At 58.0% G+C, this 178,335-nt stretch carries 119 protein-coding genes and 9 pseudogenes (1 of these 128 cut by a window edge); 83 read left to right on the forward strand and 45 right to left on the reverse strand.

Annotated features, from left to right (window positions below; all coding sequences use genetic code 11):
• The 4 genes from GGD65_RS30620 to GGD65_RS30635 form a co-directional block, all read left to right on the forward strand.
• A protein-coding gene (locus GGD65_RS30620; RefSeq protein WP_183237672.1) for a TauD/TfdA family dioxygenase crosses the window boundary here: on the forward strand, positions 1 to 288 show its 3' end. The gene continues 621 nt to the left of window position 1, outside the view; 288 of the gene's 909 nt are visible here — the last part of the coding sequence; the start codon falls outside the window, past its left edge; it ends in the stop codon at positions 286 to 288.
• Between the two features lie 2,007 nt (positions 289 to 2,295).
• Positions 2,296 to 3,042, forward strand: a complete 747-nt coding sequence (locus GGD65_RS30625) for a class II aldolase/adducin family protein (protein ID WP_183237673.1) — start codon at positions 2,296 to 2,298, stop codon at positions 3,040 to 3,042.
• A gap of 202 nt (positions 3,043 to 3,244) precedes the next feature.
• Positions 3,245 to 3,601, forward strand: coding sequence for a hypothetical protein (locus tag GGD65_RS41200; RefSeq protein WP_409362766.1), 357 nt, complete (start codon positions 3,245 to 3,247; stop codon positions 3,599 to 3,601).
• Positions 3,602 to 4,341: 740 nt separating this feature from the next.
• Positions 4,342 to 5,784: an MmgE/PrpD family protein gene (locus tag GGD65_RS30635; protein WP_183237675.1), complete on the forward strand. Its 1,443-nt coding sequence runs from the start codon at positions 4,342 to 4,344 to the stop codon at positions 5,782 to 5,784.
• Positions 5,785 to 6,187: 403 nt separating this feature from the next.
• On the opposite strand, the pseudogene GGD65_RS40405 reads toward GGD65_RS30635, so the two are convergent.
• Both GGD65_RS40405 and GGD65_RS40410 read right to left on the reverse strand, forming a co-directional pair.
• Positions 6,188 to 6,837: pseudogene (locus GGD65_RS40405) on the reverse strand (DDE-type integrase/transposase/recombinase); the annotation flags it as partial.
• A gap of 268 nt (positions 6,838 to 7,105) precedes the next feature.
• Positions 7,106 to 7,252, reverse strand: a pseudogene (locus GGD65_RS40410) (transposase DNA-binding-containing protein); the annotation flags it as partial.
• Positions 7,253 to 7,418: 166 nt separating this feature from the next.
• Between GGD65_RS40410 and GGD65_RS41205 the strand changes: the two are divergent.
• A pseudogene (locus GGD65_RS41205) lies at positions 7,419 to 7,615 on the forward strand (IS3 family transposase); the annotation flags it as partial.
• Between the two features lie 272 nt (positions 7,616 to 7,887).
• On the opposite strand, the gene GGD65_RS30645 reads toward GGD65_RS41205, so the two are convergent.
• Positions 7,888 to 8,865 carry a glyoxylate/hydroxypyruvate reductase A gene (locus GGD65_RS30645; RefSeq protein WP_183237676.1) on the reverse strand — a complete coding sequence of 326 codons (978 nt, stop codon included), beginning with the start codon at positions 8,863 to 8,865 and terminating at the stop codon, positions 7,888 to 7,890.
• A 380-nt stretch (positions 8,866 to 9,245) separates the two neighbouring features.
• Here GGD65_RS30645 and GGD65_RS30650 point away from each other — a divergent pair, with 380 nt between their 5' ends.
• Positions 9,246 to 10,538, forward strand: a complete 1,293-nt coding sequence (locus GGD65_RS30650) for an FAD-binding oxidoreductase (RefSeq protein WP_183237677.1) — start codon at positions 9,246 to 9,248, stop codon at positions 10,536 to 10,538.
• A 590-nt stretch (positions 10,539 to 11,128) separates the two neighbouring features.
• Here GGD65_RS30650 and GGD65_RS30655 read toward each other — a convergent pair.
• Together GGD65_RS30655 and GGD65_RS30660 are read right to left on the reverse strand one after the other, a co-directional pair.
• Positions 11,129 to 11,818, reverse strand: coding sequence for a hypothetical protein (locus tag GGD65_RS30655; RefSeq protein WP_183237678.1), 690 nt, complete (start codon positions 11,816 to 11,818; stop codon positions 11,129 to 11,131).
• Between the two features lie 906 nt (positions 11,819 to 12,724).
• The gene (locus GGD65_RS30660) at positions 12,725 to 13,498 is read right to left on the reverse strand and encodes a GntR family transcriptional regulator (protein WP_246783453.1); all 774 of its coding nucleotides are present in this window, start codon (positions 13,496 to 13,498) and stop codon (positions 12,725 to 12,727) included.
• A gap of 4,350 nt (positions 13,499 to 17,848) precedes the next feature.
• Here GGD65_RS30660 and GGD65_RS30665 point away from each other — a divergent pair.
• Both GGD65_RS30665 and proB read left to right on the forward strand, forming a co-directional pair.
• Positions 17,849 to 18,598 carry an enoyl-CoA hydratase/isomerase family protein gene (locus GGD65_RS30665; protein ID WP_183237679.1) on the forward strand — a complete coding sequence of 250 codons (750 nt, stop codon included), beginning with the start codon at positions 17,849 to 17,851 and terminating at the stop codon, positions 18,596 to 18,598.
• A gap of 154 nt (positions 18,599 to 18,752) precedes the next feature.
• Positions 18,753 to 19,895 carry a glutamate 5-kinase gene (proB, locus tag GGD65_RS30670; RefSeq protein ID WP_183237680.1) on the forward strand — a complete coding sequence of 381 codons (1,143 nt, stop codon included), beginning with the start codon at positions 18,753 to 18,755 and terminating at the stop codon, positions 19,893 to 19,895.
• Positions 19,896 to 20,453: 558 nt separating this feature from the next.
• On the opposite strand, the gene GGD65_RS30675 is transcribed toward proB, so the two are convergent.
• The 5 genes and pseudogenes from GGD65_RS30675 to GGD65_RS41210 all read right to left on the reverse strand — a co-directional run.
• Positions 20,454 to 22,658: a 3-hydroxyacyl-CoA dehydrogenase NAD-binding domain-containing protein gene (locus GGD65_RS30675; protein ID WP_183237681.1), complete on the reverse strand. Its 2,205-nt coding sequence runs from the start codon at positions 22,656 to 22,658 to the stop codon at positions 20,454 to 20,456.
• Positions 22,659 to 22,800: 142 nt separating this feature from the next.
• Positions 22,801 to 24,009, reverse strand: coding sequence for an acetyl-CoA C-acetyltransferase (locus GGD65_RS30680; protein ID WP_183237763.1), 1,209 nt, complete (start codon positions 24,007 to 24,009; stop codon positions 22,801 to 22,803).
• Between the two features lie 1,188 nt (positions 24,010 to 25,197).
• The gene (gene ccrA / locus GGD65_RS30685) at positions 25,198 to 26,481 is read right to left on the reverse strand and encodes a crotonyl-CoA carboxylase/reductase (protein ID WP_183237682.1); all 1,284 of its coding nucleotides are present in this window, start codon (positions 26,479 to 26,481) and stop codon (positions 25,198 to 25,200) included.
• 242 nt (positions 26,482 to 26,723) lie between these two features.
• On the reverse strand, positions 26,724 to 27,365 hold the full coding sequence (locus tag GGD65_RS30690; RefSeq protein WP_183237683.1) for a hypothetical protein: 642 nt from the start codon (positions 27,363 to 27,365) through the stop codon (positions 26,724 to 26,726).
• A 402-nt stretch (positions 27,366 to 27,767) separates the two neighbouring features.
• Positions 27,768 to 28,393: pseudogene (locus tag GGD65_RS41210) on the reverse strand (hypothetical protein); the annotation flags it as partial.
• Positions 28,394 to 28,758: 365 nt separating this feature from the next.
• Here GGD65_RS41210 and GGD65_RS41215 point away from each other — a divergent pair.
• Entirely contained in the window at positions 28,759 to 29,163 is a 405-nt protein-coding gene (locus GGD65_RS41215) for a helix-turn-helix transcriptional regulator (RefSeq protein WP_183237684.1), read from the forward strand.
• A gap of 63 nt (positions 29,164 to 29,226) precedes the next feature.
• On the opposite strand, the gene GGD65_RS30705 is transcribed toward GGD65_RS41215, so the two are convergent.
• Together GGD65_RS30705 and GGD65_RS30710 are read right to left on the reverse strand one after the other, a co-directional pair.
• Entirely contained in the window at positions 29,227 to 29,979 is a 753-nt protein-coding gene (locus GGD65_RS30705; RefSeq protein ID WP_183237685.1) for an enoyl-CoA hydratase/isomerase family protein, read from the reverse strand.
• Between the two features lie 688 nt (positions 29,980 to 30,667).
• Entirely contained in the window at positions 30,668 to 31,441 is a 774-nt protein-coding gene (locus GGD65_RS30710) for an SDR family NAD(P)-dependent oxidoreductase (RefSeq protein ID WP_183237686.1), read from the reverse strand.
• 2,599 nt (positions 31,442 to 34,040) lie between these two features.
• On the opposite strand from GGD65_RS30710, the gene GGD65_RS30715 reads away from it, so the two are divergent.
• From GGD65_RS30715 to GGD65_RS30780, 16 genes and pseudogenes are all read left to right on the forward strand, one after another.
• Positions 34,041 to 35,336 (forward strand): aminotransferase class I/II-fold pyridoxal phosphate-dependent enzyme, encoded by a 1,296-nt coding sequence (locus GGD65_RS30715; RefSeq protein ID WP_409362767.1) that lies wholly within the window; start codon positions 34,041 to 34,043, stop codon positions 35,334 to 35,336.
• A 374-nt stretch (positions 35,337 to 35,710) separates the two neighbouring features.
• Complete coding sequence (locus GGD65_RS40810; protein ID WP_283813720.1) at positions 35,711 to 36,223, forward strand: CoA transferase; 513 nt, start codon at positions 35,711 to 35,713, stop codon at positions 36,221 to 36,223.
• Positions 36,216 to 36,671 (forward strand): CoA transferase, encoded by a 456-nt coding sequence (locus tag GGD65_RS40815; RefSeq protein WP_283813721.1) that lies wholly within the window; start codon positions 36,216 to 36,218, stop codon positions 36,669 to 36,671. The genes GGD65_RS40810 and GGD65_RS40815 overlap by 8 nt, the downstream gene beginning before the upstream one ends.
• On the forward strand, positions 36,577 to 37,062 hold the full coding sequence (locus GGD65_RS40820; protein WP_283813722.1) for a CoA transferase: 486 nt from the start codon (positions 36,577 to 36,579) through the stop codon (positions 37,060 to 37,062). The genes GGD65_RS40815 and GGD65_RS40820 overlap by 95 nt, the downstream gene beginning before the upstream one ends.
• Positions 37,063 to 37,201: 139 nt before the next feature.
• The gene (gene ehuB / locus GGD65_RS30725) at positions 37,202 to 38,062 is read left to right on the forward strand and encodes an ectoine/hydroxyectoine ABC transporter substrate-binding protein EhuB (RefSeq protein ID WP_183237688.1); all 861 of its coding nucleotides are present in this window, start codon (positions 37,202 to 37,204) and stop codon (positions 38,060 to 38,062) included.
• A gap of 12 nt (positions 38,063 to 38,074) precedes the next feature.
• Complete coding sequence (locus GGD65_RS30730) at positions 38,075 to 38,791, forward strand: amino acid ABC transporter permease (RefSeq protein ID WP_183237689.1); 717 nt, start codon at positions 38,075 to 38,077, stop codon at positions 38,789 to 38,791.
• Positions 38,791 to 39,447: an amino acid ABC transporter permease gene (locus GGD65_RS30735; RefSeq protein ID WP_183237690.1), complete on the forward strand. Its 657-nt coding sequence runs from the start codon at positions 38,791 to 38,793 to the stop codon at positions 39,445 to 39,447. Before GGD65_RS30730 ends, GGD65_RS30735 begins: the two co-directional genes overlap by 1 nt.
• A 52-nt stretch (positions 39,448 to 39,499) precedes the next feature.
• Entirely contained in the window at positions 39,500 to 40,297 is a 798-nt protein-coding gene (locus GGD65_RS30740; RefSeq protein ID WP_183237764.1) for an amino acid ABC transporter ATP-binding protein, read from the forward strand.
• A gap of 574 nt (positions 40,298 to 40,871) precedes the next feature.
• A pseudogene (locus GGD65_RS40825) lies at positions 40,872 to 42,015 on the forward strand (IS3 family transposase).
• A 490-nt stretch (positions 42,016 to 42,505) separates the two neighbouring features.
• A complete protein-coding gene (locus GGD65_RS30750) occupies positions 42,506 to 44,260 on the forward strand; it encodes a hypothetical protein (RefSeq protein ID WP_183237691.1) in 1,755 nt (584 codons plus the stop codon).
• Between the two features lie 1,791 nt (positions 44,261 to 46,051).
• On the forward strand, positions 46,052 to 47,398 hold the full coding sequence (locus GGD65_RS30755) for an FAD-binding oxidoreductase (RefSeq protein WP_183237692.1): 1,347 nt from the start codon (positions 46,052 to 46,054) through the stop codon (positions 47,396 to 47,398).
• A gap of 95 nt (positions 47,399 to 47,493) precedes the next feature.
• On the forward strand, positions 47,494 to 47,931 hold the full coding sequence (locus tag GGD65_RS30760; RefSeq protein WP_183237693.1) for an EamA family transporter: 438 nt from the start codon (positions 47,494 to 47,496) through the stop codon (positions 47,929 to 47,931).
• On the forward strand, positions 47,928 to 48,950 hold the full coding sequence (locus GGD65_RS30765; RefSeq protein WP_183237694.1) for an NAD(P)-dependent oxidoreductase: 1,023 nt from the start codon (positions 47,928 to 47,930) through the stop codon (positions 48,948 to 48,950). The genes GGD65_RS30760 and GGD65_RS30765 overlap by 4 nt, the downstream gene beginning before the upstream one ends.
• A pseudogene (locus GGD65_RS40830) lies at positions 48,947 to 50,401 on the forward strand (aspartate aminotransferase family protein). Before GGD65_RS30765 ends, GGD65_RS40830 begins: the two are co-directional and overlap by 4 nt.
• Positions 50,402 to 51,421: 1,020 nt before the next feature.
• Complete coding sequence (locus tag GGD65_RS30775; protein WP_183237695.1) at positions 51,422 to 52,864, forward strand: UbiA family prenyltransferase; 1,443 nt, start codon at positions 51,422 to 51,424, stop codon at positions 52,862 to 52,864.
• Between the two features lie 16 nt (positions 52,865 to 52,880).
• The gene (locus tag GGD65_RS30780) at positions 52,881 to 53,633 is read left to right on the forward strand and encodes an SDR family oxidoreductase (RefSeq protein ID WP_183237696.1); all 753 of its coding nucleotides are present in this window, start codon (positions 52,881 to 52,883) and stop codon (positions 53,631 to 53,633) included.
• Between the two features lie 89 nt (positions 53,634 to 53,722).
• Here the strand turns inward: GGD65_RS30780 and GGD65_RS30785 are convergent, their stop codons facing one another.
• Together GGD65_RS30785 and GGD65_RS30790 are read right to left on the reverse strand one after the other, a co-directional pair.
• Positions 53,723 to 56,326, reverse strand: a complete 2,604-nt coding sequence (locus tag GGD65_RS30785) for an AAA family ATPase (protein ID WP_183237697.1) — start codon at positions 56,324 to 56,326, stop codon at positions 53,723 to 53,725.
• Positions 56,323 to 56,532, reverse strand: a complete 210-nt coding sequence (locus GGD65_RS30790; RefSeq protein WP_183237698.1) for a hypothetical protein — start codon at positions 56,530 to 56,532, stop codon at positions 56,323 to 56,325. The genes GGD65_RS30785 and GGD65_RS30790 overlap by 4 nt, the downstream gene beginning before the upstream one ends.
• 2,794 nt (positions 56,533 to 59,326) lie before the next feature.
• Between GGD65_RS30790 and GGD65_RS30795 the strand changes: the two genes are divergently transcribed.
• The 3 genes from GGD65_RS30795 to GGD65_RS30805 all read left to right on the forward strand — a co-directional run bounded on the left by GGD65_RS30795 (position 59,327) and on the right by GGD65_RS30805 (position 60,559).
• On the forward strand, positions 59,327 to 59,605 hold the full coding sequence (locus GGD65_RS30795) for a DNA -binding domain-containing protein (RefSeq protein ID WP_183237699.1): 279 nt from the start codon (positions 59,327 to 59,329) through the stop codon (positions 59,603 to 59,605).
• A gap of 158 nt (positions 59,606 to 59,763) precedes the next feature.
• Positions 59,764 to 60,012 carry a transcriptional regulator domain-containing protein gene (locus GGD65_RS30800; protein ID WP_183237700.1) on the forward strand — a complete coding sequence of 83 codons (249 nt, stop codon included), beginning with the start codon at positions 59,764 to 59,766 and terminating at the stop codon, positions 60,010 to 60,012.
• A 187-nt stretch (positions 60,013 to 60,199) separates the two neighbouring features.
• Positions 60,200 to 60,559 carry a DUF2285 domain-containing protein gene (locus GGD65_RS30805; protein WP_246783455.1) on the forward strand — a complete coding sequence of 120 codons (360 nt, stop codon included), beginning with the start codon at positions 60,200 to 60,202 and terminating at the stop codon, positions 60,557 to 60,559.
• A gap of 671 nt (positions 60,560 to 61,230) precedes the next feature.
• Here the strand turns inward: GGD65_RS30805 and GGD65_RS30810 are convergent.
• On the reverse strand, positions 61,231 to 61,455 hold the full coding sequence (locus tag GGD65_RS30810) for a helix-turn-helix domain-containing protein (RefSeq protein WP_122405255.1): 225 nt from the start codon (positions 61,453 to 61,455) through the stop codon (positions 61,231 to 61,233).
• 759 nt (positions 61,456 to 62,214) lie between these two features.
• Complete coding sequence (locus GGD65_RS30815; RefSeq protein ID WP_183237701.1) at positions 62,215 to 63,123, reverse strand: LysR family transcriptional regulator; 909 nt, start codon at positions 63,121 to 63,123, stop codon at positions 62,215 to 62,217.
• Positions 63,124 to 63,146: 23 nt separating this feature from the next.
• On the opposite strand from GGD65_RS30815, the gene GGD65_RS30820 reads away from it, so the two are divergent.
• From GGD65_RS30820 to GGD65_RS40450, 3 genes and pseudogenes are all read left to right on the forward strand, one after another.
• Positions 63,147 to 63,518, forward strand: coding sequence for a hypothetical protein (locus GGD65_RS30820; protein ID WP_183237702.1), 372 nt, complete (start codon positions 63,147 to 63,149; stop codon positions 63,516 to 63,518).
• Positions 63,519 to 63,849: 331 nt separating this feature from the next.
• Positions 63,850 to 64,029: pseudogene (locus GGD65_RS41220) on the forward strand (type IV secretory system conjugative DNA transfer family protein); the annotation flags it as partial.
• A gap of 195 nt (positions 64,030 to 64,224) precedes the next feature.
• Positions 64,225 to 64,476 (forward strand): hypothetical protein, encoded by a 252-nt coding sequence (locus GGD65_RS40450; protein ID WP_246783456.1) that lies wholly within the window; start codon positions 64,225 to 64,227, stop codon positions 64,474 to 64,476.
• Positions 64,477 to 64,483: 7 nt separating this feature from the next.
• Here GGD65_RS40450 and GGD65_RS30830 read toward each other — a convergent pair whose 3' ends face one another.
• Together GGD65_RS30830 and GGD65_RS30835 are read right to left on the reverse strand one after the other, a co-directional pair.
• Positions 64,484 to 65,230: a hypothetical protein gene (locus tag GGD65_RS30830; protein ID WP_183237703.1), complete on the reverse strand. Its 747-nt coding sequence runs from the start codon at positions 65,228 to 65,230 to the stop codon at positions 64,484 to 64,486.
• 222 nt (positions 65,231 to 65,452) lie between these two features.
• Positions 65,453 to 65,806 carry a hypothetical protein gene (locus tag GGD65_RS30835; protein ID WP_183237704.1) on the reverse strand — a complete coding sequence of 118 codons (354 nt, stop codon included), beginning with the start codon at positions 65,804 to 65,806 and terminating at the stop codon, positions 65,453 to 65,455.
• A gap of 638 nt (positions 65,807 to 66,444) precedes the next feature.
• Here GGD65_RS30835 and GGD65_RS30840 point away from each other — a divergent pair.
• The 8 genes from GGD65_RS30840 (at position 66,445) to GGD65_RS30875 (ending at position 79,000) form a co-directional block, all read left to right on the forward strand.
• Positions 66,445 to 68,019, forward strand: a complete 1,575-nt coding sequence (locus GGD65_RS30840) for an ABC transporter substrate-binding protein (RefSeq protein WP_183237705.1) — start codon at positions 66,445 to 66,447, stop codon at positions 68,017 to 68,019.
• A gap of 603 nt (positions 68,020 to 68,622) precedes the next feature.
• Positions 68,623 to 69,609 carry an ABC transporter ATP-binding protein gene (locus tag GGD65_RS30845; protein WP_183237706.1) on the forward strand — a complete coding sequence of 329 codons (987 nt, stop codon included), beginning with the start codon at positions 68,623 to 68,625 and terminating at the stop codon, positions 69,607 to 69,609.
• Positions 69,606 to 70,601 carry an ABC transporter ATP-binding protein gene (locus GGD65_RS30850; protein WP_183237707.1) on the forward strand — a complete coding sequence of 332 codons (996 nt, stop codon included), beginning with the start codon at positions 69,606 to 69,608 and terminating at the stop codon, positions 70,599 to 70,601. Before GGD65_RS30845 ends, GGD65_RS30850 begins: the two co-directional genes overlap by 4 nt.
• Positions 70,601 to 71,536 (forward strand): ABC transporter permease, encoded by a 936-nt coding sequence (locus GGD65_RS30855; protein WP_183237708.1) that lies wholly within the window; start codon positions 70,601 to 70,603, stop codon positions 71,534 to 71,536. Before GGD65_RS30850 ends, GGD65_RS30855 begins: the two co-directional genes overlap by 1 nt.
• A gap of 27 nt (positions 71,537 to 71,563) precedes the next feature.
• Positions 71,564 to 72,409: an ABC transporter permease gene (locus GGD65_RS30860; RefSeq protein ID WP_246783469.1), complete on the forward strand. Its 846-nt coding sequence runs from the start codon at positions 71,564 to 71,566 to the stop codon at positions 72,407 to 72,409.
• A 655-nt stretch (positions 72,410 to 73,064) separates the two neighbouring features.
• Complete coding sequence (locus tag GGD65_RS30865; RefSeq protein WP_183237710.1) at positions 73,065 to 74,636, forward strand: porin; 1,572 nt, start codon at positions 73,065 to 73,067, stop codon at positions 74,634 to 74,636.
• A gap of 909 nt (positions 74,637 to 75,545) precedes the next feature.
• Entirely contained in the window at positions 75,546 to 76,967 is a 1,422-nt protein-coding gene (locus GGD65_RS30870) for an MATE family efflux transporter (RefSeq protein WP_183237711.1), read from the forward strand.
• Positions 76,968 to 77,515: 548 nt separating this feature from the next.
• Positions 77,516 to 79,000, forward strand: coding sequence for an alkaline phosphatase family protein (locus GGD65_RS30875; RefSeq protein WP_183237712.1), 1,485 nt, complete (start codon positions 77,516 to 77,518; stop codon positions 78,998 to 79,000).
• 374 nt (positions 79,001 to 79,374) lie between these two features.
• Here the strand turns inward: GGD65_RS30875 and GGD65_RS30880 are convergent, their stop codons facing one another.
• From GGD65_RS30880 to aepX, 4 genes are all read right to left on the reverse strand, one after another.
• A complete protein-coding gene (locus GGD65_RS30880) occupies positions 79,375 to 80,493 on the reverse strand; it encodes a histidinol-phosphate transaminase (RefSeq protein ID WP_183237713.1) in 1,119 nt (372 codons plus the stop codon).
• Between the two features lie 145 nt (positions 80,494 to 80,638).
• The gene (locus tag GGD65_RS30885) at positions 80,639 to 81,247 is read right to left on the reverse strand and encodes a CDP-alcohol phosphatidyltransferase family protein (RefSeq protein WP_183237714.1); all 609 of its coding nucleotides are present in this window, start codon (positions 81,245 to 81,247) and stop codon (positions 80,639 to 80,641) included.
• A 7-nt stretch (positions 81,248 to 81,254) separates the two neighbouring features.
• Complete coding sequence (locus GGD65_RS30890) at positions 81,255 to 82,073, reverse strand: phosphocholine cytidylyltransferase family protein (protein ID WP_183237715.1); 819 nt, start codon at positions 82,071 to 82,073, stop codon at positions 81,255 to 81,257.
• 241 nt (positions 82,074 to 82,314) lie between these two features.
• Positions 82,315 to 83,181 (reverse strand): phosphoenolpyruvate mutase, encoded by an 867-nt coding sequence (gene aepX / locus GGD65_RS30895; protein ID WP_246783470.1) that lies wholly within the window; start codon positions 83,179 to 83,181, stop codon positions 82,315 to 82,317.
• 767 nt (positions 83,182 to 83,948) lie between these two features.
• On the opposite strand from aepX, the gene GGD65_RS30900 reads away from it, so the two are divergent.
• The 5 genes from GGD65_RS30900 (at position 83,949) to GGD65_RS30915 (ending at position 89,920) form a co-directional block, all read left to right on the forward strand.
• On the forward strand, positions 83,949 to 84,614 hold the full coding sequence (locus GGD65_RS30900) for a type VI secretion system ImpA family N-terminal domain-containing protein (RefSeq protein ID WP_183237717.1): 666 nt from the start codon (positions 83,949 to 83,951) through the stop codon (positions 84,612 to 84,614).
• A 463-nt stretch (positions 84,615 to 85,077) separates the two neighbouring features.
• Entirely contained in the window at positions 85,078 to 85,269 is a 192-nt protein-coding gene (locus GGD65_RS41225; RefSeq protein ID WP_409362768.1) for a transcriptional regulator domain-containing protein, read from the forward strand.
• Between the two features lie 58 nt (positions 85,270 to 85,327).
• Positions 85,328 to 85,861 (forward strand): DUF2285 domain-containing protein, encoded by a 534-nt coding sequence (locus GGD65_RS30905; protein ID WP_312017748.1) that lies wholly within the window; start codon positions 85,328 to 85,330, stop codon positions 85,859 to 85,861.
• Positions 85,862 to 86,495: 634 nt separating this feature from the next.
• On the forward strand, positions 86,496 to 88,583 hold the full coding sequence (locus GGD65_RS30910; RefSeq protein WP_183237718.1) for a prolyl oligopeptidase family protein: 2,088 nt from the start codon (positions 86,496 to 86,498) through the stop codon (positions 88,581 to 88,583).
• 1,127 nt (positions 88,584 to 89,710) lie between these two features.
• Complete coding sequence (locus GGD65_RS30915; RefSeq protein ID WP_179733629.1) at positions 89,711 to 89,920, forward strand: response regulator transcription factor; 210 nt, start codon at positions 89,711 to 89,713, stop codon at positions 89,918 to 89,920.
• A 1,235-nt stretch (positions 89,921 to 91,155) separates the two neighbouring features.
• Here the strand turns inward: GGD65_RS30915 and GGD65_RS30920 are convergent.
• Positions 91,156 to 91,299, reverse strand: a complete 144-nt coding sequence (locus tag GGD65_RS30920) for a hypothetical protein (protein ID WP_183237719.1) — start codon at positions 91,297 to 91,299, stop codon at positions 91,156 to 91,158.
• Between the two features lie 186 nt (positions 91,300 to 91,485).
• On the opposite strand from GGD65_RS30920, the gene GGD65_RS30925 reads away from it, so the two are divergent.
• The 4 genes from GGD65_RS30925 to GGD65_RS30940 all read left to right on the forward strand — a co-directional run bounded on the left by GGD65_RS30925 (position 91,486) and on the right by GGD65_RS30940 (position 98,220).
• A complete protein-coding gene (locus GGD65_RS30925) occupies positions 91,486 to 93,354 on the forward strand; it encodes a trehalose-6-phosphate synthase (protein WP_183237720.1) in 1,869 nt (622 codons plus the stop codon).
• A 1,833-nt stretch (positions 93,355 to 95,187) separates the two neighbouring features.
• Positions 95,188 to 95,394: a cold-shock protein gene (locus GGD65_RS30930; RefSeq protein ID WP_179733634.1), complete on the forward strand. Its 207-nt coding sequence runs from the start codon at positions 95,188 to 95,190 to the stop codon at positions 95,392 to 95,394.
• A 1,187-nt stretch (positions 95,395 to 96,581) separates the two neighbouring features.
• A complete protein-coding gene (locus tag GGD65_RS30935) occupies positions 96,582 to 96,956 on the forward strand; it encodes a helix-turn-helix domain-containing protein (protein ID WP_183237721.1) in 375 nt (124 codons plus the stop codon).
• Positions 96,862 to 98,220 carry a type II toxin-antitoxin system HipA family toxin gene (locus GGD65_RS30940; protein ID WP_210317377.1) on the forward strand — a complete coding sequence of 453 codons (1,359 nt, stop codon included), beginning with the start codon at positions 96,862 to 96,864 and terminating at the stop codon, positions 98,218 to 98,220. Before GGD65_RS30935 ends, GGD65_RS30940 begins: the two co-directional genes overlap by 95 nt.
• 167 nt (positions 98,221 to 98,387) lie before the next feature.
• Here the strand turns inward: GGD65_RS30940 and GGD65_RS41230 are convergent, their stop codons facing one another.
• Positions 98,388 to 98,702, reverse strand: a complete 315-nt coding sequence (locus GGD65_RS41230; RefSeq protein WP_183237722.1) for an MATE family efflux transporter — start codon at positions 98,700 to 98,702, stop codon at positions 98,388 to 98,390.
• Positions 98,703 to 99,104: 402 nt separating this feature from the next.
• Between GGD65_RS41230 and GGD65_RS30950 the strand changes: the two genes are divergently transcribed.
• The 5 genes from GGD65_RS30950 to GGD65_RS30970 all read left to right on the forward strand — a co-directional run bounded on the left by GGD65_RS30950 (position 99,105) and on the right by GGD65_RS30970 (position 103,928).
• Complete coding sequence (locus GGD65_RS30950; RefSeq protein WP_183237723.1) at positions 99,105 to 99,257, forward strand: hypothetical protein; 153 nt, start codon at positions 99,105 to 99,107, stop codon at positions 99,255 to 99,257.
• A 364-nt stretch (positions 99,258 to 99,621) separates the two neighbouring features.
• Positions 99,622 to 99,921: a hypothetical protein gene (locus tag GGD65_RS30955; RefSeq protein WP_179733640.1), complete on the forward strand. Its 300-nt coding sequence runs from the start codon at positions 99,622 to 99,624 to the stop codon at positions 99,919 to 99,921.
• A gap of 1,012 nt (positions 99,922 to 100,933) precedes the next feature.
• A complete protein-coding gene (locus GGD65_RS30960; protein WP_183237724.1) occupies positions 100,934 to 101,155 on the forward strand; it encodes a hypothetical protein in 222 nt (73 codons plus the stop codon).
• Between the two features lie 215 nt (positions 101,156 to 101,370).
• Positions 101,371 to 102,669 (forward strand): glycoside hydrolase family 28 protein, encoded by a 1,299-nt coding sequence (locus tag GGD65_RS30965; RefSeq protein WP_183237725.1) that lies wholly within the window; start codon positions 101,371 to 101,373, stop codon positions 102,667 to 102,669.
• 257 nt (positions 102,670 to 102,926) lie between these two features.
• Positions 102,927 to 103,928 carry a pectinesterase family protein gene (locus GGD65_RS30970; protein WP_183237726.1) on the forward strand — a complete coding sequence of 334 codons (1,002 nt, stop codon included), beginning with the start codon at positions 102,927 to 102,929 and terminating at the stop codon, positions 103,926 to 103,928.
• A gap of 836 nt (positions 103,929 to 104,764) precedes the next feature.
• Here GGD65_RS30970 and GGD65_RS30975 read toward each other — a convergent pair.
• On the reverse strand, positions 104,765 to 105,388 hold the full coding sequence (locus GGD65_RS30975) for a J domain-containing protein (protein WP_183237727.1): 624 nt from the start codon (positions 105,386 to 105,388) through the stop codon (positions 104,765 to 104,767).
• Positions 105,389 to 105,902: 514 nt separating this feature from the next.
• Here GGD65_RS30975 and GGD65_RS30980 point away from each other — a divergent pair.
• From GGD65_RS30980 to GGD65_RS30995, 4 genes are all read left to right on the forward strand, one after another.
• Complete coding sequence (locus tag GGD65_RS30980; RefSeq protein ID WP_183237728.1) at positions 105,903 to 106,187, forward strand: hypothetical protein; 285 nt, start codon at positions 105,903 to 105,905, stop codon at positions 106,185 to 106,187.
• Positions 106,188 to 106,279: 92 nt separating this feature from the next.
• The gene (locus tag GGD65_RS30985; RefSeq protein WP_183237729.1) at positions 106,280 to 106,465 is read left to right on the forward strand and encodes a hypothetical protein; all 186 of its coding nucleotides are present in this window, start codon (positions 106,280 to 106,282) and stop codon (positions 106,463 to 106,465) included.
• Positions 106,466 to 107,264: 799 nt separating this feature from the next.
• Positions 107,265 to 107,459: a HAMP domain-containing protein gene (locus GGD65_RS41020; RefSeq protein WP_312017752.1), complete on the forward strand. Its 195-nt coding sequence runs from the start codon at positions 107,265 to 107,267 to the stop codon at positions 107,457 to 107,459.
• A gap of 377 nt (positions 107,460 to 107,836) precedes the next feature.
• Positions 107,837 to 108,415, forward strand: coding sequence for a nucleotidyl transferase AbiEii/AbiGii toxin family protein (locus GGD65_RS30995; RefSeq protein ID WP_183237769.1), 579 nt, complete (start codon positions 107,837 to 107,839; stop codon positions 108,413 to 108,415).
• Between the two features lie 238 nt (positions 108,416 to 108,653).
• On the opposite strand, the gene GGD65_RS31000 is transcribed toward GGD65_RS30995, so the two are convergent.
• The gene (locus GGD65_RS31000) at positions 108,654 to 110,480 is read right to left on the reverse strand and encodes an NEL-type E3 ubiquitin ligase domain-containing protein (protein ID WP_183237730.1); all 1,827 of its coding nucleotides are present in this window, start codon (positions 110,478 to 110,480) and stop codon (positions 108,654 to 108,656) included.
• 701 nt (positions 110,481 to 111,181) lie between these two features.
• Between GGD65_RS31000 and GGD65_RS31005 the strand changes: the two genes are divergently transcribed.
• The 3 genes and pseudogenes from GGD65_RS31005 to nolL (GGD65_RS41025) all read left to right on the forward strand — a co-directional run bounded on the left by GGD65_RS31005 (position 111,182) and on the right by nolL (GGD65_RS41025) (position 117,538).
• Positions 111,182 to 112,903 (forward strand): NEL-type E3 ubiquitin ligase domain-containing protein, encoded by a 1,722-nt coding sequence (locus GGD65_RS31005; RefSeq protein ID WP_210317381.1) that lies wholly within the window; start codon positions 111,182 to 111,184, stop codon positions 112,901 to 112,903.
• Between the two features lie 677 nt (positions 112,904 to 113,580).
• A complete protein-coding gene (locus tag GGD65_RS31010; protein ID WP_183237731.1) occupies positions 113,581 to 115,833 on the forward strand; it encodes a hypothetical protein in 2,253 nt (750 codons plus the stop codon).
• Positions 115,834 to 116,501: 668 nt separating this feature from the next.
• Positions 116,502 to 117,538 (forward strand): annotated as a pseudogene (nolL, locus tag GGD65_RS41025) (nodulation factor fucose acetyltransferase NolL).
• Positions 117,539 to 118,587: 1,049 nt separating this feature from the next.
• Here nolL (GGD65_RS41025) and GGD65_RS31020 read toward each other — a convergent pair.
• Positions 118,588 to 120,927: a hypothetical protein gene (locus GGD65_RS31020; protein WP_183237732.1), complete on the reverse strand. Its 2,340-nt coding sequence runs from the start codon at positions 120,925 to 120,927 to the stop codon at positions 118,588 to 118,590.
• 320 nt (positions 120,928 to 121,247) lie between these two features.
• A complete protein-coding gene (locus GGD65_RS31025; RefSeq protein ID WP_246783458.1) occupies positions 121,248 to 122,651 on the reverse strand; it encodes a carbohydrate porin in 1,404 nt (467 codons plus the stop codon).
• A 1,231-nt stretch (positions 122,652 to 123,882) separates the two neighbouring features.
• Here GGD65_RS31025 and GGD65_RS31030 point away from each other — a divergent pair.
• The gene (locus tag GGD65_RS31030) at positions 123,883 to 124,449 is read left to right on the forward strand and encodes a hypothetical protein (RefSeq protein ID WP_246783459.1); all 567 of its coding nucleotides are present in this window, start codon (positions 123,883 to 123,885) and stop codon (positions 124,447 to 124,449) included.
• A 425-nt stretch (positions 124,450 to 124,874) separates the two neighbouring features.
• Here the strand turns inward: GGD65_RS31030 and hemN are convergent, their stop codons facing one another.
• Entirely contained in the window at positions 124,875 to 126,212 is a 1,338-nt protein-coding gene (gene hemN, locus GGD65_RS31035; protein WP_183237734.1) for an oxygen-independent coproporphyrinogen III oxidase, read from the reverse strand.
• 1,925 nt (positions 126,213 to 128,137) lie between these two features.
• Positions 128,138 to 128,854, reverse strand: coding sequence for a sulfite exporter TauE/SafE family protein (locus tag GGD65_RS31040; RefSeq protein WP_183237735.1), 717 nt, complete (start codon positions 128,852 to 128,854; stop codon positions 128,138 to 128,140).
• A gap of 641 nt (positions 128,855 to 129,495) precedes the next feature.
• On the opposite strand from GGD65_RS31040, the gene GGD65_RS31045 reads away from it, so the two are divergent.
• A complete protein-coding gene (locus tag GGD65_RS31045) occupies positions 129,496 to 129,735 on the forward strand; it encodes a hypothetical protein (RefSeq protein WP_183237736.1) in 240 nt (79 codons plus the stop codon).
• A 468-nt stretch (positions 129,736 to 130,203) separates the two neighbouring features.
• The gene (locus tag GGD65_RS31050; RefSeq protein ID WP_183237771.1) at positions 130,204 to 130,929 is read left to right on the forward strand and encodes a LuxR family transcriptional regulator; all 726 of its coding nucleotides are present in this window, start codon (positions 130,204 to 130,206) and stop codon (positions 130,927 to 130,929) included.
• A gap of 353 nt (positions 130,930 to 131,282) precedes the next feature.
• Here the strand turns inward: GGD65_RS31050 and GGD65_RS31055 are convergent, their stop codons facing one another.
• The 8 genes from GGD65_RS31055 to nodD1 all read right to left on the reverse strand — a co-directional run bounded on the left by GGD65_RS31055 (position 131,283) and on the right by nodD1 (position 143,052).
• Positions 131,283 to 132,008 carry an outer membrane protein gene (locus GGD65_RS31055; RefSeq protein WP_183237737.1) on the reverse strand — a complete coding sequence of 242 codons (726 nt, stop codon included), beginning with the start codon at positions 132,006 to 132,008 and terminating at the stop codon, positions 131,283 to 131,285.
• An 829-nt stretch (positions 132,009 to 132,837) separates the two neighbouring features.
• Complete coding sequence (locus tag GGD65_RS31060) at positions 132,838 to 133,110, reverse strand: hypothetical protein (protein WP_183237738.1); 273 nt, start codon at positions 133,108 to 133,110, stop codon at positions 132,838 to 132,840.
• Between the two features lie 669 nt (positions 133,111 to 133,779).
• Positions 133,780 to 134,157, reverse strand: a complete 378-nt coding sequence (locus GGD65_RS31065) for a NolY (protein WP_183237739.1) — start codon at positions 134,155 to 134,157, stop codon at positions 133,780 to 133,782.
• Positions 134,158 to 135,908: 1,751 nt separating this feature from the next.
• Positions 135,909 to 136,976, reverse strand: a complete 1,068-nt coding sequence (locus GGD65_RS31070) for an LLM class flavin-dependent oxidoreductase (RefSeq protein ID WP_183237740.1) — start codon at positions 136,974 to 136,976, stop codon at positions 135,909 to 135,911.
• Between the two features lie 473 nt (positions 136,977 to 137,449).
• Positions 137,450 to 138,562 (reverse strand): branched-chain amino acid ABC transporter substrate-binding protein, encoded by a 1,113-nt coding sequence (locus GGD65_RS31075; RefSeq protein WP_183237741.1) that lies wholly within the window; start codon positions 138,560 to 138,562, stop codon positions 137,450 to 137,452.
• 307 nt (positions 138,563 to 138,869) lie between these two features.
• Positions 138,870 to 139,583: a MerR family transcriptional regulator gene (locus tag GGD65_RS31080; RefSeq protein WP_179733876.1), complete on the reverse strand. Its 714-nt coding sequence runs from the start codon at positions 139,581 to 139,583 to the stop codon at positions 138,870 to 138,872.
• 930 nt (positions 139,584 to 140,513) lie between these two features.
• Positions 140,514 to 141,473 carry a transcriptional regulator NodD2 gene (gene nodD2 / locus GGD65_RS31085; protein WP_183237742.1) on the reverse strand — a complete coding sequence of 320 codons (960 nt, stop codon included), beginning with the start codon at positions 141,471 to 141,473 and terminating at the stop codon, positions 140,514 to 140,516.
• 634 nt (positions 141,474 to 142,107) lie between these two features.
• Positions 142,108 to 143,052, reverse strand: a complete 945-nt coding sequence (nodD1, locus tag GGD65_RS31090; RefSeq protein ID WP_179733676.1) for a transcriptional regulator NodD1 — start codon at positions 143,050 to 143,052, stop codon at positions 142,108 to 142,110.
• A gap of 775 nt (positions 143,053 to 143,827) precedes the next feature.
• Here nodD1 and GGD65_RS31095 point away from each other — a divergent pair.
• The 16 genes from GGD65_RS31095 (at position 143,828) to GGD65_RS31170 (ending at position 163,407) form a co-directional block, all read left to right on the forward strand.
• Positions 143,828 to 144,457: a NodA family N-acyltransferase gene (locus GGD65_RS31095; protein ID WP_183237743.1), complete on the forward strand. Its 630-nt coding sequence runs from the start codon at positions 143,828 to 143,830 to the stop codon at positions 144,455 to 144,457.
• Positions 144,454 to 145,113, forward strand: a complete 660-nt coding sequence (gene nodB, locus GGD65_RS31100; protein WP_183237744.1) for a chitooligosaccharide deacetylase NodB — start codon at positions 144,454 to 144,456, stop codon at positions 145,111 to 145,113. The genes GGD65_RS31095 and nodB overlap by 4 nt, the downstream gene beginning before the upstream one ends.
• A 17-nt stretch (positions 145,114 to 145,130) precedes the next feature.
• Positions 145,131 to 146,510, forward strand: a complete 1,380-nt coding sequence (gene nodC, locus GGD65_RS31105; RefSeq protein ID WP_183237745.1) for a chitooligosaccharide synthase NodC — start codon at positions 145,131 to 145,133, stop codon at positions 146,508 to 146,510.
• Positions 146,511 to 146,521: 11 nt separating this feature from the next.
• On the forward strand, positions 146,522 to 147,151 hold the full coding sequence (gene nodS, locus GGD65_RS31110; protein WP_183237746.1) for a nodulation methyltransferase NodS: 630 nt from the start codon (positions 146,522 to 146,524) through the stop codon (positions 147,149 to 147,151).
• 13 nt (positions 147,152 to 147,164) lie between these two features.
• Positions 147,165 to 148,874 (forward strand): nodulation protein NodU, encoded by a 1,710-nt coding sequence (gene nodU / locus GGD65_RS31115; protein WP_179733686.1) that lies wholly within the window; start codon positions 147,165 to 147,167, stop codon positions 148,872 to 148,874.
• Position 148,875: 1 nt separating this feature from the next.
• Positions 148,876 to 149,796, forward strand: a complete 921-nt coding sequence (gene nodI / locus GGD65_RS31120) for a nodulation factor ABC transporter ATP-binding protein NodI (protein WP_183237747.1) — start codon at positions 148,876 to 148,878, stop codon at positions 149,794 to 149,796.
• 3 nt (positions 149,797 to 149,799) lie between these two features.
• Positions 149,800 to 150,588 (forward strand): ABC transporter permease, encoded by a 789-nt coding sequence (locus GGD65_RS31125; RefSeq protein ID WP_183237748.1) that lies wholly within the window; start codon positions 149,800 to 149,802, stop codon positions 150,586 to 150,588.
• 324 nt (positions 150,589 to 150,912) lie between these two features.
• Positions 150,913 to 152,922, forward strand: a complete 2,010-nt coding sequence (locus GGD65_RS31130; protein WP_183237749.1) for a carbamoyltransferase — start codon at positions 150,913 to 150,915, stop codon at positions 152,920 to 152,922.
• 185 nt (positions 152,923 to 153,107) lie between these two features.
• The gene (locus GGD65_RS31135; RefSeq protein WP_283813724.1) at positions 153,108 to 154,202 is read left to right on the forward strand and encodes a nodulation protein NodZ; all 1,095 of its coding nucleotides are present in this window, start codon (positions 153,108 to 153,110) and stop codon (positions 154,200 to 154,202) included.
• On the forward strand, positions 154,199 to 154,414 hold the full coding sequence (locus GGD65_RS31140) for a hypothetical protein (RefSeq protein WP_179733692.1): 216 nt from the start codon (positions 154,199 to 154,201) through the stop codon (positions 154,412 to 154,414). The genes GGD65_RS31135 and GGD65_RS31140 overlap by 4 nt, the downstream gene beginning before the upstream one ends.
• 624 nt (positions 154,415 to 155,038) lie before the next feature.
• Positions 155,039 to 155,875 carry an SDR family NAD(P)-dependent oxidoreductase gene (locus tag GGD65_RS31145; protein ID WP_183237750.1) on the forward strand — a complete coding sequence of 279 codons (837 nt, stop codon included), beginning with the start codon at positions 155,039 to 155,041 and terminating at the stop codon, positions 155,873 to 155,875.
• A gap of 182 nt (positions 155,876 to 156,057) precedes the next feature.
• Positions 156,058 to 157,881, forward strand: a complete 1,824-nt coding sequence (gene nifA / locus GGD65_RS31150) for a nif-specific transcriptional activator NifA (RefSeq protein ID WP_183237751.1) — start codon at positions 156,058 to 156,060, stop codon at positions 157,879 to 157,881.
• 565 nt (positions 157,882 to 158,446) lie between these two features.
• Positions 158,447 to 159,289, forward strand: a complete 843-nt coding sequence (locus GGD65_RS31155) for an electron transfer flavoprotein subunit beta/FixA family protein (RefSeq protein WP_179733698.1) — start codon at positions 158,447 to 158,449, stop codon at positions 159,287 to 159,289.
• Between the two features lie 1,220 nt (positions 159,290 to 160,509).
• Positions 160,510 to 161,625, forward strand: coding sequence for a GFA family protein (locus tag GGD65_RS31160; RefSeq protein ID WP_246783460.1), 1,116 nt, complete (start codon positions 160,510 to 160,512; stop codon positions 161,623 to 161,625).
• Entirely contained in the window at positions 161,610 to 162,266 is a 657-nt protein-coding gene (locus GGD65_RS31165) for a 2OG-Fe(II) oxygenase (RefSeq protein WP_183237753.1), read from the forward strand. Before GGD65_RS31160 ends, GGD65_RS31165 begins: the two co-directional genes overlap by 16 nt.
• Before the next feature lie 406 nt (positions 162,267 to 162,672).
• Complete coding sequence (locus tag GGD65_RS31170) at positions 162,673 to 163,407, forward strand: hypothetical protein (protein ID WP_183237754.1); 735 nt, start codon at positions 162,673 to 162,675, stop codon at positions 163,405 to 163,407.
• A gap of 228 nt (positions 163,408 to 163,635) precedes the next feature.
• On the opposite strand, the gene nolL (GGD65_RS31175) is transcribed toward GGD65_RS31170, so the two are convergent.
• A complete protein-coding gene (gene nolL, locus GGD65_RS31175) occupies positions 163,636 to 164,742 on the reverse strand; it encodes a nodulation factor fucose acetyltransferase NolL (RefSeq protein WP_183237755.1) in 1,107 nt (368 codons plus the stop codon).
• Between the two features lie 110 nt (positions 164,743 to 164,852).
• On the opposite strand from nolL (GGD65_RS31175), the gene GGD65_RS31180 reads away from it, so the two are divergent.
• Positions 164,853 to 165,329, forward strand: coding sequence for a hypothetical protein (locus tag GGD65_RS31180; RefSeq protein ID WP_183237756.1), 477 nt, complete (start codon positions 164,853 to 164,855; stop codon positions 165,327 to 165,329).
• Positions 165,330 to 165,778: 449 nt separating this feature from the next.
• Here the strand turns inward: GGD65_RS31180 and GGD65_RS31185 are convergent, their stop codons facing one another.
• From GGD65_RS31185 to trpD, 6 genes and pseudogenes are all read right to left on the reverse strand, one after another.
• On the reverse strand, positions 165,779 to 167,095 hold the full coding sequence (locus GGD65_RS31185) for a peptide ligase PGM1-related protein (RefSeq protein WP_183237757.1): 1,317 nt from the start codon (positions 167,093 to 167,095) through the stop codon (positions 165,779 to 165,781).
• Positions 167,096 to 167,607: 512 nt separating this feature from the next.
• The gene (locus tag GGD65_RS31190) at positions 167,608 to 167,871 is read right to left on the reverse strand and encodes a hypothetical protein (RefSeq protein WP_179733712.1); all 264 of its coding nucleotides are present in this window, start codon (positions 167,869 to 167,871) and stop codon (positions 167,608 to 167,610) included.
• 975 nt (positions 167,872 to 168,846) lie between these two features.
• A pseudogene (locus tag GGD65_RS31195) lies at positions 168,847 to 169,577 on the reverse strand (M20/M25/M40 family metallo-hydrolase); the annotation flags it as partial.
• Positions 169,578 to 170,079: 502 nt separating this feature from the next.
• The gene (locus GGD65_RS31200) at positions 170,080 to 170,604 is read right to left on the reverse strand and encodes a flavin reductase family protein (RefSeq protein WP_246783461.1); all 525 of its coding nucleotides are present in this window, start codon (positions 170,602 to 170,604) and stop codon (positions 170,080 to 170,082) included.
• Between the two features lie 431 nt (positions 170,605 to 171,035).
• Positions 171,036 to 171,218, reverse strand: a complete 183-nt coding sequence (locus tag GGD65_RS31205) for a hypothetical protein (protein ID WP_183237758.1) — start codon at positions 171,216 to 171,218, stop codon at positions 171,036 to 171,038.
• Positions 171,219 to 171,465: 247 nt separating this feature from the next.
• Positions 171,466 to 172,479: an anthranilate phosphoribosyltransferase gene (gene trpD, locus GGD65_RS31210; RefSeq protein WP_183237759.1), complete on the reverse strand. Its 1,014-nt coding sequence runs from the start codon at positions 172,477 to 172,479 to the stop codon at positions 171,466 to 171,468.
• Between the two features lie 1,794 nt (positions 172,480 to 174,273).
• On the opposite strand from trpD, the gene GGD65_RS31215 reads away from it, so the two are divergent.
• From GGD65_RS31215 to GGD65_RS40460, 3 genes are all read left to right on the forward strand, one after another.
• Entirely contained in the window at positions 174,274 to 174,507 is a 234-nt protein-coding gene (locus GGD65_RS31215) for a hypothetical protein (RefSeq protein WP_246783462.1), read from the forward strand.
• A gap of 3,386 nt (positions 174,508 to 177,893) precedes the next feature.
• A complete protein-coding gene (locus tag GGD65_RS40835) occupies positions 177,894 to 178,043 on the forward strand; it encodes a YopT-type cysteine protease domain-containing protein (protein WP_409362769.1) in 150 nt (49 codons plus the stop codon).
• Positions 178,024 to 178,317 (forward strand): YopT-type cysteine protease domain-containing protein, encoded by a 294-nt coding sequence (locus GGD65_RS40460; protein ID WP_283813727.1) that lies wholly within the window; start codon positions 178,024 to 178,026, stop codon positions 178,315 to 178,317. Before GGD65_RS40835 ends, GGD65_RS40460 begins: the two co-directional genes overlap by 20 nt.
• Positions 178,318 to 178,335 lie beyond the last annotated feature (18 nt).

A 178,335-nucleotide genomic window follows, 5' to 3' on the forward strand; every position in this document is an offset into this window, starting at 1 on the left:
GCCCTTGTGCTGGGCGGTTATGTGAAGCATTTTGCTGACATTCAGAAATATGACGGCGAGAGGCTGTTCGGTCTATTCCACTCTCATATGATCGCGCCGGAAAACACAGTGCGCTGGAATTGGAAACAGGGCGATGTCGCTATCTGGGACAACCGCGCCACGATGCACTATGCGGTTAAGGATTACCGCGATCAGCGTCGCGTCGTGCGTCGCACGGCCATCGATGGCGAGGTGCCCATCGGCGTAGATGGCCGGTGCAGTGTAATGCGCAAGATCATAAAGCAATAACCCGCGAATATGGTCTGAGACTAGCGCGTTCGCAGCTCGCGCTATACGGCGGCCGCTGGTGCGACCGCCACGCCACCGGATTGACGTCTCGGTCAGGAAACCGATGAAACGACGCGTTGCAGCCACTTGATGTCCATCGTCGCTATGCCGGACGAGCGTAGCAGCCGCGCGCGGGCGCAGCCAGGAAGGCTGAGGAACCTCGACATCCGACGACCAGTGCTTCAGGCACTAAGTCGTACGGTCAATCGAGAGTCGTAGCTCCCAAACTGGCTTGCATTCACAAAGTCGTATCCTTTGCACACAAGCGGCTGAGATGCCGAGTGTATTCCAGCCGAATCGACTCGCGCGAAAAGCCAATGTCGTCAAAAGCGTTCCCACGCCGACGGCCATTACTATCGCGCCGTATAGTGTTCGTGACAATAGATGAGTTACACGTTCTGTACGGATGTCTACATGAAGCACCGTTGGAAGTCTCAGGGATGATGAAGAAAAGGCCCCTCACGTCTGGCTCGTTCGCGATCCCAAGGCGGTTGTCAATTCTGTGGGCTGACATGCAGAGGGAAGCAGATTGCATTGAAACCATCCCATCTGAAACAGACACTGCAGACTGCAGGTGTCCTCCGCCAAGCATCGCTTCGATCGATGACCCTCCTCGGGGGCGCGAACGCGCTAAACGGTGCAGCGTAGGGTGCTATAGTTGAAGCAACGAGCAGAGTTTGTCGCGGACTCAGGGACCGTTATCGTCTCCGCGGAGTCTCCGGTGGCGAAGCCGGTGCCCTGGCTCCAGCGTTAGATTGCGGAAAATCGGCCGGTCACTGGAGATTTCGAAAAAGCGGTGGATTGAATGGGGTGCGGAACTGGCGCGCCTCGAAGAGGACCTTCGCATTGCCTCACTACAACAGCGGCTCGCTGTAATCGACGCAGAACGCGCAGAGTTTCCTAGACTAGGACTCAGGCGGAGCCATCCGACCGCCTCTGTGCCGACACGACAGCAAATGATGAGATCGGCTCTTGAATAAACATTGTTACCGCCGAGCCAGGGGGAGTGTTGCACCTGAACTGGGCGTTGGAATGGGGGACCGCTCAAAATTGTGAAGAGTGGCCGGACAGCATCGGTAGAAGACCTCGCTTCAATTGAACAGCTGGTTCGTGATATCGCTCGTTGCCGCCGAAGAGAGCATTGCGTCCGTTATCATCGGTGTGGCACACGCAGGTCGAAGACGCCCGGTGGAATCGCAAACGTGTTTGCGTTTCAGTAACGACCCCACATCCCTGTCTACTGAGATGGCGAACCTAGCCAAACGTGAGGAGCTAACCCTGCACGAGGCAGCAATCCGTTTGGTTGCGCGTTATATGATCAACGTTGGTATCGTTCCGATCAAAGTGGGCTTCGACAACGAACACAAGTTTATCACCAACTCATGCGCTACGCGGGGCTGCTCGCGCCGTCACGCATCCGTGCCAACGATGTGTCTTAGAACCACAGTTCTGGTACCGGCTCGCACAGACGCATCGGCTTGCGCTCGGGCGGCGGTATGCGGCAGGGGCACCATGGGATCAATCATCGGAACGCCGTTAAGGCCGAAGGTCTCCGTGGTGGGCAGCCGCGCTTCACCGAGGCGGCAACCGGTTCGGCTATCGCGGGGGAGCAGCCCATCCCGGTTGACCAGATTGAGCAGCACACACACTTCTGCAATTTTGGTTCGCTCCTGCAGGCGTAGATCGCTCAAACAACGTATGTTTGGCTTCCCATGACTCAACGAGCCTACTTCATCGCACTCATCAGCGGATTAACCTACCATCGTTTGTAGCTTGTGGTTTCGCGCTGCCAAGTACATGCTCCGAAGATCGACCTGAAGCGACACTACTGACCGAACCTGCAGAGAGAAAGAAAGATGGCGTTGTCGTTTGACATATAAAAATGGGGAAACGCTCGCCGCGCGTTCTCAGACGCCGCGTGGCCCAAGGCCGGCGCCTCGGATTAAAGGTTGTAGGAGGAGAGACGATATGCGTAACGACGCCTCGCAGGAATGGGACATCCGCTGCGATCTGGCTGCGGCCTACCGCCTAATCGCCCATTTTGGCATGGATGACCTGATTTGCACGCATCTTTCTGCGCGCCTGCCTGGGAAGGGATGTCGTTTCCTCCTCAATCCATACGGCATGATGTTCGACGAAATCACGGCCTCTAGCCTCGTCGTGGTGGACCCCGAAGGGTACGCCATGGAAGAACACGAGAACTCTACGATAAATAATGCAGGCTTCACGATCCATTCCGCCGTGCACATGAACCGGGACGACGCCCGATGCGTGATCCACACGCATACCGTGGCTGGCATGGCAATTGCCGCGCAAGAGCAAGGGCTGCTGCCGTTGAACCAGATGTCAATTGAGTTCTACGGCGACATTTCCTATCACGACTATGAAGGGATCGCGCTGGATCCCGGCGAGCGCGAGCGGTTAGCGCGTGATCTTGGCGATAAGCAAGTGATGATCCTGAAGCACCACGGCTTACTTACGGTCGGGCGAACCGTTGCCGAAGCGTTCCATAACATGTATTATATCGAGCAGTCCTGCCGGATTCAGGTCGCCGCTACTCAAGGTGGGCAAAAGATCAGTCAACCGGCCGACAATGTCCTCGCTCACACGGTGGCCCAGTTCAAGTGTGGTCGCAACAGCAAGAGCAGGGGCCAGCGCCCGTGGGCGGCGCTCAAACGCCGTCTCGATCGTATAAGCCCGGACTACGCTACTTGAGGTCCGCGAAGCGATCCGTTCAAGCCGCACGGCAAGGAGTGATACTTATAGTTGGCGGCCAGTTCGAACCAATGAACTGAGTGCACCTACACATCGGTGCACCGGATTCCCTGCGAACATGTCGGGTATCCCGATGTATTTCGTCGTAGGCCATTGTATTGGACGGACTACTTCTGCGTGACAAACGCTAGTTGCAGATAAGGTGACCAGGATGCCGATTATCACCCACAGTGGAGAGGGCTGCGCTGGGCCGGAACAGCACCGGCTATTCGCGGTCGCCGGCGTTGCTGCCCATCGCTGTCTAATTGGTCATTGTTGCGCCAACCCCGATCCCGCATACCATCGACGATTCTTGAACGCTCGCCTTGACATCGGGTTCGATCAAATCGGGATGTGGTACGTCCAGCGAGATGGCCTTCGCGCAGAAAACGGAGCGAACCTCGCGCGTGAAGGCTTTCGTACGCATATCTTGATGACCATGGACCGCCTTTGGGCTATTCGGCAAGCCGTCGAGGAGCCAGCTGCCCCCGAAGAAATCGCCCCGAGATCGACGTCCTGAAGTCATAGGGCCTCTGGCAAGCGCACGCCCATATGTTCACCGACCTCATCCCAATGCTGCGCGCGCTCGCGGTGTTCGCCAAACGGAGATCGTCTTGATCTTGGAGGACAATCCTCGATGGTTCTTTGCCGGAGTGAGCTTTTGCCGAAGCAAGCCGCCGACTAGAACGCGTGTCAGGCTCTATCGAGGAAGAGTACGGCCGATTTATCTTCTATATTCTAGGCTGCAAGATGGGACTCGCACCAAGTGAAGTTGTCGATGCGTTTGTCCGCAGCAAAATTGTTTTGTGAGGATAAACGCACATCGGTCTCGGGACAAAACCTCGACCTCGACCTTGACTGCTGCAAGTTCATGGAGATGACCGAGCCGCGAATCGTCCTGATCCAAAACGCGTATCCCGGAAGCCTAACGCCGGGCTGGAATATGAGCGAGTGCAATCAAAGGGGCTTCGACGGGTTTGTGACGAGAGAATGCTGAGAGGAGGCCAGACAGCGGGATTGCGATGGAGGCGCGTCGCGATCGTGGGGCGTGCAATCCCCGCCCATGTCCTTGCTTTCACAAATCCTACTGAGAGGACAAAGCTTGGGCTGAGATCCCATGCTTTGACTACTTTCTGTTGCTAGGCGATCCGCGCGGTCACCTGACATTCGAGTGCTGCCATAGCAGGCCCGGCTTTTTACGATTCATAGCACGGCGCGACTGAGCCGACCTTGCCGTAATAGACAAAGGAAAAATTAAAGATGCAGACGGTGGAAATTACAGTGCTGCTAGCAAAGTTTATATCTGAGCTCACTTTGGAGCACGTGCCAGACTCTGTGAAGCATGAGGCGCGGCGTTTTCTTCTCGATACGTTAGGTTGCACGATCGCGGGGGCACGCAGTGAATTGGGTCCAGTGATCCTCGCTGCGTCGAAAGTGCTCGGTCAGGGTAGAGAAGCAACAATTGGCGGCGGGGGGAAGCGGTTCACTTCGCTTGCTGCAAGTTATGGAAACGGTAGACTCGCGAATTGCCTTGATCTGGACGAGACTTATCCCGGTGGGCCCATCGCGGGTCTGCATTTTGGAGCTAGCGTGTTCGGAGAGGCTCTGGCGTCTTGTGAACAGATGGGATTGACTTCGAAGGAGCTTATCCTCGCGACAATCTGCGGCTATGAGGTAGCAGGCCGCATATCCGATATCGGAACTCAAATCGAGATCGAAGCGGGTAGGATTATCTCGATGCCTGAAGTGTGGGGAGTCTCGCTGGCACCGACGGTTGGAGCATCAGCTGCAGCGGGACGGCTGCTGGGCCAAAGCGCCACTGCGCTCGAGCAAACGTTCGGCGTAGCCGCCTCAAATGCGGCGACACCGATCGGTCCGATTTGGTCTAGACAAATCACGCTGCCAAACACGAAATACTACGATAGCGGTTGGGCGGCCATGGCAGGCGGTTTTGCAGCTAAGTCAGTGGAGTGTGGATCGACCGGGTTAACGTCAATTTTTGACGGAGCACCCAGCATATTTGAGATGGTCGGAGCACGCCGCATTGATCCAGACGGGCTCGTTGGAGAGCTTGGGGCAAGGTGGGCCCTCGAAAACATCGGGTATAAGCCATGGCCTAGTTGCCGTTGGCATCATCATTCGCTGTGCGCACTGCACCAGTTGCGCGAGGCTGAGGGATTTAGCGTCAGTGAAATTGAGGAGGTCGTTGTAGGCGTCAACATTGCTGCCCTGTCAGACAGGTTTCTAAATGAGGAGCCTCCAAACTTCGTAGCTAGGCAATTTAGCTTTGCGCACGCGATCGCAATGTTTCTACTTGGCGTGCCGCCAGGGCCGGAGTGGGCCTCGGAGCGATGGGCGTCAGATTGGTCCGTGAGAGAAATTAGATCGAAAGTTAAGGTCGTAGATAATCCCGGAGCTGCAACATATGCTCAGCACTTCGTGCGGGGCCAGTTTCGCCAAGTTCCCACATTTGCCGAAGTTAGGTTTCGGGGGAAGACTGTCCAAGCTGAAGTAGACTTTGCGTGGGGTGATCCGTGGTCCGACAAAACTCGTTTCAGTGACGATGACATCGTCGAGAAGTTTCGGACTGTTGCGAATCTACCAGATGCTGTCGCTGACGCAGTGATTGAGACTGTGATGGTAGCAGAGTTGGGCGCCAGCCTATCTCCTGTTTGCGCCGCACTGTCTCACGGCGTGGTATGAGTCTTTGGCGCGGGGACTGCTGAAGCATTGTCCACGGCTAGCTGGGGGCGGTCGGTCATCCCTGTGTAGGGTAGCAATCGTGATGAGGACTCTTTTGAGAGGCCTAGCGTGTGGCGTCAAGGCGCAAGGTATAAGGCAGCGAATTCCCATGCGTACATTCGCAAGCGGTGTTCCGCAATGACCTTCTGGCTGAGTCCGCGGTCCGGCTTTCACCATTGGGCTTAGAATGGACACTGAAACATATTGCTATCATGGTGATCTGCCACTGAATTGTCATCCGGCGTCGATTAGAGTCTCGGGGTTTCTACGCCAAGTGGCGCGGTTGGAGCAACGGAGGATCGGCGGAGCTGGTCGGGTTGTGCAGCCGATCGTTCGTTGCGGTGTGTTGGGCGGCCTAGGTGATCTCGACAACGCCGTTCTGCATCGGCTTTCGCGGCGCGATAAAATGCCAATCGATGACCATGTCCTTGCTCCAGGCGAGCATGGCGTTGCAGGTGAACTCTGTGCCATGGTTGGGAGACGATCATTGCCGTGTCGTTCGACGATGACGGTCCGTTCGCGAGCGACGCGCCGTCCTGACATCGACCTCTCCGGAATGCGCCCAAACATTCTTTAGTGACGTCGTCGACGACGTTGAGAATGCGGAAGCGCCGGCCGTTGACGAACTGGTCGTGGACCAAGTCCAGCGACCACCGCGCGTTGGCCTCGCCTTGATCAGGATTGGGACACGGGTCCCCATAGCTTTGCGGCGAGCCCGCCGCTTGCGGGCGGTGAGCCCTTCCTCGCGGACAAAGCCGGTGGATCCGCTTGATTCCCGGCGGCTCTCCCTTCCGCCTCAGCAAGACGAACGGCCGGCGGTAGCCGAACCGCAGCCGCTCGTTGGCGAGATCGCGCAACCGGCCGCGCAGCTCCGCGTCCGCAGGGCGGCTGGACCATAGCGGATCACCTTCCGATCCGCGCCGACGATCGAGCAGGCCTGCCGTTCCGACAAGCTCATGGCACCTGTACATGCGCGACTGCGGTGCGCTTGGCGGAGGGCCCTACCATTTTTCGAATGCATCGGGATGCCGCAGACCGTGTGCCATCTGAGGCGGCGCGCCTGATCCTGTCCACTGCTCTCGGTGATGCCGATCGTTCTAACCTCTCGCGTCGATAGCTGAACTCGGTTGTGTCGCGCAGCACAAAAAATGAGACCTTCAGCGGCAGCGGCACGATCACACGTCGATTGGAAATGGCCGGCCAGAATGTCCGCTTCGCTGGCCCGGTTATTAGAGAAGAAGCGGTAAGGCTCTTTGGTATTCGCCCAATCCTGGCAGATGAGCGGAATGCTTTGTCCCATGGCGCTTCTAATGTCCGTAAGCAGTTTGAGGAATCTATCGCCAAGCCGCGCGTCCCTGAGCTTCCATCCACTACCTCTCTCAAGAATCCAAGATTCACCCTCCAAGCATCGCGAACAGCCTCTTGCCATCCCTTAATCTCAGCGCCATAGAGCCCCCCTCGCGAATCGGTACTCAGCAAGCAATGACACGTGATTCTTTCGATTCAAGAGTTCGCGATCAGCGGATCCGTCCGAGCGATCAAAGTTATGGGCAATTGAAAGCCTCACGGGATGGTTATAGCTAGTCTGCAGATTTGTGGCAGTGTTGAAGGAGCATGAGGCTGCAGCGACAGCAGCTGACCTGGCTCGCAAACGCGGAGGCTTCGAGGCCGACGATCTGCAATCGAGAACACGAACTTGAAGAAGCTAGTGGCCGAGCAGATGCTCGATGTGCCGGTACCGCGCGAGCTTCTGTCAGAAATGATGGGGCCCCTCGCCAAGCGCGCTGCTGTACCGGACCGCGAGCTTGAGCTGAGAATCCCTCTGTCGTCATCATCGCCCAGATTAACCAGGTCGTTTGTTCGCAATGGCGATGGCGCCGCCGCGGGACTGCGGACCTCTGGCATCGCTCCACCCATGCAGATCTGCTGCGACGGCAAATACACGCCGTTGGTTGCGCTCCGACTCCTATAGCTGAGTTGGCTCAGGTGTTGGTGCAGACGATAGATGGAGGCCGCAGATGAGCTTTCCGCGGGATCCTACTTGCCGACTAACATAAGTCAGGGTTAATAGCCGAGCTTACGATCGATTGCATACGGCGGCCGGCGCCCGGCGCAGATGGCCTCGGCTGTGGCAACTAGTGTGTTCGCGACTGCCATCATGTTGACATCGCTCGCGTCATGCGGGGTAATTGTGATCTTAGGGTGCGCCCAGAACGGATGAGACGGCGGCAATGGCTCGGTTGCGAATACATCGAGCGCTGCGCCCGTCAGTTGGCCGTGGTCGAGAGCCTCAAGCAGATCCGCTTCCACTAAGTGTTCACCGCGACCGACCTGGACTAAGAAACCGCCGCGCCGCAGATTAGCGAACGCTTGCGCGTCGAGAATGCCACTCGTCTCACGCGTTAGCGGCAGGACATTGACCAAAACCTCGCTTTCTTTGAGCATCGCAACAAGTCCCGCAAACCCATGATAGCTGCGCGCCGAACCAGAGCTCGGTTTGGGTGTTCGACTCCAGCACAACACGGGAAATCCAAGATATGCAAGGTCCGCAGCGACTTTGCGTCCGATCTCCCCGTAGCCCAGGATGCCAATCGGCACTCTGTCGGTCCCGCGTTGCTTACGGGGGCGCCAGACACGGTCGCGCTGCTGGGCGTGATAGGCAGCAAAGCAACGCTGGTGGCCAATCACGTGCCAGACAACAAAGCCTGACATCATCAGCGCCTGTCCAGGGTCGACGACACGGACTACATGGATATGAGGCCTCAGGCTTGGACAGCTAAGGATATTGTCGACGCCGGCTCCGATTGAGCACACCGCCTGCAAATTGGGGTAACGCGAGAAAGCATCAGCCCACGGATGCCACGCGAGCGCGAGGCGAACGTCGTCGGCACGATCATCATCGTGATCGACCAGTTCGACCCTATGGGCGATGCGCGAAACTTCCTCACCGAGGCAGAGCCGCAAATTCAGCCGGCTCGAGACTAGCGCGCAGCGGAAGCGCGCCTCCCCGTTCCCGTTCGCTGTGTTCTCGATTCCAGCCATTAAGATCTTCCTCTACCTTGGGGCAATGCCGGACACCTCGCAATGCAAATTGTTTGCCGCTCCTGGTCGCAGGTTTCATCGACCTCATCTTAAAGAGAAAAATATGCAAAGAGCGGAGCGATACTTCAGAAACCCTGTCAACTATTCGACACGTGTCGCAAAGACGACAGGGCGGGATTAAGGGGGGCCCCCGCGCATACGCAGTGGCATGCGACTTGCCATGCGCTTGTAAGCTATCAGTCGTCGACACTACGTCGGTGCGCGCTCGTCAATCGGACGCGTCTAAGAGAATAGCCCCTGCACTTAAGGCTGTTGCTGCGTGAGCGGGTTATGCAATACTGCCTAATATTCCTATGCATCCAATGCTTGTGAGGCTGGACTTGGAAAAGATCGATGCACTCGTTGTCGGCGCCGGTGTAGTTGGCGTCACCGCAGCGCTAGCCCTACAGCAACGCGGCCTGAAAGTCTTTATACTGGACCAGCAAGCCCCGGGACGCGGGTGCAGTTTTGGCAACGCCGGGTTGATCGTCCCGACAGGATTTCCACTCAGCGCCCAGTATCGCGTTTTCGACCTTCCTGCTCAATTTTTGAAGGCGAGTTCGCCCGCCACCCTCGATTGGGTATCACTGCCAACACTTTTGCCGTGGGCCATCCAATACGCGAAGTCCAGTCGAGGGGATAGGGTCAAGCACATCACAAGCTTGCTTCATCAGTTTGGCCACGGCGCAATTCGCTCTTACGAGCTTCTACTGCGGTCTGATCTCCCGCCGATCACTAGACGTGGCTACCTCGTTGTCCACCTTTCGACTTCGGAAGCGGAGGCGGCAATCCGTTTCAACGCGATTCGCTCCTCGCTCGGCGCTGCTGTCAGAATGCTGTCTAATGAAAATCTCGCCGAAATGGAGCCTGCTATTGGAGGGTTGAGAGCCCGTGCCACTTTTATCGAACAAGCGGCTCACGTGACAAATCCATCAGCGTTCGTTGTCAGGCTCGCGGAGGTGTTCTTGAAACGGGGCGGTGTGTTCCGTTGCGAACGCGTCGAGAGTCTGGAATTGAAAGGAAATAGAGCGGTAGTGGTGAGGGGGGCTCGCGAAAAAAATTACTCCACCGGGGCGGTGGTTCTCGCAACCGGCGCGCACGTCAATCGGCTCTTGGCGGGAAACAGTCATAAGATCCCCCTCATTGCCGAGCGAGGTTACCACCTTGAGTTGGAGGTTGAGCCCGGATTTCTCAGCCGGCCACTTTCGCTGCCTAGCTTGGGTGTTGTTCTCACGCCTAGCGAACGAGGGGCGCGGATCGCCGGCTTGAGTCACTTTGGCTCGCCAGGTTTGAAACCACAACCTCACTTACTTTTAGCGGCGCTGGATCGCTTGCGGAAAATGCTCCCGACGCTCAAACCCCGACCCGGTTCCCAGGTTTGGAGTGGGGAACGTCCCGCTACGCCCGACTCCGTGCCGATTGTCGAGCAGGTGCCCAACCATCATCGCCTATTCGTGGCCACGGGTCATGGACATGGAGGACTCACTTTGGGCGCGGTCACGGCACAAATCGTTGCTGACCTTGTGACAGGCAAGGGATCCCCTTATGCGAGCCATCTCAGTTCACAGCGCTTCAGTATTGGAAGGAAAAGCCTACGCGGATGTGCGTTTGAGTCAACTACCAGAGAAAAGTGATGGCGATTATCGCAATTACGCGACTGACAGCATAGCGTCCGCTCAGATCGCATAACTCGGAGGTTACACCACTTTAGAGTTACACCGCGGTGAAAGGCGCAAGTTCTATTGGCCACATTATTGGCCATTTGCGTATCCGATGCCGTAAACGCGTCAGTTTCTGAGCGCCCGCAATGTCCGCTTCCGAACCCTGACGTTCAGTAATTCGGTTCGAAGTTTGGGGAAACCAGCAACTAAGAATCGCTATGCTGAGACCACGGCCATTACACGGCAGGGGATGTTGTGCAAGCAGCACAGGACCAGATCCGACGATTTCCCGTGTCCGTTGTCAATCAATATACGACAAGAAGAGAGGCGATCAGGGCTTCGGCGTTCGTTCGGTCCAACTAAATCAGACTCATCGGGTGCTCGCCGACCGCGCAGCGCCGATTTCCGCGCGCAGCTCCTTACCAAGTCACGGCAGGGGTTTAGATCAATCAGGTCGGCGAGTTAGGTCAAGTGAGAGACGGATGCTTCTTCCCCGGAGCTCGTTTGCAAGCTCATTTCTGCTGCCATAAGAGGTACGCTAGCGCGCTCATTGAAAGCTGTACCTATAGGAAAGCCAGCTTGTTGATCCCATGCAGAACAAAGCTGACGAGGCTTAAGACATCAAACACCGGTTTACCAGTGCTTCGTTCAATTGCCGCGGCAAATGGCGGCAAATTGTGACACTCGCAGACGAACGCCTTGATATCGGGGTATCGCTCGAGCAACTGCACGGAGGCGCCGGCGACGCAAGCTTCTACTCTTTCCAAATCTAGCCCAGCACTACCATTCAGATATGGTTCAGCGAACGCATTGTGGTGCTGCAGTCCAAGAACTGCTATTGGCATATCATCGGAAACGCCTGCTAACTGCAGATAGCTCTTGGTGAGCGCTTCATCGTTTGCAGTAATGACGCCCACCCGGCCCTGCACCAAGCGGTATACAAGCGGGATCTGCAGCAGGGATGACGCGATGAACGGTACCCGCAGCTGGTTCGCAATCGCATCCTGCAGGGGGATGAGGAATCCGCACGTTGTCGTGACGACATGAGCGCCCTGTTCCTGCAATTTCAGCGCACCCGTTAGAAACGGAGCCAGCAAGGCTCGATTTGGGAGGGGATGCACTACATCGCCAATAGTCACGCCGCGAGCGACGTGTAGGATAGTGCGACAGGGGTAGGACTTTTTACTCCCGGCGTCCCCTGCCGGACGACGGAAGGACTTTGCTTCCATAACAATGACCCCGATGGTGATCATAGGCACTTCTTTGCCGTTTGAAGGGCTCGAGTACTTGCGCATTGGGCTAGGCGAACTCCTTTCAGAAACTATTGCTTCGTGACTATCGACAAGTAGTTGACCTGCTTCTCATATCAATTGCTAAGGTTTGGTAGTTGACGGGGCATGCAACGTTCTATTTTGTTGCGACCTGCGAGCCAGGAATTACGACGTCTGGTGCGGCAGAAGCGCTCGATCGGGGCGAGGAGGTCGGCGGCTGGCGGTTGAAAAGTGCTGGGTTGGCATTGTGATGACTGATGAAGTCCATAATGTCAGCGTGCGCACCATGCACGATCTGACAGATTCAACGCCAGATTTTTAAACGGTAAGTCACGCAAGCGAGAAGTGCACGACTGAGTTAGGACGGAGGTGCTTTTGAAACTATCGCGATGGACCTAAGAGTCTTTCACGACTTGAGTGTCATCTGTTCTAAAAGCAAGAACTCCATTGCTGATCGCGCTTGTTGCCCACAATGAACCCATGCCGACATCGATCGCGGAAAACAGCGACGTCGTACTATGCGCACAAGGCCGTATCACAAGGTTCCGCTAGGCCGACCAGCGGAAGGTTGTTCGCGGTCGAGCGCGTGGATCTAGCGTTTCTCATCGACACTCGTTCGCAAAGAATCCTATTTGAGCAACCGGAGCGGCAAGCGGATGGAAGTGTTCGGGGTGAAGGTGCAACAGAAACCTAAGTCGGGCGAGAACCTTGTGGAGATTGTGACCACTATGCAAAGGAGAATATCGACGGCATCACTTATTCGCCCCTAAGGATAGCGGCCCGAGTTGTCCGTCGGACGTCATGTGATCGGACGGGCTCGTTGACTGAGCGACGCCTGAGCTCGCGTTTGATCACACCGTAGACTCCCGCGCCGAGATCAACCCACTTCTAAGCTATCATCTTTCGCCGTCGCCTGATGCAGCTAACCAGACGCTGGTGTCGGTCGTGAGTATCTTTTTCAATCGCGGCCTGTACGCGCACCTCATCACGATCCTCGAGACCGGCAATCGCTTCCATATGGTTGCTAATCCCGATGCGGGAATCTGCATAATTCGGACTAACGCCGCTGAGGGAGGGCGCAATGCGTAGCCATAGTGACTCGATCATCGAGAGTAGCTGAGGCATTTGCGCGCTTTTGTAAATCAAGAAGTGAAAGTCTTTGTTTGCCCGCACCGCGGCGGGATAATTGGCGGTATCTAGTGCCGCGCTGATCTGCAGTTGCAGGCCCCTAAGCTCCTCCACTGTCTCGCTCGCAATACGTTCCGTGGCGACGCGCGCAGCGAATCTCTCGAGAACCAGTTGTATCGACGTCAGTTCGTCGAGCGCAGCCAACGTCAGCGTTGGCACAATCACTGTCTTTGGCCCGGAATTGACAAGCGCTCCCTCGCAAATTAGTCGCATGATCGCGTCGCGGGCTGGTGAGGTGCTGATGCTCAGAGCCTGAGCCACTGCACGGACCGTGAGCTTCTGGCTGGCCGAGAATTGGCCTCCAACGATCGCCTCCTTCAGAGAAGTATAGGCGAGCTCGCCGAGGCTGGTTTGACGATCGATAGGATACAAGGGCAACGTACCGGTTGACGAGGGCGGCCCTGAAGGTCGAACCAACATACTCCCTACCTTGGGCGGCACATTGCTAGGATTCAAAGCATTGATTCTCGACATGGCGCATCACTCCTGCAGCATTCGATTAAGAGCACCAAACCCGACCCCGATGACAGGTATGACGCAACAACGCGGTCTTATGACGGCGTGGTCTGTTGAAAGTTGGAGCAATCTCCTGGCTAGGCGAGTAATCTTAGTGTTTGCCGTCCCCGTGCTGTTTCCGAGCACAAATTGCGTCAGCGCAATACGGCAAGGCTTATCAGAAAATGCCGGAAATGAACCGCGCCACTTGGATCTCTTCCTCGTTGTAGCAATCCGCATGCCTCTGCGGAAATGAGGTGCCCTCAATTGCCAAGATAAGAAGTGGTGCGTGGCGGCCATCTCCGCCTATGTAGGATTTCCGACAACACGGAGTTCAATCGGACATTCATGGCGCGACGAATTTATGCGAATTCGTGTAGTGCCGACCTTGAACATTTGCTTAGGATCAAGAGCCCAAGAACGCGCTCTCCATCAATGGTCAGCGGCGTCATACGGCTTCCCGTTCTCGTTTTTCTCACCCTGTCTCGACCGCAAGGCGGTCTTTAGAAGGCGGAGAACTTCGAGGCGAGAAGCTCGTCATTCCCGGCCGTAACGTTGTCCAGATGGACGATTTGGCCGGGTATCGGCGCAACGGTCGCGTGCACCTGCTCGCCATCAGCGGTTCTGTGTCGGTTTCACCCGAGTCATCGGAGAACCATGCAAGGTCGGGTTCGTCCGGACGGCGCGGACCCCGTGGAGGACAATTCCAGCCGCAGATTGTCGATTAATCTGGTAGCTGACGAGCGGTTTGGGGGCAGCCTCCGGATTGGAGGCGCGTGACAAAGGTCGTCTTTGAGGCCCGAGAGATCCAGCCGGCCGCAATGTGAGTAAAGTCTCAGCAGGCCTCGAAAGTAGCAGCGTGGATGCCGACTGATCCCAATGGAAGACTGCGCGGACATGAGCGCAATCGACACATTCACCTGTCCAGTTTAGACGGGATCACTCCCCTGCAATCGATGCGTCGGGCGACCTCGCTGCGCGAGGAGCTGCTTGCCAAGAGCTACCGGCCCAACCGGCGCAGCGAGTACGATTCCGAAACTGGGGGGCCGCTCGGTATTCGACCCTTCGGCTCGGTTGGTTCAAACCGTGCCAAGTTGTGCTAGAGTCAATCTTCGATTTTCGAGGATAAAAGGTTATGATTATCGCCCAGCGCGGCTGCGCGGTCAAATGCCGTAAGGAAACGCACCGGCTGGTCTGTTGGGTTATACCGCGCGTCGTTGACACCCACCTGTCGAAACTTCAACAGGATATCTAGACCGCCTCAAATTCGTGGCCGACAATTGATCGGAACGCGGCGCTGAACCGCCATTTTGTGCTGGTGACCGACGCGCTGCGGCTGATCAGGTTGCGGCTATAAGCTCTCTCGAGGTACGGGATGGCAATGGGAGTCGCACGCATGAGTCATAAGGCAGCAAACGGACACGCCTCAGCGTGATGTCGACGTGATCGAGCGGCGGCTCGACACCACCAGCTGCTCGAGGTCGGGCGCTTAGTGGGCGCTCGCACCAAGCGGTAATCGTCAGCCGGAGAGAGCCAGTCCATAGCGATAGTGGCCAGTGCTATGCCAGTCCTCGGCGCCATGCTGTCCTGTAACGCTGGGACGGGTGCAAGAATCGCGCGCGACTTCACCGCCACAGCCACAAATCGGGCCTGGCTTGCCGATATCACCTACATCTGGCGGAAGGTTGGTTGTACTTAGCTGCCATCATGGACCCCTTCGGCCGAAAGGTCGTCGGCTGGACGATACGGGGTCACATGCGCGAACTCGTCTCCTCCGCTGACGAGGGCGATCGGCCAGCAGCGGCCGGGTGCTGAATTGATCCAGCATTCCGATCGCGGCGTGCAGGGTTTCAATCCGCCTAGTATGCCTCGCACGAATATCCCAACGCCCTCGCAGCCGCCGATCCGGCCGGATCGATGAGTCGCAAGGCGAGTTGCTTCAACCATGCCCCGATTGAGAGCACATTCCACACCCTCAAGCCCGAACTCGTTCATCATCACTACGAGACCAGCTGAGGCCGCGTGATCTTCATCGAGGGCTTAATCGAGCCCGGCTCCATTCCGCCATCGGGCATATCTCCCCGGCTGAGATGGAGTAAGCCGCCTAACCTCGTTCACTTTTCGGGGGAAAATCAGGATTGCATTGGCGTCTGAGCGGACGCGGCGAAGCGTTCCATGCGTACGTCATCGCTTGTGCTGATGACTTCGTCATTCTCTGCCGCGGTCACGCGGAGGAAGCGCTGATGCGTGGACCTGAGCAGTGATGACGTTGCTCGGGCTGTCGCTCAACGAGACGAAAACCTCGTGGGAGATGCCGGCAGGAAAGCGCCGGTTTCCTTCGCTACACACTAGAACTAAGCGAGTTTTCTAAGGGCAGCGGTTGGTACCTAGGCGCAAGCTCCATGCAAGAGGGGTGCAGCGAATCAAGACTAAACAGAGACTTGCTGACGTCCGGAAATAAGGGCGCTTGCCTGGACAGGATAGCCGACAGGACCGCCTCTCGCGCGATTGTCACTCGGCGTAGCTCTCGTACGGCGCCCTTGCATCGGCGTACCAAGTGATTGGCGATCACGATCGGGTGCGCAACTACCTGTGTAAACGACCTTGGATGCCAAACGCGGCACAAAACAGTTTCCTTGCGAGACTGTCTACGAGGAACTCGGTGCAGTGCGCCTCCGTTGCGGGCGCGGAATGTCTCCGCTGCTGGTCTGATGCCGATCTGGAAGGCGATCAGTTCCTTCTTGCTTTCCGGTACCGCGCCGATCCGTGAGCAGCTGCGATCGCCATGGTCTTCTATGCAGGCGTGCAGGAAGAAGCCATCTGACCACATATTTGGATATCGGCGCGCCAACAATTCGCGCTTTGGTCGCGCTCGTACTCGCTTGCCATTCGGCCATCAGCCGGGAAATCATCGCGGGGTGACAGATTCAGCGCTCGTCGCCTCCAGCAAGGCCGTCAGTGCCTCCAGGAAATCGCCGTTCGGGATGCCGTGGAGATACAGCGCCGGCGACAGCGGATCCAGACTTCTGGGCCGCCGTAACCATAGTGCGAGGTTCCGAGCTGAATCCGATCCGTTCACTATCGCCGGCCGCCCCACGTCGTGAATCTTTCCGTGCGGCGAGCTTGATCGGGCCGGTGCCGGCCTGGATCGTTCGCGCAGGCTATAGCCATGCCGCACAACACGGGGGTCCGTGAGCGCGCTTCAAATCCGATCGCGGCAAGAAATGTGTCGACTTCGCCTCGGCGCGTGAGCCAAAAAATTGTCGCGCACCAGCACGCAAAATATTGATCAGTTGGATCATCCATCAGAACCGCTGCGATGGCGCCACCGCCAGGACGATCTTCGAAACTCAGCATCGCTAGGGCGGGTCTAGCCCGAGGCTGGTGAATGCACGCTCAGAGGCTATGTGAAGTGGTTTGTTGATATCCAGAGACATGACAGGGCTAAGAGGCAGCGTCGTGCGTGGAATCCTGGAACGAAAAGCAGCCCCCATTTGTGGAGGTGCGTCCTCTGTCATCCGGACGGTGATCCCGTCATGCGTAACGAGAGAAGCACCGAACTCCGCTAAAGCTGAGTGCGGGTGTTAGCCGAGTGGCTTGTCGGATTTACGACATCAAGTCTTCAAAGAGACAGGCCGGCGAAGATAGAAGAAGATGATGCCCAAACGTTTCGTACTGAGTGTCGAACATCTGGCTTAAAAGGATAACGGGGCTTGCCATTGCTTCGGTACGGACGGGGTGCGACGAACGAGTCAAACGAGCATATGCGGTTGCTGCTGGCGATCTCATCCTGCCGCACCCCAGGGGAGTTGTCGTCCCGGGCTGCAGCATGCGAGACTGCCATTGTGCTCGCCACCTGTCGGTAGCGCCGGCTAGGCAGCATGGATCTCAGAGCACGTGCGTGCTTAGTCGATTTGTTTTCGTTACGCTTGGCCCAGGACAAGCGCCTCGCAGCGGAGTCGGTTGAGAAAATTCGAGCTCCGATTCGTTGCGCCTGGTCTGCTATTTTTTTCGGATCTTAAGGCCTTTGGTCGTGCTCACGACCACCGACGATTCCGAGGCGCGCAGATTTGCTTTTTGCCGTCGAGCATGGAAAGCGTGCGTTGAACTCAGCTCGGCCATCAATTTTTCATCCAACTATCTTTCGGTTCTCCCATCGCTGGCACAATCGTTGCTTGCTGATTGATGGTTGCTGTCAGGTGCACGGACGGCTAGCCCTGACCACGAAATCTGGTCCGCCAGGCCGAGCAGGAGTTGATGTCGGTTAAACACTTCTTTTGCGCATACGCAGTTTCGCATTTGGCAGCCCCAACAGGCGGGAGATTTGCAATGACGGTACTAAATTTATACACGAGGGGGCCGGTCCTTGTGGCACAGTTCAATCGGCAAAAGCCTGTGAATCCGCTCAACCGAGGACTTGTGAACGCCATTGTCGAGACCTGTCAATTTGCCCAGGACGAACCGGCCGTTAAGGCAATTGTCCTTACCGGCGGAGTGCACCGCTCATTCTGCGTCGGTGACGACTTCAAAGAAGCAAACGCTAGAACACAGACCGACGTTGAGAACGTAGTAGCTCGAATAATACAGCTGTATGTCGCAATTCTGAGCGTAACCAAGCCCATCGTCGCTGGTATCGACGGCTATGCCATTGGCGCAGGACTCCAAATCGCGCTCTGCTGCGATTGGCGTGTGGCAACGAAAACGACCAAGGTGCTCGGCTGGGAGCTCAAGCACGGGATAGGTTACCCACTCGGCGCCTATATGCTCGAGAGGTCGCTGGGTCGCGCGGCGATGTTCGACACTATCTTCGGATGCGAAGTTGTGCCGGTTGATTGGGCCACCAAACACAAGCTGTTCAGCGAGATTGCCGAGGCGAAGGATGTCGTCGAAAATGCTATTTCGCGAGCAGCAGTGCTTGGCGCATACCCGGAGGTCACCTTTCGGCGAACTAAGGAGGCCGTAAATAGCTCATTTATCGCGGGGCTGAACGAACTAGCCCCCCTTGCGAAGAAGATTCACGTGGACGGTTTCTGTAGCAAGTCCGCAGGGGCTCATTTTGCACAAGTTCTGCGCCGGTGATGTCCTGCGTCGGACACATCGAATATCTTAGCAAGAAACGGCATGGTCTGGATCTTGTTAGTGGACTCTATGCACCGGATCTATTATGTCGAACGAGGACCTTATGCGATCCACTCCGGTCCCGGACTTCGCGGTACCGAGACGAGGTAAAGGAATGGGGGCGCAGACGTTCCCGCCGACTTCACGAACGATGGCTGGGGCGCGGCGCATTATCGTGAAGGTCGGCTCAGCCCTCATCGTCGATCCCACCACCGGCGTAACTCGAGAGCCATGGCTCGAATTGTTGGCGGAAGACGTCGCGCGGCTTCGTAGTCGCGGTCAGGATGTGGCTGTGGTTTCGTCCGGCGCCGTCGCCATTGGAAGACATCGTCTTGATCTACACCAGACAATGCTGCCGACGAGGGACCGGCAGGCTGCCGCTGCGGTCGGACAAATGCACCTCACCAGAATGTACCGCGAAGCATTCGCGCGATATCGGCTGACGACAGCGCAGGTTCTACTCACCCTCAACGACACGACAGAAAGGCAGCGTCTGCTCAACGTCCGCGCATGCCTGATCAAGCTTTTGACATTTCAAGCGATTCCCGTACTGAACGAAAACGACGCTATTGCGACGCGCGCGGGGAGTTTTGGCGACAATGATCGTCTTGCCGCCCGCGCTGCACGGTTAATTGGCAGCGACACGTTGGTACTTCTATCCAACGTGGCTGGGCTTTACTCGGCAGATCCGAATGTATCATCAAGTGGAACTTTGATAAGGGAGGTGCATGATGTGACGCCGGAAATCGAACGCATGGCTGGAGGTGCGCGGTTCGGCTACAGCTCCGGCGGGATGACAGCTAAGCTCGTCGCCGCGCGGATGGCGCTTGCTTCAGGATGCACCGTGATAATTGCGGACGGCCGCGGTGCGCATCCTCTCGCGGCGATTGACGCCGGTAAGCCATGTACTTGGTTTCTTCCTTCCATCGGAGCGCTCATCGCTCGGAAGACGTGGATCGCGAGCGCTTTAAGACCGGAAGGTGTCGTCGTGGTTGCTGATGCAACAGCGATTCAGCTGAGGCTAGGCCAGGGTCTTCACATCGACGGAGTGACATCGTTTGATGGCGACTTTGGTCGAGGTGATGCTATTATCGTACGTGACGTCCATGGCAACGAAGTTGCTCGAGGTCTTTCGATTTATTCCAACAGAGAATTGCGCTGGATGACCCGCCGATCGCGACGGGAAGCTGTAGCCTCGCTGACATGTTGTAAGCTTGGCCAGGTCATTGATGGAGACGATTTGGCACTTGCGAACTAATGTCAGACTAGAAAGTGAAGCTGTTTGCGATTCAACTAAACGCAACTCGACTCCAGCGTATCGCCAACCCTGCTCAGTGCTAGCCCGGAAGCGCCAGCCCGTCTCTCTTACGTCCGAGCGGCGAGCCTCAACGACTTGGGCGAGCTTAAAAAAACGGGACACGGCAATGAAGGAAACCCAAGCCGCGATACGGCAGCTATCGCTGTAAGCTGTTTTTCCATTTTCAGGCCGATCATTGTGCTAGCCGCGGCGAACAGAGCGGAGCGCCGCGCGGCTATATTGGTGAGGCTGCGGGCCATAATTATGTTATGTGTGCCGCTTGCTCAGCGGCACTCATGTCAAATTGCCAATCTGTTGATTCTAAGACGAGCCCACGGGGCAGGGCAGGTGGCGAAGCTGAGCCGGGTGAGGGGGAGGCAACAGAAGTTGGCCGAGGAACCTCGCCGAGGCAAATCAGGCCCAATCAACCGGCCCCGTCTCCTGCGGCGAGGAACAAGGAAGAGGTACGGAATGTCTACCAACCTCGTGTCCCCGTGAATGCAGCCACGCTGCAACCGGCTATTTCTTCGGCCGGAAGCGGCCGTAGAAAATCTCGCCGTTTTCCGCCATCTCCTCCAGTAGTTTCGGAGGGGCGAAACGAGGACCAAATTTTGCTTCGAGTTTGTGGCACAGCTCGAGGAACCTCATGGTGTCCATAAAATCGATGTACGAGAGCAGGCCGCCCGTGAACGGCGCGAAGCCAAAGCCGAAAATAGAGCCGAGATCGGCCTCGCGCGGATCGGTGATGACGCGCTCCTCTACGGCGCGTGCCGCCTCCACCGCCTGCACCACCAGAAAGCGCTGCTTCAGCTCTCCGACGTCGAGCGTATCGGGGTCGAGCTGGGTGGGCTGCAGGTCGGCAAGGCCCGGCCAGAGCCGCTTCCGGCCCTTGCCTTTGTCCGGATAATCGTAAAAGCCCTTGCTATTCTTGCGGCCGAAGCGCTGCCGCTTTTCGACGAGTTCGACCATCAATTTCTTCTCCTCTTGGTCGATCGCATTCGAACCGAGATCGGCTTCAGTCGCCTTCATGATACTCAAGCGGAGATCGAGCGCGGTTTCGTCAGACAACGAGAGCGGCCCGACCGGCATGCCCGCCATCTTAGCGCAATTTTCAATCATTGCTGGGGGGACGCCCTCCAAAAACATTTGGCTACCTTCGGAGATATAGCGGGCCACGCAGCGGTTCGCGAAGAAGCCACGGGAATCGTTGACTACGATCGGTGTCTTGCCGATCTGTCTGACATAGTCGAGCGCGGTCGCAAGCGCGGCATCACCGGTGTTCTTGCCAACGATCACCTCGACCAGCATCATCTTCTCCACCGGCGAGAAGAAATGGATGCCGATGAACCTTGTTTGATCCTTGAACTCTTCGGACAGCGAAGTTATCGGCAGCGTCGACGTGTTGGATGCGAAGATCGCCGTCTCTTTCAAGAAGGGTTGCGCCTTTGCGTTGACATCGGACTTGACTTTGCGGTCCTCAAACACGGATTCGATGATTAGGTCGCAATCTTTGATGGCTGCATAGTCAACGGTGGCGATCATGCGTGCGAGCGTCTCGTGGCGATCGCTTTCCTTGGCGCTGCCTTTCTTGATCAGGTTATCGAACATAGCATTGGCGTGGGCCTTCGCCTTGTCCGCGCTCTCCTGGTGACGAGTGATCAGAACCACCTCAATTCCGGCGCGAGCTGAGACGTACCCGACACTCGCGCCTACAAAGCCGGCACCAATCACGGCGAGCTTTTTCACCTTTGTCGGCGGCACGTTCTGCGGACGGCGGGTGCCTTTGTTCAATTCTTGCTTTGAAACGATCAAGCTGCGGATCATGGCCTGCGCTTCCTTCGAGCGCAGGATATGCGCGAAATAGCGCGACTCAACACGTAACGCCGCATCCATGGGCAGCTGGAGGCCTTCGTAGACGCAGCTCATCACGGCGCGCGCGGCCGGGTAATTATCGTAAGTCTCGCGCCGATACATGGCATTGCCCACCGGGAACATCATCATGCCGGCCTTGGAGAACACGGGACCACTTGGCAGTTTGAATCGCTTCTCGTCCCAGGGCGCCACGGCCCTGCCGCCACGCTTGATCCAGGTTCTCGCCGCCTTGATCAGATCGGCCGGCGGCACAATAGCATCAATCAACCTCAGCGCGTGGGCGCGCGTCAGATCAATGGGCTCGCCCTTGAGCAGGATCTGCATCGCGTCTTGCAGCGCAACCATGCGCGGCACGCGCTGGGTGCCGCCGGCACCGGGAAGAAGGCCTACTTTGATTTGCGGTAAACCAAGCATAATTTTCGGATTGTCCGCGGCGACGCGGTAGTGGCAGCAGAGCGTGAGTTCAAAACCGCTGCCGAGCGCGGGACCGTTGATCGCAGCAGCCCATGGCTTGCCCGAGGTTTCGATGGTTCGAAGAATGAGCGACAAGCGGCAGCTCTGATCGAACAGGAGTTGGTGTGCCGCAGTTTCGCCGCTCTTCGCAAACGACTGCGCATAGGCGTGGCGTATTTCCTCGATCATCTCAAGATCTACATCGACCGAGACCGATTCTTTGCCTGAGGTGATGACCACACCTTTGATCTTGTCATCGGCTGAGGTCTGCTTCGTGATCTCCTCGAGCTCGTTGATCGTTGTCTCGTCCAGCAAGTTCGTCGAACGGTCTGGAATGTCCCAGGTAATCAGCGCAATACCGTCAGCGTCCGTTTCGATTGTGAAATTCTTCAAGGTCATGTTGTTCCCTCGACCGCCATTGCATTTGCAGGTGCGACGATTTGAATCGATGATCTAGTACTTTGGGGCTATGGGTCCGCCGCGCTGGCGTAATGCGCGAAGCGGAAGGGTGAATTGTTCTCGGCGATCCAATCGTCGGCAGTTACACCCGTTCGATGACCGTGGCAGTTCCCATGCCACCTCCTATGCATAGTGTCACCAAGGCGAGTTCCTTGTCGGTGCGCTCAAGCTCGTCGAGCACAGTGCCGAGGATGATCGCGCCAGTGGCGCCTAACGGGTGGCCGAGCGCGATCGCGCCCCCATTAACATTGATCTTGTCATTGTCGATTTCCAACGCTTGGATATAGCGCAGCACAACCGATGCAAACGCTTCGTTGAGCTCGAACAGGTCGATATCCGATTTCTTGATGCCGGAGCGCGCGAGCAGTTTCTTAGTAACGTCGACCGGCCCGGTCAGCATCATCGCGGGCTCGGAGCCGATATTGGCGAAGGCGCGGACTTTTGCACGTGCCTTCAGGCCGTATTTCGTGCCGGCGTCCTTGCTGCCAAGCAGTACGGCGGCGGCGCCGTCGACGATACCTGATGAGTTCCCGGCGTGATGCACATAGTTAATGCGCTCGACTTCAGGGTGCGACTGGATCGCGACCGCATCAAAGCCGCCCAGCTGGGCAATCTCCGCAAAAGACGGTTTGAGCTGCGCCAGCGAGTGCATGGTCGTGTTCGGGCGCATGTGCTCGTCCTTGGCGAGGATGGTCAGCCCGTTGATGTCCTTCACCGGCACGACCGACCTGTTGAAGAGGCCCTTGTCCCAAGCCTTGGCCGCGCGCTGCTGGCTCCGCACGGAGTAGGCGTCGACGTCTTCACGGGAGAAGCCGTATTTGGTGGCGATCAAATCGGCCGAAACGCCCTGAGGCATAAAATACGCGGGCACCGCAATTGAAGGATCCATCGCTAAGGCGCCGCCCGATGCTCCAATGCCTACCCGGCTCATCGATTCGGCACCGCCGCCGATCACAAGTTCATGCTGACCGCTCATGATCTGGGCGGCGGCAAAGTTCACCGCGTCCAGGCCAGAGGCGCAAAACCGGCTGATCTGCACGCCGGGCACGGCCTGACCCAATCCCGCTTTCAGAGCAGCGATGCGGGCGATGTCGCCACCGGCTTCGCCGATTGGATCGACCACGCCGAGGACGATATCATTGATTGAATTTTCCGGAAGATTGTTGCGCTCCCTCAGTACCTCGAGCGGAATGGTGGCGAGCCGCAGTGCCGTGACCTCGTGCAGCGCGCCGTCCGGCTTGCCGCGGCCGCGCGGCGTGCGAACGTGATCGTAGATATATGCTTCAGGCATGAAGCGCTCCTGAATGGTGATCATGATATAAAAGCGGCCTTAGCAGCAGCTTGAGATGAGTGGCGAGGCCGGATCGGCTATCGTAGAAGCTGGCGCACGCACGAGGCACTCGCTGGCTTGGATGTGTGGGGTCAGAAAGCATAGAACGAACATCTTGTGCCCTGACCAGCTCTAGGCCGGATACTCGACCGCTGACGACATCGTTCGCTAGGACTGGAATGTGTTTCACCGCCTAGGTATCGAGGTTGAGCTACGCAAGAATGGGATCGTCCTTTATCACGCATGCTCTTTCTTTCCTCCTCCCAGAGCGTGGACCCAAATCAAGGAACGGAGCGCATCGCTCGTTTTGCGGGTTTGAATGCACTCGGCCCTCAGCCAGGGTCGCCTCCTCTCAATAGCAACTGTCATGCCAGAGTCGTTCAGGCCGAGTTAGACTTCTGATTATGCTCAAGAAGGGACGCTGATCACTAGGACGTCGGTGTTTCAAACCCGACAGCCTATTGTATCGCTGTCATAAGCCGAACAAAGGTATGCATCCGGCTACGGCCCCTAGTTCACCGTCGTGGAACATTCAGCTATCCCTTCGTACGATGCGTTATCGCTCGCGAGCCGGGCGGAGACCGCTTCGCAAAGTCGGTTATAACCTCGCGGAATGCAATCCGATGAGACCAACGAAGGGAGGGACTCCTCTGCTTCGCTGATTCGTACCTAAGATATTTGGTATTTTTCGTGGTTCGTTGTGACCATCTGGTTCGGAGCAAAGACAGCAACAAAGATAGGTAGAACCTCTATTCGATCAGCTGCCGGGTTATAGAAAGATGCGCAGTATCCAGCCGCCCAAAATTTCTGTCTCTGAGTTCGATGCGATGGAGCCCTTTGACGGCGACCCCGTCCATTTCGTCAGCGCTCGGGTGATCAGCCAACAGGGGCGACACAGGTCCTGATCAGGAAATGAGTTCCATCTCCTGCGCTACGCAGAAAAGGTCGTAGATGTCACTCTCACGATCACCAATATGGATCACCGTGCCGGACGATTCAGGAGTTGGTAGACTGCTCCAGACTTTCCAAACACCAGACGCTTTCCTACTTTCTGGATCCGGAGTCGCGGCAGGGCTCGTGATAAAGGCTTGCAAGGACCAAGTTGGGGCGGCCGAGCTCACGCCGAAAGAGGCTCCACATGCGTGTACTCTATCGTTTGCTAGCAGAGTGCGTCGTACTTGCTTGTACGAGAACCGCCATGTTTCCAGGTTGATGCTGATTTCTCCACATTTTCGTGTGTGCGCGCGGAAGTTCGCTCCAAGTGAAGGCTTCGGACAGACAGGGATCTATGCGCCGCTCAACAACGAGTCGATTCGCTTCCCACACTTGATATGGACTCGCGAAGTGGCTACCCTGGATTCGTTTCTGTCGCATCCAGACAAAGCGCGCATCCATCGTGAAGTGGTAACCTGAGGTCCCTCCACAAAAGACAACCATTCCGCCTCGTTTCACCACGTAGCAGCTGACTGGAAACGTCATCTCTCCCGGGTGCTCGAAGGCAATGTCGACGTCATTACCCTTTCCGGTAATCTCCCAAATAGCTCTTCCAAACCGGCGCACCTCCTTCATGTAATCGCTGTATTCGATGTCGTTGATATCGGGAAGTCGGCCCCAGCATTCGAACTCCTTCCGGTTTATTACGCCTTTGGCGCCCAAGGACATCACATAGTCCTGCTTAAACTCATCAGATACGATGCCGATCGCGTTCGCCCCGGCAACTCTTACGAGTTGGACTGCCATCGAGCCAAGCCCGCCAGCTGCTCCCCACACTAAAACATTTTGACCTGGTCGGAGCCCGTGTGGTGGATGCCCAAACAACATCCTGTATGCGGGTGCCAGCGTGCCCGTATAGCAGGCACTCTCCTCCCAGCTTAGATGCGTTGGTCGAGCTAAGAGCTGCCGCGCTTGAACGCGAGCGAATTGCGCAAAGGATCCGTCTGGAGTTTCATAACCCCAAATTCTCTGCGAAGGTGAGAGCGTGGGATCGCCGCCATTGCACTCAATATCGTCGCCGTCGTCCTGATGGGAATGAAGAACCACCTCGTCACCAATCTTCCATTTCGTCACGCGATCTCCGATAGCCCAAACAACTCCTGCAGCCTCTCCTCCGCAGATATGGTAGGGGTGCCCATGCACGTCGAAGGGCGAGACTGGCGTCCCAAGAGACGCAAAAATAGAGTTGTAGCCTATCCCGGTCGCCATAATCATGACCAGGGCGTCCTCCGATCCTGTGGAGGGGGTATCAACCACCTCCACCTGCATTGCAGACTCCGGATCCCCATGCCGCTCTCGCCGTATGACCCAAGCGTACATGTGCTTCGGTACATGACCCAATGGCGGAATTTCGCCAATCTCGTAAAGATCCTTCGCGATAGATGTGGCCTGGTCCGTCACTGACGGAGGTTGGCCGCCATATTTATTGATCTCGATCATGTGTACCTCGACGCAAATAAGATGAGCAGGCGCGTCTACGTGAGTTGTTGATACTTTTCAGTCACTAGCCGCGACCATATTCCAGTCTATCGCGAGATAATCGTGCGCGCTGTAAGCGCAGTAATGAAGAGGGCCGCGAAGCGTTCGTTTGGAACATGTTTTCATAATTGTGCGGCACTGCTCAATCAGTCTCGACGTTTAGCCAGTCGAGATAGCCTTCAGAATACTGTGCCGGCAACGCACTATTTCAAATTTCGAGCAACATCCGCGACCGTCGCTCCCAAAAGAACGGTCGATGTCTCAAGATTCAGCCTTGAAATCTGATCTTCAGCGTAACGAAGCAGGTCGAGAACGTTCAGCAGTTGCCGCCGCCGTTTAGATGCGTCTCCATATTCATTGTCGTCGGCCGCGAACGCTCCTTTGCTTCGCATGCTTTGTCGAAAATGGAACTCGCCAGGTGTCGCTTTAGCAGTCCCTTTGAGGAAAATCGACGAGATGTTATCGACCATAGCGTCGCCCAGCGAGCTAACGAAGATTGGAATATTTGTCGTTAGAGGATTCTCGAGAAGGCTCTGGCAGGTTTTCATTGCGTGTCCAATCGGAGGGGAGGCAACGAGGATGATATCCGGCTGATGTTCGACGGCCAGCGATAGACTCTGGTCTAATTCGCCCGCAACAACATGAATGCCACATTGATTGAGGGCCTGGCACAAATCGCTGAAGTAGAGACTATCGGCTCCCACTACCGCCGTTGGAGTGCGACGTTTTATCGAGAAGGAACAGTCAGCGGAACTTTTGGCGGTTTCAAGCAGGCTGCTTTTTGCAGGCGTGATCTGTCTATTGGCGGTATCACGCGTCGCCCGGGTCCCGATGTGACTTTGCAAAATGCGCTCCTCTCGCGATCTCTGATTTGTCGAACCATGGTCTTGAGGCTACTACGACCGCAAATTGCGTCGCATCAGTCCGGAATCCGATGATAGCTCGAAATACTACGCCGAAAAACAAGGAAGGGCGCCTACCAATTGAAGGAGGCTGATGATGACTCTCGCTTCTCATATTGGCAATCTTCAAGAAGCGGCTCCTGTAGCTGCTCCTATTTTATGACGTGACAATGCCATTATCCTTTTCACGAACGCGATCGCACGTATCACGCGGCCAAGTCTTTGTCCTCCCAGCCGGCGGCCGCAAGAAGGTTTTGCGAAGCACTGGTATCCCGGTTCAGGGACTATCGGTGAAGTCGAGAGTGCAGATGATCGTCGCGTCGCTTTTTGAACTTCCGCTGAATGTCATCCAGCGTCGATTAGAGTCTCGGGGTTTTGCACGCCAAGTGGCGCGGGTGGAGCAGCGGAGGATCGGCGGAGCTGGTCGGGTTGCGCAGCCGATCGTTCGTTGCGGTGAGGTGGGCGGCCTAGGCCGCCGGGCTCAGGTATTTCAGCGACGAGTGAGGCCGCCGGATATTGTAGTCGGCGACTCGGGACACGATCATTCCTGGCTTGCCGTCATCTCCGGAATGGCGCCCAGGGCATTCCTTAGTGACGACATCGACGACGTTGAGAATGCGGAAGCGCCGGCCGTTGACGAACTGGGTGTGGACGAAGTCCAGCGACCACCGCGCGTTGGGCCTCGCCTCGATCAGGATCGGGGCACGGGTCTCCGCAGCTTTGCGGGGAGCCCGCCGCTTGCGGACGGTGAGCCCTTCCTCGCGACACAGCCGGTAGATCCGGTTGATCCCGGGCGGCTCTCCCTTCCGCCTCAGCAGGACGAAACAGCCGGGTAGCCGAAACGCCGCCTCGTTAGCGAGATCGCAACGGGCCACGCAGCTCCGCGTCCGCAGGGCGGCTGGACAATAATGGATCATCTTCTGATACGCGCCGGCGATCGGGCAGGCCTGCCGTTCCGACAAGCTCATGACACCTGTACATGTTCGTCTGCAGCGCGCTTGACGCCGCATAGCAACTCGCAAGATGAGCTAGGCCGAGCAAAGTCATTGACGATCCGAATTATCTTGGAACTCACATGACCTTTCGATGACCCGGCCCTGATCGGCTCCGCGAATGAGCCGAGGGGCTCGACTTGCCCTTTTTTGTTGGTGAGGTTGTCCATGATGATGATGTCGCCGGGACCGATAAGGTGCGGAAGCGAGTGATGCGCCTCGAGCAAGCCGAAGACGCTATCGTGTCCGCGCGATCCCTCCCCATCGCAGCGGGGACTCAGTTGAACAAATACTTGAAAATGTTACAGTAGTGTTTGGAAAGAAAAAGGAGGCTGCGTTCAATTGTGACGTGCAACGATCTCGATGCCAGAATTGGCGAACGCATTCGAAGCCAGCGAAAGAAGATCGGGCTTAGTCAGAAGGAGCTCGCCAGTCAACTAGACATAGTTTTTCAGCAGCTGCAGAAGCATGAGAATGGGACAAGTAGAGTGCCGGCCAGTCGCCTTTATGAAATTGCCCGGGTACTGAATACACCCATCTCACATTTTTTCGATGTCGATGAACATAAATCAGTAGCGCGCACGTCGCGCCTCTCGGACGTTTCTGCGATAATGGACGTGCAAAAGGGTAAGATGGCAAAGCAAGTACTTGAGCTTATCACGGCGTTCACGAAGATTAAGGACGAGAATGCTCGGGCGGATATCGTCTCCTTGGTCGTGAGGTTTTCGAAGCCTAACACTAGGTCGTAGGGCTTCGAAAAGCTTTCGGCCGAAGTGCAGCAACATGCTTTGCGACCATGTTGGAGGCTTCGGCTACTGCTTAAGTACATGTCTGAAGTGTTGTTGAACAGCGCTGGTCGCGGCGCTCGCAACATGAGCTTTCTTCGCCTGGGGCGCGATGGCGTGCAAGCCAGCGATGAAACCCCGATTTACCGACTCCTTCGTTCGTCGAAAAGTGACTTCTGGAAATCCACCAAGCATCTGCGCGCGTGCGATAGCGTTCTCTACAAGACTGTTCGAATCAACCACCTCGTTAAGCAATTTGTGGTCCGCCGCCCACGCAATCGGAACAATTTCGCACCCATAAATGAGATCAGTCATCGCCGCTCGGCCGAAAAAACTCTCGAGCATATAGCCGCCGATTGTACAGGCGATCCCGTGCTTCAATTCCCACATAAGCAGCTTGGTTTCCGGCGAGCCCACGCGCCAATCGCAGGAAAGCGCGATCTGAAAGCCGATCCCTATTGCGTATCCGCCGACTGCGGCAACCGTCGGCTTGGTGACATTGAGTATCGTAGAATAGAAATCAATCAATCTATCGATCAAGGTCTCGATCGCTGCACGTCCAGAAATCTGGGCCATCTCGTTAAAATCACCACCGACGCAAAAGGATCGGTCATTACCTCCTGTCAGTACTAAAGCTCTTATCGCAGGATTATCCTCAGTCTCTCGGCATATGTAGCGAATGGCGTTCTCAAGCTCGAGGCTCAACGGGTTTTGCGCGTTCGCGTGATTGAATCGCGCGATCAGAACTGCGTCTCGAACTTCCGTTTCTAAAATGGGCATGGTTTCTCCAATCAGTCTCGCACATCTGTTAATTCATCGCTCGCCGACCACCCCTGACACTTCGCTTGAAGCATGAATATGCATCTATATAAAGAAACTGTCAATCACAAGTACACCTATAATGGGAATAAGGTGGCCGCTTCCCCGCTTTGGCGTGACGATAGACCGGCTGAAAAAAACTCAAAGGCACGTGGCCGGACAGCGTGTTGCATTTAGTGCTCCGCTCCTGGTCTCGCATTGGTGTCACGTCGGTGTCTGGTTGTGCCTTCTAGAGTGGCGCCTAGGACCTCGCCAAGCCAGGCCCTCAAGATCATAGAGCCGGAGCTCAGCGGACGTGAGAGCCTTGAGCGGCCTGTCGGCCTTACCTCTCTTGCCCTTCGCAGGAGGATTTCGAACGTCTTTGTGAAGGCCGCAAGTTGGTCAGCATCTCGATTCCAAAATGGTCGTAATCTCGTATGTTCCAAGGGTTCGACAAGAGACAGCTCAAGCAAAGTATCGCCATCACGGCGGGCAGTCGATCGACGCTCGGCAAGCCTCCTGGCGGGCCACCCTGACTGGCGTCGGGCGACCCGCGCCGGAAGCAGGCAACGATGGCGAGTTGGACTCCGGCTGTCATGTAGTTTAGAAATTAGATGAGAGGGCTAGCGCGAATTATCACCGCATAACTATGCCGCGGAGACAATCGCGATTAGCCACAGGCAAGATAATCCATTCGTCCACCGTCTACTGCCAGCATCTGAGCTGTAACCCAGCCCGTCTCTGGAGCTGCTAGGAACGCGACGGCGTTCGCAACGTCCTCAGGTTCTCCGATGCGCCCCGCTATCGTCCGCTCCCGAACATGCCTCTCGATAGAGTGCCATTCTGCGCCGTGAAGTCTTCCTTGCGTCATGTCCGTCCGGACGAAGCCGGGAGCGACGGCGTTCACGGTGATTCCGTCGGGTCCTAGTTCCATTGCGAAGCGCCGCGTCAGGATCGCCGCCTCTGCCTTCGTCGCGGCATAAAATGCGTTTCCGGGCAGCGTGGCTCCGATTGCCGCGATTGAGGTCAGGTTAATAATCCGACCATAGCCGCGTGTTCCCATGCTTGCCTTCACAGCGCGCGTTGTGTGAATGATGCCGTCCACATTGATCCGACGCATGTGGTCGAACTGCTTCTGATCAAACGTTTCAAGCGTCGCCTGGTACAGTAGTCCAGCGTTATTAACGAGGATAGTGACTGGACCAAGATGTGCTTCTGTCTGCTCAACCATCGCCCTGACTGATGCAAAATCCCCTACGTCTGCCCTCGCCGTCATGGCGTGACCACCAGCAGCCTTAATTCCGCTCGCAACTTGCTCTGCCGCGCCCGCTCGTTCTGCAAAGTTGACGCATACGGCAGCACCGCGCTGCGCTAGGGAAAATGCGATTGCCCTTCCGATGCCCCGCGACGCGCCCGTGACCAGCGCCACTTGGTTCGTCCACATCACGATCCCTCCTCGTTTTGCCTCGCGTGGCACGGCTATCGCAAGCGACTCCTGTCGGAGAAATGAACTCAGCTTTAATTCTGCAGCTAGAGTTCTCCTTTTCAGAGGCCGCTGCCATTATTCTGATGGACCGTACCGCCAAGGCACGGGACTACTCGAGGCGAGTCGAATCGAAAACCACTGTATCGCCGCGTAGCTGCCGCCACAGATAAGGTAGTGCTCGTGTGCCAAACGAACGCGTCCACTGTCAACAGTCAGTTTTCGTAGCCGGGTTGTGCATTGAGATGGTGAGGTGCCGGTCCGCCAATTCCGGCGATAAGATCTGAAGCGATGCTTCAACACGCGTTGCACGACCCAACGGCAATGCATCCCATAGAGCTCGCTTCATGCAGCGTCGCTGAGGTTGTCATAGGCAATTACAGCTCCTCGTCGCCGTGCGACTGGCAGCCAGTTTGGCGAGCTTGCTTACGAGAAATCGATCATTAGGGGCCTGTTTGCACCACTTCGCAAGCATGCCTTACGATCCCTGGAACAGGCACTCGAAGCTGTACCTCGAGGTTTTAGCTCGTTGGACCTTTGCCTGATTCGGCTGCGGGTTTTGGATAAGCGTTGGCCATTTTGGCGCGGGGTCTTTTCTGTTCTGAACATCCATCGCGCGCGCTCGGCATTGCGCCATTTTCTAGGCTACGGTCTCGGCAACGCGGCGCGTGAAATTTGTCGATGGGCCGAGCGAGACATTTGCAGGCAAGCATGCGGTCCGAGCGCGACCATATTGACCTCGCTCACGTGCCTGGGGACGTGGTGGAACTCTACTCGACGCAGCCCCCCGCGTGCTTCGTCGCCCCCAAAGCCTGTAGATGGTGTCGGCGGAATGGGTTGAGAGATTGTTGAGCACGAGGCGGATGCACTCGGCTCGGCGATAACAGATGTAGTCGAGGTCGCGCATGCAGGCTCCAAAATCTTCCGAAGCCGTCGCCGGTCACCTTCACCCTGTGCCATAGCATGCGCTTCGGGGAAGACGAATGGGTTGCGGAGCCATTGCGCCGATACTCGCGATCGGAGCGCTCGATCTGACCCGGCGTGCCGCGGATCTGCTGGCCCGCTTCGCCGAAGAGCTGGATCAGGCCCTCGTCGCAGCAGATTATCGGCCGCTCGGATCGGGCGAGTCAGCATAGAGATCGAGCAGGTCCTCCATGAGGGCAGGCCGCGGCTCCTTCCTGAGAGCCGCCTCTCAGGTTGCTCAGGGCAAAGTGTCGTTTTGATGCGATATGCGGTGGACCCGCCGATGCCGACGCTGCGGGTGAGGTCGGCATCACTCGCTCCTGAGTCGGCGGCAGTAATATCTGTGCCCACGCGAGCTTGCGTGCGACGTGCAGCTCACGTTTGGGGTGCATTCGGTTTGCCGTGTGTGCGACTACGTTCATCCGAGCCTACTCGTGTCGAGGCAAGGGCGAACAGCGGAGGGGGATGGAATGCTGAACAACCTCTACACCGAGTTTGCAATCCATCGTGGGCGCGGACCTCTAGAGGGCATGGCTCAAGCACTAACGGCCAATCGGCGTATGAAGGACAGACTACGCCGCCGTAGGCGTGGGTGATCGGACCTGCGCGCTGCGAGAGCAAACCTTGTCCTGAGCAGACGACGGGCCCCTAACTGCCCCGTTCGCCGCTGCACAGGACCGCAAGTCGCAAGCTCAATGTTCGCCACTTTGGACCGGTAAGAGCACGCGTAGCATAGCATTTGTCGCAGCAGTTAGAACGAAACAGAGAGCCGATCCATGTTCGTGGGCAGCGACTGCAGGCGAACTCCAGGTCAGCGACATCTGCCAGTTTGACGTGAACCCCCAAACCTTCCTGTTAGAGGCATCATCCACCAACGTCGCTTCATCCACGGTCGTGTCCGCGCCAACGGCGCGACGTTCCGCTCCTTGAAGAGGTGCACCAGTTCTTCGTTCGTGCCACATATCATTAGGCCGGGGCTTTGGGCGGCCAATGCTGCTTCAGCCACCGGAAGTTCGCGAGCGCGATCTCGTCCGATCGGACGGAAATACCATCCTCACGGGATATCTGATGGGTTTGAGGGTGTCCTCTGTCGCGCTGCGTTGGGATCCGGTTGGACCATTGTCCGCCTGGAGACCGCGGACAAGGACCAGGATGCCATGGGCCAGGATGCCGCTTAGCCTTGTAGCTGATCGAAAGGAAAGCCGCCGCCAAACGCTGTCGTGACTAAAGCATGTGCCCATGTCGTCGACCGATGCCGAAAAGGAAGTTTCCCTGCCACGGGCCCCACTTGATGTGCTGATGCGTACGCCGCACCGCCCTCTCTGCGCTATCGTAGGCCAGGTTCCATAGCGGGCGTCCAGTGGAGAATTGGTCGGGAACTCCGGGCTCAATCCGCCCAATGTGCTCAATCCGGCCCATGTGGAAGACTAAACACCGGGCACTATTTAATTTGGTAGCTGCCCAAAGGAGAACCAATAGTTTAGTCGTCGACGGGAAGCGGATCAAGCGGCCACAGATGTACAGGCTCAATGTTGTCGAGCCGCGCTTTCGTGCCAGCTCATCTAAGCGGTAGGGTGTGTATTGTTGCCAGATAAAAATGGAGAATGAAATGCAACAGCGGGGCGCTCTCTCCGATGGTAGCTGTCCAACTGGACACTATCGGAACACCGCTTACGTCGTCCACAAGAGCAGGTCGTATTTTGATGAAGCTTACGCTGCTGGTCTCATGGGCATCCAAGGACGTTCCACGACGGGGCGGACGTTTGCCCAGGGCCCCGGCCCGCTCGAGAATCGATCACGGATCATCGATTTCGTGCGATGCTCCTACCTAGGCCTGGACAATCACCCCGTGATCATCACGGGCGCAATCGACGCAATCAAGGCACACCTGTCATTGCACTGGTCATGTGCACGAACGCGACTCAATTTCGATCTCCTGGCAGAGCTCGAAGAAACCCTGTCGGAGATGTTCTGTGCACGCGTGCTCGCATTTTCCACTGTCATGCTCGCCAACCTAGGCGCGATGCCTCTCCTCGCTTCCGGCCAATTGACGGGCGGAAGAAAGCCGGTCGTGGTGTTTGACCGCATTGCGCACGTATCGCTCGCCTATCACAAGCCGGTGGTCGCTGATGAAACGCGGGTGGAAACGATTGAACACAACGACATCGAGGCCCTCGAACGCTTGTGCCGCGAACATCCGGTGGTGGCCTATGTATGCGACGGTGTTTATTCCATGGGGGGGAGTGCGCCCGTGGAGGAACTGCGTCAGCTCCAAGAAAGGTACGGGCTCTTTCTATATATCGACGACGCTCACGGGATATCTCTGTTCGGACGCCAGGGCGAAGGATTTGCTCGCTCTCACTTTCCGCAGGTGCTCAGCGACCGCACGATCATAGCAGCCTCGCTCGCAAAAGGATTCGGCGCGTCAGGCGGCATATTGATGCTCGGAACGGCCGATCACGAGTCTCTCTTTCGGCGCTACTCCATTCCCTATGCATTTTCGGTGGCCCCCAATCTTGCGGCCGTTGGCGCGGCCCTCGGCTCCTGCAAGATTCACCGGTCGGCAGAACTCGACGAGCGGCGAAGGCGGCTGGCGCAACGGATCGAGATCTTTGATCGTCGTGTCGCAACCGCCGAGCAACGTAGTTCACTTCCGATCCGAATGATCTACATCGGATCGGAGGTCAGGGCGATTGCGATTGCAAGACAGCTCCTCGATCTCGGGTTCTATACTTCCGTCACGTTCTTTCCGACGGTCGCACAGGGTAGGGCAGGGATTCGGGTGTGCATCACCGCCGATCATGAGCCCGGCGACGTAGAGCGGCTGTGCGACTGCATCTTGGAAGAACTCAACGACACGACTGCGAACGGAGTGGGCCCTACTCTGACGTGAGTGCGAGGATTCGATGGATAAACTTGATGGACCTGCCGGTCGACAACGCTACAATTAGCAATCGGAGGCGTGAACGCTCGTAAACCGCGAGACTCCTGGTCCACTTCGACGACATACCGGCATCCTTGGCCATTGTCGTCAGCGGGACGCGCCGCGAGAACGAACATCTGACAGAGCGCAGCCATGCCCGCCTGAAATGTTGATTGTCAGTGTCTCACAGGGCGACGCGGACCGCGTTTGCTTCCAGTATGCCCGGCGAGCCGCGAAACGCAATTGATCGATCAAGGAGTGCCGTGCTCGTGGTGGCTCCGTAGGTCCGAACGCACAGCCGAGGAAAGTCAGACAATCATTCTGATAGGAAAGTGGAGTCCCTGATGGGAGTGTTATCGCATCTACGAGTCGTCGAAATCGGTAGCTCGGCCGCAACCAGCTATTGCCCGCGACTGTTTGCGGATTTCGGCGCCGATGTCCAGAAGGTCGAGCCGCCGTTAGGCGATCCACTTCGCCGCAGCGCGCCAACTACGCCCAACGAGCAGAGTGCCTGGTTTGCCTTCCTCAATTTCAACAAATCAAGCCTGATAATTGATGCTACCGCGCCCGGCGCGATCGAACGTCTGATCGCGCTGATCGATGATTGCGAAGTTGTGCTCGATGGGCGCGATGTCGATTCAGCGGATTGCCCGTCCAGTGATATCGCCGCGGTGCGCGCGCGGCGCTCTGACTTGATCTACCTCGGAGCAAGCTGGTTCGGTCGCGAGGGGCCCAACGCGGCATTCGCGGGAACCGAGTCGACCGTCCGCGCTCTCGCAGGCCTGATCAAGCTCGTCGGACCCGCCGCTGCACGCACCCGATTTTCAGTCAGCGTTTGGTGCGAACAGCATGTATAGGGATTGCCGCGCCTACGGCTCGACTCTCGAGCAGGGATCGGGATTTCCCACTGTGATCGGAAAACCCGATGGGCCGCCTGTGATGAGCCTCACTGCGCTTGGGGATCCCGTTGGCGGGTTGAACGGTTGCGCTGCAGTTCTGGTCGCATTAATTCACGCCCGCAATACCGGGCAAGCACAATTTATTGATCTGGCGCAGATCGAATGCATGATGCCGCTCGCGGTGCCGTGGATCACACTCCAGTCGTTCGGTGTGACGCCGGCAAGATACGGAAATCGACACCCTCAGTTCGTGCCGCACGGCTGCTTTCGGTGTGCGGGTGAGGACAATCGGATCGTTATTGCCGCGACCGATGCGGACACGTGGCAGAGGCTTGGCCCTGCTTATTGGCAGGCCGGACTGGAAGGACGTATCCCTGAAATCTGCGGAAGCTCGCCGTGTCATTGAGGACGTCATCGAGACGGACATCGGCGCTTGGACGCTCGCCCGAGATGCGGAGGACGCCATGTCCGAGTTGCAGGTAGTGAACGTTGCTGCCGGCGTGGCCCGGCGGCCAATTGACATGCTCGGGGATTCGCATCTCAGGTCGCGCGCATTTCTGCAAGAGGTCAATCGCGCTTTCATAGGCTTGCATCTACAGCCCTCGATTCCAATAAGGGAACAAGCTGAGCCCTATGCGATCCGCACGGCGGTCCCTACGCTCGGACAGCACAACGAGGAAATACTGTCCGGGCTTCTCGGCCTCTCTGACGCCGAGATCGCGCGACTGGTCAAGGATGGAATGATCGGTACTGCGATGCTTTGCGAAGACGAGATCGCAAAAGCAAACAACAAATAGGGTAAGGGGATCATAGACACCGCCATTTAATGACGTGACAGAGTCTTCTTAGTACTCAATCGCTCGGAAAACAGGATTGCACTGTTGGCGGGTATCCACTCAGGGATTCATAGAATCGTGACAAGTTCAAGGGGCACACATGCATTTCGTTGATCTGAAAGTCGCACTGCTTGGAATGCTACTCGCGGTGGTCGGTTGCTCGTTTCTGTCGTTCGCAAAAGCAGAGGATCCTGTTCTGGCCTCGATGCGCAAAGCCGGTGAGGTCAAGGTAGCGCTGGCTTCGAATCCCCCTTACCAGTTTGTGTCGCCGACCGGAGAGGCGAAGGGTGCTGGGATTGATCTGCAGAGCATGGTGCTCAAACGCATGGACCTACCACCGCTTACTCCATCGTTCACGCAATGGGATGCCATGATCCCCGGGCTGCAAGCCCATCAGTTCGATTTTGTTGGCGCTGGCCTAAGCATCACGGAATCCCGCTGCAAAGCAGTTCTGTTTTCGACTCCCTTTTACGCAGCTCAGACCGGGCTGTATCTCCCGCCTGGAAATCCGAAGCACCTAAGGAGTGTTGCGGAGGTCGCGTATCGGCCCGAGATCAAGCTGTCCGCGATTGCAACGTCAGCCCAGTTGACCTACGCGCAGAAGCAGGGGGTTAAACCGGAGCAAATCATGATCGTCCCTGATATTCAGGCCGGCGCAGCGTCGGTCATCGCGAGCCGGGCCGACGCGTTTATAGTTGGCGAATTCAGTATCCCCAATCCACGGCAGAAAGGTCTCGAGCTGGTCGTCGATCACCAATCGCCAGTGGATGGATCGGGCGCGGCCTTCCGCAAGGAAGACGTCCATTTCCGCGATGCCTTTAACAAGGAGCTCAGCGCGCTAATCAGAAGCGGCACCATCCAGAAGCTTTACGAAAAGTACGGGATCGGGGACGGTGATAGAGAAGCCGAGCTACTCGCCAAGTTCACTAAGGCGAGTGATATCGTGCCGGACTGTGAATGAGGAGCAAGTGCAGTGAAGGCGGTGTTGGAGTACTGGCCTGTCCTCGCGCAGGGCTTTTGGGTCACCGTGTGCGTAGGGATATGCATCATTTTTGGCGCGGCACTCGGCGCAATCGTTTTGGGCGCGCTAGGGCGCTCCGAGATGCGAGCGGTCCGCGTGGTATCAAGGCTCTTCATCGAATTCATTCGCGCGCCCTCGGCTGTGGTTCTCCTGTTCTGGGTGTTCTACGCGCTGCCGCTGCTGTCGGGAATGCCTCATTTGAGCCCCCTCACGGCGGCGATCACCGTGCTGGCGCTCGATGGAGCTGCGTACGGTGCCGAAATCGTCAGTGCTAGCATTGACGCCGTGCATCGCGGGCAAACGGACGCGTGCCATGCGCTCGGGCTGAGCAAACTTCAGGGCTTCAGCAAGGTAGTTCTGCCACAGGCACTCTCGCAGATCGTGCCCGCTTTCGGAAGCCAGGCGAGAGGCATGGTCAAGTGGACGACGATTGTGAGTTTCATCGGCGTCCAGGACGTGCTCTATGTTGGGAATTACATTCGCAGCCAAACCTACGAGACTGTCGCTGTTTATTGCCTGCTCGCGGTTCTTTACTGGATTCTAACCGTTCTTTGCGGCGCCGCTTTTCGTGCACTCGAGCAGGTCCTCCCGCTGAACCGTGTGTCGCGAGTCGCGCGCGTGACGGTGCAGATCGGGCCCAAGTCGAAAGGGCTCGCGAGGAGGGCGTGATGACGTGGGATTGGAACTTTGTCCTCATGATCCTGCCGCATCTCATGACGGGCGTTTGGTACACTATCGTGATAACGCTCGTGGGCTCCGCCATTGCGTTTACAGGCGGGCTATCTATTGCGATCTTGGAGAGCGTGAGTACCAGGTTCGGGCGGTCTTTCGTGCGGTTCTGGCTCGAACTCGTCCGGGGCGTGCCGACTCTTGTTCTGCTGTATTTTGCCTTCTATATCCTACCCGAACTGGGAATTGTCCTTCCGGCGCTACCCATCGGCATCGGCGTATTAGGAATTGTCTACGCTGCGTATTGCTCGGAGGTTTACCGAGGCGGCCTGCTAACGATCCCGTCCGAACTGCGCGACGCATGCGTGGCTCTCAATCTGACCCCGTATGTTACATGGCGGAGCGTCCTTGTTCCATTAATGATCAAAAGGTCTATCCCCGCGCTTATCAACTACGGACTCGGTATGTTCCGCGAGACGGCAGTGCTCTTTGCGATTGGAGTGCCGGTACTGATGAGCGAGGCTAGGATGGTTGGCTACGAGTACTTCCGTTACCTTGAGCCCATTACTTTAGCGGGGCTGATCTATATGGTCCTGAATTTGCCGTTCCTCCATCTCCTTTCCCGCTTCAAGGAAAAGCATGTCGAGAGGCATTGAACTTACCCACCCAGGACCCTTCCTGCGCTCCGGTTCCATAGCCTCAAACGCAATGGAGGCAAATGCATGCGCGCCCAAATCGCAACAGGCCGTTTGGGCGATCGAATTCGAAAAGGTATCGAAATCCTTCGGCGCTCACTGCGTGCTGGTTGATCTCGACTTGCAGGTGCGACCTGGTGAAAAGGTCTCGCTGATCGGCCCGAGTGGTTCCGGAAAGACGACTGTGCTGCGTCTAGCGATGGGTCTCGAGAAGCAGAGCCGCGGCTATATCCGGGTTTTCGGCGAAAGCATCCAGTTCGATGCGACCGGCAAGCCGCTCTCGCGCGCGCAAGAGGCACGAACACGCCGCCGGTGCGGCATGGTGTTCCAGCAATTCAATCTGTTTCCGCATCTGACGGTACTGCAGAACCTGGTTCTTGCGCCAACAACCGTATTGAGGCAGTCCAGGGAGCAAGCTGAGAAGAGCGCGCTCGAACATCTTCGGATGGTGGGGCTGGAAAGCAAAGTGCGTGCGTATCCCGCCCAGCTTTCTGGAGGTCAGCAGCAGCGCATCGCGATCGCGCGAGCGCTGATCTTGAAGCCTGAGATACTCCTGCTTGACGAAATCACCTCAGCTCTCGACCCTGAGCTCGCCGGAGAAGTTCTCGACGTGGTACGAGGTATCGCAGATGAGATGAAGGTGACGCTCTTGATCGTCACACACGAGATGCGTTTCGCACGCGACATCTCGGACTGCATCGCGGTGTTCGACGCCGGCCGCATTATCGAGCAGGGTCCGCCCGACAAGATCTTCACCAATCCCAAGTCCGAGCGCACACGCGCATTGCTCCACTCCCTTCTGAGTCACTAGGCTGACCAAATTCACGCTAATCCTTTCTAACCTCATCCGAGCTCGTGCAAAAGGCAGGGCCGGCGTGTGTTCTGGTCATTCCGAGGGCCGCGGACACCTCAGAACGGCTCGTCGAAGACATGGGGGACCCTGCCGACGCTGCGTCAAAGCCCGAGGCCGGATTAACCCATGCGCGGGTCTTCCCTTGAACACACGAGCTGCGTCTTTCAGTCTCCTGGATTGACGCGATCGCTATGCCCTTCAGCGTTCATCTGAACGCCGCCGGGCTCAGCTGCTGCTGCTGTAAGCCACGAGTACTGGTCACCAATCGCTTCCATGACACGTCGATCCGCCTGGCTTGACAGCCATTTCTCATCAGCCCGGGGAATGTGGCTTGCCGAGGACGAGTGCCACCGGATTGCAGCTATTCTGGCACAAGGCGTGCCAGTCGGGTTTGCGATGTTGCCTCCTGGACGCCATGCTCTGGACCTTTGCAATAGTGCGCGTGGCGCAATAGGCCGACTATGTTTTTCGTCGATGGAGATCAACTGACTATGTCCCTGTCGCTACTTGCGGTAGCCCTTTAGAACACGTTGTGATTGTAGCTTGGCACCGCGGTGTTCGCAGTCAGGTCGTCGATCTGTGCCGCAAGTATGGCGTCAGCGACGCCAGCATCTACAAATGGAAGGCCAAGTTCGGCGGGATGGATGTCTCCGAGGCCAAGCGGCTGAGGACGCTGGAGGACGAGAACACGAAGCTGAAGCGGCTCCTGGCCGACGCCATGCAGGACAACGCGGCGCTGAAAGACCTCCTGGGAAAGAAGTGGTGACGCCCGCCGGGAAACGGAAAGCTGTCGTCCATCTGCGAGAGGCATTCGGGATGAGCGAACGGCGGGAGTGTAAAGCCATCGGCTGCTGCCGCATGATGATGAGATACCGGACGACCCGGGCTGACGATGCCAGCATTCGCCAGCGCATGAAGGCGATTGCCCATGAACGCCGCCGCTTCGGCTATCGGCGGCTGCATGTTCTGCTCAAGCGGGAGGGCTATCTGATCAACCACAAGAGACTCTTCCGGCTCTATCGGGAAGAGAAGCTGACGGTACGCCGCCGTGGCGGCCGCAAGCGAGCGATCGGGACCAGGGCGCCGATGCTGGTTCCGATAACGCCGAACGACAGGTGGTCGCTCGACTTTGTGTCGGATCAGCTGACCTGCGGCCGCCGCTTCCGCATCCTGACCGTCATCGATGATTGTACCCGCGAGTGCCTGGCCCTGGTGGCCGACACCTCGCTCTCCGGCATTCGCGTGGCGCGGAACTGGACCGGCTGACGATCGAGCGCGGCAAGCCGAAGATGGTGGTCAGCGACAACGGCAGCGAACTCACCAGCAACGCGATTCTGACATGGGCGGATCACAGCGGCGTCGAATGGCACTACATCGCGCCGGGCAAACCTATGCAGAACGCCTTCATCGAGAGCTTCAATGGGCGCTTGAGGGACGAACTCCTGAACAGACGTTGTTCACGTCTCTGGCCTAGGTTCGCATGGCTCTCGGATGCTGGCGGGCCGATTACAACGACACACGCCCACACTCGCAGCTCGGATGGAAAACCCCGTCCGAGTTCTTATCACCCGCGCCGGGATCTGGCGCTGCGCTATGAGGGCTCCGCGCCAGCTCCCGTCGCTACCACCGCCCAAATGGGCAAATCCAACGACCGGGGCGAACTCAGGAATGGATAAAACTTGGGGGCAAGGTCAGCAAAGCCCATCATACTTTACGTGGCGACCTTTAGGTTCACGTGACTAGTAGCTGCGGAATGCATCGGGCAGGGGTAGCATCGAAACAGGCATCCTGATCGGCTACTTGAGCATATCCACCTCAGAGGCGACAGAGTGAGAGACGGACTCACGCCTAGCGGGTCGCTTCGGATCTGATTCGTCTAGCTTGCTTTCGGCTTACGCTGCTGATTCCCGGTTCGCACACGCCGGCTGTCTTCGCGCCAGTGTCCTCCTCCGCAACTTCCCGATAGACCTGCTATTCGAACTCACTCGGCGTCATGTCGGTCCCGCTCCAACTACCAACTTGAGGAGGAGATTGCAGGACGCAGGTCAGTTAGAAGCCTCCTCAATGCTGGTACGGGCCTCTCTGAGGCACGCAGGGAAGGCACCTATGCTAAGGGATAACTCCTCCGCCAACGGCAGGACCTTATCAGTGTTGATAGATCGGATCTTGCTGGCTCTGTCCGCCGCGACCACGGCGATCCTTATCGCTTGCCTACTATACTACAGCAGTTACGGTCTCAATCTGTCCGACGAAGGATTCTACCTCAACTTCATCGCGAATCCTTTACCCTACGCAATCAATATTCCGCCGACTCTTTTCGGCTTTGTTTATCATTGGCCATATCAGTGGGTCGATGGCGACATCGCGGTGCTTCGCATGGCGAACGTCACACTCACGATCGGGCTGGGCTGGATTCTTAGCTTCCTTGTGATCCGGCGCCTCTGGACAGTAGGCTTGCCGCATGCCGCGGTGCTATCTGCAGGGATCGCCAGTCTAGCATTATGCCATGTGTGGCTGCTTAAGCCCAGCTACTATGCACTGGCCTTTCAATCGCTCTTGATGGTGATGATAGGCCTGCTGCTAGCCGATCGCCCAGGTCGCATGCGTCAGGTCTTGGGGGCAATCCAGGTCGGCGTTGGCGGCTGGTGCTGCTTCATGGCAAGGCCGACGACCGCTTCGGCCATTGCTTTCGTAGTCATACTCTATGTCGTCGCTTTCCGTCGAAAGGCGATGCTGCCCTTGCTCGGCGCGGCGCTGGTCGCCCTCGCTCTATTGACGGTTACCGCCTACTTGATCGAAGATGGCGTTATCGGGATGGTGACCCGTATGGTCAACAGCGCAAAGATGGAAATCCTGTTGGGCGCCGGGCACGACCTGTCTCTCATGTTTCGGATCGACTGGTTCGTCACCACTCGCTCGCAACTCGCTATCGCTGTGGCAATGGCGACAGCCCTTCTGCTCAGCATTGTCATGGGGGCTGCGCACAAGTTGCTCCCATCACTGGGCCTTGCTGCGGTATTGATCCTAACAATAGCGATTGCGCTGCTGGGCCCCCACGGGATCAGCGTGGAGCCTTCGACCGTGTTTCTGGTGTCAGCCTTCGCGTGCCTCGGCGTAATGTTCTATCGCGAGGGGGTGGTTCTGCGCACTCAAACGTGCCCCAGCATCGCTCTAGGGATAACATTTTTGATCCTGCCGCACCTGTTCGCACACGGCTCCAGTTTCAATCACTGGCTCATTGGTTCCATGGACGCCTTGTTCTGGATGCTCGCGCTCGTTGCTTTCCTGAGCCCTCTTGCGCAACAGGAACGCAGCGTAGCCATCCTCCTACCTCTAACTGTGTTCACCCAATTGCTCACTGCAACGGTCATCAATGGTGGCCTCCTCAAGCCGTTCCGACAGGAGAAAGATCAGCGAGCTTATATGGCTGTCATGTCCATGCCGGGTGGTAAAAAATTGGTGCTCTCGCAGTCCTTACACGACTATCTGGCCACGGCCAAAGCCCAGGCTCGTGTGGCGGGCCTTGAAGTCGGTACCCCGGTGGTCGATCTCACGGGCATGTCGCCGGGCCTGCTGTATGTCCTCGAGGTCCGGGCGCTCGGTCTACCATGGCTGATTGGAGGATATCGCGGCAGTAGCGCTGTTGCGGTGGAAGTGCTCGGACTTGAGAACTGCGCCGATCTGGCCAAAGCGTGGCTACTGATCGAGCCGGAGGGGCCGTATCACCTTGACCAAGCCAGTGTCATGGCGTCCTTTGGAGCCGGGCAAGCGGAATACGTCGCCACCGCTGCGTTCGCCCCCCCAGTGTTTGAGGACGATTATCCGAAGGCTGCCAGACAATTTCTGCTCAAGCCCGTACGCCCCGCCGCGCTGGCTGAGCAATCCTGCCGAGAAGCCAGACGAGCACGGCCGCATAGGTAATTATGGAGGTCAATAGTGAAAGCTGTAATCCTCGCCGGTGGCCTTGGGAAACGCACCTTCGGCCTAAGCCCACGATCGATATCGGCGAAATGCCGCTTCTGTGGCACATCCTCAAAGGTTATTTTCACCATGGCATCAACGACTTCATCATCTGCTGCGGCTACCAGGGTATCTGTTGAAGGAATATATAGCTAACTACTCCCTGCACATGCTGGTCTGGTACAAAGATCCCGAGTGGCAAGCCTTGAGTTTGACAGACGTACTGATCGGGCAACGACTACGTGGCACTTGCCGAGCAGTATAGCCGATCCAACACGCATCGCGCGAGCAAGGGGGAGCCGTTGGCAACGCCGAGAGCTTCGGAGGACCTGTTATGTGCGATCTGTTTTCAATAGCTTGGTAGTCTGTGACTCTATACTTGTGCTACCGCGCAAGCGAGAACGCTCCGAACCATCGCATCTATGGGGAGAGCGGCGATCGGGCGGGCGTGGTCGAATTTGCGTCAAGGGCGACGTGGTGTGTTCAGAATTGGTGAATCGGTGATCGACAGGGTCGTTCCGTTAAGTGATTTGGAGAGCCTATGCATACGAGCGTCTCATTTGCGCGGTTCACTGAGAGAAGATCGTGAGTGTCAAGATATCGAATCGGCGGATGATTTCGGAGTGCGTCGGACCTGGCTACTTTGTTTGAGATGTTGTCAGAAGTGCTGGTGTGACGCCAACGTCGTGGCGGTCCGGGAAAGGACGACCTGTCAAACTCCAGCGCCTCGCAGGTCCTGCGTCCACTCGCGGTGGACTACATCGACCAACTTGCGCGGCTGATTCCGACCTTGCTGCGGATCTCTGCAACAGGACGCCATCCTACTTTGCTTCAGGATGAACGTTTTCTGGCCATCCGAGAACTCCGAGGCCTTTGTGTTTCCTTCGCTCCTACCAGCCGAAGGGGAGCTAGCACCTATAGAATTACCGCGTCTCTTCCAGCTGGGTCTTGCTCCACGCTTGCGCGATGGGAACGCAGAACGGAGTCGTATCGAGAACAAACGGAGTCGAAGCGCGAAGGGCTGAGATACTGCGAGAGCAACGTCGGCTCAAGTGCAGACTGCCCTCGGCTTTTTTCCACATACGACCCTCCCGAGGGAATTCGGCTGCGACAATCTCTAGCCGCAAATGGTTCAGTTTGTCGGGGTCGCAGAAAAACCCTTGACTGGACTGGTGCTTCACGGGGGCAAGGCCCGCCTTTATCGCTGGATGCCGCGGTGGGTACCTCGCGCAAACGAACCCATTTCGCTGGCTGTGACAATTGGCGTCCATCTTTTGGATCACCGAATGCTTCCCGCAGACGAGCGCTCTAAATTTGCCCACGAGCGGTGCGGCACCCGAGCAGTCGTCAGTGACCGCGCGAACTCGCTCATTCTGCATCGCTCTTAGATCGTGTTTGGATGTGGCAGGTTGGTTTATCGTTGACCGCCGACCCAGCCTACATAGGTGAATGTCGCTCGGCATTGTTTGATGCCCGACCAAGGTCCGACATGTGACACAGCCGGCAGGACCGATTGCCTTCTATCTAAACGAGTTTAGCTTTGGCGCGCATATTGCTTCATGTCCTCCACAAACGCATCGTGGACCAGCAATAGGCTCGCGGGAAGAATATCGAAATGTTAGCACAACGCTTTATGATGGGGCCCACATCTGGCCAATACACGCAATCGTCTTCATTATCAGCGACTAGCGCAACCAACCAACCCATCGCCGGCATGGGCGCGCTGCTTCTTGTGATTGCGGTAATGATGCCATGACGGCCCGTCGTAGCTTCGGCCTGATCAATCCGGCCGTTCCGAAAGTGCTCGACCCCGGAGCCTCGATTGCGCTGCTGAAGACTGGTACGGCGGAAGCCGGTTCGCTGCTCGGATATGGCAATGGCCGCAGCTACGGTGACAGCTGCCTCAACGGGCAGGGGGCGGTAGTCGACATGCGGCCGATGAACCGTATCCTTGCCTTCGATCCTGTGGCCGGGATGATCGAGGCCGAAGCGGGCGTGTTGCTATCGGAAATCATCGCCTACATCGCGCCGCACGGCTTCTTTCCGGCGGTCGTCCCTGGAACGCAGTTCGTTACGCTGGGAGGCGCAATCGCCAACGATATCCACGGCAAGAACCATCATCGTCGCGGCACCTTCGGCTGTCATGTTGAGGCGCTGACGCTGCTCACTTCGGACGGACGAATCCATCGCCTGAAGCGATGTTCGAAGTGCCGGCTCTTTGTGGCGACCATTGGCGGTATGGGGCTGACCGGCCTGATCCTCTCGGCTACCGTGCGCCTGATGCGCGTGCCGTCTCTTGACATTGAGGAGGAGATCACGCCTTTCCGCGGGTTTGATGAATATTTCGATGTCGCAGAGGCGGCCGATGACGCCAACGAGTATGCTGTTGCCTGGACCGACCAGCTGGCCATCGGCCGGCGAGAAGGGCGCGGGTTGTTGATCACCGGCAACCATGCCGAATTCGGCGCGCGCAAGGCAAGCGACGCGCGAAGGTGGCTCGGTGTGCCGTTCGGAATGCCGGTGTGCTTGCTGAACCGCCCTTTCCTGAAACTGTTCAACAGTGCCTATTGGTGTACGAAGAGCAAGGCGCTCGGCAAGCACAAGACCGCTTATCAAGGCTTCTTCTTCCCGCTCGACGGCGTAGCCGATTGGAACCGGCTTTACGGACCGAAAGGGCTCTACCAACACCAGAGCGTCTTTCCGAACGGCGAGGCGCGCAAGACCGTTCCAGCTCTGCTCGCCGCGGCGCGAGAGGCCGGCCACGCCTCGTTTCTCACTGTGCTCAAGCGTTTCGGCGGCGTCGCCTCTCCCGGGCTCATCTCATTCCCAAGGTCGGGGTACACGCTGACGCTGGATTTTCCCAACCGCGGAGCCGACACGCTCGCGCTGTTGGAACGGCTCGACCGGATCACGGTCGAATTTGGCGGCGCGGTAAACCCCTACAAGGACGCACGGATGGCACCGGAGGTCTTCGCCGCCTCGTTTCCGACCTGGCGCGACCTCGAGATGCATCGCGATCCCGCCTTCTTGTCTGATTTCTGGAGGCGCACGGCGATACGGCTGTCGACGGAGGCAGGCAGCGGACTCGCGGCTGAGTGAACGAATTCGGGCGGGCACGCAATCCGTGAATTCGCTGAAATTGAATCGCTCCGTCGGTTGTTCGGGGTCGAAGAAGGTACGGCGATGAGTGAGACATGAAATATATCGGCTTCGTGCTCTTTACCGTCCTGACGAACGCCGCCGCGCAGCTGATGCTGAAGCACGGCGTGATGCAGCTCGCACCGCTCTCCTTCGTCGGCGTCAACCCGATTTTGAAGATGCTGCAGATTGTATCCAACCCTTGGATCTTCATTGGTCTATTCACCATCGTCATCTCCATGGCCTCGCACCTCTATGTGCTATCGAAGGTGGAGGTGTCATTTGCCTATCCATTCCTCAGCTTGGCCTATGTAGCGGTGGCGGCGTTCGCCTATTTCATGTTCCGGGAGGAACTCAACGCGTTCCGCATCGCTGGCATCGGTTTCATCTGCATCGGTACCGTGCTGATCGCCCAGAGCGGCGTCGGCCATGCCGAGACCACGGTGACGGCGCCGACACCTGAAACGGTCAAGACAGACGAGCTCGCACCATGAGACACATCATCTTCGGCGGGGATGGCTTCGTCGGTCGCCACTTGGCTTCGAAACTGCTGGCTGACGGTGAGGAAGTCGTCGTCGCCGACATAAACAAGAGGGACCTGCCGCATTACGGCAAGGTGCGTTTCGTGCACTGCGACGTGACCGACCGTGACTCGGTCTCGGCGATTGGTATGAAATCCGACGACATGGTCTACAATTTGTCGGCCAAGATGCTGTCGCCAATCCAGGTGCGCGCCAAGCGGCATGAGTTCTTCTGGCCAGTGAACTATAACGGTACTCAGCACATTATATCAGCGATGGCGAAGGTGGATGCGGCCCGGCTGGTCCATTTCACGACTGACATGGTCTACGGTCATACCGTCGTCTATCCGATGACCGAGGATCATCCGGTCGCGCCCCTCGGCGAATATGGCCTGTCGAAATTGAAGACTGAGGAACTGGCAGAAGAATGGCGCACACGCGGGATGCGCATCTCGCTGTTCCGGCCGCGCCTGATCATCGGTCCTGGCCGGCTCGGCATCTTGGAGAAGCTGTTCAAGCTGATTGACCGGAACCTTCCGGTGCCGATGATCGGCTCGGGCAAGAATCCCTACCAATTCATCTCCGTCTTCGACTGCGCGGAAGCCGCGCGGCTCGCTTGGAAAGCGAACGTACCGAATGAGGTCTATAATCTCGGGTCGCTTAACCCGCCACCGGTTCGCAAGCTGCTTCGCGACCTGATTAAGCACGCAGGCTCGAAGTCATTCCTGTTGCCGACGCCCGCGCGGGCAGTGAAGCGCGTGCTCGACCTGCTCGATCTCGTCAATATGCCTCTGATGGAGCCCGAGCAGTATCTAATCGCCGATGAGATCTGTGTACTCGACGTAACCAAGGGTAAACGGGACCTGGGCTGGGTGCCACAATACCGCGACGAGGACATGCTGATCGCTGCCTACAGCGAATACCGCCGAGAGAAACGGCGAGGCCGTCGGCGCGCCCAAACACGTTCCGGCCGAATAAAGGTTTCCCGATGACCAAGTCTCCGACGAACGATGAGTGCCCAGTGGTCGAGGAGAGCGAGGTGGCGCTCGCCTCGATCGAGCGGCCGGACCTGCTGACGGTGGCGGACGCAAAGGCTCTGTCCGTCGCGAGGATGACAGACCTCTTCAAGACCCAAATCAATCCTGGTCAGCTGCAATTCATGAAGCTGCTCGGCGTCCACAAGGTGAAGATCGATCGCGCCGAGGGCATGTATTACTACGGCCATGACGGTCGGAGAATACTCGATTTCTTCGGCGGGTTCGGCTCTTTGGCGCTCGGCCACAACCATCCGCGCATCTTTGCCGCGCGGAACAAATTCCAAGACGAGAGGCGGCACGAGATTGCTATCGCCTATATGTCGCAGTATGCGGCGGTGCTTGCGCACAATCTCGCTGCTTGCTCGCCGACGACCTCGGCATGGTGTTCTTCGGCTCCTCGGGTTCTGAGGCCATGGAAGCTGCGCTGAAGCTCGCGGAGCGCGCATTGGACCGGCCCGGCCGAAGATTGTCTATGCCGAGAACTCCTTCCACGGGAAGACCAAAGGAACGCTCGCTGTTACAGACGGCAAGCTCTATCGCGCCGAGTTCCGGCTTAGCGACAACACGGTTCGCGTGCCGTTCGGTGATATCGGCGCCGTGGCGAGCGCCTTTCAGTCCGACCCAGAGATCGGCGTGATCGTACTAGAGACCATTCAAGGAGGTGGCGGCATCATCCAGGCATCCGCGGAATACTGGCAGAAACTGCGTAGACTCTGCGACCAGCATGGTGTGATTGCGGGCGAGGTTCAGTGCGGTTTCGGTTCGTGCTTGCCGCTTCTATGCCTTCGAGAACTACGGCGTGGTGCCGGACATCACGGCGCTTGCGAAGTCGCTTGGCGGCGGCAAGAGCGCCATTGCCGCGATGATCGCCAGGCGCGATATCTACATGAGGGCTTATGGCGCGCGAAGACTGCTATGATCCACGTGCCGGCAACCTTTGGAGGCATCGGCGAAGCATGCGTTACCGCAATCGAGGCGATCAACGTCCTTTATGACGAGAACTTGATCGAGAAGTCCGCCCGGACCGGCGCCTACCTGCTCGACCGGCTGCGCTCGTTGCAAACGAAGTACCCGAAGATCATCTGGGAGGTCCGTAGCATTGGCCTGATGATCGGCATCGAGTTCCAGAACTTCAGCCAGACTTTGCCGGCGGTGCTGCGGCCGGTGATCGGCATGCTCGACGATAAACTGAAAGGCTCGCTCTCGGGCTTCGTAGGGCGCTGCTACTGTGCGACTACGATTTGCTGGTGGCCTTCACCGAATACAATCGCAATGTCATCCGTCTCGAGCCACCGCTGATCTGCACGTGCGACCACGTCGATGCCTTCATAGATGCACTCGACAGTCTTCTCGAACGCGGAATTATCTCCATCGTAATGGATTTCGTGAAGAGCCAGGTCAGCTGAGAATGGAAAAGGGCGGCGTGGCGGAGCAGCCGGAATAGACGCCGAGAGAACCGTGCCGTTACATGAGGATTGATTACAGTACGCCACGACCGCTGCGCCTCGACGCCTCGGCCGTCTTCGTATCACCTTGCGGCGATCGCGTTGCTCAACGGGATCAAAGCGCATGACCAGGTAACCAACACCGCAAAGGTGATGAGCGTCGTCCAGAGCGCGTTCCCGAAGCGCGACTGAGACATAACGGTTTAGTCGTACTGATCATCATCGTAGCATTAGATGCTCAGGGTATTATTCGCCGGTGACTCCGAAGTCCGTCAGACGAAGTGATTGTTTGTCCGTCATCTGACGAGGGTACAATCGCTGTCCGGTTCAGCACATCGGCAGCGGGTCGTGAACCAAAAGCTCTCCAGCTAATCAGAAGCTTAACCGCATGCCTGATCTCTGGCATGGCGGTTGCTACGACACGAGCAGAAAGTAAGAGGTCGAGCACGCGCAGATGCAAGAAAGGCGTGATGCTCTGCTTCCATTAAAACTGACGCGCTCCGTCATTTGAGAGGGAAGCAAGCTCGCGCATGAAATTATTCAGGGATTAGGAATAGCTTTGGAAAGGAGGATGGTGCTGCATATGGGCCCCCTTGCTCCCCGATCAAAGTGGATAGGGGACTGCAGGCGCGCTTCACGTGCTTTCGCCCGGAGCGCCTGGCTCGGCGAATTGTGGGCAAGCTGGTGACGCGCCCCTGCACGGCGCTGCCCCATCTGGTCCAAGACGGTGGACTTCAGCTTATCGGAGGTGCCGCCGCCGTAAACACTTGAGGGGCGGACCATGCCCGGACCAAGCTTGACGCGCGGTTTGCTGAATTGCGCCGATCTAACGAACAATCGCATTCGTGCGGCCGAAGAAACGACCAGCCGATTCCGTCTTCTATGCGAGAGTCCCGCATGGTTCGTGTTCGACGATTAAAAGTAGAACTGCTCTGGGGTGCACATTTTGCCCAACAGTTACCCGACAGGAGCTAACGAGCAATGCCAGTTAGAGTCGCCGATTCTAAATTTCCGTACGGAAAACCCCTGGTAGTAGATCTGGACGGATCTTTGCTGCTTACGGACGTGCTATATGAGTCGTTTCTAAATGTCTTGCCTCTTGGCTTCCGCGCCGCATCTGCAGCGCTCCGGAGCAACGGCAAAGCGGCCTTGAAACATCATTTTGCGCAATCATCGGAACTGGATTACGCCACCCTCCCTTACAACACGGATGTTACGGATTTAATCCAGTCGGCCAAGGCGCAAGGCAGAAGAGTTTACCTCGCTACCGCAGCGAACGCGAAACATGCGAGGGCCATCGCAGATCACTTGGGCGTCTTCGACGGCTGGTTTGCTTCTGACGACCAAACGAATTTGTCGGGAGATCTGAAGGCCAAACTACTTGCAGCTGCCTTCGGTAAGAATGGATTTGATTACCTCGGCAACGGCCCCGCAGATTTTCCGGTTTGGGACGTTGCAGATAAGGCCTACGCCGTCGGCCTTTCAAACTCGCTAAAGCGTCGGCTCGCTACTCTAAAAGGAAGTAACTACGTCGCATTGGATGACGGAAATGCGGGTAGACGGGCGTGGTTCAAGAGTCTTCGGGTGCGCCAATATGTGAAGAATCTTCTTATTTTTGTGCCTTTAGCGGCTTCTCATCAATTGGTCTTGGCCGATCTCGTTGCGGATGTGATCGCCTTTCTGGCTTTTTGTTCTTGCGCATCAGCGGTTTACATTATCAACGACCTGCTGGATCTTAAGTCTGATCGTGCGCACCCGACCAAGCGTGCTCGCCCCTTTGCGAGTGGGCTTCTCCAGCCTCGCACTGGCTTGCTTACTGTCCCGGCGCTGCTCGTATTCTCTCTGGCGTTGGCAATTACAATCTCGCCTGGGTTTGTTGGCGTATTGGTTTGCTACTTTGCGCTAACGAGCGCCTATTCAGTTTATCTCAAACGCAAGATGCTTGTGGACGTATTGGTGCTCGCAATGCTCTACACGACCCGCATTTTCGCGGGTGGCCTGGCCGCCCAAATACAGGTTTCGGAATGGCTTTTCAGCTTCTCAATGTTCATTTTCACGTCGCTCGCGCTAATCAAGCGCTATGTTGAACTGGCGACGAGGCTCGACCGCGGCCTCCCGGATCGTTCAGGCCGCGACTATAGGATCGGCGATCTTGATGTCGTTGCGGCTCTGGCTGCTGCAGCTGGCTTGAACGCGGTCACAATCTTTGCACTCTATGTTACATCTCCCGATGTACAGATATTGTATCGACACCCGCAGGCACTATGGCTTATCTGTCCAATTCTTCTCTATTGGATCGGCCGGGCACTCATGATGGCGCACAGGCGTCTGATGGACGACGACCCAGTCGTCTGGGCATTGAGGGACCATACCAGCGCAATAGCTGTCGCATCTATGATTGCGATAGCTATCATCGCCATTTGATGCAGCTAAGTTTTCGATGGCACCAAATCCCGCAAAGGCTGTTCTCATCCTGGGCGCCACGTCGGACGTTTCCAGGGCAACGGCGCTTGCCTTCGCCCGGAGACGCTGGACAGTGCGCCTCGCAGGACGCTCGTTGCCTGAACTACAGCGTGAGGCTGCCGACATTTCGGCTCGCACGGGTAGCCAGGTCACGATCCACCAATTTGACGTACTCGACATGGGGTCATTCGTAGCCTTTGTCGACGCATTTCCGGATCTTCCGGACGTCGTCATGTCAGCGGTCGGCCTCCTTGGTAAGCAACCGCGCGCCCAAATTGACCTTGATCATGCTCGAGAGATCATGCGAACAAACTATGAGGGCCCGTCGTTGATCCTCGGCCTCTTTGCAGAACGATTTGCCGCACGCGGAGGCGGATCCATTGTCGGAATCTCATCTGTTGCAGGAATCCGGGGAAGAGGCTCCAATTATGTCTACGGTTCCGCAAAAGCAGGGTTGGCAGCTTTTCTTTCGGGATTACGAAATCGTCTGGCAATCAACGGCAGCAACGTTCACGTGATGACCGTCACGCCTGGGTTCATACGAACCAGAATGACCAGCGACATGAGGCTGCCACCGGTTCTCACGGCCGTTCCCGCCGAGCTGGGGGAAGCCATACTGAAGGGCCTCGATCGACGCAAAGACGTGATTTACGTACGGTCCATATGGTGTTTTTTGACGCTGATCATCCGCCTGATACCAGAATGGTTTTTCAAGCAGCTTAAGTTGTAAAAGGCTATGAAACGACGTGGCCCGCGCGGGACGAGGATCGCTCGTTGCCATGGGGAGTCAACGCCCGGCATTTGGTCGGCTCCACTTGCCTAAGGTGTTATCAGATCTGAGTTCGCTCTGGTAGTGGATTTGTGCCGTTGGGCGCGAAGCACGGATCGCCCACTCGCCAGATTGTGTCGTGCTGAAAACTTGCGGCGCCGAGACGATTGTACGTTTCTGCAACTCAGCCGCTCAGCCTTGCCACCTTTTTGCAGGAGATTGAAGTTGAACGCTCCGCATCCGCATCGCAGCGCTTCCGTTTTTCCTCGATCGGGAACAACGAACAACATCTCGTTGCAGGTCTCGCAGGCGAATGCGCTGGTAAACGTCCGGAATGCCTTCACCACCGGAGCGAAGTCTTTGTTCTTCAGGTCGGCCCATTCGTTGAAATGCACGGCGGTGTTGATCTGCCAGTTCTCATAACCGGTCTTGGTCTTGGCTTCGCCGAACGTCGTTTCGATCGCGATGATGCGCTCGACGACGTCCTTCTGATTCCAGGAGTTGGCGGCTACCTTTGCTTTCTTGAGCAAGTCGCCGAGCGTGCTGGTCGCCCTCGGAAGAAGGTCGCCGAGCATGAACTGGGCATCGCCACGGAATTCCACACTGGCGCGCAGGCGATCGCACGCTTCTTTGGCGAAATGCTCAAGATAGTGGCGCAGCAGCGCAGCGGCGCCGCGCACGTCGTTCTTCGCGGAATAACCTTCCAGTTCGGCCCAGACATCGCGGTCGTCCCATTCGGTTGGACCGAAAGCGACCGTCCAGGTTCGGAAGTGCGCAAAGTTCCGGTGCTTGATGAGGCCTTCCGTTTTCATGTGCCGCAGCCAGATCTCGTCATGCGTCGTGAAGATGAACTGGGTGTTGGGAAATCTGTCTTTCAAGAGAGTGCACACCTCACGTCGGTGGCCAGCGTCGACGGACATCAGCACGTCATCAAGGACTGCAAAGGTAAAATTCGTCCCGAGCAGATGGTTCATGAGCGCAAGATAGAGGCAGAGGCCCATCCCATCTTGATGGCCCTCGCTATGATATGCCCCCGGAGGGAAATGACCGCGCCCGTAGAAGTCTACGTCGAAGCCGAGCTTGCCGATCGAGGGCATGAGCTTCGCCGTGAAGGTGCTTTCGTCGTCCTCGTTGATTTTTCGGTAATAACTCGCGAAGGCCGCCTCAACCTCCTTGTAGATCCTTTCGAGTGCAGCGGTAGTCACCGTCCCATAGGTGCTAGACACTTTTGTGGCGCGTTCGGCGCGAAGCTTGCCGGCCGCGAGTTTCAAACGCGCCGTGCGATAGTGTTCGAGCCGCTCCTGCGCGAGCACGAGGAAGTCGCGCGCGGCATCCTGCCGGGTCGGCTCCGGAATCGCCGCGATGGTTGCATCGAGGGCGGTCATCGTCGGCTCCAGATCCGGAACGATGTGAACGGCCGCGAGAGCCGCGCGCGTGTCTTCGAGCGGCAAAAGCTTCTGAAGCTGCTCGTATCGGCCACGTAGAACGGTCCTGAATTTCGCCAGTTTGGAGGCGTCGATCCTAGGCGATAACAGGCTCGCATAATCGATCATGATGTTCAGCGCGGTGCCGGCGGCATGAAGACGGTCAAGGATCGGCTTCAGCTCCGCTTCGAGCGCGGCCCGGCGCTTGCTCACATCGTCGAGGTGGGCGAGGCTTGCGGACAGATGACCCCTGAAGACATCGGGCTCGAATGGCGTGTCGCAGACCGGGCAAGCCGTTCCATCGTAGAGGTCCAGCGCCGACTTCAGAAGCGCTTCGCGCGACAGGCCGGTGATGCTGTCGCCATCCTTGCCGAGTTCGGCCGCATTGGTATCGGCGGTCGAGCAGGCCTGTTTGAACGCATCGGCCTGGAGCGCCTGGAGTGCTTCCCTCAGCGTGGCAAGGTCGGCAGCGGCTTGTGTCTTCGGCACGCGCCCTGGCCCGGTGCTGGTGGTCGCGGTCAGCCCATCCTTCAGCGACGTGTTGGCGTCGAGCTCCGGCAGAGGGGCTAGCCCAAGAAGTGCGCGATGTGGATTGACCGCATCGAGGACCGACTTCTTGGTGAGCTGGGCAGTGTCGAGCGCTGCAAGAAGATTCGTGATCGCGTCCTTCTCTGCTCGTTCGAGGCCAGCAAGCTCCTTGGTAGAGGCGTTGGCGATCTTCTGCAGGACGGCGCGGAGCTTCTCGACCTCATCGAGACGCAGAAGCGACTGAACCTCCTTCGCTCGCTGCCCTGGCTCGGAGAGGACATAGCGGATCAGTTCGCGGCGTGAGAGCACGAATTCAGGGTGGAGATTGACGCTCTCGAACGCCGCGATGACATCCTGGTCGGCAGGCGTAATTTCGGGCGCGCTTGCCGATTTGACGGATCGCCGAATCCGGGCCTTCTTGTTGCCGAGCCCGGGGATAGTGACGTCTACTGTCACTGTTGCGGCCTCTGGCTTGTTGCGACTGTCGACGTGCGGGCCGTGCGCTTTGACAGAAAGGCCTCCGGTCCCGGCGCCGGCGAGGCGAGAAATGTCGCCGGTCAGAGCGAACTCGATCGCGTCGACAATGCCGCTCTTGCCGGTCCCATTCGGTCCGCATGCAGCGAAGTTCTGGCCCTTGAACTCGAGGGTCAGGTCACGAATGCCGCGAAATTCCTTAATATATATCGTCTCGATCCGGATCATGGCGCATCCGGAAACAGGGCGGCTCGTATGGCGGGTTCGTGGAGCATGCCCTCTTCAAGTACAAGCTTGCGGAGCCCCGACGCCACCTCCCCAAGGCTTTCCTCCTTCTCCAGAACATCGAAGAACTCGCCAAGAATGGTGGCGGCGACGGACTTGACTTTCGCGGGCGGCTCAGCCGCCTCGATTTTATCTTCCGTGGTGTCCAAGCTGTTTACCTCGCTGCCCACCAAGCGCGATGATTGTGGTCGCCATAACTCGCCGGCTGTTCGCGATGAACCCCGTCACCGACAATCATAGCTCGTTGCCTGGCGATCATTTGCCAGGTTCGATGATGTTTTGAGTCTTCACAAGTCCGGTCGCAACTTCCGTTCGTACTCCCGGCCCAACACAACGATAGCTCTGGGCTCATAAGCCGTAATCTCAGTATCATGCCACGCAAGTGAAGTGCGACCAAATTGCCGTTAGAGGCTGCTGTTGAAACCAAAAGTACTGTACGGAGCGTACATATCTCAAATCCGTCGCTTAAATCATTGCGCTTCATTTCGCCCGAAACATGCCAACTTGCATCCCTCTGCGGGGGCTTCGGCAGCGCCAGCAGTTTTGAAAGGCATTGGCAAGCGGCCGATGCTGCCATTTGTCTGTTCGGCCTCTGATGCAGAGCTCAGGCCCGATGGTCGCGACTGTCACCTTTTTGGCGTCGGGGTTTGCTAACTGAATGAATCGGCTGTCCCCAGGACGGATCGAATAAGATTCGCGCTTCATGGCGAATGCGCCCGGCATGCACGAGTTCCGTTGATCTCCGCCAAAGGTATTCGCCGCTCTATGGCGGTCTATCGCGTCGGCCGGCTGCGGTGCCCCCCGATGGCCCAGATGGTGCTGGCAGTATTGAAGTTCTAGGAACGCGCTCTCATCATTTCCGGCCTGTGATCAGCCGATCAGCCCGACGACGTGTCGCCTTTAACGAAAGGTATCTCGCGGGCACGGCGTCTCGGAAATCCGACGACTGCCTTTAACCTGGACGCGTCACGTCGCGGTCGATCTCATGGTGCGTCCTCGCCGCATACCGCAGCCGGCACGGCGCGCGCCTGGCCGCCGTCATCGAAATCTCAGCTCGTCGAACGGCAGCCCGGCGGACGAAGACACTTGCTGCCTTCGCGCAGCGGGCGAGGTCCTGCTGCGGATCACGACGCGCGGCCTTCAATATCCCGCCGACGGCGCTGCATGGCAGGGGGAAAGGCTCGTGCGCCATTGCAGTACAGGGCTCGCTGTAGTGCTCATTGACTATCGGTTCAGGATTTCCACTTAGCGCGACCAGACGCAGGGACAATGCCGGCCCCGGGAAAGCAAGTCGTTCGTACGGTTCGGACGAATTTGACGCGCGAGTTCTGTACGATAGGCATTCCTTCTTCAGGCTGGAACAGGTTGAGAACGGGCCAATGATACAAACAAGATCCCTCATCATCTGGCGACCAGCGGGTATCATGTCCTGCCCGAAGGCAGCGTTTAGCTTGACAGACTTTCTGATCGGGCAATCACACCGTTGTACTTCGCGAGCTGTAGAGCCGTTCGATCGAGAAGAAATTTGAGAGTAGGACGCGTATTGGGATGTGGCTACTTGGCGGCTGTCTTTGCGGGCCGTTTCAGGAACTCAGCAGGCGCAACGGCGAGCGTATCGGCAAGGCGACCTATGATTTTGATGCCGACGTAGTACGTACACTTTTCAAGCTTGCTCAAATAGCCCTGCTGATCTCGGCCTCGAAAGCAAGTTCGTCTTGGGACCATCTCGTCGCGTTGCGCAGACGGCCCAAATTAGTAGCGAATGTCTCCCGCAAATCCATGCGGGAAAGGAGGCCGTGTATCGAGATAATGCACCTCGATATATTTCACAAGACGCCATCTCATGCGTACTGAGAACCAAAACTGCTCAATCTGCTGCAGGTGCGCAAGATCATCCGGCGGTAATCACCTCCTAAACCAGCATTGAATGGCTACGAAAGCCAGAGGAAATGGACCGATAGCAAGACCTGTATTGGGATTGGTCTAGCTCAGCGCCCTGTTTTTGAAGGACGTTTCAGGAGCTCAGCAGGCTCAACGTCGAGCTTGTCCGCAAGGCTACCTATAATTTTGATGCTGACGTAGTACGTCCCGTTTCGAGCTTGCTCAGATCGCACCGGGTGATCATGGCCTCGTAGGCAATTCGTCTTGGGACCATCCCCTCACATTGCGCATATGATGGAAATTGGTGGCGAATGTCTCCCACAAATCCATGCGGGAAAGGATGACCCTTGCTCGATATACCGCACCCCGATATACTTCACAAAGTGCCGCTCATGCACGTTATGACGGAACCGCGCATCGGTCTCCCGTCCGTTCGCAGGATCATGCAGACCACCACTCTATCCTGTCGTCATTGATGCTGTTCCGGTTGAATCGATGCCCACGGTCTATGATGAACCCCTGACGTATTGCCGAGTTCTCGATCGGAAAACCGCCGGCGTCGGCCGGGGAAGAGGTTGCTCGGACCGTGCTACATATCGGTCTAGCGCGGGCACGTGCGTGCTCGCGATCAGCCGCTAACCATTTGGTGGCACCAGATGGAACGACAACCGAGCTTGCTGTGGCCTTCGTGCGGTCGCGCGGCCGAAATAGCAAAATGGGTCATGTGGCGTTCGAAACCGAGAACGAAGTTCTTACCGGCCGGCTGGACCGAGCAGCCGTCGGCCAGCGAGCACGCAACAGGTTCGTCCGCCATACCACACGCGTCGATGCCAGCTGGTCGGCAACAAGGGAGCAGGCGCTTACACCGGCCCAAACGGAGCCATCGTGATCGAAACAAACTGCGGACGGTGACCGCCGGGATGTCCGAAAGCAGCCTTCGATCGACGATCTGCAGGAAAGGTTTCCGCAAGCCGCGACAATCGAGCTGGTGCCAAGATGCCGTAAATACGGCTACCATCGCGCTGATTTATCGTGGTTTTTCGGTTTCGTAGGAGTTCCAGGGTGCCGCGCGATTCCAAGATCACAGATTTGGCGCCGAGTGCGCCCGAGCTCACGTCGTACGACGAGCAGCACGCCGTCACTTATATGCGCCTTCTCGATGCCGAAGCTGACAACGCTGACTGGCGCGAAGTCGTGCGCATTGTTCTTGGATTCGATCCGACCGTTGAGCCGGATCGCGCACGCCGTGCGTTCGAAAGTCATCTGGCTCGCGCCAAGTGGGCTGCGCGTCACGGCTATCGTGATCTCCTGCGCCGGGGGTGGCCCAAAAGCGAAGAGTGAAGGGGGCTGAAACCGACGCGACCTTCTTTCCCATCGCACAAGCAGATCATTCCATCGCGAAAGCGTATCAGTAGGGGAGACCTGCACGCGCACGACCAGAAACCGTCACAATTGTCGGGCTGCAATTCTCCTGCGTGCGCATCGAGAGCATGGGGGAAATGAGCGTGATGCCGGGTGCCGATTGGAGATCAGAAAGCGCATACCGCGAAGTCAGACAAGCAGAAACTGCCGACATAGCCTGGGAGTGGCTTCGCCGCGACGGCGAGTATCAGAAGGCCTTCACGGCTCTGGCCGGTAGCGAACTTTCCAGCGCGGCGAGCGATGACTTTCGACGAAAGTGGGGGCTGACGTTTTGCAGCCGATCCGAAAAAGGCGTTCGGCAAGCAAGCCGTTTTCTGGGCGCCTGAGACGCTGTCGACCGTGCTAGCCGTTCGCACGGCCATCTGTTCGACGAATTCCGAATCATATGAGCTTGATTTCGCCAAACTGGCAGGCGGGAATCTTCGGCATGCGCCGGATGGATGGCATGGCATCGTCCTGCTCGGAGGAGTCCAGCATCGCCTTTGGTTTAAGGAGCTTCCGTCGAGCGTCTCATTGGCTACAGTCGACCTACCGCTCGACCGCGAGTTCGATATCCGCTTGCAGGCAGCACATCGATTTTGGCTGGCGCTCGAGCAGCGCCCTCTCGGACCGCCCCCTCTTGCTCCACCGCCCCGAGCTCGTCTTCGCCTCGTCCTCGCTCTGCGTGCGCTGGATGGGTGGCTGGAAGGGAATAGCTATCGCAAAATCGCGGAAGGCCTGTTCGGCAAAGTTCGCATTCCGGATCGAGGCTGGAAAACACACGATCTGCGCAGCCGGACCATCCGTCTGGTTCAGAAGGGGCTGCTTCTCATGCGGGGCGGTTATCGCGACTTGCTCCGTCACAAGGGCAGAGACAACGAGGACACCTCCTGAGCTCTTGACGGGCCGGCTGCCCGACATTGTGTTGTGCCTAGGCACAATTCACGGCCCGAGCCTCCCGGGCTGCTCCGGCCAGATTTTCTTGGTCTTCGTAGCCTTTGCTGGTTCAGGTCTATCCATCATAACGGGCTTTGCTGAGAACGGGGGCTCGAAAGCAGGAGCGGGCCGATCTCGTGGGAATGGTCGCGAAGACCTTAATGGCGGTATCGGAAACGACCACGGACGGGAGCGACATTACCATCTCCTGAGCCATCGTTTCACAGGGATCGCGTTGACTTGAAGCCAGTCGCGAAAGGAGCAAAGACCGGTAGACCAGCCCGCCAGGATCAGCATCTGAGAAACTGGGCGTATGCGGAAGACGACGGAGCACGCTTTCCGGCGCGCTCCGTCCCGTCCGGCTCGATCTCGGCGTGATACGAACTCCAAAACGCGAGTGTCGCATCGCGAAGCACCGCGCTTGGTCCGGCCGCCAGCTAAAGCCAAAAGGGCGCGACCGTGATATGCCGACGGATGCGCCGTTCGGCTATTGCTGTCAGAAGGACGCGCGATATGTGCATCGACAAATTCGCTAGACAGCGCCGTAGCCTTGATTGTCGGATGAAGTCGCAATGCATTGCGGACCCGTTCAAGGGATTGGGAGCACGACATGTGCTGGGCTGGGTCATCTAGCGACCTCTCTTTGTGGGCCGCTTCAGGAATTCAGCCGGCTCGACGTCGAGCTTGTCAGCAAGGCGGCCTATGATCTTTATGCTGACGTAGTACGCGCCTTTTTCAAGCTGGCTCAAATAGCTCCGGCTTATCTTTGCTTCCAAGGCAAGCTCGTCTTGCGACCATCTCCTGGCATTGCGCAGACGGCGCAAATTGGTGGCGAATGTCTCCCGCAAGTCCATGCGGGAGAGGATGCCGGTTGCTCGGTATACTGCACCTCGATATACCAGACAAAGTGACGTCGCATGCGCGTTGTGAACGGAAACCACGTCGATCGCGGATTCGAATGAGCGTGCTGAGCACGCCCCGCGACCCTGTCACTGCTCGTTTTGGTCCGGGTAATATCCAAATGCTCTCGGCTCCTGACGGGAAACATCCGATAATGTTGGCGCATGCTTGATGCCGGCGTGCGGGCGCCGACTGGGCGAAAGTTGCTCGGATGTATCCATCCAGATCGCGGGCAAGTGTGATCGCGAAGCGCTGTCAACGAGTCGAGACGCTGCAAAAACGGGAAGAGCCGGCCAAAGCTGCCGCGGCGTGCATGCGGCCGCTCGAGATACCAAATCCGTTGCCTGAAGCTCGTACGTGAGACACGGTCCTCAACTGGCAGGCGCTTACCGCTCCACTGGCTCGATCCGCCAAATGAGCAAAAAGCCGAGGCATGCCGGATAGGAAGCTTCTCGGCCAAGGACATTCGATGGCGGTCGACAAACGACGTTCTGCAGGAAATGTTGTGGAGGCCGCAAGGATCGGGCCGCTTTGAAGATGCCTTGAATAAGGTTAGCAGCGGTTGCGGCGAAGAAGATGCATTTAGTCGGACGCGAGCAGTTCCGCCAGCTTTGTGCTATTTCGGTTTCCACCTTGGAGGCTGTCGCTGTCGTTTGAGCTACCGTGGTCTACACTGGATCCTATAACCAAGTTCCGACATGGTCCAAACAATATCAGGTCGCCTCCGGGATTGCTGCCTTCTTACAGAGCCGTGCTACCCATCGGCAAAAGGCGCGAGCGATTTCGGGATTGCCGCTGCGGTCGACCGCATAGGCCCGATACTGCATGCCGCTGGGAGTTCGCGATCCTGGTATCACGTTCAGGATACCCCCGCGCACGAGATCGCTGACGATGATTTCAGGCGCCACCAACAGGCATTTTCCCGTTATGACAGCCGGCAGCGCAAGATAATTGTGATCATATCGCGCTCCCGACGTTATGTCCTTCGAGGCCAAGTTCATCGCCCTCAGCCATGTGGGCAATACGTCGGGTCGGGATGTGATGTTGAGAACCGGCAGTGAGCGAACGATCGAAAGTGTTTTTCCCGCGACATGATTTGGAGATCCGACACATACCAGTGTCTCATTGTAAATCTCCCAATCATCGGCCGGTTCAATGACCGAAAGATCACGAGTAATCAAGATGTCGAAGTCGTCGGAGGACGTGGGCGGCGACAATGAACTGATCACGTCGACGATGACGCCGCCCATCTCGGCAGAGAACGCCTGGAGATTCGGAATAAGAAAGGAGTACGCGAAGGTGGAAAGCGACGTGCGGACCACAATCCGATTGGCGTCCGGTCGATTCCGGCGCCGCATCCTCTTTGCGGTAAAACACACCGTATCAAGCGGTTCAGCTACGGTGTTGACAAACAGCCGTCCGAATTCCGTCAGTTCGCTGCGCCGGCCTTTCCGTTCCACGAGGTCCATACCAAAGTAATCCTGCAACACCGAGAGATAGCGGCTGACGGAGCTCTGTGTCGCTCCCAACGTGCGAGCTGCGCGTGTTACGCTTCCTTCTCGCGCGATGGTCACGAACACTCTGATTGCATTGAGGGGCACGTCATCGTGTTCGGCAGGCATCTTCTGCTCCGGGAGAGACTTGAATGTCCGCTAGTGACGCGGCAGGCTTTGCCAAAAGTGAATGCTTCATCACATTAGTCGATGTACGTTGTCGGATTACTGCTGATCAACGACATTTTGAGCGCAAGATCGGCGGTCTTTGGTACGATGCGTACGGTTCAGTTTGCGATTTCATGATCGTGGACGGCTTTCCGAGGATATTTAAGCGCCCCGAACGGGACGCAATTACATGGCGACGGTCGAGCAGCCCACGTTCCTCTCGAAAGGTCTTCTTGGAATGTCCGCAGATCAAGAGAGCGCCGAGCCTCGATCAAGCGGCTGAATTCGGGCAAGATCTCGCGGGCTTAGGTGGAACACGCGCAGCGTTCAAAGGAAGCGAGCTTCAGCAGCCTTGACTTCATGGATATTCAAGGCCGAAGGCCTGCTGACCTGCCTCATCCTGCACTTGGTGCGGCTTGAGCCGCACCTGCGCACCATGGTGTACGTACGCTCTCGAAGGCGACCGCCGGAGAGCCTCAGGGAGCTGCTACGCACCAGGCCAGCAAGGGCGCGCCCGAGAACTGGCCGGCAGTTTCCTGGCGACGGAAGGCAGCGAGGACAGCGTGCCGTCCAACGCGGAGAAGTCCACCTGCCTCTGGTCCTCGGCAAGCCCAGCCGGCGAGATCAGCACCACCTCCACCTCCGGGCTCGCCGAGCTGGTGAGCGAAGTCTCCACGCATCTACCTGATCGTCGACGAGGAGAAACTCACGGTTTACCCCGGCTTCCTGCGCGTGATGGTGGGGTGCGTCATTGACGCGCTGACGCGCGGCAAGCACCTGCCGCGCTCCAAACACAAGGTACTCCTGCTGCTCGATGAGGCGGCTGCCTTGGGCAGCCTTGACCCGCTTGAGCGCGGAGTAGGGTACCTGCGCGCGTATTGTACCCCCTCTCGTCTTCCAGGACATGAGCCAGCTAGCGCGAGCTGTACCGACGGTCAGGTTCGTTCCTCGCGAACGGGACCTGCAAGGTGTCGTTGTCGAGCTCGAGGCGGCGAGTTTCGTTTCGGAGATCATCGGCCAAGCAACGTCGCTGGCAAAGAACCAGGACACCTCGCGGTCGAAATGGACACGATGCGCGAGCAGCATTCGATGGGCCTCTCCGAGACCGGCCGCTGGCTGCTGGACACTTCCGAGGTGCTGCGCCTGCCGGGCAGGCGCAGCCTAATTCTCTACCGCAGGGACATCCTGGGCTATTCGATGCCCGCCGCAAAGATCAGCTATCGCTCGTGGGGCATTGGCGCTGGTGCAAAAGTACGATCGTTGGCCGGCATTGGCCAACGATGCCGTTCCCGCGACAGCCCGGTGCGACCGTGATCTGCAACTAGGGCTTTGAAACAGAGACCTCGAGTGGGCCGATCTTAAAGCCAGCCTTTCCTTCGGTGGAAACGATGATCGGCGGGAACCCATCGCATTTCAATTCGTATTCAGCCACTAGATCGGGGCCTTCCGACGATTTGGATTCCTTTCCCTCGGACTTCTTCGGCTTCACGCAAATCTGTGGCTCAACTTCACAGCTTCGATGGCGCTTTGCCCCCTCGGCATCGACGTTCTTTGCGGGCTCTCGCGGTGGAGGTGGCGGGGGCGGTGCAGGTGGGGGCGGAGCATCTGGCGATGGCGCTACGGCAACCTGCTGGAGCAGGTGGGAGGCAAGCTCAAAAGCCGTAGCGGATACCTCTGACTGCAAGGCCAGGTAAAGGGCGACAAATTCGTCCCTGTCGGGAAGGAGCAAGAACATCTTCCCGCCGAGCAGGTCTGCCTGTTCCCTTGTGAGAGATTGAGGAGTCTCGGCTTTCCTAACGGCGTCGAGCATACACTTTTGCAGATTACCTGCCATCAGGTAGCATTCGCAGACATGAACGTTGATGATGCCCTTGCCCACGAGCTTGTCTATCTGGTTGACGGGCCCAAGCAGTCGAAAGGACTTGATCGATACCTCCGATATATCCAGAGAGCATGACGTGCCCTGGGTTAGGATCGCGTACTTCGTTGGGCCGGCTGCGAGAGCGTGGGTGGGTAGCAAAGTGACCAGGAAGCTCAGAACAGCGAACATCAAAGCCTTGTGGCTCATGATCTCCTCCCGTCAATGAACTCGCGTTTGAACTTGCTTGTGGCCCTTCTCCCAGAGGGACGGGCCTAATATCTTCAGAGATTATAAATCAACGTCTTGGACGTCGCAATCTCGGGTCGACGATGAGTTGCTTTGGTCCAAGATACCATCGACTTGCTTTTGGCCCCGTGCCATTGCGGGATCCGAACGATCTGCTACGTGAAGGTGCCTGAGCTCCTGGCGTCAGTATCGGAAGCGGTTTGACCAAACCGTCCGGCGAACGAGCTGGTTTTCACGCAAACCGAGCAGCTCGAAAAACAACCGGTCAAGCTCCGTGATGAGCCACTGGACTTGCGCGGACCGCTCACGGGCGTGAAGGGTGCGCTCCCAGGGCCGATGCGCGATCCGCCGCTGCTGCCCCAACCGGTTCAGAGTCGCGGATGCGGGCGGCGTAAAGGCACGCCGGGTCTTCAGACGCGCGATATGTTTCCGCGTTTTCGTAGCGGCGAGTCCGAACCTTCCTGCGTTCTTCTGTAGGCGAACGCTATTGAAGTCCGCCTGACTCCATCCAGCCCTTTGCAGCGCGACGTCTTCCATGACGCTTGTCTTTCGTCGGCTCTCCGACACACGCCGAGCGTGCTAAAAGAAACGTTCGACCTAACTTCGTGCTAAGGGTTCGGTGCTCCGTCAATCGTCTAAGATTATGATTTGTCGGGAGAATTTATCTTAGCCGTTGGATGGTAAGAATTTTAAGTCTGAGGATCTCCTGAATGGCAGGATGTCTGGACGTTCTGGACACCACGGTCGGCAATGATTTGCCAGGAAGTCCTCTGCATGGCCGAGGCGTGATCGCGGATAAGGTAATTGTCCCAGATCACTTTGCGCATACATCGCGCTTGTCCCGAGGAGCTTGGCGTTGGGGGTAAGCGTTTTTCGCAAGATCAAAGAACCGCGTCGGTCCGGTCCAAGCGCGCGAACGGCTCTCGATTTCGCAAGATTGCGAGCGGACCGATCGGGTCGGAGACCCATAGTCCATCGCTTATTCGAAAGTTTGCATCGACTTATTCGATGGACGTCATTCCGACGTAGCAGTTCGGGTTTCTAAGGTCACGCACATTCGGATTTGCCTAGACCAGACGGGCGATCGATTTTCCGCATCCGCAAGTCTCATGCCGATCTCGAAGTCACGGCAGTAACATCCTTGATCCAAACTGAAGTTGAATTCCGAGGCAGTGATGATCCGTTACGATCTGACGCGACGACAAGCTCTCACCGGCGCTCTTTCGGCCAGCATGCTGGCCAGCACGGGCCTTGGGGCTGTCGAGAACGATTTCAGGAGGCTGCCGCGGCGTCGGCTAACGGTCGGCATGTCCGGATTTCCTCGCGCATTCGACCCAGTCATCGCGACCGACACTGCCATTCGCCGGATCATGCCACAGCTTTTCGATACGCTCATCACCTTCGATCACGGCCGGGACATGACTTTGCGGCCCAGCTTGGCCGAGAAGTGGGAACGGATCGATGCGCAGTCGCTGCGATTGTTCTTGCGCAAGGATGTAACCTTTCATGACGGAGCCCCCCTGACCGCCGAAGACGTGGCCTTCAGCTTGGGTCCCGACCATCTGCTGGGACCTGGGCGCAGCGGAATGTCAGAGGCGTTGCAGTCGCTCGACCGCCTCGAGAAGGTCGAGATCATTGATCCCTACACCGTCGTCGTGCATGCGAAGGGCGGCGATGCGCTCCTCGAGCAGCGGCTCGCGGCCTGGGGTTCGGAGATCGTCAGCAAACGCGCCTTCACGGCCGCGAGCTCTTGGGAGCGCTGGATGACCGCCCCTGTGGGAAGCGGGCCGTACAGGCTGGTCGATCACAAGCTCGACATCCATGTCACTTTGGCCGCGCACAATGCCTATTGGGGCGGACGGCCGGTATTCGAAGGCATCGAATATCGGATCCTTCCCGAACTCTCCGCGCGCGTGAACGGCCTGCTCGCCGGCGAGCTCGATATCGTCACCGACATTCCGCCGGATCAGTTCGAGGGCATCCAGAGGCGCGCCGATCTCGAGGTCGTGGGCGGCGCCGTGCAGAATATCCGCTCGCTCGTCTTCGATCAGACCGATCCGGTCCTGAAGGATGTACGCGTCCGCCGCGCCATCAGCCTTGCGCTCGATCGCAGGCTGATCGTGGAGAGTCTATGGGAGAACCGGCTCCCGATCCCGAACGGCTACCAGCTGCCGAGCTATGGTGAAGGCTATATCCAAGAATTCCCGGCGCTTGCCTATGACCCGACCAGAGCCAAGGAGTTGCTCGCAGCTGCGCGCTACGATGGAGAGCAGATCACGTATCGCCTGCTCAACAACTACTATCCCAATCAAGTCTCCACCGCGCAGATCATGATCGAGATGTGGCGTGCCGTGGGTCTGAACGTCAAAATCCAAATGATGGAAAATTTCGCGCAAGTTCAAAGTCAGCCGGTGCGGGCCATATTCGATACGTCAAACACGGCGCTCTTTCTCGATCATCTTGGTCATCCCTGGCGCGAATACGGTCCCAGCGGCTCCCTGCCAAAGTCCATCGGGGTTTGGAACAACGAGGAATATTTCTCCCTCGGCGCGAAGCTTCAGGATGCCGTGCAGCCCGATCAGCGGCGACCGATCATCCGTCGCATGCTCGAGATCATCAACGAGGTGGATCCGCCTTGTGTTATCCTGCACGTGTCGGGACAGTTTTACGGCAAGCGCCGCGACGTGCCGTGGTTGCCAGGACTGACGCTCGATCTCGATTTCGGGCCGCGCAACAAAGCCAGGACGTGATCGTCATGATCGGCGGCTCCAATCTACGATCCCGCGATGGCAGTCCCAGCTCGGGGGCCGGCCTCAACCGAGTAGCGTCGTGATGATTTCGCAAGGCGACACGATCGTCCTCGGCAATCCTGCGATCCAGTTTGCGCGGGCGATCCGACGCGACGACTGCGCTCTTCGGCGGGCGGGGAAGCCGCGGCGCATACGTAGCGTCGCAGTTCCGACCGTTGCCGTCGATCTGAAATGGCAGCGGCCGGTGTCAGATCCTTCCGTGACGGGCAGCGAGGCCAAGGCGCTGGCCGCTGGAACTGCCCTGCCATCGCGTGAGATCAGCGCTAATGCGAGACAATCCGAATCGCATGCTGCTATCGGCGTGATGCAGCCTGGCGAGCGCTCTCGCCATCTGGCCGAGCGACGCCGACCAGATCCGGCGCATGGAGGCACGCCTGGAGTCGGTCGGCGGGTATGGGCCCTTGCGATGGATAGACGACCGGCCGCGCAGTTTCTCGGGTCGCTCAGCGATGCGATCGCGTTGTCCGGTCCCCGCGGCCGCAACGATGCCGCTCGCCGTGAACCGAAAGGGCCGCGGTGATGCGCCAAGGAGAGAGATTTCAAATGGAGCCGATTCTCGAGATCGCCGGTCTTCGTGTGGCGTTCGACGATGTCCCGATGCTGCGCGGAATCGATCTCACGCTCGCGCGCGGCGAGGCGCTCGGCATGGTTGGCGAAAGCGGTTGCGGCAAGTCCGTGACGTGGCTTGCGGCGCTAGGGCTTTTGACCCGGCGCGCCCGGATAACGGGCAGCGTACGCTTGGCCGGCGAGGAGCTCCTCCATGCTTCGGCCTCTCGCCTGGACAAGGTGCGCGGCGGTCGTATCGCGATGATCTTTCAGGATCCGGCGAGCGCGCTCAACCCGGTACACACGGTAGGCGATCAGATCGTCGAAGCCCTGCGGCTCCATCGCGGCATGGACCGGCACACCGCGTGGGCCGAAGCGCGGCGTCTGCTGGACCAGGTTGGCGTTCCAGACGCGGCGCGCCGGCTCAAAGCCTATCCGCACGAGTTCTCCGGTGGGCAGAGCCAGCGGGTTATGATCGCCATGGCACTTGCGGGGGAACCTGACGTCTTGATCGCTGATGAGCCTACCACCGCGTTGGATGTCACCATTCAAGCGCAGATCCTTGACCTTCTGCAGCAGATCCAGCGGGAAACAGGCATGGCGCTGGTCCTGATCTCGCACGATCTTGGCGTCGTCGGCGAGATGTGCGAACGCATCCTGGTCCTTTACGCGGGGCACGTGGTCGAGGAGCTGCCCGCCCACCGTCTCTTTGATCAGCCCGTTCATCCCTATACGCGAGGTCTTCTCGCAGCGCTTCCCGACCTGGAGGCACCACGGCGCCGTCTGGCGGCCATTCGTGGTGTCGCTCCAAACGCAGCCGAGTTGCCGCCAGGCTGCCCGTTCGCTCCCCGCTGTGATCTGCGGATCGAACGCTGCGGTGAATGGGTGCCCGAGCTCGCTCCGCTCCGTGGCGAGGCCCGACACAGGGCTGCCTGTTTGCGTGCCGTCGGGGATTCCTCTGCGGGCGAGATCGTGGCCGCATGACGAGGACCACTCCACCGCTTCTCCAAGCCGACAGGCTTGTCCGCCACTATCACTCGCGAGAGGGCTTGTTCCAACGGCCAGCGAAGGTATACGCCATCAATGGGCTCTCCCTGGCCTTGGCTCGCGGTGAAACGCTCGGATTGGTTGGCGAATCCGGCTGTGGTAAGTCCACGGCGGGCCGGCTCCTGATCGGCTTGGAACGGCCTGACTCTGGTGTGGTCAGCTTCGACGGCGAAGCTCTACCTCCCATTGGCCATGCTCCATGGCGGCGTCTCAGGATGCGAATCCAAATGGTCTTTCAGGATCCGCTAGGCGCGCTCGATCCTCGCTCGACGATCGGGGCGCAGATCGCCGAACCGCTCGACATTCATCACCTCGGCAGCAAGTCCGAGCGCGAGGATCGGGTCGATGCGCTTCTCACCGATGTCGGGCTCGGGAGCGACCACATCAAGCGCTTTCCGCATGAGCTTTCAGGCGGCCAGCGCCAAAGAGCCGTCTTGGCCCGTGCGCTCGCGACCGATCCAGATCTCCTCGTTTGCGATGAACCCGTATCGGCTCTCGATGTCTCCATTCAGGCGCAAGTCATCAACCTTCTGCATGACCTTCAGGAGCGACGCCGCATGGCGATGATCTTCATCAGCCATGATCTGCGCGTGGTCCGGCAGATCTGCGACCGTATTGCCGTCATGTATCTCGGTGCCATCGTCGAAGAGGGCTTTTCCGACGCGGTTCTGCTGAATCCTTTGCACCCCTATTCACGAGCACTCGTTTCCGCGGTGCCGACGCCAGGACGACATCGCAATCGCACGATCCTTCAGGGAGATCCGCCCAATCCGGCTGCGCGGCCGAGCGGCTGCGCATTCCATCCCCGCTGTCCTGCCTCCCGCCCGGTCTGCGCGCGATTCGTGCCAGAGCTGAGATCCGTCCCTGACGGGCGCCGCGTCGCCTGCCATCTCGTTGGCGATGGTGCCGAGCGCGGAGGCGAGGGGTGATGGCTCGCTTCATCGCGGTCCGCTTGTTGCGCGCGATGCTCACCATCACGATGGTGGTCACATTCGCGTTCGTGGTGCTGCGTGCCTCTGGCGATCCCGCTCGGGCGCTTTTATCGCCCGAGACCCCCGCCGCGGCGATCGAGGCTTTCCGCAAATCATGGGGCCTCGATGCGCCGCTCTGGGTCCAATACGTCAGATATCTGGGTGCCGTCGCCCACGGAGATCTCGGCCAATCCATGCGCGACGGGCGGGCCGCCATCACGGTCGTTGCCGAGCGCATTCCTGTCACGCTGATGCTGACACTGCCTGCTCTCATCCTGAATCTTTGCTTCGGCATCCCGGCCGGCATCTACGCAGCCCTGAAACGCGATAGCCTGGCGGACCGGCTGGTGATGACGGTGGCCGTTCTTGGGTTCACCGTGCCGTCTTTCGTGCTCGGCCTCGTTCTCGTCCTGGTCTTCGCCGTCGAGCTCCCCTGGTTTCCTTCGGGTGGTGCGGGCAGTTGGCCCCACATGGTGCTGCCCGTCGTTACGCTCGGTCTTTCTGGCGCGGCCGTTCTGGCTCGCTTCACCCGCAGCGCCATGCTCGAGGTGCTTGGGCAGCCCTATATCCGGACCGGCAGCGCGAAGGGGGTGCCATGGCGCAGGGTCGTGACGGGGCACGCCTTGCCCAACGCTGCCATAGCCCTGCTGACCATCATAGGTTTCATGGTCGGTAACCTTGTCGCAGGAACCGTGCTCGTCGAAAGCGTCTTTTCATGGCCAGGCATTGGCAGCCTGCTCATCGTGTCGGTCGCAAGCCGGGATCTGGCCGTCGTTCAGTGCATCATGCTCGTCGTGGCGGCCACCATGATCACCACCAATGTCACTGTCGATTTGCTCTATGGTGTCCTCGATCCGCGCCTGCGCGAATCACGTTCGGCCGGAGGCGCATAATTGTCCCACGTTTCCGCAGAACGGGTTCTGCCATCTTCGCGGACGGGCAAGCGGTGGCGCAATCGCGCGATCGTAGCGGCACTCGTCTGGCTCGCCCTCATGCTTGCCGTCGTGCTCTTGGCTGATCGGATCACCCCTCATGATTATGTAACGCTCGACCTTCGTCATCGTCTCGCTCCACCTCTTGGATTTGGTGGGAGCCTCGCGCATCTTTTCGGTTCGGATGAGCTCGGCCGCGACGTGCTGGCGCGTCTCGTCATGTCGATCCGCGTTAGCCTTCTCATCGCCTTCGGAGCTACGCTGATCGGGGCCGTCCTCGGGACCACGCTTGGCGTGCTCGCCGCCCATTTCCGCGGCTATGTCGAACAGGTCATCCTCGCTTGCGTCGATTTCCAGGCAAGCATGCCATTTCTCGTTCTGGCGCTCGCCGTTCTCGCGTTTTTCGGAAATTCTCTGTTCCTCTTCGTGGCGCTCGTCGGCCTGCACGGCTGGGAACGCTACGCCCGCATCACGCGCGCGCTCGCGATGAGCTCGAATGCGCAAGTCTATGTGATCGCGGTGCGCCAGCTTGGCGCTGGACCATGGCGCGTCTATTTGCGACATGTCCTGCCGAACATCGCGTCGACCCTGATAGTGACCATGACGCTCGCCTTTCCGGACATCATCCTGCTCGAAAGCGGTCTCAGCTTTCTTGGCCTTGGCGTGCAGCCGCCGCTTACGTCCCTCGGCAACATGGTCGGCTACGGTCGTGACTATCTGGCACGAGCGCCCTGGATACTTGTCCTTCCCTCGCTGGTCATTTCGCTCACGACATTATCGATGTCGCTCGTCGGCGATTGGCTGCGCGACCGGATCGACAAAACGTTGTCTTGAGGTCCGCGCGATCGTGCCAATCAGCCCGTGGCAAAGCGAGCGATCGTCCGCGTCAGTGGGATGAGGACACGTCGCCTGCGATCCCATTTAGAGCTGCCTCACGCTAGCTTTACGCTGGACGGAAGCGGCCAGTCAGAGATAGGGCTGGCGCTCTTGCCTGGGTCCACGAACGAAGTCGATCCCGCGGCTGATGCTAGCGATCACTTGAGCGATGATTGGCTCTCTCTCCCGCCCACTGGGACGTTTCACTGCTATGAGCCCGGCAGGGAACTCAGCGCCGGTCCTCTAGCCAAGCACGATCTTGTTGGAGCCGACCGATCCTTTCGCCGTGACGGCGAGCGCGCCGCGATGCGAGACCGGGCTTTGACCGCAAATGCATCGTGGTACAGCCGCCCGTCAGAATCCCTGAACGGTGTTGCGTCACAAGAAAGATTTGAGAATGCGCCGTCACGCCATTGCTAAATGCGATCAATAGCACGGGCCCATCTTGCTGCGGCGGCTCGTGATCGACCCAACACCGAGAGTTCGATCGATCGGGGTGAATCCATCATCAAATCGGAAGCGTCCCATCGCATTATTTGATGTCTGTCACTGGATGTTTGCGACCCGACGTTACTGCCTCGCCCACACAAGTCTAACCCGGAGGATAGGGGCAATGACATTCTGGAAGATGAGCTCGGAGTTATTTCGAACGATCAAGAGAGTTTTACTGATATCAGCGACAGGCTTGATCGCATCGGGTGCGGCAAAAGCTGCGGACCTTCCCGTCAAAGCCAAGCCGATCGAATATGTGAGGGCTTGCGCGCTGTATGGCGTTGGCTTCTATTACGTCCCTGGCACGGACACTTGCATCAAGTTGGGCGGTTATCTACGCGTCGACTTGATCGCGAACAGTAACAGCGATTTTGATCCGGCTGCCAATGGCGTGGCAGGGGCGCGGAACCGCTTGAGCAACTCCTACACCTGGCGCTCTCGTGAAAGCTTGGGTATCGATACGCGCACTGCAACCGAGTACGGCGTGGTCCGCACTTTCTTTCAAGGCGTGTTCAGCTGGACTTCGGGTGGCTATGCTGGTGCAGGTGTAGGCGATGCCGGCGGTGCAACGACCTATACGGCAGCTGTGCCCGGAGGACAGGGCACTGGCGCGATCGCACAAGGATCGCTCGGTGTCTATTCGGCGTTCATCCAGTTCGCTGGCTTTACCGTGGGTAAGGCCGTCTCTCAATTTTCCGCACCTTGGACCAATTATCCGGCGAACGAGTTTGATGATCTACCCGGCGGCGGCGGCTGGGTGACCGGCGTGAACCAGCTGACCTATACCGCTGATTTCGGCCAAGGAATTACGGCTTCCTTTTCCGCTCAGGATCAAGTTGCCTATGGCACCACCAACATCTGGAACATAAGCGGTGCGACGGCCGCCGGTCTTGCCACAGGAGCGTATGGCGTCAATGACATCGGCGGTTCGCGCTCGCCCGATCTCATCGCGATGACTCGCGTGGATCAGAGCTGGGGTCTCTTCCAGGCCTCACTTGCTGCACATGACAACCATGCGGCTCATTATGGCATGGACGAGACGAGCGGCCATCCAGGCGACAAGTGGGGCTGGGCTGCTCAATTGGCCTTGTCTCTCAAGAACATTCCGACTGGCGTCGGCGACACCATCAATTTGTCCGGCGCCTACACGACGGGTGCGACCCGCTACAATTTCAACGACCTGATGGCGACTACTTACGCGATGTATGGCGGTAGCGCCCTGACGGGCGCCTATCAGAGCGTCGGCTTGGCCGGCCTATCCGACTCCGTGTTCGTCGCGGGCGCCGGCCAAGAGTTGACAACGACCTATGGATTCCATGGCGGTTACACGCATAATTGGGATCCACGCTGGAATACGGGTTTCTACGGCGGGTGGGCCGCCGTTCGGTATTCGAGAACGGCCAAAGGGTATATTTGCGGCGCCTTCGTCGCGAACCTGTCGCTCTCGAGCGGCTTTTCCGGCTGCAATCCCGACTTCAATTATGGGGTTGTTGGCGTCGTCACGCGATGGACGCCACTCAAGAACCTGACGTTTTCCGTTGACTTGGCCTATACAATGCTTGACCAAAAATACGCGGGCGGGAGCACGGTTACGCTGCCAACCCAGTCGGCGATCGCCAAACCGACTGCTGTCTACGAGTTGAAAGACCAGAGCACGCTGACTCTGCTCCTCCGAGCTCAGCGCAACTGGTGAGATCGAAGCCGGCGAAAGAAGAAAATTAAGCCTGCTCTATGAATCCAGGTCAACCTCTCGAGACCTCCGACGTGCCCGTCGGGGGTCTTTTCCGTTCTGGATTGGACACGCGGTTATTGAAGCTTAGCTCATGGCCTCAACGACCTCTCGAGTGTGTTACGGGGTGAGGATGAAGGATTGCAGAGACAAGCGGCAAAAGCTTCTTTTCAGGCATCGGACGCGGCGCAGTGATAATCGACTGCACCTTGTGCCGATAGCCTATGCTCTCCAACTCCGAGTGCCGGCGCCGCACAAGTCAAGGCGGCAAGCCTCGGTTCAAGGCGACGTGGCTCATCAACGTGCGGGCGCGCTTTCCTCCTTGATCTGCTTCAGTCGGCGCTGAGCCAGGGTACCTCCAGGCGAACGATCTCTCTAAGTCGTCGCTATCGACAAGCGCGGCCCTTCCGTGGATTAGCGCGAGAGTACGGTGCACATCAAGAGTAGCTGATATCATGTCGGCCTTCGGACATTGTCGGAGCCGCGACAGGTCCGATTTGAGCGAACCTCCTTCATCAAGCCCTCTCGGTTGGCACAAACCTTGAACAGGGAAGCCGCGCTAGAAGGATTGCGGCGGTGGCCGCATGACATTCATTCTTCAGTTCGCCATATGGTCCAGTTGCCCAATCGAAGATGCCAGCCTCTGCGTGCATATTCCTTGCGCTCAGAGCTGCGTGGAAAAGATCGAAGGCGCTGGTGAGGCCCGGGTAGGACCAAGCCGATTGCGCGATCAGCTACTGTGACGCGCACGCGCACCAAGGCTGCGCGTCAGCTTGCATCACAAAGAGGCCTCCCGAATTCAGGCGGGACGAGATGTCTTGCGGGAAAACGCGGTCGTTCGTTTGTCGACACAAGCAGGGCAGCTCGATTTCCATGTATAAGTTGACCAAAACAAAGCTGGTGTCGGCTTCTCGGCACCATCTGACGAGAGGTGCGGCCGCCCATCAACTCGCCAAAGAGGTGGCTGAAACAGCGAAACTTGCCTTACCGATGGTGCTGACGCAGGTCGGGCAGATCGCGATGATGACGACTGATATCGCTTTCATTGGACGCATCAGCGCTGAGGCGCTGGCCGCAGCGGCGCTTGCGAGCAGGTTCTATCTCATCAGCATCACGCTCGGCGCGGGCCTGATGTCAGCCATAGTGCCTTTGGCGGCGCAGGCGTTTGGGGCTAATAATCCGGGTATGGTACGGCGCGCGCTGCGCATGGGCCTATGGATTGCGCTGATTCTTTCCGTTCCGATCATGGCGAGTGCGCTGCAAGGAGAGCGAATACTGCTTGCTCTTGGTCAAGACCCGGGCGTGGCGCGGCTCGCCCAGCAGTATCTGTCCGGATTGGCGTGGGGCGCAGCGCCCGCGCTGTGGTTTCTGGCCATCCGCGGTTTCATGGGCTCTGTCAATCGGCTGCAGCCGGTCTTCTGGATTACGATGGCGGCCATCCCACTCAACGTACTGCTGGTTTATACGCTCACCTACGGAAATTTCGGACTGCCCCGGCTCGGGATATTCGGGGCAGGTCTTTCGACCACGCTGGTGAACTGCGGCACGTTTCTGGCAAGTGCCTATTTCGCTACAAAGCGTCAACCGTTTCGTGACTACCACGTTTTTGCGCATCTGTGGCGCTTCGATTGGCGCGTCCTGCGGCAGCTGATCGCGATCGGGGCCCCGATCTCAATCGGCTCCTTGATCGAGTCGGGGCTATTCTGGGCCGCATCGCTTCTGGCAGGCGTGATCAGCACGAACGCGCTCACCGCTCATCAGATCGCGGTTCAAGTCGCCGCGATCCTGTACATGATCTATTTCGGCGTCGGTATGGCAGCGGCGGTGCGCGTTGGCCATGCGGTCGGCCGCAACGACCGTGCCGCCATCAATCGTGCAAATCTGGCGGCGATGCTGCTCGGTATCGCCATCGCCGCGACGCTGACGCTTGCGGTGATCGCGGCCCGGTTCGAGATCGCCGCGCTGTTTCTAATTGGATCGGCCGATGATGCCAATGCGACGATCAGCCTTACCGCAAGGCTGCTCCTGGTCGGCGCAACCCTCTTTGTCACCGATGCCGTGCAGTGCGTTGCGACAGGGGGCCTGCGCGGACTAAAGGACACGCGAATGCCACTTCTGTTCGCCGCCATAGCTTGGTGGCTCATCGGCCTTCCGCTCAGCTACCTGCTTGGTTTGAAGATCGGTCTTGGAGCCGTTGGCATCTGGATTGGCTTGTCGAGCGGGACGACCGTCTATGCGGCGTTGCTGGTCCTGCGGTTTCAGTACCTGACGACGCGCGCTTACTGTCACGGTTGAGCGGCTGGCGAACTTTACCACTGCATGGAAATCGCCGCGCAACGGGCCGTCAACGACGTGCACGTTCCAGGAGATCCGTGCCCGACGCAAACAACGCAAATTTCGATCAATGATTCAAAAAATACGATGGTCAGATTGGTTAGCCTGTTTAAGGGCGAGTAACGTCGGCATGCTTTTTATTCATAGTTCGCGAGCTTTCAGCCTCGTCCTTCTGCTTTGGAGCGCATGCCATGGGGCTTGAGCAGCCCGCGGCACGATCAGGCCACGGTGCGATCGTGCTTAGTCAGGGCCAACCGGATTTCGATAGATGTGCGAGCTTTGGAATCTGCGCACTCCAGGACGGGCTCACGAGATACAGCTGAATGTCGTAGTCGACCAGGCGTCGATCAGGCCGGCCAGCATTTGCCCGATGAGAGTTGCTCGCGCTCACCGCGATCCCGGTCGTTCTGTAGCCGGCCCATGTGGTTCGCCGGTGCAGGGACCGTGCCTCGATCTGGCGCAAAACCCAGACCAGTCCCCGCTCCGCTCCAGCTAGCAAGGCTTGCATCATGTACGACCGATCGGCCCGAAATCGGGTTCTCATCGTGCTGTTTGATGGGCTTAGGCCCGATCTCGTCAATTCATCATTGACGCCGAATCTTGTAAGGCTTCAGCGCCAGGGCGCAATGTTGGCGCGGCAGCGCACGGTCTATCCCAGCGAGACACGAATCGCCCTGACAAGCCTCGTCACGGGAACGACGCCGGATCGCCACGGCATCGTCGGGAACGAGTATTTCGACCGACTATCCCCGACGCCGCGGCATGTCGATACGAGTGAGGCACACACGATCGAGGATCTTGATGAGGCGAGCGGCGGCCATTTGCTCGGCGTGCCGTCGCTCGGCGAGATTCTTCAGGCGAGCGGCAGGACGTTGTCGGTTCTGGCGTCGAACTCGGCCGGCGCAACCCGCCTGCTGAACCATAAGGCGCGAAAGCTTGGCCAAGTGACGCTCTCGGGCCACTTCCCTCAAGTCGCAACCTCGACCGAGATGCTCGAGCGGGTCGAGGCCCTGCTCGGACCCACGCCTGCGCCGCCCCCGTCGGGCACACCGGATCTGGCCGCTCAAGCCTTTCTAACTTCCGCTTTCCTGGACGTGATCTGGCCCCAAATTCGCCCTGACGTCGCGATCCTCTCCTTCGGCGAGCCAGATATTTCGTCGCACGATCACGGTGTTGGCGCGCCGAAGACGCTGGAGGCGATCGGCTTTGTCGACCGGCAGTTCGGTCGAGTGTTGGATTGGTGGGAGGGCGAAGGCGAATCCGAAGGGGTGCATTTGATCGCCATGTCCGATCATGGCCACGTGACGGTGCACGCGCGGGCCGATCTCATCGAGACACTCGAGGCGGCCGGGCTGCGCTGCGGCCCGGCAACCGCGCCAGGAATCGATGCTATCGTCATACCAGAGCAGGTAGGAGCAATTTACCTGGCCGAGCCTTCAGACCTTCTTATCCGCCAGGTCGTAGCAGCGATGATCAGGCGGCCCTGGTGTGGACCAATTTTCACAGCCGGTCGCGGCGAGGTCGACGGCATCGCACCAGGCAGCTTCGCCCGCCGGCTTGTCTTCACCGATCATGCTCGTTCGGCGGACATCCTGTTTTCGTTCCGGGCCGACGACGGTCTAGATTCATTTGGTCTTTGTGGCCGCAGCTGGAGCGCAAGCTGGCCGATTGGCGTCGGCGTTCATGGTGGATTGCATACCAAGGAGATGTCGTCGCTCGGCATCTTGGCGGGACCGCTGATCAAGGACGGCTTCGCCTCGCAAGTCCCCTCGAGCATTTGCGACCTTGCGCCGACCGTGCTCGGTCTGCTTGGCATCTGTCCGCCATCTTCCATAACCGGTCGTACCCTTGCTGAGGTTTTTAGCGAGGTCGGAAAGGAGGTGCCTGGAATGACCGAGGCGGTCCACGAAACACGAGATGGCGCATACCGGCAGCGCCTCCGTCGGGTGCGGGTCGGTGCGGCCGTGTATCTCGATTCTTCGGATGTTCTATGACGAGCTGCCTCCACATGAACAAAAGACTGAGCGTCGAGCCGGATAACGGATCAAGGATTGAGCGAGGTATTCGGTCCGCGGTCCTCACGGCTCTTGTCTGGTTGGACGGTTATCGCGAGCCGGTCTTGATTCCAGACGGCTACGATCGGAAAGGCTAAGAACATCTCGCGACGACGAACGTGCGTTTCGGCGCCTTTCGCACGGGCTGGACTATGGCTGTCCACGGTGCCACTTCCAACCCGGGGCAAAAGCATCGCAAGCTTGCGCGCATGGTTCCTCGCACTCCTTCAGTAGATCCGGGTCGATCTACGGGCGCCCCGGCGGTCCTGCTCTTCCATGAGCGCTGCTCCAACACCGCCGAATAGAGGCCGATTTTACCACGTTCCATTGCAGATTCCTTTTAGTGCTGCGACCAAGAGCTGATTGTCTTCGGCAGTACGGCTTGCGATACGCAAGAACCGTTTGCCATTTTGAAGCGTTTTGCCGCCGTTGTGCCGGATCAATATGCGACTATCCTTCAGAAGCTTCGAGGCGATCACATCCCCGTCCGGCCAACGAGATGGCAGTTCGCAGAATACGAAATTTGCGTCGGGCTTGAGAACTCTCATCCCGTCGATGCCGAGCAAATCCTTGTATAGTCTCTCCCTATCGCTGCGCACCCTCGCCCAAGACTCATTTGCTTCGTGCGTGAGGTGCGGAAGCTTGCTCAGAAAGAACTCAGCACACGTATTGACGTTCCAAGGGGGGAGAGCCGCTCTAATTTGATTGATCAGTTCTCTATTCGCCGATGCCGCGTATCCGATCCGCAAACCGCACGTTCCGTAAATCTTGCCCAAGCTTTTCAGAATGATGACGTTGGGAAATTCGAAGAGATGATTTTCAAGACTCGCGGTGCGTCCGGCCTCGCTGAATTCGATGAATGACTCGTCGAGTAGCAGGAGTTGTTGTCGATCTCGGAGCTCCGAAGCGAGACACCGCAGATCCTCGCATCGAACCATTCGCGAGGTAGGATTGTTCGGCGATATCACCACCACGCCGCTCACTCCATTCGCTCGCGCGAAAGCCGCGTAATGGTGCACGTCGAGTTCGAAATCGGGCAGCGGAAGAATAAAGCGGTACAAGCGTCCCGGCAGGGCAGTCGTTTCATAGGGATTGAAGGATGGGACCGGGACCGCGATCTTCATGCCCATTCGACCGAGCAGGATGGGGAGCAGCTCAGCCACGCCATTGCAAACGGCGAGATTGTTCGCCGGGATTTTCACGACCTCGGCAACGAGCTCGACCATCTGCGCGTGAGGGGAGGGATAGCAGGCAATCAGCCTCGGTAACGCGTCTTTGAGTTCGTCAAGGAACGAGCTCGGCGGAAAGTAAGGATTGACCAGAAGGACGAAGTCTTTGATGTCATGCTTCCAATAACCGCCTGGGAAGCGATTGACGAGGTCAGTCTCGTCGAAGGACTTGGGATTCACGTTGACCTGGGCGGTGCTCGTCATGGGACCCGTCGTTGTCAATATATAATACGCGCCGCCCGATCTTGAAGGACCGATTATCCGGCGCCTGCTCCTGCTGAATAAGCAACTGCTCTGGTCGGTGCCGCTGGCCGCTAGAGTCGGTGGTCTGCCTGCTCACCGCTCGCGGCTATTCGAAGGAACGACTGACTAAAGCTGCCGAGGATGCGACGGCGAAGACGCTGATCGTCGCGTACGCCGGCGCATTCGGTGATGGGACGCGAATGGATGCCACGTGAGCGACGGCCAGAAGCAAGAAACAGGTGTTGACGACACCGGAAAATGCTTCGGCGGGAATGAGAGGCTGGACAAGGAATAAGAGCGCCAGCAGCGGCACATCGTAAGACAAGGGGAGCCCCAGGAATCGCCCATCGGACGACCTGCCGAAATTGGCAAAGTAGCTCAGCCGGACTGCCCCCGCTACCAGTAACGCTGTCCCGGTCGCAAGGGCAAGAAGCGAGAGGTGGCTGAGCTGTATCACGATGACCGCGGGCAAAACGGCCCCGTAGACAATGTCTGCGAACCCGTCGAGGCTCTTTCCCATTTTCGCAACGTCCGGGTCACGATCTTTCGTGCGACCTGCAACGACCCCGTCCAGGTGATCCGACAGAACGGCCCAGAGCGCTGCGGCTACGGACAGCTCGAGGCGCCCGGAAAGAGCGAGAAACATACTCGCGGAAGAAAAAAGAAGACCGACGGTCGTGATGACGTTCGCTGGATCCCAAAGATATTTGAGCATCGGACTTTCACCTTCTGCTGGGCAAGCCTCGGCCTTTCGCTCTTGCGAAAATACGCTCTGCAACCTGCAGATCGTCGGTCGTGTCGATCTCATACCACCTGAGGCCATCGCATCGCGCCGCCGCAAGCTTCAGCCCTCGGAGTTCAACGAGATAAGAAAGAAGCTCCTCTGTGTAGGCCTGGGTCACTCCGGACCCGATGATCTCGTCCAAAGCCGGAACGATCGTCGCCTTGAGGGTCTGCCCCGAGAGCCGGAACAGATTCATCGTTTTGAAAAGAGTTGGCCCATTCCCGACCAAGTTTTCGCCGGTTTGCTTCATTCGGAACTCCGAGATGAAGCCGCAATCCGACAACAGAACCGCCGACCCTTCCATCGATTCATCGAAGGGAGCGATTGCAGCCACGTCGGGCGCTTGGCTGATGATCAGATAGCGGAGCGCATCCTCCTCGAAGAAGACGTCGCCCTCCAGGAGAAAGCAGTCTCCGGAGAGCAGCGCGTCGCGCGCCAGCCAAACGGAGTATGCGCTGCCGGTGCGGTCAAAGACAGGCGATTCGACATAATTGATTTCGAGCGCACCGAAGCATCGACCGCACGCGTATTGAATAGCGTCCTTGCGATAACCGACGACGATGGTCACCTCTTTGACGCCGACGGCCTCCAAGTTGCGCAGGGCATTGTGGAGGATGGACCTGCCGTTGACTTCGACCAGCGGCTTTGGCCGCAAATCCGTCAGCGGTCGCAGGCGAGAGCCGACGCCGGCGGCGAGAATGATGGCCTTCGCCGGAGCGCTACTCGCCGTTTGAGGTCGTTTATCGTCGATAGACATCGCGTCTTGGTTCCAAGGAGTCGAGAAGTTCGACAAGTCTCGCGTCGCTTCGATCCGGAAGCTTGAAGGCGCTGGCTAGGCGGCTAGACGTCGAGCTCTCGAGCTCTTCGTTTGTTGTGGAATCACGTTCAAGAGGCTCGACCCGCGAAGATCCGATCATGACGCGCATACAAGAGCGCGTCTGCGTCTATCGAACAGGTCGCGCAAGGCTGAGGAGTGAGGTTGACACACCAATGTGAAGCTACTGGTCGAGGTCGTCGGGTTGCAGATATCGGGCTTCCGCCGTCGCGAGTTCGTTGTACTCGAGTAGGTCGAACAGCTCGTCGAGCGGCGCGATATTGGGCTCGATGTTTGCAGTGGTCTCCTCGGCGAAGATGCGACCGCAGACTTGTCGCATTGCGGATACTGCAGCTCGCAGGGAGTGGTTGGCCCAGATCACCGTTGAAATGCGGTCTTTGCGATAGGCAGAGATAGGCGTCCGATAGTACTTCGTTGGAACGATCACCACCGGCAGCCTGTTTTGCCAGGCGCACGTGAACGCATGGATCTCGTCCGCGGCGCTCCGTCGCGAGTGAATGAGGATCGCGTCCGCTCCCGCATTGGCGTAAGCGTGAGCGCGCGAAATCGCTTCGTCCATTCCGTGCCCGGCGATCAACGCCTCGATGCGGGCCACCAGAACGAGGTCGTCGGCAACCGTGTCCTTCACGGCGCGCAATCGGCCGGCGAATTCGCGGGTCTCGGCGAGGGGATGTCGATCGCCAACGAACGAGTTCATCTTCGGAAAGCAGCTGTCTTCCAGCGCTAATCCGGCGGCGCCGCGCTGACGGAGCTTGCGCGCGAGCAGGCGAGCGTTATTGAAGTTGCCGAAGCCGCCGTCTCCGTCGACCAGGACCGGCAGCTGGCTCGAATCCACGATGCGCTCGACGCTATCGACAAGTTGGCTCCAGGATGCTTCGTTGGCGTCGCGGTAACCCAGAGAGGAAGCTATCGATAGACCCGATGCCCAGAGGCCCTTGAAACCTGCACGCTCGGCTATCGCGGCGGAAAGGCCATCATGCGCTTCCATCAGGAACGAAAGTTCGCTGTTGCAGCAGACCTCCGCGCGCATCAGTTCGACGTGTGAGGAACCGATGGATTGAATGGGGGCCTTGGCAAGGACATTTGGTGACGAATTTTGCATGCCATCCTTGTGCGTCTGACCGGCCGACGTTCATCAGTGAAAGGTGGCATGTCTCTGTCATCTCGATCAATCACGCGAGCTGGCAGTTGACACGGAGCTCGAATTGCTGGGGCTCGCTTTCATGCGCGGTAACTCTGACCAAGCCTGGACGATGTTCAGATTGATCGTTTCCGGTCAGGCGTCGACCTTGCAATTTCTTCCTGCGGTGGGCGGCTTGCGAGAGCACCAGGGGGCGGTTTGTCGCGATCCCCGACATCGAATTGTCAAGCGTTCCAAACGAGGGCGGAGCCGAGCGCCCATTTGAGTGGATTGGCGACGCCCAGTTCGCCAGCGTGTGCTCTAAACGCAGCAGCGACAGCATGATCGTCGGCTGCGGCCTCCCGCCGACGCAGTTCCCGCGTCCTGGAGCGCCGCCCTATTATTGAGCGGATCAGAGGGCCGAGTTTCTCTGATGTCGGCTGCGCGACGTGCTGTCGGAGCTCTGACACCCGATCAAGCAGAGCTGTTAAGAAACAAACCATCGCGATTGGCACAGACCTTGATTGAGGCTGTCCGGGAACAGCGCCTGTGCAGGGAGCGGAAGCGGTGGCTTACAAGATTATAGGTTCGCAATGTCTTGTCCCGTGCGGGCACGAATTGGACCGTTCCAAGGACGCGACGCATGGCAACTGGGGAGCCCGTGTGGCTTTGTCGGCGTGATCGACTACTGGATTATGGTTCGCGCCGACATCGCGGCGCGGTCGAGCCGCGGCGCTACGCCTGTGCCTGGCTCTGCACCTGCCGGCGCTCATATACGCGATGGCGCCGAATTCAAGCGCCTCGAAGCCGAGGTTCGTCGGGCAGAGCGTGACTGCCCGTCAGGGGTTGATTGGGGCAAAATCAGTACGCGATCGCTGGATATTCTGTCGAGCCAGTCAAAGGACATTCTGGTCGCCTGCTGGGCGACCTATGGTTTGTTCAGGGTCGAGGGATATGTAGGTCTTGCCGTCGGCCTTGCCCTTTTGCAGGAGATGGTGGACGCACATTGGGAGGGGCTATTTCCGCCGATCAAACATGCCCGGATCGGGGCGCTCGATTGGCTCGTTGCTCGCCTTGCGCCGGCGGTGGCTGAAACTGCGCCCACCGAAGCCGACGCTTCGGCAGTGGTCATTGCCTATGATGCGCTTCATGATCTCGTTGGCCAGCTCAGCGGGAAGCTGGTCGACAAGCAGCTCACTTTGGAGGTTTTGCTCCGGACACTGCAATCGTCCTACGAACAAGCCACGTGCACGCTGGTGACCGCGACCGAGCATGCGGCTGAAGCGGTCCTAGCCGCAGAGCGGGCGCAAAGCGCATTGGCGGACCCCACATCACCCGGCTGAGGGTGCGCAACCAGCAGCACCGAATTTGGCGCTATCGCCTTGTGCCGGCGGCGATTGCGTATCTCTATGGACCACTTGTCCCTCGGTGGTCGATCACGGGCGAGTCTCGAGCGTGATCTGGGCCCTCGAAGGTTGGTCGAGGCTGGTGGATAAAGACATCGGCGTCCCATCATCCCATTGTCCTCTGGGGTTGCACTTCGTTGTATTCGACCTTTTTGCAGGTGTCACCCGGCTCCGTTGAGCGCGCCCAGGGGACTGTGCATCGGGACGTGGTCTGCTGCGCCGGATGCCTAAAAGCAAGGTGTGATGCTATCTGAAGCGGACGCGAGTCCGTCCAATCGCAAAAGTAGATTGTTCCATCGGGTAAGTGCATCAAGCATTGAATGATAGGACAAGAGCAACCACAAATAGTCCAATTTCAGTTCCTTACCTGTGCATTCAAGCATGCGGGGGAAGTCGTGCGATGTCAGGTGCAGAGTGGAGATCAGAGAGCGCATATCACAATGTCAGGAAAGCAGAACCGTCCGACATAGCCTGGGAGTGGCTGCGCCGTGATCGCGAGTATCAAAAAGCCTTCAGAACCCTGCTCAGGAGCAAACGGTCGGGTGCGACGGATCGCTTCCGACGGAAGTGGGGGCTGACGTTTCGCAGCTGATCCGAACGAGACGTTCGACAAACAGGCGGTTTTCTGGTCGCCCGAGGCGCTGTCGACCGTGCTGACCGTCTGCACGGCGATCGGCTCGACGGCGTCCAATCCCTATGAGTTTGATTTCGCCGACCTGCCAGGCAGCGAGCTTCGTGAGGCGCCGGATGGCTGGCATGCCATCGTGCCGCTCGGAGGAGCGAGGCATCGGCTTTGGCTGAGAGAATTGCCGCCGGGCGGATCAATGGTTGTCGTCGACTTGCCGCTCGACCGGAATTCCGACCTTCGCTTGCAGGCTGCACATCGATTTTGGCTGGCGCTCGAACGGCGTCCCGTTGGACGGCCGCCTCTTGCTCCGTCAATCGGGGCCCGGCATCGGCACATCCTCGCTTTGCGTGCGGTGGACGGGTGGCTGGAAGGCAACAGCTATCGCAACATCGCGCAGGGCCTCTTTGGCAAGCCGCGCATTCCCGATCGAGGCTGGAAGACGCACGATCTGCGCAGCCGGACCATTCGTCTCGTCCAGAAGGGGTTGCGCCTCATGCGAGGCGGCTATCGTGACCTGCTCCGCCATAAGGGCAAAGACAGTGACGACACCATCTGAGCTCTCGCTGAAGGGCCAGCCGCATGCCGTGCTCCCAAACCAGCAGCCCGCAGGCAACGAATATATCCACTGGTGAACCTCTGTGCGAACACCGCGACGAAGTTCGCCCGGCCCGGCAGACGCTTGCAGTGAACGATCTGGAGGTCGCGATGAACACCGCCCTGAGCCTGATTGCGATCTGGCTGTTGATCAACGCGCTGTTCTTTGTCCTGATGACGCCGGTCGACAGGTCTGACCGCTAACGCTCAGCGGCGAGCAAGCTCTCAGCAGGGAAGTATTACGCTGGCCGGCGGGTGCATCGCCGTCCCGTTCATGTCGAAACTGCTGGCTGTCTGACTGGGTGTCCGGCCGGCACGCAGTCAATGTCAGCTTCGCAACCAATGTCGGCGGGGCGACATGGCCGTGCGGCCTCGAGCGACTGAAATTCGCGAGTCTTCAGCCGGCACGCAGCTTGCAGTTAATGAGCCGCCAGCTGGCACAAACCATCTTTGTACTTCGCGATCGCTGCTTGTTTTGCGCCGATTGCGCCTGACGCGCGAAGCCTGTGAACGCGGACATTCGACCTCATCCGGAGCAAGCCCATGAAAACATTCTGCTCTCTGCCGCATAGCTCTCGATTGCCTCTTTCACCGCTATGACCGTTTCGCAGGCGCCGACGAATGCGGCCGCGGCTGATGACCCGTTCCGTTGGCTCGAGGAGATCGAAGGGCCGGGTGCCCTGGCCTGGGCACGCGCCGAGAATGAGAAGACGCTTGGCGTGCTCCAGTCAGACCCGCGCTATCGGCGCTTCTACGAACAGGCACTCAGCATCCTGCAGGCCAAGGATCGGATCGCGTACGTTTCGTTGGGACGGCACGGACTGGAAAACTTTTGGCAAGATGATCACCATGTGCGCGGCATCTGGCGGCGCACCACGCTCGAGAGCTATCGCAGCCAGGACCCGCGATGGCAGATCATCCTCGATATCGATGCGCTGGCTGTCGCCGAGAACAGGAATTGGGTCTTTAAAGGTAGCCGCTGCCTTCCGCCTGAAGAACGCCTCTGCCTGCTTTCTCTTTCCGATGGCGGTAAGGACGCCGCGTCCATACGTGAGTTCGATCGCCTCGCCACGTCCTTCATTCCGGACGGCTTTCATCTTCCCGAGGGCAAGCAGAGCGTCAGTTGGGTCGACGGTGACACACTCCTTGTTGCACGGGACTGGGGCGAAGGGACCTTGACGCAGGCCGGCTATCCGTTCGTGGTGAAGGAACTCAAACGCGCTCAGCCGCTCACCGAGGCGCGTGAGATTTTTCGCGGTGAACCGACCGATGTTCAGTCGCTGCCCTTCGTGCTTCGTGACAGTGAAGGTCATATCCATGCAGCCGGTGCCAACCGCCTGATCAGCTCCTTTGAGCACGAGTATGCGGTCTTCCGCTCCGACGGGCCCATCAAGCTCAATCTGCCGAAGAAGGCTACGATCGCAGGAGTCGCATGCAGCCGCCTGCTTGTGAAACTCGACGAGGACTGGACGCCATTCGAGGACGTCAGCTTCGCGGCCGGCTCGATGATCTCGTATGACCTAGCCGAATGGAAGCAGGATCCGCTGCGCGCCAGACCATCGCTCGTCTTCCAGCCTCGGCCCCGGCAGGCACTGAGCGGGTTCACTCGCACGAGGAACTCGTTGATCCTGACGATCCTCGAGAACGTTCAGAGCAAAGCGTTCGTCTACAAGTACGATGAGGGAGCCTGGTCGGCCACGCCGATCCCGCTCCCGGAGCACGCGAATGTCAGCCTGTCAGCCGCCTCCGATGAAGCGGACCAGGCGATGTTCGCCGTCTCGAACTACCTCAGGCCAACGTCAATCTGGTATTTCGATGCCGAAAACAAAAGCCTGGATGAATTGACGACGACACCTGCTGCCTTTGATGCATCCAATCATGTTGTGGAGCAGTTCGAAGCCACTTCGCGTGATGGCACGTCCATTCCCTATTTTCTGGTGCGGCCTAAGAACGCAAGGTTTGACGGCACGATCCCGACGCTTCTCCATGGCTATGGCGGGTTCCAGGTCCCGCTTCTGCCCTCTTATCTGGGGCCGGTGGGACGGCTCTGGCTTGAACAAGGCAATGCCTATGTCGTTGCGAACCTGCGCGGGGGCGGCGAGTTTGGTCCGCAATGGCATCAAGCCGCCCAGGGGGCAACGAAGCAGAAGACATGGGATGATTTCATTGCCGTTGCCGAGGACCTGATCCGCCGCAAGATCACGAGCCCGCGCCGGCTAGGAGTAATAGGCGGCAGCCAGGGTGGCCTGCTCGTCGGCACCGCAATCACCCAACATCCCGAGCTCTTCAACGCGGCGATCATCCAGGTGCCGCTGCTAGACATGCTTCGATACACCAGCCTTGGCGCGGGCGCCTCCTGGATCGCAGAGTATGGTGATCCCGCTATCGCCGAGCAGCGTGCGTGGATCGAAGGCTACTCGCCCTACCAGAAGCTGGTGGCGGGCAAGACCTATCCCGCTCCCTTAATTCTGACCTCCACCAAGGACGACCGCGTGCATCCAGCGCACGGCCGCAAGGCTGCAGCAAAGCTCGCCGCGCTAGGCCAGCCTTACTTCTACTACGAGAACATCGATGGGGGACACAGCGCCGCGGTCAATCTCATCGAACATGCGCGTCGGCTGGCCCTTGAATACACCTATGCATCGAGGCGGCTATGTCCTGAGGAAGTGCGGCGGACGGGCTGATCGAAGCAGATAAAATCGAGGCCATTGGTTATCTCAACGCCTTGACGTTGCTCCGCTGAATTCATCGAACCCAAGGCGAGAGGCTGATGAGCCGCCGGCGTAGCCACGAAGTTCGTCACATGCGCAAGTTACCGGTTTGAAAAGGCTCCGCCGGTGGCGAGCGGGCTCCGAGGTTCCCAAACACAACATGGCGAGCGGGTGGTAAGTTGCCAGATGCGCTTCCTTGAGGATTGTCTCGACAGATCCCTATTCGTCCGACATGCCGTGGCGTGCGGCTGACATCCAAAGGCGAACAGCTAAGCGCAGCCCTGCGAGTGTCTTGGTGGTTGTGAAAACATGTCACGTAGCGTCAATGCAGGCATGGCGCGGATTGATAATCCTGCTCCAAGATGCGCGAAAGAGTTCACGGCCGCCCTGTTGTTCAACGTCGATCAATCCCATTCGCTCTAACTCGGCTGTGGATGAGCGCGGCGTGTTCGAGGCTCTGCAACTCTTCTGTAAGCCGGTAGCGCGACGAGTGAAGCGAACGTCAAAACGTCATGCGATCCTAAAGCGACCTGCCAACAAGCCGAACGGCTTGTGGTTGGTGCTGCATGCCTAAACCCTGCAAGCCGATCCTCGATTGGCACCAACGTCACCGTTCATATCTTTTTGGGGGAATGCCGATCAATGACTAGCATTGGTAGTTTTTTTGAGGCGTGCAGATTTGCATAATTGCGTAGGAGTGGCGCCGAACGCAAAGCTTTCGCTATGGGGTTGATTGGGGTCCCTAAAGGCTGGAAAGAAGGGCCTTGCTTGCAAATGGATGACCTGGGTTCGCGAGCCTGGTCCTACGGCCCCAGGGAGAATTCCCCACTCCTTAGGGGGAGGAGTGCTTAGTGAAAGCGTGAAATCCGGCTTACATAGAGTTGGACACAATACCGACGCTACGATTGTCGTAATGCTGATGTCGTGTTTACGACACATGTCGCAAGCCCATCAACAGGACTGCAGCGGGATGGCGGCCTCGCGCGAATGTCGCGGCAATCGCCGAAGAATGTGTCTTGCCTCGCCGATGTTTGCTGGCGCCACTGAGTGGCATCGCATTTGCTGTGCCTCTCCTGTTCTGTCGAGTCCAGGAGAAAATCATGGCGGATGTGCAAGAGGTTGTGCTGTCGGAACGGGAAAGACAGTGTTTGCGATGGATCGAGCAGGGGAAGTCATCATGGGAAATCGGAGTCATTCTGAACGTGAGCGAGAACACCGTCAACTTCCATGTCAAGAACGCGATGCGAAAGTCGGAAACGACCAGCCGGACGCAGTGCGTCGTCAAGGCGCGGCGCTTGGGTCTTATTTAAAGTATCGACGGCGGTTTCGTTGCCACTAATGCACATCTAGCGAAATGTAAGGGGCAGCTGTGGGGTTGCCCGGCGGAATGCGAAGCGAATGACGCGCCCGCGGCTGTAGAACCATAATGCAGGCTCTGTTCCTATGGACAGGGCGCGCTTCTATTTTTGTCGCCCATCGTCACGGGGCGCCCTGAACCACCACGCGAGGTTAGATCTGGGTGCATAACGCTCTTGAAAGCTCGACGTAAGGTCGGCTGCCTATGTTAACGTGGTGGTCTGTCCGTTCTCCCTGCTGCGAGGCCGGGCGGTTGTATGCCTGTCCGCAAATTGAAGAGAGTTGATCGTAGCGGCTTCGCTATTGAAGTCATGGTCATCGGAGAGGCGGTGTACACGGCCTGGGCCGGACACAAAGACAGCAATGATAGTCCGCGAAACCATTTCCAAAAGCGTGCTGCTGGTAGACGTTGCACGATATTCTAGCGCTCTGCGCGCTCAACCAAGTGCGGGCGATCCTCACGAAACGTAGCTAGCTTAATGAACGACTTTTCGCGGACCCCCAGTGCGACTGTTGCGTTCTTCCGATGATGTAGCGGATCGAGATGAGCTGGATTTGTCTGCGGCGGACGGCGCGATCCGGGTCTTTCCGGAAGCGGACGACTCCGAAGTCGATGTGGCTGCTTGGGCCACGATCAGAGGTCGTCATCGATGATTTGGAAACTTGGCAGTACCGGGACTGCGTTGAGGAGGATTAGAGGGCGCGCAACGCGATCACGAATCGGTGCACAATCTAAATAGCTCATTGCATGTCTCCGCGAGGTGGGCGCGACACGTACGGAACCATTAACGGCGCACGCCCCTGCGATACTGGTCAAGCCTTCGAGCTGAAATTTCGTTCGTTCTCGCATAGTGGAGAGCCGCCCGCATTATTTGTGCCGCCGGCAGAGCATCAAGTCGACGACATCGGAGGTATCCTCCTCGCGGTATGAACAGAGGCATGTCATGGAAGCGGATCGTATCACCGTGCAGGGCCATAACTCATAGAGCCAAGCTTGCGGGCCCCCGCAGCTTGAGAGAAGCGTCTCGGATGCACGCTGATGCTCCACGCGCGAACCACGCCAGCAGCCCTATGATGCCCGTCTATATCGTACCGTCGGGATGCCGGAGCGGGCGGCCGAAGTTGGCGAAAGATCTGCGACATCCAGAGGATTGACTACCCCATAGACTCGTCAATGCGCTCGCGCCATTCAGGTGGTGCCGATCAGGATGGTGACCTCGCCACAGCGCCCGAGTGCTCCTAGCGCCGAGACCCATTGCGCGTCGGCGGCTAGGCCGGCATCGCTCTGCTTGCACTCATCAACTCGATGAAGCCAAACGTCGTCTTGGCTCAATCCGCATCTCGTTGCCTCATCCGCCATGGACTGCCTTGAAGTCCTGGTTGGATGCAGCAATCCGACCATTTTGCTCGACTGGTCAGCTTCCAGAAAGCTGGACCTGCCATCGTGGCGTAGTGGAGATATCTCGGGGCTGATCTGCGACTGCATCGAACGCAAAACATCGTCAAAGGGAGTTACGAGATGGTCCGGATCCATGACGCCCCCGACACCGCAACGTTGGATTCCAGCAGCACATCAGGCGCGACCCAGCAAGATGAAACCTTAGGCCCTGCGGCCTTTGACCTGCACCTGCCCGACTTGCCGTCGGAGCAGGAGCAACAAGGAAGTGCAGGTCCTTCCGATGCGTTTGTTTCGGCCGACAGGGAGGACGGCTTCGATACCGTCAACCAAAAGCCCGAAATGAAGTTGGTTGTCATTTCGAACCGCGTTGCGCCGTTCGACCCCAATAAACCCCAGACCGGTGGGCTTGCGGCTGGCCTCGAGCCGGTCGTTGAGCGTTCCGGTGCGGTCTGGATGGGCTCCTCGGAGAATCGCGGCGACGGGAGCGAGCAGCCGCTACCGCTCGTGAAGGCCGGAGCAGGCGATGTGGCGAAGCTGGATCTGCCGGAAGCGGACTATTCCGGCTATTATACAGGCTTTTCGAATTCGACGCTGTGGCCAGCATTGCACTCCCTGCCCAAGCGGATGTCGAGCTCTAAAGCTGATTATGACAGCTATCGAAAGATCAACGAGTTCATGGCGCGTGCTGCGTTCGACTTGCGGGATCGGGACGCATTCTGGGTGCATGATTATCATTTGCTTCCGCTCGGGGCCGACCTGCATAGGCTCGGCATCGAGAAGCCGACCGGCTTTTTTCTGCACACGCCATGGCCGACGCCCGACATGATAAAGCGCGTACCCAATCATCACGAACTGATGAAGTCGATGCTGGAATACGATCTGCTCGGCTTTCAGACGAACCGGGATCTGAACAATTTCTTGGCCTGCCTGCGAACCTATTTCGGGCTGAAGAGCAAGGATGGCGTCGTGACCTCAGAGCGTGGCCAGACGCGACTTCAGAAATTTCCGATCGGTATCGATCCCAAGCAGTTCGCAGAATATCTTGCGGCAGAGCTCTCGCTCGCAGAGCAGGAAAAAATCTCGTTATTATTGCAAAACTTCGAGGGTGCCAAGTTTGCGATCGGCGTAGACCGGCTGGACTACACGAAGGGCATCGACAAACGGGTCGAAGGGTTTAACCAGCTCCTGGCGGGCGAGCCGGGCAGCATCTCGCTGTTGCAGATCGCACCGTCCTCACGCGCCGACGTCGACGAGTATCGAAAGTACAAGGAGGACGTGGAGAATGCAATCAACCATGTCAATGCTGAGCATGGCACAGACGAGTGGAGGCCGATCCACTACACGAACGACTCGTTCAGCCAGTCTGCACTCGCGCGTCTTTACCGCGCGGCACATGTAGGTGTCGTCACGCCGCTGCGGGACGGCATGAACCTGGTAGCGAAAGAGTATGTTGCGGCCCAAGATCCGAAGGATCCCGGCGTTCTGGTATTATCGAAGTTCGCTGGGGCGGCTGAAGACTTCAATGGGGATGAGGCGCTGCTGGTGGATCCAAACCATCCCCAAGAAATCGCAGACGCTATTTCGAAAGCGGCCAACATGCCGCTTGAGGAGCGTGTCAAACGCTGGCGGTCGATGATGGATAAGATTGAATCCTATACCATCCACGACTGGTCGGCGGACTACCTCCGGGAGCTGGACAAAGGCAGCATCACCGTTCCGGCTGATCAGTTCCACCATCTCGGTCTCGGCTGGACCAACGAGGCTCAAATGCCCTTGTATCAAAGTTATGCTGCGGGGCTGAGCGCCTATAATGAGATCGATCCCGCTGATGACGCTTTGAAGGAGGCTGCCTATGGAGAGGTGAAGTCGGCCTTTGAGGCTTTAGCGGTCCCACTGAAGCATACACAGGATAGACTGTGGGATCTGCCGGCGGCGACAGCTTCGCGCGATGGTCATCGCGGCCAAGCGCTTGGAGCCCGCGAGGACTGACCGGGTGAAAAGCATAGCGCGGCGGATGACAGGCTTCTGTAGTAGGACAGAGGAGTAATCCAGGTCTTTGGCGCTGACGCGGTTCTTGCGGGCTGCGCAGGCCCGCATGAAATCAAGGCATCATGCGAGTGGTCCAATGTTCTATCTCAAACGATGCTGATGCGAGTGGTGGCGGCGACAGCCGGCGCCGCTGCCCGTTGATCACTCCGTCCCGGAAAGCGGCGCTTGCTATGGGGCCGCAACAGCAACGTTACGGAACAGTTCGCAGTGAGGGTTGCACCCGCCTTGGACCGGCCCGGATGATCCGGCAGCAGCGGGCATTCTCGATCGAAATCTCGCCCTTGGTCTCGTTTGTGTGTAATCTGGCGTCGTCGATGAGACCACGGGTCGTGCGTCGGTCCAAACCGGGTGGATCAGATCGTTTAAGCTGGACCGTAGCTCCTCAATTGCTGCTGATGCCCAGCTTGATTTCGCCATTTTGTTGCGCAGAAGAACCTGATCTGCTGCTTGTGCCTGTTGTTGATTGTTGGCTCAATCTCACGACGTGTTGCGACGTAGGCCATTTCGGGGCATTTTTACTCTCCTCGTCTCGAGCGCAATCCTCTCGGCAACCAGTTAAGGACCCGAGTTGTCGGCGTGACTTCGTGTGGTTCGTGAGGAAAAAGCTCCTCCAACTCGGCAATGCTTGCAGCCGACGGGTCGGGGATCGCCATGCATACCACCCTTAGCATGATGTCGATCTGGTTGCTGATCAATGCGCTGGTCTTTGTCCTGATAATGCCCGTCGACAAGTCCGCCCGGTGACGCCGACCAGGAGGACCTCAGATGCGGAGGTAAGCAGCATTGCTGCGTCCCGGGCTTGCCACGGAAGATCGAAAATGCTGGTGCTGTCTCGCGCGCCGTCCGCCGACACGCTTTGATGTGCGCTTGGCAACCAATGACGGAAACCGAACATGGTCGTGCAGCCGCGAACGGCTGAAACTTGCCACTCTTTAGCCGGCACGCAGCTTGCAGCGAACGGTCCGTGACATAGCGCAAGCCGCGCTATGTCATGCGCTTGCGCGCTTTCCGCCGCTTCTGCTTGACGCGCCAGGGGCCGCGAGCGTAGCCGCTCGACCTCATCCGGAGCAAATCCATGAAGACATCACTCCTCTTCGCCACGCTAATTTCCGTTGCTTCGCTGAATTCATCGAAGAAGGCGAGAGGCTGATGAGCCGCCGGCGGCGCGACGAAGTTCGTCAGATGCGCAAGTTACCGGTTTGAACAGGCTCCGCCGTTGTCGAGCGGGTTTGCCGGCTCGCCCCAATACAACATGACGAGCGGATAACTTGCCACATGCGCTTCCTTGAGGATTGTCTCGGCAGGCCCTGTTCGTTCGACAGGGCGCGGCGTGCGGCTGACGTCCGAAGACGAACAGCCAAAGCGCAGCCCTGCCAGCGTCTTCGTGCTTGAGAAAACATGTCAGGTAGCTTCAATGTAGGCACGACTCCAGGCTGCGCAAAGAAGTTATGACCGCCTTTGTTCAACGTCGATGAAAACTATCCGCCGGCTCTGGATAAGCGCGGCATGTTCGAGGCTCGGCAACTCTTCTGTAAGCCGGTGACGCGCGACGAGTGAAGCGAAGGTCAAAACGTCATCTGGGCTGAAGCCTTGAGGCGAAACTGTCGTCGACGTCAGGATTTTTGTCGCTTGCAGGATGCGGCAGCACCTAGACCACGCGATAAAAGAATAAGCACGTGCACAGCGCAGCGACGCTGGGTGTCTCTTGCCGACCGTCTTGATGGCCGGGAGACTCTTCGCTAGACCACAATGGTTCACTATGGAGATGCCGCCGTGGCAATGGGTATTGTGAAGTGGTTCAACTCGACCAAAGGTTATGGGTTCATCAAGCCTGAGGACGGAGGTCCCGATGTCTTCGTGCACATCAGTGCCGTCGAAAAAGCCGGTTGCACCACCCTCGAAGAGGGGGCCCGGGTAAGTTATCAGCTCAAGGCCGGGCGTTCGGGTAAGACGTCAGCTGAGGATCTCCGGGTTGGTTGATCTGACTCGCCTTCGGAAACTGCTCTCTGCAAAGCTTGTTCTCGCACCTGTCCGGCGATGCCTTGTGACGGCGCGCCGGGCGTTCGGTCTTTCGACCGTCTCTTCTTGGCATGGGGGTGTATCGCAAACCGCTTGAGAGCCTCGATCTTCTGGAGCCGTTGACCAATCGCTGCAGCCAGAGTTACAGCTGTACCAGTCACGTCGCAGTGCCGCTGTGGCAAAATATTTCGCCGAGTTAGCACGAACGGTTCGAGCCGTACGCTCGTGAACACGCCGGGAAGCGCACGCCGCAGAACACGGGCCGGATCCCGCGGACTTTGCGTGTTTCGCGACGAGCGCATGAAGCGGTTAGGATGCTCTTGGCTGGGAAATACGCAAGACGGGCGGCAATTCCTGTCTGCGCTCAAAAAGGCCTTCGCCGATCAAAGAGAGCGGCCCCTCAACCATGGCTTCAGCTTGACGTGCGCGCCGGCCTCCAGTGCTGGGTTGGGCGGAGCAAGCGCGCGCGTAATCTTCGACAGCTAGAGCAGGTCTTGATCACATTTGGTCAGCTGTCACCCTGCTGCACCTGTCAGGTATCGCAGCAGAGCGTGCAGAATTGACGGCCGGCTCTCCATCGCCTCTTCCTGTCCGTGATCGCCCTCCCAGGCGGCGCTTCTGTTCTTGTCACCTGGGTGTGATGCCCTCCCAGGGGCTAGAACCGCGTTGTGATCCAGCGCGGCAATTGTCTGTCCTCGGGACTGCAGAGATTTCGCCAGCTTGGTGAAAGGCCCCGATGATATTTCTCAGTGTTGTTGGGTTATCCATGCCCGACGCGCAGCAGCTGCCTTGACAGCGCCGTCGATTAGGCTCGCATCCTCTTCAGAGGGATCGCCGTTGTGGGGCCGGCAGCGCCGCTCGACACCGAGCGGAGGACGTTGCTTCGCTCGATGGGGATTAACGGGGATTTTCCCGGCCCGCCGTCCGTCGATCTCTTCATGAACCCCGTTCGTATATAGGAGCAGAATTCCCGATCGTAACTTTCCTGGCCGCTCAGCGTCGCTTTGGGGCTAATGTTCCCGCTCGGTAACTTTTATGCTCTCTCCATCGGAGCTGTAGGGTAAAGTTCCCGATCGGTAACTTTTCGCTGGACATTCGCTGTTTCAACTCATAAAGTTCCCGATCGGTAACTTTTCGAGGAGAGAGCTATGAACACGCCTCCAAAGGGCACTCCCCCCTCGGGCGGAAACGAGGCTCCTGGCGAGACGGGTGTCGCACGCCAAGCCGCCGAGTTCGCTGCAGCATTCGGTCGTCTCATCCAGGAAGAACGCAAACGCCAGGGCCTCCGGCAGGACGAGCTGGCCATGGTGAGCGGGACAGGAAAGCGCTTCATCGTCGACCTCGAGGCCGGAAAAAGCACCTGTCAGCTCGGGCGCAGCCTGCACGTGGCAGACGTGCTCGGGCTGCGCATCGAGGATGTTCTCAAGGATGCCCAAGCCCGCCGCGCGAACACTTCCGAGACACCGGACATTCCCGACAGCGACGAGGAGGAGCCTCATGGACCGTCTTCCGGTCTACTTTGAGACGCGAGAGGTCGGCTGGATCACGGCCGCCGACGAAGCGTCAGCCTTCACCTATGCCGAATCCTGGCGCGGGCTGACCGGCGCCTTCCCTGTGTCGCTCACCATGCCGCTCTCGCGGGCGTCGCACGATGCCTCGGCAATTCTGCCATGGGCGGCAAATCTGCTCCCGGAGAACGCAGCTCTCGGGGCCGTAGGTCATATGCTCGGCAAGTCGCCGGCCGATGTCATCGGTCTTCTTGCCGAGATGGGCCGCGACACCGCCGGCGCGCTCTCCGTCGGACAACCTGGCACCGGTCTTATCGCCGGGAAATGGCGAGAGATCCCCGACAAGGCCTCGCTCGAGCGCATTCTCAATGAGCTACCCCACAAGCCCTTCCTCGTCGGCGAGGACGGCGTGTCGATGTCGCTTGCCGGTGTGCAGACGAAGCTCGCCGTCGCTCTGGACGGCGACACCCTGTACATACCGATCGACGGGGCGCCATCGACCCACATCATCAAGCCCGGTGGCGAGCGCTTGCCTGGCGCCGTCCAGAACGAGGCATTCTGCCTGACGCTCGCGCGCATGATCGGAATCCCGACGCCGAAGGTGACGACCGGGACGGCAGGCGAACGTAGCTACCTGCTGGTTGAGCGCTATGACCGGCGTCATGACGGCAAGCGGTGGCGGCGGCTGCATCAGGAGGACTTCTGCCAAGCCCTGGGCCGCCCGCCAGCTGCCAAGTACCAGAACAACGATAGAGGCCTAAAAGGACCATCATTGGCCGACATGGTCGGCGTGACCCAACGCCACATGACAGCGCAGGAGACCGCCCGCTTCGTCGATCTTGCGATCTTCAATCCGATGGTTTGGAACACGGATTCCCACGCCAAAAATTACTCGCTGATGCTATCGGCGCGCGGCGCCGCCATGGCGCCAGGCTACGACATCGTCTGTGCGGCGCCATATCCGAAGATCACCCGCAACATGGCGCAGAAGATCGGCGGGCAGAAGCAGGCTGACCAGCTCGGACGCAACCACTGGGAGCGCTTCGCCATCGACTGCAAGCTCTCTCCAGCGCAGACGATCCGGCGCGTCTCCGAGATTGCTCAGGCCGTGACGCACCATGCAATGGCGGCCAAGGCCGAGATCGAAGCCATGCCTGCCGGCGGCGATCCCGTCCTGGACACGGTGGTCGAGGCGGTGATTTCGCGCGCGCGCGGCTACCTAGAGCGCCCGAAGCAAGCGGATCCAGCGCCGCAAGGCGCAGCAGCCCCATCGCCCTAGCGATAGACTCAAGACTCATGTCGTGACGAAAGCCGAGCCCGCCCGCCTCACCAGCCTGAAACGTGGCTGCACATCCGCGAAACGGGCGACACTGTGTGGCGAACCAAATCCCGGCAAGGAAAGTCGCAGTGTTCGCGAGGCTGGTCGCAAGACCGGCTCCGAACAAGTCAAGTTACGGCGAGCCGAATTGGCCGGTGCTCAACAGATAGGCCAGCAGTGCGTTGGTGGATCGACAGGAACCACAATGCCGGCAAGATCTCCCAGGCCAGACCAAACAGATATTGTTGAGCTAGCTGCGCGATGGCTGGTCCGTGGGTCGAGCGCAAGCACAATTTGCTCGCCCTGCAACGGCAAACCATGATCGGCACCCACAGAAGGATTGCAACCCATAGCCCAATGCGCACCGAACGCCGTACCAGAGCTCCGTCCGCCGCACCACATGCCACACCGGCTGCGAAGGTCACGCCGACCGATAAGATCATGCCGGAATCGCCGCTGCTGCCACTGCCTCAGTGCCGATATGACCAACCCAGGCCGAATCCGTCGCCATCATCGCGATCTGTCCGATCTGCGTGAGCGCGATCGCGGTCGCGAGTGTTGCACTTGCGACCAGTTCGTGGGTGAGTTTGACGGCCAGCTACCCATTTCGCCAACCGACGAGGCCGCGATGCGGGCGTTTTTTTGCTGTCTTCCTCATGAACACGCTGCCCCATTGCGCGCTTCAGCTATCCTTTGACCTTGCTGACACGATCTTATCGCTGCGGTTGCATTCGCATCCTCGGCGCCGTGACCAACAACGCACCGCTCAAAAATGGTGAGAGCATTCTGGCCGACGCCCGCAAAATCTTCTCTCTATACTGACCGCTGCCATAGTGAGCGCAGTTATGGCCGTCGTGGTTGCTGCTTTGGCTGTCTCGTTCAAGACGTCCTTTGTTTCAAGCGCGACAACAGCACCGCCTGCAACTGCGTACTACGGGAAAAACCGACATCGTTTTTTCATAAAAACACTCAACGGCCTTGGCATGCCGGTTGCCTGAAGATATGACGAAACCACTTGACTATGATGCTCGTTCAGCATCCGGTCCAGGTATTCAGATGAACTTGCCCGCTTGATCGATGGCAGAGGTCTCTTGATGCGCTTTTCAAAAGTGCGCTTGCGTCGCGAACTCTGCCATCTTCGGATCGCGCTCCGGTTTGCCGGGCCGAATCCGATCGTCTTGTAAAGGGCTCGGGACGAATGGCGGTCCTCAACAAGATGGTGCACACCGCTGTAAAGGCGTTAAACCCCAGGACGATTGTTTGGGTCACTTTTTGGCGCGGTGGCTCAAGCGCCGGGCATCTGCGAGATACCGAGCCTGGGTTCGTGAAGCTAAGCGGTGGCCTTAAATCGGTGCTTTGCAGATGGTCAATGAGCTGATGCAGGACGATTGGGACCCTGAGAAAATACTCAGGCAACAGGACGAGCTCAAGGTCAAGCTGCTTCGCGCCCAATCGGTTGTCGCCGAATGTAAGGCAGGATTGGCGGATCTGGAGCGAAGGCTTGAGCGTCGAGCGGTCTCATCGTCGATCGATGAACGCCAGCGCAACTCTGCGGCAACCAATTCAATACGTAATGCACGACCGCCCCAATCGCGAAGCGTCGATGCTTCCGTTGACCAGGATGCTGCCGTGGCGTTTTCGAGCCGATCATGGGACCGCTGAAAGCTGCCGCCGCGCACGTTAGCGGCGAAAGGTTTTGTCACGGACTTGGCGAAAATCTCGAGACGCAGGGTGTTGCGAGCCCGGCGGCGAACTGGACAACTGGGTGCGGCACTGCCGATTGGCTCGGCTTTTTGGTTGATCGCGGTGCGTTGGCTAGGGGATGCGCGCAGAGTAGCACCACATACGGGACGTATCGCCGCGTCTTTGGCTAGAGCCTCCTGTTTTGGGGGCTGCTCACGTAGATGTTCTGTATCGAATGTCAAAGCTCTTCAACTTGAGCCAGCCAGTCTGGTCGTTTTGTCCGTCTTAAGGCGTTCAAATTACCGGTAGACGTCTCTGGAGGGGGCGCGAGGGGCGCGTTCAATGACGCGATGGTCGCCTATCGCCGTGGGGCAAGGCATGCGAGTCACGGGCGGTGCTGACCGCGGAAGCCGACCATGCCTCATCGGCCATCCCATGGAGGATGATGAGAACTGGCTGACTATGTCCGCAAACGATCACAATGCATCAAAGAGGGCAGGTAACGGCAGTCACCTATGCGATCCGGTGCTGGCCGCAGCCTCGTCAGCTTCTCGAAAGCTTCCCCGAGTACGGACTAACTTACTGATCCGGGGGCTGGCATGGACTCGCACAATTTTGACATATCCAATGCAGCACCTCCGCCATCGGTACAGCGCGCCGTTGCAGACGATCAACCGAACCAGGCGGGAGAAGACGCCTTCGAGCAGCAATTAGATGCGGCGCACTCCGTCATGGTCGAGGATCCCGAACTTCCGAGGCAGGAATAGGAGCTTCGCCAGCAGACTGAGAGCGGGTGGGATGATCAATCCATCCTTCCCACGGCTTCCGTCGATTGGGAGGAATTCACTTCGGGTCCAGAGGATCTCATGGGCCGCCCGAGAAAACTCAGGCGAGTACTGGACTGTCAATCAGCGCATTCGCCGGTCTCCATCGATCCAGGGGGAGCTCACCATTGACGCCCGGCGATCTACTCCGGCGGGAGCCTCCTCAGTTGTTGGATAATGACTCTGCGCGGTTGGATCCGGATCCGCTCGCCCCGGAAAAGCTGCGAGCATTTAGTTTGATCGAGCGTATCGCGTTGCCTTTCGGCGAACCGGCTTCGCGCCATCACTTGCTGGGCGAGCGCCAGCTGGCGCGGATATCGGCCGCATCTTCCTCGTGGTTGGTAGTGCTGGATGTTTCGCCCCTTGCCGATCTGGCAAGAGAACGCTGAGACAGCTGTTTGGATTTTGGACTGTCGCACAACCCTTAGTCTTTTTCGCGCATAGGCAAGGTGCTACTGCGAGATCGCACGGTCGAGGCCTCTGCTGCGTCTTATAAATGTCATCTTGCGCGGGCCAGTGACGCGCGCGGCGGCTCGATCGAGCCAGCGCTCAATACCAGACAAGCACGCGGCAAGGATGCGTGTGACAAAGCACGAGCAGGTCGATGACAAAGCGTTTTCGCAATTGGGTCCTATTGTCCATACTCACCTCCATGGTTGTCTGCCCCGCCGCAAAGGCGCAAGACCGCCGGACTATCACCGAACCTGTTGCACCTCATACGGTCTGCGATCGCCCTGTGCCTTCCGGCAAGAACGATACAGTTAGCCTACAGGACGCCATTGAACATTGCCCCGCTGGGGCTGCAGTCTATCTCGGGCGCGGCGAGTTTCACTCAGGTCCACTCGAGATGAAATCGGGCGTCACCTTATGGGTCGGACGCGGTGCGACGCTGATCGCCATTCCCGAACCTGCTGCTTACGACAAGGGGCTCGGACAATGTGGTCGCATCGCGGAAAAGGGCGATGGTTGCCGGCCATTCATCAGCTTTTCTAAAACGCGTGGCGGCGGCATCTACGGAGAGGGCATCATCGATGGTCAGGGCGGAGCAATTATTGGCGGCGGCGCGGAAAGCTGGTGGCAGCTAGCCCGCCGCGCCCAAGCCCAGGGCGGCAACCAGAACGCCCCGCGCTTGATCCAGATCGATCATGCGCAGGACATCACGTTCTCTGGTATCACCTTGCGCAACGCTCCCAATTTTCATGTCGCGATGAGCCGGGTCGAAGGTGCCACGTTTTGGGGCCTCACGATCGATTCGCCCGCGGATGCCCGCAACACCGATGGCATCGATCTTGGCGCGAGTCAGGATGTGACCATCACCCACAGCTTGATCCGTACGGGTGACGATAACGTCGCAATCAAGGCCGGCGATAATGGCTCAAGCAGCCGTATCTCGATCATTGATAATTATTTCGGCTGGGGGCATGGCATGTCGATCGGCAGTGAGGTGAATTCCGGGGCCAGAGACATATTGGTGCGTAATCTGACGCTGGATGGTACGACGTCTGGCCTGCGCATCAAGAGCGATGTCAGTCGAGGCGGTCTGGTCGAGAGCGTGACTTATGAGTACGTGTGCCTGAGGGGCAACAAGTGGCCCGTGGCTTTCGATACAAAGTATGATCCGCGCGCACAAGGCACGAGGATACCGGTCTATCGGCAAATCGTTCTCCGTCATGTGCATGGCGACACCGGCGTGTTGCTGATGCGCGGCATAGACGAAGGGCATGCACTTGACGTGACACTCGAAGATGTCCGATTTGCCAATTCCGCGACTTGGCAAGTTGAACATGCGAATGTCACCGCAAAACATTCCGACGTATCACCGCCGCTGCCCGGACGAGCTGCAGAACCGCTGCTGCGCGGATCGGAGGTATGTTCCAGGGCATTCCGCGACGGCAATCGGTAAGCACGACACCCGGTGCCGAACTCGGGTGCTGAGTTCCGTATCTGGGGCATGATGATCGGTGTTGAAGAAGGTCGGCCGCATGCCCCGAGTTGATTGCAATTGTCCGACGGTTTGCAGGGCTGGGAATACGAAGGTGACGTGCAGGCTTCTGATTCGACGCGAAAAATGTGTTCGAGCATGGACGGCGGCTATCCCGCGGCGGCACCTTATATCGACTGCGTCGAACGTGCCGCGAACTCGACGAAGAGTGTGATCACATGCGAATTTTCGTGCCGTCTGCGCTTCTGGCCGGATGTTTCTGCATCTCGGCAGCGCACGCTCAGCCACTATGGGTGGCGCATGCCGGAAATGCAGACTATCACTCGGTGCAGCAAGCCATCGACGCGTTGCCGGCGGAAGGCGGAAATGTCCGGATCGCGCCAGGCGTCTATCGCGAGAAGGTCAAAATCTCAAAATCCGGTATTCATCTCTCAGGGACTGGTAGCAATCCGGAGGATACCGTCATTGTGTATGGCGACGGCGCGATCAATGTAGGAGGAACCGCCCGCTCGGCGACGCTGAGTGCCACTGGCGATAACTTCCGGCTCGAGAATCTGACCATACAGAACGACTACGCCCTCAATCCGGCCAATCCACCCTCGCAAGCGGTTGCCCTGTCCCTTACCGGAGACAAGGACGTCCTTATGCGCGTCCGTCTGCTCGGCGCCCAGGACACGCTGCTTGCCGGCAAGGGTCCAAACGGCAGAATGTCACGCCAATACTTCTCGAACTGCTACATCGAAGGGCATGTCGATTTCGTATTTGGCAACGCCAAGGCCTGGTTCCGGGAATGTGAGTTGCACGGCATCGCTAATCAAGCGGTCGTCTTTACCGCACAGAGCAAGGCAGCTCCCGATGAGGACAGCGGGTATGTTTTTGATCATTGCAGCCTAAGTGCCGACCCTGCCGCGCGCGATATTGCGCTTGGCCGCCCTTGGCGTCCCTACGCCACAGTGGTCTTCCTGTCGACAAAGATAGATGCGCAGGTCGTTGCAGAAGGCTGGCGAGAATGGGCTCCCGGCAAGACCAACTCCTTGAGCACGAGCTATTATGCCGAATATAGATCTTTCGGGGCCGGGGCTAACCCCTCAGGCCGCGAACCCCACTCCCATCAACTGACCGATAGCGAAGCCTCGAGATGGTCGCTAAGAGTGTTCTTCGGAGGTGCCACAGATTGGCTGCCAACGGAACGACATCGAGGGAACACAAAGCAACACTGACGTGAGGAAACGACGGTGCTCCTTGGATAAATGACGGAGGAGAGCGGATAGACGGCGGCGCGTGCTGTCGCGCCTCACTGAGATCGCGCTGGGCGCCATCGTCGGAGGACAATTTGTGGGAAATCGAAGGCCTTACCAGACGGTTTCTTACGAACAGGGGAAACGCCCTCTAGCAGCGTGCGATAGCCGAGTGCTTGATGAACTCGTTGCCCGTTGAAGGCGATCAAGTTCACCATGACCACCTTGCCTCGCGGCGATCGGCAGAGCCCTTGAGATAGGTGGGTGGCGCGGGGCGCTGCTCCCCTGGCTATGTCAGAACCGGCCGTGTACCCCGCGATTCATCGGGCTCTCGTGATCGATCGTTGATCCGGCACCACCGAGCGAATAGGTCTGGACGGGTCGCTGCAGCGCCGTAACCCTTTCCAGACAGCCAACGCGTGCCCCCGGGAAAGGTTTGTACTTTCGTGTTGCCCTTCGAACAACGGAGAGGTCGATCGTGCGCAACTCCTGTTGAAGCTTCGAAGATGGAACCGCCGGTAGTAGCGACTCAGCCGTCAGGACTGGGCAGAACCGTTTGGCATTTCCGCGAACTCACCGCTCGGCCGATGCAGCCGCCACTTGCGCACGGTCTTGCCGCATCCATTTTCCGGCCCCTGTTCCTGATCGCTGGGCGGAATGAGACGAACCGCTCATCATGTCGGTTGTTCGCCATGCTCGGCCGAAAGCGTTGGCCAGGAAAGTCAAACTGCCAGCTAACCAGAGCAAAGCGACTAATGTCTGGGTGGTTCCGTCTTCCACTGCTGATGCGCCGTTGAGGCCCACTGGAGATATCCGGGCTAGCTCTCGCGCACCACGGTCTTCAGGTAATGGTAGGCCTTGATGATCTCGACTAGGCGATCCTCCGTGGAGCGGTCGCCGCCATTGGCGTCGGGATGGTGCTGCTTGACCATCGCCTTGTACTTCGCCTTGATATCGCCGAGCGTCGCATTGGAATTCAGGCCCATCACCTGCAACGCTTTCCGCTCGGCATTTAAAATCTTGCGCGCCTCAGGCTTGGCCTTCGCGCGGGGGCGGGCGCCGGCGCGTCCGTTCACCTCGACGAGCATGCAGAGGGCATGCAAGTCGTCCTCGAGATTGGCAGTGCTGCCCGTCATTTTGCGGGCGCTGATGTTCTCACCCATCTTCCAGGTCGGACGATGGCCGGTCAGCGCGTCGTTCTGGTAGCGTGCGACCTCTTCCGCGTCCATCCCCGAGAAGAAATTGTAGGACTGATTGTATTCGCGAACATGGTCGATGCAGAAGTGCCAATAGTCGCGCGCATTGTCGCGGCCTTTGGGCGCGGGATGGGTAGCCTTGTTCTGGCAACCAGGCCATTCGCATAGCGCCGCGGTCTGGCGCTCCTGCGCTTCCTGCTTGTTGATGCGAATGGACGCGAAGATTTTGGATGTGTCGATCGGCATGACCTGGCTCCGTTGGCGGAGCGGCAGTTAACAGGGCCGCTTCTATGCTCGAGAATTGGTTTGGACCGCGAGTTGGGTCTGACTCGGCCTTTGCGTTCTAGCAATCGACATGCCAGGACTGGCGAACTTGTTCACACCATCATCTCTTTGCGATTTCAGATCGATTCAGTGGCAATTTGCTGTCGGGTTCTGCACATGGAGGTCTTGAACAGGACCGGGTGAATGCTCTCAAAAGGCACTGCTCGGCGGTAATCGGCCCAACGACGAAGGCGAGCGGCGTCTTCTGAATCTTGTTTAGAAGCTTGGAAAGTCTTCCGTCTTGCGTAGCGAAACAGAAAGCGCATTGTCTCGACTTCAAAGTCGTTCGGAGCCACTCGTTCACGGATCAACGCACGTCACAACATCCGCCCGCCGCTGACGAAGCCTCCTCACCAGCCTACTCAGCAAAGTCTCGATCGATCCGCTGTTGGAGCGGGTGGATGCTGGCGCTGGCATGGCAGCGGGAACGTAGGAGGTGCTTGGCAAGGCGCTGGTCCACGTCCCGGATGCATCTCTAAATGGTTATGTCGAGGCAATTCGTTTGCGGGGCGGGTCGGTGCAGCCGGATCCCCATGCAACACTAGTTTATCACCAATTGCCTCAGAGCATCGTGTGCCGACGCGTTACCCAGCGCGGCGATGTCGCCTTTGGACAATCGCTTTCGAGCCCTCGCGCCTTTGGGTTTGGCGACGACGGGAAATGCGCCGTGAATCAGAAATTGGATCTCGATTATGCCGTTGTCGGGTACTGGAATGCATGACCCAAAACAAGCGAGGCGAAATGATCGTGTCGATCACTCAGCGAATATCCGTCCTTGAGGATCGGGGCAGGAGAGCATTTCAGACATCGTGCATGAGTACAACCCGCCTGCTGTCGGAGTTGCAGCCCTATGCGCATGCGGCGCTGCCGGCCCGCAGTGGCGGCGATTGGCTGTCGGCGGCGGCACTATATTTGCTCGAAAAGTTGCAGAGCCCGGACCTCACGCTTCTGTATGAAACAGTTCTGCGAATCTATAGAGCGAGCTCGGTCAACACGTGAAATAGCAATCGGTGCGAGTTGCCGTGCCCAATAGAGACCAGAAGGTCGCCTTGAGCGAAGGTGTCGCGTTTGCCTGTCGCGCCGTCGCCCTTAGGGCATGGCGCACCTATCGGCCTGCGAGGCGATTTCGGCTGGCAACCCGTCAAACAACTGCTTCGCATCCGGAAGACCGGCGCGCAGCGATCCCCGGACCTTTCTGCCGTTTATGTACAAGTGCCACATTGCCTGCACGTCTGCCTGCACCGTCTCATCATCGGATGCCGAACCAGCTTCCCCGCAGTAAGAAGTCATATCGAGAGACATAGGCTTGCATGCCGCGTGATATGCGGCGCGGTCGCCGACCATGAGGGGGCAGCCCGGCCTTCGGGCTGCTTCGAAATTGGTCGCCAACTTCCAAACTTCTGGCCTTGGCAACCGATGATCCGTCGCATTGGGAGAAGGCCGCAGACAGCTATAGGCGAACATTTGCACAGCTTGACGAGCTCGCTGCCGACACCAAGGACATGGGGTGCCGAGTGCGAGTGCGGGATCTCAAAAAAGCTGTCGAGGACGATGAAACGAAGACGCTCGGCTGAAGGAATTTAGAGGAAGAAATAGCGCGCCAGATACGCCCAAGGCGAAATCGGGGTAAGTTCCGCACTCGCCGCCGGTGGTCGGGTTGACGAACTCTCAGAGCCGCTCGCGATTACGAGAAGGCTTCGAAAGCCACGGCGTTAATGGCGGAGGATGATCTTGGATTGGGCGTGATGATTCCTTGATCCCTGGCGCTGTCAGTTTGCTGCGGGGTTTCGGCCTCTCGGTGTTTACCTCACCTAGCATTAGCAACCCGATTCAGAAGTTGACGGCGTCGATGCTGGACTTGGCCAACGGCAATTTCAATGTTGTGCTCCATGGTGTTGGTCGAAAAGACGAAAGTGGTGAAATTGCAAACGCGGTCCAAAGGATCAAAGTGAATTCGGCCGAGAAGGCGGGGCGGAAACCCAAGCCAATCTAGCTCATGATCGTATCGCTGCTGAGCAACGAAAGTCCGACATGCGCAGGCTTGCAGATGCGTTCGAGGCCGCCATCGGGTAAATTGTTGAAACCGTTTCCTCCGCGTCTACAGAACTGGAAGCGTCGGCTGGCTCACTGGCAAAGACTGCCGAATAGACACAGCGACCCTCGACCGTTGTAGCGTCGGTCTCGAAGAGGCGTCCACGAACGTTCATTCCGTTGCATGGCCACAGAAGAAGTGTCGATTTCCGTGAATGAGATTGGTCGGCAAGTCCAGGAGTCAGCTCGTATTTCCAGTGAAGCCGTTCGAATACGCGTTCTCAATCAGCGCTCGCAGGAGATAAGCTCAACGCGAAGGCTGAAACCAAGGACGACAAGATCTTTGTTACCTACGATCCCTTGGAAACCGGCAGCGGTTATGTGAGCTCCGCTGTCATGCTCGAATTCGGCGCACTATCAACGGTCGAGCCGAGCGAAGTTCATGACGTCGTTTGCGATGCTGCCAAATATCTTGAGACGCTCGAATTTCCGACGGCCAAGCCCAAGACGATGAAGCCAGAGGGTACCTTCTGGGAGAAGGCTGCTGCAATCCATGTTTTTTGCGTTCAGAGCAAATTGAAGGGCGGGCGCTTTGCGCGTCATTGGTACGATCTTGTACGATTGGACGAGGCCGGTATAGCAGAGAAGGGTCTGAAAGACCGGAAGCTGGCTGGGATTGTCGCAGAACACAAGTCGTGGTTTTTCTCAGAAAAGGGCGCTACGGGATCGGTCATCGATTATCGCGTGGCCGTCGGCGGTGCATTGCAGCTTGTTCCCGAAGGAGAGTTCCGAACCGTCTTGGAGCAGGATTATCAGCACATGATTGATGACGGGTTGTTGTTAGATGTGCCGGACACGGTTGACCAATGGATGCGCCGCTGCGCGGAGATCGAAACGCGCGCGAATAAGCCGGCTTGAATTCTCTCTTGAATTGCCGGCCTGGCCGATAAGCGCCTACTGGTGTGCTCCGCATTGAGAGTGGGTATCGCTGACGATCCAGGTATTGGGCATAGGAACTCAGTAGAGAGTAAGCAGCCAGTCTGCTCCAAGCGCCTACGTGACCAGCATCTACTGGCAGCATAATAAACAGGAGCAACGCTAGCTTCTCCACCAGAGGAACTGCAACAGAATAACAAATTCTTCGGCAAAGGCCGCTTCACAGGGTGAGGCCGTGCTCATTGAGCACCTTGTCTCTAAGAGCCCCCTTGATCTCACGGGCGATTTCTTTGCGAAGTGCGGGGCCCAACGTTCGCTTGGCATCTTCCACCAGGTCAGCTTCAGCCCCGGTCAACCCCTGGTCGGCGAGCTGTTGCTCCAGTCTGCTGTCGAACTCCCGCCCCATTGCATCAATCAGCTGGTCCTGCGCCTTGGCGTGGTCTTCAGGTGCGATGCGACGCACCACATCGTCCCAAGGCTGCCAGTCCATTGCCAAGTAGTCGGCAAATTCAACCGCTTCCCTGTTCCTCACGGATGTCTCTGCGCGGTCAACGTCGGCGTCGGTGACGCCGGAGACCTCAAAGAAGCGCATCTCCGGCGCGACGTGTTGCAGGCCCAGCCGCTCGCGCAGCTTGTTCTGATAGGCAAGGAAGATCTCAATATCCTCGATGTCTTCGACATCGTCAGCCGAGCCGAGAGAGTGAGCCTTCTCGCGCGCAATCGCCTCAAGCGCGTCCATGCGGAACATGACGCGCCCCAAATCGACGAGATCGGCAAGCCGTGCCTTGTCATCATAGAGGCCGTTCTCGACTTCTGTGATGAGGCGCGCGGTCTGCATGCCGTTCCACGTTAAAGTTCTACGATCCTCGCAGCTTTGGTTGGCATCCCACGCCAGTTGAAAGTACTGCGCACGCAATTGCGGGTCTTTTGCCGCCTGCCGCAGATCATTGGCCACCGATTGCTGGAATCCTTCATTGCTAGAGTTGACGGAATTGAACAGCTTGCCGAGGAAGAGCCCGTACTCCCGGGCGCCCGGCTCTTCCGCAAAGTTCTGCCAAGCGGCGAGCACCTCCCGATCGCCCTCCCGTGGATCGCTCTTGAGCCATTCTGCAACCGTTTCAGCGAGGGCTTCCGCCTGCTCATCGTCCGTCCCGGACGCTTCACTTTCCTCGTCGCGCGAAAGGTGGACGGTCGGACCGGCATAACCCTCCGCGCTTAGAACTGTATTCAAGTGCGTCAGCACGTGCTCGGATAGCGGATTTTCAGTCAGAACTATGGTGGCGCCAGCGTCCAACCCCGTCAGTAGGTCCTCGGACAAACTGGTCAACTGGTTCAGGCTTGCATCAAGAAACTCGAGCGAAGCGGGGAGAGCCTCAGGCAGCTCCGTCAGCTGGTTTTCGCTGACATCGAGAAACAGGAGCGTAGCAGGAAGGAGCTCTGGCAGATTTGTTAGATGATTGTGGCTGGCGTGGAGAAATCGCAGCGAAGAAGGGAGGCCTTCGGGCAGGTTCGGCAACCGATTGTGGTTGGCGCACAGAAACTGGAGCCCGGCAGGCAGCACGGTAGGGAGACTCTCCAATCGGTTGGAGTTTACGTCGAGCCCTCTGAGCCCGCTTGGCAGCGCGGGCAGGCTGCTCAGCTGATTGCCACTGACATTGAGACGCTGGAGCGAAGCAGGAAGTTCGTCAGGCAAATTCGTAAGCCGGTTGAAGGGCACATCGAGCACAACAATTTCGCTTGGAAGTCTGGGCAGACTGGTGAGGGACAGCGATTCGAGATCCAGTATGGCGTCTTCACCCAGCGCATTCATCCGCCTTGCCGCTTCTTCCCGGTCCTCGAGGGGGCCCACGTCCTGTTCAGCAACCCAATTTTCGAGCCCCTCGTCTTCTTCAGCCGCCCCATGGGGTGAATGCCCAGAGTTTGATGCGAAGCCCGTGACGACCTCATCCCACTGTGCCGCTCCCCCGTCTCCCCCCGCGTCTTGTCCGGAAGATGCGGAAGAGATGTTTTCGCGGCGCCGAATCTGTCCTGCCTCAAAAGGATCCATTCCACTTTCCTTACCAAACCGAGCCGACCCGGCCCGTGACAACGCGGTCCCGAACTTAGGGCATTGATCTTTCGACAAGCTGACAGACCGAATGCGGCACGGTATCGATGGCTTCGAAGCCGACATGACTTCGGTACAACGATTGGAATAGCGAATCGATCGCGGTCGCGGGCAGTTATCTCCCATCTATACGTTTCGGCATCTAACCGACGCAGCAGCGCCTTAACATCGCGCCCAGCGCGGCAACGGTGCATTATCTCAATGGCAGTCAAAGGAGCCTCTTTCGGTTGAGTGCGTGAAAAGGAAGAGCGGCAGTCGCTCGAAAGCTCAACTTCGGAGCGGTCCTTTCATGTGGGTAAGGCAATCGGTGCAACGCTGGTTTTTTCCTTGCGTAACAAATCGTGCAACTTTGTGTTTTGCAGCGAGACCCGTCAGCTAATCGACAGGTGGCCGTAATATGGGCAGAACGATTTCACGTTGGCGGTCCTCCTGTCCGGTCAACGGAACGGCAGGAAACGTTGCAGCCGCATCGACCCCTTCGCCGTCTCAAATAGCGTGAAGCTGTACCGTTTCGACCAGGAGTGGGTCGACGCGTCGCACGTGCGCCCGCTCGAATGATTATTGCGCCAGCGCGCAAACTCCTGCTTCGCAGCATTGCGCGGCGGCAGGCGTATTCCTTAAGTTTCTGATGACGGAGAAAAATGGTGGACACAGGACAGGCACAGCGGAGCGCGCGTTCCAGCCCGGACACTTTTGAAGAAGGGGAGCGTGAATGCTACATCGGCGGCTTCAACCGTGCCCTGGCGAATTTGCTCGAAAGCTTGACAGGATATCGGACCCCGGCCTCCGCGCGCGCGCGAATCCTGGACGGCTGGGTTGCCGAGGAGGGGCAGGGCGAAGCCGAGAACAGGCGACAGGGGCGCTCGCGAATCAGGGCTGCGGAGAACATGCGCTCGAACTCGGTCGATTTGTCATCCCTGTCTTTAACCGCTTTGCCCGACGCCCTTGCGCCGAGGCTACTGAACCTCGGCGCCATGCACAACGAGCTAAGTAGCCTGCCCGCAAGCCTTCCACCTGGTCTCCGCGAGCTTCTTATAAGCCACAACCAATTGACCAGTTTGCCGGACGCTCTTCCGGCGAGCCTCTATCGCCTCGAGGTAAGCGATAACAGGTTGACCAGTCTCCCAGACAGCCTCCCAGCGGAGCTGGGGATCCTGAACGCGAACAACAACCGACTGCGTAGCCTGCCCGAGGCTCTTCCAAGCAGCCTCACCGCGCTGTCGGTTAGTGGCAACCAGCTGACCGAGCTTCCCGAGTCCCTCCCATGGGGTCTCGTTGAACTCGATGTCAGTAGCAATCAATTGGCCAACCTTCCCGAAACCCTTCCGAACTGGCTTCAATCAATCAATCTCAGCGGTAACCGGCTCACCAGCCTGCCTGAACATCTCCTACCGGGAAGTTTGAGCTATCCGCTGGAGAACGTCGAATTCGGCGATAATCCATTCCCGGACGAGGTCCGCGTTCGCCTTGCGGCACCGCACCTTGGGCAGCTGCCTCTGTACGAGGCGGCCGCGCACTGGCTGGGGGACGATCCGGCGGCGCTGGCCGAATGGCTGCACTTTGCAGATGAGCCTGGCGCCCCGGACTACGCCCGGTTCTTAGATCGGCTACGCGAGACCGTCAATTATGGAAGTGCCGATTTTCGGCAGGCCGTGGCTGATGATCTGCGGCAGGCGGCGGCCAATCCGAGATTGCGCGAACAGTTTTTCACACAGGCTTCCGAAGCCAACGCCAGCTGTGAGGATCGTGTTACCCTGCACTGGAACGGTATGCGGACCGCGCGCCTCAATGCTGACGTGGAGGAGGGGGTTTATGATGATAGGATCGACCAACTAATCCAGCGCGGCCGCGTTGCATTCCGCCTAGACGCGCTGGACGGGATCGCGCGCGACCGGGTGAACTCGCTGCTCACCCTGCACCCGAACGTAGACGACGTCGAAGTCTACTTGGCCTATCAACATCTTCTGCGCGAGCCGCTGGAGCTGATCCAGGTCGCCCCTGACATGCGCTTTCTGACGGTTTCTCACGTGACGTCCGACGATGCGGCGCGCGCTCTGGATTTGGTTCGCGAGCAAGAAGCGAACCAGTTTACCGACTACATGGCAGCCCGCTGGCAACCCTGGGAGACGGTGCTGAGACGAATCGCTCCTGATGAATATGAAGCGATGCAAGAACGGCTCGTCGAAGCCATGGGCGAGGAGTTTCAAACCCGCTTGGATCAGCGACTGACCCAGCACGGTCTTCTAGGCGATCCGGATGCCGAGCGGGTGCTCGGAGCCCAAGTCCGAAACGAGCTCGCCAGCGAGATTAAACGCGAGGTCATGCACCGCGTGCTGGCCGCCCGTGGCGGCCTCGAGTTATGAAGTCGCAAACCGCCGCAGGTATATTATCATTGCTCTGCGGCGGAAGCCAAAGATCGATGCTGCAGCTCGCCAATCGCTGACAAGGAGCTTTTGCGCTTCGACGGCGCGCTGCGTCGATCAGTTCCTCTCGGTGTTGCCGAGCTATGAAAGCTGGGACGCAAGGCGAGGTGTACTCCGCTCGGAAGCCTCGTCGGGACGAAAGCTCCCAGGTGAAAGTTGTTGATAAGGCCAAGGTGGCGCGGCGGTGAAAGGAGTGAGGCGCTACCGCAGCGAACCAACCCGCTTTGGTTGACGTTCAAGACAAAGGTCGCTGGAGTGGCCGGAACTTAATTGATCTGTGACTGCGCGATAATCCTTGTCGAGGCTGAGTGATCCCCGCTGTGATGTTTGAATTCCTCTCACGATCGACGGGCGATCCATTGATATCTCGTCGAGATCCCTTGATATCTCGTCGACTGGAATAGGCCCGCCGAAGAGGTGCGGAAAAGCGGGAGCGCCCCCGTCCTGTCGCCAAGCGTTCGGCCGGACGAGAGGCCGTCAATCGCGCAGCAATGTCCTGATCTCGTCAGCTTTTCGAAAGGTTGCAGCGACAACAATCGAGAATCGTGTCTCGCTAGACGATCTGCTGCCGGCCGTGCGGATTGCTGCATTGCCAATACAAACATGAGGAGAGCAGGATGGACCCGGTTGACCCATTCTTGAATTCAGGAGCCTGGATGCGGGAGTACGCTGCCTTGCAGGGGCGAAATGCGCAGCGAGAGGATAGTCCCTCCGAGGAGGGTGAATTTGAAAGGCGGCTGGAGGGCTTGAACCTCGACCCTTCTGATGAAGCCAAATCGACGTCGCCTGATCGGGCTCTTACCGCACGCGGACGAGCAGTCCGGCGGGATGAGCTAGGTGGGTCGACGCGGGTGCCGCCACACACCGCATTTAGGGAGAGTTCGATTGGCCCGACGCGCCGGAGCGTAGACATTCCTCGCTCTCAGCTTCCCGCTTTGGGGCAAGTGCCGCAATCCAGTCTGCGCGATGATCTGTTCAGCAGCGCACGTTACAGCTTTCCGGACGCAGAGTCTGCCGCCTCCGCCAAGGGCGGAAAAAGACGCGGTTTATGGTCACGCTTCAAGTCGGGAATCGGCAAGGCTCTTGGCCGGAGCGGCAGTGAAAAGTCGCCGCGCGAGGTGGGCCAATCTGACGTCTTTTCGACGAATTTGCGAATTGATTACGCCAGGCAGCCAGGCCGGACGCGCGGGGTCCCTCCGGCCGATGAGGCGCTCATTAACGATTTCAGAAGGAAGGCGACGGGTAACCTCAGCGACGGCACGATCAAGAATGCGGCAACCGATTTGCGCCATTTGAGCGCGCGCCTGAGCACGGCTGGCAGGCCCTCAATCGCGGATCGGATTCGCCGGGAATTGGAAAACGCGCAGCTGGAAAATCCTGATGTGGAAAACCACCAGCTGGAAGCTGAGCTCGATGAGGATGTCGATACCTACGCAAAGGACCGGGGCACGCGCATCAAGGCCGCCTTGAAGAAGCTTCGTGAGGTCGGTGCCGGAAACGACCTGGCGGCCGATGTCCGCCGACTGGCTCCTCACGGTGCGGACGCAACCCTGATCGGCATGTGGGCGGCGGCGGAAAAGGCGACAGGCAGGATCGACCCGAAGACGATCGACAGGCAAGCTCGCCGCATGTCGAGGCTGAGTGAGTGGCTGCAGACGCATGACCGGCCACCGATCGCCGACCGACTGTCCACCGCTGGGCTCGCTCAGGATGTCGAGGAGTACAGGCACGATACCGACGACAGCAAGATCAACGCTGATCTGGTCAAGCTTGGCCAATACGAGCAAATCCTGGGGGCGAACAGGGCGCTCGGATTGCTGCCTCCTCAGGACCCTGGTCATCCGTCTGCGGAAGGTGCTCGGCAGGTTCACTCGCCGCAGGAACTTCCCGCAATGCCGGCAACGCCGAGCGCGGGAGCCTGGGAATGGCTTGGCGAGCAAATGCACGGGCCCGCCTCATCGATGCCAGCGCCGTACCGGGGGGAACACGCTGCCTCATTACAGCAGCTTCCTGCAACGCCAGCGACGCCGAGCACCGGAGCCTGGGACTGGCTCGGGGAGCAGATCCACGGTCCTGCGTCACCGGTTCCAGCGCCGCACTGGGCCGCCCAGGCTGATCTGCCAGTCGAACTTCCTGCGACTCCAGCTACCCCAAGCCAGGGCGCATGGGCCTGGCTTGGGCAACAGATGCATGAGCCCGCATCGTCGTCGTCAGATCAGCCGCAATCGTCAAACATTTATGCCGGCCTCGATTCCTTCGTCGATCTGGACCCGTCAACGCCGTACCACTTGCGTGACGATGCGCACTCTGCGCCAGCACCTGAGCTTGCAGCCGCATCGTCGTTCGCAGGACTGCCGACGGCGGCGCCGGAGCTACGGGATATTGGCGCAATTGTTGGCGCCGGCTGGCGCCACCGCTCGCAGGCGGCTTCAGACGTGTTGATCGATGTCCTGGGCAATATCAATCTGCTGCCAAACCAGTTTGGACCAAGTCAGTTTGCGATCAACGGTGAGCTCTATTCGGCTACGTTCGGACCAGGCGGTCGCAGGGATGTTCGCCTGGTTCATCACCCGCGCGCCGGTGGGACGAACGAGGCCGGGCCATCCCAGTCGCTGCATCGCCCACCGCCAATCGTAAGCGCAAGGCAAACCGAGGAAAGTGCAGTCGATCTTGGTTATCTTATCCGGGGCGGCTGGGAGCATAGGGAGCGATTCCTGCCGTCTTACCTCGTGCGCGTTTTGGAAGGCGAGCGCATCATGCCCCAGCCTGAGCGGCCGACCTATTTCGAGATCCGCGGAGTGCCTTACAGGGGCGAGTTGGTGGAAAGCGAGGGACGCCAACGCGTTCGCATTTTCCCCGAACGTGGCTGAAGAGGCAGCAGGGGCAGCAATCCCCGTCTTTCGGCGGGGCAGCTCGCGTGCGGCGTTCCTATACGCGGCTTTTGGAAGGCGAGATCGGCTGCTAGGTCACGGACTGAACCGTGCAGCTTTCTCTTTGTAGAACCAGGCAGGCTCATTGGATTCTACGAATTTGGTGCAGGCCCTAAGCTGCCTTCCGCATCCCTGATCCTTTCCCAAAAACTCGCCAATTCTTGTCTTGAAAACCTTCGCTCAGCGAGCCCTGCAGATCGAGGGCATTTGTCATCGACGGAGCACAGCGCGGAGTGCAGCGGAGGGAACAAGCACTAAGAACATGGCTACCAGACAAAGGTTTGCTGACGAATGCTTTCGTAACGATGGGCCAAAATCCTCGGTGGGCGTGTTACTTCGCAGCGTGCATACGGTTAAGCCTTCATGCGCAGTTCAGTTATTACGCTATGGGATGACTCCTCGCGATGACTTTCAAACAGCTCTTCCGCTCATTGGTTGGTGGAAAGAAATCGATAAACCATCGTCTAGCTCGTTTCCCCTTTCCTTTGGGTCTTTATCGCACAGTCAGCTATTGGAGTGCAGACTCGAGCGGCGATTGTCTCCGCCGTCATCGGACAGGTCGATTTGTCGCGAGCTATGTATTCGGCTAATTGGAAAAGCGTGGCGAGATGTTGATACATCATGTAACAGGAAAGGTCATGCCTGAGACAGCGCACGATCGCGATCTCGCTTTGGACTTCGCGAAAGGAGTGCTCATTATTCTAGTGATCGTCGGCCACCTGATCCAATATATCCTCAAGGGTTTTGGGATTCGGCAAGTTTCAAATGGATCTACATGTTCCACATGCCTCTCTTTATGGCGATAAGCGGCTATCTTTCCTGCCGCGCGCTAACGGGAAAGCCCTTCACGAAAGCCATCAGCGATCGTGCGATGCAGCTCCTGTTGCCGATGCTGTTTTGGTGCTCTCTTCTGGAGACATTAAAGTTGACCGTGTTTCCCCGACCGGCGGGCGCAGCAGACAACGTTTTGCAGTTCCTGAATGATTTCGCCGGCGCATACTGGTTCGTCTGGGCCGCGTTCATTTGCTTTCTTCTCGCCAAAACTATTTCGATCTTCAATCATTCCTCGTCCTGGGTCTTCTTGGTATCGGTCATTCTGGTCGTCCTCGCACCTCTGACCTCTTTTCCATATTCCCTCTCATAAAGTATACGTACCCGTTTTTCTGCTTCGGATTCGCATTTGCGCAGTCGAGAGAGCGGTGGACGAGCATAGTGCGCTCTAAGGGGCCGTTCGATTGTGTCTGCCTCAATGGTGGCGAAGATGTGCTTTCTGGTCTGGCGCAACGACACTTATGTCTACAACAATCTCGCTTTGGTCCAGGATTTGCAGTCCGCAAAGAATGTGCTTCTGATGTTTCTTGGCTCCGCAGCTGCCTCAGCGGTGATGATTGAGGTCCTACTTCGATAATGGAATATTGGGCGCTCAAATCGGGTGGTCCGCTTTATCGCCGCGAAACTGGGACCGAGCACGCTGGTGCTGTACTTGATCCAGGGTAGGGTATTCCGTCTAATGGATTCGATACAGTATGGAGAACTGTGGAGCCCCACGACGAAGGCGGCCGCGGCTGCATTTCTCGGGGCAATGATTGTTGCCGTCGCGCTTGCGGTTCGCTGGACCGTGCGCGACATTCCTTGTCTGTCCTAGCTCATGCTCGGCGTGCCACCGCGCTCATTCGTTTGTCGAACCAGCCCTGCCGATAAGTAGCTGTAACCGAAGTCTGGTCGGAAAGGCTCTCGCAGACCATCGTAGATTTGACCTGCGACTGAGTATTTGCTCCGGAAGGAGTTAGAGGACGGCCCGAAGAGGACGGACAAATGAAGCGCGCCAGGTTCACGGAAGAGCAGATTATCGCGTATTGAAGGAGCATGAGGCTGGGGAGAAGTCAGCCGACCTGCTCGCAAGCACGGTGTCATCTTGATGTGCTTGTGCCGATCTTCTGCGGCCAAACCTCACTTTATCGCGCTCCTTCATGAAGTGAAGGCCAGCCACCAATCCTGGTAGGCATCCCACGAGCGCTCTTGGCGCTACAATTCGCAGCCCGTGGAGCTTGACGACACTCCCGGGAAGGCGAGGTGGTAGCTTTGTTATGGCAAGGCAGCCCACCCAAGTTAGCGGCGCGTGGTAGGGACAGCGCTTTTCAGGGCCGACAAAGCGTCGAATCACGTTGCCGCTAACTTCCACTTTGGTCGAAGTCGACGGTGATCATAAACGGGACAAGCGTTCGCCGGCCGAGCTGAGGCGGCTGGGGCCGATATTACGCGCTGACCAGATGACACTCGGGGCCATCATCAAATGCCGACGCAATCGCCTTTTGCGGTTGCCCGAGGATGCGTTCGTCAATGGGCATCCAGCGCATTCGGCCTTCGCGCTCGCAAGGCGCTGACTGGTATCTGGAGGGCGTCCGGCTTACCTGTCGGGCAGACCCCATTGAGAGCGCTGCCAGAGGGGGGCTCAACGTGCGGACCGGAGATCATCCGCGACACTCGACGAGCAGCGAAAGGACATGTCGGGTTGGATGCCGTCCACCGTCGTCTTGATGTACTAGTGCCCGGTGAGTGGCTCACACCACTCCCATTCGCCGCTCTCGATGTCTTTGATTGCCATCATCGATGGATCGATTCCGCTGCGTTCCGTCGGGGTTTAGTCCGCTGACGTGTGTGATCCTTTCGTGAGGGTTCTTTCCGTCCTTCTTGTTAGTGCGACGAAATGCGTGCGCGTTTGGCCATTCGAGTCTCTCCTAGATCGGCAACCAGCTTAGACGAAGGTAGTCGATCAAGGCTGCCATCAATCATGGTAAGCTCGCTGGAGTCCTTTGCGATACAAGTTGGCGGTGCCCCGTATCGCGATGTGCCCTTGCATGAAAGCGGACGGGGCGAGTCGATCATCTCGGCTTTCCGAAAGCTCCTCTGCTTATTCATCATCAAGCATGCGCCGAAGCTCACTTGGAGGGAATTGCTCCAGATCGAAAGCAAAGTCTTCTTGATCAATAGACGCTGGAGCGGCAAGGTGATTATCCTGTCGTCCGTGAAGCTCGTCATGTAAGTCCTTTTCCAGTTGCTGGAGCTCCTCGGAAGGCACGGAGACTGGGACGTGTTGATTATCGACAAGATCCAGTACTCGCCGACGCTCCCCCTGACGAAGCTGCTCTGAATCGAATGCGACTTGCTCCTGGATAAGAGACGGCGAGGCGAATTGATCATCGTGTTCCTGTAGCTGCTCTGCGGACTCAGCATCAAGCAGTTGCCAAAGCTCCTCTGGAGGAAACCACCCTGGATCGAAAGTAAATTCTTCTGAATCAATGGGAACAGGAGGAGCGAAGTGATCATCCCGTCGTCCGTGAAGCGCGTCGTGCAAGTCCTTTTCCGTTGCCGCAGCTCCTCTGGAGGGACGGAGATTGGCGAGTCGCTGGGTTGATCATCGAGATGATCCAGTACTCGCCGAAGATCTGCCTGAGGGAGCTGCTCTGAATCGGATGCGACTTGCTCTTGGACGAAAGCCGAGGTGGCGGGTCGATCATCTCGCCCCTCGGTAACCTCCTGTGCGTCTTCATCCTCGAGCAGTCGCCGAAACTTCGCTGGAGAGAACTGGTCTGGATCGAAAGTAAACTCCTGCGGATCCATGAAGAACGAAGGCGCTGCGTGATCCTCCAATCGTCCCTGAAGTTCGTCGTGCAAGTTCTTTTCCAGTCGTTGAAGCTCCTCCTCTGAACGGACGGGAACTGGCAAAGGGATGGCTTCGTCATCAAGATGATCCAGTCCGCGCCGAAGGTGCTCCTGAGGAAGCTGCTCTGGATCGACCGCGACCTGTCCTTGGAGGAGAGCCGACGCCAACGGGACGGGTAGATTTTCCTGCACCTCCTGATGCTCCTCTTGCCGCTTAGCTTCCTGCAACGCGCGGTGCTGCGCAGCGGCGGCGTCGATGCGTATTGGGTCCGTCAGTGACGCGGTTTCAGGATTGATTGGAGGCACGTTGGGAGGATTGAGCTTGGCGCGAGTGCGCCCCGGACGCACGATGGGCACCACTACGCCCGTCGACCGAAAGGTCCGCAGATGCTCTAATGCCTTAACGAGTCTGTTGCTATTAGAGGCACCGCTGAACTCGCGCACGTCACTGCCATCGCTCAGCGATTTGCCGTCTAGCCGAGCAACAATGCTTGGTTTGTTTTTTGCGAAGAGCCAACGGCTATAGCCAATAAGAGAACCTGCATTCTGCTTCGCCGTAACGGCGGCCGTCCCGCCCTCAATAAGCGCCTCCTCAAGCCTGAAGATATCGGCAGCATCCTCGGGATAAAGAGGCCGCCTGTCCCACTGCCCCCGGATTATGACGCCCGTTGAGGCGACCGGCATTGCTCCGCCACTTCCTCCTGAAGCGGCGCTTGCGCTCGGTTTCCGATATACCAGAACTTCTTCCAGATCGTTCAGCGTCCTCTGTCTTTTCGCTGCTCTCGATTGAGCTGCGTCATGTTCATGATTGATGGGGGCCTCCTCGCTTGCCAGAAGATTGCTCCGGGCACGTGCATCCATCGCTTCGTCCGGGGATTGCTGGCCATCGTTAGATGCGTCTTTCGCTGAGGGGAGCGCGCGCGGTCGCCCGCGAGAAACCATATGACCGGAATCATGATAAGCACGAAGCACGCTTACGCCTGTCTTCATGAGGGCGTCTTTCGGAAAGTAAGTATCTAGGTGATTAACCAGGGACTGGTGGTCCCTTAGATCAGTCGTTTCGCCACGGGCGCGGAGATCATTCGCCAGTCGACGAAGTGCCTGAGTATAAAGCTTGACCGTGTTCGGTTGTGGGTTCTTCTGAGCCGTATATTGAGCAATCGCCCTGTCGATAAGGTCGCGGTCTTCTGTAGATAGATGTGGATAGGAGCCTCCAGCGCCGATGGGCGCGGCTTCGGCCTGCCTTGCCTCAGCCAAGTGCTGCTCAAAGCCATCTTGTCCGGCCTGGCTTGTCTGCGGCTCTTGCGAGACGTCGTGCTGCACCTGCGACCAAGCTGGCACGTTAAACGGGTCAAAATCTTGCAGGTCCACGCTAACCTCACCTCCAGGATCAACTGAACAGGTCTGCCTAGTCGGGCAAGCTTTCGAGAACCTGACCTGGCTATGGTTCCGCGGCGGAGAGTTAATCGCGGTGGCCAACCTCGGAAATGACCGCGTTCGGGACCAGGCTCTTCTGAACAATCCGCCTCACCCTCCCTGGGATCCAAGGACATCTTTTTGTCCATAAGCTCTTACAGCTGGCGCACCCTTAGATCCTAACGGGCTCGTCTGGCGCCGGTCCCTTCAACAAGATCGCGAAGCTCAAGTCCCATGCGGCACGAGATGATGGACCAAAATGGCGTTAGCGATGATCAGAAGAATATCAACGTAGATACCAAAAGATTGAGCGCGTGTTCAGTTTGGGGCGTGTGCGTGATGCTTGTGGGGTTATGAACGTATGATAATCCCACGCCTGCATATATTCCCGGAGCAAGATGGGCGGTATATGTTCCGGTGATTGCCGTGGTATCACGATGCGCAAGCTGGCCTTTAGCCAGGGCAGCATCCACCGCAAATGTGCTCCAGCTCGTCTTGCTAGCAACGAGTGCAATCAGATCACTGGGCCGGCTATCAAAGGGCCCTTTCGCATAAAGACGAAGCTCGTAATATTGGCTGATCTTGTTGAGGACAGGCGGAGCTCCCATGATGGAGAAGCCGCCATAGATGCCGCGAGACGGCGTCCCACTCGCGTCAATCTGCCAGAGCTGCCTGTCCGCAGCGATGTAGTGAAAATTATTCCCGCTCTCCCTTTGTTGCTTGGGATCCGCCAAATTCGTGTAGCGGCTACTGTTCAAACCAACGCCCGCCCGCAGCCACGTGTCGGGTACGCCTGCAGCAGCCTTGCTCTTGTAGCCGGCTTCGTCAACGAGAAGGATGCCCGCATTGGCCGTGCTCCAGTTCAAGCCAGCGGGATTCTCGGTTATGTGGGCATAGGCACCATCTGGACTGATTGAGCGCTGGACGGAGACCTTGTTGTACAAGCGATCGTCAAAATTGTACTTCAAGTTGACCGCCGGCGTCGGTGCAGCGTTGGTGCTCATCCCTCCCTGGAACAAGGCAGACATGTTCGATCCTGTAATCCCTCCGAACAATGTGCCGGTGAACTCATTTTGGTTTCTGAGGTAGCCAAGTTTGAGTTCTAGCGTCCTGTCGAAGAAAGTCTGGTAGTAGGCGAGCGTATTGATTCCCGCTCGATCTGGTCCCGGTCGATCCCACGTCCAGTATTGCTGCTCGGCTCCCACGACAATCTGTCCGTCGGCAATGCCAAACCGGCTGAGATCGTAGGTGACGATCATGAAGCTTGCCGACGCGAAGGTCGGGTTCTGGCCCATATAAAGCTGGTTTGCGATAGTGCTTCTGGCCGCATTCGGCAGCTGGTTGTTTACAAAGCTGTTGTGCGTCCAGCCGATGTAGCCGATGCCGACATCTGCGAGCGCCGATCTAACGCCGTCCTTGTCCTGACCAATCGTGTCCGCAGGGCCAGGTACGTTGAACCACAACCCTTTTTCACGCAGCTTGTCGTACCTTTCGAAGGGATCGATCGTCTTTTGCGGTCTCGTCTGGGCACCCCTGCCCGCATTGCCGCGCTTCTCAAAAGGCACTCCGGGACCTGCTGCTGGCGCCGGGGCAGGAGGGCGGATTGCCTGACGGATCAGGTTGATCCGGAGCCTTGCGGCCCGATCGGAGGTCTTTGCTCTTTTGCTGGCCTGATCCATAGAACTAGGATCAAGTCCGCTCGCGGTTTGTCCCAGTACGGAATTGCCGACCAGACAAGCCGCTAGCGAAAGCGCGATAATAAGCCCAAATTGCCTTCCCCTTGGTCTGAAATTGAAAGAAAGTGCTGCCGTAGCCGAATTTGTCCGAGGCGAGCTCGTCGCAAGAAGGCAATCGCGCATGGCGTACTTCGAGTCCATGTCTGCCGGTCATGAATAGATTGAACAGCGGCCTGATTGGCTCAGAGTGAGGTCCCGGCGTTTTCGCGTCCGAGGGCGAGGGGGACGAGCCAGAACACGATCCATCCGAAGAGGACCACTCAGGCTTGCTGAACCTCTCAGCACGCGGCGCGATGATGATCTGGTCCGAAACTCTGCTGGTGCATAACGCCGGTGCGCCGAGAGCCAGAGAAGGGCGCTGCTTCGGCAAATGCTCACGACGAGCGCGCGAGGGCATGCTGTCCTGGCCACCAAACATTGCGAATGTCCGCCCTGCTCACTGTGGGTCGGGCGGGTCTGGCGGTGTTGCGCATCTGCATCGAAGACGGCTTTCTGGACGAAACGGCAGCTACCGGAAAGCAAGGCTCGCCGTGCAAGAGGCTTGGATTCACGAAGCGCTTTAGCGGTATCGTTGTCAGCGAAACACGAGACAACCGCCAGGCTTGAAGTCGCGCGCGCGGCAACCTCACCACAACATCCAACGTGACGGCCCAGGAGTCCGGAGGAATCGGCCATCGAGCAGCTTTGGCAGGTATCGGCGAACAGTTGCTGGCTGCCGTGAGCGCGGCACAACCTGTCTTGCATTCGAATCCTTGACGTGCACGGCGTTCGTTGGTCACGCTTGCCACGAGCCCGTCATCTCGAACAACCTGCCGGAATTGGTAGTTGATCAAGTGCAATGGTTGCCGGTCCAATCAGCCATTGCCGCTCAGCCGATTGGCCGTGGCGCTTACGTGCCGCGTCCCGGCGGAGTTGCTGGTCTCGGCAAGCCGTGAGGGGGGCTCCATCGAACACACTGCAGGAATGAGTGAACGGTGTGCATTCGTGCCGGGGGTAAGAAAATCTCCAGGGTTCTTCTGAATGATGAAAAAATGCTGCGCCATCGCCGGCGAAGATGAATACCGTTGCTTGCTGGTGACGCTATCATGGAGAACGCGCGCAAATTGTCGCGTTGCGTTCCTCAAGAAGTGGCGTTTCATAGGAGCAGGGCAGCCGATCGGGAAGCTCGGCAAGATTGATTATCGTCGACGCTCGCCGCGTGAGCATCGCAGCCTATGGCGTCGACAAAACAAGCCTGCTGGAATGGGATCTTGGGCGAGGGAAAATGGACTTGATTGATCAAGCGGCCGCTTCAGACTTGCGGCCGCTCTTGCGCGGGCCGTCAAGACGAATTCTCCCGGTTTTGGTGCTCCCGCTTGTCCTCGTCAGCTCGTGTGCTGCTGGCGTCTGGCTTTGGGCTAACCTTGAAGCGTTTGTCGAGACGCCGGAAGCCCGGGACGTCGCTTCAACGATCAGCCTGTCACTGGAGGACAGGGCAGCCTTGTTTGAGATAAACTGGGCACAGCAGAAAACTGACGATGAGATCGCAGTACTCAACAGCCGGATCAATGCCCAGCGGGATGACCTCAAAGGGATCCTGGATCAGATCACCATGCTGACTTCGCGGATCGATTTGCTGCAGAGTGTAACACCTGTCCCTTCTGCTGCGTCAGAGCCTCCTTTGTCGCCAGCCCGGGCTGCTTCGAGCGTCACCAGGAAACGCTTCGGGCGGTCCAAACCACAGTCGGAGGCGCGCCAGTGATCGCCGGACCGAAGACAGCCGACCCTTGAGGTCTGAGACGCTGCAGGCGTGGTCAACTGTGCTAGATGAGGTGGACCGTAGCTTCGCAAAGCTGCCTCCGGCCGTCAAATACCCGAAGTTTGTGCGGGCCGCCGTCTCCAGGGGCATGTCACTGAGGCCGTCTATCATCGCGCGCGCTCCAAGACAGGTGGCGCAGAGCACTTTCCGCATGATCGAGCAGTGGCCCTGAGCGGCTGAGCGCGCTGCGCCTCTCCTTGCGATCAGCTCCCTTTTTAATCAGCCCTCGCCAGTTCTGAGACTATACCTGGAAGCTCGTCTCATTACACCGCCGCTGCTTCTTCGAAATCTGCCTGTCTGCCCGAGGCGCCTCTTCGGATCGTCCCCGCGAAGAGCTTAGAGGTTTGGGATCTGCTCACATGCGTGGCTTAGTTAATAGGGATGCGGTCGAGATAAGTGTCGAACGCGGCAGCAACGGCGCGAATGACAAACCGGTGCTCCTGCTTGACCCGAATGAATCCCTCTTCAATCTCCACTATCCCGTCTTCGGCAAGCATTCCCAGGCGGTCGGCCGAATCGAGAAGAGGAAGCGGATCAAATCCGTGAGCAGCACAGATCGCAGGTACGTCGGCCTGCAAATCGCACATCAGACGCTCGATGATTGCGGCGCGGAGGCAATCTTCGGCGGTGAGACAGTAGCCTTTTGAGGTTGCCAGACGGCCAGCCTTAATGTGTTGGTGATAGGAAGCGGTTGCGATCTCGTTCTGGACGTAACCGTCACGCAGACGGCCGATGGCTGACGGACCTAAGCCGATCACGGTTTTGCAGGTATCAGCCGAATAACCCAGGGAGTTGCGGCGCAGCCGGCCAGTTTTCTGCGCCAGCGCGAGCTCGTCATTGGGCAGAGCGAAATGGTCGAGCCCGATCTGGCGGTAGCCGGCCGAGACCAGCGTATCTGCAATAGCCGCGGCTTGCTCAGCGCGGGCGACATTATCCGGCAGCGCCGTCTCATCGATCTGGCGCTGACGTTTCATATAGGAGGGGACGTGAGCATAGCCGAAAACCGCAAGCCGGTCTGGCCGCATGGCCAGAGCCGTCCGCGCGGAGTCCACGCAGGACCGCACCGTCTGATGCGGCAGTCCGAAGAGAAGGTCGAAATTGATGCGGCTTATCCCATGCTGGCGTAGGCTTTCGACGACAGAAGCTGTCAGCACCTCGCTCTGCACGCGGTTGACCGACCTTTGAACCACCGGATCGAAGCTTTGCACGCCGATGCTCGCGCGGCTGATCCCGGCCGCTTGTAACATTTCGACCATCTCGGCCGTGACTCCACGTGGATCGATTTCTATCGCGATGGTAGCTGATTTGCTGAATGCAAAGCGGTGGCGCAGGAGTTCCATCAAGGCGAGAAAATCGCTCGGTGCAATGGTGGTCGGCGTCCCGCCGCCGAAATGCACGTCGCTTACCGGCAGAGCACGCGGCACTTGCTCTGCGACCAAGCCTATCTCGTCCCGCACTGCCGCCAAGTAATTGCGGACCGGTCGCTCGCCGCGAGTGAGGCTTGTAGGGAAGCCGCAATACCAACATATAGAGCGACAGAAGGGAACGTGGATGTAGAGCGATACGGGTTCCTCAGGCGGCAGCCGCCTCAGCCACGTCTCACAAGTCTGGACACCGACCATCGCGGAGAAATCCGGTGCGGTTGGATAGATGGTGTACCAAGGCAGGCGAGCATCGCAATACTTGTTAAGGAGAGAGGTGTGCAAGGCTTAGCTTTCCCATGCTCAAACAGCATGAGGCTGACCGATGCTCTCTCTAATGTCTTTGCGTTATGTCAAACCCGCCTAATGGCTTCTGAGATCCGGTCCCGTTTTCGATGTTACTGCCAACCCGGCTTAGGCGCAGGGAGGGAGTGAGAGCCGCTCGTTGACGATTATCTGGACGTTTAGGATATGAATTTCTCGTGCGAGCACGGTTCAAGCGGCTAGACGTGCCCGACGAGCTGTCGCGAACGATCAATCGCTCATCCGAGGGCGCGTCGCTTCGCCCCCGTTGACGGCCAGGTCATTTTTGCGACGAAAACAGGGAATTGTAGGTTTCACCAGGAGCGGCTGAGCTTGCCGCTGGATCTTCAAAACGGGTTTTTCAAGCAAAGCCGATTGGTTGCTCACAGAGTTCGACGAATGCATCGGTCCAAGGCCGGCGTGACACGGAAGATAAGTTGCTTGCTAGATGAGAGCGCGGGGAGCGCAATACACAACGTGACGCGACGTGCGATTTAAGTCCTTTAGCGCAGCCGACGAAAACAATTCTTAATCCCTACCATCGAACGCATAAGCCTCAATTCCGCCACGCTGGTTGTCTCATTGCCACAAGCATCATCACGGATGTACTGATGATGTTGGGGCGACCCCAGCGCACTTTCAGCCCCCCGGCCAAGTGCGTCGGGGCGCCTTGGTTCAGTGGCCTCTCGTCGCTTTCTAATGCAGCTCACGAACTCAAAACAACTTGGACGTTGCTGATGGCAGAGCGAATCCCGGCCGGATGCATCGGACGAGACCAATAGTTTCTATTCTGCTTCATCAACTAGGGCGTTTTCTTTTTAACATCGCCTTTGGAGCTATCCATCCCTGCCAGATCGCGCATATCTATTCCGTTAGCCTTCATTGGCGTCGCATCGATGCGATGCACCTGCAGCTCTCAGTTTCAAATAGACCGCCTGGTCAGGCCTCGACCATCCCGTCACTAGGTTCTCGATGCTGCGAGCTGGAGCCGTCCATGCAGGAGCCGGCTGGCAGATCTTGCACCTGTTCATTGCATGCAAATCGCCTTCGCATCCTGGCATCCCAGTTCATTCACAATGGATTGAGGAAGTTTGTGGTTCGGTAGGCCAATCGAACCTGGAGCTCATCTCGCGCGAATGAGAGCTGAGCCTAGCCAGGCGTCAAGCTGCCAAACAGCTTGATCGGTCGAAGTGGGCAGCCCACCCAACCTCTGTTGTACAACGCCGACGGCATCGAACGCATCGGGGACCGGTAAAAGGATGACTATTTTGGCGCGGCTGCAAAGGCAGCACGCGCGACATTTTGATGGCTTCGTGGCCGAGGCGGCTCATTGCCGCGCCTTCGCATCCATGCCATCTCGAATTGCCTGCGACTTTATGGCGCTCAGCACATCATCTTCCCTGACATTCTCCATGAGAACGTAACCGACACACGCGCGGGGCGTTGCAGTTCTACATTGAAGTAGATCTTCCTGGCCCCCACCGCTCTTGAGGAAGTCGAATGCGCCCCCTGTCGCGATCCGCAGGGTAGCGAGAGCGTACCCGATCGCCTCCCATCAGATGCTCTTCTTCCTGTGTTACTGCGCCCCAGATTGGAGGTCCGCGCAAGCCATAGACGAGATGGAGGTGCGCCTCATCCCGCTCGCGTGCCCCGCCAACATTGACCCTCCCGCCAAATGGGAAGCGCGAACGAGATGTGACTAGGTACGGACCGCTCGGCTCATGACCATCAGCTGGAATGCACGAGGTGATCCGCCCCATCGTCGCTCGACCCGACAGCTTTTAGTGGTTGCGTTGGTTAGTCAAGGCGCGCGGACCAGACTTAAGCTGCAGCCTCCATCATGTTGCACCTCGATCTGACCGTGCTGGATCTCCTGCCGATCCCAGGGAAGATGGGAGTTGAGACTTTCAAGCGAGAACCAATTGGATCCCGGCAACGAGCAGAACCACCACGAGGACAAATCTGATGCCTGCCGGGTTCAGGCAGTTCAGGCCGACTATCGTTCCAGCGACCGCACCCGCCAGCGCGGAGATAGCGTAAAGAGCCAAATCCGGAGAGGGAAATTGGCCGCTGAAAAGAGCTCCGACGAAGCCGACGGTGGAATTAGCCAGAATAAAAGGTGGTGATAACGCGACAGTCTGCTTCGGTGATGCCCAATTCAGTGTGATGAGCGTCGGCGCGAGGAACACTCCGCCGCCCACGCCGGTCAGGCCGGAAACCAGGCCAAGGGCCGCGCCAATGCTCACGCTTGCCGTGAGTGGAGTTTCGCGAACACGATCGGCAGCCCGTCGCCGCTGCATGATCATCACGGCGCTCGCCAGAAGAAGAACGAGCCCCGTCAGCGTCTTGTACATGTGATCCCCGAGCACAATCAGGCCACCGGCAAGCGACGCTGGCATCGACGAAAAGAGAAGCGGGCGCAGGATTGCCCAGTCAACGACCTTGTTGCGGTTGAAGAGCCACGTAGAATAAGTCGCGACGACAATGTTGAGGCCAAGGGCCGTCGGGCGCATCTCTGTCGATGACATACCAAAAAATGCCATTAGCGAGACGAATGCAGTGCCACCAGCCTGGCCAACGCTCGCATAGAGCAGTGAGATGATCGCGAAGAGCAGAGAAGCCATGCTTCACCAATCTTGGCGACGATCTTCGCCGTTTTCCACCGAGCCCATCATGATTCGTTCATCAGGTGCGGTCTAACTGTGTTTCTGCTTGCGGACGGATCTAAGCGCTTCGCCGGAATCGCCGGCCGGAGGTGCAGTCAGTTTAAGTTCCTTAACGAGTGCCATGTTTGGGCCGCCCCATCAATTGCCGAACCTTGGTACTTGACTGGGCTGGAATAGGGCTGCGTTTGGCCCTAAGGGGGCGGCATTCGATGGGGCCGCCGCATTTCTTGCTGTAACTCACCTGGTGCCGCGCCTCGCAATGGTGCTGTCGCCTTTCCTGCGCATGTCATAAATGCTTCGACGCTCCTACGTCGCAACCAACGGAGCGCGTTCGAAGCCCTTTCTGCGACGTTTGATTTTGGTGAAATCAACAGTTGGTATGACACTTGCTAGTCTGTCGCGGGTCCTCTCCCTGCTGGAGAAGCGCATGCAAAGTGTCCTCCGCATCAAGCAGATCTCGCGGTTACGAGTATCTCTTGTTGCGCCTTTAAGGTGGCCTCTTTCTGCACGTTCGGTACGTTTGCGCCAAGCCTGCCGGACGGATTCGATGAGACGCCGCACAATGATGCGAGGAGTATGGCTTCTGCCTCGACTGTTCCGTGTTGCTCATCGATCGCGTCGCCGCCGCCGTCGCGCGGCAGAGAGTCGGCGAACGGTTAGCGATGGCAATTCGCAAGATTGGGAAAAGACATGACTCTCCTGTTGTCTTCGTCTCTAAGCAGAGAATGGATGCTGGCAGGACGCTCGTCGGGTCCCGCGCCGCCAAGCCGCTCGAGCTTAGCTGTATCGCGCACATCAGAGCCCAGGATCTCGTCGTGGTCGGCCTCGAGACAGACTAAAGCGTCGTTCGGCTGCGTTTTCTCGCCATGCAAGCTCAACAGAGCCAAGCCTTTAACGCTGGAGCTGTTTGGAAGCTCAGTTCAGGACCCGCGGACCTTCTATCGGTGCCGGCATCATCAAACGCGACACCGTTGGGTTCGTATCGATGGCACAATCCTTCAACACGGATGACGGGCGATGATCTCCGATTTGGCCAATGCGCTACCGGCGAACTGGACCGATCACCTCCGCTCAGCCTCGGAGGCAGGGATGATGGCGCTATCTCGGGTGTTTGAGGCGATCATGCCCGCGCATTCAGCGGCAGGGCAACGTATTCGGCGAATGGCGCCCGGCACAGCGCGAGCGCGCAGACTGCACGAATAACTAACCCTCGAGTTCAGCTCATGGACTGGAATTTGGCTCCGCCGGAAACAAGCGCAATCGAACACGATGACGGGGAGCTCGCTCGTCGTACTGAAGCGCCCATCATGGACCTCTTTAGCTTCACCGAATGCGCGAACCAGACTCATTCACTCAGAGCGCTATTCGAGCTTCTTGTAGGCTGTGCCACCAAGGAAGGCTTCAGTGAAGTCGCATACGGCGCTCTCAACTTTGTTGAGCCACTTCGGCTGGCGGAGTATCCACCCCCGACCGTGGCCGTGAAGTGGCCACCAGACTGGTGCGACCGGTACTTCAAGCGCAAGTACCATAATATAGATCCGGTGGTCCGGCGGACGCCGATGCTTTCGCGCCCCTTTTTGTGGGATCAACTCGCCGACCACTATCAGCTTCAACCGGACGAAAAACGCGTACTGGACGAGGCGAAAGAGGCGGGGCTGAAGCATGGCATGAGCGTGCCATTGTTTGGCCCGTTGGGTCGGATATCTGTGGTGTCGTTTGCATCTGCGTCCGACGAGGCTGATCCTCAGGACCGCATCGGTCATCTCAACGCGCTGGCCTGGCAGTTTCACACCGCCTATGGCGACATCGCTCGCCCCTGCGATAATGGTTGCGAAAGAAAAGTTGCACTATCGGAGCGGGAGATCAGTTGCCTGCGGTGGGTGGCAGAGGGGAAATCGTCATGGGAAATTGGGAAGATCTTGAAAATCAGCGAGAATACAGTCAATTTTCATATCAAAAATGCGATGCGAAAGCTGGATGCGACCAGCCGGATTCAAGCGGTCGTTATGGCGCTTCGCCTCAATGTTCTTTGAATTGTGAGGAACGGGCACCCATTGCCAAATCGCTGGATTCCAGCTTCTGGCAAGTTCAGCATGGCACTTTCAGCGAAACCGCAGATACAAAGCTCCTTGGAGCAAGTCTGAAATCTACGCCGCGTGAGGTTGTGGAGCTCCATAAGCGTCGATGAGACGTCGAGTCGACTGACCTGGTCCGCCAGTGTTGAAATCAAACGGCGTCGTTCCATCCAGTCGGTGATCCATGCTTAGACGAGCTCGGGCCTGGTGCTTGGGAACTGGGAAGGGGGTGCCGCGGGGGAGAGGAGCATCTGACGAAAGAGCCCCGACCGCAGTCGGGGCTCCCGATTCACGCAAACGCGTGGAGGTCTCTATTTGGCAAAGGGTGAGCCAAACTTGTAATTGAGCCGTGCCGTGATGAGATCGACGTCCTGGTGGGCGCGGTCCGTGCCGAGAAACCCTGTGAAGCTTAAGTTGCTGCGCTGCATGAACAAGTGGTTATACTCGACGCCAGCTGACCAATTCGGCGTGAGGCTGACTTCGGCACCTGCGCCCAGCAGGCCACCCCAACGCACATCATTGCTGTTGGCAAGCTCGGTGCGAGAAGCTACCGAGTTGAGGTGATAGGTGTTGCTGGTCACCGCAGCACCACCCTTTCCGTAAAGTAGGACGGCATTGAACGCGTAGCCGATATGCCCCGTGAGTAGACCGAATGCGTCTGTCGTGGTGCCAACGGCGTTTGCCGGAAAGGCGGTGCTGACATTGGAGCCGCTGAAGTCGGCCCAGTTGCCCTGACCTTCGATGCCGTAGACCATGTTGAAGATCTGCCAACGATAGCCAATCTGACCGCCAATGGTCCCGCCAGTCGAATTATGGCAGCCCTCGGGAGTGACGCCATTGAAATCCCAGCAATTGTGGCTCGTTCCCCAACCGCCATTGACACCGATATAGTAGCCGGACCAGTCGATAATCGGGGCTGCGACCGGCGGCGGTGCCGCCTTGACCTTGACAGGTTGCCCCGCCAAGTCCGTGCCGAACGAGGGGGCGGCCGCACTGAGTGCGCCGATGGTTGCAGTCAGAATCAGAATCGTTTTCATTCGAGTGTCGTTTCCTTTCGGTGCCCCCCGGCGCCGTGCGTTTAACAATATGAACGCGAATTGCTGTAACTGCCGCACAACATGTCTTCGAAAGAAATGGGTCCAATCGCACGCCGCGTCAGATTGTGGAGCGCGCAACTTGCCATGCACTGCCTCGACCGCAATGCTGCGGCCCGACACTGGTCCTTCGCGCAGATGCTTCTTTGAATACGATCCGTTTGTGATGGCCTGTAACAGGAGGCAAGGCAGCGAGCTGTTTGGCTTCCTCTGTCGCTGACTAGTGACAAAGCCAGGCTGCGCCAACACGTCCCGTGCATGCTCGCTTTTCAGAGAGTTCGCCAAATGAAGACCGCTGATCGAGCACGCGCCTCCTGCGTGCAAGCTAAATCTTACGGTAGGACGCCGTGCTGCCGTGAGCGATGCTGCGATGATCGATCACAGGCCTGGATCGCTTCTCTCAGGACCTATCGCTAGTGTAGCTCGATGTTCCTCAACCTCGGCGTCGATCGACGAATGTCAAGAAGCCGATGCGGCTGTGCTTAACGAGGCTCTTGCTTGAACTTGCGCAAGCTCGTGCCGAGCCAAGGGGCAGGAGAGGAAACGGTATGGCTTTTCCTGGTGCCAGCGAACATTAGCGCGGCTGTCCCGCCTCCGCCGACTTGCTCTGTGACTGGCCTGGGGTCACCAGAAGAGCTGCATAGGCGAAAGTCGTCGAACGTGCTCGTCAGCGGCGAGGCTGAACATGAGTGGATTAAGGTCAGCTCCACCACGTTCTGCCCCGGTTGTTTTCCCGCTGCATAAGGTCCCCAAGTGCCTTAACAAGCCAAACTCATGTGGCAATAGAGCTTAAAGCGCCTTGTTGCTCGGTTGACGGCGCCAGTTCAGCCCGCAAGCTGCGTATCGCCTCGTTAGCCAGATTCAAAGTATTCCGTTCACCCTTCCTGATCGAAGACTCAAGGAAAGTGCACAACCGGCTATGGAGGACCGTCTTGCGATTATGCGCCAGCAACGGATCCTTCTCAACAAAGCGCCAGGCTTTGTCCAATGCGACGCTCACGATAGCATCTTGCATCTGCACTTGCTCGGATAACAACTGATCCATCTCAACACTCCACGACTTCCTGATACAAGGAAGTACCTTCTCAAAAGCAAACCGAGAGTCTGTGGCTTGTCCCAGCAAGTAAGACATCAGAGCCGCAGTACGCTCGGACATCGAGCTGCTCTCGATGCTTCAATAAATTTATAGATGTTTGTTGAAGTTACGATGACCCCAAATGTCGTATTACCAGGCGCAATTCGAATAATTCTGAGGCGGTTGACACCAGCTCGCATTGTTCGCGCGGCTTCGTTGCCGAAGTGCTCTTGTTGCTCGGTATCGGGCGAGGGGCTCTTCTTCCTGCAATCGGAAGATCGGCCCATGCCAATCACGACTAAAGCCGAACATCGATGAAAAATGGATCGTTCGGCTCCTTTCGCAGTCTCAGCCCAGAAGCGCTTCTGGAAACCTGTGGCGTTTTCCAGCTACTGCTTGTTTGCTTTCTGACATGTGTCCGCCGGGACTCGTCCTTTGCTTGACCCCGCGGCCTCTAGCTTTCGAGCATGGTGGTGAACAGTTGTGATATCGAAAAGCCAGCGGAACCGGCGCGCTTACGGGACGGTGAGCCCATAAACGCCAAGTCGTCGATCTCTGGTACGTACGGCCGTAGCACTCAGCCCAGCGATAAACGTTCGATAAGCGCCAACAGCCGCAGAAAAAGCCAAAAATGAAATCTCAGTCCGCTGCTGCACGTGACAGAATTAGTTTCGCGATCCTCATTTGGTTGGCGGGTGTTCGGAGATCTGCCGGTAATGCGGCCACGGCCTGATCGAGAAGGCGTCCCAGAACCTGAAGGTCTTCTGGGTAGTAAACGCCACGGTCTCGCGACAGTCGCGTCGTTTGCCGGTCGCCGGCGCGGCCTCTGGTTCTCGTATCGCCGAGCTGGCCGAGCTCCAGTTCCGCCGTAATCATTTGGTTTGTCAGGGCGTTTAGCAGTCGGATCGCTTCGAGCTCGTTGCCTTCTTCGCGTATGAGGGCGGCCACGATGTCGAGTTGCAGGTCGATGCGATCCTCGAGGTTCTCTGAGCGTGAATTGGCAGGGTCAAGTTCCACGGTGTTGCTCCAAAGTAGTTGAATGCAGGCAGCAGGCTGAGTAACGGTTGTGTCGTGCTTTCCCGTTCGCGAGACGCAAGACGCGGCGATAGAACGAATGGGTGCTGCACAAGGCAAGGCGCGCACGCACGGTCGCCGTAGGGAGAGGGTGGCAGGCATGCGCCGCGAAAGGACCGCAAAGGCGGAATCGACTATAAAGCGCTGCGAACTGCGTTGTAGATGGCCCGTCATTTGTTTCGACCGTCGAGCCGGTCCAGCGCGTCGGACGGTGGTAGCGACTCCAGCCAGCGGGGACACCGCTGATGACGGCAAGTCGAGAAGTGCGGCCCGAACTGCTGCCGGGTTGCGTGCCGCCTGACATAGCGCTCGAGACGTAACCGGAGGTCTCGCCAGGCAGAATGCAGTAAAGAGCGCTTGGCGCTGGACGAAGCTGTTGCTGAAGGCGCGCCGTCAACTGGTCCAGACCGGTCTCCTCATCGTGCCAGAAAATTAATTCCCAGCCCATGCCAGGCAACCCAGAAACAACATCCGCCACATACGTCTGCGGTTTCTCTCTGCATTCGTTGACAGGCGATGCCTGGCCCGGTGAGGGTGCGGATGGGCTCCTGGAGGGGGGGCGCGCCAAGAGACAAGTCCGGCAGATCGCGCACCTCCCCCCCTCGTTGCGACGGTGATGTAAGGATTGCTGAGAAGGGATAACCGCGCCGGGGTATGGTCGAAGAGCGCCGGCGCATAGAACGAGATAGGGTGACGTCAGTTTGTAGGAAATGGGTGTGGAAGCCGCCAGCCGGCGAAGACTGAGGACGCGAGCAGAGTGAGAATCCACGATCACACGACGTACAGGGGCGGGCGGTAAGATCGCGAGGCTGGTCTCATCACACCGATCGACGTCAGTGCCTCGTCCTGGCGGGACGATATGCGGCTTGCACTTAGCGGGGTCAGATAGCCGACCGCACTGCTTTGTTTGAAGGCCGCGACAGCGTCGGATTGTAGGCGGCGCCCGCCTGGTAAGGGCAAAAAGCCCAGCCCGCACCGGTGTAGAGGGCCGTTCGCCTGCCCCAATTCTATGCAGCGCACGCATTTACCTTGGCCAAGTGGTGTGCGTGAGAGTCGATCTTCGTGTAGGGCCTTAATATGATTGCAAAGGGGGAGGCGCCGGCGTGATAGATCATGTGCCTGACGTGGCGATTAGCAATCCGACCACATTTGCGCCGCACGTGCGTCGATTCCAAAGATTGATGGGACTCGTTGGCGATGCAGCCACGAGAACCTTGAATCGGCCTGCGACTATGCTGAAAGCAAAAAGGGTCCATTGCTCACACGACATTCGTGAAACGTGCTTTCCGGAAACCGGCCACTGACTTATGAGGTATTTGGCCGAAATTGGTAAAATCGAAAGTGTTGATGGGATGCATCCAGTTCGTGGATCGCGCACGCGCGTAATCTCATCTCTTACATCGAAAAGCGGGTCAGTTGGTTTTTCCCTGCCGTCTTGGTGCAGTAAGCTTAGGGCCTTTTAGGCGAGCCTGCCGATTCGTTGATAACCGAACATCATTGAGAAGGAGGAAAGGTCGCAGGGCGCCCTCACAACGAAGAATTCCGTTCGAAAGCAGCGTCTCATGGGTCCGAGTCAGAAGAAGCGCAGTCAGAAAAGTCAACGGCTCGATCAGTGCCATTGAGGCTGACGATCGGCTTTGCGCCCAGGGCAAACGACGACCAACAACAGCTTCGGATAACCTCAGTGCGTCGGTCTACTTGCCAAGCGTACGATCTCCCAAATCCAGACTTTGTCCGCCAAAGCTATCGAGAATTTCAGCTTTGATTGCGGTTGCGGTGTACAGCGAAATCTCCAGCGGAAGGTTTCCGAATGCAAGCTGGCAAAGCAAGTAGTTGGCACCTGCCACTTCCATCTGCTGAAGAAGGAGCTGTCGGACGGAGGCCGGCGTTCCAACGACGCACAATTCGCTCTCAAGCGCCGCATCGAAGGTCAGCGGAAGGGCGGGCGGCGTCGGAATGTCGTTCCGCTCGTAAAGGAACTTAAAGCTTTCCAGCCATCGCCGATACGCAGTTTCGGCCGCCGCATGAGCGTCCCGATCAGACTTCGCAATTACGACCATGCGGGCCAGCCCGAGAAATGGCTCGCGGCCGTGTGCGGCTGTATCGAGGGCTCGATGGGAGCGGTAGGCGTCCGTAACGTTCCGGACAACACGGGCCGGGCCTATGCACGCCAGATTGGCGCCATTTACAGCGGCCCACTGCGCCGACTCAGCCCGATTGCTCGCGATCCAGGTAGGCGGATATGGACGTTGATGAGGCCTCAACGTTAAGGGTATTTCGCTCAACTCGAAGTGGCGTCCCTGATAAGATAACGTATGTCCCTTCAGCGCAATATTCAGGATTTCACTGGCTTCCGTATAACGGCTTGGTGCGGCGTCTGCACTGATGCCGAAGAAGCCCCATTCAATCGGCTGTGAGCCCCGGCCTATCCCGACCTCGAGCCTGCCGCCGCTCAATTGGTCAAGCATGCAGATTTCCTCGAATACGCGCAATGGATGATAAAGGTTGAGCAACAGGACGAGCGGACCGAAGCGTAATCGCCGGGTGCGCTGCGCGACGCTCGATAGAAACAGGTTCGGCGAGGGCCCTCTGCCATGAGGTGTGCAGTGGTGTTCGGCCAGGTGATAAGCGTAGAAGCCGAGCGAGTCGCAGACCTCGATCAGCTTGAGACGATCTTCATATTGTCGTGCGGCATCTCGGCCGTCGTCATCCAAATGGTCGAAAATGCCGCACCTTAGTCTTGAAGGAAGGCCACTCTTCACTCGATCAATCTCCGGTTATGGGTCAGATGGCTGTTGCTTCATGCCGTCGCACTCAAAGAGGTCTCGTTCGTCATTCGACCGCTTAGGCCGCTCCTCTTTGGGGGCGTGGATCTGAGCTTGCACAATGAGAGTGGTCACGAGAATGCGCAAATCGCGGTCCGGGCGCACCCTTGATAGACGTTCCCGAAGCGCCTCCACGGCGAGCATGTGCTCGACCAGAAGCATCGTTAGCCGCTTCAGAGGTCCTGTGCCTGCGAGCCAGATCAGCTCCGCACGGCTACTATTTGTCTATCATCGGACGTAGCGTCTCCTTCAGGTCGACATCGGGTAGCTCTGCGAGCGCTGCAACGAAAGCAAAAAACGCTCCGAAAGCTGCAAGTATAAGAGAGCTTGCCAGTATTGCTGCTCCAACGACCTGAGTGCGTCTCATCATCGGTGTCACTTTGGGTTGGGGGAGAGGGCGTTGATGCCAATCAGTTCTGCTCGACAATTTCAACACGGCCGTCTAGCCAGCGGTAAACCAGAAAGCCAGGAGCCGCATTGTCTCCCTTTGTATTGAACCGGACTGGGCCAATCACGGTATCAGCGGGCCGTGAACGAAGTGCGCTGGCGATGCGCACAGCATTGAAAGAGCCGGTCCGGTTCACCGCCTCTGCCCATGCTTGCACGGCTGCATAGGCGTAGAGCGTGTAGCCTTCAGCGGACAGGTTGGAAGCTTTGAGTTTGGCCACCACGCCGGCCGCATTGGCATTCCTGGCTGGGTCCGGCATGAAGGTAAACAACGTGCCATTACCAGCGCTGCCTGTAATGGCCCAGAATTCAGAGGTCATCAACGGATCGCTTGCCATGACGATGAGTCCCGCTCTTGCTTCTGATGCCTGGCGTACAAACAATCCGATTTCGGTGTGATAGCCACCGATATAGGCGACGCGCACCCGATCCTTCTTCATTCTTGAGACCAGCGCCCTGTAATCCTTTTCACCGGCTACATAGCTTTGGCGAATGACTTGTTCACCGAATCTCCGAAGCTGTGCCTCAACGACGTCGGCGATACCCTTGCCGGCGGTGCTCTTGTCGTCGAGCACTGCGATCTTGTCGTTAGGGAAATTCCGGTGAATGTACTCTGCGGCAACGATGCCCTGTTGGTCGTCGCGGCCGCAGATCCGAAAGACACTCTCAAGGCCCCGTTCTGTTAGCTGAGGATTTGAAGAGCCTGGTGACATCTGAATGATGCCTGCTTCTGCGTAAATCCCGGAGGCCGGGATCGACGAGGAAGAACAAAAATGCCCAACGACCAACCGGACCTGCTCTGTCGTGAGCTTATTCGCGATTGCGACAGCTTGTTTCGGGTCGCATGCGTCGTCGGCGACACTCAATATCACCTTGGTATCGAGAAGTAGGCCAGAAGCGTTCAACGCCTCGACCGCCGCAGCCGCACCATCGCGCATTTGCGCGCCGAACGCAGCGCTGCTTCCGCTCATTGGGCCAACTACGGCAATATTGACCTCGGAGCCGCGCGCAACCGAGGCGAGGGCGCAGAAGAGAAGCGCTGAGCTCGCGGCAAAGGCGTAACGCCCATTTAACATTGTAGAGTTCCCAATGCTCACCTGAAGTGAACCTTCCAGCAGCCGTGATCAGCGCCTGCACGTCGAGGCTGCCTGCCAAGTGAAGCTTGCGTTAGTCGGCCAGATTGCGACCACGCAAGAGCCTACAATTTGACGTTGCGTGCGGTTCAAGCCCCTTTGAAGGAAGCCTCGAACAGGGCGCCAGGGAGCTCAGGTTGAGCCCATAAAACTGCCGGCCGCATCAGAGCCGCCGATCAACCAAGCGTCATCGCGTTTTCAAATTGCCAGGGCCGATCTGCAATGCGGTGAGGTGCCGGCTATGAGAACGTCAGTACGGCTGATCTTCCAACCCGCCAAGGGCGAGATCGAGATATTGCATGAGGCAGGGATCCCAACCAGCCAGACTACGGGGGGCGCTTAATCGTGCAAGTACCTTCAGGATCATCGAAACGCGGGAATCGGCGCCGGCGATTTCGCTGATCAGCAGGCGTGCTGCAGCTGCGACAGCCTTTGCCCGCTCGCCGCAAGGATGCTCGCCCCGATTCATACAATCACGCAGGTCGTTGCGGATCCGCCGCCACCGCTCCTCGCGATCTGCAGCTAACTTGCAGGTGCATCGGGACGTCTGATTATGCGTCTCGACCCGCGACATGGCGCTGAGGGTGGCAGGCAGCTCATCCACACTTACCTGGATATCACTGTCGTTGGTCATGTTGCGCAAGCGATCCCGCAGCAGAGTTGCTCGAGCGACTTGAATTTCTATCCGCTCTAAATGTTTGCGAAGAAGATCGATAAGTGAGGTCGTGCCCTCCATAGCTTTGCGGATCTCGATAAGGGAGAAGCCAAGCTCACGTAGCGCACGGATCTGGTGAACCCGTTGCACGCTTTCGCGGTCGTACATCCGGTGGCCCCCGTCAGTACGCTCTGAAGCTGCTAGTAGCCCGGTGTGTTCATAATGATGCAGCGTGCGTACCGTTACTCCGGTCGCCTCTGCAAGTTCGCCAATGCGCCATCGACGCCTTCGTGGTGTAGCTTTGCTCATGTTCTTCAATTCCAAAGCCTACAACCTGACGTCACGTGTGATTCAAGCTATTTCAAAGCTCTAGCTGGATCGTCTTCCATTCCAGCGCGTGAGTGGTGACTATCCTCAGAATGGCGGGGGATCAACCCTGAGGGGAAATGATGATCAACAAGTTCGTCAGGCATGCCAGTTGAGCCTCGCCAGCCGCTGTACGCTCCAGGATGAGTTTAGCGATTGCTGTGCGATTTTCCGGACTTCGCATCGATGGGGGTAGCGCGGTGACCGCACTATCATAAAGGCGTCCCAGGACGGAAAGCTCTTCCGGATCGAATACGCCGCTGCATTGCTCCAACGCTCAGCTCCTTGTTTGTCATTGCGTCATGGCAGCGCACGTCGTCAAGACGTTTGGCTGCGATAGGGCCAAAAGAAGTCAGACCCGCGGCGCGGAGCGACGAAGATGCGATGTACTCACAGGTGATGCGACAGGGCAACACGCGTGCGCGATGCTTGCTTTGAGCGCAAAAGATCGCGGTCGTGTGCATGATCGATGACTATCACGCCCAAGGTGCGTGATGGTACTTCTCCGAAGAAGCCGAAGCCTCTCCGCTCATCGGGCGCCGCTACTGATTCGGAGAGTTGACGAGGACAGCCCAGCGCCGAGTCTGATGTATCGAGGCAAGTGCGCCCGGCGGCCGGGTGCAACGTACGTCCGTGCCTCTAAAACAGGCCAACAGCCTGAGCCGCCGCTCGCACGTCGAGCCTATTGCCAGCGTGCGAAAGACCTACACAAGGTCGTCATGATAGCCGTCCGCTGCGACGATCTTGATAGAGCGACAATGAATTCGAGCGAGGCCAGCCTAAATTGTCTGCGCTGAGGCATTCGTTGGGATATGAGGTTCGCGGATCTTGCGAAAGTCCTTACGAAAACGGCGAGTCAGATCGTGCGAAATCTCAGGCAGTATCCGCTCGTTCAGAAGCGCAGATGATGGAGGGCTGTTCTCCAGTCACCATGCGGGCAGCCTCCTGCAACAATATCTGTCGCATCCATAGGCTTTCCGGGTCTGTATTCTGAAGCACGGGCCATTGGACCGCCTCAGTGAAGGCGGGGAATGGCTGCGGGAGCTCCGCAATGCGAAGGGGCATCGTTCTTTGGAAATGCTTTACGAGGCTTAATGGCATCGTCCCTATACGGTTCGTGCCTACCAGCAGGGGCGGGATCATGCTGAAGCTCTGCACGAGAATGTCGATGCGCCGATTGAGACCGAGATCGAGTAAAAAAGATTCCTCGGCCGGCATCTTGCGCGCACCTTTGAGCTTAACCGCCACGTGGCCCATCGACATGTAGCGATCAAATGTAAGACGCCGCAGTAGTTGGCTGTTCGTGCAGCAGCCTACGCAGGCGAGTCTCTCCTCGAATAAGGCCGCCCTGGGGTGCGTGCTGGACATGAATAATTCCGGCAAGATAATAAAATCGACTTCGCCGCGGCGGAGAAGCTCATCGTGCTCATCGGTTAGCGCCACCAGTTCAAAGCTGACGGCGGGTGCTTCTCGCGCGACGCGCTCCACGACATTTCGAAAGAATACGACCGTTATAAAATCAGAAAGGCCGATCCTGAATCGCCGGTTCGATCGAGCTGGATCGATCACGTCCCGCGCGATAATTGATAACTCAATGTGCGTTAGAGCCTCGCGCACAGGAGCTGCGAGTCCTTCCGCGCGTGAGGTCGGGACAAGTTCCCGCCCTCTCATCCCAAACAGCTCATCACGGAAGTAGGAACGCAGCCGGGCAACGGCTGCGCTCATGGCAGGCTGACTAAGGTTAATCTTGCGTGCCGCTGCGCTGAGGTTGCGCTCAGTCATTAGAGCATCCAGCGCGACGAGAAGATTTAGATCCAGACCATTGAAACGCATTTCTTCTTATCCGGCATGAACGTAGTTGCGGCGCATACCACGAGCGGTGACGGCCGCGTCTGGAGAGGTCCTATTGGCTTGCCGGAATGGACATCGTTTCCATTCACCGGTCGCGAAAAAGAACGCTCGTGAAATGACCGCAACGATAGAGAACAAGGCGGTAGGCCGACCAGCAGCCGGAAACCGTCAGGAGTGCCGAAGTTGATCGGTCTTGCCGCTTCGGGCGAGCCACGCAACAGGACCCGGTCGGTTGGTTAATGGCAGATCAACCCACTGTCCGGCCAGTGCCGTGAGTTCGCCAAAGCGCCCAGTCGAGGGCCGCGTAGCGCAGCGTTAGTCACGGCGGTCACCCTACAACCTGACGCAGTGTGTGGTTCAAGCGATTTTATGTGGCAAGCCAAACATAATTATACTGGAGGAGGCGTGTTGCGCCGCGATAGTGCGGGCGCCGCCTGTTTGCGGTGGAAGCGCACTAAACCTTACCTGCGGTCACCGCGCTCACCACTCGGCAAGTCTTCGCAGCCGATCGCCCGTTGGCAGCATCGCCTCCGAGACGTTGAGGTGACGAAAGCGGCCAACAGGTCGAAGGATTGTTAGCCTGTTTGGAACGCGCCGAGAGCGGCTTACGGTGAGCCTAGCAGCGCCTTCGAGTTGGAGGCTCCTGAGGGCCAGATGCCATGTTGGACGCTTCCTCCAGCAATATCCGCCGCATCCAAATGCTCGCCGGATCGGTATTGTGGAACGCAGGCCACTGCACAGCCTCGGTGAACGTGGGCAGGGGGAGCGGCGGTTCGACGATCCGCAGTGGCATCCGCTTTTCGAAGTGTTTGGCGAGTCGTAAGGGCATTGTGCCGATACGGCCTGTGTCTAACAGTATGGGCGGAATCAGGCTAAAGCCCTGCACAACAATCTCAATGCGTCTCTTGACGCCGTGCTCAAGCAAAAACCATTCTTCGAGGTTTGGTCTGAGCGCCCGTCCGAACTTCGCCGTAACGTGCCCCATCGAAATGTATTTCTCGAACGTAAGCTGCCGCGAGAGCTGCTTGTTCTCGCGGCATCCTACGCATACGAGGGTCTCGTCGAACAGCGTCGCCTTAGGATGCGCGCTCGACATGAACAGTTCCGGCAGAATGAGAAAGTCCACCTCGCCCCGGCGGAGCAGCTCATCGGGTTCATCGGAAAATGGTAGCAAATCGAAGCGCACCGCCGGAGCTTCCCGTGCGATACGGTCCACAATTTTGCGAAGAAAGACGATCGTCATGAAATCGGAGAGAATGAACCTGAAGCGTCGGCTCGACTGAGTGGGGTCAAAGGCGTCTCGCGATATGATCGAGAGTTGGATGTGCAGCAGGGTCTCCCGAACCGGACCTGCAAGCGCCTCCGCGCCAGGTGTCGGGACAAGCTCGCGACCTCTCATGGTAAATAGCTCATCTCGAAAATAGGTGCGCAGCCGCGCGATCGCAGCGCTCATAGCGGGCTGGCTCAGGTGAATTTTGCGCGCCGCCGCTGTGAGGTTGCGCTCCGTCATCAGAGCATCGAGCGCAACTAGAAGGTTTAGATCAAGTCCCTTGAACCGCATTTAGTGAGTCTATCCATCGTCTGGATGTGTTCCATCGAAACAATCAATTTTACCAAATTGCGGGATGTTGGATAGCAAACATCAGTTTGCAAAGGTAATCAGGCCTACCACGATGGCTGCTGCTCGTTCACGCTGGCTTAGAGAAAAACTCCTAGACGTGCGAGCAGTCGGTGCATCCGCTTCGAGTGCGGCTATGGGCGCGCCGTGCGAGCCGCGTCGCTTCTTCTCGGTGCGAAGCTCACTCGATCGAGCCGCCAGGCAGGCGTCCATAAACCTTGGTATGCGTGTTTCATCCGTTTCCATATTGGAGGTTTACCCGCGTACACTTGAGAGCGCGTTCAGCCGCATTCTAGTGTCGCGAAATAGCGGCAGGCGCAGATTGCGGATGCCAGGTAATTCAGGCGCCTCTCCAAATGGCTCGACCTGTCCACCGCATTCAGGGCGTATCGAAGATGCATAAGAACCAGTTTGATCTGATCCCACTCGGATGCGCCATCGATGAGACCCCGCGCATCAAGGGCCTGCAGCGATGCTAGACGACGCGGCTAAGCTCCCTGGTGCAGACATGTTCTGGCTAGTCCAATCGCCTCGTCGGCATCTTCCGGGATATCTCGCGCAGGGCATTGGCCGGGTGACGAGTGCGAACCATGGGATCGCTTCGTCGCGAGCGAAGGCGCACGGCGCGGTGCAGGCGAGTATTGATCAGCGGTTCGACGACTAGCGTGCTCACGTGACCATCTCCGCTCATAATTGCACTGGCGCAAGGAAGCTCGCCATGAACATTGCCGTATCCCCGACTGCGGAAACTCCTTCACGCGCTCAAGTGCAGTGGAGTCGTCGCTGGGAAAGCGAATTGCAACTCACCGATCATGCCGAACTCGCCGAGTTCTTCCGCAAGAGTTACGGGCCGACCGGTGCGTTCAATGCGCAGCCATTTGAGGGCCACCGAAGTTGGGCCGGGGCGAGGCCTGAGGTCCGCATTATCGGTTATGACGCGCAAGGGGTAGCTGCTCATCTCGGCCTACTACGCCGCTTCATCAAGATTGGCGGGGTCGATCTACTCGTTGCCGAACTGGGCTTGTATGCGGTGCGCCCGGATCTCGAAGGGCTGGGAATAAGCCACGCAATGCGCGTGACGTATCCGATGCTGCATGAGCTTGGAGTTCCATTCGGCTTTGGCACGGTTCGGCCTGCGCTTGCGAAACATATGACCCGATTAGTCGCAAGGCAGGGGCTGGCCACCCTCATGTCTGGCATTCGCGTCCGCTCCACGCACCCGGATGTCTATCCCAATTTGTCGCCGATCCGCATTGAAGACGTGATCGTGGTGGTTTTCCCGGTTGGATGCTCGATGGGCGAGTGGCCGGCCGGCACGATCATCGATCGGAACGGGCCTGAGTTGTGAAAGAGCGTTTCCCCCTATCTGCTGTCCGGTGCGACTACGCTGACGTGAGCGGAATTCGTCCTGTTTATTTGACCTTTGACGATGGGCCAAATCCATTTTGTACGCCAGAGGTGCTCGATGTGCTGGCGCAACATCAAGTTACGGCGACGTTCTTCGTGATCGGCATGTACGCGGCCGACCAACCTGAACTCATTCGACGAATGATTGCGGAAGGGCATGAGGTTGCGAACCACACGATGACTCATCCGGATCTATCCAGATGCGCACCTGCGGAGGTACGCGATGAACTGCTGAGGGCGAGCGAGGCAATCCGTTTGGCTTGCCCGCAGGCCTCGCCCAGGCACATGCGAGCACCTTACGGCATATGGACACAAGATGTGCTTGCTATCTCAGCGAGCGCTGGTCTCGCAGCCGTGCACTGGTCGACCGATCCGAGAGATTGGTCCCGCCCTGGAGTTGATAGAATCGTGAATTCAGTGCTGGCGAGCGTTCACCCGGGCGCAATTGTGCTCCTGCACGACGGATATCCTCCTGATGAGGAGCGACCGTGCACTGATGCCACGCTGCGTGATCAGACCACGATCGCGCTGTCATATCTGATTCCGGCATTACAACGGCGCGGATTTGTAATCCGTCCGCTCCCTCAACTTCACTGAACAAAAACTGGCACCCTATGGACATTCTCGCTACCACCAGTGCTGTCGCCGTTTCGTCTTATGCGCTGCTCTCGACTATCTACAAGAGCGCGCAAGCGCTTTATGCCCAGCCGGCAAATAACTCATCGATGCAGGACAATCTGGGACGATCGGAGGCGGTCCTTCCCAGTGTAGACGTCATCGTACCGTGCTTCAACGAGGATCCAATCACGCTCGCCGAATGTCTGGAGTCGCTTGCGAGTCAAGACTACACCGGAAAGCTGCAGATCTATGTGGTCGACGACGGATCTGCAAATCGGGACCTTGTCGCGCCTGTACACAAAATCTATGCCGACGATCCGAGGTTCAGCATCATCTTGCTGGCGAACAACGTTGGAAAGCGCAAAGCGCAGATCGCCGCAATACGCTGCTCATCCGGTGACCTGGTCCTCAACGTCGACTCGGATACGATACTTGCCGCTGACGTTGTCACGAAGCTTGTATTGAAGATGCACGACCCGCAAGTCGGTGCGGCCATGGGTCAGTTGATAGCGAGCAACCGCAGCCAAACCTGGCTGACCAGGCTGATCGATATGGAATACTGGTTGGCATGCAACGAGGAGCGCGCCGCGCAGGCGCGTTTCGGTGCGGTCATGTGCTGCTGCGGCCCATGTGCCATGTATCGTCGCTCCGCGCTCGCTTTGCTTCTTGATCAATACGAAGCGCAATTCTTTCGTGGGAAGCCGAGCGATTTCGGCGAGGATCGCCATCTAACCATCCTCATGCTCAAGGCGGGGTTTCGCACCGAGTATGTTCCGGATGCCATCGCAGCAACAGTCGTCCCTGACAGCCTTGGGCCATATCTGCGTCAGCAACTTCGCTGGGCGCGTAGTACCTTTCGGGACACGTTTCTTGCATTACGACTGCTGCCAGAGCTCGATGGCTATCTGACGTTAGATGTTATCGGGCAAAATCTCGGCCCGTTGCTTCTCGCCTTTTCATCACTGGCTGCGCTCGCGCAGCTCGTTGTCGGCGGCTCGGTACCCTGGTGGACGGGATTGACGATTGCAGCAATGACGATGGTCCGGTGCAGTGTGGCATCCCTTCGTGCTCGCGAAGTGCGGTTTCTGGGCTTCTCGCTCCACACACCGATCAATATCTTTCTCTTACTTCCTTTGAAAGCCTATGCTCTTTGTACCTTGAGCAACAGCGATTGGCTATCGCGCAAGGTCGCCAACGTGTCGCCGGAAGGGGAAAAGGAGCCGGTCATCCTGCAGCCGAGCGCTGGACGAAGTCCTGCAAGTATGGGGGGAACGTGTAGTACAATTCGTAAGACGGGGATTTCGCAGCAACGTCCATCGAGCCTGGCGGCGACGAAGAGTGTTTGCGGTCGCGACCGTTCGACTGCCTTCAAATAGGTGATTGGCTCATGACCCTGGACACAAATCATCAGCTGCTAGAGCGAGAGTTGGGTTTCGACGATCCATGGCGCCTCGACAGTAGTTCGTTCGAGCAGGAGCGATACTTGCAAATGCTCCGGATGTCGCGTCGCGACGGAGATGTTTCGTATGCCCTCGAAGTAGGATGTGCAGCCGGTGCATTCACGGAAATGCTGGCGCCGCTTTGCGAGCGACTCACAGTGGTCGATGTCATGCCGCAGGCGATCGAGCGAGCGCGACGACGGACCAGGAAGTGGTCACATATCACGTGGGTGACCTGCGACATTCAGCGGTTCTCCACCACTGAGCAGTTCGATTTGATTGTCGTGGCCGAGGTTCTCTACTACCTCAAGGACATTGTCGAGATGCATGCGGCCATCCGCAACCTGGTGAGTATGCTTGCGCCAAATGGAGCTCTTATTTTCGGGTCCGCACGTGATGCCACATGTCAACGATGGGGTCATGCTGCTGGTGCCGAAACGGTGATCGCTCTCTTCAACGAGAGCCTATCGGAAGTCGAGCGTCTGCATTGCCACACCGAGTCTGTCAACGAAGACTGCTTGATCGTCCGGTTCAGGGAGCCGGGTCATTCGTCAGAACAATCAAACGTCGGTCACTAGACCAGGGGATCGTATGCGCATCTGTGGCATCAAGTTAACACATGACGGGGCAATTGCGGTCGTCGAGGACGGGCAGCTTGTCTTTTGCACCGAGCAAGAGAAGCGCGGCAACGGTCCACGATACCAATCCGTCGAGAACCTCGATGCAGTCGTGCTCGCCTTGGCGGAGCATGGCCTGGATCCGCGGGATATCGATCAGTTCGTGATCGACGGCTGGGATGGAGAGATCGAGTCGCAGTTCCAAGTCCTAAGTGGCGCTGTGCCGATCGAACTGAAGGGGGCGCCATATGTCGAGCGCCATGCTGAGGGCCTTCTTGATTCCGTCGACGGCTTTGGCCTGATCCTCGGAGGCAGGGTGTTTCCATACAAGAGCTACCCGCACGTCACGGGCCACGTCGCGTCAGCATATAGCACCAGTCCCTTTGCCAGCGCGGGAAAACCCGCTTTCTGTCTGGTATGGGACGGCTGCATCTTCCCACGTCTTTACTATGTCGAGCCTCGGGGGGCACGGCTGATTGCATCTCTATTTCCGATGATCGGCCACGCCTATGCTGCCGCGGGCCTTCACTTCGGCCCTTATAGGCAGCCGAATCGGTCCAATTGGGATTTGGGCATCGCCGGCAAGCTAATGGCTTACATCGCGCTTGGCTCTGTCGACGAAAGCATCGTGGCGGTGTTTCAGGAGCTCTATGAAAAGCGCTTCGCCGCTGACACGGACCAGGCTCGCAGCTACCGCGCTGACATCAACAATGCGGAATCGTCGCTGGCAGCTATGCACGACTTCTTCGAGGCAAGCGCATTGCGCCTGACGGCGAAGCGAGCGGAGGACGTCCTTGCGTCGTTTCATGTGTTCGTGGAGCGTCTTCTTGTCAAGGAAATGGCGTTGGTTCTGCTGCGACACTCGTCGCTTTCGGGAGCGCGAAATCTATGTATCGCCGGAGGTTGCGGTCTCAATATCAAGTGGAACAGCGCGCTTCGTGCGGAGGGATTGTTCGATGACGTTTGGGTGCCGCCGTTTCCGAATGACAGCGGCTCGGCCATCGGCGCTGCTTGCGGTGCGATGGCGGCGCAAAATGGCTTCGGGCCATTGGAATGGTCAGTTTACAGTGGTCCAGACCTGCAGGACAGCGAGCTTCCGCCGGATTGGGAGGCGGCGCCATGCAGTCTGCGTGAACTTGCAGCGATTCTCGCCGACAACAAGCCGGTCATCTTCCTTTCCGGGCGCGCGGAGCTTGGGCCGCGGGCGTTGGGCGGCAGAAGCATTCTTGCAGCCCCGACCTCCCCGGCAATGAAGGATCACCTCAACGACATCAAGCGTCGCGAGCACTTCCGGCCGGTCGCGCCGATCTGTCTGGAGGATCGGGCGACAGAAATTTTCAGCCCAGGTACGCCAGATCCTTACATGCTGTTCGATCACCAGACCCGGGCGGAATGGCGCGACAAGATCCCTGCTGTGGTCCATCTTGACGGCTCGGCGCGGCTGCAGACAATCTCCCGCAACTCTCCGCACAAGGTCGCCGCGCTTCTCGTCGAATTTGAGCAACTCACGGGGATTCCGCTGCTCTGCAACACGAGCGCCAACCTCCACGGACGGGGATTCTTCCCGGATGCTGCCGCGGCGTGCCAATGGGGGCGTGTTGAGCATGTGTGGTGCGACGGCCAGCTCTGGACCAAAACGGTTGTTAAGAAGCCATCGTCTGCCGAACGACTTCTTTCAGCCTAAGATGAACATGTCCACGGTAGCGATCGACCTTGCCGGCGTGAGAAAATCATTTGGCGATAAGATCATCGTCAACGAGCTGTCGTTCTCTGTTGCGCGCGGAGAATGCTTTGGCCTTCTCGGGCCTAATGGAGCTGGCAAGAGTACGATTGCCCGTATGCTCCTCGGCATGATTTCGCCGGACGCAGGCAAGATTACGGTGCTCAATGAGCCTGTTCCTTCCCGCGCTCGTGTGGCGCGTATGCGCATCGGCGTGGTGCCGCAGTTCGATAACCTTGAACTGGAGTTCACCGTACGAGAGAATCTGCTGGTGTTTGGCCGCTACTTCGGCATGAGCGCTCGCAAGATCGAGGCGGTCGCCCCCTCGTTGCTCGAGTTTGCACGCCTCGAAAGCAAGGCGGACACGCGCGTCGCCGAGCTGTCCGGTGGCATGAAACGGCGGCTGACGCTGGCGCGTGCGCTAATCAATGACCCGCATCTGCTCGTGATGGACGAGCCGACGACTGGTTTGGATCCGCACGCCCGCCACCTGATTTGGGAGCGTCTGCGAGTTCTGCTTGCGCGGGGCAAGACGATTCTCTTGACCACTCACTTCATGGAAGAGGCCGAACGCCTGTGCGATCGGCTGTGTGTCCTCGAGGGTGGACGCAAGATCGCCGAAGGCAAGCCGGACGGCCTGATCGATGAGCATATTGGCTGCAACGTGGTCGAAATCTATGGCGGTGATCCACATCAGCTCTCCGAGTTGATCAGGCCGCATGCACGGCACATCGAAGTGAGTGGAGAGACGCTCTTTTGTTATGCGCCATATCCGGAGCAGGTACGCGTGAAACTGCGCGGGCGAGCGGGCCTTCGTATTCTGCAGCGCCCCCCGAATCTCGAGGACGTGTTTTTGCGGCTGACCGGGCGCGAGATGGAGAAGTGAGCGATGGGTGAAAGTTATGCGGCGGTGATGCCCGCTAACGCGTACAATTGGATTGCGGTATGGCGTCGGAACTTCCTAGCATGGAAGAAAGTCGCACTTGCATCGATTCTCGGCAACCTCGCAGATCCTATAACCAATCTATTTGGTCTCGGCTTTGGGCTTGGACTCATCGTGGGGCCTGTTGAGGGGACGTCGTACATCGCGTTCCTGGCGGCAGGCATGGTCGCGACCAGCGCCATGACGTCCGCGACCTTTGAAACCATGTATGCAGCCTTTGCACGCATGGACGCCAAGCGCACCTGGGAAGCAATCCTCTCCACTCAGCTTACGCTTGGCGACATCATTCTGGGTGAACTGGCGTGGGCGGCCAGTAAGTCCGTTCTGGCCGGAACAGCGATCGGGATCGTCGCTGCCACGCTGGGTTATGCGTCATGGCCATCCATTCTGTATGCGATGCCAATTATCGCCCTTACTGGCCTTGTCTTCGCCAGCCTGGCGATGGTCGTCATATCTGTTGCGCCAAGTTACGATTACTTCGTGTTTTACCAGACACTTGTCCTCACTCCTATGGTGTTTTTGTGCGGCGCGGTCTTTCCGACGAGCCAACTGCCCGGCTCATTTCAGCATTTCGCCGGCTTGTTGCCTCTGGCACATTCGGTCGACCTTATTCGCCCAGCGATGCTTGAGCGCGGCGCCGACAGCACTGCCCTGCACGTAGGTGCGCTCTGCGTTTACGCGGCCTTGCCCTTTTTCGCGTCGACAGCACTATTTCGTCGCCGCCTGCTGCGTTGACGTGAGTTCAGCGAAAATGGAGAAAATTACATCGATGCAATGTCACGATGCGTTCTACGGTAGCTCCGGATGGCCCGGTCTGTCACAGCAGCTGCTGCAATGGCCTAAAGAGGCCGCGATCGAGCAAGGTGTACGACCGCCTGTTCGGTCGATCGGTGCGGACGCCAGCACCGTTACTTTCTGAGCGCCTGTCGCTAGGCGCCGAGATGGACTTTGCAAAGTTATGTTGTGCTGTCTGACCCGCGCGCCCTACGGAGCGTGACTGTAAAGATTAGATAGGTGGGACGCAGTTGGCGTTCCCGGCATGATCATATGGAGAACGGGATGTTGTGCCTTGGAGTGAGTGGCGGACTTGACAGAATCTATGAAAGCTCGCCGGAGCTGTCGAATACATTTCTCCACGATGGCGCTGCGGTTCTTGTGCAGGATGGCCGCGTTATTGCTGCTGTCGAGGAGGAGCGCCTCAACCGCGTCAAGCACTCCAACAAGTTCCCGAGCAATTCGATCCGATACTGCCTTTCTACTGCAGGAGTTGAGCTCGGCGAGATCGACCGTATCGCGTTCTACGCGACTGAAGCCTACTGCAATACCATGCTCGAACGTCTTTCTGTTTCGCAGCCCGTTCCGTTGGACGCCAAACTGTTGCTGCGCCAGCTGCTGGATCGGGAGTTCGGCGCTGAGATCGATCCGTCGCGGCTTTCCTTCGTGAATCACCACGAAGCGCATGCCGTGAGCGCGTTTGCCATGTCCGGCTTCGAGCAAAGTCTCGTTTTTGCCATCGACGGCGGTGGCGACTTTCTCTCCGGCTTATTGGCGGTAGGGTCTGGCACCGAAATTGCGCAACTTGCAAGCTTCCCGGAACATAACTCCTTGGGGCTGTTCTATCTCGAGGCGATCCGATATCTCGGCTACGGGTTGTTCGACGAGTACAAAGTGATGGGGCTTGCCCCGTATGGTGATCCCGCTCCCTATCGCGAGCTCTTCGCGCAGTTCTACGAGTTGCTGGAAAGCGGCGGCTATCGCGTTCACCTGGATCGGATCGGTCCGGCCCTGGTCCGCAACATCGAGGTTCGGCGAAAAGGAATGCCGTTCATCCAACAGCATCGAAATGTCAGCGCTTCGCTACAGGAGGCGCTGGAGCGGATCGTGTTTCACATCCTGCGGCACCATCGTGAAGCGACGGGCATGACACGCTTGTGCTTGGCTGGGGGAGTAGCCCATAATTGCACGCTGAACGGTAAGCTGCTTTATTCCGGGCTATTTGACGACATCTTTGTTCAACCCGCGGCGCACGACGCCGGTTGCGCACTGGGCGCTGCGTTGATGGTATCAAACGAGCTGGGCAGGCCGGCGCCGCGCGAGCGACTGCCGGACGTTTATTGGGGGCCAGATCTCGGCAACGAGCAAGCCGTAGAGCATGAGCTCAACGCATGGTCAGGCCACCTCGACATTCAGCGAAGTGATGACATAGCATCCAGTGCGGCAGACTGGATGGCAAATGGCGCTGTAATCGGCTGGGTTCAGGGCCGCTCTGAGTTCGGCCCACGTGCGCTTGGTAACCGCAGCATTCTTGCGGACCCGCGGCCTGCGGAAAACAAGGACCGCATCAACGCGATGGTCAAGAAGCGCGAGGGCTATCGCCCCTTTGCGCCATCTGTACTGGAGGAGGATGCAAGGGAGTTCTTTGAGCTCCCAGAGGGCACGCGGCAGCTCCCCTTCATGAACTTCGTGGTTCGTGTGCGTGAAGCCAAGCGTAACGTGCTCGGTGCGATCACGCACGTTGATGGGACCGCTCGGCTGCAGACAGTATCGCGCATGACAAACCCAACCTATTGGGATGTAATTTATGCGTTCAAGAGGCGAACAGGAATTCCAGTTCTTCTAAATACCTCATTTAACAACAATGCCGAGCCGATCGTGGAGTCCGTATCAGATGCGATCACCACGTTCCTGACGACTGACCTGGACGGACTTGTTGTTGGGCCTTTCCTCGTCAGGAAGCGGCCAGCATCACTGCAGGATTGGAGTGCACTGGGCGTTTCATTGCCGCCCTATGCATCCCTTCATCGTGTTCGCTCCCACACAGCGCCAGATCGTCAGGAAACGGTCTGCGAGATCCGCACGGGACATTCCGCCCGCGATAGTACGCGTATCTCACATGAGCTTTTCGAGATATTGATGCGGATCGAAGGCGAGGCGTCGCTCGGCGGGCTTCTCGACGCAACCGTGCTGGACCAGGGCAAGCGTGAAGATCTTGTGAAGGAACTGCGGCTCGTGTGGGAGCTGCGGGGCGTTCGGCTGCATCCGCCGCGCGCGGCTTGCGGCTGCAATTAAGTGCAAAGCGAAACATAGTCGGAACTCATGAGCATGGGCATGCCTATGCCGGCATGTGAGGAGGCTAGGCCATCCGACGCACGGGGGGCATCGGACATCCGACTGAAATCGGGTACGTCGACGCAACACCGCTGAAGAGAATACGCAAACTTGAAAGAACGCGGCACACCAGGGATATCGCTGCTATGAAGTTCTACCGACGCAGCTCGCCGGCACCGCGATTTCAGGCCATGAGTGAGATGTCTGCAATGACATCTTCTGTCCACACAGGTGCCCGGGACGAGGCGATGCAGATGCTTAGTTGTCCGAGGAATGACCGGTTCGTAGTTTCCCGGCGACGTACGGGGTTCGGCGATTGCCTGTGGTCACTGGCGGCGGCCTGGCGTTTTGCAAAGCAGACAGGACGGACGCTAGCCATTGATTGGCGGGGATCTTGTTATCTCGATGAGCCATTCACCAATGCCTTTCCAGTCTTCTTCGAACCGGTTCAAGACATTGCCGGCGTGCGGGTGATTTGCGACGACGAGATCAATCAGTGTTCATTTCCGGGACCATTCTTCCCGGCATGGTGGAACAATCCATCCATCGATTGCGTCTATCGCACGGACGAGCAGATTTTCCGGGAACGCGACGAGCTCGATCAACTGTTCCAAAGTCAGAAAGATAGTGACGCTAACACAGTTGTGTGTGACGCCTGCCTCATGTGGCGCTGCGATCAGGAGGCCGAACGAGAAATCTTTCGGAGCATCAAGCCACGACCTGAAATTCAGGCTCGGATTGATGTTATCTACCAGGAGCACTTTGAGCCGTACAGCGTAATCGGCATTCATGTCCGGCATGGCAACGGCGAGGACATTATGGGGCATGCTCCCTATTGGGCTGACCCGGAGCGCGCCTTGCGACAGGTCTGTAATGCCATCGATAAGGCCAGGGTGTTACCCCACGCAAAACCCGTGAGAGCCTTCCTGTGCACGGACAGCGCGCTCGTCCTTGAGAAGGTTTCGACTATATTTCCCGACGTTTTCACGATCCCAAAACGGTTCCAGGCACCTCAGGCCGGCCCATTGCACAACGCCGCGCTCGGAGCCGAGGGCGGCTTTTCCGCCCTCATTGATATGTATCTCCTTGCGCGCTGCAACACCGTGATCCGTTTTCCCCCGACGAGCGCCTTCACGCGCTATGCGCGTCTCTTTGCCCCACGCGTGATAGAATTCGATTTGAACGATCCGAGCCGATTGATCCTGATTGAAGAATCCCCGCAAGAGCTCGTGGCTTTATGAAATTCGTAGCTCGCCTGATCGATCTGATTGCCGCTTTTTGCATCCAGCAGTATTGGCAGATCTTCTCGGGCCGGCAATTGTCTGCCCAAGGTGATGCTCTGTCCCGAACTTCCACCGGAGAACAGAGCGACGCGGGGTACGAATGTCTTCCGGTGAAGCTCGACGTCGACAACAATGAGCTTACGTGCGGCCGCCGCGGTAAACAGGTGTAACACGTCTTCGTCTTCGCCTCGGGGGCCGCAAGTCGAAGCTAATCGGTGGTCGATCGCGGATGAACATATCAAAAGGGGTCTCCGTTCAGCCGGCGAGTTCCGTCTTGGCTGTCTGTACTCGCTGATGCGAACGGGCGCTCTCGAGATCCACTATTCTGAGAAACATTCAGTTCGCCAGGTCGTGGTCCGGGAATCAATCCGCCCGGCGATGTGCCAGTGCTGGACACAGCACAGCGGGGCGCGATGAAGTTGGCATCAGCAGCACGCGAATCTAACGTACGAAGCTGGTAACGTCAGCTTTCGTGTTGAAGCGGCTACTGGCGGCGGCCGCAATCCTGATCGATCGTTGCCCGACGAGAGGCGCTGGCCCCACTTTTTTGGCTCTTCTGGTTGTGCGATCAGAAGAGAGCGCGGCTCGTAGCCTTGTCTTTACGAAGGCGAGTGTGCTCGCGACATTGCGTGGCTGATGCATCATTGCTGTCACAAAGCACACGCACCGTGTCTTGAGCCCGCCAAACATTCCGTGTACGCGACATTAGGACGCAAAACGGAAGGGGATTTACATGCATCGCAGTGGCCCAAATCCTGCTACGCGTGCGGCGCGCATCAGGAGAGGAGGCGGGCGTGGGTCTGGATCTGCCAAATGACGATCTAATCAGAGGCCCGCTGCCCGAAACACATTTGGCTTGCCCCTTTCAGGCCGATAAAGCCCGTGCTCATGGCGGAGAACAGAAGGTGATGTTGCTCACCGGAGCATCGCGCGGAATTGGTCATGCCACTGCCAAGCTGTTCTCGGAGGCGGGCTGGCGCATCATTTCTTGCGCGCGTCAGCCGTTCGACGGCGAGCGATGCCCCTGGCAGGGAGGAAACCAGGATCATGTCGAGATCGACCTCAGCAATCATCGAATGCTGCCGCGCGCGATAAGTGAGGTCAAGAAACGCTTGGCCGGTGCACCTTTGCACGCGCTCGTGAACAATGCCGGTGTCTCGCCGAAAACGCCCGCTGGCGATCGGATGACGTCGCTGACGACGTCGATAGAGACTTGGATGAGGGTGTTCCATCTCAATCTGGTGGCCCCGATCCTGCTGGCGCAGGGTTTGTTTGACGAGCTAAGAGCCGCGTCAGGGTCGATCGTTAATGTGACTTCGATCGCGGGCTCGCGGGTGCACCCGTTTGCGGGCAGTGCCTATGCCACGTCGAAAGCTGCGCTTGCGAGCCTCACGCGCGAAATGGCCCACGACTATGCGCCGCATGGCATTCGCGTGAATGCGATCGCGCCCGGCGAAATCAGGACTGACATGTTATCGCCCGATACAGAAGCGCGTCTCGTGCCAAGTATCCCGCTGCGCAGGGTGGGAACCCCGGATGAAGTGGCCAAGGTCATCTTTTTCCTGTGCTCGGATGCGGCGAGCTATGTCACGGGGGCCGAGGTGCCTATCAATGGTGGGCAACATCTGTGAATCGGCCGGCCTTGGCGACACAGCTGACTTGAGCTGCAGCAGCGGTACGTATGTTCGTCGCTGACGCGCACGCAATCCGTAAAAATGAAATGAAGGCACACCGTAAGTTTACCGTCGTGCCATGAAAAGTTGTCACGGTTCTATGTCATCTCGTCAACACTTGGCGTTAGATCGAGCGTGACATGCAAAACGAAGCTCGCCAACCAGGACAAGGTGCCAGGGAGGATGATCAAGACAACGGAGACCGCCTCATGCTGGATATCCCTTCCTCGCGCGAAAGACCTACCTCGCAACCTGAGCCGGAGGGTAAGCTCGCGGGGGAGCCCTTGCGTGAGAGCGCGCTGACCGGCATCTTCGAAATATCGAAAATACTCACTGCTCCTTGTCGGCTCGAAGTCACGATGGCCAACGTTGTTGGTCTTCTGCAATCGTTTGTCCAGATGCGGCACGGCATCGTCTCGCTGTTCGACGACGACGGCATGCCGGACATTACAGTGGGCGCCGGCTGGAGCGAAGGCAGCGACGAACGTTACCGGATGCGACTGCCGCGAAAGGTAATCGACCACATCATCACGACGGACATGCCTCTTGTCGCTGACAACGTGGCCGCCGAGCCGGTATTCAGCGCAGCCGACCGGGAAGTGCTCGGCGCCTCTGATGATATGCCAGTGTCGTTCATCGGGGTTCCGATTCGGATTGATCCGAAGGTCGTGGGTACGCTGACGGTCGACCGTATCCGGGACGATGGGTCGAGTCTCGCGCTCGAGTACGATGCGCGACTGCTCGCCATGATCGCTAACCTGGTGGGACAAACAGTGAAGTTACATCGCTTGTTCGGCAGCGATGGCGAACGACTGATGGCGGAGAAAGACCGGCTGCAAAAGCAAGTACTAGAGCTTAGGCAACCCGCTCGTGAGCGCAAGAAGCTACACGACCATGGGATCATTGGCGACAGTCCGGCGCTGCGCGGGCTGCTCGAGAAGATTGCGGTTGTAGCCAGATCTAACAGCACAGTTCTGCTGCGTGGCGAATCCGGTACCGGAAAGGAGCTCGTAGCCAAGGCCATTCACGAATCATCGTCCCGCGCCAGGCGCCCGTTCGTTAAGCTGAATTGCGCGGCGCTTCCTGAGACCGTCCTGGAATCCGAATTATTCGGACATGAGAAAGGCGCCTTTACCGGTGCGTTCAGCTCGCGCAAGGGGCGCTTCGAACTTGCTGATAAAGGAACGCTGTTTCTTGACGAGATCGGCGAGATCTCAGCTCCGTTCCAGGCGAAGTTGCTGCGCGTTCTGCAAGAGCAGGAGTTCGAGCGCGTCGGCAGCAACCAGACTATTAAGGTCGATGTTCGAGTGGTAGCTGCGACCAACAAGAACCTTGAAGAGGCTGTTGCAAGGAGCGAGTTCCGCGCGGACCTTTACTATCGTATCAGTGTAGTTCCATTACTGTTGCCGCCGCTGCGCGCAAGACGCAGTGATATTCCGCTGCTTGCCAGGGAGTTCCTCAGAAATTTCAATAACGAGAACGGCCGTACTCTGACGTTGGAGGCGAGTGCGATCGATGTACTGATGAACTGCGGCTTTCCGGGAAATGTCCGCGAACTCGAGAACTGCATCGAGCGGACAGCGACGCTGTGCGCCGGATCATCGATCGTGAGAAGTGACTTTGCATGCTGCCACGGCCAGTGTCTTTCCGCGATGCTGTGGAAAGGCACGCCAGATGAGAGATTAGACCAGCCCGCACTCCTAACATCGGTGCCCGCAAAGTCCACCATTCCGCTGGCTCAAGCGACCCAGCCGGTCCAGTCTGTCGGCGGCGAACTGGCCTCACTGGGGCCTCCCGGCACTGTTCTCGTTAGTGGCGCGAAGATGGCCGATCGCGAACGGGTGATTGCGGCCATGGAAAAATCTGGTTGGGTGCAGGCAAAAGCAGCGCGGCTGCTCGGACTAACGCCGCGCCAGATTGGCTACGCTCTGAGGAAATATGGAATCGAGATAAAGCGGTTCTGAGCGATGACATCGGTCGGAACTGCTGTCGCCAAATAGCTATCTCCGATGGGCAATCTGATCGCAATCTGAAGGAAGTGAGTCCGCCCTCGGAGGCGACCTGGCCCGAGCGAAATCACCGCGCCCGCTTGCGGGACTGCTGTCGAACGGCGGGCTCACCTAATTCGGTGAGAGAGGACTTGCGCGCCATGACATACTTGCATCACCTGCGGGCCATGCAATCGCGAACAGGCGGTTGGCTGAACATCTAACAAGCGTCATGCCCATCCGTCGATAAAGCTCGGATAGTGAGCGGCAATGCTCATTGAACGTCAACCGGTCGGCAGCCCGCTGGTGATTGGCGGCGGTAATCTGTCGCAAGCTGTCCTGGCCTCACTCAGCTGGCGCTCCCTGCGGAACAGCGCTGTCGCAGTCCTGACTATGTTAGCATTCGTTCGTCGGCAAGCGGGCTAGAGGGGCGCATCACCCGGTCTAAGCCTCTGTGATGGCAAGCCAATTTCAAAAGGTCAGGCGATGGTACAACACTTGCTGTGCTCTCGGCAGCTGTCGCAGCTTTTGGAGCAACACCGTGCACAATGTCGTCTGCATCAAACAGGTTCCGGACTCGGCGCAGATCCGCGTGCACCCCGTCACCAATACAATCATGCGTCAGGGAGTGCCGACCATCATCAACCCGTATGACCTCTTCGCGCTCGAGGCCGCGCTGGAGCTGCGCGATCGGTTCGGCGGCGAAATTACCGTGCTTACAATGGGGCCGCCATCGGCGGAAGATTCCTTGCGAAAGGCGCTGACTTATGGCGCCGATCGCGGCGTCCTACTCACCGATCGCTGCTTTGCGGGCTCCGACACCCTGGCCACAACGTATGCACTTGCAACAGCCATCCGAAATATTGGTAAGGAATATGGCCCGACAAACCTCATCTTCACGGGAAAGCAGACCATCGACGGCGATACGGCGCAGGTTGGGCCCGGCATCGCAAAGCGGCTCGGCGTACTGCAGCTAACCTACGTTGCGAAAATCAGATCCCTAGATCTCGCCGCCCATACAATTGAAGCGGAACGACGCTCCGAAGGTGGTGTCCAGGTGCTGCACACGAGGCTGCCCTGTCTCATCACCATGCTGGAGGCAACGAATCAGATTCGGCGCGGCGCGATGGAGGATGCCTTGCGTGCCGCGCGTGCCCAAATCGTTAAATGGAGCGCAAACGATGCCGGTATCGAAGACGTCTCCAAATGCGGCCTCAAGGGATCGCCGACCGTCGTCAAGCGAGTGTTCGCTCCCTCTGCGCGGGCTGAGAAGGCGGAGCTGGTCGAGGCCGCTGAGCAACCGGCGCCGGCGTTGATAGACGCTATTTTCAAGCATCAACCGAAGCTCGAAGCCGATCTTGCGGCACTTGTCCGCGACGTTTGATCTGGAGTGTCCTCATCGTAACGGTCAAAGGATGTCTCAACACCATGAGGCACCCGCGTCCAGTGAGCGCGCAAAGATGTAGCTAGGCATCTCAGCCGGCGACCTGCGCTTTCTGGCCCATAGCGTTCTTCGATTGCTCGCGATCGCCGGGGACGCATGTTCCCTATGGTCTCGATCGATGCCCGGAGTTGGCCGCGATCGTCAGGCGCATCGACAAAGGGCTGCGCATGCGTCCAGATCCCACTATATGGTCGTGTTCGATGGCGTTGAGGCGACCGCTTCTCGCGTAGTTGTCACGAGCGAAGACGGATTACGTCAGCCGATCGGGATCACCATGCTGGCGCACGAACGCCCAAAGCGCTGTCGCACTGTCCAGGGAGAACCCAGCTATGGGGTAGCTTTGGACAAATCTCCGCGATTCAAAAGCCCTATACCCGTTGTGAGTGGCGGCTGGCTCATCGCCGTCTGGTGTCCGACGACCGTGCAGCGCTGTCAGGTTCAGTACACTGCAATGACGAGTCGGTCGCGAGCGTTTTGCCAGTGTATTCAGACTTTGGAGTGAATGCACGAGTTGGCACGGTGATTGCTGTAAACGTGCAAGAAGACAGCGTGGTGGCGCTCGCGAACGTGAAACATAGCGGCGAGTCTCTTTGAGAAGCTCGAGCCGGCCAGCAGCCGGCATTACGCGCAGTTTGCTGCCGAAGGTCCGAGAGCCAGGTTGATGCGGATAGTCCTTGCAATGCTGTACGAAGCTCATAGCGGTTCGAACAACTGGCAGGAGCAGCAACCGCCAGAGCCTGCGCGGCGCAATATCCGTCATGACTGTGCAAGCGAATGCTGGCCCTGCCCGGAATTCGCGACATCGGACGTTTCGTGCACCGGAATCCGTTTGGATCGCCGCCGCTCAGTCGATCTACGCGTTCCCTTCGATGCGGGTGAGCAGCACTGAGCATTGCCGCTGTCTGCTACCGCGAAGGTGGCCACCAAGAATGGCGCCTGGATGGTGAACGCGAATACAAGTCCGTCGAAACCAACGAACTCGCGGTAGCCAATAGTGGCCCGGATACGTTGCACCGTCGGATCGTTCTCTCCTCATCGCCAGGGGTCAAATGACATCTCAAGCGTCTCGATTTACACCCGATCAGCCTCCGCAGATATGCTGCGAGTACTTGACTGAGCAAGCGCGAGCCCAATTAGGCCCGCACCCGTTCGCTGTGGAGATGTCCGAGGACCAGGTCGCTAGCCTGCTGCCTGAATATCTCGCGATGTCACAGGCCTTTCCATACTTGCAGGCAGGGTCGCAACGGGATCTCATATTCGATGCAATGGATCAAAATCGAGATCTTGCGAGGGACATTGAACTGACCAGCGTGGTCGGAAATTTCATCTGTTGGGATGAGACGGGCGGTTATGGCCAAATTCTCCAGGGCGGCAAGGCGTCGCTACCCGATATTCTGGTGACTGAGAACTTCCACTCCAATCTGTTTAGAAAGGATGCGTCGCAACTACTCGGCAGAACAATACGACCCAACTACAGCGCCACGACGAAGCGGTACCTGCATTCTCTCTATGCCGGATTGTCATCGAAAGATCCCTTAGTGCGTTGCGCCTACATGGTCGCTTTTGAGCTACATGCTGCGGACATGATCCAGTCGCTATGGACCACTCTGGTCAAAACCTTCAAGGCGCGGCCTAATGATCTTGAGTACTTCCGCAGCCATGTCGGCGGAGAAGATCCCGCGGAGAAGTATCACGGAGAAATGACAAGCCGCCTGATTGGCGAACTTGTCCCGGCTGACGGTAATGCTCGCTTTTTGGACGAATTCGATCGAGCCTATCGGCTCAGCGTACATTGGTGCCGCGATATGCTCCGAATTGCCTCACTTAAGGGAGATGATCACTCGGAGATCGAACACCACGGCCGTTGTCACTGTGGTTCTGTCAAGTTCTACGTCAAAGCACCGCGAGAGCTCTCTGCAGTTCGATGCAATTGCTCAATCTGCCAAATGTCTGGATTTCTGCACTTGCTCGTACCCGGCAATAAGCTTGGCATTGAGTGCGGCGAGGAATTCCTCACGACTTATCAGTTCAATAAGAACATCGCTCGGCACACGTTTTGCCGGATTTGTGGCGTAAAGCCCTTCTATAGGCCGCGGTCGAACCCCTCGGGATTCAGCGTAAACATTCGATGCCTGGATAACAGGACCATCGAACGCATAACAATAAGCGAGTTCGATGGCGAGCATTGGGACCAAGCATTCCGCTCGATGCACCAGGACCTGGAGTCCTGCGTCGAGATCAAACCGTGGAGTGAACTTGAATGGCGCGCGCAATGAATCATAAATCTCGCCTGCTTTCAGAAGAAGCTTTGACAAAGTACCGCATAGAGCTGTTGGTGAAGGGGACGGTCGTGATCGGCCCCGAGATATTGTTCACCCAAGATGACTTGGCCAGGCTCGATGAGCTGCAGGCTGAGATTCCCGAAGAAGAAGTGAGGGAGGGAGATGCCGGCGACTCGCACAATGTTTTCGTCAAACGCGTGAGGGTAGACCCGCCCGGCCGCGCTCCTAGCGACGCGAGTGGTGCAGCTCCGGGGCAGATCATGGAACTACTTGAAAGGAAAGATCGAAGCTTCGCGCTAAGAAAGATTTTGGGAGCCACGTCAGATTACGTGATTCGCCGATGCCAAATGCATCGGATGCCTCCTGGTTCCTTTGTTGGCATTCATCTGGATGCTGCGAGCGACCCGGATTTCGAGTACTCGGTGATTGTGCAGCTGGCGAGGGACTTCGAGGGGGGTGAGTTCGTGGTATATCCAAGCGGGTACGAACACCAGGTACTCCGACCGCCATTTGGCGCCGTGCTTATCACCACATGTAGGCTCCGGCACGAAGTGAAGCCTGTGCTCTCCGGCGAGCGTCGATCGCTGGTCTACTTCTGTTCAAAACGCAGTGGCGCGAACCGCCGGACCATTTGAAGGCTCTACCGCTGACGTATGAGATGGGGTGGGCTGAAATTGGGTAAAGGGTGAGCTTTCAGGAGAGGGTGGTAGCTTGGCTATCTTGTGCTCAGACTGTCCCCTCGCAAAGGGTGCCACAATGCCGGTCTGAGGCCACGGCTAGCCTTGTTGCCTGTAAAGCCCACCACGCGTAATCCGAGCTCTGCTTGCTCAGAGTAGTTGTGGCAAGTCATCGTCGCTGCGTCGAACCGACGCGCGCGTCGGCGCGCGATGGTGTACGCGCGCTGCGCGCAGGAAGCCTGTGTTGTCGTCAGGTTCTCGACAGCTACCAGACTAGCAAACAGCCGAATGCTCGGGGCGATTTGGGACGGTATGTGCGCGCGCTGTGGCTTTGCCGGATCCATCAGAAGAGAAGACTCTTCTGATGCCCGTGATCACGCTCGGTCTTTTGCTCGATCGGCCTGAACGGGTGGACTTTACCTCAAACTCGCGGGGGGCTTCGGCAGTCGGGCAGCGCGGGCCCGCAAGAGAACTTGTCGGTTTCCCCCCGGCAGATGCAGCGGCTTTCGAGCAGCAGTTGCGGGAGATCGCCAATGCAGGTGATGGCGTGCCGATGCAAGTCTCCATTCATCAAGTCGGTCCACCCTTACCTGAGCGACAGCTCCTTACGGAGGCAGGCGAACACGAATACTCGCAAATACCGCATCGCGGAGGGGCTGAGACGATGCCTTCCGTCTCGGCGCGGCAGCCGCGCCAGGCAACCTGGGCTTTCGTCGGCCGCAGCGGCGAGCCTCTTTATTCTGAAGATGCGCCGCTTCTAGAGGCGCTGAGGGCGGTACTCACCAAGGGCGGGTTCAAGGAGCGCACCGCCAAGAGTCATGTAGACTTTCTTCTTAGATTGGGACGATGGCTCGTCAAGAACAACAAGCAGGGCCTTTGCGAGGGCGCGCTGGACAGCGATGCAACGGAGTTCAAGAAGGCAGGCGAGCGGGGCATCCTTGCCGCCACCCTCGGTCATCTGCGGGCCTCGCAGGCTGGGGGCGGACTCGTACCGATCGCAAGCCGGACTAATCCTTCCGCCGGAGATGCCGACCGGCGGAAACCGACATGCATGAATATTTCCTCGTCAGCCCGCTTTCGGTTCACCAAATGGTCCTGACATTGGAGCGAGCCGGTCTCATCGGAAGGCAGGCAAGGGCACCCCGCAGCATAGAGGTTTCGTTGTTGCCAAAAGCCTGCCGGAGCTAATCTGACTGCCGCTCGACGCAGCCCGTCATAATCACTGTAGAGCGCGACTACGACGCGCCGGCTGGAGGCTGCGAAGAGCGAACCGGAAGCCGGCTCTCCGATGATCTAGGGGGCTTCTGACCGGATTTCGGCTGCAGCTCTACTTATGCGCGGGCTGACCCGCTGGACGAAGGGCGCGGGGGGAAGCTCCTAGAATGAGCTGAGACAGATAGGGAATGTCGCGCACGGTTCGGCGCACCATCAGCGCCACGAGAACAATCGCTCCCCCTAGAATACCCGCCACGGCCAACCTGGTTGTGAGATCCAAAGGCTCTGCGTACTGTATCGAATCCATGAGGCGAAATACCGTACCCTGAATGAAGTACAGCACCAGCGTGCTCTGTCCTATTTCCACGGCGATAAAGCGGACCACTCGATTTGAGCGGCCAAATCTCCAGCATTGCAAGAAGAGCTCAATCATGATCGCTGAGGCTGCCGCAGAGCCAAAAAGCATCAGAAGCACGTTCTTCGCCGACAGCATATCTTGAACCAGGGCGAGATTGTTGTAGACGTAAGTGCCCTTCTGCCAGGCTAGAAAACACACCAGTGCCGCTATGCAAAGAGACGCGATCAAGAGCAGCTTGTAAGAGCGTGTTATGCTCGTCCAGCGGTCTCTCGACTGGGCAAATGAGAAGCCCAGGCAGAAAAACGGGTAAGTATACTTTATAAAAGGAAATATGGAGAATGTCAGGGGCGCAAGCGCGACCAGGACGACTGATACGAACAAGATCCAGGGCGAGCAATGATCGAAGACCGAAAGAATTTTAACGAGAAGAAAACAAACAAACGCTGCCCAGATAAACCAGTACGTGCCGGCGACATCGTATAGAAATGGCAAGATGTCGCCCGATGCGTCAGGCGCGCGAGGAAGCACAGCCAACTTTGCTGTCTCCAGGAGAGCGTACCAAAACAGCATAGGCAGCAAGAGCTGCATCGCCCGATCGACGACGGCTTGCCCCAACGACTTTCGCAGCAGCGCACGGCAAGCAAGATATCCGCTTATCGCCATAAAGAGAGGCATGTGGAACATGTAGATCCATTTGAAGCATGGCGAATCCCAGAAGCCTTCATCTCGGTAGAGGATATACTGGATGAGGTGACCGACGATCACCAAGATGATCAGCACTCCTTTGGCAAAATCCAAAGCTAGATCGCGATCGTTCGCCTCTGGCGCACCGGGCGCAGTCGGTCCGGTTAAATTTCGCAATGTTCAATCATTCGCTGCTGCAGCTTTTGCCCCATGGGGATCGATCCGACCGATCATTGTGGAGGCAATTGCCATCTAGAGGCTACGCTCCTATAGCTGGCTGGGCACCAATGTTCAATTATACGGAGGCGAGTGATCGTTATAAAGAAGGAGGGTGCGAGTTATACGAGGGTTTGCCGTTTCAAGTCCACTTTACCACGATCGGCTTGCAGATCGAGCGGTCACCTTGCTGGGTTGCAACCCATCGTCTGCACGTCGGGCTGTGGGCGTTCAAGCACCAACGAATTCGAACTGGTGCGCTTACGACCTCGTGCCACGGACGCCGCAGCGGGCCTCTGCTCGGTGTCACGGAATGGTTGGGCGATGAGCATATCACGGCGGACTACGCGCTCGTGGAAGGAGAGTTGCGACGGCAAGAGCCGGACCTCGCCGCCCAGACCCGATTCGTTCAACCTGCGCAAGTCCAGCTGCTGCGCTTGATCCCGAGCCAGAGCGACCGCGTACAAATCTTCCAGCAGATCGTCAATGATCAGAATGGCAACGATACCGCCAACTTCCTGTTCGTGCCTGTGAACGAGCTGGCGTGACTGGCGGCGGCGCCACAGGTCACTTCTGCTGGCTGATAGGCGCGAGCCTATCGCGCCGGTTGCCTATACTATGACTCCGCTCGATCTTCCAACAGTACCGTTGCAGAACAGCTCGCAGCACTTCTGGGCTCCCGCCTGCAAGCGGCCCGCATGGCCCGGTAGAACGGCCATGATTGCAGGGTCTACGTGGTAGACGCGACGCAAGTGCTGATTGCACGATTGGCGCAACGCGACGCGGCCAGACCATGAGCCGCTGCACCTCGAGCACCTCATCGCCGATCGGCCAGCACTTCAGGAGCGACTTAAGGGTGGTCGCGATGGGAGCTGACAGAGCTCGAGCGAGACGAGGCAGACATTCTCGTCGCGTGGTCAGGTACCGCGCGCGATCGAAAGCAGGGACAAGTTCCGATGGATTGAGGGGTTGAAGAGATGGTTCGCTGGGATCTCAATCAAACCATTCGCAGTAGCTGGTGCTGCAGATCGCCGGCCGCGGCCCTTTCGCGTGCAATCACAAGGCACTCCACCGTGCCAGCCTCTTGGTCGGCGGCAAGCGGGATCACGCCCTCCTTGCGTGTGCGGTCGAACAGAAATCCTTCCTTGACCAAACGATCATGCGCTGTCTGGAGGGATCCTGATCGAACATTTCTTACGGATAAAATAACGTTGCAACCGGAATAGTCGAAGCCCAGCAGCCGGACGGCAATGCTGTGTAGCACCGAGCCGCCACCCCAGCGGCCGTTCGCTTCATTAAACAGCAACCGTCCGTCATCAGCGAAGATAGCGTCAATGTTGATCATTCCGCGATATCCCAGATTTCGCGCGAGCGTCACAAATCGGTAGGCATGCGCCTGGGCAGTCAACCATTGCTCGTTCCCCAGGTCGCTTGGAAGCTCAAGTCCTGTCCAGATCAGAGCTCTTTCGGATCGATCCGTGCTTTTGCGCAAACGTATGTTTCCACTGTTCATGAAAACGATTGAACCATCATCCTCGATTTCATACTCGAGATAGAACAAAGACTTGGCCAGGTGGTACGACTCCACGACCAGCGTCTTACACGATGCCGTTGTCATCTCAGACCAAAGCGCGTCAGGATCAAACGACGGCCATGGAATCCGTCGCGTATCTCTTGCCCCAGGTAGTGGATCGCTTTCACTGCCGGTCAGGATAACATTTCCGACTCCACCGGCTCCATTGTCCAGCTTTACAATGACGCTGCCGGTCTCGGTTCTGAGGGAAGTGACCGCTCTAAATAGTTCGTTCGAGTCCGTCGTGACAGATCCATTGGGCAGTGGAAGTGCGACGCTTGTCGCCAATTGACGGAAGTGGCTCTTGCGGTTCAACAGATCAGGCCCTCGCTGGAGAGCGAAGTCGTCGCCGGTCTGCGGTATGCCCAGCATGGCCGCCAGGCGTGCGACGCCTTCAGTAGAGTAGCAGGGATATAATCGCCAGGTTGATTTCTGACGAATATGTCTGTTGATTCGCTCAACAACAGTTTTGGAAAGGAGTGTGCAATCATCAAGGACCGGCGATTGGCTGCCGCCTTGAGGTACAAGCAGACAGAGACTCGATGCGTCGAAATCGAGTGTCGCGCCAATGAAGGATAGCAGATCCGCCGGGATGACTACTGGGGAGACTATCAGGTCACCCTCACGAGCAAACCACGCTGAACGGTATGCCGAGTTGGCGGCCAGCGAAAGTTGAGCTGGTGTCAGATCGGTGCCCGACATTTGAGCCGTACCGGCATTCATGATCAGGATCCGCGGCATCCGCGACCTCCGGGCATTTGGACGCGATCAGGCAGGGATCGCGATGCAACAATGCTGAACTTGCTATGCCGTGGTGAGGCACTGAGCGAGGCTCGATTTGGCGCCGTCCTGCTCCGAGAGAGGATAGGTCGGTGCTTTCGCATCGACCATTGCATCCCCAGAAAATTCGGCGTGCTTAAGCTGAGGATCGCGATCCGGTCTCCCCTCTGGACGCCGAGCTGGCTCTTGAAGGCGAGCGATCCCCTCAGTCTATCGGTTGAGGATGACGTAGCTGAGAGTCTGCCCTTCGAAATGGATCGCAGTTTTGTCGCGAGCATACGCAGCGTTTCCCTCGTCAGGCTGCAGAGCTCAAGCTCGTTATTCATGTGCCTCACGCCCGCATGGTACGTTTGCCGCCAGGTGCTTCCGGCGCAACCCGGAATTGATTGGCGAGGCCCCGATCGCATGTTTCGGTTGGCTCTTGTACAGGCGATCATCACACGACCTTGGAAGGACCCGGTCTTTCATAATTCTCATGGGTTGCGAACAATCGATATCGCTTGAGGGATCTCGGGCGATTGATCACTCACTCTGTTCTGCTGGGTGGCGGTCGTGTGCATCTGTCCGTAGTGATAGATACACCACGAAGACAGTTTCTTGCCGCGTCTTTGGTATACAGGCTCGCCGCACATATAGGCCTCTCTGGCATCTCCATCTTTGAAGCCGATGACGCAACGGCATTGGCCTTCAATATGGTCGATCAACAGGACCTTCTTGAGGCCATCGGGCTCTTTCAACTTGCTGCTCCATAATGCCAAGCAATATCTTCCGATGCCGCGCTGGTCACGCGGAGCGACAATTGCAGCTTAGGCTCTTGAGAACCTGCGCAGGCCCGCCGTCTGGCGCACCTTTGCGCGTTGGAAATGCCTTGCCTTCACGGGAAAGCAGTCTGAGCAGAGCGGAAAGCCGGTTCGGCGATCTGATCTTGGCGCGGTGTCGCGCCAGAGGAGGGGCTTGGTCCAGATTCGGGAAGGAGCGTCCCCCACTTAGGGGTTTCGGATGGAGGTCTACGTCGTCAATTCTGACCTCGCCGGCTCTCTGGTGCTCCGGCCCAGAACAGCCACATAGTCTTGCTTCCGGAATGGCGAGCCATTCAAAGCTACGTTCGAGCCACAGCGCCGCAATCGGGACTCGCTGCAGCGCCCTTCCGAGCGACCCGCCACGGGGGATAAGGATGACCGACCATGGGGACGGAGACCTGACCAGCTGAGACATTCGCAATCCTTCACAATCCCGGTGGCAGACCGAGATAGGTGCCTACCTCAAGACCGTACAACTTAACGTTACGTCCGATTCAAGCCCTTTTATGCAGTTGTGTGAACGTGGCCAAGCTCTCGAATCGGGCCGCCGGCCGGTCTGGTCTCGCGCGCATTCAGCGCTGCGATTTTCGTCAAGAAGGTTCGTCTCCCTTTGAGATCAGGGTCGCTGCCGATGAGCCCATCGTCGGAAACGTTCCCCTATTGCGACCAAGTGCTCGCTACCTTTGCAGCGGATTACCCGCCTGACCAACGCTGCCGTCATTGGACAGCTCAGTCACTTCTATCCTACGCTGACCTTGCAATGCCAAATCCCGCATCCGATCGTTAGGTTTCGATGAGGTCGGAGGGGGCGCAGCCTGCAGCCCTTAGGGGAGGGCGAGGAACGATCCTGCGAATGTGCCGCGGCCGTCATCAAACGCGCGTCGCGATCACTGACTTCGCCTGGCGCCGAGGTTATCGCAGCGTCTGATAGAGGCGGTACAGCTGCCGCGCGCGAGGTTCAATCGACGAGATGTAGAGTTGCTCATAATGCGTATGCGCGGCCTTGCCATCGACACCAAGGCCGTCAAGTGTCGCGGTATGCGGCGCGGTGAAATTGCTGTCGGAGCCGCCGCCGCTGAACGCGTCGAGCAGCTCGAAGCCAAGCTCGGCGGCGAGCTTTTTGGCGTGTGCGAAAAGTGCGGCACCGGCGCTGGTCTTCTCATACGGCGCACGGTTCAAGTCGCCTGATACCTTCACGCTGACGCCCTCGGCGCGCTAGGCGATGCCGAGGATCTTCGGCACCAGCTCGTCGGCATGGGTCATGGTCGGGACGCGCATGTCGACTTGTGCATAGGCCAGTTCCGCGACGACGTTGGGCCTGGTGCCGCCGCGGACGACGCCGACATTGACGGTGATACCGTGCGTGAGATCGTTCATCGCCTCCAGCGTCTCGATCACATGGGCGCGTTCCCGGTTCGCGCAGCGGCCGTCCTCGGGCCGCGTACCTGCATGGGCGGGAGCGCCCTTGATGATTACGTCAAAGCGCGCAACGCCCTTGCGCCCCGAGATGACCTTGCCCCCGTCGCGCGCCGGCTCGGTCACCAGTATGTATTTGGCCCTGCGGCCCTCGGCCTCATCAGCGCGCGCGAGGTTGGGCTGCCGATCTCTTCGTCCGAGACGTAGAGGTGCGTGATGCCGAGCGGCGGGCAAGATCATGACATCACCATGCACTCACATCAGAATCGAGCCCGAAGATCTAGAGAAGCGCCAACCGTTGTGCCCCGGGGCGTGCCTCTGGACCCGACCCTGCTTCGGCAACGAAACTACTCGCCTGTCGATCACAGCTGATCTACTAAAGCTGGTAGTTTTCGACGGGATTATGCAGGCCGAGGCCGTACTGGAGTTGACGTTCTGGTGAGCTGTGGTTGGTTATGATCGGGAATTTACTGCGATATCGGCAAAAACGCATTGTCCTGACCAGGTAACCCGCACGCGTCTTGACGCGGAAGGTCGCAGACCGGAGCAAGCATAGCACGACAGGCGAAGCGCCGAAATCGCCGGAGCTGATAAGACCTTTCAATACGAGCTATAATCTGTGAAACCAGTCGCAGCCCGGGCAATTGTTCGATGAGTGTCGTGGAAGCCACCAGCGATTGAGGCCATCTCCGTTCTGCTGTCCCGACGGGATCTGCGCAAAGACCGCACTCAGTCAAGCAGTAAAGTACGAAGCGCGCCCTGGAAGTTGATTAATGGATTGCCATCGCTTTGTCGGGTCGCGATAATTCGTCCGATAAAGACGGTGTGTGTGCCAAGCACCTTGTGGTCATACAAAACGCATTCGAGCGCGCAAAATGCGTTGGGCAATAGCGGCACATCGAGGACGCCCTGATCCCAGGGCGCGGTATCGAAGCGGTGAACGCCTTTCGCCCCCTGCTCACCGCCAAAACGCAGGGCAAGGTCCTCCTGGTCACTGCGGAGAACACTGACTCCAAAGCTGCCGTTGGCAAGGATCTCATCATGTGCCTCGGAGCGGGCATTGATGCCAACGACCAGGCACGGCGGCTCCATGCAGATGGACGTCACAGAACTCACCGTCAGTCCGCGTCTTCCGGCTGCCGTCCCGGTCGTCACGATGGCGACACCGCACGCCAGGCTTTGCATGGCATGGCGGAACTCTGCCGGTTGGATAGACGGCATATCCCGAATCGCAGGAGAGAACTGGTGGCTCATGGTCAGCCTCTGCAGTTGAACCCCACTTCTAGTGTCTTCAAACCCAGAGACGACTTTGATCCCTATTGGGCTTGTATGGGGTACCCGGTGTCGAAATTGGTGACGAGCAGGCTCACATTGAGACCGGGTATGACTTCGATGTCCTGTGGATCAGCTACAGTCATGACCTTACGCACGTGCAATATCTCGGCGCGTTACGCCGGTTGGCGATCGCAGCGGCAGAACAGAGAATTGCCGCCGCCCCTGTTTCAACAGGGCCCCATCAAAAGCAAACCGCGCTGAGCAGCCTGGCGCAGTGCACATGGAGCGGTGGTCGCGATCCGACCAGCTGGGCTGGAACCTCGCTGGGTCCCGTGCGGACGGGACGATGTGGATTGCTGTACCGGCGCGCGCCTGCCAGTTTCTCCGCATGTAGACGGGCATCGGCGCACCTAATCGACTTTTAGTAGAATGCGTTTTTTTGCATCGAGAAGATGCTCATCGAGCGTCGCATGCAGCGTACCCCGCAGCTCCGGCGGGATTGAGCTATCTGTATCGATCAATTCCCGAAACTTGCGAATGATGTGTTCTATCACTGCAATAGATCCGAGTGTTTCAATCCTTTGCCAGGACATATCATCTCCTTCGCGCAGCGCGCTTCGTCCCGGGTTCTCACCTCGGCAGCCCGGGCTGCAACAGCTCTCGTCGATAAGAAAGTTGGCTCTCGCGCCCCGTGCTCAGCCTTGCTTGCGTCAGGCCGAGCGCAGGCGCCGCACTCTCCTTGAAATGCCGCAGAAGTGACGTGCATTCGTGGCTGCCATATTTTTGCGCTCGTGAGCAGCAAACTTGGTCGCAATACTGGATCATCGGGCGGCTCGGCTGTCAGGCGTTCGAAACCGCGATCAGGCGCTTCAGTCGAGCGGCTGCGGCGCCGCGATCAAGTGATTCTTGTCCAAGTGCTATGCCTTCCTTCAGTGTCGAGGCCCGCCCCGCCACGACCAGCGCCGCCGACGCGTTCAAAAGCGCGGCGTCGCGAAATGGACCTGGTACGCCGTCAAGAACATTTTGCAGCGCAACGGCGTTAGTCTTGGCATCACGGCTCTCCAGCGCGTCGTTGCGGCAGCGGGGGAGTCCGGCTTGTTCCGGCGTCACTTCGAAGGTGCGGACTGTACCCGCCTCAAGCGCAGCAACAAACGTTGGGCCGGTGAGGGTTACTTCGTCGAGCCCGTCCGAGCCATGAACAACCCATACCGACTCCGCACCAAGGTTCTTCAAGACGTACGCCAGAGGCTGCACCCATTCGGGAGACAATACCCCAACGATCTGCCGCTTGACCCCTGCCGGGTTGCACAGAGCCTCGATCAGATTAAAGATGGTATGGGTTCCAACTGCGGTCCGGATCTGCCCGATGCGCTGCATCGCCGGATAATGGGCTGACGCAAACATGAAGCCGATGTCGGCTTCCTGCACGCAACGTGCGATAGCCGCAGGCTTGAGATCGACCTTCACACCGAGGCGCGCCAACACGTCTGCGGCGCTTGAACCCGAAGACGTAGCGCGGTTGGCATGCTTGGCCACAGGAATGCCGGCCCCGGCGACTATGAAAGAAGCACACGTCGACACCTTGACCGAATACATAAGGGACTCGCTCGTGCCAGCGAGGCCGACAGGGTCGCATGTCGCCTCGACCCGCGGCATTCTATTCCGCATTGCCGAGGCGGCGCCGGTGACTTCTTCGACCGTCTCGCCCCGGACCCGCATCCCCATCAACAAGGCACCGATTTGCGAGGGAGTTGCGTAACCCGACATCATGCTGTCGAAGGCTGACGCAGTTTCCTCACGCGTCAGAGTGGCGCCCGTGGCAACTTTTCCGATGATCGATTTAAGCACTTCCATCGAACTTTACACGTTCCCTGAGACCCGGCACCGATTGCCTTGATGAAGTAGCCCGCCGCATGCGGCATGGTCTCATTGACGCTTGAAGGCGGCGGTCGGTTGAGTGTGGACACACGTGGCGACGTTACAACCTGACGCTACGTGAGGGTCAAGCTCTCCGTTCCGGTGGTGCCGTCGAGAGGAGATCGTCGGCCAGTTAGAACACCGCAGTTGCTTGTCGCGGAATCGATGACACTGTCTGGCGCCCGCTTGCCGCGTCCGCAGCGGCCTCTTTACGGCGGTGTTCCGGCCGGATCACCGCATCCTTCAAAGCCTTTTAGCCTTCTGGGACCGTTGTGGTGAAGCGTTGAAGCGGCTTCCTCTCCCTTCTTCGAGTCTGTCGGTGCTGGGTAGATCGAGCCTGATCTCAGCTGGCTCTACAAATTAACCCCACCTGATCGTAAATGAAGGAAACAACAGGCCGCCGCATCGTCACTTCGAGTCGCTGCTTTTCTTGCCAGTGTCTCGCACGGAGATCACGTAGCGACATCGCTGACTGAGGCTAGCTTGCTTGGATCTAAGGCAGGCAGTGATAGCGGTGCGATCTGGTATGTGGCTGCTACAAAGGCGGAACACGTCCTCCATGCAAGCCTCTTTCTCTTCTGCGGTGGGCGTTTGATCGCGCGCGTTGACCGGCCCGGGGATTACAGCTGTCATTGCGACGACAAGAGCGCTGGCGCAGTGGCAGATTGTGAGGCGCGAAGTCGACTGACTTCGTTGATATTGAGTCATGATATCCGTTCAACTCCGTGTGGCTGCGTTATTGTTCTTCCTGCGCGAAGCGCAACATGACGTGTCAACCGGGAAACAGGCCTGAACTGCTTGAGGACGGTGCCGACATGCTCGTTCTTCCGCTTTTGCGGTCCGTACGGTGCTGGTCATCTGTCCGGCAGGACAGAAACGACACCTGCCGTAGTGGCGGAGCACCACGAAGAGTACAAGCGCTGTCGGCTGAGCTGGCCCAGCAAGTCATCATTCTGGAGCTTCCAGTGGTTCGGTGCATGCCTGGATGTCGCGACGCATTGCTTGGGCCTGACATGTGCTTGGGTACTCTGGCTCACCCTACCGCCAACCGACTTAAGACGCCGTAGCTGGCGCGACGCCGGGTTGAAGGGCCCGGGCCAGCTATCGCGGGGCAGAGAGAGCAGGTAAAAGCGCAGGTGCGCCCAAGCCACTGTTGATGATGCATTCGATCGTTCAGAGCAAACCATGATGGCGCGCGCCTAGACTATGTTTGGTGTAATCGCGCCTGTGTTCCGCTATGTGTGAAGACCTTGGGTGCGGTATCTGGGATGGAGCCTCCATCGTCCGTTCCGCCGAGGCTACGGTGATGGGAGCGCCTGCCGTGCAGAGCTCGAGACGCGCGATTTCGTCCAGCCGCGATTGGAATAGCTCCGACGCAACGCGGACAAGGATGCACCTGGAGGATCTTATCGTCCTGATCGAGTCGCGCCAGGTGAGTCTAGATGTCTGAAACATTCGCGATTCTCATGACGTGTTCGGAACGGTCTGGATTGTCGGACGTGGTTCCCGCTTGTCGAGGATCGTACAATCTAACGCTACGTGCGGTTCAAGCCCCTTCGTGCGTCTGATCGTCTGAGGATGTCGGGGCTGTGCATTCTTCGTACGAGCCTCGGCGGCAACGCCGACTGGTGTTTCAGAATAGCGGCTGTGCGTGGCGACTGTCCGCTTCGGCAACCGAGGCTCCGAGCGTCGCTGTTACGTGATTTTACGGAGCGCCAGTGTCGCAATTCTTTGATCTACGAGTTGCATGCTCTGGGCATGAATCCGAAAAGTAAGCTCTACCAACCTGAGCACTGGCGAGGCCGTGCAGAAGCAACGCGAAAGAAAGCGGAAGCGCTCGCTGACGGAAAAGCCAAAGACAGGCTGCTCAAAATTGCCGTGGAATACGACAAGCTGGCTCGGCGCGCCCACGTGTGGCAGATGCACAAAGAGGAGGACGAGACGTGGCATGAGGAAGAGCCTTAAAGCGTCGCTGCGGATCATCAAAAGGCGCCAGCCTGTTGATCGCTAGCCGACCCAATGGCCACACAAATGTCGCTCAGCGAGCAAGTCACTGCCAGTAGGGAATGTTGAGGGGGATCGTAGGGCGGGGCATCCTGACGGTCCTGCGCGCTCCAAATCGCGACATATACGTGAAGGCAGAGCAGTCCGCCGGCCCAACGCTCCTTCAGGCGGACTTGTTTAGTCAGCTTCTCGAAAGCTAATTCTCATATAAAAGCGCAACCCTACACACCTCAAGTTGCAGTCAGTGCGTCGCAGTTAACGCGGAAGCCCGGATGCCCATCCGCGCCGGAACGTTCAGCTGCTGCAGGCTAATGTTTGGAACTTCGTCGCGGCTGCAATTGCATCTCAGTTTCGCCAATTCGAGACCTCTGCGTCATGCCTCAATAATTCCTTTGCGTTCATTCGAGGGGCAGATTTCCAGGTAGTCGGGCGAAGTGTGCGCTGGAACCAAGTCTGTGAAAGAGGTCTCCACGTCCGATTGATGGTCCGCAGACGGTGCGGCCGCGGCATGCGAGAGGCGTCGGAAAGCCCCTCGCGCTCTGCCGTCCGCGAGATTATTTCAGAAGAACGCTGCGATGATCCAGTAGAGTCCGGCCCAAAGCAGCGCATTTATGAGGAGTGCGGCCAGCGGCCAAAGGTTCCACCTCCTTTGCGCCTGCCGGCAGCGGCAATCGGCGCCGTAATGCTTCATCGGTGGGTGCTTTGGTGTGCGCCAATGCGTCATTTCATCAGACGTCGCGCTGGTCCGCCGAAAAATGCCGGGCTTTGCATGCCTCGTACCACTCATAAGTTCGCAGTCCTCTTTCATAAGGAGAGTATCAGAATCGTTGTCTGTTGCGCGGCGATCCTCCGGTCGATGGTATGCTCGTGTATCGTCGGTACAGTTAAGGTCGCTTTCCGTCACCGCAGCAATCTACATGCCACGACGCAGAAGTATCGACACCGCTTTGATGCAAACAAAAGCGCGTCTGTCGGGCGTCGGCGACACAGAGTCGCTGCCAAAGGTCGGATTCGCGACGTCCATGTCTGAAAGACGACACCCGCATTGGCAGCAAAAGGCTCAGCGCTTCGCGAGCGCCATGCCATGAACAATGAGCTGGGACTTGCATCGTATTGACGCGGGAAGATCGGTCGACGGCCGCCCTGATTGAGATCGACTAATCACTGTTTCGGACCGTTGGCTTACGAGGAGACACCGAGATGGCAGGCGACCCGCTCCTGTTATCAGCTCGACGACAGTTCATGTCAGGCGTCCACGGCCTTGGTGCAGGCCCGTTCGACTCGATCCGGCACAATTCAATCGTGTTCACATAGATGGCGCATTGAGGACCATTCGCACTCGACGCGAACCTGTGAATGTCCACTACGATCTCATCAAGCAGTTGATCGCCGCGCTGCATCAACTGGTGCCATCACTGGCTTTGCGAGTCACCATGGAGTGTGGATGTCGAAGGTCACTACGGGACTATGCCATCATGACGACCAATTCGTTGAGGAGAGGAGCCGCCAGTGTTTTGTGCTCAAGCAGATAGCCATGAAACATGAATGCGCACTAACGCTTACTTGAAGCGCGGGAGAGCGATGGCGGACATTAGTGTTGTTGATGGGCGCTCTATTCGGCGATGTGCGACCAATAACTGGCCGGCATCGGTGAGTAAGATGCTTCGCATGAGAGGGGCTCGCTGACAGAGTTGCAACATGCGCGGGAAGTTGCGATCGGCGGACTGATTCGCCATCGCCCAGATCGTGCTACCGCTCATACTCGGCAATCAGTGGCCCCTGAGAGCGTTCGGCCCACAATGCGATCGTTATAAGACTATAGCAGGAGAACGAGTGATGATGGACAGCTGCGGCTTGCTCAGATGGTGCTCTGAAGAGCGGTATAGGAGCGCTGGGCCGAGGATCGAGCCGGTTGACGAGTTGCGAGACAACGTCATCTGCATCGAGTTCAAGACCCTCCGAACAGCAAAGGAGCGGGCGTGCGAGAGCAGATGATAGAGAAGCTGGAAGCCGGCCGCGTGCAACACGGCCGGTTCGCTACGGTTCCGGGATCAGGCCCTTGCGGCGTGTTCTTTGTACAGGGGCCTTGCGGGTGTGAACTAAAGATAAGTGGATTTGTCCGTCCTGGCTGGGAGCATGTCGCTGTCTCGACGCCGCGGCGCTGTCCGAACTGGGAAGAGATGAGCTTCGTCAAAGACCTGTTCTGGGATGAAGAGGAGTGCGTCATGCAACTGCATCCGCCACATTCGCAGTATGTGAATAACAGCCGATATTGCCTTCACCTGTGGAGACCCACTCATCGGGACATCCCGATGCCGCCGCCGAGCTTTGTAGGCATCGTTGGACTTGGGCCCTCAGACGCGGCAATGTTGTTCGCGCGGATGAGCGCGACATCATGATCATCTGAGTTAGTTATCCAAGCGGAAGGTGACGCCGAGCGGCTGCAGGAGCACCGATTCGGCGCCGCCGAACTGAGGCGTTAAAGGCGGGGATATGTCAGGACTGATTGCCTGTTGCCGTGTGCGGGGGGGCTGAGCCTGAATTAGCTGCTGTCAACTAGGAGCAGCGAATAGTGCGCTGATCCCAATAAAGATCGCGGAACTGTGCTGAACGCGGTTCGGCAGCAACAACAGCATCTTGCCCGGCCGACGACCGGTCACAAGGCAATCACTGGGCGATCCGACGACGCGAATTGGCACTCTTTGGAGCGAGAAGTGTGCCGACCGGCGGCATAACGCGATGGTGAGATCGAGGCCAACGCGACTGTCGAATTCGGTTTGACGAAGGCGCTGTCGCCCCATCACTGTCGCCCCCATCACCCTGACTGCATCCGGAATTACACAAGGTCGGCCGGTCGTCGCCGTGCGACAGCCGTGAGCTCGTCGGCCACCCCGCATCTGGAGCGGAGCTCGTGAGCAGAGACGGTCGAGACACCAACTAGGCGCGGGCGAGGTGGTAGCGTCGCCAAATATCTGGTTGTCAGCTCGTGGTCAGCTTGCCGCAAGATCATTCGCAAGCAGAGCGTAAGCGGCCCGCGCTCGCTCTGAGGAAAGTACGCTGAAGAAGCAGGCGAACCGCCATGTATAATCGAGTTAGTGGCCGATCCACACGCCCTGATCAAGCTGACGAACCGAGTCGGTCCGCGGACGGTTACGAATTTGCTCAAACGTTGACGGATCTCGCTCAACGGGAGAGCCCGCCATCTTGGGAATTGTCCGACGACCTCAGATGCAATCATTCATAGTCCAAGCACCTCGGACCCCAGCACATCCTCTCTGTCGTCCAGCTCAAATCCATCCTCTCCAGCGAGGCACATCCGTCCTCTGTTCGAATACAGGACTGCTGAATTGCCCGAGGCCAATGTTAACGGGATCTGCGTTGGATTGGCAGCGGAGTGGCTCCTCAATCTGCCGAGCAGCCCTTCATCCCGGATGGAGGGCGCCGCGCCCGGGGACTCAAAATCACAGCTCAGCGGCAATGCGGCAGCAGCGCTATGAAGACCCCAAGAGTCTGTTGCGAAGCGATAGGCCGGAAGGTTCTCACAACCTTCAGGCAAAAAGTACGATGTTACGCGAAGCCGGCCTAGCGCCGTTCGCCGAACAGACGCGATACAGGTTTGGTACATCTTCGCGCGTTGATCAGATCGTGAATGAGGTCACTGACAATGCGTCGATCTATTGGTCAGCTTGCGTTGCGCCGTCTCCCTCCGGTGAAGGCCGCCTTGTCGGGTTGATACGAGTGCTGTGTAACAGCCCTTATGAACAGCAATAAGTTCAGTGCTCAGATTGG

The organism is Bradyrhizobium sp. CIR18 (assembly GCF_014198295.1).
Taxonomy (GTDB): domain Bacteria; phylum Pseudomonadota; class Alphaproteobacteria; order Rhizobiales; family Xanthobacteraceae; genus Bradyrhizobium.

What these genes read in the sequence shown, in the direction of transcription:
- GGD65_RS30625 (WP_183237673.1), top strand. Translation starts at nt 2,296, where the DNA reads ATGCGTAACGACGCCTCGCAGGAATGGGACATCCGCTGCGATCTGGCT.
- GGD65_RS30635 (WP_183237675.1), top strand. Translation starts at nt 4,342, where the DNA reads ATGCAGACGGTGGAAATTACAGTGCTGCTAGCAAAGTTTATATCTGAG.
- GGD65_RS30645 (WP_183237676.1), bottom strand. Translation starts at nt 8,865, where the DNA reads ATGGCTGGAATCGAGAACACAGCGAACGGGAACGGGGAGGCGCGCTTC.
- GGD65_RS30655 (WP_183237678.1), bottom strand. Translation starts at nt 11,818, where the DNA reads ATGATCACCATCGGGGTCATTGTTATGGAAGCAAAGTCCTTCCGTCGT.
- GGD65_RS30660 (WP_246783453.1), bottom strand. Translation starts at nt 13,498, where the DNA reads ATGTCGAGAATCAATGCTTTGAATCCTAGCAATGTGCCGCCCAAGGTA.
- GGD65_RS30665 (WP_183237679.1), top strand. Translation starts at nt 17,849, where the DNA reads ATGACGGTACTAAATTTATACACGAGGGGGCCGGTCCTTGTGGCACAG.
- proB (WP_183237680.1), top strand. Translation starts at nt 18,753, where the DNA reads ATGGGGGCGCAGACGTTCCCGCCGACTTCACGAACGATGGCTGGGGCG.
- GGD65_RS30675 (WP_183237681.1), bottom strand. Translation starts at nt 22,658, where the DNA reads ATGACCTTGAAGAATTTCACAATCGAAACGGACGCTGACGGTATTGCG.
- GGD65_RS30680 (WP_183237763.1), bottom strand. Translation starts at nt 24,009, where the DNA reads ATGCCTGAAGCATATATCTACGATCACGTTCGCACGCCGCGCGGCCGC.
- ccrA (WP_183237682.1), bottom strand. Translation starts at nt 26,481, where the DNA reads ATGATCGAGATCAATAAATATGGCGGCCAACCTCCGTCAGTGACGGAC.
- GGD65_RS30705 (WP_183237685.1), bottom strand. Translation starts at nt 29,979, where the DNA reads ATGCCCATTTTAGAAACGGAAGTTCGAGACGCAGTTCTGATCGCGCGA.
- GGD65_RS30710 (WP_183237686.1), bottom strand. Translation starts at nt 31,441, where the DNA reads ATGTGGACGAACCAAGTGGCGCTGGTCACGGGCGCGTCGCGGGGCATC.
- GGD65_RS30715 (WP_409362767.1), top strand. Translation starts at nt 34,041, where the DNA reads ATGGAGAATGAAATGCAACAGCGGGGCGCTCTCTCCGATGGTAGCTGT.
- GGD65_RS40810 (WP_283813720.1), top strand. Translation starts at nt 35,711, where the DNA reads ATGGGAGTGTTATCGCATCTACGAGTCGTCGAAATCGGTAGCTCGGCC.
- GGD65_RS40815 (WP_283813721.1), top strand. Translation starts at nt 36,216, where the DNA reads ATGTATAGGGATTGCCGCGCCTACGGCTCGACTCTCGAGCAGGGATCG.
- GGD65_RS40820 (WP_283813722.1), top strand. Translation starts at nt 36,577, where the DNA reads ATGCGGACACGTGGCAGAGGCTTGGCCCTGCTTATTGGCAGGCCGGAC.
- ehuB (WP_183237688.1), top strand. Translation starts at nt 37,202, where the DNA reads ATGCATTTCGTTGATCTGAAAGTCGCACTGCTTGGAATGCTACTCGCG.
- GGD65_RS30735 (WP_183237690.1), top strand. Translation starts at nt 38,791, where the DNA reads ATGACGTGGGATTGGAACTTTGTCCTCATGATCCTGCCGCATCTCATG.
- GGD65_RS30740 (WP_183237764.1), top strand. Translation starts at nt 39,500, where the DNA reads ATGGAGGCAAATGCATGCGCGCCCAAATCGCAACAGGCCGTTTGGGCG.
- GGD65_RS30755 (WP_183237692.1), top strand. Translation starts at nt 46,052, where the DNA reads ATGACGGCCCGTCGTAGCTTCGGCCTGATCAATCCGGCCGTTCCGAAA.
- GGD65_RS30760 (WP_183237693.1), top strand. Translation starts at nt 47,494, where the DNA reads ATGAAATATATCGGCTTCGTGCTCTTTACCGTCCTGACGAACGCCGCC.
- GGD65_RS30765 (WP_183237694.1), top strand. Translation starts at nt 47,928, where the DNA reads ATGAGACACATCATCTTCGGCGGGGATGGCTTCGTCGGTCGCCACTTG.
- GGD65_RS30775 (WP_183237695.1), top strand. Translation starts at nt 51,422, where the DNA reads ATGCCAGTTAGAGTCGCCGATTCTAAATTTCCGTACGGAAAACCCCTG.
- GGD65_RS30780 (WP_183237696.1), top strand. Translation starts at nt 52,881, where the DNA reads ATGGCACCAAATCCCGCAAAGGCTGTTCTCATCCTGGGCGCCACGTCG.
- GGD65_RS30785 (WP_183237697.1), bottom strand. Translation starts at nt 56,326, where the DNA reads ATGATCCGGATCGAGACGATATATATTAAGGAATTTCGCGGCATTCGT.
- GGD65_RS30800 (WP_183237700.1), top strand. Translation starts at nt 59,764, where the DNA reads ATGAGCGTGATGCCGGGTGCCGATTGGAGATCAGAAAGCGCATACCGC.
- GGD65_RS30810 (WP_122405255.1), bottom strand. Translation starts at nt 61,455, where the DNA reads ATGGACTTGCGGGAGACATTCGCCACCAATTTGCGCCGTCTGCGCAAT.
- GGD65_RS30815 (WP_183237701.1), bottom strand. Translation starts at nt 63,123, where the DNA reads ATGCCTGCCGAACACGATGACGTGCCCCTCAATGCAATCAGAGTGTTC.
- GGD65_RS30820 (WP_183237702.1), top strand. Translation starts at nt 63,147, where the DNA reads ATGTCCGCTAGTGACGCGGCAGGCTTTGCCAAAAGTGAATGCTTCATC.
- GGD65_RS40450 (WP_246783456.1), top strand. Translation starts at nt 64,225, where the DNA reads ATGGACACGATGCGCGAGCAGCATTCGATGGGCCTCTCCGAGACCGGC.
- GGD65_RS30830 (WP_183237703.1), bottom strand. Translation starts at nt 65,230, where the DNA reads ATGAGCCACAAGGCTTTGATGTTCGCTGTTCTGAGCTTCCTGGTCACT.
- GGD65_RS30835 (WP_183237704.1), bottom strand. Translation starts at nt 65,806, where the DNA reads ATGGAAGACGTCGCGCTGCAAAGGGCTGGATGGAGTCAGGCGGACTTC.
- GGD65_RS30840 (WP_183237705.1), top strand. Translation starts at nt 66,445, where the DNA reads ATGATCCGTTACGATCTGACGCGACGACAAGCTCTCACCGGCGCTCTT.
- GGD65_RS30845 (WP_183237706.1), top strand. Translation starts at nt 68,623, where the DNA reads ATGGAGCCGATTCTCGAGATCGCCGGTCTTCGTGTGGCGTTCGACGAT.
- GGD65_RS30850 (WP_183237707.1), top strand. Translation starts at nt 69,606, where the DNA reads ATGACGAGGACCACTCCACCGCTTCTCCAAGCCGACAGGCTTGTCCGC.
- GGD65_RS30855 (WP_183237708.1), top strand. Translation starts at nt 70,601, where the DNA reads ATGGCTCGCTTCATCGCGGTCCGCTTGTTGCGCGCGATGCTCACCATC.
- GGD65_RS30865 (WP_183237710.1), top strand. Translation starts at nt 73,065, where the DNA reads ATGACATTCTGGAAGATGAGCTCGGAGTTATTTCGAACGATCAAGAGA.
- GGD65_RS30870 (WP_183237711.1), top strand. Translation starts at nt 75,546, where the DNA reads ATGTATAAGTTGACCAAAACAAAGCTGGTGTCGGCTTCTCGGCACCAT.
- GGD65_RS30875 (WP_183237712.1), top strand. Translation starts at nt 77,516, where the DNA reads ATGTACGACCGATCGGCCCGAAATCGGGTTCTCATCGTGCTGTTTGAT.
- GGD65_RS30880 (WP_183237713.1), bottom strand. Translation starts at nt 80,493, where the DNA reads ATGACGAGCACCGCCCAGGTCAACGTGAATCCCAAGTCCTTCGACGAG.
- GGD65_RS30885 (WP_183237714.1), bottom strand. Translation starts at nt 81,247, where the DNA reads ATGCTCAAATATCTTTGGGATCCAGCGAACGTCATCACGACCGTCGGT.
- GGD65_RS30890 (WP_183237715.1), bottom strand. Translation starts at nt 82,073, where the DNA reads ATGTCTATCGACGATAAACGACCTCAAACGGCGAGTAGCGCTCCGGCG.
- aepX (WP_246783470.1), bottom strand. Translation starts at nt 83,181, where the DNA reads ATGCGCGCGGAGGTCTGCTGCAACAGCGAACTTTCGTTCCTGATGGAA.
- GGD65_RS41225 (WP_409362768.1), top strand. Translation starts at nt 85,078, where the DNA reads ATGTCAGGTGCAGAGTGGAGATCAGAGAGCGCATATCACAATGTCAGG.
- GGD65_RS30910 (WP_183237718.1), top strand. Translation starts at nt 86,496, where the DNA reads ATGACCGTTTCGCAGGCGCCGACGAATGCGGCCGCGGCTGATGACCCG.
- GGD65_RS30915 (WP_179733629.1), top strand. Translation starts at nt 89,711, where the DNA reads ATGGCGGATGTGCAAGAGGTTGTGCTGTCGGAACGGGAAAGACAGTGT.
- GGD65_RS30925 (WP_183237720.1), top strand. Translation starts at nt 91,486, where the DNA reads ATGGTCCGGATCCATGACGCCCCCGACACCGCAACGTTGGATTCCAGC.
- GGD65_RS30935 (WP_183237721.1), top strand. Translation starts at nt 96,582, where the DNA reads ATGAACACGCCTCCAAAGGGCACTCCCCCCTCGGGCGGAAACGAGGCT.
- GGD65_RS30940 (WP_210317377.1), top strand. Translation starts at nt 96,862, where the DNA reads ATGCCCAAGCCCGCCGCGCGAACACTTCCGAGACACCGGACATTCCCG.
- GGD65_RS41230 (WP_183237722.1), bottom strand. Translation starts at nt 98,702, where the DNA reads ATGATCTTATCGGTCGGCGTGACCTTCGCAGCCGGTGTGGCATGTGGT.
- GGD65_RS30950 (WP_183237723.1), top strand. Translation starts at nt 99,105, where the DNA reads ATGGCCGTCGTGGTTGCTGCTTTGGCTGTCTCGTTCAAGACGTCCTTT.
- GGD65_RS30955 (WP_179733640.1), top strand. Translation starts at nt 99,622, where the DNA reads ATGGTCAATGAGCTGATGCAGGACGATTGGGACCCTGAGAAAATACTC.
- GGD65_RS30965 (WP_183237725.1), top strand. Translation starts at nt 101,371, where the DNA reads ATGACAAAGCGTTTTCGCAATTGGGTCCTATTGTCCATACTCACCTCC.
- GGD65_RS30970 (WP_183237726.1), top strand. Translation starts at nt 102,927, where the DNA reads ATGCGAATTTTCGTGCCGTCTGCGCTTCTGGCCGGATGTTTCTGCATC.
- GGD65_RS30975 (WP_183237727.1), bottom strand. Translation starts at nt 105,388, where the DNA reads ATGCCGATCGACACATCCAAAATCTTCGCGTCCATTCGCATCAACAAG.
- GGD65_RS30985 (WP_183237729.1), top strand. Translation starts at nt 106,280, where the DNA reads ATGAGTACAACCCGCCTGCTGTCGGAGTTGCAGCCCTATGCGCATGCG.
- GGD65_RS31000 (WP_183237730.1), bottom strand. Translation starts at nt 110,480, where the DNA reads ATGGATCCTTTTGAGGCAGGACAGATTCGGCGCCGCGAAAACATCTCT.
- GGD65_RS31005 (WP_210317381.1), top strand. Translation starts at nt 111,182, where the DNA reads ATGGTGGACACAGGACAGGCACAGCGGAGCGCGCGTTCCAGCCCGGAC.
- GGD65_RS31010 (WP_183237731.1), top strand. Translation starts at nt 113,581, where the DNA reads ATGGACCCGGTTGACCCATTCTTGAATTCAGGAGCCTGGATGCGGGAG.
- GGD65_RS31025 (WP_246783458.1), bottom strand. Translation starts at nt 122,651, where the DNA reads ATGGATCAGGCCAGCAAAAGAGCAAAGACCTCCGATCGGGCCGCAAGG.
- GGD65_RS31040 (WP_183237735.1), bottom strand. Translation starts at nt 128,854, where the DNA reads ATGGCTTCTCTGCTCTTCGCGATCATCTCACTGCTCTATGCGAGCGTT.
- GGD65_RS31050 (WP_183237771.1), top strand. Translation starts at nt 130,204, where the DNA reads ATGGACCTCTTTAGCTTCACCGAATGCGCGAACCAGACTCATTCACTC.
- GGD65_RS31055 (WP_183237737.1), bottom strand. Translation starts at nt 132,008, where the DNA reads ATGAAAACGATTCTGATTCTGACTGCAACCATCGGCGCACTCAGTGCG.
- GGD65_RS31060 (WP_183237738.1), bottom strand. Translation starts at nt 133,110, where the DNA reads ATGGATCAGTTGTTATCCGAGCAAGTGCAGATGCAAGATGCTATCGTG.
- GGD65_RS31075 (WP_183237741.1), bottom strand. Translation starts at nt 138,562, where the DNA reads ATGTTAAATGGGCGTTACGCCTTTGCCGCGAGCTCAGCGCTTCTCTTC.
- GGD65_RS31080 (WP_179733876.1), bottom strand. Translation starts at nt 139,583, where the DNA reads ATGAGCAAAGCTACACCACGAAGGCGTCGATGGCGCATTGGCGAACTT.
- nodD2 (WP_183237742.1), bottom strand. Translation starts at nt 141,473, where the DNA reads ATGCGTTTCAATGGTCTGGATCTAAATCTTCTCGTCGCGCTGGATGCT.
- nodD1 (WP_179733676.1), bottom strand. Translation starts at nt 143,052, where the DNA reads ATGCGGTTCAAGGGACTTGATCTAAACCTTCTAGTTGCGCTCGATGCT.
- GGD65_RS31095 (WP_183237743.1), top strand. Translation starts at nt 143,828, where the DNA reads ATGAACATTGCCGTATCCCCGACTGCGGAAACTCCTTCACGCGCTCAA.
- nodC (WP_183237745.1), top strand. Translation starts at nt 145,131, where the DNA reads ATGGACATTCTCGCTACCACCAGTGCTGTCGCCGTTTCGTCTTATGCG.
- nodS (WP_183237746.1), top strand. Translation starts at nt 146,522, where the DNA reads ATGACCCTGGACACAAATCATCAGCTGCTAGAGCGAGAGTTGGGTTTC.
- nodU (WP_179733686.1), top strand. Translation starts at nt 147,165, where the DNA reads ATGCGCATCTGTGGCATCAAGTTAACACATGACGGGGCAATTGCGGTC.
- nodI (WP_183237747.1), top strand. Translation starts at nt 148,876, where the DNA reads ATGAACATGTCCACGGTAGCGATCGACCTTGCCGGCGTGAGAAAATCA.
- GGD65_RS31125 (WP_183237748.1), top strand. Translation starts at nt 149,800, where the DNA reads ATGGGTGAAAGTTATGCGGCGGTGATGCCCGCTAACGCGTACAATTGG.
- GGD65_RS31130 (WP_183237749.1), top strand. Translation starts at nt 150,913, where the DNA reads ATGTTGTGCCTTGGAGTGAGTGGCGGACTTGACAGAATCTATGAAAGC.
- GGD65_RS31135 (WP_283813724.1), top strand. Translation starts at nt 153,108, where the DNA reads ATGAAGTTCTACCGACGCAGCTCGCCGGCACCGCGATTTCAGGCCATG.
- GGD65_RS31140 (WP_179733692.1), top strand. Translation starts at nt 154,199, where the DNA reads ATGAAATTCGTAGCTCGCCTGATCGATCTGATTGCCGCTTTTTGCATC.
- nifA (WP_183237751.1), top strand. Translation starts at nt 156,058, where the DNA reads ATGCAAAACGAAGCTCGCCAACCAGGACAAGGTGCCAGGGAGGATGAT.
- GGD65_RS31160 (WP_246783460.1), top strand. Translation starts at nt 160,510, where the DNA reads ATGTCCGAGGACCAGGTCGCTAGCCTGCTGCCTGAATATCTCGCGATG.
- GGD65_RS31165 (WP_183237753.1), top strand. Translation starts at nt 161,610, where the DNA reads ATGGCGCGCGCAATGAATCATAAATCTCGCCTGCTTTCAGAAGAAGCT.
- GGD65_RS31170 (WP_183237754.1), top strand. Translation starts at nt 162,673, where the DNA reads ATGCCCGTGATCACGCTCGGTCTTTTGCTCGATCGGCCTGAACGGGTG.
- GGD65_RS31180 (WP_183237756.1), top strand. Translation starts at nt 164,853, where the DNA reads ATGTTCAATTATACGGAGGCGAGTGATCGTTATAAAGAAGGAGGGTGC.
- GGD65_RS31185 (WP_183237757.1), bottom strand. Translation starts at nt 167,095, where the DNA reads ATGCCGCGGATCCTGATCATGAATGCCGGTACGGCTCAAATGTCGGGC.
- GGD65_RS31200 (WP_246783461.1), bottom strand. Translation starts at nt 170,604, where the DNA reads ATGAGCCACCAGTTCTCTCCTGCGATTCGGGATATGCCGTCTATCCAA.
- GGD65_RS31205 (WP_183237758.1), bottom strand. Translation starts at nt 171,218, where the DNA reads ATGTCCTGGCAAAGGATTGAAACACTCGGATCTATTGCAGTGATAGAA.
- trpD (WP_183237759.1), bottom strand. Translation starts at nt 172,479, where the DNA reads ATGGAAGTGCTTAAATCGATCATCGGAAAAGTTGCCACGGGCGCCACT.
- GGD65_RS40460 (WP_283813727.1), top strand. Translation starts at nt 178,024, where the DNA reads ATGCGGCAGCAGCGCTATGAAGACCCCAAGAGTCTGTTGCGAAGCGAT.